208 protein-coding genes, 3 tRNA genes, 1 pseudogene and 1 riboswitch (2 of these 213 running past the window's edge) are annotated in these 229,144 nt (G+C 73.7%); of the genes and pseudogenes, 140 read left to right on the top strand and 72 right to left on the bottom strand.

Going from position 1 to position 229,144, the window contains the following annotated elements; genetic code table 11:
- Positions 1–326 carry the 5' portion of an FAD:protein FMN transferase gene (locus tag ACN26Y_RS01345; protein WP_155333688.1) on the bottom strand. The gene continues 532 nt to the left of window position 1, outside the view, so 326 of the gene's 858 nt are visible here — the first part of the coding sequence; the start codon lies at positions 324–326; its stop codon lies off the left edge, out of view.
- A 212-nt stretch (positions 327–538) separates the two neighbouring features.
- Between ACN26Y_RS01345 and ACN26Y_RS01340 the strand changes: the two genes are divergently transcribed.
- Positions 539–1,570 (top strand): 3-isopropylmalate dehydrogenase, encoded by a 1,032-nt coding sequence (locus ACN26Y_RS01340; RefSeq protein WP_155333687.1) that lies wholly within the window; start codon positions 539–541, stop codon positions 1,568–1,570.
- 232 nt (positions 1,571–1,802) lie between these two features.
- Positions 1,803–2,900 (top strand): branched-chain amino acid aminotransferase, encoded by a 1,098-nt coding sequence (locus tag ACN26Y_RS01335; RefSeq protein ID WP_155333686.1) that lies wholly within the window; start codon positions 1,803–1,805, stop codon positions 2,898–2,900.
- Between the two features lie 67 nt (positions 2,901–2,967).
- Here ACN26Y_RS01335 and ACN26Y_RS01330 read toward each other — a convergent pair whose 3' ends face one another.
- The 4 genes from ACN26Y_RS01330 to ACN26Y_RS01315 form a co-directional block, all read right to left on the bottom strand.
- On the bottom strand, positions 2,968–3,696 hold the full coding sequence (locus tag ACN26Y_RS01330) for a tyrosine-protein phosphatase (protein WP_155333685.1): 729 nt from the start codon (positions 3,694–3,696) through the stop codon (positions 2,968–2,970).
- A 58-nt stretch (positions 3,697–3,754) separates the two neighbouring features.
- Positions 3,755–4,213, bottom strand: coding sequence for a PRC-barrel domain-containing protein (locus ACN26Y_RS01325; protein ID WP_155333684.1), 459 nt, complete (start codon positions 4,211–4,213; stop codon positions 3,755–3,757).
- Positions 4,214–4,354: 141 nt separating this feature from the next.
- Entirely contained in the window at positions 4,355–4,885 is a 531-nt protein-coding gene (locus tag ACN26Y_RS01320; protein ID WP_155333683.1) for a carboxymuconolactone decarboxylase family protein, read from the bottom strand.
- A gap of 2 nt (positions 4,886–4,887) precedes the next feature.
- Positions 4,888–5,448, bottom strand: coding sequence for a peroxiredoxin (locus ACN26Y_RS01315; protein WP_155333682.1), 561 nt, complete (start codon positions 5,446–5,448; stop codon positions 4,888–4,890).
- Positions 5,449–5,785: 337 nt separating this feature from the next.
- Between ACN26Y_RS01315 and cimA the strand changes: the two genes are divergently transcribed.
- Complete coding sequence (cimA, locus tag ACN26Y_RS01310) at positions 5,786–7,369, top strand: citramalate synthase (RefSeq protein WP_155333681.1); 1,584 nt, start codon at positions 5,786–5,788, stop codon at positions 7,367–7,369.
- 53 nt (positions 7,370–7,422) lie between these two features.
- On the opposite strand, the gene ACN26Y_RS01305 is transcribed toward cimA, so the two are convergent.
- Positions 7,423–8,364, bottom strand: a complete 942-nt coding sequence (locus tag ACN26Y_RS01305) for an endonuclease/exonuclease/phosphatase family protein (protein ID WP_155334382.1) — start codon at positions 8,362–8,364, stop codon at positions 7,423–7,425.
- 220 nt (positions 8,365–8,584) lie between these two features.
- Positions 8,585–8,749, bottom strand: a complete 165-nt coding sequence (locus ACN26Y_RS01300) for a hypothetical protein (protein WP_155333680.1) — start codon at positions 8,747–8,749, stop codon at positions 8,585–8,587.
- A gap of 17 nt (positions 8,750–8,766) precedes the next feature.
- On the opposite strand from ACN26Y_RS01300, the gene ACN26Y_RS01295 reads away from it, so the two are divergent.
- The 7 genes from ACN26Y_RS01295 (at position 8,767) to arfB (ending at position 14,319) form a co-directional block, all read left to right on the top strand.
- The gene (locus ACN26Y_RS01295; RefSeq protein WP_155333679.1) at positions 8,767–9,309 is read left to right on the top strand and encodes a hypothetical protein; all 543 of its coding nucleotides are present in this window, start codon (positions 8,767–8,769) and stop codon (positions 9,307–9,309) included.
- Between the two features lie 184 nt (positions 9,310–9,493).
- The gene (locus tag ACN26Y_RS01290) at positions 9,494–10,543 is read left to right on the top strand and encodes an AAA family ATPase (RefSeq protein ID WP_155333678.1); all 1,050 of its coding nucleotides are present in this window, start codon (positions 9,494–9,496) and stop codon (positions 10,541–10,543) included.
- Positions 10,544–10,572: 29 nt separating this feature from the next.
- On the top strand, positions 10,573–11,559 hold the full coding sequence (locus ACN26Y_RS01285) for a DUF58 domain-containing protein (RefSeq protein ID WP_196255959.1): 987 nt from the start codon (positions 10,573–10,575) through the stop codon (positions 11,557–11,559).
- Positions 11,556–12,515 carry a VWA domain-containing protein gene (locus ACN26Y_RS01280; protein ID WP_155333676.1) on the top strand — a complete coding sequence of 320 codons (960 nt, stop codon included), beginning with the start codon at positions 11,556–11,558 and terminating at the stop codon, positions 12,513–12,515. Before ACN26Y_RS01285 ends, ACN26Y_RS01280 begins: the two co-directional genes overlap by 4 nt.
- Before the next feature lie 52 nt (positions 12,516–12,567).
- A complete protein-coding gene (locus ACN26Y_RS01275; RefSeq protein WP_155333675.1) occupies positions 12,568–13,431 on the top strand; it encodes a S1C family serine protease in 864 nt (287 codons plus the stop codon).
- A gap of 109 nt (positions 13,432–13,540) precedes the next feature.
- Complete coding sequence (locus ACN26Y_RS01270; protein WP_155333674.1) at positions 13,541–13,828, top strand: hypothetical protein; 288 nt, start codon at positions 13,541–13,543, stop codon at positions 13,826–13,828.
- 65 nt (positions 13,829–13,893) lie between these two features.
- A complete protein-coding gene (gene arfB / locus ACN26Y_RS01265) occupies positions 13,894–14,319 on the top strand; it encodes an alternative ribosome rescue aminoacyl-tRNA hydrolase ArfB (protein ID WP_155333673.1) in 426 nt (141 codons plus the stop codon).
- A gap of 8 nt (positions 14,320–14,327) precedes the next feature.
- Here the strand turns inward: arfB and ACN26Y_RS01260 are convergent, their stop codons facing one another.
- Genes ACN26Y_RS01260 through ACN26Y_RS01250 form a run of 3 tightly spaced genes read right to left on the bottom strand, consistent with a single transcriptional unit; the run spans position 14,328 to position 19,230 of the window.
- The gene (locus ACN26Y_RS01260; RefSeq protein ID WP_155333672.1) at positions 14,328–16,799 is read right to left on the bottom strand and encodes a low temperature requirement protein A; all 2,472 of its coding nucleotides are present in this window, start codon (positions 16,797–16,799) and stop codon (positions 14,328–14,330) included.
- Between the two features lie 45 nt (positions 16,800–16,844).
- A complete protein-coding gene (locus tag ACN26Y_RS01255; RefSeq protein ID WP_155333671.1) occupies positions 16,845–17,714 on the bottom strand; it encodes a 3-methyladenine DNA glycosylase in 870 nt (289 codons plus the stop codon).
- Between the two features lie 34 nt (positions 17,715–17,748).
- Positions 17,749–19,230 carry a hypothetical protein gene (locus tag ACN26Y_RS01250; protein WP_370463286.1) on the bottom strand — a complete coding sequence of 494 codons (1,482 nt, stop codon included), beginning with the start codon at positions 19,228–19,230 and terminating at the stop codon, positions 17,749–17,751.
- Positions 19,231–19,531: 301 nt separating this feature from the next.
- Here ACN26Y_RS01250 and ACN26Y_RS01245 point away from each other — a divergent pair, with 301 nt between their 5' ends.
- From ACN26Y_RS01245 to ACN26Y_RS01230, 4 genes are all read left to right on the top strand, one after another.
- Positions 19,532–20,335: a fumarylacetoacetate hydrolase family protein gene (locus ACN26Y_RS01245; protein ID WP_155333669.1), complete on the top strand. Its 804-nt coding sequence runs from the start codon at positions 19,532–19,534 to the stop codon at positions 20,333–20,335.
- 106 nt (positions 20,336–20,441) lie between these two features.
- Positions 20,442–20,513: transfer RNA gene (locus ACN26Y_RS01240), tRNA-Gln, on the top strand.
- 103 nt (positions 20,514–20,616) lie between these two features.
- Positions 20,617–20,689, top strand: a tRNA-Glu gene (locus ACN26Y_RS01235).
- Between the two features lie 251 nt (positions 20,690–20,940).
- A tRNA-Glu gene (locus tag ACN26Y_RS01230) sits at positions 20,941–21,013 on the top strand.
- A 155-nt stretch (positions 21,014–21,168) separates the two neighbouring features.
- Here ACN26Y_RS01230 and ACN26Y_RS01225 read toward each other — a convergent pair.
- Positions 21,169–21,855: an IclR family transcriptional regulator gene (locus tag ACN26Y_RS01225; RefSeq protein ID WP_013284529.1), complete on the bottom strand. Its 687-nt coding sequence runs from the start codon at positions 21,853–21,855 to the stop codon at positions 21,169–21,171.
- A gap of 49 nt (positions 21,856–21,904) precedes the next feature.
- Between ACN26Y_RS01225 and leuC the strand changes: the two genes are divergently transcribed.
- The 3 genes from leuC to ACN26Y_RS01210 all read left to right on the top strand — a co-directional run bounded on the left by leuC (position 21,905) and on the right by ACN26Y_RS01210 (position 24,716).
- A complete protein-coding gene (gene leuC, locus ACN26Y_RS01220; RefSeq protein WP_155333668.1) occupies positions 21,905–23,350 on the top strand; it encodes a 3-isopropylmalate dehydratase large subunit in 1,446 nt (481 codons plus the stop codon).
- A gap of 15 nt (positions 23,351–23,365) precedes the next feature.
- The gene (gene leuD, locus ACN26Y_RS01215; protein ID WP_155333667.1) at positions 23,366–23,953 is read left to right on the top strand and encodes a 3-isopropylmalate dehydratase small subunit; all 588 of its coding nucleotides are present in this window, start codon (positions 23,366–23,368) and stop codon (positions 23,951–23,953) included.
- Positions 23,954–24,125: 172 nt separating this feature from the next.
- The gene (locus ACN26Y_RS01210; protein WP_155333666.1) at positions 24,126–24,716 is read left to right on the top strand and encodes an HU family DNA-binding protein; all 591 of its coding nucleotides are present in this window, start codon (positions 24,126–24,128) and stop codon (positions 24,714–24,716) included.
- Between the two features lie 117 nt (positions 24,717–24,833).
- Here the strand turns inward: ACN26Y_RS01210 and ACN26Y_RS01205 are convergent, their stop codons facing one another.
- The 5 genes from ACN26Y_RS01205 to cofC all read right to left on the bottom strand — a co-directional run bounded on the left by ACN26Y_RS01205 (position 24,834) and on the right by cofC (position 30,624).
- Positions 24,834–25,739 carry an NUDIX hydrolase gene (locus tag ACN26Y_RS01205; protein WP_155334381.1) on the bottom strand — a complete coding sequence of 302 codons (906 nt, stop codon included), beginning with the start codon at positions 25,737–25,739 and terminating at the stop codon, positions 24,834–24,836.
- Entirely contained in the window at positions 25,736–27,265 is a 1,530-nt protein-coding gene (locus ACN26Y_RS01200) for a CYTH and CHAD domain-containing protein (protein WP_230688845.1), read from the bottom strand. Before ACN26Y_RS01200 ends, ACN26Y_RS01205 begins: the two co-directional genes overlap by 4 nt.
- Positions 27,266–27,383: 118 nt before the next feature.
- A complete protein-coding gene (locus ACN26Y_RS01195; RefSeq protein WP_155333664.1) occupies positions 27,384–29,708 on the bottom strand; it encodes an RNA degradosome polyphosphate kinase in 2,325 nt (774 codons plus the stop codon).
- 54 nt (positions 29,709–29,762) lie between these two features.
- Positions 29,763–29,960, bottom strand: a complete 198-nt coding sequence (locus tag ACN26Y_RS01190) for a cold-shock protein (protein WP_155333663.1) — start codon at positions 29,958–29,960, stop codon at positions 29,763–29,765.
- A gap of 10 nt (positions 29,961–29,970) precedes the next feature.
- The gene (gene cofC, locus ACN26Y_RS01185) at positions 29,971–30,624 is read right to left on the bottom strand and encodes a 2-phospho-L-lactate guanylyltransferase (RefSeq protein WP_230688844.1); all 654 of its coding nucleotides are present in this window, start codon (positions 30,622–30,624) and stop codon (positions 29,971–29,973) included.
- A gap of 128 nt (positions 30,625–30,752) precedes the next feature.
- Between cofC and ACN26Y_RS01180 the strand changes: the two genes are divergently transcribed.
- Positions 30,753–31,487 carry a lysophospholipid acyltransferase family protein gene (locus ACN26Y_RS01180; RefSeq protein ID WP_422734100.1) on the top strand — a complete coding sequence of 245 codons (735 nt, stop codon included), beginning with the start codon at positions 30,753–30,755 and terminating at the stop codon, positions 31,485–31,487.
- A gap of 11 nt (positions 31,488–31,498) precedes the next feature.
- Here the strand turns inward: ACN26Y_RS01180 and ACN26Y_RS01175 are convergent, their stop codons facing one another.
- Positions 31,499–32,743, bottom strand: coding sequence for an IS110 family transposase (locus ACN26Y_RS01175; RefSeq protein ID WP_155329394.1), 1,245 nt, complete (start codon positions 32,741–32,743; stop codon positions 31,499–31,501).
- Between the two features lie 239 nt (positions 32,744–32,982).
- Here ACN26Y_RS01175 and ACN26Y_RS01170 point away from each other — a divergent pair, with 239 nt between their 5' ends.
- From ACN26Y_RS01170 to ACN26Y_RS01155, 4 genes are all read left to right on the top strand, one after another.
- Positions 32,983–34,002: an NAD(P)H-dependent glycerol-3-phosphate dehydrogenase gene (locus ACN26Y_RS01170; RefSeq protein ID WP_155333660.1), complete on the top strand. Its 1,020-nt coding sequence runs from the start codon at positions 32,983–32,985 to the stop codon at positions 34,000–34,002.
- Positions 34,003–34,007: 5 nt separating this feature from the next.
- Positions 34,008–35,123, top strand: a complete 1,116-nt coding sequence (locus ACN26Y_RS01165; protein WP_155333659.1) for a cystathionine gamma-lyase — start codon at positions 34,008–34,010, stop codon at positions 35,121–35,123.
- A gap of 71 nt (positions 35,124–35,194) precedes the next feature.
- Entirely contained in the window at positions 35,195–35,950 is a 756-nt protein-coding gene (locus tag ACN26Y_RS01160; RefSeq protein WP_422734997.1) for a putative protein N(5)-glutamine methyltransferase, read from the top strand.
- Positions 35,951–36,127: 177 nt separating this feature from the next.
- Positions 36,128–37,180: an ROK family protein gene (locus tag ACN26Y_RS01155; protein WP_422734099.1), complete on the top strand. Its 1,053-nt coding sequence runs from the start codon at positions 36,128–36,130 to the stop codon at positions 37,178–37,180.
- Positions 37,181–37,362: 182 nt separating this feature from the next.
- Here ACN26Y_RS01155 and ACN26Y_RS01150 read toward each other — a convergent pair whose 3' ends face one another.
- Both ACN26Y_RS01150 and ACN26Y_RS01145 read right to left on the bottom strand, forming a co-directional pair.
- On the bottom strand, positions 37,363–37,563 hold the full coding sequence (locus ACN26Y_RS01150; protein WP_155333657.1) for a DUF397 domain-containing protein: 201 nt from the start codon (positions 37,561–37,563) through the stop codon (positions 37,363–37,365).
- A 4-nt stretch (positions 37,564–37,567) separates the two neighbouring features.
- On the bottom strand, positions 37,568–38,413 hold the full coding sequence (locus tag ACN26Y_RS01145) for a helix-turn-helix domain-containing protein (RefSeq protein WP_155333656.1): 846 nt from the start codon (positions 38,411–38,413) through the stop codon (positions 37,568–37,570).
- Positions 38,414–38,642: 229 nt separating this feature from the next.
- On the opposite strand from ACN26Y_RS01145, the gene ACN26Y_RS01140 reads away from it, so the two are divergent.
- Positions 38,643–38,906 carry a hypothetical protein gene (locus ACN26Y_RS01140; protein WP_155334379.1) on the top strand — a complete coding sequence of 88 codons (264 nt, stop codon included), beginning with the start codon at positions 38,643–38,645 and terminating at the stop codon, positions 38,904–38,906.
- A gap of 52 nt (positions 38,907–38,958) precedes the next feature.
- Here ACN26Y_RS01140 and ACN26Y_RS01135 read toward each other — a convergent pair whose 3' ends face one another.
- Positions 38,959–40,212, bottom strand: coding sequence for an ATP-binding protein (locus ACN26Y_RS01135; protein ID WP_155333655.1), 1,254 nt, complete (start codon positions 40,210–40,212; stop codon positions 38,959–38,961).
- 187 nt (positions 40,213–40,399) lie between these two features.
- On the opposite strand from ACN26Y_RS01135, the gene ACN26Y_RS01130 reads away from it, so the two are divergent.
- Positions 40,400–41,506, top strand: a complete 1,107-nt coding sequence (locus ACN26Y_RS01130; RefSeq protein WP_155333654.1) for a D-alanine--D-alanine ligase family protein — start codon at positions 40,400–40,402, stop codon at positions 41,504–41,506.
- Between the two features lie 124 nt (positions 41,507–41,630).
- Here ACN26Y_RS01130 and ACN26Y_RS01125 read toward each other — a convergent pair whose 3' ends face one another.
- Both ACN26Y_RS01125 and ACN26Y_RS01120 read right to left on the bottom strand, forming a co-directional pair.
- Positions 41,631–42,269, bottom strand: a complete 639-nt coding sequence (locus tag ACN26Y_RS01125) for a DUF3515 family protein (RefSeq protein WP_370463285.1) — start codon at positions 42,267–42,269, stop codon at positions 41,631–41,633.
- The gene (locus ACN26Y_RS01120) at positions 42,270–42,503 is read right to left on the bottom strand and encodes an Lrp/AsnC ligand binding domain-containing protein (RefSeq protein WP_155333652.1); all 234 of its coding nucleotides are present in this window, start codon (positions 42,501–42,503) and stop codon (positions 42,270–42,272) included. It abuts the gene before it with no gap.
- A gap of 97 nt (positions 42,504–42,600) precedes the next feature.
- Here ACN26Y_RS01120 and ACN26Y_RS01115 point away from each other — a divergent pair, with 97 nt between their 5' ends.
- Both ACN26Y_RS01115 and ACN26Y_RS01110 read left to right on the top strand, forming a co-directional pair.
- Entirely contained in the window at positions 42,601–43,554 is a 954-nt protein-coding gene (locus tag ACN26Y_RS01115; RefSeq protein WP_155333651.1) for a thiamine-phosphate kinase, read from the top strand.
- Between the two features lie 28 nt (positions 43,555–43,582).
- Positions 43,583–44,050 (top strand): GNAT family N-acetyltransferase, encoded by a 468-nt coding sequence (locus ACN26Y_RS01110; RefSeq protein ID WP_155333650.1) that lies wholly within the window; start codon positions 43,583–43,585, stop codon positions 44,048–44,050.
- A gap of 131 nt (positions 44,051–44,181) precedes the next feature.
- Here the strand turns inward: ACN26Y_RS01110 and rpmB are convergent, their stop codons facing one another.
- Positions 44,182–44,373, bottom strand: coding sequence for a 50S ribosomal protein L28 (gene rpmB / locus ACN26Y_RS01105; RefSeq protein WP_088963534.1), 192 nt, complete (start codon positions 44,371–44,373; stop codon positions 44,182–44,184).
- Between the two features lie 177 nt (positions 44,374–44,550).
- Here rpmB and ACN26Y_RS01100 point away from each other — a divergent pair, with 177 nt between their 5' ends.
- Together ACN26Y_RS01100 and recG are read left to right on the top strand one after the other, a co-directional pair.
- A complete protein-coding gene (locus tag ACN26Y_RS01100) occupies positions 44,551–46,188 on the top strand; it encodes a DAK2 domain-containing protein (protein WP_155333649.1) in 1,638 nt (545 codons plus the stop codon).
- On the top strand, positions 46,185–48,386 hold the full coding sequence (recG, locus tag ACN26Y_RS01095; RefSeq protein ID WP_155333648.1) for an ATP-dependent DNA helicase RecG: 2,202 nt from the start codon (positions 46,185–46,187) through the stop codon (positions 48,384–48,386). The genes ACN26Y_RS01100 and recG overlap by 4 nt, the downstream gene beginning before the upstream one ends.
- A gap of 89 nt (positions 48,387–48,475) precedes the next feature.
- Here recG and ACN26Y_RS01090 read toward each other — a convergent pair whose 3' ends face one another.
- The gene (locus ACN26Y_RS01090; RefSeq protein ID WP_155333647.1) at positions 48,476–49,618 is read right to left on the bottom strand and encodes an LPXTG cell wall anchor domain-containing protein; all 1,143 of its coding nucleotides are present in this window, start codon (positions 49,616–49,618) and stop codon (positions 48,476–48,478) included.
- A gap of 376 nt (positions 49,619–49,994) precedes the next feature.
- Here ACN26Y_RS01090 and rsmD point away from each other — a divergent pair, with 376 nt between their 5' ends.
- The 9 genes from rsmD (at position 49,995) to ACN26Y_RS01045 (ending at position 57,874) form a co-directional block, all read left to right on the top strand.
- Positions 49,995–50,558, top strand: a complete 564-nt coding sequence (rsmD, locus tag ACN26Y_RS01085) for a 16S rRNA (guanine(966)-N(2))-methyltransferase RsmD (protein WP_155333646.1) — start codon at positions 49,995–49,997, stop codon at positions 50,556–50,558.
- Positions 50,555–51,046 (top strand): pantetheine-phosphate adenylyltransferase, encoded by a 492-nt coding sequence (gene coaD, locus ACN26Y_RS01080; RefSeq protein WP_155333645.1) that lies wholly within the window; start codon positions 50,555–50,557, stop codon positions 51,044–51,046. The genes rsmD and coaD overlap by 4 nt, the downstream gene beginning before the upstream one ends.
- A gap of 236 nt (positions 51,047–51,282) precedes the next feature.
- Positions 51,283–51,780: a hypothetical protein gene (locus tag ACN26Y_RS01075; RefSeq protein ID WP_155333644.1), complete on the top strand. Its 498-nt coding sequence runs from the start codon at positions 51,283–51,285 to the stop codon at positions 51,778–51,780.
- A gap of 150 nt (positions 51,781–51,930) precedes the next feature.
- On the top strand, positions 51,931–52,494 hold the full coding sequence (locus tag ACN26Y_RS01070) for a YceD family protein (RefSeq protein WP_155333643.1): 564 nt from the start codon (positions 51,931–51,933) through the stop codon (positions 52,492–52,494).
- Positions 52,495–52,499: 5 nt separating this feature from the next.
- Complete coding sequence (gene rpmF, locus ACN26Y_RS01065; protein WP_155333642.1) at positions 52,500–52,673, top strand: 50S ribosomal protein L32; 174 nt, start codon at positions 52,500–52,502, stop codon at positions 52,671–52,673.
- Positions 52,674–52,787: 114 nt separating this feature from the next.
- On the top strand, positions 52,788–53,783 hold the full coding sequence (locus tag ACN26Y_RS01060) for a phosphate acyltransferase PlsX (RefSeq protein WP_155333641.1): 996 nt from the start codon (positions 52,788–52,790) through the stop codon (positions 53,781–53,783).
- A complete protein-coding gene (gene rnc, locus ACN26Y_RS01055; RefSeq protein ID WP_155333640.1) occupies positions 53,780–54,595 on the top strand; it encodes a ribonuclease III in 816 nt (271 codons plus the stop codon). Before ACN26Y_RS01060 ends, rnc begins: the two co-directional genes overlap by 4 nt.
- Positions 54,588–55,445, top strand: coding sequence for a bifunctional DNA-formamidopyrimidine glycosylase/DNA-(apurinic or apyrimidinic site) lyase (mutM, locus tag ACN26Y_RS01050; protein ID WP_422734098.1), 858 nt, complete (start codon positions 54,588–54,590; stop codon positions 55,443–55,445). Before rnc ends, mutM begins: the two co-directional genes overlap by 8 nt.
- A 209-nt stretch (positions 55,446–55,654) precedes the next feature.
- Positions 55,655–57,874, top strand: a complete 2,220-nt coding sequence (locus ACN26Y_RS01045; protein WP_155333638.1) for an MMPL family transporter — start codon at positions 55,655–55,657, stop codon at positions 57,872–57,874.
- 46 nt (positions 57,875–57,920) lie between these two features.
- Here ACN26Y_RS01045 and ACN26Y_RS01040 read toward each other — a convergent pair whose 3' ends face one another.
- Positions 57,921–58,763 (bottom strand): endo alpha-1,4 polygalactosaminidase, encoded by an 843-nt coding sequence (locus ACN26Y_RS01040; protein WP_155333637.1) that lies wholly within the window; start codon positions 58,761–58,763, stop codon positions 57,921–57,923.
- A 156-nt stretch (positions 58,764–58,919) separates the two neighbouring features.
- Positions 58,920–60,314 (bottom strand): CAP domain-containing protein, encoded by a 1,395-nt coding sequence (locus ACN26Y_RS01035; protein ID WP_155333636.1) that lies wholly within the window; start codon positions 60,312–60,314, stop codon positions 58,920–58,922.
- A gap of 372 nt (positions 60,315–60,686) precedes the next feature.
- Between ACN26Y_RS01035 and ACN26Y_RS01030 the strand changes: the two genes are divergently transcribed.
- The 3 genes from ACN26Y_RS01030 (at position 60,687) to ACN26Y_RS01020 (ending at position 65,426) form a co-directional block, all read left to right on the top strand.
- Positions 60,687–60,881, top strand: coding sequence for a hypothetical protein (locus ACN26Y_RS01030; RefSeq protein WP_130322629.1), 195 nt, complete (start codon positions 60,687–60,689; stop codon positions 60,879–60,881).
- Positions 60,882–61,209: 328 nt separating this feature from the next.
- Complete coding sequence (gene smc / locus ACN26Y_RS01025) at positions 61,210–64,806, top strand: chromosome segregation protein SMC (RefSeq protein WP_155333635.1); 3,597 nt, start codon at positions 61,210–61,212, stop codon at positions 64,804–64,806.
- Positions 64,803–65,426 carry an HAD family hydrolase gene (locus ACN26Y_RS01020; protein WP_155333634.1) on the top strand — a complete coding sequence of 208 codons (624 nt, stop codon included), beginning with the start codon at positions 64,803–64,805 and terminating at the stop codon, positions 65,424–65,426. Before smc ends, ACN26Y_RS01020 begins: the two co-directional genes overlap by 4 nt.
- On the opposite strand, the gene ACN26Y_RS01015 is transcribed toward ACN26Y_RS01020, so the two are convergent.
- The 4 genes from ACN26Y_RS01015 to ACN26Y_RS01000 all read right to left on the bottom strand — a co-directional run bounded on the left by ACN26Y_RS01015 (position 65,393) and on the right by ACN26Y_RS01000 (position 68,730).
- Positions 65,393–66,997: a N,N-dimethylformamidase beta subunit family domain-containing protein gene (locus ACN26Y_RS01015; protein ID WP_422734097.1), complete on the bottom strand. Its 1,605-nt coding sequence runs from the start codon at positions 66,995–66,997 to the stop codon at positions 65,393–65,395. The two genes, ACN26Y_RS01020 and ACN26Y_RS01015, sit on opposite strands and share 34 nt — an antisense overlap.
- A gap of 203 nt (positions 66,998–67,200) precedes the next feature.
- On the bottom strand, positions 67,201–67,731 hold the full coding sequence (locus ACN26Y_RS01010) for a DinB family protein (protein WP_155333632.1): 531 nt from the start codon (positions 67,729–67,731) through the stop codon (positions 67,201–67,203).
- 92 nt (positions 67,732–67,823) lie between these two features.
- Positions 67,824–68,264, bottom strand: a complete 441-nt coding sequence (locus ACN26Y_RS01005; protein ID WP_155333631.1) for a MarR family winged helix-turn-helix transcriptional regulator — start codon at positions 68,262–68,264, stop codon at positions 67,824–67,826.
- 43 nt (positions 68,265–68,307) lie between these two features.
- Positions 68,308–68,730 carry a hypothetical protein gene (locus tag ACN26Y_RS01000; RefSeq protein ID WP_422734096.1) on the bottom strand — a complete coding sequence of 141 codons (423 nt, stop codon included), beginning with the start codon at positions 68,728–68,730 and terminating at the stop codon, positions 68,308–68,310.
- Between the two features lie 59 nt (positions 68,731–68,789).
- On the opposite strand from ACN26Y_RS01000, the gene ACN26Y_RS00995 reads away from it, so the two are divergent.
- Positions 68,790–72,791 (top strand): CHAT domain-containing protein, encoded by a 4,002-nt coding sequence (locus tag ACN26Y_RS00995; RefSeq protein ID WP_196255753.1) that lies wholly within the window; start codon positions 68,790–68,792, stop codon positions 72,789–72,791.
- Here the strand turns inward: ACN26Y_RS00995 and ACN26Y_RS00990 are convergent.
- Positions 72,788–74,512, bottom strand: coding sequence for an alkaline phosphatase D family protein (locus ACN26Y_RS00990; RefSeq protein ID WP_155333628.1), 1,725 nt, complete (start codon positions 74,510–74,512; stop codon positions 72,788–72,790). The genes ACN26Y_RS00995 and ACN26Y_RS00990 overlap by 4 nt on opposite strands.
- 151 nt (positions 74,513–74,663) lie before the next feature.
- Here ACN26Y_RS00990 and ftsY point away from each other — a divergent pair, with 151 nt between their 5' ends.
- The 8 genes from ftsY to ACN26Y_RS00950 all read left to right on the top strand — a co-directional run bounded on the left by ftsY (position 74,664) and on the right by ACN26Y_RS00950 (position 84,725).
- Positions 74,664–75,842, top strand: coding sequence for a signal recognition particle-docking protein FtsY (gene ftsY / locus ACN26Y_RS00985; protein ID WP_155333627.1), 1,179 nt, complete (start codon positions 74,664–74,666; stop codon positions 75,840–75,842).
- 7 nt (positions 75,843–75,849) lie between these two features.
- Positions 75,850–76,713 (top strand): aminoglycoside phosphotransferase family protein, encoded by an 864-nt coding sequence (locus tag ACN26Y_RS00980; RefSeq protein ID WP_196255752.1) that lies wholly within the window; start codon positions 75,850–75,852, stop codon positions 76,711–76,713.
- Positions 76,714–77,006: 293 nt separating this feature from the next.
- Positions 77,007–78,419: an ammonium transporter gene (locus ACN26Y_RS00975; RefSeq protein WP_155333625.1), complete on the top strand. Its 1,413-nt coding sequence runs from the start codon at positions 77,007–77,009 to the stop codon at positions 78,417–78,419.
- A gap of 25 nt (positions 78,420–78,444) precedes the next feature.
- Positions 78,445–78,783 (top strand): P-II family nitrogen regulator, encoded by a 339-nt coding sequence (locus ACN26Y_RS00970; protein WP_196255956.1) that lies wholly within the window; start codon positions 78,445–78,447, stop codon positions 78,781–78,783.
- 13 nt (positions 78,784–78,796) lie between these two features.
- Positions 78,797–81,181 carry a [protein-PII] uridylyltransferase gene (locus ACN26Y_RS00965; RefSeq protein WP_155333623.1) on the top strand — a complete coding sequence of 795 codons (2,385 nt, stop codon included), beginning with the start codon at positions 78,797–78,799 and terminating at the stop codon, positions 81,179–81,181.
- A 252-nt stretch (positions 81,182–81,433) separates the two neighbouring features.
- Positions 81,434–82,981, top strand: coding sequence for a signal recognition particle protein (gene ffh / locus ACN26Y_RS00960; RefSeq protein ID WP_155333622.1), 1,548 nt, complete (start codon positions 81,434–81,436; stop codon positions 82,979–82,981).
- 68 nt (positions 82,982–83,049) lie between these two features.
- Complete coding sequence (locus ACN26Y_RS00955) at positions 83,050–83,628, top strand: Uma2 family endonuclease (protein ID WP_155333621.1); 579 nt, start codon at positions 83,050–83,052, stop codon at positions 83,626–83,628.
- Between the two features lie 17 nt (positions 83,629–83,645).
- On the top strand, positions 83,646–84,725 hold the full coding sequence (locus tag ACN26Y_RS00950) for an amidohydrolase family protein (RefSeq protein ID WP_155333620.1): 1,080 nt from the start codon (positions 83,646–83,648) through the stop codon (positions 84,723–84,725).
- A 9-nt stretch (positions 84,726–84,734) separates the two neighbouring features.
- On the opposite strand, the gene ACN26Y_RS00945 is transcribed toward ACN26Y_RS00950, so the two are convergent.
- The gene (locus ACN26Y_RS00945; RefSeq protein WP_155333619.1) at positions 84,735–85,328 is read right to left on the bottom strand and encodes a TetR/AcrR family transcriptional regulator; all 594 of its coding nucleotides are present in this window, start codon (positions 85,326–85,328) and stop codon (positions 84,735–84,737) included.
- 104 nt (positions 85,329–85,432) lie between these two features.
- On the opposite strand from ACN26Y_RS00945, the gene proS reads away from it, so the two are divergent.
- The 12 genes from proS (at position 85,433) to ACN26Y_RS00885 (ending at position 93,753) form a co-directional block, all read left to right on the top strand.
- Entirely contained in the window at positions 85,433–86,839 is a 1,407-nt protein-coding gene (gene proS / locus ACN26Y_RS00940; protein ID WP_422734095.1) for a proline--tRNA ligase, read from the top strand.
- Between the two features lie 73 nt (positions 86,840–86,912).
- Entirely contained in the window at positions 86,913–87,560 is a 648-nt protein-coding gene (locus ACN26Y_RS00935; protein WP_155333617.1) for a DUF402 domain-containing protein, read from the top strand.
- Between the two features lie 244 nt (positions 87,561–87,804).
- The gene (rpsP, locus tag ACN26Y_RS00930) at positions 87,805–88,260 is read left to right on the top strand and encodes a 30S ribosomal protein S16 (RefSeq protein WP_155333616.1); all 456 of its coding nucleotides are present in this window, start codon (positions 87,805–87,807) and stop codon (positions 88,258–88,260) included.
- On the top strand, positions 88,235–88,495 hold the full coding sequence (locus ACN26Y_RS00925; RefSeq protein ID WP_174242547.1) for an RNA-binding protein: 261 nt from the start codon (positions 88,235–88,237) through the stop codon (positions 88,493–88,495). Before rpsP ends, ACN26Y_RS00925 begins: the two co-directional genes overlap by 26 nt.
- Before the next feature lie 2 nt (positions 88,496–88,497).
- A complete protein-coding gene (gene rimM, locus ACN26Y_RS00920) occupies positions 88,498–89,037 on the top strand; it encodes a ribosome maturation factor RimM (protein ID WP_155334378.1) in 540 nt (179 codons plus the stop codon).
- A gap of 61 nt (positions 89,038–89,098) precedes the next feature.
- Positions 89,099–89,872 carry a tRNA (guanosine(37)-N1)-methyltransferase TrmD gene (gene trmD, locus ACN26Y_RS00915; protein ID WP_155333615.1) on the top strand — a complete coding sequence of 258 codons (774 nt, stop codon included), beginning with the start codon at positions 89,099–89,101 and terminating at the stop codon, positions 89,870–89,872.
- 143 nt (positions 89,873–90,015) lie between these two features.
- The gene (rplS, locus tag ACN26Y_RS00910) at positions 90,016–90,375 is read left to right on the top strand and encodes a 50S ribosomal protein L19 (protein WP_155333614.1); all 360 of its coding nucleotides are present in this window, start codon (positions 90,016–90,018) and stop codon (positions 90,373–90,375) included.
- A gap of 184 nt (positions 90,376–90,559) precedes the next feature.
- The gene (gene lepB / locus ACN26Y_RS00905) at positions 90,560–91,429 is read left to right on the top strand and encodes a signal peptidase I (RefSeq protein ID WP_155333613.1); all 870 of its coding nucleotides are present in this window, start codon (positions 90,560–90,562) and stop codon (positions 91,427–91,429) included.
- Between the two features lie 9 nt (positions 91,430–91,438).
- Entirely contained in the window at positions 91,439–92,074 is a 636-nt protein-coding gene (lepB, locus tag ACN26Y_RS00900) for a signal peptidase I (RefSeq protein WP_155333612.1), read from the top strand.
- A 58-nt stretch (positions 92,075–92,132) separates the two neighbouring features.
- Positions 92,133–92,627, top strand: a complete 495-nt coding sequence (locus tag ACN26Y_RS00895; RefSeq protein WP_155334377.1) for an NUDIX hydrolase — start codon at positions 92,133–92,135, stop codon at positions 92,625–92,627.
- Positions 92,621–93,433, top strand: a complete 813-nt coding sequence (locus tag ACN26Y_RS00890) for a ribonuclease HII (RefSeq protein WP_155333611.1) — start codon at positions 92,621–92,623, stop codon at positions 93,431–93,433. Before ACN26Y_RS00895 ends, ACN26Y_RS00890 begins: the two co-directional genes overlap by 7 nt.
- The gene (locus ACN26Y_RS00885; RefSeq protein WP_007075222.1) at positions 93,430–93,753 is read left to right on the top strand and encodes a DUF2469 domain-containing protein; all 324 of its coding nucleotides are present in this window, start codon (positions 93,430–93,432) and stop codon (positions 93,751–93,753) included. Before ACN26Y_RS00890 ends, ACN26Y_RS00885 begins: the two co-directional genes overlap by 4 nt.
- A 64-nt stretch (positions 93,754–93,817) precedes the next feature.
- Here the strand turns inward: ACN26Y_RS00885 and ACN26Y_RS00880 are convergent, their stop codons facing one another.
- Both ACN26Y_RS00880 and ACN26Y_RS00875 read right to left on the bottom strand, forming a co-directional pair.
- Entirely contained in the window at positions 93,818–94,924 is a 1,107-nt protein-coding gene (locus ACN26Y_RS00880) for a sulfite oxidase (protein WP_422734093.1), read from the bottom strand.
- Positions 94,925–94,975: 51 nt separating this feature from the next.
- Entirely contained in the window at positions 94,976–95,320 is a 345-nt protein-coding gene (locus tag ACN26Y_RS00875; protein ID WP_422734092.1) for a hypothetical protein, read from the bottom strand.
- A 147-nt stretch (positions 95,321–95,467) separates the two neighbouring features.
- On the opposite strand from ACN26Y_RS00875, the gene ACN26Y_RS00870 reads away from it, so the two are divergent.
- Positions 95,468–96,238, top strand: a complete 771-nt coding sequence (locus ACN26Y_RS00870) for a M23 family metallopeptidase (RefSeq protein WP_230688843.1) — start codon at positions 95,468–95,470, stop codon at positions 96,236–96,238.
- Between the two features lie 96 nt (positions 96,239–96,334).
- Here ACN26Y_RS00870 and ACN26Y_RS00865 read toward each other — a convergent pair whose 3' ends face one another.
- Both ACN26Y_RS00865 and ACN26Y_RS00860 read right to left on the bottom strand, forming a co-directional pair.
- Complete coding sequence (locus tag ACN26Y_RS00865) at positions 96,335–97,516, bottom strand: aminotransferase class V-fold PLP-dependent enzyme (RefSeq protein WP_155333608.1); 1,182 nt, start codon at positions 97,514–97,516, stop codon at positions 96,335–96,337.
- Positions 97,517–97,767: 251 nt separating this feature from the next.
- The gene (locus ACN26Y_RS00860; RefSeq protein WP_422734996.1) at positions 97,768–98,781 is read right to left on the bottom strand and encodes a tyrosine-type recombinase/integrase; all 1,014 of its coding nucleotides are present in this window, start codon (positions 98,779–98,781) and stop codon (positions 97,768–97,770) included.
- A 318-nt stretch (positions 98,782–99,099) separates the two neighbouring features.
- On the opposite strand from ACN26Y_RS00860, the gene ACN26Y_RS00855 reads away from it, so the two are divergent.
- On the top strand, positions 99,100–99,432 hold the full coding sequence (locus ACN26Y_RS00855) for a hypothetical protein (RefSeq protein ID WP_155333607.1): 333 nt from the start codon (positions 99,100–99,102) through the stop codon (positions 99,430–99,432).
- 100 nt (positions 99,433–99,532) lie between these two features.
- On the opposite strand, the gene ACN26Y_RS00850 is transcribed toward ACN26Y_RS00855, so the two are convergent.
- From ACN26Y_RS00850 to ACN26Y_RS00840, 3 genes are all read right to left on the bottom strand, one after another.
- The gene (locus ACN26Y_RS00850) at positions 99,533–100,792 is read right to left on the bottom strand and encodes a DNA-processing protein DprA (protein WP_155333606.1); all 1,260 of its coding nucleotides are present in this window, start codon (positions 100,790–100,792) and stop codon (positions 99,533–99,535) included.
- A gap of 164 nt (positions 100,793–100,956) precedes the next feature.
- Complete coding sequence (locus ACN26Y_RS00845; protein ID WP_422734091.1) at positions 100,957–102,477, bottom strand: YifB family Mg chelatase-like AAA ATPase; 1,521 nt, start codon at positions 102,475–102,477, stop codon at positions 100,957–100,959.
- A gap of 15 nt (positions 102,478–102,492) precedes the next feature.
- Positions 102,493–102,849, bottom strand: coding sequence for a YraN family protein (locus ACN26Y_RS00840; RefSeq protein ID WP_155333595.1), 357 nt, complete (start codon positions 102,847–102,849; stop codon positions 102,493–102,495).
- 291 nt (positions 102,850–103,140) lie between these two features.
- On the opposite strand from ACN26Y_RS00840, the gene ACN26Y_RS00835 reads away from it, so the two are divergent.
- From ACN26Y_RS00835 to ACN26Y_RS00800, 8 genes are all read left to right on the top strand, one after another.
- Positions 103,141–104,103, top strand: a complete 963-nt coding sequence (locus tag ACN26Y_RS00835) for a hypothetical protein (RefSeq protein WP_422734995.1) — start codon at positions 103,141–103,143, stop codon at positions 104,101–104,103.
- Positions 104,104–104,378: 275 nt separating this feature from the next.
- Positions 104,379–105,203, top strand: coding sequence for a 30S ribosomal protein S2 (gene rpsB / locus ACN26Y_RS00830; RefSeq protein ID WP_155333594.1), 825 nt, complete (start codon positions 104,379–104,381; stop codon positions 105,201–105,203).
- Positions 105,204–105,340: 137 nt separating this feature from the next.
- Complete coding sequence (gene tsf, locus ACN26Y_RS00825; protein WP_155333593.1) at positions 105,341–106,168, top strand: translation elongation factor Ts; 828 nt, start codon at positions 105,341–105,343, stop codon at positions 106,166–106,168.
- A gap of 213 nt (positions 106,169–106,381) precedes the next feature.
- Positions 106,382–107,149 carry a UMP kinase gene (gene pyrH, locus ACN26Y_RS00820; RefSeq protein ID WP_155333592.1) on the top strand — a complete coding sequence of 256 codons (768 nt, stop codon included), beginning with the start codon at positions 106,382–106,384 and terminating at the stop codon, positions 107,147–107,149.
- Positions 107,150–107,216: 67 nt separating this feature from the next.
- The gene (gene frr / locus ACN26Y_RS00815; RefSeq protein WP_155333591.1) at positions 107,217–107,774 is read left to right on the top strand and encodes a ribosome recycling factor; all 558 of its coding nucleotides are present in this window, start codon (positions 107,217–107,219) and stop codon (positions 107,772–107,774) included.
- A 422-nt stretch (positions 107,775–108,196) separates the two neighbouring features.
- Complete coding sequence (locus tag ACN26Y_RS00810; RefSeq protein WP_155333590.1) at positions 108,197–109,507, top strand: phosphatidate cytidylyltransferase; 1,311 nt, start codon at positions 108,197–108,199, stop codon at positions 109,505–109,507.
- Positions 109,508–109,611: 104 nt separating this feature from the next.
- A complete protein-coding gene (gene rlmN, locus ACN26Y_RS00805) occupies positions 109,612–110,757 on the top strand; it encodes a 23S rRNA (adenine(2503)-C(2))-methyltransferase RlmN (RefSeq protein WP_168000191.1) in 1,146 nt (381 codons plus the stop codon).
- 31 nt (positions 110,758–110,788) lie between these two features.
- Positions 110,789–111,835, top strand: a complete 1,047-nt coding sequence (locus tag ACN26Y_RS00800; RefSeq protein WP_422734090.1) for a DivIVA domain-containing protein — start codon at positions 110,789–110,791, stop codon at positions 111,833–111,835.
- A 77-nt stretch (positions 111,836–111,912) separates the two neighbouring features.
- Here ACN26Y_RS00800 and ACN26Y_RS00795 read toward each other — a convergent pair whose 3' ends face one another.
- A complete protein-coding gene (locus ACN26Y_RS00795; protein WP_155333587.1) occupies positions 111,913–112,134 on the bottom strand; it encodes a DUF2631 domain-containing protein in 222 nt (73 codons plus the stop codon).
- Positions 112,135–112,323: 189 nt separating this feature from the next.
- Here ACN26Y_RS00795 and ACN26Y_RS00790 point away from each other — a divergent pair, with 189 nt between their 5' ends.
- The 3 genes from ACN26Y_RS00790 (at position 112,324) to ACN26Y_RS00780 (ending at position 114,999) form a co-directional block, all read left to right on the top strand.
- Positions 112,324–112,575, top strand: coding sequence for a hypothetical protein (locus ACN26Y_RS00790; protein WP_422734089.1), 252 nt, complete (start codon positions 112,324–112,326; stop codon positions 112,573–112,575).
- Positions 112,576–112,686: 111 nt separating this feature from the next.
- The gene (locus ACN26Y_RS00785; RefSeq protein WP_422734088.1) at positions 112,687–114,267 is read left to right on the top strand and encodes a Rieske 2Fe-2S domain-containing protein; all 1,581 of its coding nucleotides are present in this window, start codon (positions 112,687–112,689) and stop codon (positions 114,265–114,267) included.
- A gap of 87 nt (positions 114,268–114,354) precedes the next feature.
- Positions 114,355–114,999, top strand: coding sequence for a TMEM175 family protein (locus tag ACN26Y_RS00780; protein ID WP_155333584.1), 645 nt, complete (start codon positions 114,355–114,357; stop codon positions 114,997–114,999).
- Here the strand turns inward: ACN26Y_RS00780 and ACN26Y_RS00775 are convergent.
- A complete protein-coding gene (locus ACN26Y_RS00775) occupies positions 114,988–116,595 on the bottom strand; it encodes a phytoene desaturase family protein (protein ID WP_422734087.1) in 1,608 nt (535 codons plus the stop codon). The two genes, ACN26Y_RS00780 and ACN26Y_RS00775, sit on opposite strands and share 12 nt — an antisense overlap.
- 238 nt (positions 116,596–116,833) lie before the next feature.
- Here ACN26Y_RS00775 and ACN26Y_RS00770 point away from each other — a divergent pair, with 238 nt between their 5' ends.
- Entirely contained in the window at positions 116,834–117,997 is a 1,164-nt protein-coding gene (locus ACN26Y_RS00770) for an alkaline phosphatase PhoX (RefSeq protein WP_422734086.1), read from the top strand.
- 38 nt (positions 117,998–118,035) lie between these two features.
- Here the strand turns inward: ACN26Y_RS00770 and ACN26Y_RS00765 are convergent, their stop codons facing one another.
- Positions 118,036–118,923: a YihY/virulence factor BrkB family protein gene (locus ACN26Y_RS00765; RefSeq protein WP_422734085.1), complete on the bottom strand. Its 888-nt coding sequence runs from the start codon at positions 118,921–118,923 to the stop codon at positions 118,036–118,038.
- A 50-nt stretch (positions 118,924–118,973) separates the two neighbouring features.
- Here ACN26Y_RS00765 and ACN26Y_RS00760 point away from each other — a divergent pair, with 50 nt between their 5' ends.
- From ACN26Y_RS00760 to ispG, 5 genes are all read left to right on the top strand, one after another.
- Positions 118,974–119,522 carry a GNAT family N-acetyltransferase gene (locus ACN26Y_RS00760; protein WP_155333580.1) on the top strand — a complete coding sequence of 183 codons (549 nt, stop codon included), beginning with the start codon at positions 118,974–118,976 and terminating at the stop codon, positions 119,520–119,522.
- 143 nt (positions 119,523–119,665) lie between these two features.
- Entirely contained in the window at positions 119,666–120,313 is a 648-nt protein-coding gene (locus ACN26Y_RS00755; RefSeq protein WP_155333579.1) for a Uma2 family endonuclease, read from the top strand.
- A 43-nt stretch (positions 120,314–120,356) separates the two neighbouring features.
- Entirely contained in the window at positions 120,357–121,568 is a 1,212-nt protein-coding gene (dxr, locus tag ACN26Y_RS00750; RefSeq protein ID WP_155333578.1) for a 1-deoxy-D-xylulose-5-phosphate reductoisomerase, read from the top strand.
- Positions 121,568–122,818, top strand: a complete 1,251-nt coding sequence (locus ACN26Y_RS00745) for a M50 family metallopeptidase (RefSeq protein WP_155333577.1) — start codon at positions 121,568–121,570, stop codon at positions 122,816–122,818. The genes dxr and ACN26Y_RS00745 overlap by 1 nt, the downstream gene beginning before the upstream one ends.
- 9 nt (positions 122,819–122,827) lie before the next feature.
- The gene (ispG, locus tag ACN26Y_RS00740) at positions 122,828–124,000 is read left to right on the top strand and encodes a flavodoxin-dependent (E)-4-hydroxy-3-methylbut-2-enyl-diphosphate synthase (protein WP_155333576.1); all 1,173 of its coding nucleotides are present in this window, start codon (positions 122,828–122,830) and stop codon (positions 123,998–124,000) included.
- Between the two features lie 64 nt (positions 124,001–124,064).
- Here the strand turns inward: ispG and ACN26Y_RS00735 are convergent.
- Positions 124,065–124,154, bottom strand: a pseudogene (locus ACN26Y_RS00735) (PadR family transcriptional regulator); the annotation flags it as partial.
- A 65-nt stretch (positions 124,155–124,219) separates the two neighbouring features.
- Here ACN26Y_RS00735 and ACN26Y_RS00730 point away from each other — a divergent pair.
- The 5 genes from ACN26Y_RS00730 to ACN26Y_RS00710 all read left to right on the top strand — a co-directional run bounded on the left by ACN26Y_RS00730 (position 124,220) and on the right by ACN26Y_RS00710 (position 132,615).
- On the top strand, positions 124,220–125,059 hold the full coding sequence (locus tag ACN26Y_RS00730) for a DUF4081 domain-containing GNAT family N-acetyltransferase (protein WP_155333575.1): 840 nt from the start codon (positions 124,220–124,222) through the stop codon (positions 125,057–125,059).
- A 124-nt stretch (positions 125,060–125,183) separates the two neighbouring features.
- Positions 125,184–126,080: an ABC transporter ATP-binding protein gene (locus tag ACN26Y_RS00725; RefSeq protein WP_230688842.1), complete on the top strand. Its 897-nt coding sequence runs from the start codon at positions 125,184–125,186 to the stop codon at positions 126,078–126,080.
- A complete protein-coding gene (locus tag ACN26Y_RS00720; RefSeq protein WP_155333574.1) occupies positions 126,077–128,311 on the top strand; it encodes a YhgE/Pip domain-containing protein in 2,235 nt (744 codons plus the stop codon). The genes ACN26Y_RS00725 and ACN26Y_RS00720 overlap by 4 nt, the downstream gene beginning before the upstream one ends.
- Before the next feature lie 39 nt (positions 128,312–128,350).
- Positions 128,351–128,944, top strand: coding sequence for a TetR/AcrR family transcriptional regulator (locus ACN26Y_RS00715; RefSeq protein WP_155333573.1), 594 nt, complete (start codon positions 128,351–128,353; stop codon positions 128,942–128,944).
- Between the two features lie 164 nt (positions 128,945–129,108).
- Complete coding sequence (locus ACN26Y_RS00710; protein WP_155333572.1) at positions 129,109–132,615, top strand: ABC transporter ATP-binding protein; 3,507 nt, start codon at positions 129,109–129,111, stop codon at positions 132,613–132,615.
- Positions 132,616–132,753: 138 nt separating this feature from the next.
- Here the strand turns inward: ACN26Y_RS00710 and ACN26Y_RS00705 are convergent, their stop codons facing one another.
- From ACN26Y_RS00705 to ACN26Y_RS00690, 4 genes are all read right to left on the bottom strand, one after another.
- Positions 132,754–133,821, bottom strand: coding sequence for an NADH:flavin oxidoreductase/NADH oxidase (locus ACN26Y_RS00705; protein ID WP_422734084.1), 1,068 nt, complete (start codon positions 133,819–133,821; stop codon positions 132,754–132,756).
- Positions 133,822–133,887: 66 nt separating this feature from the next.
- The gene (locus ACN26Y_RS00700; protein WP_422734083.1) at positions 133,888–135,180 is read right to left on the bottom strand and encodes a dicarboxylate/amino acid:cation symporter; all 1,293 of its coding nucleotides are present in this window, start codon (positions 135,178–135,180) and stop codon (positions 133,888–133,890) included.
- 206 nt (positions 135,181–135,386) lie between these two features.
- Complete coding sequence (locus tag ACN26Y_RS00695) at positions 135,387–136,055, bottom strand: DUF998 domain-containing protein (RefSeq protein ID WP_366597978.1); 669 nt, start codon at positions 136,053–136,055, stop codon at positions 135,387–135,389.
- On the bottom strand, positions 136,048–137,013 hold the full coding sequence (locus ACN26Y_RS00690) for a glutathione S-transferase family protein (RefSeq protein WP_422734082.1): 966 nt from the start codon (positions 137,011–137,013) through the stop codon (positions 136,048–136,050). Before ACN26Y_RS00690 ends, ACN26Y_RS00695 begins: the two co-directional genes overlap by 8 nt.
- A 106-nt stretch (positions 137,014–137,119) precedes the next feature.
- On the opposite strand from ACN26Y_RS00690, the gene pcaF reads away from it, so the two are divergent.
- The 11 genes from pcaF (at position 137,120) to ACN26Y_RS00635 (ending at position 153,175) form a co-directional block, all read left to right on the top strand.
- Complete coding sequence (pcaF, locus tag ACN26Y_RS00685; RefSeq protein WP_422734081.1) at positions 137,120–138,325, top strand: 3-oxoadipyl-CoA thiolase; 1,206 nt, start codon at positions 137,120–137,122, stop codon at positions 138,323–138,325.
- A gap of 259 nt (positions 138,326–138,584) precedes the next feature.
- Positions 138,585–139,403 (top strand): SAM-dependent methyltransferase, encoded by an 819-nt coding sequence (locus ACN26Y_RS00680; protein ID WP_155333567.1) that lies wholly within the window; start codon positions 138,585–138,587, stop codon positions 139,401–139,403.
- Positions 139,404–139,408: 5 nt separating this feature from the next.
- A complete protein-coding gene (locus tag ACN26Y_RS00675) occupies positions 139,409–141,571 on the top strand; it encodes a putative bifunctional diguanylate cyclase/phosphodiesterase (protein ID WP_422734080.1) in 2,163 nt (720 codons plus the stop codon).
- Between the two features lie 121 nt (positions 141,572–141,692).
- Positions 141,693–142,193 (top strand): DUF456 domain-containing protein, encoded by a 501-nt coding sequence (locus ACN26Y_RS00670; RefSeq protein ID WP_155333565.1) that lies wholly within the window; start codon positions 141,693–141,695, stop codon positions 142,191–142,193.
- 352 nt (positions 142,194–142,545) lie between these two features.
- On the top strand, positions 142,546–144,108 hold the full coding sequence (locus ACN26Y_RS00665; protein WP_155333564.1) for an amino acid permease: 1,563 nt from the start codon (positions 142,546–142,548) through the stop codon (positions 144,106–144,108).
- 53 nt (positions 144,109–144,161) lie between these two features.
- The gene (locus ACN26Y_RS00660; RefSeq protein WP_230688840.1) at positions 144,162–144,968 is read left to right on the top strand and encodes a FadR/GntR family transcriptional regulator; all 807 of its coding nucleotides are present in this window, start codon (positions 144,162–144,164) and stop codon (positions 144,966–144,968) included.
- A gap of 63 nt (positions 144,969–145,031) precedes the next feature.
- On the top strand, positions 145,032–146,396 hold the full coding sequence (locus ACN26Y_RS00655) for a glutamine synthetase family protein (protein ID WP_155333563.1): 1,365 nt from the start codon (positions 145,032–145,034) through the stop codon (positions 146,394–146,396).
- 111 nt (positions 146,397–146,507) lie between these two features.
- Positions 146,508–147,863 (top strand): aldehyde dehydrogenase family protein, encoded by a 1,356-nt coding sequence (locus ACN26Y_RS00650; protein ID WP_155333562.1) that lies wholly within the window; start codon positions 146,508–146,510, stop codon positions 147,861–147,863.
- Between the two features lie 4 nt (positions 147,864–147,867).
- The gene (locus ACN26Y_RS00645; RefSeq protein ID WP_155333561.1) at positions 147,868–148,635 is read left to right on the top strand and encodes a 3-oxoacyl-ACP reductase; all 768 of its coding nucleotides are present in this window, start codon (positions 147,868–147,870) and stop codon (positions 148,633–148,635) included.
- Entirely contained in the window at positions 148,632–149,345 is a 714-nt protein-coding gene (locus ACN26Y_RS00640) for a gamma-glutamyl-gamma-aminobutyrate hydrolase family protein (protein ID WP_155333560.1), read from the top strand. The genes ACN26Y_RS00645 and ACN26Y_RS00640 overlap by 4 nt, the downstream gene beginning before the upstream one ends.
- A 143-nt stretch (positions 149,346–149,488) precedes the next feature.
- A complete protein-coding gene (locus ACN26Y_RS00635; RefSeq protein ID WP_422734079.1) occupies positions 149,489–153,175 on the top strand; it encodes a SpoIIE family protein phosphatase in 3,687 nt (1,228 codons plus the stop codon).
- Between the two features lie 74 nt (positions 153,176–153,249).
- Here ACN26Y_RS00635 and ACN26Y_RS00630 read toward each other — a convergent pair whose 3' ends face one another.
- A complete protein-coding gene (locus ACN26Y_RS00630) occupies positions 153,250–153,564 on the bottom strand; it encodes an STAS domain-containing protein (protein WP_155333558.1) in 315 nt (104 codons plus the stop codon).
- A gap of 95 nt (positions 153,565–153,659) precedes the next feature.
- On the opposite strand from ACN26Y_RS00630, the gene map reads away from it, so the two are divergent.
- Complete coding sequence (map, locus tag ACN26Y_RS00625) at positions 153,660–154,517, top strand: type I methionyl aminopeptidase (RefSeq protein ID WP_155333557.1); 858 nt, start codon at positions 153,660–153,662, stop codon at positions 154,515–154,517.
- Positions 154,514–155,227, top strand: a complete 714-nt coding sequence (locus ACN26Y_RS00620; protein WP_155333556.1) for a VIT1/CCC1 transporter family protein — start codon at positions 154,514–154,516, stop codon at positions 155,225–155,227. The genes map and ACN26Y_RS00620 overlap by 4 nt, the downstream gene beginning before the upstream one ends.
- Before the next feature lie 67 nt (positions 155,228–155,294).
- On the opposite strand, the gene ACN26Y_RS00615 is transcribed toward ACN26Y_RS00620, so the two are convergent.
- From ACN26Y_RS00615 to ACN26Y_RS00585, 7 genes are all read right to left on the bottom strand, one after another.
- The gene (locus ACN26Y_RS00615; protein ID WP_155333555.1) at positions 155,295–156,017 is read right to left on the bottom strand and encodes a nucleotidyltransferase domain-containing protein; all 723 of its coding nucleotides are present in this window, start codon (positions 156,015–156,017) and stop codon (positions 155,295–155,297) included.
- 144 nt (positions 156,018–156,161) lie between these two features.
- Entirely contained in the window at positions 156,162–156,662 is a 501-nt protein-coding gene (locus tag ACN26Y_RS00610) for a nitroreductase family deazaflavin-dependent oxidoreductase (protein ID WP_422734078.1), read from the bottom strand.
- Between the two features lie 104 nt (positions 156,663–156,766).
- Positions 156,767–159,514 carry an FtsX-like permease family protein gene (locus tag ACN26Y_RS00605; RefSeq protein ID WP_422734077.1) on the bottom strand — a complete coding sequence of 916 codons (2,748 nt, stop codon included), beginning with the start codon at positions 159,512–159,514 and terminating at the stop codon, positions 156,767–156,769.
- Entirely contained in the window at positions 159,511–160,257 is a 747-nt protein-coding gene (locus ACN26Y_RS00600; protein WP_422734076.1) for an ABC transporter ATP-binding protein, read from the bottom strand. Before ACN26Y_RS00600 ends, ACN26Y_RS00605 begins: the two co-directional genes overlap by 4 nt.
- Positions 160,254–160,847 (bottom strand): PadR family transcriptional regulator, encoded by a 594-nt coding sequence (locus ACN26Y_RS00595; protein WP_422734075.1) that lies wholly within the window; start codon positions 160,845–160,847, stop codon positions 160,254–160,256. The genes ACN26Y_RS00600 and ACN26Y_RS00595 overlap by 4 nt, the downstream gene beginning before the upstream one ends.
- A gap of 76 nt (positions 160,848–160,923) precedes the next feature.
- Positions 160,924–161,373, bottom strand: a complete 450-nt coding sequence (locus ACN26Y_RS00590) for a ferritin-like domain-containing protein (protein ID WP_422734074.1) — start codon at positions 161,371–161,373, stop codon at positions 160,924–160,926.
- Positions 161,370–161,783, bottom strand: coding sequence for a hypothetical protein (locus ACN26Y_RS00585; protein WP_422734073.1), 414 nt, complete (start codon positions 161,781–161,783; stop codon positions 161,370–161,372). Before ACN26Y_RS00585 ends, ACN26Y_RS00590 begins: the two co-directional genes overlap by 4 nt.
- A gap of 267 nt (positions 161,784–162,050) precedes the next feature.
- Between ACN26Y_RS00585 and rimP the strand changes: the two genes are divergently transcribed.
- The 10 genes from rimP (at position 162,051) to ACN26Y_RS00535 (ending at position 171,906) form a co-directional block, all read left to right on the top strand.
- Positions 162,051–162,737 carry a ribosome maturation factor RimP gene (rimP, locus tag ACN26Y_RS00580; RefSeq protein WP_422734072.1) on the top strand — a complete coding sequence of 229 codons (687 nt, stop codon included), beginning with the start codon at positions 162,051–162,053 and terminating at the stop codon, positions 162,735–162,737.
- Entirely contained in the window at positions 162,734–163,777 is a 1,044-nt protein-coding gene (gene nusA, locus ACN26Y_RS00575) for a transcription termination factor NusA (protein ID WP_155333548.1), read from the top strand. The genes rimP and nusA overlap by 4 nt, the downstream gene beginning before the upstream one ends.
- Positions 163,778–163,793: 16 nt before the next feature.
- Positions 163,794–164,126 carry a YlxR family protein gene (locus ACN26Y_RS00570; protein ID WP_155333547.1) on the top strand — a complete coding sequence of 111 codons (333 nt, stop codon included), beginning with the start codon at positions 163,794–163,796 and terminating at the stop codon, positions 164,124–164,126.
- A gap of 93 nt (positions 164,127–164,219) precedes the next feature.
- On the top strand, positions 164,220–167,222 hold the full coding sequence (gene infB, locus ACN26Y_RS00565) for a translation initiation factor IF-2 (RefSeq protein WP_155333546.1): 3,003 nt from the start codon (positions 164,220–164,222) through the stop codon (positions 167,220–167,222).
- A gap of 87 nt (positions 167,223–167,309) precedes the next feature.
- Positions 167,310–167,603, top strand: coding sequence for a DUF503 domain-containing protein (locus ACN26Y_RS00560; protein WP_155333545.1), 294 nt, complete (start codon positions 167,310–167,312; stop codon positions 167,601–167,603).
- Between the two features lie 152 nt (positions 167,604–167,755).
- The gene (gene rbfA, locus ACN26Y_RS00555; RefSeq protein ID WP_422734071.1) at positions 167,756–168,238 is read left to right on the top strand and encodes a 30S ribosome-binding factor RbfA; all 483 of its coding nucleotides are present in this window, start codon (positions 167,756–167,758) and stop codon (positions 168,236–168,238) included.
- Positions 168,239–168,270: 32 nt separating this feature from the next.
- Positions 168,271–169,335, top strand: coding sequence for a DHH family phosphoesterase (locus ACN26Y_RS00550; RefSeq protein WP_422734994.1), 1,065 nt, complete (start codon positions 168,271–168,273; stop codon positions 169,333–169,335).
- Positions 169,336–169,454: 119 nt separating this feature from the next.
- Positions 169,455–169,862 (top strand): hypothetical protein, encoded by a 408-nt coding sequence (locus ACN26Y_RS00545; RefSeq protein ID WP_155333543.1) that lies wholly within the window; start codon positions 169,455–169,457, stop codon positions 169,860–169,862.
- On the top strand, positions 169,862–170,071 hold the full coding sequence (locus tag ACN26Y_RS00540; protein ID WP_196255955.1) for a DUF6186 family protein: 210 nt from the start codon (positions 169,862–169,864) through the stop codon (positions 170,069–170,071). Before ACN26Y_RS00545 ends, ACN26Y_RS00540 begins: the two co-directional genes overlap by 1 nt.
- Before the next feature lie 506 nt (positions 170,072–170,577).
- On the top strand, positions 170,578–171,906 hold the full coding sequence (locus ACN26Y_RS00535) for an MATE family efflux transporter (protein WP_155333541.1): 1,329 nt from the start codon (positions 170,578–170,580) through the stop codon (positions 171,904–171,906).
- Between the two features lie 48 nt (positions 171,907–171,954).
- Here ACN26Y_RS00535 and ACN26Y_RS00530 read toward each other — a convergent pair whose 3' ends face one another.
- Entirely contained in the window at positions 171,955–172,275 is a 321-nt protein-coding gene (locus tag ACN26Y_RS00530) for a hypothetical protein (RefSeq protein ID WP_230688838.1), read from the bottom strand.
- A 146-nt stretch (positions 172,276–172,421) separates the two neighbouring features.
- On the opposite strand from ACN26Y_RS00530, the gene truB reads away from it, so the two are divergent.
- From truB to ACN26Y_RS00495, 7 genes are all read left to right on the top strand, one after another.
- Positions 172,422–173,306, top strand: a complete 885-nt coding sequence (gene truB, locus ACN26Y_RS00525) for a tRNA pseudouridine(55) synthase TruB (protein WP_155333540.1) — start codon at positions 172,422–172,424, stop codon at positions 173,304–173,306.
- Between the two features lie 36 nt (positions 173,307–173,342).
- Complete coding sequence (locus ACN26Y_RS00520) at positions 173,343–174,272, top strand: bifunctional riboflavin kinase/FAD synthetase (protein ID WP_155333539.1); 930 nt, start codon at positions 173,343–173,345, stop codon at positions 174,270–174,272.
- A 265-nt stretch (positions 174,273–174,537) separates the two neighbouring features.
- Entirely contained in the window at positions 174,538–174,807 is a 270-nt protein-coding gene (rpsO, locus tag ACN26Y_RS00515; protein WP_155333538.1) for a 30S ribosomal protein S15, read from the top strand.
- A 237-nt stretch (positions 174,808–175,044) separates the two neighbouring features.
- Positions 175,045–177,423: a polyribonucleotide nucleotidyltransferase gene (locus ACN26Y_RS00510; protein ID WP_155333537.1), complete on the top strand. Its 2,379-nt coding sequence runs from the start codon at positions 175,045–175,047 to the stop codon at positions 177,421–177,423.
- Positions 177,424–177,470: 47 nt separating this feature from the next.
- The gene (locus ACN26Y_RS00505; protein WP_422734070.1) at positions 177,471–178,865 is read left to right on the top strand and encodes a M16 family metallopeptidase; all 1,395 of its coding nucleotides are present in this window, start codon (positions 177,471–177,473) and stop codon (positions 178,863–178,865) included.
- 54 nt (positions 178,866–178,919) lie between these two features.
- On the top strand, positions 178,920–179,693 hold the full coding sequence (gene dapB / locus ACN26Y_RS00500) for a 4-hydroxy-tetrahydrodipicolinate reductase (protein WP_155333535.1): 774 nt from the start codon (positions 178,920–178,922) through the stop codon (positions 179,691–179,693).
- Between the two features lie 41 nt (positions 179,694–179,734).
- The gene (locus ACN26Y_RS00495) at positions 179,735–180,211 is read left to right on the top strand and encodes a GNAT family N-acetyltransferase (protein ID WP_155333534.1); all 477 of its coding nucleotides are present in this window, start codon (positions 179,735–179,737) and stop codon (positions 180,209–180,211) included.
- A gap of 164 nt (positions 180,212–180,375) precedes the next feature.
- Here ACN26Y_RS00495 and ACN26Y_RS00490 read toward each other — a convergent pair whose 3' ends face one another.
- A complete protein-coding gene (locus ACN26Y_RS00490) occupies positions 180,376–182,502 on the bottom strand; it encodes a glycogen debranching N-terminal domain-containing protein (protein ID WP_155333533.1) in 2,127 nt (708 codons plus the stop codon).
- A gap of 147 nt (positions 182,503–182,649) precedes the next feature.
- On the opposite strand from ACN26Y_RS00490, the gene ACN26Y_RS00485 reads away from it, so the two are divergent.
- The 4 genes from ACN26Y_RS00485 (at position 182,650) to ACN26Y_RS00470 (ending at position 187,003) form a co-directional block, all read left to right on the top strand.
- Positions 182,650–183,639 (top strand): LacI family DNA-binding transcriptional regulator, encoded by a 990-nt coding sequence (locus tag ACN26Y_RS00485; RefSeq protein ID WP_155333532.1) that lies wholly within the window; start codon positions 182,650–182,652, stop codon positions 183,637–183,639.
- Between the two features lie 26 nt (positions 183,640–183,665).
- Entirely contained in the window at positions 183,666–184,913 is a 1,248-nt protein-coding gene (locus ACN26Y_RS00480; RefSeq protein WP_422734069.1) for a sugar ABC transporter substrate-binding protein, read from the top strand.
- A 72-nt stretch (positions 184,914–184,985) separates the two neighbouring features.
- On the top strand, positions 184,986–186,107 hold the full coding sequence (locus ACN26Y_RS00475) for a carbohydrate ABC transporter permease (RefSeq protein WP_422734068.1): 1,122 nt from the start codon (positions 184,986–184,988) through the stop codon (positions 186,105–186,107).
- Positions 186,104–187,003, top strand: coding sequence for a carbohydrate ABC transporter permease (locus tag ACN26Y_RS00470; RefSeq protein ID WP_422734067.1), 900 nt, complete (start codon positions 186,104–186,106; stop codon positions 187,001–187,003). Before ACN26Y_RS00475 ends, ACN26Y_RS00470 begins: the two co-directional genes overlap by 4 nt.
- Before the next feature lie 62 nt (positions 187,004–187,065).
- On the opposite strand, the gene ACN26Y_RS00465 is transcribed toward ACN26Y_RS00470, so the two are convergent.
- Together ACN26Y_RS00465 and ACN26Y_RS00460 are read right to left on the bottom strand one after the other, a co-directional pair.
- Positions 187,066–188,067 (bottom strand): sigma-70 family RNA polymerase sigma factor, encoded by a 1,002-nt coding sequence (locus tag ACN26Y_RS00465; protein WP_155333528.1) that lies wholly within the window; start codon positions 188,065–188,067, stop codon positions 187,066–187,068.
- A gap of 47 nt (positions 188,068–188,114) precedes the next feature.
- Positions 188,115–188,699, bottom strand: coding sequence for a GNAT family N-acetyltransferase (locus tag ACN26Y_RS00460; RefSeq protein ID WP_155333527.1), 585 nt, complete (start codon positions 188,697–188,699; stop codon positions 188,115–188,117).
- Between the two features lie 35 nt (positions 188,700–188,734).
- On the opposite strand from ACN26Y_RS00460, the gene ACN26Y_RS00455 reads away from it, so the two are divergent.
- The 7 genes from ACN26Y_RS00455 (at position 188,735) to ACN26Y_RS00425 (ending at position 196,750) form a co-directional block, all read left to right on the top strand.
- Positions 188,735–189,985, top strand: a complete 1,251-nt coding sequence (locus ACN26Y_RS00455; protein WP_422734066.1) for a glycosyltransferase 87 family protein — start codon at positions 188,735–188,737, stop codon at positions 189,983–189,985.
- Between the two features lie 10 nt (positions 189,986–189,995).
- On the top strand, positions 189,996–191,225 hold the full coding sequence (locus ACN26Y_RS00450) for a winged helix-turn-helix domain-containing protein (RefSeq protein ID WP_155333525.1): 1,230 nt from the start codon (positions 189,996–189,998) through the stop codon (positions 191,223–191,225).
- Positions 191,222–191,842 carry a DUF2752 domain-containing protein gene (locus tag ACN26Y_RS00445; RefSeq protein ID WP_422734065.1) on the top strand — a complete coding sequence of 207 codons (621 nt, stop codon included), beginning with the start codon at positions 191,222–191,224 and terminating at the stop codon, positions 191,840–191,842. Before ACN26Y_RS00450 ends, ACN26Y_RS00445 begins: the two co-directional genes overlap by 4 nt.
- A 124-nt stretch (positions 191,843–191,966) precedes the next feature.
- Positions 191,967–192,710 (top strand): FAD-dependent thymidylate synthase, encoded by a 744-nt coding sequence (gene thyX / locus ACN26Y_RS00440; protein WP_422734993.1) that lies wholly within the window; start codon positions 191,967–191,969, stop codon positions 192,708–192,710.
- A gap of 46 nt (positions 192,711–192,756) precedes the next feature.
- Positions 192,757–193,680, top strand: a complete 924-nt coding sequence (dapA, locus tag ACN26Y_RS00435) for a 4-hydroxy-tetrahydrodipicolinate synthase (RefSeq protein ID WP_422734064.1) — start codon at positions 192,757–192,759, stop codon at positions 193,678–193,680.
- A gap of 55 nt (positions 193,681–193,735) precedes the next feature.
- Positions 193,736–195,424, top strand: a complete 1,689-nt coding sequence (locus ACN26Y_RS00430) for a ribonuclease J (protein ID WP_155333522.1) — start codon at positions 193,736–193,738, stop codon at positions 195,422–195,424.
- 150 nt (positions 195,425–195,574) lie between these two features.
- On the top strand, positions 195,575–196,750 hold the full coding sequence (locus tag ACN26Y_RS00425) for a S1 family peptidase (protein ID WP_155333521.1): 1,176 nt from the start codon (positions 195,575–195,577) through the stop codon (positions 196,748–196,750).
- Positions 196,751–196,811: 61 nt separating this feature from the next.
- On the opposite strand, the gene ACN26Y_RS00420 is transcribed toward ACN26Y_RS00425, so the two are convergent.
- A complete protein-coding gene (locus ACN26Y_RS00420; RefSeq protein ID WP_155333520.1) occupies positions 196,812–198,452 on the bottom strand; it encodes a YbjN domain-containing protein in 1,641 nt (546 codons plus the stop codon).
- Positions 198,449–198,925, bottom strand: a complete 477-nt coding sequence (locus tag ACN26Y_RS00415) for a YbjN domain-containing protein (protein WP_155333519.1) — start codon at positions 198,923–198,925, stop codon at positions 198,449–198,451. The genes ACN26Y_RS00420 and ACN26Y_RS00415 overlap by 4 nt, the downstream gene beginning before the upstream one ends.
- 112 nt (positions 198,926–199,037) lie before the next feature.
- Between ACN26Y_RS00415 and ACN26Y_RS00410 the strand changes: the two genes are divergently transcribed.
- On the top strand, positions 199,038–201,491 hold the full coding sequence (locus ACN26Y_RS00410) for a DNA translocase FtsK (protein ID WP_155333518.1): 2,454 nt from the start codon (positions 199,038–199,040) through the stop codon (positions 201,489–201,491).
- An 81-nt stretch (positions 201,492–201,572) separates the two neighbouring features.
- Here the strand turns inward: ACN26Y_RS00410 and ACN26Y_RS00405 are convergent, their stop codons facing one another.
- Both ACN26Y_RS00405 and ACN26Y_RS00400 read right to left on the bottom strand, forming a co-directional pair.
- Positions 201,573–201,818 carry a hypothetical protein gene (locus ACN26Y_RS00405; RefSeq protein WP_155333517.1) on the bottom strand — a complete coding sequence of 82 codons (246 nt, stop codon included), beginning with the start codon at positions 201,816–201,818 and terminating at the stop codon, positions 201,573–201,575.
- An 80-nt stretch (positions 201,819–201,898) separates the two neighbouring features.
- Complete coding sequence (locus tag ACN26Y_RS00400; RefSeq protein ID WP_155333516.1) at positions 201,899–202,213, bottom strand: DMT family transporter; 315 nt, start codon at positions 202,211–202,213, stop codon at positions 201,899–201,901.
- A gap of 64 nt (positions 202,214–202,277) precedes the next feature.
- Positions 202,278–202,343: riboswitch (guanidine-III (ykkC-III) riboswitch) on the bottom strand.
- Positions 202,344–202,465: 122 nt separating this feature from the next.
- On the opposite strand from ACN26Y_RS00400, the gene ACN26Y_RS00395 reads away from it, so the two are divergent.
- The 8 genes from ACN26Y_RS00395 to ACN26Y_RS00360 all read left to right on the top strand — a co-directional run bounded on the left by ACN26Y_RS00395 (position 202,466) and on the right by ACN26Y_RS00360 (position 209,777).
- On the top strand, positions 202,466–203,386 hold the full coding sequence (locus tag ACN26Y_RS00395) for an ornithine cyclodeaminase family protein (protein ID WP_155334368.1): 921 nt from the start codon (positions 202,466–202,468) through the stop codon (positions 203,384–203,386).
- A 167-nt stretch (positions 203,387–203,553) separates the two neighbouring features.
- The gene (rimO, locus tag ACN26Y_RS00390; RefSeq protein WP_422734063.1) at positions 203,554–205,047 is read left to right on the top strand and encodes a 30S ribosomal protein S12 methylthiotransferase RimO; all 1,494 of its coding nucleotides are present in this window, start codon (positions 203,554–203,556) and stop codon (positions 205,045–205,047) included.
- Positions 205,048–205,124: 77 nt separating this feature from the next.
- Complete coding sequence (pgsA, locus tag ACN26Y_RS00385) at positions 205,125–205,718, top strand: CDP-diacylglycerol--glycerol-3-phosphate 3-phosphatidyltransferase (protein WP_155333514.1); 594 nt, start codon at positions 205,125–205,127, stop codon at positions 205,716–205,718.
- 63 nt (positions 205,719–205,781) lie between these two features.
- On the top strand, positions 205,782–206,348 hold the full coding sequence (locus tag ACN26Y_RS00380) for a CinA family protein (RefSeq protein WP_370463376.1): 567 nt from the start codon (positions 205,782–205,784) through the stop codon (positions 206,346–206,348).
- A gap of 138 nt (positions 206,349–206,486) precedes the next feature.
- Positions 206,487–206,939 carry a helix-turn-helix domain-containing protein gene (locus tag ACN26Y_RS00375; protein ID WP_155333512.1) on the top strand — a complete coding sequence of 151 codons (453 nt, stop codon included), beginning with the start codon at positions 206,487–206,489 and terminating at the stop codon, positions 206,937–206,939.
- A gap of 239 nt (positions 206,940–207,178) precedes the next feature.
- Positions 207,179–208,060: a PspA/IM30 family protein gene (locus tag ACN26Y_RS00370; protein WP_366597933.1), complete on the top strand. Its 882-nt coding sequence runs from the start codon at positions 207,179–207,181 to the stop codon at positions 208,058–208,060.
- Positions 208,061–208,082: 22 nt separating this feature from the next.
- A complete protein-coding gene (gene pspM, locus ACN26Y_RS00365) occupies positions 208,083–208,865 on the top strand; it encodes a phage shock envelope stress response protein PspM (RefSeq protein ID WP_422734062.1) in 783 nt (260 codons plus the stop codon).
- A 336-nt stretch (positions 208,866–209,201) separates the two neighbouring features.
- Positions 209,202–209,777, top strand: a complete 576-nt coding sequence (locus tag ACN26Y_RS00360) for a hypothetical protein (RefSeq protein ID WP_155333509.1) — start codon at positions 209,202–209,204, stop codon at positions 209,775–209,777.
- Between the two features lie 113 nt (positions 209,778–209,890).
- On the opposite strand, the gene ACN26Y_RS00355 is transcribed toward ACN26Y_RS00360, so the two are convergent.
- The 5 genes from ACN26Y_RS00355 to ACN26Y_RS00335 all read right to left on the bottom strand — a co-directional run bounded on the left by ACN26Y_RS00355 (position 209,891) and on the right by ACN26Y_RS00335 (position 216,916).
- A complete protein-coding gene (locus ACN26Y_RS00355) occupies positions 209,891–213,601 on the bottom strand; it encodes a hypothetical protein (RefSeq protein WP_422734061.1) in 3,711 nt (1,236 codons plus the stop codon).
- A gap of 497 nt (positions 213,602–214,098) precedes the next feature.
- Positions 214,099–214,926: an aminoglycoside adenylyltransferase domain-containing protein gene (locus ACN26Y_RS00350; protein WP_422734060.1), complete on the bottom strand. Its 828-nt coding sequence runs from the start codon at positions 214,924–214,926 to the stop codon at positions 214,099–214,101.
- 258 nt (positions 214,927–215,184) lie between these two features.
- Complete coding sequence (locus ACN26Y_RS00345; protein WP_422734059.1) at positions 215,185–215,838, bottom strand: hypothetical protein; 654 nt, start codon at positions 215,836–215,838, stop codon at positions 215,185–215,187.
- Positions 215,835–216,464: a hypothetical protein gene (locus tag ACN26Y_RS00340; protein WP_422734058.1), complete on the bottom strand. Its 630-nt coding sequence runs from the start codon at positions 216,462–216,464 to the stop codon at positions 215,835–215,837. The genes ACN26Y_RS00345 and ACN26Y_RS00340 overlap by 4 nt, the downstream gene beginning before the upstream one ends.
- 197 nt (positions 216,465–216,661) lie before the next feature.
- Positions 216,662–216,916: a hypothetical protein gene (locus ACN26Y_RS00335; RefSeq protein WP_422734057.1), complete on the bottom strand. Its 255-nt coding sequence runs from the start codon at positions 216,914–216,916 to the stop codon at positions 216,662–216,664.
- Positions 216,917–217,098: 182 nt separating this feature from the next.
- Between ACN26Y_RS00335 and ACN26Y_RS00330 the strand changes: the two genes are divergently transcribed.
- Positions 217,099–217,617 (top strand): hypothetical protein, encoded by a 519-nt coding sequence (locus ACN26Y_RS00330; protein ID WP_422734056.1) that lies wholly within the window; start codon positions 217,099–217,101, stop codon positions 217,615–217,617.
- A gap of 108 nt (positions 217,618–217,725) precedes the next feature.
- Positions 217,726–218,622 (top strand): IS982 family transposase, encoded by an 897-nt coding sequence (locus ACN26Y_RS00325; protein ID WP_155331462.1) that lies wholly within the window; start codon positions 217,726–217,728, stop codon positions 218,620–218,622.
- Between the two features lie 59 nt (positions 218,623–218,681).
- Here the strand turns inward: ACN26Y_RS00325 and ACN26Y_RS00320 are convergent, their stop codons facing one another.
- Genes ACN26Y_RS00320 through ACN26Y_RS00310 form a run of 3 tightly spaced genes read right to left on the bottom strand, consistent with a single transcriptional unit; the run spans position 218,682 to position 220,860 of the window.
- A complete protein-coding gene (locus ACN26Y_RS00320; RefSeq protein WP_422734055.1) occupies positions 218,682–219,533 on the bottom strand; it encodes a zinc finger domain-containing protein in 852 nt (283 codons plus the stop codon).
- Between the two features lie 32 nt (positions 219,534–219,565).
- Positions 219,566–220,351 carry an S-adenosyl-L-methionine hydrolase gene (locus tag ACN26Y_RS00315; RefSeq protein ID WP_155333503.1) on the bottom strand — a complete coding sequence of 262 codons (786 nt, stop codon included), beginning with the start codon at positions 220,349–220,351 and terminating at the stop codon, positions 219,566–219,568.
- Between the two features lie 11 nt (positions 220,352–220,362).
- On the bottom strand, positions 220,363–220,860 hold the full coding sequence (locus tag ACN26Y_RS00310; RefSeq protein WP_422734054.1) for a GNAT family N-acetyltransferase: 498 nt from the start codon (positions 220,858–220,860) through the stop codon (positions 220,363–220,365).
- A gap of 145 nt (positions 220,861–221,005) precedes the next feature.
- Here ACN26Y_RS00310 and ACN26Y_RS00305 point away from each other — a divergent pair, with 145 nt between their 5' ends.
- Positions 221,006–221,563 carry a hypothetical protein gene (locus ACN26Y_RS00305; protein WP_155333501.1) on the top strand — a complete coding sequence of 186 codons (558 nt, stop codon included), beginning with the start codon at positions 221,006–221,008 and terminating at the stop codon, positions 221,561–221,563.
- Between the two features lie 78 nt (positions 221,564–221,641).
- On the opposite strand, the gene ACN26Y_RS00300 is transcribed toward ACN26Y_RS00305, so the two are convergent.
- Positions 221,642–226,276: an ATP-dependent helicase gene (locus ACN26Y_RS00300; protein ID WP_422734053.1), complete on the bottom strand. Its 4,635-nt coding sequence runs from the start codon at positions 226,274–226,276 to the stop codon at positions 221,642–221,644.
- Positions 226,277–226,457: 181 nt separating this feature from the next.
- On the opposite strand from ACN26Y_RS00300, the gene ACN26Y_RS00295 reads away from it, so the two are divergent.
- Entirely contained in the window at positions 226,458–226,871 is a 414-nt protein-coding gene (locus ACN26Y_RS00295; RefSeq protein WP_422734052.1) for a hypothetical protein, read from the top strand.
- A gap of 210 nt (positions 226,872–227,081) precedes the next feature.
- Positions 227,082–229,144 carry the 5' portion of a Na+/H+ antiporter subunit A gene (locus ACN26Y_RS00290; protein WP_155333500.1) on the top strand. 775 nt of this gene lie beyond the right edge of the window, so only the first 2,063 of its 2,838 coding nucleotides appear in the window; the start codon lies at positions 227,082–227,084; its stop codon lies off the right edge, out of view.

The raw sequence follows: 229,144 nt of genomic DNA, 5'->3' as shown, positions 1-229,144 counted from the left end.
CCCCGGCGCAGCCGGGACACGAGGCTCTCCGGGCGGGTGGGCCCGTAGGTCAGGTCGATCGCGCGCAGCTCCGCCACGGCGTCGCGCAGCGCCTCGCCGACGCCCCGGCGGCCGAGCCACTCCGGCGCGTTCAGCAGCAGCGTGTACTCGGCGGTGGCGGTGCGGACCGTGTGCTGGACGGCGATGCGGTCGTCGGCCGCCGCGCCGACCCCGTCGACGCGGTGGTGGAGGGCGCCGAGGCGCAGATCCGGACGCCGGTGGGGCTGGAAGACCGACGGGTCGACCCAGCGGGTCCGTGGCTGCTCGTCGATCCGCACAACTACCATGCCTCCTCGGCCCACGGCTCCGCCCCGTCGCGGCGCCGGTCGCGAGCCCCCGTGACCCGCTGGTCATCAGGCTAGGCAGCGCAGATGACCACCCCATGAATGTCACCTGGAAGCCTCCTGTGCATCCGGGTTTCCCAGATGATGGAAGATTCGTACCGGGAGTCGGGATGGCGGCGTACCGTCGGTTCAACGGTGGAGCGAAGGAGCGCAGCGTGGCACGGATCGCGGTGGTGGCCGGGGACGGCATCGGCCCTGAGGTGGTCGCGCAGGCCCGCAAGGTCGTCGACGCGGTGCTTCCCGGCGTGGCGGCCACCGAGTACGACCTCGGTGCCGCCCGTTACCACCGCACCGGCGAGGTGCTGCCCGACTCGGTGCTCGACGAGCTGGCCGGGCACGACGCCATCCTGCTGGGTGCCGTCGGCGACCCGACCGTCCCGCCCGGTGTGCTGGAACGCGGTCTGCTGCTCAAGCTGCGCTTCGCCTTCGACCAGTACGTGAACCTGCGCCCGTCGCGGCTCTGGCCCGGCACGGCCGGCCCGCTCGGCGGCGTCAAGCCCGGCGAGGTCGACCTGGTCGTGGTCCGCGAGGGCACTGAGGGCCTGTACGCGGGCGCCGGCGGCAGCCTGCACCGGGGCACCCCCGCGGAGATCGCCACCGAGGAGAGCCTCAACACCCGGCACGGAGTGGAGCGGGTGATCCGGGACGCGTTCGCCCGCGCCCGCCGGCGCGAGCGGCGCAAGGTGACCCTCGTGCACAAGACCAACGTGCTCACCCACGCGGGATCGCTGTGGGGGCGGACCTTCGAGACGGTCGCCGCCGAGCACCCCGACGTGGCGACGGAGTACCAGCACGTCGACGCCGCCGCGATGTTTTTGGTGACCCAGCCCCAGCGGTACGACGTGGTGGTCACCGACAACCTGTTCGGTGACATCCTCACCGACATCGCCGCCGCGGTCACCGGCGGCATCGGGCTCGCGGCCAGCGGCAGCATCAACCCCGAGGGCGCGTACCCGTCGATGTTCGAGCCGGTGCACGGCTCCGCGCCGGACATCGCCGGTCGCGGTGTGGCCGACCCGGTGGCGGCGGTGCTCTCCGCCGCCCTCCTGCTCGACCAGCTCGGCCACGCCGAGGAGGCGGCCCGGATCACCGCCGCCGTCGGCGCGGAGCTGGCCGCGCGGACGCCCGGCGTACCGGTACGCACCGACGAGGTCGGCGACCGGCTGGCCGCGTACGCGACCGCCTGAACCCGTCCGGTCGCCGCTCGGCGACCGCGATCCACGGGCCCCGACCCGGCGCCCGTGGCCACCGACCCGGCCCGACCCCGTCACCAGGGGCGGCGCCACGTCGGCCCGTCCGGCGGCGCCCACGCGGCCCGGCGGCGCTACCCGCTGAACGACCGTTCGGGGTAAGTTTCTCGCACCAGACTTCTCGGCATGCGGACCCGTGTGCCGTCCGTCCCCCAGGGAGGTCAGCGCGATGAGCGGTGGTGACAAGCTCGACTTCGAGATCCGTCCGAATCCCGCGCCGGTATCCGCCGCCGACCGGGCCGCACTGCTGGCCAACCCCGGCTTCGGGCGGGTCTTCACCGACCACATGGTCACCATCCGCTACGCCGACGGCAAGGGCTGGTACGACGCCCGGGTGGAGGCGCGGGCGCCGATCCCGATGGACCCGGCCGCCGCCGTCCTGCACTACGCGCAGGAGATCTTCGAGGGGATGAAGGCGTACCGGAGCGGCGACGGTGGGGTGACGATGTTCCGCCCGTACGCCAACGCGGCCCGGTTCGCCGCGTCCGCCCGGCGGATGGCGATGCCCACGCTGCCCGAGGAGACCTTCGTCGACTCGCTGCACCGGCTCATCGAGGTCGACCGCGAGTGGATCCCGGAGGGCGAGGACGGCAGCCTCTACCTGCGACCGTTCATGTTCGCCAGCGAGGTGTTCCTCGGTGTCCGCCCCGCCAACGAGTACCTGTACGCGGTCATCGCCTCCCCGGTCGGGGCGTACTTCTCGGGTGGGGTCCGGCCGGTGACGGTCTGGGTCTCGCCGGACTACACGCGGGCGGCACCGGGCGGCACCGGCGCGGCGAAGTGCGGCGGCAACTACGCCGCCTCGCTGGTCGCGCAGGCGGAGGCGATCGAGCACGGCTGTGACCAGGTCGTCTTCCTGGACGCGGTGGAGCGCCGGTTCGTCGACGAGCTGGGCGGCATGAACGTCTTCTTCGTCTACGACGACGGCACGCTGGTCACTCCGCCGCTGACCGGCACGATCCTGCCCGGCATCACCCGGGAGTCGGTGCTCGCCCTGGCCGCCGGCGCGGGGCACCGGGTGGAGGAGCGGCCGGTCACCTTCGCGGACTGGCAGGCCGACGCGGCCAGCGGCCGGCTGCGCGAGGTGTTCGCCTGCGGCACCGCCGCCGTGATCACCCCGATCGGCACGGTCCGCTTCCCGGACGGCGAGTTCCTCATCGGTGGCGGGGAGCCGGGCCGGGTGACGATGGCCCTGCGCCAGCAGCTGGTCGACATCCAGCGCGGCAACGCCCCCGACCCGCACGACTGGGTCCACCGCGTGTTCTGAAAGGAAGGGCCCCTTCTTAACGCCTGGCGTAGAGGAGGGGCCCCTTCTTAACGTCGGGCCTCGGCGGCTACTCCAGCAGGTGGTTGCGGAGGGTGTCGAGCTGCGCTTCGGTGACGCCCGCGTGCCGCAGGTACCCCTCGACCGAGCCGTACCCCTCGCGGAGCTCGGCGAGGAACAGCAGCATCGCCTCCTCGGGGCAGGTGAGCGGCGGCAGCCCCGGCCGCACTTGCTGCCCGGTCGACCTGAACCAGGCCATGAACTTCTCGCCGGCCTCGGTGCTCAGGGCGTAGTCCGCCGCGATGTCGGCGTCGGCGACGCCGAGCACGGCGAGCGTGAGGCCGCAGACGATGCCGGTGCGGTCCTTGCCGGCCACACAATGCACCAGCACCGGCGCGTTGACGTCGTCGGCGATCAGCCCGACGGCCTCGCCCAGCCCGGCGGTGCCGGTCTGCGCCAGGTCCGCGTACCGGTCGGCGAGGTAGCGGGCCAGGTCGGCTCCGGGCCGGTACGGGTTGTCGCTCCACTCGGCGTGCTCGGGGTGGATGTGCCGCCAGGTCAGGCCGTCCAGGTCGGGAATCCGGCCGTCGCGCTCCACCTCGTACGGGCGGCGCAGGTCGAGCACCGTCCGTACCCCGAGGGCGGCCAACGCCTCCCGGTCGGCGTCGTCGAGTCGGTGCGGTGAGTCGGACCGGAAGAGCCGGCCCCGGCGGACGGCGCGGCCGTCGTGGCCGACCGCCCCGCCGATGTCGCGGAAGTTGAAGAGGGTGGAGAAACGGGTGACCTCGATTGCGTCCACCCCGACACGGTAACGGCCGGCGGGGCGGAGCCCCACCGGCCGTCGAACAGGATCACCGTCACCTGGCGGTACCCGGCGGGATGGCCGAGTACGTGTCGCCGTAGTAACCACCGAGCTTGTCCCGGTATGCCGGGTCGGTGTCGGCGGTCTCGTCGAACTCGGGCGCGGCCTTGATCTGGTCCTTGCTCCGGTCGACGTAGACCTTCCGCTCGTCGTGGTCGACGTGGTTGACGGTGCCGGCAGGGATCATGACCTTCTTGCCGAAGATCCACGGGCCGGTGTCGACAACGAGGTAGCTGGAGTTGACCTCGTGGCTGGACCGGTCCACCTTGCCGATGCTGCCGTCACTCGCCTCGACCTTGTAGTCCACCAGGTCGGCGCCGATCAAACCGGCGTCGTCCCGGTAGCTCCAGGGGTCGAAGGTGCCGCCGGGCGTGCCGCCCGGGAAGGCGCCCTGACCGCCGGTCACGAGCGGGTCCGGCGTCCCGTGGGTCGTTCGAGGGTCGAGCCGCTCCATGGCGTTTCATCTCCTCTACTCGACTGATCGGGGGTTGGTGCCTGTCAGCCCCATGTCCTACCCGGTGTCGAGATCGGTACACCCCGGGCCGCGAACGAAAAGGGCCGGCCGGTGTGAACCGGCCGGCCCTTCGCGGCTGACTCAGGCGAGCGCGGCCTCGGCGTCGAGGGTGACCGCGGCGGCGTGCACGACCGCGGCGATGCGCAGGCCCTCGTGCACCTGCTCACGGCTGAAGCCGGCGGCGCGCAGGGTCTTCTCGTGCGACTCGAGGCAGACACCGCAGCCGGTGATCGCAGAGACGGCGAGGCACCACAGCTCGAAGTCGGCCTTCTCCACGCCCGGCCGCGCGATGATCTGCATCCGCAACCGCGCCGGGATCGACTGGTACTGCTCGTCGCCGATCAGGTGCTTGGCCCGGTAGTAGACGTTGTTCATCGCCATGATCGCGGCGGCGCCCTTGGCCGCCTCGACCGCATCCGGCCCCAGGTGAGCGGCGGCCTCCTCGGCGACCTCCTTCAGCACCACCGCGTTGCGCGCCGCGACGGCGCAGGCCAGGGCGGTGCCCCAGGCCTGTTCCGGCTTGAGCGTGGAGGTGCCGATGGTCGAGCCCAGGTTCAGCTTGATGTCCTTGGCGTACTCGGGAAGAGCCGCCTTCACCGCGTCCAGACCCATGGTCAGGCCCCGGCGCCGGCGAGGAGCGCGGTGGCGTCGAGGGTCTCGCCGCCCTTGTTCCAGTTGCACGGGCACAGTTCGTCCGTCTGGAGCGCGTCGAGCACCCGCAGCACCTCGGAGACGTTCCGGCCGACGGAGCCGGCGGTCACCATGGCGAACTGGATCTCGTTGTCGGGGTCGACGATGAAGGTCGCCCGCTGCGCTACGCCGTCCTCGCCGAGGACGCCGCACGCGGCGGTCAGCTCACGCTTGATGTCGCTCAGCATCGGGAAGGGCAGGTCCCGCAGGTCCGGGTGGTCCTTGCGCCACGCGTAGTGGACGAACTCGTTGTCGACCGACACACCGAGGACCTGGGCGTCCCGGTCGGCGAACTCGCCGTTGAGGCGGCCGAACTCGGCGATCTCGGTCGGGCAGATGAACGTGAAGTCCTTCGGCCAGAAGAATACGACGCGCCACTTGCCCTCGTAGGACTTGTGGTTGATCGTCTCGAACGCCTTGTCGGCGTCGAGCGACACGCAGGCGGTGAGTTCGTACTCGGGGAAGTGGTCACCGACAGTGAGCACGGGTCCTCCTTGACAGCGGCACGGGGCCGGCAACTGGATCGGTTCCAGATACTTCCCCCACCGGTGTTCACGCCTGGTGGCGGCCGGGTGACTTGTGAAGCTGATCACCAACGCCGGATTTCCGCCGGCTCGCCGACATCGACAGGGTATGACGACCCTCCGTCACCGTCCCGGAATGTGGATTGCGCTCCCAAAACCAGCACCGGGGTGGCACAGTAACGATCGTGACCAGCACCGTCCTGATTATTGGCACCTAGCGCGCCGGCCTCCCCTCCGCCGAGCGCGCAGACCTCCCGCATCCGCGGGGGGTCTTTTTGTTGCTTGAGAAAGGATCCCGATGACGTTCCAGGTCTACGACACGACCTTGCGCGACGGCGCCCAGCGCGAGGGGCTCAGCTACTCGGTGGTGGACAAGCTCGCGGTGGCCCGGCTGCTCGACGAGTTCGGGGTCGGCTTCATCGAGGGCGGATGGCCGGGCGCCGTGCCCAAGGACACGGAGTTCTTCCGCCGGGCGCGTACCGAACTCGACCTGAGGCACGCGGTGCTGGTCGCGTTCGGCGCCACCCGCCGCGCCGGGGTGGCCGTCGCCGAGGACCCGCAGGTACGCGGCCTGCTGGACGCGGAGACCCCGGCGATCGCCCTGGTCGCCAAGGCCGACCTGCGGCACGTGGAGCGGGCGCTGCGGACCACCGCCAAGGAGAACCTGGCGATGATCCACGACACGGTGGCGCACCTGGTGGCCGAGGGGCGGCGGGTGTTCGTCGACGGCGAGCACTTCTTCGACGGCTACCGGCACGACCCGGCGTACACGGCGGGGGTCGTCGAGGCCGCGCTCGCCGCGGGCGCCGAGCGTTTCGTCCTCTGCGACACCAACGGCGGCATGCTGCCCTCCCACGTCACGGCCGCCATCGCCGACCTCACCGACCGGATCGGCGTCGCCCCCGACCTGCTCGGCATCCACTGCCAGAACGACACCGCCTGCGCGGTGGCCAACACCATCGCCGCGGTGGAGGCGGGCGTACGGCACGTCCAGGGCACCGCCAACGGGTACGGCGAGCGCCCCGGCAACGCCGACATCTTCGCCGTCGTGGCGAACCTCCAGCTCAAGCTCGGGCTGCCGGTCCTACCGGCGGGCTGCCTCGAGCAGATGGTGCGGGTCTCCCACGCCATCGCCGAGATCGCCAACATCGCCCCCGACACCCACCAGGCGTACGTCGGGGCCGCCGCCTTCGCCCACAAGGCGGGGCTGCACGCGAGCGCGATCAAGGTGGATCCGCTGCTCTACAACCACGTGGACCCACAGGTGGTGGGCAACGACATGCGGATCCTCGTCACCGAGATGGCCGGCCGGGCCAGTGTCGAGCTCAAGAGCCGAGAGCTGGGCCTGGACCTGGCCGGCCATCCGGAGACCCTGACCCGGGTCACCAACCGGGTGAAGGAACTGGAGGCCGGCGGCTGGTCCTTCGAGGCCGCCGACGCCTCGTTCGAGCTGCTGGTCCGCTCCGAGCTGCCGGACGCGGCGCCCGCGCGGCCGTTCGCGCTGGAGTCGTACCGGGTGCTGGTCGAGCACCGCGAGGACGGCGCGGTCGTCTCCGAGGCGACGGTCAAGATCCGCGTACGCGGGGAGCGAGTGATCGCCACCGCGGAGGGGAACGGCCCGGTCAACGCGCTCGACGAGGCGCTGCGCGTCGGCCTGGCGAAGCACTACCCGGAACTGCGCGACTTCGAGCTCGCCGACTACAAGGTGCGGATCCTGGAGGGTAGCCACGGCACCGGCGCGGTGACCCGGGTGCTGGTGGAGACCTCCGACGGCGCCGGCCGTGACTGGACCACCGTCGGGGTGCACCCGAACGTGGTGGAGGCCAGCTGGCACGCCCTCGTCGACGCCCTCACGTACGGGCTGGACCGGGCGCGGGTGTGAGGCGTTAGGAAGGGACCCTTTTACAACACCAGGCGTTAACAAGGGGCCCTTCCTTACACCGAGGTCGGGAGGCGGAGGACGGCCAGCACCGCGCGGTGGTCGCTGCCGCGGACCGGGTGCACGGAGACGCCGCGGACGGCGATCCGCCGGTCCACCAGCACGTGGTCGATGGTGACCGGCGGGATGGGATCGCCGTCGTACGGCCCCCACGTCCCGGTGAGCCCGGCGCCGGCCGCCTCGGCCGCGTCCACGTACCCGGTGTCGAGCAGGGCGCGCAGCGGGCCGTGGTCGAGCGTCGCGTTGAAGTCGCCGGCGAGGATGCTCAGCGACCCGTCCGGGGTCGCCGGTGGCTGAGCTGCGAGATCCGTGCGCCAGTGGCCGACCTGGTCGAGCGCGTAGGGCGCGGCGGGATGCGCCGACTCCACCCGGACCGGCGGCGCGCCCGGCACGGCGACCGTCGCGTACGCCTGGTCGAAGCCCCAGCCGCCGCGGTTGTGCCGGACGCCGCCCGCGCTGACGGGGAAGCGCGCGTACAGCCCGGAGCCGAGCGTGCCCTCCGCCGGGTGCAGTTCCCGGTGCGGTAGCAGGGTGTCCAGGCCCAGCCGGTCCAGCTCCGCACCGATCTCCGGGGTGAACTCCTGCACGGCGAGCACGTCGACCGAGTGCCGGCGGACCAGGTCGACGAGCACCCGTGCGTCGGCGGTGCCGGCCAGCAGGTTCGCGGTCAGCAGCCGGAGGGCCGGCCCGCCGGCGTCCGGCGGGGCCGAGCCGATCGCCCGCGGCGCCACCACGGCGACCAGCGCCACCGTCGTCAGCGCCGCGACCATCGCGGGCCACCGGCGCCGCAGGGCGACCGTCAGCACCAGGGGGAGCAGGCTGCCCGCCGCGACGTACGGCGTGAACGCCAGCAACTGGACGAGCGGTCCCCGGTCCAGGCCGAGCAGGCGGACCACCGCCCACCCGACACCCGGCACGACGGCCGCCCAGCAGACCAGCGTGGCGGCGCGCCCGCCGCCGTCCCCGTCCGTTCCGCGCACGTCAGCAGACTAGGGTGTCACCGCCGGGGGCGCGGACCCGGACCGCGAACGCAGCGTTTTCATGAATGGGCGGGCGTTCGCTTTTCGCATTTATGGAATGGGTTTGCCAGGCGTGATCGACTATTGACGTCCAGCTTTTTGTGGTGTTAGTTTCCACCTGGTTGCGGCGTCACGTCTTTCAGTGGTTGCCGCAGGTCAGAGTCCATATGGTCGGTGTGAAGCCGCCATTCGCGGTGCGCTCGGTGATCAATGATTCCCGGCGAATGGTGCTCATTTTCCGCACCGGCGAAATCGTCAGGCAAACCGTCCCGTCATCCCGGGTCGGCCGGATCATCACGGTCACAAAAAGGGAGTCCTGTCATGACCTCGATCCTCAGACGCAAGGCCGCGACGGTCGCGTTCGTCGTCCTGGCCCTCACCCTCGCCGGCGGCGGGATGGCCGTCGCGAAGCCGGGCACGCAACCTCCCGCCGAGGCCGCGCAGTCGCTGCGCCAGCCGCGGGCGAACGCCCAGCCCCCGGTGACCGGGGTGGAGCGGGCGGCGGCCAGGGCCGCCCTCGCCAGGGGTGAGGCGGGCACGCTCGCGATCGGCACCCTGTACGGAGCGGTGGTCGAGCAGAACCCGGTGACCGGGGTGTGGCAGGTCACCCGCGCCTCCCACCCGGGCATCACGGTCACCCAGGTCGGCGTCGGCTGGTTCTCGGTGAACTTCCCGGTCAACGTCGCCACCGCCATCCACACCGCGACCATCGGCACGACGAGGAGTCTCTACGTCCCGCCGAGTGGGGAGATCGCTTCGGCGCCCCGGCGGGACCTGGCCAACTCGATCTTCGTGGCCACCCGCACCTCGGCCGGCGGCAACAAGAGCCTGCCGTTCCACCTGGTCGTCCACCCGGTGGTCTGAGTCCTCGACGGACCGGCTCCCGGCGTCGCTTGAAGCCGGGAGCCGGTCCTTGAAGCCGGGAGCCGGTTCCCTCTCCGGCCGGCTGGGCGGCTTGTCCCGCTCCGGCCATGGTTCGACCGGTAAGTGCCTGGTAGCGGCGGTAATTCCGACGTTTGTCCGACGGCCGGCACGGGAAGCAAGCACCGTGACGGACATCTCGGACACCCTGGCCAGCATGCCCAACGCGGTCGATCCCGACGCGACCAGCGCCGAGCTGCAGCAGACCCTCGCCGAGGTCAGACGCGTGATCGTCGGGCAGGACCGGCTTGTCGAGCGCCTGCTCACCGCCCTCCTGGCCGACGGTCACTGCCTCCTGGAGGGGGTGCCCGGCGTTGCGAAGACGCTCGCGGCGCAGACCCTCGCCACGGTCGTGGGGGGCGGTTTCTCCCGTATCCAGTTCACCCCCGACCTGGTCCCGTCGGACATCGTCGGCACGCGCATCTACCGGGCCTCGCGGGAGACCTTCGACATCGAGCTGGGCCCGATCATGGCGAACCTGGTGCTCGCCGACGAGATCAACCGGGCTCCGGCGAAGGTGCAGTCCGCGCTGCTGGAGGCGATGGCCGAGCGGCAGGTCTCGATCGGCGGGCGGAGCTGGGAGGTCCCCGAGCCGTTCCTGGTGCTGGCCACCCAGAACCCGATCGAGTCCGAGGGCGTCTACCAGCTGCCCGAGGCGCAGCGTGACCGGTTCCTGATGAAGATCGTCGTCGACTACCCGACCGACGACGAGGAACTCGCGATCCTCTACCGGATGAGCGTCGACCGGCCCACGCCCCGCCGGGTGCTGGACCCGCAGCGGCTGCTCGACCTCCAGGCCCGGGCGGCCCGCGTCTTCGTGCACCACGCCCTCGCCGAGTACGTGGTCCGGCTCGTCCTCGCCACCCGCGACCCCGGCCGGTTCGGGCTGCCCGAGATCGCGCCGCTGCTCGCGTACGGGGCGAGCCCCCGCGCCACGCTCGGCCTGGTCGCCGCGGCACGGGCGCAGGCGCTGCTGCACGGCCGGGAGTACGTGCTGCCCGAGGACATCCGCGATCTGGCGGTGGACGTGCTCGCCCACCGGCTGGTGCTCTCCTTCGACGCGGTCGCCGACGGGGTGTCCGCCGAGTCGGTGGTCCGGCGGCTGGTCGATGCCGTACCACCGCCCCGCGTCGCCACGGAGCACCCGGAACAGGCTGCGGACCTGGCGGCCGCCTGATGAGGTGGCGGGGCAGGACGGCGGCGACCCTGCCGCCGGACCCCGGCGTGGCCGACCTCGCCGGGGACGCGCGGCTGCGCCGGCTGGAGCTGACCGTGACCCGGCGGCTGGACGGACTGCTGCACGGGGAGCACCAGGGGCTGCTGCCGGGGCCGGGCAGCGAGCCCGCCGGCAGCCGGGAGTACCGCCCCGGGGAGGACGAGGTCCGGCGGATGGACTGGGCGGTGACCGCTCGCACGGCGGTGCCGCACGTACGCGAGGTCGACGCGGACCGGGAACTCACCACGTGGCTGCTGGTCGACGCCAGCCCCAGCATGGAGTACGGCACGGCGGAGCTGGACAAGCGGGAACTCGCCGTGGCCGCCGTCGCCGCGGTCGGCTTCCTCACCGCCGGGGTCGGCAACCGCCTCGGCGCGCAGGTGCTCACGCCGACCGGGCTGCGCCGCTTCCCGCCCGGCACCGGGCGTACCCACCTGTTCGGGCTGCTCCGGACGCTGCTGGCCGCGCCGCGTACCGGTGGCTACGACGAGGACACCGCCCCGCTCGCGCCGCCCGACCTGGTCGAGGCGCTGGACGCCGTGCACCGGGTGGCCACCCGGCGCGGGCTCGTGGTGGTCGTCTCGGACTTCCTCGACGGTCTGCCCGACGACCCGGCACAGGCGGCGCCCTGGGAGCGGACCCTGCGCCGGCTGGCCGTCCGCCACCAGGTGCTCGCCGTCGAGGTGACCGACCCGCGGGAGTGGGACCTGCCGGACGTCGGCCTGGTCACCCTGATGGACCCGGAGAGCGGCCGGCGGCGGGACGTCTGGACCGGGGATCCGGCCCTGCGGGAGCGGTACGCGGCCGCTGCGGCCGCCCAGCGCGACCAGGTACGCGAGGCGCTGCGGCGCAGCGGCGCGGCGCACCTGCCGCTGCGGACCGACCGGGACTGGGCGGCGGACGTCGTGCGCCACGTGCACCGGCAACGCCGGCTGGCCGCCGCACCCGCCACGACGATCCGGGGAGGTGCCGCGTGATCTGGCTGTCGCCGGTCCGCCTGTGGCTGCTGCTCGGCGTGCTCGCGCTGGTCGTCGGCTACATCCTGGTGCAGCGCCGCCGCAGCCGGTACGCCGTGCGCTTCACCAACCTGCGGCTGCTCGACCGGATCGCCCCGCAGCGTCCGGCGTGGCGCCGGCACGTCCCCGCCGGGCTCTTCCTCGCCATGCTCGCGCTGCTGGTGGTCGGCTTCGCCCGGCCCACCGCCGAGGTGCGGGTGCCCCGGGAGCGGGCGACCGTCATGGTGGCGGTGGACGTCTCCACCTCGATGCTCGCCGACGACGTGGAGCCGGACCGGCTCAGCGCCGCCCGGGAAGCGGCCCGGTCCTTCGTCGACGGCCTTCCCGACGAGTTCAACGTCGGTCTGGTGGCGTTCGCCGGCAGCGCCGCCATGCTGGTGCCGCCGAGCACCGACCGGGAGGCCCTGCACGAGGGGATCGGCCGGCTGGTCGAGGGCGCGACCGGCGTGCAGGGGACGGCGATCGGGGAGGCGATCAACACCTCGCTCGGGGCCGTGCGGAGCTTCGACGCCCAGGCGGCGAAGAACCCGCCGCCGGCCCGGATCGTCGTGCTGTCGGACGGTGCCAACACGGCCGGCATGGACCCGATGGAGGCCGCGGCCGACGCGGTGGCCATGAAGGTCCCGGTCTACACCATCGTGTTCGGCACCCCGAACGGCTTCGTCGACCGGTTCGGCCGGCCGATCCCCGTGCCGGTCGACGGGCAGACCCTGAGCGCCGTCGCCGACGAGACCGGCGGCCGGTTCCACGAGGCCGGCAGCGCCGAGGAGCTGAAGGCGGTCTACGAGGACATCGGCAGTTCGGTGGGCTACCGCACCGAGCGGCAGGACGTCTCGGCCCGGTTCATCGGCCTCGGACTGGTTTTCGCCATGGGCGCGGCGGCGGGCTCGATGCGCTGGTTCTCCCGCCTGCCCTGACCCGACCGGAGCCGGTCACGGTGCGGCCGATCGACACGTGAGGAGCGTACGCATGGCAGTGCAGACCGGGCTGGGCGAGCCGCGCGGCCCCTGGTTCGTCTCGCCGGAGCTGGACCCCGACGGGCGGTCCCGCTGGGACGTACCCGGATCGGACCGGGCCGGGGCGGGACGGCGCTGGCACGGGCGGCTGCTGGCCGGCCTGGCGGTGGTCGCCCTCTCCAGCGCCTCCGGCGCGGCGGCCGGTGGGCTGGTCGCGAGCCGGGAGGGCGCACCGGGCCCGGCGGCGGCCTCGGCCGCCCCGGTGCCGGCGGAACTGGTGACGGCGGCCGAGAAGACCGTCCCGGGGGTGGTGTCGGTGCTGGTGGGCGGTGCGGGCGGCGCCTCGGCGACCGGCTCCGGTTTCGCCGTGGACGACCAGCAGCACATCATCACCAACGACCACATCCTGGCGAAGGGCCGGAACGGCTCGGTGACCGTGGAGTTGCCGGACGGGCGGCGGTTCGCCGCGGAGGTGGTCGGCCGGGAGCCCCGCAGCGACCTCGCGGTGCTGCGGGTCCCGCCGTCGGCCGGCCTGTCCGCGCTGCCGCTGGCGAAACCGGGGTCGACCCGGGTGGGGGAGCCGGTCCTCGCCGTCGGCTCGCCGCTCGGCCTGGCCGGTACGGTCACGGCCGGCATCGTGAGCGCCCTGGACCGGCAGGTACGCCTCGGCGACAACCGGCACACCGCCGTCCAGACGGACGCGTCGATCAACCCGGGCAACTCCGGCGGTCCACTCGTGAACGCGCGCGGCGAGGTGGTCGGTGTGAACACCGCGATCGCCACGATCGACGGGAACGGGTCGATCGGCATCGGCTTCGCCATCCCGATCGAGCAGGTCCAGCAGACGGCCGACACCATCATCGGCAAGGGTGGCTGAGTTACGGTGAGTGACTGACCGATTACGCGTGGAATAGGGGATGTGTCGGATTTCAGCGCGCATCCATCAAGCCATGGAAATATCACGCTGAGTATGAATACTGACGGGGGTGGAGCGTCCTCTCATCGCGGTCCTCCTCCTGGTGGGCCTGATCATCGGAACCGGTGTGGGGTCGGCGTACGCCCGGGCGCGACGCGGGTGGACCGACTACCAGACCGTGAAAAAGTCGGTGCCCGGCGCCCGGCGCACCGCGTGGCTGCTCATCCGGGTGGTCACGACCAAGGTCGGCGTGATCGCCCTGCTGCTGGTCGGTGCCGTCGCGTACGCGGCGGTCGGCTCCGACGGCGAACCCGAGCGTGCCGACCCGAGCCCCTCCGCCACCACCGCTCCCCGCTGACCGGCGCGGGCCGCGCGTGCGGGGGACCGCGCGTACCGCGCCGGCCGCGGCGTTAGCCTCGGGGCATGGACGGAGGGCTGCGGGTGAACGACCGGTGGGTCGTGCCCGACGCCGAGCTGCGGGAGCGCTTCTCCCGGTCCTCCGGCCCGGGCGGCCAGGGCGTCAACACGACCGACTCGCGGGTCGAGCTCAGCTTCGACCTGGGCACCTCCCCGGGCATCCCGGACGCCCTCCGCGCGCGGGCCCTCGACCGTCTCGCCGGCCGGCTCGTCGACGGGGTGCTCACCGTGACCGCCAGCGAGCACCGGGCCCAGCTCGCCAACCGGGAGGCCGCCCGGGACCGGATGGCGGCGCTGCTGCGCGAGGCGATCGCGCCGCCGCCGAAGGCGCGGCGCCAGACGCGACCCTCCCGCGCGGCCAAGGAGCGCCGCCTGGCCGAGAAGAAGCGGCAGTCCCAGCGCAAGCGCGACCGTCGCGTCGACGGCGACTGACCAGGGCCTCACCGTTGCCCGGCCGCCCCGGCCGATCCGGGGGAGGGCGCCGGACGCCGCAGGTCGGCACCCCGGGTCACCTCCACGACGACCAGCAGCAGCCCGGCACCGACCAGCGCGCTCAACGTCACCAGCGGGGACAACCCGGCGGTCACCACCGCCAGCGCCGCCACGACGAGAGCGGTGACCACCCGGCGCGGCCGCAGGTCGCCGGCGACCCGCCACCAGAACGCCTCGTCCGCGACCAGGAACAGCAGGACTCCGCCGTACAACGCGACGTGCGCCACCGGGTACAGCGGGGGACTGGCCACGAAGAACGCCTGGGTGCCGAGCACCATCATGACCTTGCGCAGCCCGAGGGAGACGAGCACGATCCCGGCGATCATCGGCAGGTGCAGGTAGAGGTACGCGTCCCGGGCCAGGGCGCCCCGCGCTGCTCCGTGCCGCTCCGCCAGCGTCCGCTCGGCGAGCTCGGCGTCGCACCCGAAGTAGAGCCACCACAGGACGCCCAGCAACGCGGTGCCGAGCACGGCGGCCACGACGATGCGGTTGGAGACGGGGGAGTAGAAGACGGCGGCACCGATCGCGATCACCGCCTCGCCCAGGCCGATGATGATGATGAGGCTGAACCGGTCCGCCCAGTGCCGGGCGGACATGATCCGCCACCGGTGGGGGCGGATGATCAGCGGCCCCATGATGTCGATTCCGATCGCCGCCACCCACAGCGTCACACGGAGCGGCGAGAGCTGCCGGATGTCGCCGACCGGGTGCGGCGCGAGGGCCGCCACCACCAGCAGGGCCAACGCGAGCAGCGTCGGTGCCGCCATGCGACCGACGTTGCCCCGGCGAACCCGCTCGCCCCGACTGTGCGACGTCAACCACAGCGCCGCGAGGGCCAGCAGCCTGATCACCGCGTAGCAGGTCACGAACACGACCGGTCCCGACAGGCCGCCCGCGGCGTCCGCGAGGGCCTGCGGCACGGCAATGCTGATCACCGCCGTCACCGCGACCACCGTCACGATCGCGGCCCGCACCGCCGCCGTCTCCGCACGGACCGACGTGGCGAGCCAGACGTAGGTAGACCACGCCGACCAGAGCACCGCCAGCACCAGCAGGCCACGGAGCAGACCGGACCAGGTGGGATCATCCGACATCAGGGCGGACACCTGAAGGAACGCGAACACGAAGACCAGATCGAGGAAGAGCTCCTTCGGGGTGACACCGGTGCCCTCCTCGCTCGGCGTACCGATGTGGGCGTGCAGTTCCCGGTGCTTGTGCCGGAACACGGTGGCGTCGGAGATCGCCATGACGCCCACCGCGACGGTCAGCAGGACGAGCTGCGGCAGTACCGGCAGGCCGACCGCCACCGGCAGCAGCGCGAGGGTCAACACGATGCCGAGCAGGGGCGAGCGCCCGAACAGGCGCAGGGTCCGGACCTCGAAGGCGAAGAGGCCGACCAGGTAGAGCACGACGCCGCCGTAGAGCACCATCGGCCCGAGGGCGTCCGGCTCCGACGGGATGCGCAGCTGGGCCAGAGCGTGCTTGAGCGCCAGGGACACCAGGATCAACCCGGCCATCATCGGCAGGTGCAGATAGCTGTACGCGTCCCGGGCGAGTCTGGTCCGCCGGGCACCGGAAACCTGCCCCAGCGCCTGCTCAGCGGCGAAACGGGCGATGTCGAAGTAGGTCCACCAGAGCGTCCCGATCAGCACCACGCTGAGCAGCACACCGGCGATCACCGGCCAGGTCACCGGTTGGGCCACCGCAGCGCCCTGGCTCAACCCCACCGAGATGATGGTCTCGCCGAAACCGATCAGGATGATCAGGCTGTGCCGCTCCGCCCAGTACGGAATGGACCGTAGCCGCCACGCCCCGGTCCCGGCGGCGTACACCCCCGCGTACTCGATGACGATGGCGAGCACGACGAGACCGAACCGGGTCCAGTCCCGTAGCAGCCGGTCGTCGGTGAGCGCCGGGAGCAGGGCGGACGCGAGGACGAGCAGCATCCCGGCGATGGCTGGCGGCCACACCCGGCGGAACTGCCGGCGCAGCTCGGGCCGGTGGCGCAGCGCCAACGCGGCGACCAGCAACGGCCCGCCCCGGGCGACGACGTACCCCACCGCGAAGACCAGCGGTCCCGGCAGCCCGCCGGGCCGGTCGACGAACGCCTCCCGAACGGTCAGCGCCATCACGAACAGCGTCGCGGCCAGCCCGAAGGTCACCGCCGGCAGCACGCCCCGGTTGAGCCGGACCACGTTGCCCAGCCACGCGTAGTGGACCCAGCACCACCACAACAGCACCAGCAGCAACATGCCGCGGGGCACCCCGGCGACGTTGAACTGCTCGGCGGTCACCCCGGTGACGTTGAGGAACGCGTAGACGAAGACCAGGTCCAGGAAGAACTCCAGGCGGGTCACGCCCTCCGCCCGGCCCGCCAGATGGATGCGGCCGAAGTACGCGACGGTCCCGGCTTGCCTCACCCGACCACTGTGTCAAGCGCGGCGGCTCGCCCGGCCCGGTTCGGACTACTCGGGCAGGGCGTCGAGCAGGCGGGCGCGCAGCGCCGCGGCCCGCTCGGCGAAGCGGCGCTGCGCGGTCACGTACTCCGCCCGCCCCTCCGCGGTCTCCACCCGCACCGGTGGGTACCCGAGCGCGGCCAGATCGTACGGACTGGCCCGCATGTCGAGGGTGCGGATCTCCCCCGCCAGGTCGAAAGCGTCCGCCACGAGTTCGCTCGGCACCAGCGGCGACAGCTTGTACGCCCACTTGTAGAGATCCATGTTGGCGTGCAGGCAGCCGGGCTGCTCCAGTGCGTGCTGGCTCTCCCGGGTCGGGGTGAGCACGTTGAGCGGCCGGGCCGGGGCGGTGAAGAAGCGGTACGCGTCGAAGTGACTGCACCGTACGCCCCGCTCGTCGACGACCGCCGCGGTGCGCTCCGGGCTCAGCCGCAGCGGCCAGGCGTTGTGCCGCACCTCCGCCTGCGTCTGCCGGTAGACCATCGCCCACTCGTGCATGCCGAAGCAGCCGAACTGCGCGGACCGCCCGGCCGTGGCGCTGAGCAGCGCCCGGATCCAGGCGACCGACTCGGCGCGCCGGGCGCGTACCCCCTCGGTGTCGAGCGTCACCCCGGCGGCGCCGGCGCGGTAGTCCCGCCCGAGGTCGGCGGCGTCCGCGTCGCGCAGCACCACCCCGGCGCCCGGATGCCAGCGGCGCAGCTGGGCGGGGCGGTACGAGTAGTAGGTGAAGAGGAAGTCCTCCACCGGATGCTTCTCGCCGCGCCGCCGGCGGGCCAGGTGCGGCGTCAGCCAGGCGTCGACCCGCTCCTCGTGCGCCCGGCGCCGCGCCCGCCAGACCGCCGCGTCGAGCACAGCGGTCGGGGCGAGGGCGGCGGTCACGCACCCAGGGTACGACCGCCGCCCGCGCCGCCGGTCAGGGCACGTCCACCCGCACCCCGGCGGAGAAGACGCCGCTGCGCAGCTCCAACTGGGTCGGCGGCTCCCGGCCGTTCACCGTGAACACCAGCGGGAGCACCATGCGGCTGCCGGCCGCCATCGGCCGGGCGAACACGTCGCGCCCCAGGTTCGCCCGGCGCGTCGCCTGCTCGTCCGTGCTGACGAAGTTGCCGTCGGCGAGGTACGCGCGCTGGAGGCGGCCGTGCCAACTCTGCTGCTCAGGTGTGAGATTCCGGACGCCGACCGTGGCCGCGCACTGCCGCGCGCCCCGGCCCGGCTCGCAGGCGACGCGGTAGACGGTGAACTCGAACGCCGCCTCGCGCAGCGGCTCGCCGACCGCGCCGGACACCCCGGTACCGACCCAGGCGCCACTGGTGGGGCGGCTGTCGGTGTCGACCGCGGCGGCCTGCCGGGTCGCCGTCCAGGTCGCCGTGCCGAGGGTGCCGGCCAGCATCACCGCGGCCACCGGCACGATCAGCCACGTCGACGGCTTGCGCCGCAGCGGCGGGGCGCTGGGCGTCGCCGGCCGCGGGTAGACCGTGCCCCGCGCGTGGTCGACGAGGGCAGCGGCCTGCGGACGGCGCCGGCGCCGCCACGTCCAGAGACCGCCCAGGGCGACGACGGCGAGACCGCCGAGGCCGGCCACCAGCGTCGCGGGCTGCCGCCACACCGGCGGGTCGGCCTTCGTGACCGTCGTGGTCTGGGAAGCCACGCCCTGCCAGGTGGCGGTCGCGCAGTCGTACGGGCGGTAGCCGTCGGTGGCGAAGGCGCAGGCCGGCGCGGTCAACGGTCGGCCCGGGGCGGCGGTGATCGCGGTGCCCAGGGTCGTGGTGCTCCGGGCGGGCAGCCGCAGGTTCCAGGTCACCTCGGTCACGTCCTGCCCGCCGTTGCGGGTGGCCCGACCACCGCTGGTGATCGAGGTCGGCGACGTACCGGGGGGCAGTTCCTGGCGGACGGTGGTGGCGACCGGCCGGCTGCCGTCGTTGCGGACCTGGATGCGGTAGCGCGGCGCGGGCGTGCCCTCCGGCGCGACCCGCACCGTGACCGGCGGCTTCGGCGGTGGGAGAGCCGCCCGGGTCGGGATGGGCACGGCCGGCGGGGCCGACGGCCGGCCCGGTTCCACGCTCGCACCCGGCTGGTCGGTCGGCGCGGCGGCCGGTCGCGGCGCGGCCACCGGTGCGACGGCCAGCGGCGGCCGCGCCACCGGGTGCGCCGGCACCGGCCGCGCGGTGGCCCGGTGCGCGGTGGCCTCCGGCGTGCCGGCCTCCGGCGCGGTGGCCTGGCGCGTGGTGGCCTCCGGCGCGGCGGCCGGCTGGGTGACGGCCGGCTGGGTGGCGGCGGGCCGCGCTGTGCCGGCCGGGTCGGGTGCCGCCACCGGCAGTGCCGGTACGGCGGCGAGGATGCCGAGGCAGTGGACGACCACTGCGAGGGTCCTGTGGTGTCGTGTCGATGCAGGCATACGAACGAACCTCCGGAGCCGACGCTAAGGGCGGGCGCACGCCGTGCGGGTACGAAGTCGGGAAGTCCGCCCCGACGGCCCGCCGATCCCGTAGGGTGCCCGCCCGGCGCGGGCGGTGACCTGCCCGGCGGCCGTGGCCGCCGCCTTCGATGAACGCGTGGGCCCCGGCGCCGCTCCGGGCCGTGCCGGGGCTCGGCGCAGCCGTCCGTGCCGGGCGCGTGACCCGTCGGCCCCGCGGTCGCCTGTGCCGGGGCGCGTGGCCAGCGGTTCCCGCAGCGGTCGCCCGGACTAGATTGGCCTGGTGCGTATCGCTCGTTTCGCTCATGCCAACGGAATGTCGTTCGGGGTCGTCGAGGGGGAGCCGGAGGCGGGCCCGCAGGGCCTGACCGTCGCCGAGATCGACGGGCACCCGTTCGGGCGGGTCAACTTCACCGGCGGGCGGTGGGCCCTGTCCGACGTACGGCTGCTGTCGCCGATCCTGCCGAGCAAGGTGGTCTGCGTCGGCCGCAACTACGCCGAACACGCCGCCGAGCACGGCAGCGAGGTCCCCAGGGAGCCGCTGCTGTTCCTCAAGCCGTCCACCTCGGTGATCGGGCCGCGGGACGCGATCCGGCTGCCGATCTTCTCCAAGCAGGTCGAGCACGAGGCCGAGCTGGCGGTCGTGATCGGCGCCCCCGGCGCCCGCCGCGCCGACCGGGCCGCCGCCGAACGCGCCGTCTTCGGCTACACCTGCGCCAACGACGTGACCGCGCGGGACCTGCAGCGCGCGGACGGCCAGTGGACCCGGGCCAAGGGCTTCGACTCGTTCTGCCCCATCGGCCCCTGGATCACCACCGGGCTCGACGTCGCCGACCTGGAGATCCGGTGTGAGGTGGGTCGCAACCCGGACGAGATGGAGGTCCGCCAGCTCGGCCGCACCCGGGACATGGTGTTCGACGTGCCGGCCCTGGTGTCGTACGTCTCGCACGTGATGACGCTGCTCCCGGGCGACGTCATCCTGACCGGTACGCCGGCCGGGGTTAGCCCGCTCGCGGACGGGGATACGGTGACCGTGCGGATCGAGGGGATCGGTGAGCTGAGCAACCCGGTGGTACCCGTCACCTGATCCGCCCTGAGGCCCGTTTCCGCAGCTCACGGGCGGTTTGTGGGGCTCGATTTGGCCTGTCGGCAGCGGGAGGGTAAAGTTTGATCCCGGCGCCGCAAGGGGCCAATGGGGTATGGGGTAATTGGCAGCCCGACTGATTCTGGTTCAGTTAGTCTAGGTTCGAGTCCTGGTACCCCAGCGCAGTCGCGATTCGCGAGAATCGCGGTCGCTGGATTCTGGCGGAGGTCCGACCTCTGATAGAGTTCGGCTTCCTGCCCGCGAGGGTGGGAGCAGCAGGTTCTGGCCCCGTCGTCTAGCGGCCCAGGACGCCGCCCTCTCAAGGCGGTAGCGCCGGTTCGAATCCGGTCGGGGCTACAGAAGCGGTGACAGCCCGTCCCATGTGGGGCGGGCTTCGTCGTTCTCCGGCACCGATGCGCCTCCGGGTCGCCGCCCGCCCGTCGGTGGCGGGCCCGCCGGCCGGCGCTGGTGTCCGGAGCCGTCCCGGGCCGGCGCCCTCGGGCGTGCCGGCCGGAAGCGCGCGAACGCCCCCGCCGTCGGCCCGATCACCGGTGCCGCTAGACTACTTCCGCGCCGCCCGACCGGGGCGGTGAAGCAGGAAAACTCCTGGCCCCGTCGTCTAGCGGCCCAGGACGCCGCCCTCTCAAGGCGGTAGCGCCGGTTCGAATCCGGTCGGGGCTACAGATCGAAGGGCCCGCCTCGCACCCGCGAGGCGGGCCCTTCCCGCACGCACCCCCCCCGGGCCCCGCCCCCGCCCAGGTCGATCATGAAGTTGACGGGTGGTTTGATCTTCGATCCACCCGTCAACTTCATGATCGACCTGGGCGGGTAGCGGGTCAGAGGCCGGAGAGGCGTTGGCCGGCTCGGACCACGGCCATGGCGTGACGTTCGCCGGGGCGGCGCCCGAGGCGTTCGATCGGGCCGCTGATGCTGATGGCGGCGATCACGCGGCCGGTGCGGTCGCGGATCGGCGCCGAGACGCTCGCCACACCGGCCTCCCGTTCGGCGACGCTCTGCGCCCAGCCGCGGCGGCGGACCTCCGCGAGGGTGCGGCCGGTGAACTTCGAGCGGGGCAGCAGCGGCATGACCGCCTCCGGCGGCTCCCACGCGAGCAGGATCTGCGCCGCCGAGCCGGCGGTCATCGGCAGCACCGAGCCGACCGGCACGGTGTCGCGCAGGCCACTGGCCCGCTCGGCGGCGGCCACGCAGATGCGCTCGTCGGCGCGGCGCAGGTAGAGCTGGGCGCTCTCGCCGGTGGCGTCGCGCAGGGCGGCGAGCAGCGGCTCCGCCGCGGTCAGGAGTACGTCGGGCGCCGCGTTGGCCAGTTCGCCCAGGCGTGGCCCGGGGCGCCAGCGCCCCTGGGTGTCGCGTACCAGCATCCGGTGGATCTCCAGTGCCTGTGCCAACCGGTGCGCCGTTGCCCGGGGCAGCTTCGTGCGTTCAACGAGTTCGGCCAGGCTGGCGCCGTCGACGCAGGCGGCCAGGATGACCACCGCCTTGTCGAGAACGCCGACACCGCTCATACTGTGTCCCACAAGCCGAAACTTACCTCCCAGAATTTAGGATGTCCAGATGGTGGGAGTCACTCCTGAGCCGAGGACCCTGGCCGAGAAGGTCTGGGACGCGCACGTCGTACGGTCCGTCGCGGGCGAGCCCGACCTGCTCTTCATCGACCTGCACCTGCTGCACGAGGTGACGAGCCCGCAGGCGTTCGACGGGCTGCGCCTCGCCGGCCGCCCGGTCCGCCGCACCGACCTGACGATCGCGACCGAGGACCACAACACCCCGACCGGGTACGCCGACCCGTCGTTCCGGTCCCGCCGCGGCGACCTCCTCACCATCGCCGACCCGACCTCGCGTACGCAGATCGAGACGCTGCGCCGCAACTGCGACGAGTTCGGCGTGAAGCTGCACCCGCTCGGTGACGAGAACCAGGGCATCGTGCACGTCATCGGCCCACAGTTGGGCCTGACCCAGCCCGGCATGACCATCGTCTGCGGCGACTCGCACACCGCCACCCACGGCGCGTTCGGGGCCCTGGCGTTCGGCATCGGCACCAGCGAGGTCGAGCACGTGCTCGCCACCCAGACGCTGCCGCAGGCCCGCCCGCGGACGATGGCGGTGAACGTCGTCGGGGAACTCGCGCCGGGGGTCACCGCCAAGGACCTGGTGCTCGCGCTGATCGCGCAGGTGGGCACCGGCGGCGGACGCGGCCACATCGTGGAGTACCGGGGCGAGGCGATCCGGAACCTCTCGATGGAGGGCCGGATGACCATCGCCAACATGTCCATCGAATGGGGCGCCAAGGCCGGCATGATCGCGCCGGACGAGACGACCTTCGCGTACCTCAAGGGGCGGCCCAACGCCCCGACGGGCGCCGACTGGGACGCGGCGGTCGCCTACTGGCGGACCCTGCCCACCGACGACGGCGCGACCTTCGACGCGGAGGTCACCCTGGACGCCACCCGGATCACGCCGTTCGTGACGTGGGGCACCAACCCCGGCCAGGGCGCACCGCTGGACGCGTCCGTGCCCGATCCCGAGGAGTTCGTGACCGAGCCGGAGCAGGCCGCCGCCCGCCGCGCGCTGGCGTACATGGACCTCACGCCCGGCACCCCGCTGCGGGACCTCGCGGTCGACGTCGTCTTCGTCGGGTCCTGCACCAACGGGCGGCTGGAGGACCTGCGCGTCGCCGCCGACGTGCTGCGTGGGCGCCGGGTGGCCGAGGGAGTCCGCATGCTCGTCGTGCCCGGCTCGGCGGCCGTCCGGGAGGCGGCCGAGGCCGAGGGGCTCGACAAGATCTTCACCGACGCCGGCGCCGAGTGGCGGTTCGCGGGTTGCTCGATGTGCCTCGGCATGAACCCGGACACGCTCTCCCCGGGCCAGCGCGCCGCCTCGACCTCCAACCGGAACTTCGAGGGCCGCCAGGGCCGGGGCGGACGCACCCACCTGGTCTCCCCGCCGGTCGCCGCCGCCACCGCCGTGGTGGGCCGGCTGGCCGCTCCCGCCGACCTGTAGAAGAGGACACCGCTGATGGAGAGGTTCACCACCCACACCGGCACCGCCGTGCCGCTGCGCCGGTCCAACGTGGACACCGATCAGATCATCCCCGCCGTCTATCTCAAGCGGGTGACCCGGACGGGTTTCGCGGACGGCTTGTTCAGCGCGTGGCGGGAGGACCCGGAATTCGTCCTCAACGATCAAGCGTATTCGGATGCGTCGATTCTGGTCGCCGGTCCGGAGTTCGGTACCGGCTCCTCCCGGGAGCACGCCGTCTGGGCCCTTCGCGACTGGGGCTTCCGCGCTGTGATCTCCCCGCGCTTCGGTGACATCTTCCGGGGCAACGCCCTCAAGGAGGGTCTGCTCCCGGTCGAGTTGGAATTGAAAGCGGTCGAGGAGATCTGGGCCGCCGTCGAGGCCGATCCGACCACCCCGGTCACCGTCGACCTGACCGCCCGCCAGGTCCGCGTCGGGGAGGCCAGCTGGTCGTTCCCGCTGGACGACTTCAGCCGCTGGCGGCTGATGGAGGGCTTGGACGACATTGGACTCACCCTCCGGCACGAGGCCGACATCACCGCCTTCGAGGCGTCCCGGCCGTCGTTCCTGCCCACCGTCGCATAGCCCCGCGCCCCTTCGCCGCGCCGATTCCGCCCCCACCGGTCTCACCGGTGGGGGCGAATCCGTTGCGACACAAGGGCTTTTTTCCACCGAATGTTTGTGTCCCGGCAGCACAGGGCATACCGTGCGCGCAGAATGGCTCGCGTCGAGTCAGTTGCACAATCGGGAGGAAGTCGTGAACAAGGCCGAGCTCATCGAGGCGCTCGCCGTTCGCCTGGGGGACCGGAAGACGGCGACGGCCGCGCTCGACGCGGTCCTCGCTGAGGTCCAGGCGGCGGTCACCAAGGGCGAGAAGGTGGCGATCACCGGCTTCGGAGCGTTCGAGAAGCGCGTCCGAGGCGCCCGAACAGCCCGGAACCCGCGGACCGGCGAGACGGTGAAGGTCAAGAAGACCTCCGTCCCGACCTTCCGCGCGGGCGCCGGGTTCAAGGAGATGGTGGCCAGCGGCAAGGTGCCGAAGGCCACGGCGGCGGCGAAGAAGACCACCACCGCTGCCGCCGCGAAGACCACCGGTGCCAAGGCTGCCGGTGCCAAGGCGACCACTGCCGCGAAGAAGACGGCTGCCGCGAAGAAGGCCGCGCCCACGAAGACCGCGGCGGCGAAGACCGCGGCGGCGAAGAAGACCGCAGCGGCGAAGAAGACCACGGCGAAGGCGGCCCCGGCGAAGAAGGCCGCCGCGAAGAAGACCACGGCGGCCAAGAGCACTGCGGCCAAGAAGGCCCCGGCGAAGAAGGCCCCGGCCAAGAAGGCAGCGACGAGGCGCTGACCCAGGCGTACGGCGAAGGGGGCCCACCGCTCGCGGTGGGCCCCCTTGTTCCGCGCCCGCGCCCACCGGCGCGCGGATCCTGGGGACCACCCTCGACCCGGGCGACGTCCCTGCCCGTCACAGGCGGTCGGCGGCGACGAGACGGTCGCCCGAGAACGCGAGCAGCCAACCGCCGCCCTTCGGCGTGGTGAAGTCCTCCGCGCGGCCGCTGAGCCGCTCCAGGGCCCCCGGGACCACCTTTCCCTGGCTGCACACCGCGACCGGATCGCCGGCGGCGCCGAGCGCGGCGAGCCGGGCGGCCGTGGCCAGTACGCACTCGTCACGATCCTGACCGGCCCGCGGCTCGTCGAGGTCGCCGTCGACCTCGATCGGCAGGTCGAGCAGCGCCGCCGCCGGGTCGAGGGTCTGTACGCAGCGGCGCGCCGACGCCGCCAGCAGGCGTACCGGCCGGACCAGGGCCACCAGGGGCGCGAGCGCGTGCGCCTGCGCCCAGCCCTGCGCGTCCAGCGGCCGACCGCTGTCCGGTCCGGCCCAGGTGCCGCGCTTGCCGGCGTGGCCGTGGCGGACGAGCACCGTCGCCACGGTCACCGGTGGCAGGGCCGCGAACGCGGCGAGCACCTCCGCGTCGTGCGGGTAGCTGACCAGCCGGGCCGCCTCGTCGACGGGGAGCCACCGCACCTCGTCGACCTCGGTGCCGGGCTGAAAGCCGCCCTCGCCGACCGCCCGCATCGACCAGTAGTCGACGACCTTCGGCCGGCCCTCGCTGCGGTAGCCGATGCTCGGCAGGCGGACCTGCGGCACCGCCCGCACGTCGGTCTCCTCCGCGACCTCGCGGACGGCGGCGAACAGGGGGTGCTCGGCCGGCTCCAGCTTGCCCTTGGGCAGCGACCAGTCGCCGTACCGGGGACGGTGCACCAGGACGACCTCCACACCGGCCGGGCCGGGTCGCCAGACCACGCCCCCCGCGGCGCGGATGCCGGGTGGTGCGACCGGCGCACCCTCCGTCGTCGGCGGCCCGTTCACCGCAGCCACGCCGTCCGTCGCCGCCGGCTCGCCCGCCGCCACGCCCCCGGGAACTCCGCCCGGACGCGCCGCACCGTCGCGCGCTCCCGTTCCAGCATCCGGCCGGCGGTCACCGCCAGGTCGTGGTCGTCCGGTCGCGTGTCGGCGACGTCTCGCCACGTCTCGGCGGCGACCGCGGCGTCCTGGTGTTCGCCGAGCAGGTCCTGCACCCGGGCGAGCTTGCGCGCGAGCTTCGCGGCGTCGCCGCCGAGCACGGGCGCGACGGCGGTGACCGCGGAGCGGGCCTGCTTGCCGTCCTTGCGGACGGTGTGCCACTGCTCGTCCGGTCCGTCCTGGGCGAGCGCCGCGACGCTGCCCGGCCGGCCCGGCGCGCCGGCCAGCCGGCGCCAGGGACGGGCCACCAGGCGCGGCAGGAGGTCGCGGGCGGGCGCGGCGGCCCGGGGCGTCAGCCGCGGCGACGCGGCGGCCAGCACCAGGGCGTCGACCAGGGCCCGGTAGCGGTCGGAGCGGAGCGCCTCGTCGACGGCGGCCAGGGCCACTTCCTGCCGTTCGGCCAGGACGGCGTCGAGCCGGTCGACCACCGCCGGGTCGAGCGGGCTCAGCGGGTCGGCGGCGGCCGTACGCCGAAGCCGCTCCCGCAGCACCTCGCCGTCCCGGGCGGCGCCGAGCGCGTCAGCGAGCCACGTCAACTCGTCCCGCAGCCGGCGTGCCCACCCGGGCCGGACCAGCCGCCGGAAGGTCTTCAGGTCGCTGCGCAGCCGCCGGCAGGCGACCCGCATCTGGTGCACGGCGGTGTCGCCGTCGCCGACCGGCGCGCGCAGCCGGAGCAGCGGGTCGTGCGCGAGGAGCCGCCGCACCTCCCGGCGGAGCGCCTCGGTCATCACCTCGCCGGCGGTCGGGTCGGCCGGCAGGCCGGCGGGCGGGACCAGGTCGGGTTCGCCCTCCGCCGCCGCGCCGAGCGCGCGGACGTGCTTCGGGACGAACCCGCCGTCGCGGGCGCCGGCCTCCCGCAGCAGCGAGCCGATCCGGTCCAGCAGGTCCCGGTCGCCCGCCTTCCGTTCGACCTCCACCTCCCGGAAGGCGGCGGTGGTCGCGCCGTCGGCGTCGAGCACCGTGACGTCGTCGTCCACCACCTCGGCGAGCGTCGCGCCCGTGTCGTCGTGGACCTCGTACGCACGGCGAACGGTGCGCACCACGGCCGCCGGTGCCAGCGGGGCTCCCCGGTGCACGACGGTGACCAGCTCCACCAGGTCGGCCGGGGGAGCGTCGACCGCACCCGGCCGGGAGATCTCGTGCCGGACACCGGGGCTGTCGGTCGGCAGCTTCACCGTCCAGGGAAGCGGGTCGCCCTCGCGGTGGCGCAACGAGACCCCGGCCCGCGCCAGCCGCAGGTCCACGGTGTCGAAGTACGTGGCGACCAGGGTCACCGGCGGCAGCTCGCGTACGCCGCCGCCTCCGGGCGCCGCCGCGGTCAGCTCCGGCAACGCCCAGCCGTCGTCCACCTCGTACTTGCGCTCCTCCTCCATCAGGTCAGCCTAGGGCCTGTCCTGCCGATCATCAGTCGGCCTGCGCGGGATCGCCGCCTGGACCTCGCCTCGGCTCGACATGATCGGCAGGACAGGCCCTAGCCGAGACACGGCCGGATCAGCCGGCTGTGCCGCCGACGCGGCGCAGCAGCAGGTCCTGAAGGTGGACCAGTGGCGCCTCGTCGCCGGTACGCCGGGTCCAGGTGCCGTCCGCGGCCAGCTCGAACGCCTCCACGTCGGGGTTGAACGCCGCCGTCAGCACGTGGTCCAGCTCGGCGCGGGCCACCGGGTCGCTGACCTGCACCAGGGCCTCGACCCGGCGGTCCAGGTTGCGGTGCATCAGGTCGGCCGAGCCCATCCAGAACTCGGCGTCGCCGTTGTTGCCGAACCGGAAGATCCGCGAGTGCTCGAGGAAGCGGCCGAGGATGGAGCGGACCCGGATGTTGTCGGACAGGCCCGGCACGCCCGGCCGCAGCGTGCACATGCCACGGATCAGCAGGTCCACGTGGACACCGGCCCGGGAGGCGCGGTAGAGGGCGTCGGTGACCTCCTCGTCGACCAGCGAGTTCACCTTGAACTGGACCAGGCCGGGCATGCCGAGCCGGACGTGCGAGATCTCCCGTTCGATCCGCTCGATCAGCCCGCTGCGGATGCCCTGCGGCGCGACCAGCAGCCGCCGGAACGCGGTCTGCCGGCTGTAGCCGGTGAGCACGTTGAACAGATCGGTCAGGTCGGCGCCGATCTCCGGGTCGGCGGTGAGCATGCCGAAGTCCTCGTACAGGCGGGCCGTCTTCGGGTGGTAGTTGCCGGTGCCGATGTGGCAGTAGCGGCGGATCTGGTTGCCTTCCTGGCGCACCACCAGGGCGGTCTTGCAGTGCGTCTTGAGGCCCACCAGGCCGTAGACCACGTGGCAGCCGGCGCGCTCCAGCGTACGGGCCCAGCCGATGTTGGCGATCTCGTCGAACCGGGCCTTCAACTCGACCAGCACCACCACCTGCTTGCCGGCGGCGGCCGCGTCGACCAGCGCGTCGACGATCGGTGAGTCGCCGCTGGTGCGGTAGAGGGTCTGCTTGATGGCCAGCACGTTCGGGTCGGCGGCCGCCTGCTCGACGAAGCGCTGCACGCTCGTGGCGAACGAGTGGTACGGGTGGTGCACCAGCACGTCCCCGTCCCGCAGCGTGGCGAACACGCTCCGGGGAACCTCACCCTCGGCGAGCCGGGGATGCGTGGCGGGCACGAAGGGCGGGTCCTTGAGGTCCGGTCGGTCGGCGTCGCCGTACACCTGCCAGAGCGCCGACAGGTCGAGCAGCCCGCGCACCCGCAGGACGTCGTGGGAGTCCATGTCCAGCTCGCGGACGAGCAGCTCCAGCATGTGGTCGGAGATGGAGGCGGCGACCTCCAGCCGCACCGGCGGGCCGAAGCGGCGCCGCGCCAGTTCCCGCTCCAACGCCTGGAGCAGGTCCTCGTCGCGGTCCTCGTCGACCTCCACCTCGGCGTTGCGGGTGACCCGGAACAGGTGGCACTCGACCACCTGCATGCCGGAGAAGAGCTGGCCCAGGTGCACCGAGATCAGGTCCTCCACCGGCATGACGCGCAGGCCCGGCTGGTCCCGGTGGATCCGGACGAACCGGGGCACGTTGTTGGGCACCTTCACCCGGGCGAACAGCTCCGAGCCGCCGTCGGGGTCGCGGACCGACACCGCCAGGTTGAGCGACCGACCCGAGATGTACGGGAAGGGGTGCGCCGGGTCGACCGCGAGCGGGGTGAGCACCGGGAAGATCTGCTCCCGGAAGTAGGTGCGCAGCCGCTCCCGCTCGGCGTCGTCGAGGTCGCCCCAGCTGAGGATGCGGATGTCCTCGGCGGCGAGCTTCGGCAGCACGTCGTCGACGAAGCAGGCCGCGTGCCGGTGGACGAGGGCGGCCGTCCGCTCGGCGATCAGTTCGAGCTGGGTGCGCAGCGGCAGCCGGTCGCCGCCGCGGACCGGCAGGCCGGCGGAGAGCCGCCGCTTCAGGCCGGCGACCCGGACCATGTAGAACTCGTCGAGGTTGCTGGCGAAGATGGCCAGGAACTTGGCCCGCTCCAGCAGCGGCGTGCGCGGGTCCTCGGCCAGCGCGAGGACCCGGGCGTTGAAGTCCAGCCAGGAGAGCTCCCGGTTGAGGAAGCGGTCCTCCGGCAGGGGCTCGACCATCGGCGGCTCGTCGGCGGCGGCCGCCGGGGCGGCGGGTGGCGTGAAGCGGGCCGACGCCGGGTCCAGCACCTCCTCCAGACCGGCGGAGGCGGCGGCCGCGTCGGTGCCGGCGGTGTCGGGGCGGACGTCGGCGGTGTCGGTGGAGCGGTTGGTGCGGAAGCGGCCGTCGGCGCCCCGGGGGCGGGTGCCGTTGCGGGATCCGGCCGGCTCGGTGGCGGAGGGCTGGTCGGCGGGGTGCTCGCGAGGGGTGCTCACCCGCTCATCTTCACCCGAATCGGGTTAACGCAAAATGAACTTGCGCGGGGTTGCTCAGGCCATCGTCGGCAACGTCACGCGTACCACCGCGCCGGTGTCGTCCGTCTCGATCCGGACCCGCTGCCCGAGCCGGAGCAGCCGCAGCCCGGAGGCGTCGAACGCCCGCGCCGGGAACGCCAGCTCGGTGCCGTCGTCGAGGAGCAGCACGCCGCTGCGGGTCGCCGCGTCGTAGGTGGCCACCGTGCCCTGCATGACCGGAACGCTACACGGGCCGGCCGGCAGCCGCGGCGCCCGCGCCGCACAGCGCCGCGGTGCGGGGGCCCAGCCCGAGCCGCGCCGCGGTGGCCAGGTCCTCGACGGTGTCGACGTCGCGGCGCAGGCTCGGCCAGTCGCCCGCCAGTGCCAGCGCCCCACTGGCCGCGTGCGCCGCCGCCGATCCCACGCCGAAGCGCGGATCCAGGGCCACGCCCGGTGGGGCGGCCAGCAGCACCGTGCCGCTGCCCGGGGCGTCGGCGACGTACCGGCGTACCCCTGCGGGGCCGGCCTGCGCCGCTTTCAGCGCCGCCGCCAGTTCGGCCGGGCGCAGCGCGGGCAGGTCGGCGGTGAGGCCGGCCACCCAGCCACCCCGCGCGGCCGACGCGCCGTGCCGGAAGGCGGCGTTGAGCCCGCCGGCCGGCGAGTCCGGCAGCACCCGGGCGCCGGCGCCGCCGGCCACCGCCGCCACCCGCGGGTCGTCGGTGACCACCAGCACGTCGGCCACCGCCGCGCACGCCCGCACCGCGCGGACCGTGTCGGCCGCCAGGGCCAGCGCCAGCGCCTCGTGGGGTACGCCCCGCAGCGCGCCCCGCAACCGGCTCTTCGCGACGCCCAGGCGCTTCACCGGCACCACCACGGTCCAGGCCAGTTGGGAGGTCACCTCGTCATCCTGCCAGCCCGCCGCCGGTACCCTCACTGGCCGGACCCGGGGCGAGCAGGCATGATTTCACCTCGCGGGGTCACCGGCGGGTGGACCGGCGGGGTGGTACGGCGGCAGGAGGAGGCGCGGTGGCGCGGCGCAGGCTGGGGTTCTGGCAACGGTTCGCCGTGGTGCTGGTCAAACCCGTGATGACCGTCTGGACGCGGCGGGCCTGGCGTGGCATGGAACACCTCGGCCGCTCCGGCGGCATGATCATCGTGCCGAACCACATCTCGCACGCCGACCCCCTCGTCTCCGCTCACTTCATCTACGACTCCGGCCGCTGGCCGCAGTTCCTCGGCAAGGCCAGCGTCTTCCGCGTGCCGGTGATCGGCTGGATCCTGCACCGCTGCAAGCAAATCCCGGTCGAGCGCGGCACGGTCGACGCGGTGAAGTCGCTGGACGCCCTGGTCGCCGCCGTGCGCGAGGGAGGCGCCGTGGTGATCTACCCGGAGGGCACCACCACCCGGGAGCCGCACCTGTGGCCGATGAAGGGCAAGACCGGCGCGGCGCGGCTCGCCCTGGCCACCGGTGCGCCGGTCATCCCGCTGGCGATGTGGGGGCCGGAACGCATCTTCGACCCGCGGACCAACCGCCTCAGCCCCCGCCCGCGCATCCCGGTCAGCGTGGTGGCCGGGCCGCCGGTCGACCTCAGCCCGTGGACGGGCGCCACCCCGACGAAGGCGGTACTCGAGGAGATGACGGACGCCATCATGCTGCGGCTGCGGGACCTGCTCGCCGAGATCCGGGACGAGACCCCACCCCCGCTGTGGGAACGCCCCGCCCGCCGAGGCCACGCCGAGCGCCCCGAGGCCGCCGCGTGAGTTGCCCTGTGTCAAGCCATCGCCGGTTGATCTTGGCTGAGCAAGTGTTGGAGGGCTCGGTGCCGGTCGGGGTTGTAGGGGGTGTTGGTGGTCCAGCACTTCCAGATGATGTCGAGCCAGGCGCGGGCGAGGATGCGGACGGCGTGGGGGTGGTCGTGGCCGCGGGCGCGGGCTCGTTGGTAGAGGTTGGCTGCCCAGGGGTTGGCGTGGCGGCTGTCGCCAGCGAAGTCGCAGACGGCGTCGCGGAGTTGTTTGTCCACGGCCCAGCGGAAGGCGACGATGCGGACCTTGCCGGATTCGCGGGTCGACGGGGCGACGCCGGCGAGGCAGGCCAGGGATGCTGGGGTGGGGAATCGGCCGCGGGCGTCGCCGATTTCGGCGAGCAGCCGGGCGGCGCGGACGGTGCCGGAGCGGGGCAGGCTGGTGAAGATGTCCCGGTCGGGGTGCCGGTCGAGGGTGTCGGTGATCTGCTGGTTGAGGGTGTCGATCTGGGCCACGATCGCGGCCAGGGTGGCGAGGTAGGCGCGGGTGATACCGGCCAGGGTCTGTCCGTAGTCGCCGGTGGCGCCGCGAGGCGCGGCGGTGATGCGGGCGTGCAGCACGGCTGGGTCGGTGCGGCCGCTGTAGCTCACGCTCTTGAGCCAGCCGGCCAGGCGTGTGGGCGACAGCCGGTCCAGGGCGTCCTGGGTGGTGAACCGGGTCAGGAACTGCCGGCTGATCGGCGAGTCGATGTCGTTGAACAGCTCGACGGTGCCCGGCAGGGCCGTGGCCAGGTGAGCGCGCAGCTGGTTGGCGACCGCGATGCGGTGGGCGATGAGGTCTTTGCGGGCGCGGCACAGCTTGCGCAGCGCGGTGGTCGGTGGGCTGTCCAGCACGAGCGGGGTCAGCCGTCGCCGGTCGGTGCGTACCGTGTCGGCCAGGACGTAGGCGTCGAACCGGTCGTCCTTGTTCCCGGCCGAGCCGTACCGTCGGCGCAGTGCTTTGACCTGCGAGGGTGGGATCACGTATACGGTCGTGTCGGCGGCCAGCAGCGCATCGACGATCGGGCCGTCCGGGCGTTCGATGCCGACCGCGTCCACCCGATGCCGGTCGAGCAGGTCGATCAGCCGTCTCAGGCCGGTCTTGGTGTATGTCAGCGTCAGCCGCTCCAACGGCTCACCGTCGGCGTCGATGACGCAGACGGCGTAGTCGTCCTTGGCCCAGTCCACCCCGGCCGAGTTCCCTCGCGCCGACGCGGCACTGTCGGTCACACTCATGGTTGCCTCTCCGCTGCGCTACCAGTGGGGAAGCACCTGGCGGTTCCGGGACACCACTGCCGGTCGCTCATTGAGCGGCGCTCGACGGCGCATAGCCCTGTTGCCAGTCGGGGTGTCCCGGGCCGCCGGGCCTCGCAGAACTCACGCTGGACCTCAAAGATCGAGCGAGCTGGGCGATGGCCCGACGGTCACCGGTGCACTCGAACCAACATCAGCTCGAGTGAGACAAGGGTGCACCAATGAGCGAGCTTGTCGAACGAACCAGCGGGCACGTGGCGGTGCTGGGGGCCGGCTCGTGGGGGACGGCCTTCGCCAAGATCCTCGCCGACGCCGGCCGGGACGTCACCATCTGGGCCCGGCGGCCGCAGGTCGCCGACGTGATCCGCGCCGAACGGCGCAACCCGGAGTACCTCCCGGGTCTCGTGCTGCCCGACCGGGTCACGGCCACCGGCGACGCCCTGGAGGCGATCAAGGGTGCGGAACTGGTCGTGCTCGCGGTGCCGTCGCAGACGCTGCGCGGGAACCTCGCCGAGTGGGCGCCGCACCTGCACCCCGACGCCACGCTGGTGTCCCTGATGAAGGGCATCGAACTGGGCACCACCAAGCGGATGAGCGAGGTCATCGTGGAGACCGCCGGGGTGGCGGCGGACCGGGTGGTGGTGGTCTCCGGTCCCAACCTCGCCCCCGAGATCGCCGCCGAACAGCCGGCCGCCACCGTCGTCGCCTGCACCGACGTCGACCGGGCCACGCTGGTGCAGCGGGCCATCACCACGCCGTACTTCCGCCCGTACACCAACGACGACGTGATCGGCTGCGAGCTGGGCGGCGCGGTCAAGAACGTGATCGCCCTCGCGTACGGGATCGCCACCGCGATGGGCTTCGGCCACAACACCCGGGCCATGCTGGTGACCCGGGGGCTGGCCGAGACCGCCCGGCTGGGCGTCGCGCTCGGCGCCGACCCGCTCACCTTCGCCGGCCTGGCCGGGATGGGCGACCTGGTCGCCTCCTGCTCCTCCCCGTCGGCCCGTAACCGCACCTTCGGCGAGCACCTGGGCCGGGGGGCGACCCTGGAGGAGGCGCGGATCGCCACCCGGCAGACCGCCGAGGGGGTCAAGAGCGCCCTGGCGATCCGCGACCTGGCCCGGGCGCACGGGGTGGAGATGCCGATCACCGAGCAGGTCGAACTGGTCTGCCACGAGGGGGTCGACCCCCGGCGGGCGGTCGAGGCGCTGATGAGCCGCACGACCAAACCGGAGTGAGGGGCATGGCGGACGACCACGACGGCACCCGCTGCGTCCGCGCCGGGCTGCCCGAGCCCGCGCCGGGGGAGCCGTTCCTGCCCGGCCCGGTGTTCGCCGCGCCGTACCACCTGGACCCGTGGGCGGGGCCGGCGGCGGCACCCAACGGCTACGGCCGCCCGGACAACCCCACCCGACGGCTGCTGGAGGCGGCGATCGGCGAGCTGGAGGGCGGCGACTGCCGGGTCTTCGCCACCGGCCAGGCGGCGATCACCGGGCTGCTGCTGACCGTGCTGCGCCCGGGGGACACCGTGGTGCTCCCGTCCGACGGCTACTTTCCGGTGCGGGCGTTCGCCACGGACACCCTGACCGGCATCGGCGTACGGGTCGTCTTCGCCCCGACCGCCGGGCCGTACCCGGACCTCGCCGGCGTACGCCTGGTGCTCGTGGAGACCCCGGCCAACCCGGGCCTGGACGTCGTCGACGTGCCCGCGCTGGTGACCCGGGCGCACGCCGCCGGCGCCCTGGTCGCGGTGGACAACACCACCGCGACCCCGCTCGGGCAGCGGCCGCTGGACCTCGGCGCGGACCTGGTGGTGGCCTCCGGCACCAAGGCCCTGACCGGGCACTCCGACCTGCTGCTGGGGTACGTCGCCACCCGGTCGGCCGACCTGCTGGAGGCCGTGACGGGATGGCGGACGATCACCGGGGCGGTCCCCGGGCCGTTCGACGCCTGGCTGGCGCACCGCTCGCTGGCCACCCTCGACCTGCGCCTGGCGCGGCAGACCGCGAACGCCGGGGCCCTCGCCCGCCTGCTGGCGGCCCGCCCCGACGTGACCGGGCTGCGCTGGCCGGGCCTGCCGGACGATCCGGCGTACCCGGTGGCCTCGGTCCAGATGCGACGGATGCCGGGGGTGCTCTCGTTCGACCTGGGCGACGCCGACCGGGTCGCGCGGTTCCTGGAGGCGTCCCGGCTGGTCACGGCGGCCACCTCGTTCGGCGGCCTGCACACCACCGCCGACCGCCGGGCGCAGTGGGGCGACGACACCGCGCCCGGATTCGTCCGCCTCTCCTGCGGCGTGGAGGACACCGTCGACCTGGTCGCCGACGTGACCGCCGCGCTGGACACGGCGGGCCGGTGACCGGGGCGGGCGACCGGGGCGCCCCGGCGCCCGTTCCGACGTCACCCGCCGCCGGCGCCGCCGCACCGGACCTGGTGGCGCGGCTGCGCGCCGCCGGCTGCGTCTACGCCGAGGACGAGGCGGAGCTGCTGGTCGCCGCCGCGGCCACTCCCGACGCGCTGGCCGACCTGGTGGCGCGCCGGCTGGCCGGGCAGCCGCTGGAGCACCTCCTCGGCTGGGCCGACCTCGGCGGGATCCGGGTCGCCGTCGACCCCGGCGTCTTCGTGCCGCGTGCCCGCAGCCTGCTGCTGGTGTCCGCCGCGGTTGCGCTGACCGGCCCGGCGCCGGCCGTGGTGGAGCTGTGCTGCGGCTCCGGTGCGTTGAGCGTGCTGCTCGCCGGTCAGCTCGCGCCCCGCTTCCACGCCGCGGTGGACGTCGACCCGGCGGCGGTGGCGTGCGCCCGGCGCAACCTGGCCGGGTACGGCGTACCGGTGTACACCGGCGACCTGTTCGATCCGCTGCCGCCGCAGTGGCGTGGCCGGTTGGACCTCGTGGTCGCGAACGCCCCGTACGTGCCGACGGAGGCGGTGGGGCTGATGCCGCCCGAGGCCCGGCTGCACGAGGCGCGGGTGGCGCTCGACGGCGGCCCGGACGGCCTGGCGGTGCTGCGCCGCGTCGCGGCCGGCGCGGCGCGGTGGCTGGCGCCCGGCGGGCACCTGGTCGTGGAGGCCGGTGCGAACCAGGTGGCCACCCTGGAGGCGTTCCTGGCGGACCTCGGCCTGACGCCGACGGCAATCCGGAACGACGACCTCAACGGCACAGCCCTCACCGCCCAGCGCCCTCGGTAAGGAAGGGCCCCCTATTAACGCCTGCGGTAGAGGAAAGGCCCCTTCTTAACGTTCCACCCGCGGCGGCCCGCATGTCCTGGCGGGGTCGGGCGGGGAAGGGACGGGGCGGGGCGTGGCGGGGCGTCGGGACGGGAACTAGCCTCACGTCAGGTCACGAGGGCGGGAGGGCGGAGTTTCGTGGGCAGCGCAGGGGTGCCGGTGGTCGTCGGCCTGGACAACGGCGGCACCAGCAACAACGCCACGGTTCTCACCGTGGACGGGCGGTTCCTCGTCGACGGGCTGATGGAGACGCCGAGCCAGGTGCAGGCCGGCCCGGAGTCGGCGATCGAGGCCCTCGCCCGGGCATTCGACGGGGCGCTGGCCGCGACCGGCGTGCCCCGGGGGCTCGTCCGCGCGGTGGGCCTGGACACGCCGGGGCCGGCGAGCGCGACCGGGGTCATCTCCTCCCGTGGCTCGACGAACTTCTCCCAGCCCGCGTGGCGGGGCTACGACGTGCGGGGCGCGCTGGAACGGCGGTTGGGCCTGCCGGTGGCGTACCTCAACGACGGCAACGCCGCCGCCCTCTACGCGCACCACACGTACTTCGGCACCGACGCGATGCGCCGCTCGTCGGTGTCGGCCATCGTCGGCACCGGGCTGGGCGGTGGTGTGGTCGAGGGCGGCCGGGTGATCGCCGGGGCGGCCGGCATGGCGGGCGAGCTGGGGCACGTGCACCTGCCGATGGACGGGCTGCTCGGGCCCGGCCAGGCGCAGCCCACCTGCGCCTGCGGCTTCACCGGGGACGCGGAGAGCGTCGCTTCCCTGACCGGGATCGCGCGCAACCTGCTGCCGTACTGGCTGACCCGCTTTCCCGGGCATCCGCTGGCCGCCGAGCCGCCGCAGCGGGCCGCGAAGCTGGTTCGCGGGCTCGGCGAGCGGGGTGACCCGCTGGCCCGGGAGATCTTCATCCAGCAGGCCATGGCGATCGGCCGGCTCTTCACCCTCGCCGCCAACTTCACCGATCCCGACGCGTACTTCGTGGGGGGTGGGGTGGTGGAGGCGGCGCCGGAGTTCCGGGACTGGTTCCTGGCGACGGTGCGGGAGCACACCGTGCTGCGGGCGGAACAGGCCGCCGTGGCCACCTTCGCCCTGGTGCCGGACCGGGACATGGCCGGTGCGCGCGGAGTGGCCATCGCGGCGCTGGAGGCGCTGCGGGCCGAACCGGCCCCGCAGCCGCTGGTCGGCGGGTAGCCGGCACCCGGCCGAGGTCACCGCCCGGTCGGGGCCGGACGTCGCCGCCGGCCCCGGCCCGGCGACGCGTCCGGCCCCGGCCTGGCCTGGGGACGCGGCCGGGACCGGACGGCGACGCAGCTGTGGCCGGGGCCCGGCGGCGCGGGCGGTGGAGGGACCGTCACCGCCCGCGCCGGCGGGGGTCAGCGGTGGGGCGGTGCCCCGGCGAAGCTCGCCCAGGCGTGCGGCGGGAAGAGGAGCACCGGGCCGGCCGGGTCCTTGGAGTCGCGGACGCCCACCACGCGGGGCAGCGTCGCGATCTCGACGCACGCCCCCTCGTCGCCGCTGTGGCTGCTCTTGCGCCACCCGGCCCGGGCCAGCTCCGCGTTTGTCGTCGGGGTCATCGTCCTACCGTCCCTTCATGAGTTGCCGGAGCTGGTCGCGGCTGGCTGCCGGGCTCAGGGCCACACTCCGCAGATGTTCCATGATCTTGGTGCAGGTACGCAGGTCGCCCGGCCGGTCCAGGACCATCTGCCCGGCGACGGTCTCCACCGAGGCGATGATCGGGTCCTCCGGGTCGGCGAACTCGAGGATGTGCAGCGAGCCGCGGGTGCCCCGGTGGTAGCCGGCGGCCAGCGGGATGACCTGGATGGTGACGTTGGGCAGCTCGCCCATCTTCAGCAGGTGCTGGAGCTGGGCCTCCATGACCGTGCGGTCGCCCACCGGCCGTAGCAGCGCGCCCTCGTCGATGATCGCGTCGAAGATCGGCGGGGCGTCGGCGACGAGCCGCTGCTGCCGGTCGAGCCGGAGCTGCACCCGCTGCTCGACCTGCTCGTCCCCGAGGGTGTGCGGCCCGCCCCGCATGACCCCCCGGATGTAGTCGGCGGTCTGGAGCAGGCCGGGCACCACCGAGGGTTCGAAGTTGGCGATGCCGGTGGCCTCGGCCTCCAGGGCGATGAAGTCGATGGTGCGCCGGTCGAGCAGGTACGAGTAGGACACCCACCACCCGGGCTTGCGCGCGTCCTTGGCGAGCTGCACGGCCGCGGACACCTCGTCCGGCGCCACTCCGTAGAGCGTGAGCAGGGCGCGGACGGTGGCCGGGCTGACCAGCGTCTGCGCGTTCTCGTAGCGGGACAGGGTGCTGCGGGTGCTGTTGATCTCGTCCGCCGCGGCCTCCAGGGTGAGCCCGGCGGCCTCCCGGTGCGTACGCAGGGCGATGCCCAACCGGCGGGCGCGGGCGGTCTTCGGAGCCATGCATCGATCGTCGCACATCTCCGGGAACCTGTACATGAGAGAACGCGGGTGAGAGTTGCATTCATGGCCGTCGTGATGCCAATCTGTCATCAAGTCCTCACCGGCGGTTGTCGTGGCGACGGCGACGGTGAGTGACCGGAGGGGATGGGGCGCGCGGCGATCGGGTTTCTCCCCCGTACCCGATCGCCGCGTGCCACGCCCGGTGGCCGGCCAGCCGAAGGGACTCGACGTGCGTAACGCCCAGCAGCCCCGACCCGAGCGCGCCAACGGCTCGGCGCTGACCCGGTTCCTGGTGGTGCTCACCGACGTGCGTTCCGACGACGGCGACCGCGACGAGCGCAGCAGCCCGGAGCGGCGGCGTCAGGTGGTGAGCGCGAGCAGTCGCGAGGCCGCCGACCGGATCGCGGGGGCGTTCATGGCGCTGGGCATGGTGCGGGCGGGCCGGCAGCGGGTCAAGGTGATCGCCATCGGCCGGCGGCACGGCCGCGGATAGACGACGGCCCGGCGGGTTGCCGGAACCCGCCGGGCCGTCCCCACCGCGTCGCTCAGAGCATCCGGCGCTTCTTCAGGTACCCGACCAGGTCGTCGTAGACGCCGCCCTCGTTGGCGAACATCGCCACGTTGCGGGCGGTCGCCATCCACGGCCGCGTCGACGGCCGGACCTCCTTGAGCGCCCGGTCCAGGTCACGCTGCTCGATCATCCGCACCTCGCCGGTCCGCACCGAGTCGGCCATCGCGAACTCGGCGGCCGTCTCGCACAGGTGGGCGAGGTCGGCGCCGGAGAAGTCCTCCGTGGCGGCGACCACCTTGCGCAGATCGATGGCGGCGATCGGGCGCTCCCGCAGGTGGTACTCCAGGATGGACCGTCGGGCCTCGGCGTCCGGTGGCAGCACCAGCACCACCCGGTCCAGCCGCCCCGGACGGCGCAGCGCCGGGTCCACGTCCCAGGGAGTGTTGGTGGCCGCCAGCACGAAGACGCCCTCGTTGCTGCCCTCCATGCCGTCCAGCTCCGCCAGGAGTTGGTTGCCCAGCGTCCGCATCGAGCTGGAGCTGACCTGGGAGCGCTTGTGGCCGAGCGCGTCCACCTCGTCGAGGAAGAGCACACAGGGGGCGTTGCGGCGGGCCGCCTCGAACAGCTCGTGCAGGTTGCGCTCCGAGTTGCCCATCCACATGTCGAGCACGTCCACGATGGACAGCGAGATGAACCTGGCGCCCATCTCCCCGGCGACCGCCCGGGCGAGGAACGTCTTCCCGCAGCCGGGCGGCCCGTAGAGCATCAGGCCGCCGCGCAGGCTCTTGCCGTACATCTTCCGCAGCTGCGGATTGCGCAACGGGCCGAGGAAGGCCAGCTCCAGCCGCTCCTTGACCGCCGCCATGCCGCCGACGTCGGCCAGCCGGATCGCGGAGACCTCCACGTCGTAGATCCGGTCCGCGTCCCCGGCCACCGGCTCCGGCTCGTCGCCCGCCCGGGCGAAGCGCGGCGGCACCACGTCCGCCAGCTCCTGCTCGTAGGCGGCGAGCGGATCCGCCGTCGCGCCGGCCGCGTCTCCGGCCGGCTGCGGGACCGCCGGGGTCGGTGCCGGCGGCGGGGGTACGCGACCCGTCAGCGCCCGCTGCATGAGCGCCTGCGCCTCGTCGCTGCCCGGATCGCGGGCGAGCGCCTGGCCGATCTGCGCGATCGCCTCACCACTCCGGCCGGCGTCCAGCAGCAGCGCGGCGAGGTGCAGGCGGAGCGGCAGGTCGTCCGGTCGGCCGTCCAGGGCCGCCGAGAGCGAGTCGATGAGGGCGTCGGAGCTCATAGGACGAGCAGCGTAACGGGCGGGAGCAGGCCCCGGTGGACCTGACGGTCCGGTTACGCACCGTGTAGCACCGATCGACCGGTTGCTGACCACGCCGACCTCTGCCCGGGTATGGCCCGCCGACCCTCGCCACGCACAGTAAGGTCAACCGGGTGAGCGCGAGTCGGGTACGAAGAGGTGAGGGCCGATGACCACCCCAGGCAGGACCCGCGTGGCGATCGTCTTCGGCGGCCGCAGCCCGGAGCACGGCATCTCCTGCGTCAGCGCCGGCAGTGTGCTCGCGGCACTCGACCCCGACGAGTACGAGGTCGTGCCGGTCGGCATCACCCGTGCCGGCCAGTGGGTCCTGACCAGCGGCGACCCCGGGCACCTCGCGATCAGCGCCCGGCGGCTGCCGGAGATCACCGCGGAGTCCGGCACCGACATCGTGCTGCGCGCCGACCCGACCGGCAACGGACTGATGGTGCTCGACCCGACCGAGGGTCCCCGGGCGCTCGCCGACGTGGACGTGGTCTTCCCGGTGCTGCACGGCGCGTACGGCGAGGACGGCACCATCCAGGGGATGCTGGAGATGGCCGGCATCCCGTACGTCGGGGCGAACGTGTTCGCCTCCGCCGCGGCGATGGACAAGGAGTTCACCAAGAAGCTCTGCGCGGCCGAGGGCATCCCCGTCGGCCCGTACGTGGTGCTCCGCAACGGCATGACGCTGAGCGAGGAGGACAAGCGCCGCCTCGGCCTGCCGGTCTTCGTCAAGCCCTCCCGGGCCGGTTCGTCCTTCGGCATCACGAAGGTCAGCGACTGGGCGGAGCTGGACGACGCGGTCGCCGTAGCCCGCCAGATCGACCCGAAGGTGCTCGTCGAGGGGGCGATCGCCGGCCGGGAGATCGAGTGCGGGGTGCTGGAGGGCGAGGCCGGTGGCGCGCCCGAGGCGTCCGTGCTCGCCGAGGTCCGGGTGGTCGGCGACTACGACTTCTACGACTTCGAGGCGAAGTACATCGACGCCGACGTCGCCTGCGAGTACGACATCCCGGCCGGCCTGCCGGAGCGGGTGACCCGCCAGATCCAGGAGTACGCGGTCCGCGCGTTCACCGCGATCGACTGTGCCGGCCTGGCCCGGGTGGACTTCTTCGTCACCCCGGAGCTCGACGTCTACCTCAACGAGATCAACACGATGCCGGGCTTCACGCCGTCGTCGATGTTCCCGCGCATGTGGGCGGCCTCCGGGCTGGAGTACCCGAAGCTCGTCAACCGCCTCATCCGCACCGCCCTTCACCGGGGCGTCGGCCTGCACTGAGGCCGCCCACCACCCCGCGGTGGATCCGCGCCCTCCGGAAGGAGTGGCCTCCGCGAGGCGCGGGAGGCCACTCCTGACGGAGACGCGCTTCGCAGCGGGCGCGGCGGCGTGCGGTGCGTACGGGTCAGCCCCGGCAGCCCGAGGGCGCGGGGCCGGCCGACGGGACCGACGCGACGATCGTGTCGGAGATGGGGGAGACCCACTGCAACGGCTGCTCGTACGCCCGCGGCACCCGGACCACCACCGCGGTCTCGCGGTCCAGCGTGGTCAGCACGGTGGCGTCGCTCTCCTGCCGTCCGTGCCAGCAGACCTTGTTGACCAGCCAGACGTCGTCGGTGGCGCCCACGGTCGGCTCCGCGCCGCCGCAGGCGACGGTGAGCGCCGGGTCGCCGTACGCGGCGTTCTGCTCGGCGCCCGCGGTGACCGGACGCTGCGACAGCTCCCGGATGGTCGGTGGCAGCTGGGAGAGCAGGGCGCGGCAGACCGTGGCGGGCCGCTCGGCCAGGGGCGGGGCGGCCATCTCGACCGGGGCGGTGGACTGCGCCCGGGGAGCCGACGCCGACGGGGTCGGCCCCGCCGCCGGCTCGTCCGGCGTGAGCTGGGCGAACGCCAGCGCGCCCACCAGCACGGTCACCGGCAGCGCGACCGCCGTCGCGATCAGGGCGGCGCCGCGGGTGGGCCGGTCGCGGCCCGGTGCCGCGGCGGGCTCGCTCGTCTCGTCGCGGGTGTCGTCGGTCACGGAGGAGTCGGTCATCTTGTCCACTTACAGGCGCACCACCGAACACGTGAGGGTGCGGGTGATGCCGGGCACCATCTGCACCTTGCTGACGATGAGTTTGCCGAGCTCGTCGACGGTGTTCGCCTCGGTGAGCACGACCACGTCGTAGGGCCCGGTGACGGCGTCGACGCGTACCACGCCGGGGATGTCCGCGATCTCACCGGCCACGTCACGCGCCCGGCCGACCTCAGTCTGGATGAGGATGTACGCCTGAACCACGACTAGACCTCCGTCCGTCGCCGCTGCGTGAGCGGCCCGAAGGGAGAAAGTACCTTACGGACCAGGTCTGAATCCGATCGGTGGTCAAGGAGAAGCGGTGAGCGAGCACGGCACGAGCGTCGTGGGGGTGGGAGAGTTCGGTCTCATCGACCGGGTGACCGCCCGGTTGTCGTACGGATCGACCGTTCTGCTCGGTCCCGGGGACGACGCGGCGGTGGTGGCGGCACCCGACGCCCGCGTCGTCGCCTCGACCGACGTACTGGTGGAGGGGCGGCACTTCCGGCGGGACTGGTCCGGCGCGCGTGACATCGGCCACCGGGCGGCCGCGGCGAACCTGGCCGACGTGGCGGCCATGGGCGCGCGGCCGACCGCCCTGCTGGTCGCCCTCTGCATGCCGGCGGACCTGGCGACCGCCTGGGCCGAGGAACTGGCGGACGGGCTGGCCGCCGAGGCGGCCACGGTGGGCGCCAGCGTGGTGGGCGGGGACATGTCGTCGAGTCCGACACTGACCATCGCGGTGACCGCGCTCGGTGATCTCAATGGCCGGGCCCCGGTGACCCGGGCGGGGGCCCGGCCCGGGGACGTGGTGGCCCTCGCCGGCCGGACCGGGTACGCGGCGGCCGGGCTCACCGTGCTGTCCCGGGGCTTCCGGACCCCCCGGCTGCTGGTCGAGGCGTACCGGCGGCCCGAGGTGCCGTACGCGGCCGGTCCGCAGGCGGCCGAGGCCGGCGCGACCGCCATGATCGACGTGTCGGACGGGCTGCTGGCCGACGTCGGGCACATCGCCCGGGCGAGCGGGGTCGCCGTGGACGTGCGCCGGGACGCGTTCGAGGTGCCCCGGCAGATGCGCGATGCCGCCCAGGCGCTCGGCGTCGACCCGTACACCTGGCTGCTGGCCGGTGGCGAGGACCACGCCCTCGCGGCGACCTTCCCCCCGACGGCGCCGCTGCCCGAGGGGTGGCGGCCGGTCGGCACGGTCACGGCCGGCTCCGGCGTGACGGTGGACGGGCGGCAGTGGGAGGGCCCCGCCGGCTGGGACCACTTCCGGTAAGGGCCCAGGTCGGTCGTACCCTTTACGTGTGCAGAACCTGGAGATCCACGCCGCCCGCTTCGACGCGCCCGAGTCGCAGGCGCTGATCCGGGCGGCCCTCGCCGACCTCGGCCAGCGGTACGGCGGCAGCGGCGACGAGACCCCGGTGGACGCGGCCGAGTTCGAGCCGCCGGCCGGCACGTTCCTGGTCGCCCTGCTCGACGGCCGGCCGGTCGGCTGCGGCGGCTGGCGCAGCCACGGAGCGGAGGGGGACGTCGCCGAGCTGAAGCGCATGTACGTGGCCCCCGAGGCGCGGGGCCGGGGCGTGGCCCGGGCGGTGCTGGCGGCGGTGGAGCGGTCGGCGCGCGAGCAGGGCCGCAAGCGGATCGTCCTGGAGTGCGGCGACAAGCAGCCCGAGGCGATCGCCCTCTACTCCTCGGCCGGCTACGAGCGCATCCCCAACTTCGGCTTCTACAAGGACGCCCCAGGTTGCATCTCCTTCTCCCGCACACTGTGAAAGGAAGGGCCCCTTCTTGACGCCTGGTGCACTAAAAGGGTCCCTTCCTAACACCACTCACCAGTACCCGGACACGGCAAAGCCGGCGGGCCCCGAAGGGGTCCGCCGGCTTTCGCCGAGCTGTTACCGCGTCAGGCGCGGGTGACCTTGCCGGCCTTGATGCAGGAGGTGCAGACCTGCATCTTCTTGGTGTTGCCACCACCGGCCGGGGTCCGCACCGACTGGATGTTCGGGTTCCAGCGGCGGTTGGTCCGCCGGTGCGAGTGGGACACGTTGTGGCCGAAGCCCGGCCCCTTGCCACAGACGTCGCACACGCTAGCCACGGGATACTCCTGGGATTGAAACGTTCATGAGGTCGCCGCCAGGCGCTGCCCGGGCAACCTGGTCAGGTTACCCGATACCCCGGCCCGGCGACCAATCGCCCCCGGCGCGGCCGGACACGCCGGGCGCCACCCGCCGACCCCCGGCACGTGTCGGTGCGCGCCAGTAGGCTACTCGCCGTGCTGGACACCCTCGACGCCGCCGCGGTCCGCCGCTGGTGCGCGGGCGGGCTGGCCGCGCTGAAGCGGCACCAGGGCGAGATCGACGATCTCAACGTCTACCCGGTGCCCGACGGCGACACCGGCACCAACCTGGTGCTCACCCTCACCTCCGCGCAGCAGGCGCTGGCGATGGACCTGGAGACGCTCCCCGGCGACGCGCCGACCCCGCACGGGCACGCGCTGCGGCTGATGGCCCGGGGCGCCCTGCTCGGCGCCCGGGGCAACTCCGGGGTGATCCTGTCGCAGATCCTGCGCGGCTTCGCCGACGCGGTGGCCGCCGCTCCCGCCGTGCGGGGGCGCGAGCTGGCCGCCGCGCTGCGCCACGCGACCACCGCCGCGTACGCGGCCGTCGCCACCCCGGTGGAGGGGACGCTGCTCACGGTCGTGGCCGCCGCCGCCGGGGCGGCCGAGCGGGCCGACAGCGACGACCTGCGCGCCGTGGCCCGCGCCGCGGCGCACGAGGCGGGCCATGCGCTGAACCGCACTCCCGAGCAACTTCCCGCGCTGGCCCGGGCCGGCGTGGTCGACGCCGGTGGCCGAGGCCTCTGCCTGCTGCTCGACGCCCTGGTCGAGGTCGTCACCGGCGAGCGCCCGGAGCATCCGGCGGCGGCGCCGCCGCGCCCGGCGGGCCCGCCGGCCACCGCCGTCCGGGAGACCGGCTCCGAGGCGTACGCGTACGAGGTGCAGTACCTGCTCGACGCCGAGCCGGCGGCGGTGCGGCGGCTGCGGGAGGAGCTGGCCGGCCTGGGCGACTCGCTGGTGGTGGTGGGCGACGGCGTCGCCTCCGTCGGTACGTGGAACGTGCACGTGCACGTCAACGACGTCGGCGCGGCGATCGAGGCGGGGGTCGTCGCCGGCCGCCCGCACCGGATCACCGTGACCCGCTTCGCCGACCAGGTCGGGCCGGGTCCGGCCGGCCCACCGGACGAGGCGCCGACGGTCCCGGCCGGCCGGGCCGCCGTGGTGGTGGCCGCCGGGGCCGGCATCGCCGAGCTGTTCGCCGGCGAGGGGGCGACCGTGGTGCCCGGCAACCCGTCCACCGGCGAGCTGCTCGACGCGATCCGCGCGACCGGCGCCGCGTGGGTGGTGGTGCTGCCCAACGACCCGAACACGCAGGCGGTGGCGAGCAACGCGGCCAAGGAGGCGCACCGGCTCGGCGTCAAGGTCAGCGTGGTGCCGACCCGGTCGCCGGTGCAGGCCCTGGCCGCCCTCGCCGTCCGCGACCCCGGCCGGCGCTTCGAGGACGACGTGATCGCGATGGCCGAGGCCGCCGGTGCCTGCCGGTACGCGGAGGTCTGTCACGCCAGCCGGGAGGCGCTGACCGTCGCCGGCCCCTGCCGTCCGGGTGACGTGCTCGCCCTCGTCGACGGGGAGGTGCACCTGATCGGGTCGGACCTGCTGGACACCTGCACCGCCGTGGTCGACCGGATGCTCGGTGGCGGCGGCGAGCTGGTCACGCTGCTGTCCGGGGCGGACGCCCCGGCCGGCCTCACCGACGCCGTGCGCGACCACGTCACCCGGGCCTGGCCGTTCGTCGAGGTGCACGCGTACCCGGGTGGCCAGCCGTACTACCCGCTCCTGGTGGGGGTCGAATGACGTCCGAGCAGGCCACGGTCGACACCCCGCTCAAGAAGCTGGTCGGCGAGAAGACGGCGAAGGCCCTCGCCGGCCACCTCGACCTGCACACCGCGGGCGACCTGCTCTACCACGTCCCCCGGCGGTACGACGAGCGCGGCGAGCACACCGACATCCGCTCGCTCGACGTCGGCGAGCAGGTCACGGTGCTGGCCCAGGTGCAGCGCACCGCCGTGCGGCCGATGCGGCAGCGAAGGGGCAACCTGCTGGAGGTGACGGTCGGCGACGGCTCCGGGGGCACCCTCACCCTGACGTTCTTCGGCAACCAGGCCTGGCGCGAGCGGGACCTGCGCCCCGGCCGGTGGGGGCTGTTCGCCGGCAAGGTCACCGAGTTCCGGGGCAAGCGGCAGCTCAACGGCCCGGAGTACGTGCTGCTCGGCTCCGGCGGTGAGGGCGAGGCGGCGGCGAGCGAGGAGGTCGAGGAGTTCGCGGGCGCGCTGATCCCGGTCTACCCGGCCGCGGCCGCCGTGCCGACGTGGGTGATCGCCCGCTGCGTCCGGGTCGTGCTGGACACGGTCACCCCGCCGGACGATCCGCTGCCGGCCACCGTGCGGGCCACCCGCAACCTGGTGGGGCTCGACACCGCGCTGCGGGAGATCCACCGCCCGTCCAGCAAGGAGGCGCTCTACCGGGCCCGGCGCCGGCTCAAGTGGGACGAGGCGTTCGCCGTGCAGCTCACGCTGGTGCAGCGCAAGCACCGGTCCGCCGCCCGTCCGGCCCGGCCCCGCCCCGCGGCGCCGGGTGGCCTGCTCGACGCGTTCGACGCCCGCCTGCCGTACGAGCTGACCGGCGGCCAGCGCGACGTCGGCGCGGAGATCGCCGCGGACCTGGCCACCGCCCACCCGATGCACCGGCTGCTCCAGGGTGAGGTCGGCTCCGGCAAGACGGTGGTCGCGCTGCGCGCGATGCTCCAGGTGGTCGACGCGGGCGGGCAGGCCGCCCTGCTCGCCCCGACCGAGGTGCTCGCCGCCCAGCACCACCGGGGCATCCTCGACCTGCTCGGGCCGCTCGGCCGGGCCGGTGAGCTGGACGCGGCCGAGCACGCCACGCGGGTGGAGCTGGTCACCGGTTCGCTCGGCGCGGCGGCCCGCCGCCGCGCCCTCGGCGAGGTGCGCAGTGGGGCCGCCGGCATCGTCCTGGGCACGCACGCGCTGCTGTACGAGGGTGTCGACTTCGCCGACCTCGGCCTGGTGGTGGTCGACGAGCAGCACCGCTTCGGCGTCGAGCAGCGGGACGCGTTGCGGGCCAAGGCCGACCATCCGCCGCACGTGCTGGTGATGACGGCCACGCCGATCCCGCGCACGGTCGCCATGACCGTCTACGGCGACCTGGAGGTGTCCACACTCTCCCAGTTGCCCCGGGGTCGATCCCCGATCGCGTCGCACGTCGTACCGGCGGCGGAGAAGCCGGCCTTCCTGGACCGGGCCTGGCGCCGGCTACGCGAGGAGGTGGCGGCCGGCCACCAGGCGTACGTGGTGTGCCCGCGGATCGGCGACGGCGCGCAGGCCGAGGAGGAGGCGCCGCGCGAGGACGACACCGGGCGCCGACCACCCCTCGCCGTGACCGAGGTGGCGCCGCTGCTCGCCGAGGGGCCCCTGCACGGGCTGCGCATCGGCGTGCTGCACGGCCGGCTGCCCGCCGACGAGAAGGACGCGGTGATGCGTTCCTTCGCCGGCGGTGACCTCGACGTGCTCGTGGCCACCACGGTCGTCGAGGTCGGGGTGGACGTGCCCAACGCCACCGTGATGATCGTGCTGGACGCCGACCGGTTCGGCGTGTCCCAGCTGCACCAGCTGCGGGGCCGGGTCGGCCGGGGTGCCGCGCCGGGCCTCTGCCTGCTGGTCAGTGAGGCGACCGAGGGCAGTCCCGCCCGCGAGCGGCTGGACGCTGTGGCGTCCACGACGGACGGTTTCAAGCTCGCCGAGCTCGACCTGGAGCAGCGCCGGGAGGGCGATGTGCTCGGCGCGACCCAGTCCGGCCGCCGCTCGCACCTGCGGCTGCTGTCGTTGCTGCGCGACGCGGACCTGATCCGCGACGCCCGCGCCGAGGCGATCGCCCTGGTCGAGGAGGATCCCGACCTCACCCGTCATCCGGCGCTGGCCGCCTCGGTGGCCGCGCTGGTCGACGCCGACCGCGCGGAGTACCTGGAGAAGGGCTGACGGACGGCGGCTGGTCGGAGCGGCGCCGAATGACGGAGGGCGCGCCGACCCGGTGGTCGGCGCGCCCTCCCCGCTCGGGTGGATTCCGCTCAGGCGGTGAAGCGGAGCTTCCGGCGGCGCGCGAGCACGAACAGCACCGCGCCGCCCGCGAGCAGCACGGCCGCGCCGGCGATGATGCCGCCCGTGGCGGCGCCCGTCAGGGGCAGGGTCGGCTCGTCCTCGTCCCCGCCGCCGCCACCGGGAGCGCAGTCGGCCGGCTTCTCCCAGGCGATCGGCTCGGTGTCCTCCAGGCCCTCGGCGCTCGGCGTGACGGTCAGGCCCTCCTCGGCCGGGAACGACACGGTGCCGCTCTCGCCCGGCTTCACGGTCAGCGTCTTCGGCTCGCCCTTGTTCGGCGTGAAGGTCACCGTGACGGTCTCGCCGTCCTCAGGGTTGCTGATCTCGAAGATCAGCTCGTCGCAGGTGGACTGGTAGGCGCCGGCCGGCTCGCCAGGCTCGACACAGTTCTCGGCCGGAGCGGGCTTGCCCTCGAAGAGCGGCTCCTCGACGCCCTCCACGACCACCTTGATGCTGCCGGCGTTCTTGGCCGGCACCGTGACGGACGCGTTCTTGCCGGGCTCGACGGTGGCCGTCTCGGTGAAACCGTCCGTACCGGTGACGATGAATCCCGCCGGGGCGGTGGCGTCCTCGGCGTTCTCGAGCTTGACCACGACAACGCCCTCGCAGTCGGCGGTGACGCTGGCCGTCGGCTTGGGGGTCTTCGGCGCCGGCGGCTGGTCCTTGACGCAGGTGCCGCCGAGCTCGATCGCAGCCGAGACCGGTTTGTGCTCCTTGAAGCCGTTGTCCCAAGCCGCCTGGACGGACAGCGACGCCTTGGTGATCTTGCCGTCCAGTCGCTGAGTCGCGGTCAGCGGCTGGTCGGTGGCGTGCGGGTAGTTGTCGCCCTCGGTGACGGCGATCCCGGGGATGGTCACGTCGGTGGCCGTCTCCCCGACGAACGTCTTGGCCGAGACCTCGTCGAACTTGTACTTCTTCACGTTCCTGGGCGCATAGTTCTTGATCGTCCAGTCGACCACCCACTCGCCGGTGGCGGTGTCGCACTTGGCCTGGACCTTGACCTCGCTGTGGTGGGCGCTGGCGGGGGCGGCGAGGATCGCGACGCCGCTGAGGCCGAGCAGCGTTCCGGCGGCGACAGCCATGACGCGCCGGAACAAGGGCTGGAGACGGTTCACGTCTGCTCCTGATGAGGGGGGTGTGGACGTGTGGCTGGGCGGGCGGGAGACAGCAGCGGCCAGTGGTGGCCCGCCGGCTCATCGACGCTCGCCCGGCACGCGGTGCGCCCGTTGCGGGCGGACGCGATGGGTGACTGTACTGATCGGTCATGAATCGCGGGGGTCCGGATGAGAACGTCCATGCGATGTTGTAGATTTGTGATCATTGATGCACCAATGGTCATCGCTCGATGACCATCCGGTGTGGAAGCGGCTTCCGCTGCACGATCGCCCGAGGCTGCCGCCGTCCGTCCGGCGGGTGGGTGATCGGATTACCGGTGGGGTCGGCGTCGCCCAGGGGCGGGTGACGTAGCGTCATCCCCATGAGGAGCAGGCGGTGACCCGGATCGTGGCCGGCACCCTGGGCGGGCGGCGGATCGCCGCGCCGCCCGGCGCCGGCACCCGGCCGACGTCCGACCGCGTCCGCGAGGCGCTGTTCAGCGCGGTGCAGGCGGAGGTGGACCTCGACGGCGCCCGGTTCGCCGACCTGTACGCCGGGTCCGGGGCGGTCGGGTTGGAGGCGCTCTCCCGGGGGGCGGAGCACGTGCTGCTGGTCGAGTCCGACCCGCGCGCCGCCCGGGTGATCCGGGAGAACGTGGCCGCCTTGCGGGCCGGGTCGGCCGTGCGGCTGGTCACCGGCAAGGTCGGGACCGTGCTCGGCGCGGGCCCGGACGGCGACCCGTACGACGTGGTCTTCGCCGATCCGCCGTACTCGGTGCCCGACGAGGAGGTCTCCGCGATGCTCCGCGCACTCGTGGATCAGGGCTGGCTCGCCCCGGACGCGCTCGTGGTGGTGGAGCGGTCGAGCCGCACCGGGGCGGTCGACTGGGTGCAGGGCGTCACCGGCGAGCGCAGTCGCCGCTACGGCGAGACCACCCTTTGGTACGGTCGCCGATCATGAGACGTGCGGTGTGTCCCGGCTCGTTCGATCCGGTCACCAACGGTCACCTCGACATCATCGGCCGGGCGAGCCGGCTGTTCGACGAGGTGATCGTCGGCGTGCTGGTCAACCAGTCGAAGACCGGCCTGTTCACCGTCGAGGAGCGCATCGACATGCTCCGCGAGGTGACCAAGTCGTACGACAACGTGCGGGTGGAGTCCTTCCGGGGTCTGCTGGTGGACTTCTGCCGGGCGCAGCAGGCGAGCGTGCTGATCAAGGGCCTGCGGGCGGTCAGCGACTTCGACTACGAGTTGCAGATGGCCCAGATGAACATCGGTCTGGCCGGCGTCGAGACGCTCTTCATGCCGACCAACCCGCTCTACTCCTTCCTCTCCTCCAGCCTGGTCAAGGATGTGGCGAAGTGGGGTGGCGACATCTCCGCCCACGTCCCCGACGTCGTCCGGGAAGCCCTGGTGACCCGCCTGCATCCCCCGACCGCGCGCACCTGACCCGAACCCACCACCCCCGCGACCGCGCGGTTCCTGTCCCCTTTCGCCCGGGTTCGCGCCTCTGGTCGAGGCAGAATGTGCCCGTTCGGCGGAGTGGAGTCGCGGGCGGGGCGACGCGCCGGGGTGGGGTGGATGGTGTGGACGTGGTCGGCACACCTCATCATGTGTGGAGCGCCGAATCCGGGTTCAGCCCGCATCATTGAGGTCGGCCGACGAACGACAGGAGTGAGGTGCCGGTGGACCCGCTCGATCGCATCGACGAACTGATCGCCATGGTGGAGCAGGCCCGCTCCGTCCCGATGTCGCGCAACAACTGCATGGTCGACCGGGGCGAGATGATCGCCGCCCTCGACGAGCTGCGCGCTGAGCTCCCCGCCGACCTGCGCCGGGCCGCCGCGCTGCTCGAGGAGCGCGACAAGATCATGGAGGCCGGCAAGCGTGAGGCCGACCGGATCATCAGCGAGGGTGAGGCGGAACACGCCCGGCTCGTGTCGGTGAACGAGATCACGGTGTCCGCCGAGCACGAGGGTGCCCGGATCGTCGCGGAGGCCCGGGCCGAGGCTCAGCGGCTGCGCGAGGAGGTCGACGACTACGTCGACACCGCGCTCGCGAACTTCGAGCAGTTCCTCACCCGGGCACTCGCCTCGATCGAGCGTGGCCGGGACAAGATGCACGCCCTGCGGGAGATCGGCACGTTCGCCGGGGACGAGGCCGAACGCCCGCTACCCTTCTAGGGCCGGTGTCGAAGTCCTGGGCCGGGCCGAGGACGTCGACACGGGCACCAGGCCGACACCTCACCCCGGGCAGGACGCCGCCCCCGATTCGACGCTGCGGCGATCGCCCAGGTAACCTCGTTTGTCGGCCCTCACGGCCGGAGTCTGACTATGCCCAAACACACGCCTTCACCACTCGACCCCAGGTCGCCGCTGGTCCTCGACACGAGGGAGCTGCCGCGCCGGCCTGGTGCGTTGCGTACGGTCAAGCGGGTGGTACCGGCACCGGCGGACCTCGGCGTGGAGTTGATCGGCGTGCCGGAGGGCGCGGACCTCGACCTCGACCTGAGGTTGGAGTCGGTGTCCGAGGGGGTGCTCGTCTCCGGGACCGTCAGCGGTCCCATCAAGGGCGAGTGCAGCCGCTGCCTGCGCGAGATCGACGACACCGTGGCCGTCCCGATCCAGGAGCTGTACGCGTACGAGAACAGCACCACGGACATGACGGCCGACGAGGACGAGGTGGGCCGGATGCAGGGCGATCTGATCGACCTGGAGCCGGTACTGCGGGACGCGGTGGTGCTCACGCTGCCGACCAACCCGCTCTGCCGGGAGGACTGCCCGGGCCTGTGCCCCGACTGCGGGGTGGCCTGGGACGAGCTGCCGGCCGATCACAGCCACCAGCAGGTCGACCCGCGTTGGGCGGCCCTGTCGCAACTGACCCGTAAAGAGGAGTAAGAACCGTGGCCGTCCCCAAGCGCAAGATGTCGCGCAGCAACACCCGGGCCCGTCGGGCGCAGTGGAAGACCGCGGCCGTCGCGACCGTGGCCTGCCCGCAGTGCAAGTCCCCGAAGCTGCCGCACGCCGCCTGCTCCGTCTGCGGCACCTACAACGGCCGCCAGGTCCTCGAGGTCTGACCTGGACGCCGAGTGACGCCCCCGACCTCCGGTCGGGCGGCGCGCGCACCCTGGCGAACGCCCGGTGCCCCGGCTCCCTCCGACGCCGGCCGGCCCGCCCCGGCCGGCGTTCCGATGGAGCCGGGCACCGCGCGGATCGCCGTTGACCTCCTCGGCGGGGACGACGCTCCCGCCGTCGTGGTTGACGGCGCTCTGCGGGCCATGCGCGCCGATCCCGACCTGCATCTGCTGCTCGTCGGCCCGACCGAGGCGGCCGGCGAGCTGATCGCTGCCCTCGACCCGGAGCAGCGCGCCCGGGTCGCCGTCCGCCCGGTCGACGCCGCCGTCGGCATGGGCGACCATCCCGCCGCGGCCCGCGCCGACAGCACCGTACGCGCCGCCGTGCACGCCATCCGCGAGGGTTCAGCGGACGCGTTGGTCTCCGCCGGCTCGACCGGCGCCACCGTCACCGCCGTCGCGCTGGGGCTCGGCCGCTGGCCGGACGTCCGCCGCCCGGCTCTGATCGCCTCGCTTCCCGCCGTCGACGGCCCGGTGGTCCTGCTGGACGTCGGCGGTTCGCTGGAGCCCCGCCCGGCCACCCTCGCCCGCCACGCCGCCCTCGGCGCCGCCTACGCCGCCGTGGCGCACGGCGTCGGGGCTCCCCGCGTCGGCCTGCTCTCCGTGGGCACCGAGGCCGGAAAGGGCGACCGCGCCCGCCGCCTCGCCGATCCCGCGCTCGCCGCCACGGCGCTGCCGTCCGGCGGCCGCTACGTGGGCCTCGTCGAGGGGTACGACGTCTCGCTCGGCACGCGCGCGGATGTGGTGGTCACCGACGGGTTCACCGGTAACGTGCTGCTCAAGGCGATCGAGGGCGCGTACGCGATGGCCGGCGGCCCCCCGGCCGGCGGTGGCGCCCCCCGGGCGGCCGCCCTGCTCGGCGTCGCCGGCACGGTGGTGGTGTGCCACGGCGCCGCCCGGGGCGATGATCTCGCCTCCGGCATCGCGCTGGCCGCCCACCTGTGGCGGCGTCGCGCCGCCGACCAGGTCCGCGCGCTGCTGGACAGCACCGACGCGGGTGACCGCGCGGACCGCACCGACCGTACGACCGACACCGAGGTACGCACATCATGAGCAACGACAAGCGCCGACGGCCGCCCGTCGGCCACCTGGAGGCGGCGTTCGGCGTGGCGCTGGAGCCGGAGCTGCTGGAGCGTGCGCTGACCCACCGCTCGTACGCGTACGAGAACGGCGGCCTGCCCACCAACGAGCGCCTGGAGTTCCTGGGCGACTCCGTGCTCGGCGTGGTGATCACCACCGCGCTGTTCCACAACCACCCCGATTTGCCCGAGGGCCAGCTGGCCAAGCTGCGGGCCAGCGTGGTCAACATGCGTGCCCTCGCCGACGTGGCGCGCGGGCTGGGCCCGGACGGCCTCGGCCAGTACCTGCTGCTCGGCAAGGGGGAGGAGACGACCGGCGGCCGGGACAAGGCGAGCATCCTCGCCGACACCCTGGAGGCGCTGCTCGGCGCGATCTACCTCCAGTACGGCCTGGACACCGCGGCCATCGTCATCCACCGCCTCTTCGACCCGCTGATGGCCGAGTCGGCCGGGCGTGGCGCGGCGCTGGACTGGAAGACCAGCCTCCAGGAGTTGACCGCCGCGCAGGGCTTGGGTGTCCCGGAGTACCGCATCGAGGGCACCGGGCCGGACCACCTGAAGACCTTCACCGCCTGGGTGGTGGTCGCCGGCACCCGCTACGGGGGCGCCGAGGGGCGGAGCAAGAAGGAGGCGGAGCAGCGGGCCGCCGAGTCGGCCTGGCGGACGCTGTCCGCGCAGGCGGAGCGCGAGCAGGCCGGCGCCGGCGGGGACGGCGCGGAACCGGTCGGGGACGGCGGTCGCGGGGCGGTCGAGGCGGGCCTGGCCGGAGAGCCGGGTCGTGCCTGAGCTGCCCGAGGTCGAGACCGTCCGGCAGGGGCTGGCCCAGTGGGTCGTCGGGCGGCGGATCGCCGCCGTCGAGGTGCTCCACCCCCGGGCGGTACGCCGGCACACGGCCGGCGGCGCCCACTTCGCCGACGTGCTGGCCGGCCGGACGATCCTGGACGTGCGGCGACGGGGCAAGTACCTGTGGCTCCCGCTGGACAGCGGCGACGCGGTGATCGGGCACCTGGGCATGTCGGGTCAGCTGCTCCTGCAACCGGCCGACGCGCCCGACGAGACGCACCTGCGGGTCCGGTTCCGCTTCGCCGACAGCGGCCCCGAGCTGCGCTTCGTCGACCAGCGGACGTTCGGCGGGCTGTCGGTCAGCGAGGGTGGCGCGGAGCTGCCGGCGGAGATCGCCCACATCGGCCGCGACCCGATGGACGCCGAGTTCTCCGACGCGGCGTTCGTCGCCGCGCTGCGCCGCCGTCGCACCGAGGTCAAGCGTGCGCTGCTGGACCAGACGCTGCTCTCCGGCGTGGGCAACATCTACGCCGACGAGGCGCTGTGGCGGGCGAAGCTGCACGGTGCCCGGCCCACCGACGCCCTGACCGGCCCGGCCGCGCTGCGTCTGCTCGGGCATGTCCGTGACGTGCTCGCCGAGGCGATCAAGGAGGGCGGGACGAGCTTCGACGCCCTGTACGTCAACGTCAACGGCGAGAGCGGCTACTTCGACCGTTCGCTGAACGTCTACGGGCGGGAGGGGCTGCCGTGCCGGCGGTGCGGCGCGCCCATCCGCCGCGAGTCGTTCATGAACCGGTCGTCGTTCAGTTGCCCGCGCTGCCAGCCCCGCCCCCGGGGAGCCGTCCGGGTCTGACCCTGAGTGTCTCGGGGCCCGCCCCGGCGTGCCGAGCCGGCCCGTCCGGGATGGACCCGGGGAACCGCCGGCCGGGACGTCCCGGCGCCCCGCCGGTGCCGCTGCGTCGGTTCCGGGGCGGACCGGGGCCGTTCCCCGATGTCTCCACCCCGTCCCATCCCTAGCGTCGACACGGTTGACAGGGGTTTGAGTGACAGGGGGAATCCGGCATGGGGGCGAGACCGGTGACGGTGCGGTTGGCACGGTGGAGTGCCGAACATCCGTGGCGCGCGATCGCGCTGTGGGTGGTGTTCGTGGCGGTGTGCTTCGTCGGGGGAAATGCAGCGGGCCTCAACGAGGCCGAGGAGTCCGACCAGGCGGTCGGCGAGTCGGGCCGGGCGGTCGTCATCGTCTCCTCCGGGGACTTCGACGAGCCGGCGACCGAGAACGTCCTGATCACGGCGCGCGGCGGCACGCTGGACATGACGGCGGCCGAGGCGGCGGCCGACGACGCGGCGGGCCGGCTGCGGGCGGTGCAGGGGGTCGCCTCGATCGGTGAGCCCGTCCCGGCCCGCGACGGCTCGGCGCTGCTGCTGCCGATCACCATGTCCGGCGACCCGGAGACGGCGTCCGACCGGGTGCAGCCGCTGCGCGACGCCACCGCCGGCGTGCAGGAGGCGCATCCGGGGCTGCGGATCGAGCAGGTCGGGGGACCGTCGATCAACAAGGCGCTGGACGACACCCTCGGCGCGGACTTCAAGCGGGCGGAACTGCTCAGCCTGCCGGTCACGCTGGCCATCCTGATCGTCGCGTTCGGGGCGCTGATCGCCGCCGGCGTGCCGGTGCTGCTGGCCCTGTCCTCGGTGGCCGCCGCGCTGGGCCTCTCGACCCTGGCGTCCCACCTCGTGCCGGCCACCGACACGACGGCGAGCGTCATCCTGCTGATCGGCATGGCGGTTGGCGTGGACTACTCGCTGTTCTACGTGCGGCGGGAGCGTGAGGAACGCGCGAAGGGCAGTTCCGGGCTGGACGCCGTCGAGATCGCCGCGGAGACCTCCGGGCACGCGGTGGTGGTGTCCGGCTTCGCCGTGATCATCTCGATGGCCGGCCTGCTGCTGGTGAACGACGCCGTCTTCTCGTCGCTCGCGGTCGGCTCGATCCTGGTGGTCGCGGTCGCGGTGATCGGTTCGCTGACCGTGCTGCCGGCGCTGCTGGCCAAGCTGGGCCGCTGGGTGGACCGCCCCCGGGTGCCGCTGCTGTGGCGGCTGACCGCGCCGCGTACCGGACGGCACGGCGCGCCCGCGGCGCCGCGGTTCTGGCCGGCCGTGCTGAAGCCGGCGCTGCGGGCGCCGGTGGCGACGCTGGCCGTCTCCGTCGGGCTGCTGCTCGCCCTCGCCGCCCCCGCGCTCGGCATGAAGCTGCAGTTCCCCGGCATGGAGGACCTGCCCCGCAGCACGCCGGCGATGCAGGCGTACGACCGGCTCACCGCGGCCTTCCCGAGCAACGGCACCAGCCACACCGTCGCGGTCCGGGCGACGGCGGCCGAGGCCGACCGGGTGCGCGCGGCGCTGACCGACCTGGCCGGGCGCGCGTCCGCCGACCCGCTCTTCGCGCCGACCGAGGCGGACGGCCCGAAGATCCGGGTGTCGGCCGACGGGCGGGTGTCCGTGCTGCAGGTCGCGACCCCGTACGCCAACCGTGACGAGCGGTCGGCGCAGTCGCTGGAGAAGCTCCGTGCGGACCTGGCGCCGGCCGCCCTCGGCGGGCTCACCGGCGTCGAGTACGCGGTCGGCGGCGACGTCGCCGCCAGCGAGGACTACGAGCAGCACGTCTGGGAGAAGCTGCCGCTGGTCATCGGCTTCGTGCTGGCGCTCACCTTCCTCGTGATGGCCTGGACGTTCCGCTCGGTGGTGGTCGCGCTGAGCTCGATCCTGCTCAACCTGCTGTCCGCCGGTGCCGCGTACGGGTTGCTGGTGGTGGTCTTCCAGGGCACGTGGGCCGAGGACCTGCTCGGCTTCACCTCGATGGGCGCGATCGTCACCTGGCTGCCGCTGTTCCTCTTCGTGGTCCTCTTCGGGCTCTCGATGGACTACCACGTCTTCGTGGTCAGCCGGATCCGTGAGGGCATCCGGGCGGGCATGTCGAACCGGGAGGCGGTGGCGCACGGCATCACCTCCTCGGCGGGCGTGGTGAGCAGCGCGGCGATCGTGATGGTCGGGGTGTTCTCGATCTTCGCGACGCTCAGCACGATCGACTTCAAGCAGCTCGGCATCGGTCTGGCCGCGGCGATCCTGCTGGACGCCACGATCATCCGCGCGGTCGTGCTGCCGGCGTTGATGACCATGCTCGGCGACCGGAACTGGTGGGCCCCGCGCTTCATGCGGGCCCGGTCGGTTCCGGCTCCGATCGACCCGCCGGCGCCCGCGCCGGAGCTGGTCGGCGCACGCTGACCGATCGTCGGGGCCGGGCCGCCGCAGGCGGCCCGGCCCCGGGGCGTCAGCGGGCCGGGCAGGGCTCACGCCAGGCGTCGAGCGTCCGGTCCTTGCGGATGGAGGTGAACCCGTAGCCCACCGTCGTGACGCAGAAGTCCTCGGCCGAGCCGGTGTACTCGACGTGGAAGACCGGCTTGCCGGCCTCCACGAACGGCAGCAGCTTGCCGCACACCCCGAGCCGGACACACTCCTCGTTGACCGCGAAGTCGAAGTCCGGCGCCAGGGCCGCCACCTGCGGCACGGCGTTGACCAGGCCGGGGGACAGGTCGAGCGAGCGGGCCAGCTCGGCCAGCCGGCGGTTGAAGTGCAGCTGGTCGTCGAAGCCGAGCGGAAAGCCGGAGCGCTGCGCGTACGCGTCCGCGTCGACGATCGCGACCGCCCCGAAGCCCTTGCCCCGGCAGAGCCGGAACCGGTCGGCCAGCACCGGCCGCAGGATGTCCCACTGCCGGACGTCCAGCCAGCGGCTCCGGGCACGGCGTCCGGGCGCGCCCTGCACGCTCGCCGGGAACCGGGTCGCGTCCGGGTCGGTGGGCCGGACCGAGCCGACGTGCACCTGGCAGATCAGCCGCCGGTCGCGGGTGCGCAGCTCCGCGGTCTGCGCCGTGGTCGTGGCGACCGGGTCGAGCAGGAAGACATCCGCGGGCACGTCCGGGTCCAGCGCCCCGCTGAGCTGCCACTGCCACTGCCACCGGCGAGCCGCGTCCGACGGCCAGGTGGTCGCCGCGTCCGGCCGGGCCAGCTCCACGTGGCACGCGTACACCGGGGTCAGGAGCAGCAACGCGACCGTTGCCGGCAGCGCCCGGCGCAGGCCGCGCCCGACGGCGCGCGTCGGCGGCCGGATCCGCATCGGCAGCTCCGCAGGTCGCGGGCGGCCGGTCGCCGCCCGGGCGGGTGCACCACCGCGGCGCACCTCACCCGGTCAAACGAGGACAGCCCGACGACGACTCGCGATCCGGCGCGCGTCGACGCCCCGGCGGTCGCACCGGGACGTCGACCGTACGACTCAGCGCGGAGCGGCGAAGACCTGGGTCCAGTAGGGACCGTTGCTGCTCGCGATGCCGACGCCGATCTCGGTGAAGGCGCAGTTCAGGATGTTGGCCCGGTGGCCGGGGCTGTTCATCCAGGCGTCCATCACGGCGGCCGGCGTCTTCTGGTTCCAGGCGACGTTCTCGCCGTACGTGCGCCACTCGTAGCCGACCCGGTCGATCCGGTCACCCGGGTCGCTGCCGTCGCTGCCGGTGTGCGACATGTTCTGGTGGTCGGCCTGGTCCTGGCTGTGCCGCTGGGCGGCCGTCATGAGCTTGTCGTCGATGCTCAACGCGCCGCAGCCCGCCTTCGCGCGCTCGGCGTTGGCCAGGTCCACGACCTCACGGGCCTGGGCGCTGACGCCGCTGCCGGTGGACGTCCCGCCGCTGCTCGGGGCCGTGCTGCGCTCGGGGCTCCGGCGCGACGGCGCGGTGGTCCGCGACGGCGCGGGCTTCGGCTTGCGGCTCGGCGTGACCGAGGGGGAGGGCTTCGCGGTGGTCGGCGACGCGCTCGGGCTGCCGGTGGGGGCCAGTGCGTCGGCGGGCGTCTCGGCGGTCTCGGGCAGGGCCGGGGCAGCCGCGACGGTGTCGTCCGCCACCGAGGTGCGGGTGGCGTCGTCTCCGCCGGAGAGCGCGACCACACCGGCGCCCAGGCTGACCACCAGCGTGGCCGCGGCGGCGGCGCCGCCGATCAGCAGTGGACGCCGCAGGCGACGGTGCCCGCCGTCGGCCGGGGACCCGTCGGCTGCGATCGCCGGCAGCGGGCCGGTCGCCTGTTCACCGGCGTACGCCCCGGACGGGGTGGCCGGCCGACCGCCGGTCGGCTCCTCGTGCTGCCAGCCACCGTCGGCCTCGGCGCCGTGCCAGCCGGCCGTGGCCCCGTGCGGCTGCCAGCCCGTGGTGGTCTCCTCGCGGTGCCAGCCCGCGGCCGGCTGCTCGCGGTGCCAGCCCGGGGTCGGGTTCTCGCCCTGCCAGCCCGCGGCGGGCTCCTCGCCCTGCCAGCCGCCCGACGGCTCGTCGCGCCGCCAGGTCGCGGTGGGCTCGCTCCGCCACGTCGCGGGGTCGTCCTGCCGCCAGCCACCCGTGGGCTCCTCGCGCTGCCAGGTCGGGGTGGGCTCCCAGCGCTGCGCGGGCTCGTCCCGGTACGTGGGGTCGGCCGGCTGCCAGGGCTGCGCGTCGTGGCGGGCCGGCTCGGGCTGCCAGTGGGCCGTCGGCTGCTCGCGCTGCCACTCGTCCGCCGGTCGGTCCGGGTCGTCGCCGAACAGGTAGGCCGAGCGTGGCTCGGGCCGCTCGGTCAGCCAGGCCGGTTCGTCGGGCGCCGGCTCGGGTCGCCGGGCGCCGTCCGGGTCGATCGGGTCGTTCCAGCCGTACACGCCGGTAGCCTCCACGGGTCGGTTGCGGGCCGGGGTGACGCTACGTGTTGGCCGCGACCTGCGGCAACGTGGCTAAGAAAGAGTTAAGGGGAACGGGGACGCCGGGGTAGGGACTTCCGGAGATCCGAGGCGTACAGTAAAGGTGTCCGGACAGAGAGTGTCCGCGCCGTGTGGCAGCCCCCCGACAAGTGGACAGGTCGACGTAGAGATGATCTACGGCCTGCGGGAACTTGACGAAGGAGGGGGTTTCGGCTCAATATATAGGTGTCGCCAGTCGCGCCCGCTCATGCCCAGAATCGCCTGGGTTGACAGCCGCGTACGAATGGGCGCGCGTTGGCCGGCCATTCCGGCAGCGCATATCAAGGAGTCAACATGGCGAAGGCCCTGTACGGCCACGTAGGTGCGGCGCCCGACCGGCGCCTGCTCGACGAGGTCACCCGACTGCGTGCCACGGTTCAGGCACTGGAGTTCGAGATCACGCGGCTGCGTGCCGAGAACGATCGTCTCGCGGCGGCTGCGGCCGAGGCGGACGACCTGCTCCGTATCGCCGAGCCCGCGCTGACCTGATCACCGGGTACGCAAGAACTGAATAGCACCACGCGAAAAGGCGCGCCGACACGAATGTGCCGGCGCGCAGCTCTGTGCGCACCATTTTCGTCCCGCCGGTCGAACCGGTGACCGCGGACGCCGTACCCCGACCGTTCCGGCCGGAACCGCACCTCGTACGGCGGAAAATCGTCGGTTGCGCATCCGGAACGTGAACCGGGCGCGGCCGGCCGGTGCGGCTCCAGGCGGGTCGAGTGCGGGATGGTCACCGGTGGCGGGTTAGTCTGCGGGTTCACCAGGTCCGCGCAGCCGGCGACGGTACGGCGGCCACCGGACGAGGATCGAGAAGGTGCATCTCAAGAGCCTGACGGTCAAGGGCTTCAAGTCCTTCGCCTCCGCGACGACGCTGAAGCTGGAACCGGGCATCACCTGTGTGGTGGGCCCGAACGGGTCCGGCAAGTCCAACGTCGTCGACGCCATCGCCTGGGTCCTCGGTGAGCAGGGCGCGAAGGCGCTGCGCGGCGGCAAGATGGAGGACGTCATCTTCGCCGGCACGGCCGGCCGGGCGCCGCTCGGCCGTGCCGAGGTGACCCTGACCATCGACAACACCGACGGCGCGCTCCCGATCGAGTACACCGAGGTGTCGATCACCCGCCGGATGTTCCGCTCCGGCGAGAGCGAGTACGAGATCAACGGCGACTCCTGCCGCCTGCTCGACATCCAGGAACTACTGAGCGACTCCGGCATCGGCCGGGAGATGCACATCATCGTCGGGCAGGGCCGCCTCGACGGCATGCTGCACGCCAAGCCGGAGGACCGGCGCGCGTTCATCGAGGAGGCCGCGGGCGTCCTCAAGCACCGCAAGCGCAAGGAGAAGGCGCTGCGGAAGCTCGACGCGATGCAGACCAACCTGAACCGGCTCACCGACCTCACCGCCGAGCTGCGCCGCCAGCTCAAGCCGCTCGGCCGCCAGGCCGAGGTGGCCCGCCGCGCCGCGGTGATCCAGGCCAACCTGCGGGACGCGCGCCTCCGGCTGCTCGCCGACGACCTCGCCACGCTGCGCGCGACCCTCGACAAGGAGATCGCCGACGAGACCGCGCTGCGCGAGCGGCGCGAGCAGGTCGAGGCCGAGCACACCGAGGTGCAGGCCCGCCTCGGTGAGCTGGAGGCCGCCCTCGCCGAGGACGCGCCGCTGCTCGCCGCCGCCCAGGACACCTGGTACAAGCTGTCCGCCCTCCAGGAGCGGTTCCGCTCGATCGAGCAGCTCGCCCGTGAGCGGCTGCGCCACCTCAGCGCCACGCCGGACGACGAGCGGCCCGGCCGCGACCCGGACCAGCTGGAGGCCGAGGCGGAGCGCGTCCGCGAGCAGGAGGAGGAGCTGCGCGCCGCGCTCACCGACGACCAGATCCGGCTGGCCGAGGCGGTGGAGCACCGCCAGGAGCTGGAACGCCAGTTGGCCGCCGCCGAGCGGGAGCTGGTCGCCGCGGCCAAGGCCATCGCCGACCGCCGGGAAGGGCTGGCCCGGTTGACCGGGCAGGTGAACTCCGCCCGGGCGCGGACCGCCACCGCCGGGGAGGAGATCGAACGACTCGCCGCCGCGCACACCGACGCGCTCGGGCGGGCCGAGCGGGCGCAGGCCGAGCTGGACGCCGTCGCCGAACAGTCCACCGAGGCGGACCGGGACAACGCCGACCTGGACGCCCGGCACGCGGAGGCGGTCGCCGTCCAGGAGAAGGCGCAGGCGACGCTCCGGTCGCTGAGCGACGCCGAGCGGGCCGCCGAGAAGGACGCCGCCACCTGGAAGGCGCGCGAGGAGGCGCTGGCCCTCGGCCTGCGCCGCAAGGACGGTGCCGGCGCGCTGCTGGCCCGCGCGGACGAGGTGCCGGGACTGCTTGGCAGCCTCTCCGGGCTGCTCACCGTCGCGCCCGGCCACGAGGCCGCGCTCGCCGCGGCCCTGGGCGGCCTCGCCGACGCGGTCGCGGTCAGCGGCGTCGACGAGGCCGTCGAGGCGATGCGGATGCTCAAGATCGCCGACGCCGGCCGGGCCGGCCTGCTGGTCGGCAGCGCCGCCGGGCCGGGCATGGCCGGTTCCGCCGACTCGCTGCGCCCCAAGCTGCCGGACGGGGCCCGGTGGGCGCCCGACCTGGTGGAGTGCGCGGCCGAGATCCGGCCGGCCGTGCACCGGGCCCTGCGCGACGTCGTCCTCGTCGACGACCTCGCCGCCGCCGCGGAGGTCGTCGTCGGCAACCCGGAGCTGCGGGCGGTCACGCCGGAGGGCGACGTGCTCGGGGCGTACGCGGCCGCCGGCGGGTCGGCCAAGGCGCCCAGCTTCATCGAGGTGCAGGCCGCCGTCGAGGAGGCCCGGACCAACCGCGCCGCCGCCGAGCGCACCGCCGCCGACCTGCGGGGGCAGCTGGTCGAGGCGCGCGCCGAGGTGGCGGCCGCCAAGGAGGCCGTGCAGCACGCCGCCGCCGCGAAGCGGGAGGCGGAGAGCCACCGCAACGCCGCCGCCCGCCGGCTCGCCGAGCTGGGCGCCGCCGCGCGGTCGGCCAAGGCCGAGACCGAGCGCCTCGGCGAGTCCCGGGCCCGGGCCGAGGCGGCCCGCGAACGGGACCTCGCCGCCCTCGCCGAGCTGGAGGAACGGCTACGGCTGGCCGAGGCCACGCCGATCGACGCCGAACCCTCGACCGAGGAGCGTGACCAGCTCGCCGCCATGGTGCCCCGGGCCCGGCAGAACGAGATGGAGGTGCGCCTCGCCGTGCGTACCGCCGAGGAGCGGGTCTCCTCGATCGCCGGCCGGGCCGACTCGCTGCGCCGGCAGGCGACGGCCGAGCGTGCCGCGCGGGAGCGCGCGGCGGCACGGCGGGCGGCGCGGACCCGCGGCGCCGCGATCGCCCGGGCCGTGGCCGGCGGCGCCCGCGAGGCGTTGACCCGGCTCACCACCTCGATCGCGCAGGCCGAGGAGCACCGCGACGCCGTGGCGCGCGAACGCGCCGCGCGGGAGGCCGAGCTGTCCGAGGTACGCGGGGCCGCCAAGCGCCTCGCCGCGGAGCTGGAGCGGCTCACCAGCCAGGTGCACCGGGACGAGGTCGCCCGTGCCGAGCAGCGGCTGCGCATCGAGCAGTTGGAGGCGAAGGCCGCCGAGGACTTCGGGCTGGACGTGGCGACGCTGGTCGCCGAGTACGGCCCGAACCAGCCGGTCCCGCCGACCGACGCCGACGTGGCGGCGGCCGAACGCGACGGCGTGCCGGTTCCCGAGCCGGTCCCGTACGAGCGGGCGGTGCAGGAGAAGCGGGCCGCCAAGGCGGAACGGGAGCTGGCCCTGCTCGGCAAGGTCAACCCGCTCGCGCTGGAGGAGTTCGCGGCCCTGGAGGAGCGGTACAAGTTCCTCTCCGAGCAGCTGGAGGACCTGAAGGCCACCCGGCGTGATCTGCTCACCGTGGTCAAGGACGTGGACGACCGGATCCTGGAGGTCTTCGCGAGCGCGTTCGCCGACACCGCCCGGGAGTTCGAGCAGGTCTTCGGCGTGCTGTTCCCCGGCGGCGAGGGGCGGCTCGTGCTCACCGACCCGGACGACCTGCTCACCACCGGCGTCGAGGTGGAGGCCCGGCCGCCGGGCAAGAAGATCAAGCGGTTGTCCCTGCTCTCCGGTGGCGAGCGGTCGCTGACGGCCGTGGCGATGCTGGTGGCGATCTTCCGCGCCCGGCCCAGCCCGTTCTACATCATGGACGAGGTGGAGGCGGCGCTCGACGACGTGAACCTGGGGCGGCTGATCACGCTGCTGGCGCAGCTGCGGGAGAAGAGCCAGCTGATCGTCATCACGCACCAGAAGCGGACGATGGAGGTCGCCGACGCCCTCTACGGCGTGACCATGCGCAACGGGGTCACCCAGGTGATCAGCCAACGGCTCAACCGGGCCGACGACGGGCAGGAGAACAACGAGTGAGTCGGGAACGCGCCACGGCGCTCCTGGTGGACTTCGACGGCGTGCTGCGCCGCTGGGACCCGGCGGTGGCCGTCGGCGTCGAGCGCGAGTACGGGCTCACCGAAGGTGTGCTCGGCGAGATCGCCATGTCGTGGGGTCTGCTCCAGCCGGTGCTGACCGGCAAGGTCAGCCACGCCGACTGGATGGCCAGCGTGGCCGACGCGCTGACCCCCTCGGTGGGCGCGGAGCGGGCGCGCGCGGCCGTCGACGACTGGCAGCGCTACCGGGGCGAGGTCGACCCGGACGTGCTGGCGTTCGTCCGGGAGGTCCGGGCGGCCGGCGTACGGGTCGGGCTCGGCACCAACGCCACCGACGTGCTCGACGCCGACCTCGCCGCCCTCGGGCTCACCGACGAGCTGGACGTGGTGGTCAACTCGTCGGTTGCCGGGGTGCACAAGCCGGCGAAGGAGTTCTTCCAGGTGGCCTGCGACGCCCTGGAGACCCCGCCGTCCCGGGTGCTGTTCGTCGACGACGAGGACCGGGCGGTCGCCGGTGCCCGGGTCGCCGGGCTGTCGGCGCACCGCTGGAGCGGCCCCGGCGACCTGCGCTACCTGCGCGCGGCCCTGGCCACGACCGGCTGATCCGCTCCGGCGGGGTCCCCACCGAGCACCTGGCGGAGCAGGTTGCGGGTCGCCCGGTCCATCCGGGGGTCGGCGAGCGCCGGGTCGTACAGCGTCCGGGTCCAGCCGAGGGAGCCGGACGCGAACACCCAGGCGCCCGAGGGCGCCCGGTACAGCCGGGTGTGCTGCCGCACGGTCTTCCCCTTACGGGTGAACGGAGAATCCGCGAGCTGGACCTCCTCGACCAGCTGCGGGCCGGCCGTGTCGGACATCCACTGGTCGGCCTCCCCCCAGACCACGCCGGGGATGCGGTCGCCGTCGCGTACGCCGGTGCCGGCCCAGAACCAGTGCCCGCTGGCGCCCACGACCAGCGGCGCGCGGCCGTCCACGACGCTGACGTACTGGCTGCCGATCAGCTGCTGCTCGGGGCTGGTGGTGGCCCGCCACTTGGGGGTCACCGGGACGACGCCCTTGCGTGGCGTGTCCACCTTGTCGCACCAGACCTGTCGCTCGTCACGGTCGCCGCCACCGAAGCGGATCCGCCAGTAGCAGTTGTTGGCGCCGAGGAAGACCAGGCTGGTGGCGCCGTTGCGGGCGGTGACGACCGCCGACCGCATCCGGGTCGACCAGTACTCGTCGTGCCCGGGGAAGATCACCGCCCGGTGGCGTCCCGGCTCGATCCGGCCGGTGTGCAGGTCCTCGCTGCTGGCGTACGCCAGGTCGAGTCCTTGCGCCTCGGCCCACTGGACGAAGCCGATGTCGTCGGCGACCAGGTTGGGCAGGCCGCTCCCGGCGTACGGCCGGTCGTGGCTGACCGCCCGGGACCGACCTGCCACCGCGCGTCTGCCCGCGTCGTCGAAGCCGTAGTAGAGACTCGCGCCGGTACGCCCGTCCATGGGCCACTGGTTGTACGCCTGGTAGGTGCTGGTCGGGATGACCACCAGGCCGGCGGCGGTGCGGGACGGATCACGCACCACGAACGGAACCCAGTGGTGGTGACCGCCGGCGGTGCTCAGCAGGGCGAGGTACAGCCCGCTCGTCCAGTCCGCCCCGATCCGCAGCCGCCATCCCGGTGACCAGGCACAGGAAACCGCTCCGGTCTCCGGTGACACCGTGGGGGCGGGCTGGGTCGTCCCGTCCAGCCAGGGCCCCTGGACGACCATCCGGGCCCCCGCACCGCCGTAGTGCCCGATGCGGAAGACCGTCGCGCGGTACCGCTGGGCCGGGGCCACGGAGACCCGGAGGACCAACTCCTCGCCCGGGGCGACGCTCGTCGCCGAGGCGTACCCGGCGATCTCGCCGGACCGGTCGGTGGCGAACCGGTGACCGGACAGGCTGAACCCGGCGGCGCCCGGCCGGGTGTTCTCGATGGCCACCGGGGACCGGCCGAGCGGCCGGGGCGACACGTCCGGACCGCTCCCGGCCGCGACCGGATCACCGGAGTAGTGCGGGTCGGCGAGACCCGACGACGCCCGGCGACCCCCCGGCCGCCATCCGATTCCCCACAGGGCGGCGGCGCCCGACGCGCCCACCGCACCGATCAGTCCCAGTGTCCTTCTCCGGGTAGGCGTCGCGCGTCCACCGTCGACCATCGTCAGCTCCCGCCGTGGCGGCCCCCGTGTCCCCGCCGCGCCCGCAGGCGTCGGTCGGTGTGAACGGGATCGGCCACGCCCCGTCCAGTCATATGACGGAGAGGATGATCAAGGGGTTGCTCCCGGTCGCGAAAGCGGCGACCCGGCGCACGTGATCGATCCGTTCGCCGGGCAGCGCCGACGGTCGGGGGAGGTGGCGCAGGTCAGTCGCCGGTGGCGCCGTCGACGCGTTCCCGGATCAGGTCGGCGTGGCCGTTGTGCCGGGCGTACTCCTCGATCATGTGGACGTAGACCCAGCGCAGGCTGACCTCGGGCGAGCTGCCGTCGCGGCGACGCAGCGTGAACGTCTCGTCGAGGTCGTGCCCGGCGGCTGCCGCGTCGGCGGCCTCGGTCTCGGCCCGGAACGCGGCGAGGTCGGCCTCCGGGTCGGCGGTGCCGACCGTGGTGAACTCGGCGTCCGGGTCGGCCGCCCAGTCGTACAGCTCGGGCAGGTCCTCCCCGGCGAAGCGCTGCCGGAACCACGCCCGCTCCACGACGGTCATGTGGCGGACCAGGCCGATCAGGGTCAGGGTGGACGGCTCGACGCTCGCCGTCCGGAGCTGCTCGGCGGTCAGCCCGGCGCACTTGTGCAGCAGCGTGTCGCGGTGGTAGTTGAGCCAGCCCTCCAGCATGGTGCGTTCGTCACCGAGGTAGGGCTCGTGCCGGCGGTCGATCTCGGGTGCTCTCCAGGTCATGCCGGCCATCCTCGCGTCCGGGTGCGACACGCGGCGACCCGATTACCGCCGCGCGCGGTCCCACGGCCCCGACGTTCCCGGTCACGGGCGGATCAGAAGTACGTCTCGTTGAAGCGGTGGAGCAGGCGGGCGAAGGTCTCCACGTCCTGCCCGGACCAGGTGCTCAGCGTCTCGCGGAATCGTTCCAGCCGGGCCGCCGAGGCCGTGTCGAAGCGCCGCTGCCCCTCCTCGGTGAGGCTGAGCTGGGAAGCGCGCCGGTCGGTCGGGTCCGGGTCGCGCCGGACCAGCCCGATGGTCTCCAGCCCGTTGATCTGCCGGCTGAGGGTGCCCTTGCCGATTCCGAGCCGCCCCGCCAGGTCGGTGAGCCGGATCGAGCCGGACCGGCGCAGCCACAGCAGCAGCCCGTACGCGTTCGGCTCCAGGTTGGGGTGCACCTCCCGGGCGATGTCCCAGGACACCCCGCGGCTGCGGCGCAGGAAGGCGGTCAGCTCGTGCTCGACCGCCCGTACGGTCTCCGGGGGGTGCTCGTCCACGGAGATAGAGCGTACGGCGGGCGGGGTCGTCGACGCGGGTGGGTCAGCGGGGGAGCCGGTCGATCGCCTCGGCCACCGCGTCGGCGGGCCCGTCCACCCGGATCCACCTCTCCGCCGTGCCGTCGCGCCAGCCGATGGTCAGCGAGACCCGGTCGTCGCGCGACCTCCGGCGCAGCACCCGCTTGATCGCCTCCCAGCCGGCCGAGGAGACGATCCCCAGGGCAACCGACAGGATCGCCGCGGTGACCGGTTCGCGCTCGCTGCTGATCTCGCAGTCGGCGAGTTCGTGCCAGGGGCGGGCGACCACGCCGGTCCCGCTCAACTCGCCCGCAAGGTCCAGAGCGGACGGCGCATAGACACCGCGGCCATTATTGAGCGATTCCGGGTAGATCGTAACGTCGGATTCGGTCGGGAGTCGGACACCCTGGGGGGCCTCGGCGTCGCTGATCGTGACGAGGGCGGTCATGTGCGGCATGCTAGGACATGAAAGCTCCCGTTCGTCGACGTCGGGGAGGGCCTGTCGGCATGCCGCTCACCCTGCGTGCGGTCGAGGTGACCGGGCCGGCCCGATGGCGCTGGCTCCTGACGGACGACACCGGCCGGACGCTCGCCGACCACCAGGTCGACGTCGATCCACACGGCACGGAGTTCGAGGCCTTCACCGACCTGGACGGGTACCTGCGTCGCAACCGGCTTCCGGACGACCGCCTGGGCAGCGAAGCCGCGATAGTCACCCGGGTCGGCAGGTGGATCGGGTCCGAGGTGCTCGGCGAGCACATCGGCCGGCGGCTCGCCGGGACGGTCCGGGTGCTGGTCCCGCCGGAGGGCGACTTCCTGCTCACCCGACCGCTCGAACTGGCCGAGGTGGACGGTCGTGCCCTGGCCCGCCGTGACGTGGCCCTGGTCTTCGAGCTGCCGGGAAGCGACACGTCAGCGGCGCCGGTACGCAAGCAGCCGGTCGGCGACCGCCTGCGGATCCTGGCGCTGTTCTCGATGCCCGCCCGATCCTCGGTGCTCGCCCTCCGCCGGGAGCGCTACGAACTGGTCCGCACGGTCCGGGAGATCGCCAGCCGCTCCCGCAAGGCGATCGAGCTGCGGGTGCTCCAGTACGGCGTGACCCGGGACCGGCTGGCGGAGACGGCCGAGGAGTATCCGGGTTGGGACGTCCTGCACGTCTCCGGTCACGGGGCGCGCGGCACGCTGCTGCTGGAGAATCCGGACGGCAGCCCGGACGAGGTCGGCACCGACGATCTCATCAAGCTGCTCCGCCCGGCCCGGGACCGGCTCAAGTTCGCCGTGCTCTCCGCCTGCAACTCGGGAGCGGACCTGGCCGCCAGCACCCTCCGTAACCTGCGCCTGGACGACGCGGCGGACCAGTTGGAGGAGTCGGGCGACGGCCCGACGGACGGCGGGGTGGCGATCGGTCGAGCGTCGGTCGGCCTCGCCCGCGGTCTGGTCACCGAACTCGGGGTCGCGGTGCTGGCCATGCGCTATCCGGTGGCCGACCCGTTCGCGGTCGAGCTGACCCGGGAGCTGTACCCTCGACTGCTCGGCTCGGGGCAGCCGGTCGACCGGGCGGCAGCCATCGCGATCCCCCGGGCCGCCGGACAGACCCCGTCCGTCGATCGGCCGCCGCTCTCCGTCGGCACCCCGGCGCTGTTCGGCGGCACGGCCGCCGGGATGCACCTCGCCCCGCCGCCCGGTTCGGTGGACCTCAACCCGTACGCGGAGCGGATGGTCGGATTCCGGGAGGAGCCCGAACGGTTCGTCGGTCGTACCCCGGCGTTGATCTCGGCGAGCGGTGCGCTCGCTCCGCGCAGTGGCCGGACCGGAGTGCTGTTCCACGGCATGGCTGGCGCCGGCAAGACCTCCTGCGCGCTGGAGTTGGCCTACCAGCACCAGGACCGGTTCGCCGCCCTGGCCTGGTGGGAGGCACCGAGCCAACCCGACGAGTTCGGCCAGGCACTGAGCAGCCTCGCGCACGCCTGGGAGGGGCAACTCGGCCACCACGGGCTCACCATGATGCAGGCGGTGGGGAGCGAGGCCGAGCTGCGCCGCTTCCTGCCCCGCCTGCGGGCGGTGCTCCGCGACAACGCGCTGTTGCTGGTGCTGGACAACATCGAGACGCTGCTGTCGGACGCCCGGACCTGGCGCGACCCGCTCTGGGAGCCCTTGATCGAGACGCTGCTCGGGCACGGGGGCCTCTCCCGGGTCGTCCTCACCAGCCGGGTGGTTCCGGCCGGGCTGGACGCCCGCTCGCTGCTGACCCTGCCGGTCCACGCGCTCTCGCTGGCCGAGTCGGTGCTGCTCGCCAAGGAACTGCCGAACCTCGGCCGGCTGCTGCACGACGAGCCCTCGGCGGTACGCTCCGCCGCCGACGTCGCCGCCGACCGGGAACTGGCTCGGCGGGTACTCGCCGTGGTTCAGGGGCACCCGAAGCTGCTCGAGCTCGCCGACGCGGAGGCGACCGACCCGGACGCTCTGGCCGCCCGCCTGGACGCCGCGTCGGCCGCCGGCCGGGACGCACCCACGGCCGCGTTCTTCCGCACCGGCACCAGCGCGCTCGACGGGGAGGAGTACCTCAACCTGCTCGGCGCCTGGACCACCGCGGCGGTCGCCGGTCTGCCGGCGCCCGCCCGCACCCTCGTCGAGCTGCTGGCGCTGCTGGAGGACGACGACCGTTGGTACCACGTGATCGAGCCGGTCTGGCAGGCGTTCTGGGACCAGTGGCACGGCGGGACCGCGCCGCCGTTCGACGACGCGCTGTCGGCCCTGACCGACGCGGCGCTCGTAGCGGCCGAGGTCACCGAGTCGAAAGAACCCGACGGGCCGGTCGAGTTCCGGCTCCACCCGGGCGTGGCCGAAGCGATCCGAGCCGGCGCCGGCCCGGAGCTGCGTACCACCGTGGACAACCTGCTGGCCGAGGTCTGGGCCAGTGTCTCCCTGGAGGCGCAGCGGCTCGAGAGCCGGGGCGAGCCCACCAGCCGTCTCGTGGTGCGTGCCGGGCTGGCCGCCGCCCCGTACCTGCTGCACCAGCAGCGCTGGTCGCAGGCGTCGGTCCTGGTCGAGGAAGCGGCCATGCGCGATGCCTCGCCGGCGACGACCCGGCAGGCGCTCGGCTACCTGCGGCAGATCCTGGATGGTGAGACCGATCCGGAGCGACGGCCGATCGACGAGGCCCTACACGCTCGCGTGCTGGCCCGGATCGACCCGGCCGCCGGCCAGGCCGGGCTACGGCGGGCGATCGACGCGGCCAGGGGGAGCGGCAGGCACGACCTTGCCTCCGGGATCGGCAGTCATCTGGCGAACCTCCTGCGGACCACCGGTGAGCTCTCCGCGGCGCTGGCAACAGCGACAGAAAGCGCAGATTCTGCCCGGATCGCCGGACTCGGCCCCTGGACCCGGGCGTCGGGCGAGGTGCAGCGATTGCAGATTCTCGTTCAGATGGGCCGCGACCGGGAGGTCCTCGAACAGGTCGACGCGCTGCTGGCTCGGCTCGACACGCTTCCCCACGACGTGGACCACACCGAGCAGGTGTATCCGTACAACGTCCGTGAGACCGCCCTGGACGTCGCCGCGCAGGCGGCCCGCGGCCTGTCGGAATGGACCCAGGCTCTCGACTACCAACAGCGGCTACTGGCCAGCAAGCGTGAGCGTGGAGCGCATGCCTACGAGCTCGCTCGGATGGAGTTCAACGACTACCGACCACTGCTCCAGCGCGGTGAGTTGGCGGAGGCCGAACGGGTGCTGCTCCGCTGCCAGACGGTTTTCGAGGCGGTCGGAGACGTCCACCTACTGGGACATGTGTTCGGTGCCCGTGCCGACCTCGAAGACGAGCGCGACCGCCCCGCCGAGGCCGTGACACTCGGACGCGCGGCGATGCGGTACACCTACCTGCTGCCTGAGCCGGGCAGCCTGGCGGTCAGCCACCACAACCTTGCGAACTACCTCCTTCGAGCCCAGCACCCGCCCATGGAGGCTGTGGCGCACCGGCTCGCCGCCGTGTTGCTCTACCTGCTCAGCGGCCGGTCGGCCCGATTCCAGGACGGTCTGCGGGCGCTCGCCCGCGACCTCCGTCGGTTCGGCGACGCGGCGCTCCCGGCGGACCTCGCGGAGCTGATCAGTCGAGTGGAGAGCGTGCCCGGTGCGCGGTTCGGTGCGGTCCTCGCCGACCTCGCTCCCGATCCGCAGCGCCGAGCCACCCTCGTTCGTGAGGTCGGTGAGGCGGTCCGCGCCCTACCCGCCGACGACTCTGCCACCGCCCACCTCGAGCGATGGGCACCACGCATTCCGGTGGTGGTCGCGGCGGCCCGTGGTGACCGGACGGCCGCCGACGCGTTGCAGCCCCTCCTCGACGACCTGGGCGGCAGCGTGGACTGGGCGGTGCTCGCCGCGACGATCCGGCGGATCATCGACGGCGAGCGCGACGAGGAACGCCTCCTCGACGGGCTGGACGAGATCGACAGCGCGATCGTCCGCGCCATCCTCGCCGCGGTGGCCGCCCCGCCCGCCGAGCCGGCGGCCTAGCGCCGGTCCGGTGCCTCCGGGGTGAGCCGGTGGTGCATCACCCGGCGCAGGTGGCCGTCGCTGGTGGTGCCCTCGATGGTCACCTGCGCCGTGCGGCCGTCGTGCTCAAGGGTGGCCACCGCGTTGCCGAAGTACGGGCCGGCCAGCTTCTTCCAGCGCACCGACGGGCGGCGCACCCCGGCGGTCCGGGCCAGGGCCCGGGTGGCCCCGGACGGACCCGGCGACCAGCCGAGCCGCATCAGCGGGCGCAACCCCGCCGGCACCTGGTTGTGGATGGGGGAGCAGGTGAGCTGGTGGACCGGGGTGACCACGTCCGGGTCGTCGAAGCGGGCCCGGGCCACGTACGAGTGGTGCACGTCCCCGCCGAGCACGCTGATCGAGGCCGGCGGCGCGTACGCGGGCCCGGCGCCCACCCGCGCACCGGGCTCGGCCGGCGTGCCGCTGCCGATCCGGGCGAACAGCGCGCCGAGCGCCTCGAACGACCGGCGGAACGCCGCCCAGTGCTCCAGGTCGAGGCCGCGGCGCAGCTTCTCGGCGAAGGCCGCGACCCAGCCTCGGCGGGAGTCGGCGAGCTTCTCGTTCCACGCCTCCACGTGGTGGATGCCCGGGGGGAGCAGCCAGGGCAGCGAGGCCCCCACCACCAGGTGGTCGTACGTGCCGTGGGCCTGGTCGACGAACCACGACCACTCGCCCGGCGGCAGCATCGCCCGCTGGCCCCGGTCCAGCACCCGGCTGCACCGGTTGTCGAGCATGACCAGCCGCGTCCGCCCCAGGTCCAGCGCGTAGCTCCACTGGTACTGCGCGGCCCGCCAGCGCTCGGTGTCGTGCGCGAGATCGGACTCCTGGTCGACCCGGTGACCGAACTCGCGCAGCACGCCGGTGGCGTCCTCGGCGGCGGTCACCTTCGCGTACACCGGGTCGGCGGCGATCTCGTCCGGGGACAGGTTGCCGAGGTGCTGGTAGACCCAGTACGACGCCAGCCCGCTGCCGATCCGCTCCGCCCACCACGGCTGGGCGCGGGCGTCGGCCCGCCAGGCGGCCGAGGTGTTCCAGTCGTCGATGATCTCGTGGTCGTCGAAGACCATCACGCTGGGCACGGTCGAGAGGAGCCAGCGGATCTCCGGGTCGCGCCACGACTCCAGGTAGAGCTTCGTGTACTCGTCGAAGCTCACCACCTGGTCGGCCGGCGCGCCCTTCGGCCGCCGGCGGCGCCGCTTGAGCAGCCGCTTCACCGTCGGCGAGGTCTCGTCCGCGTACACCTGGTCGCCGAGAAGCACCAGCAGGTCCGGCAGGGCCGCCGGGTCGAAGTCGGCCGCCAGCCGGCGGGCGTACGCGTCGAGCGCGTCCGGTGGCAGCCGCCGCGCGGTGGCGTGCTGCGTGGTCTCCCGGCAGGAGCCGAAGAGCAGGCGGACCGGCTGGTCGTGGTCGTCGGCGGGGCGGGTGCGGATCACGCTGGGCGGGAACTGGCCGCGCGGCTCCGGCCAGGCGACCTCGCCGTCGATCAGCACCTCGTAGGTGGTCGCGGCGGCCGGCGTGAGACCGGACACCACGACGAGCGCGTAGTGGTGGTCGTACGCCGAGAAGGTGGGTGCCGTGCCGGTGGCGCCGTCGGCCGTGCGGACGGTGACCACCGCGGGCCCGCTGGTCTCCACCCAGATCGTGGCCCGCGTGTCGACGACCCGCCGCAGCAGCGGACCGACGAGCAGATGTGCGGCGGGCATGGCGGACCTCCGAGGTGAGCGAGCTTCATCCTTTACTACCCGGCCGGCGGTCGCACCACTGCTGGCTGCCACCGAGCGTACCGCCGGATCCGAGCGCGCCGGAGGGTGCGGTGGTGAAGACGCCGTGGCCGTCGTCTGACAGGATTTCGGCATGACGGAATACGTCCTCATCGCACTCGCTCTGCTCGGCGTGCTGATCCTCGGTGCCCTCGGGCTGGTGGTGCCGAAGCTGCGCCGGCGCCCCGAGCCGCCGCTGCCGAGGGAGGTCGAGACCCGCGCCGAGGAGGATCTCGCCGGGCCGCCCGTCATGGCGCCGGAGGCGGAGGTGTCCACCGGCATCCTGGTCGAGCCGCCGGTGATCGAGGCGCCCCCGCTGGAGGTGCCCGAGCCGACCGCCGGCCGGCTGGTCCGGCTGCGGTCCCGGCTGTCCCGCTCGCAGAACGTCTTCGGCAAGGGGCTGCTCGGCCTGCTCAGCCGCGACCGCCTCGACGAGGACACCTGGGAGGAGATCGAGGACAGCCTGATCACCGCGGACGTCGGCATCGACGCCACCCGGGACATCGTCGACCGGCTGCGGGAGCGCACCCGGGTCCTCGGCACCCGGTCCGCCGGCGAGCTGCGGGCGTTGCTCGCCGCCGAGCTGGTGAACGCTCTGGACCCGGGCCTGGACCGGTCCCTGAACACCGCGCCGAAGGACGGGGTGCCCGCCGTGCTGCTGGTCGTCGGCGTCAACGGCGCCGGCAAGACCACCACCTGCGGCAAGATCGCCCGGGTCCTGGTGGCGGACGGTCGCAGCGTGATCCTCGGCGCGGCGGACACGTTCCGCGCCGCCGCCGCCGACCAACTGGAGACCTGGGCCGGGCGGGTGGGCGCCGAGACGGTCCGCGGCCCGGAGGGGGCCGACCCGGCCAGCGTGGCCTTCGACGCGGTCAAGCGCGGCATCGAGACCGGCGTGGACACCGTGCTGATCGACACCGCCGGCCGCCTGCAGAACAAGGTCGGCCTGATGGACGAGCTGGGCAAGGTCAAGCGGGTGGTGGAGAAGCACGGCCCGATCGACGAGACGTTGCTGATCCTCGACGCCACCACCGGGCAGAACGGGCTGGAGCAGGCGCGGGTCTTCACCGAGGCGGTCAACGTGACGGGTGTCGCGCTGACCAAGCTCGACGGCACCGCCAAGGGCGGCATCGTGATCGCCGTGCAGCGCAAGCTGGGCATCCCGGTGAAGCTGGTCGGGCTGGGCGAGGGCAAGGACGACCTGGCGCCGTTCGACGCCGTGCAGTTCGTCGACGCTTTGCTGGGCACCGAGGCCCCCGGACGGGACGCGTAATCTCGCAGTGACGACCGACGATCGCGCCTACGTCGGGTGGCGCGACCCCGACCACCCGGCGCCCCGCCTCGGGAGACCGTACGTGACTTCGCAGGAGATCCCGCTGCACGGCGGGAACGTCAGCACCGTGGTCCGGGTCGGGGACACGGTGCGGCGCAACGCCGGCCCGTGGACCCCCTCGGTGCACGCTCTGCTGCGGCACCTGGAGTACGTGGGCTTCACCGGTGCCCCCCGCGCGCTCGGCATGGACGAGCGCAACCGGGAGGTGCTGTCGTACCTGGAGGGGGAGTGCGGGGAGTACCCGCTGGCCCCGCACTGGGTCACCGACGAGGCGCTGGTGACGGTGGCGACGATGCTGCGCATGTTCCACGACGCGCAGTACGGCTTCGTGCCCCCGCAGGGGGCGGTGTGGCGCTCGTTCGGGCCCCCGCCGCCGGACACCGAGGTGATCTGCCACCACGACGCCGCCCCGCACAACGTCATCTGGCGTCCGGACGGCACCCTCGGGCTGATCGACTTCGACCTCGCCTCGCCCGGCGCGCGCATCTACGACGTGGCGTACGCGGCGTGGACCTGGGTGCCGATCTTCTCCGACCGCGACTCGATCACCCTCGGGTGGCGGCGCCCCGACCGGCCGCGCCGCCTGCGGCTCTTCGCCGACGCGTACGGGCTCATCCCGCGTGACCGGCACCGGCTGATCCGCACCATCCGGAAGCGGATCGTCGACCACGTGGAGGGGATCCGGCGGATGGCCGCCGCCGGGGAGCCGGCGTTCGTGCGGATCGTGCACAAGGGGCACCTGCGCCGGCCGATGCGGGACCTGCGGCTGCTCGACTACGAGCGGCAGGCCTTGGAGGCGGCCCTGCACTAGGAAACCGGGCATTCCGGGCGGTAGCCGGACCCGCTCCCGGGCCCGGCGCTCGTGTGCGCCGTTCCGGTCCGGGCGTGCGGTCACCCGGGTCCGGACCCGGGAGCACCTCCCCCCGGACCCGGGCCGGGGGTTGTGCGCGTTTCTTCACACGTCCGAAACAAGCCGTCACCGTCCGGAAATCGGCGGGTGACGCTGAAGGAAACAGGGAGCGGCAAGGCTTCCGCGCAACCGGTGGACGGGCGACGCTGCCCCGCACGCCGTGAAGGAGGGAACTTCACCTTTAGGAGGCCAGCGTGCCTGAAGCACCGACGATCGATGGCGCCAACACCACGTGGCTGCTGGTTTCGACGGCGCTCGTGCTGCTCATGACTCCCGGCCTGGCGCTGTTCTACGGCGGCCTCAACCGGGCCAAGGGCGTTTTGAACATGATGATGATGAGCTTCTCCGCGATCGGGCTCATCTCCGTTCTGTGGTGGTTTTACGGTTTCAGCATCGCCTTCGGTAGCGATGTCAACGGGTTCTGGGGCGACCCGACCGCGTACCTCGGCACCAAGACGTTCCTCGCCGAGACCGACCTCTGGGGCGCGACGGCGGAGAACCCGAGCGGCATCGGCGTGCCGCTGTACGTCTTCATGGCGTTCCAGATGGTCTTCGCGGTGATCACCGTGGCGCTCATCAGCGGCGCCATCTCCGACCGGGCCAAGTTCGGCGGCTGGCTGCTGTTCGCGTTCGGCTGGGCGACGCTGGTCTACTTCCCGGTGGCCCACTGGGTGTGGGGCGGCGGCATCATCGGCGGTGACATCCACGCGCTGGACTTCGCCGGCGGCACCGCCGTGCACATCAACGCCGGCGCCGCCGCGCTGGCCGTCGCGCTGGTCCTCGGCAAGCGGCTGGGCTGGCCGCGCGAGGGCATGAAGCCGCACAACATCCCGCTGGTCGCGCTCGGCGCCGGCCTGCTCTGGTTCGGCTGGTTCGGGTTCAACGCGGGCTCCGAGTTGACCGTCGACTCGGTGGCCGGCCTCGCCTTCATCAACACCCAGCTCGCCACCGCGGCCGCGGTGCTCGGCTGGATCGTGGTCGAGTGGATCAAGGACACGAAGCCGACCATGGTCGGTGCCTCCTCCGGCGCGATCGCCGGTCTGGTCGCGATCACCCCGGCCTGTGGCTTCATCGCCCCCTGGGCGGCGGTCCTGCTCGGCCTCGTGGCCGGCGCGGTCTGCGCCCTGGCGGTCAGCCTCAAGTACAAGCTCGGCTACGACGACTCGCTCGACGTGGTGGGTGTGCACTTCGTCGGTGGCTGGATCGGCTCGCTCTGGCTCGGCCTCTTCGCCACCAACTCGGTCAACGCCGCGATCACCGACGTGGTGGGCGCCTCCGACGGCCTCTTCTACGGCGGCGGGGTGACCCAGCTCGGCCGGCAGGCCCTGGCGGGCCTGATCGTCACCGCCTGGTCGTTCGCCGTGGCCTGGGTGCTCGCCTTCGCGATCGAGAAGACCATGGGCTTCCGGGTCGCCGCCGAGGCCGAGGTCCAGGGCGTGGACATCACCGAGCACGCGGAGAGCGGCTACGACCTGTCGCCCGCCGGTGGCGGCAGCGGAGGCGCGTTCGCGATGGCCGGCCTGTCCGGCGGGAAGCCGGCGGCGGAGACCGCCGGGCCCAGCACCGAGCCGGCCACCGAGCCGGTCAACGAGAAGGTCGCCGGTTAACGTTCCTGGGATGGAGGGGTTGGACATGAAGCTGGTGACCGCGGTCATCAAGCCGTACCAGCTGGACGCGGTGAAGGAGGCCCTGCACGCCCTGGGCGTGGCCGGCCTGACCGTCAGCGAGGTCCAGGGCTACGGCCGGCAGAAGGGGCACACCGAGGTCTACCGGGGTGCCGAGTACACGGTCGAGTTCCTGCCGAAGATCAAGGTCGAGGTGCTCACCGACGAGATCGACGTCGAGAAGATCGTCGACGCGATCGTGGCCGCCGCCCGGACCGGCAAGATCGGCGACGGCAAGGTGTGGGTCACCGCGGTCGAGGAGGTCGTCCGGGTCCGCACCGGCGAGCGCGGCCTCGACGCCCTGTAGGAGACACCGCTCGATGACCTCGTCGACCACCACCACCGCGTCGGGACACCCCGGCAACGGCGACGCGCGCGGTGTGGTCGACGAGGTCGTCGGCGTTCCCGCCGGGATCGGAGCCACCGCCCGGGCCGGCCGCGCCGACGCGTACGACGCCTGGCTGCGGGGACTGCTACCGGCCCGGGACGGCGTCGCCCTCGTCGCCGTCGGCGGGCTCGGGCGGCGGCAGTGCGCCCCGTACGGGGACCTCGACCTGCTGCTGCTCCACGCCGGGGTGCCCGGCGTGGACGACCTGGCCGCCGGCATCTGGTACCCGGTCTGGGACGCCGGGCTGCGGCTCGACCACTCGGTGCGGACGGTCGCCGAGGCGCTCTCGGTGGCCCAGGACGACGTCAAGGTGGCCCTCGGGCTGCTCGACGCCCGCTTCGTCGCGGGCGACGAGGCACTCGCCGCGCAGCTCACCCGCACCGCCACCGACCACTGGCGGCGCACTGCCGTCCGGCAGCTGCCCGGGCTGCGGGAGATCACCGCCGCCCGCTGGGAGACCCACGGGGAGCTCGCGTTCCTCCTGGAGGGCGACCTAAAGGAGGCCGCCGGCGGGCTGCGGGACGTGGGCATCCTCCGGGCGGTCGCGATCGCCGGCATCACCGACGCGCTGCGCCCCGCGGTCCGCGCCGCCCACCTGCGTCTGCTGGACACCCGCGACGCCCTTCACACGCAGGTCGGCCGCCGCGTCGACCGGCTCGTCGCCCAGGAACGCGACGGGGTCGCCGCCCTGCTGGGGCTGCGCCAGCCGCAGCCCGATGCGTCGGACGCCGCGCAGCGACCGCGAGTCGTCGGGCGAGCGGGCGAGGGCGGCGGGTCCGACGCCGAGCCGGGCGGGGAAGCCGTGATCGGCGACGGTGACGCCCTGTTGCGCCGGGTCGCCGGCGACGCCCGCACGGTCCGCCACGCCCTCGACGACGCCTTCCGGGCCGCCGACCGGCTGCACGCCGGTCGCCGCCGCGGCGCCGACGGCCGCCCGGTCCGCCGGCCGGTCGCCCGGGACGTGGTGGAGCACGACGGCGAGCTGGTGCTGGCGCGCGCCGCGATCGGGGCACGCCCGGACCCGAGCCTGTCGCTGCGGGTCGCCGCCGCCGCGGCCGCCACCCGGCTGCCGATCGCCCGGGCCACCTGTGAGTGGCTCGCCGCGTACTGCCCGCCGCTGCCGACCCCGTGGCCCGCCGAGGCGCGCGCCGCCCTGATCACGCTGCTCGGGGCCGGCCCCGGCCTGGTGACGGCGTGGGAGACCTGCGACCGGTACGGACTGGTCGACGGCTGGCTCCCGGAGTGGACCCGGTTGCGGAGCCGGCCGCAGCACAACCCCGTGCACCGGTTCACCCTCGACCGGCACCTGGTGCAGACCGCGTACGAGGCGAGCCGGCACACCCGCGAGGTCGACCGGCCGGACCTGCTGCTGCTCGGCGCGCTGCTGCACGACGTCGGCAAGGGCCTGTCGGGGGATCACAGTGTGGTCGGCGCGCCGGTCGCCGAGGCGGTCGCCGCCCGGATCGGCCTGCCCGAGCACGAGGTGGCGCTGATCGGCTCGCTGGTCCGGCTGCACCTGCTCCTGCCCGACGTGGCCACCCGGCGGGACCTCGCGGACCCGAAGACCATCGCCGGTGTCGCGGCGAAGGTCGGCGACACGACCACCCTCGACCTGCTGCACGCGCTGGTGCGGGCCGACGCGGTGGCCACCGGGCCGGCCGCCTGGTCGGACTGGAAGGGGCGGCTCATCGCCGAACTGGTCGCCCGGGTCCGCACCACGCTGGACACCGGCGTGCTGCCGGAGCCGCCCGCCCCGGACCCGGCGCTGGTGGCGGGCCCGCTGCCGGTCGTACACCTGACCGGGGACCGGGTGGCGGTGGCCGCGGCGGACCGGCGGGGCCTGCTCGCGACGGTGGCCGGCTGCCTGGCCCTGCACCGGCTCGACGTGATCTCCGCGGACGCCTCGACGGTCGATGGGCGCGCGCTGGTCGAGTTCCGGGTCCAGCCCCGCTACGGCCTCGCGCCGGACCCGATCGCGCTCGCCGCCGACCTGCGGCGGGCGGTCGCCGGGGACGTGTCGGTCACCCAGCGGCTGCGGGGGCGGGCGCTCGCCGCCCGGAGCGAGGGGGCCGCACCGCGGGTCGTGTGGCACCGCGAGGCGGCCACCGACGCGGTGGTGCTGGAGCTGCGGGCGGCCGACGCCGCCGGGCTGCTCTACCGGGTCACCGGCGCGCTGGACGAGACCGGCGCCCAGGTGCGGGCGGCCCGGATCTCCACCCTGGGCGCGGACGTCGTGGACGCCTTCTACCTGGTCGGCGGCTGGCCCGACGCCGCCACCCGAGCCGAGGTGGAAGCGGCCGTCCTGGCGGCGGTGTGAGCCGGAGGGCCGTCATGATCCGCGCAACGTCGGGGAAGCTGCCGCCTCCCGCCGTGTCGAGGCAGCATCTTCCGGGACGTTGCCCGGAGCTCGGCGTCGGCGCGGCGCGCGAGGGGCGCTAGGGGCGCGGTGGCGGCCGGGGCGGGGCGCGGGCGGAGCAGGGGGCCGGCGGGGCGGATACCCTAGCGGTGGCCGGACGGCTCGCCCGGCCAGGTTTGTGCCCGCCGGAACACTGACAAACGGGATGTTCGCGTGTTTGACACCTTGAGTGACCGCCTGTCCGGGATCTTCACCAAGCTCCGCGGCAAGGGTCGGCTCACCGACGCCGACATCGACGCCACCGCGCGCGAGATCCGCCTCGCGCTGCTGGAGGCCGACGTCGCGCTGCCGGTGGTCAAGGGCTTCATCGCGAACGTCAAGGAGCGGGCCCGCGGCGCGGAGGTCTCCCAGGCGCTCAACCCGGCCCAGCAGATCATCAAGATCGTCAACGAGGAGCTGATCACCGTCCTCGGCGGCGAGGGGCGGCGGCTCCAGTTCGCCAAGCAGCCGCCGACCGTGATCATGCTCGCCGGCCTCCAGGGCTCCGGTAAGACCACCCTCGCCGGCAAGCTCGCCCGCTGGCTCAAGGCCCAGGGTCACCAGCCGCTGCTGGTCGCCGCCGACCTGCAGCGCCCCAACGCCGTCGGGCAGCTCCAGGTGCTCGGTGGTCGCGCCGGCGTCGAGGTGTACGCCCCGGAGCCCGGCAACGGCGTCGGCGACCCGGTGCAGGTGGCGCGGGCCTCGATCGAGCACGCGAAGCGGGCCGCCCGCGACATCGTCGTCGTCGACACGGCCGGCCGGCTCGGTATCGACGCCGAGATGATGCAGCAGGCCGCCGACATCCGCGACGCGGTCGACCCGGACGAGGTCATCTTCGTCATCGACGCGATGGTCGGTCAGGACGCCGTGCGCACCGCCGAGGCGTTCCGCGACGGCGTGGGCATCACCGGTGTGGTCCTCTCCAAGCTCGACGGCGACGCCCGTGGTGGTGCCGCGCTGTCGGTCCGGGAGGTCACCGGGCAGCCGATCCTCTTCGCCTCCACCGGCGAGAAGCTGGAGGACTTCGACGTCTTCCACCCCGACCGGATGGCCAGCCGGATCCTCGGCATGGGCGACGTCCTCACTCTGATCGAGCAGGCCGAACAGGCCTTCGACACCGATCAGAAGGAGAAGATGACCGCCAAGCTGATGGGCGGCGAACAGTTCACCCTGGAGGACTTCCTCGACCAGCTCATCGCCGTCCGGCGGATGGGGCCGATCGCCAACGTGCTGGCGATGATGCCCGGCATGGGGCAGATGAAGGACCAGCTCGCCGAGCTGGACGACAAGCACTTCGACCGGGTGACCGCGATCATCCGGTCGATGACCCCGGCCGAGCGCACCAACCCGAAGATCATCAACGGCTCGCGGCGGGCCCGGATCGCCAACGGCTCCGGCGTCACCGTGATGGACGTCAACCAGCTGCTCAACCGCTTCGCCGACGCGCAGAAGATGATGAAGCAGATGGGCGGCATGATGGGCCTGCCGGGTGGTCGCCGGAAGGCGACCAAGTCGCCGAAGAACAAGCGCAAGGGCACGAAGGGCGGTGGCGGCCGGCCGCGTACCGGCGCGGGGATGCCGGGCGGCTTCCCGGGTGGCATGCCGCAGCTCCCCCCGGGCATGGGCCCGGACGACCTGGCCGGACAGGGCCTGCCGCCGGGCTTCAAGCTTCCGAAGATCGACTTCAACAAGCTCGGCAAGGGGGACAAGCGCCCCGGCTGAGCGTGTCGGTGACGGCGGGCGACGTGATCAGCGCTTAGGGTGACCGTCGCCCCTTGGAAGGAGGAGTCATGACCGCGGCCCCGATCCTGCCCGAGCGGCACGAGTGGACGGTCGACGACCTCGGTGACCTGCCGAAGGACCTTCCGTACGAACTGATCAACGGAAGGTTGATCGTGCCGTCGCCCACCGCCGTGCACCAGGAGCTGTGTGTTGAGCTGCTGCTCGCCCTCCGAACCAACTGCCCGCCGGACTACCTGGTCAGCATCGACCTGTCGATGCGGGTCGACCGGCGCAACGAGCCCCGGCCCGACGTCGTGGCCATCCGCCGGGAACACGCCAACCGGTCGCCCGTCCCGGTCGAGGACGCGCTGCTCGCCGTCGAGGTGGTCTTCCCGACCAGCACCTTCCGGGACATGTACGACAAGGCGAAGGTCTACGCCCACGCCGGCATCCGGTCGTACTGGGTGGTCGACCCGCTCCAGGAGCGCGTCACGCTGACCGAGTACGCGCTCGGCGCGACCCGGGAGTACGAGCAGGTCGCCCACACCGAGGATTTGTTCGTCACCGAGCGGCCGTGGAAGGTCTCGGTCGACCTGCCGGCCCTCACCGCCCGCCGCGACGCCCTGCTCGCCCCCGACGGGGAGTGATCGGGTAGGACTAGCGTATGGCTCTGCACGTACGCGGTGTGCTCCTCCCCGACGACGAGGTTCGGGATCTCTGGCTGGTCGGTGACCGGGTCACCTTCGACCCCGTGCCCGGGGCGGAGACGGTCGTCGACGGCGGCTACGTGCTGCCCGGCCTGACCGACGCGCACTGCCACATCGGCATCGCCCGCGGCGGCGCCCCGATCACCTCGCTCGACCACGCCCGCGAGCTGGCCCGCACCGACCGGGACGCCGGGGTGCTCGCCATCCGCGACGCCGGGTCCCCGTACCCGTACCCCGAGCTGGAGGACGAGCCGGACCTGCCGCGACTGGCGCGGGCGGGCCGGCACATCGCGCCGCCGAAGCGGTACCTGCGCGACATCGGCGTGGAGGTCGGCGCGGCGGAGGTGGCCGCGACGGTCGCCGAGCAGGCGCGGGCCGGGAACGGCTGGGTCAAGCTGGTCGGCGACTGGATCGACCGCGGGGTGGGTGACCTGGCGCCGGCCTGGGACGCGGACACCATGACCGCGGCGGTCGAGGCCGCGCACGCCGCCGGGGTACGCGCCGCGGTGCACACCTTCTCCGAGTCGGCCGTCGAGATCATGGTGCGCGCCGGGGTGGACTCGGTGGAGCACGGCACGGGCCTCAGCCTGGACCTGATCGACCTGATGGCCCGGCAGGGCACCGCGCTCGTGCCCACGATGATCAACATTCAGACCTTCGGCGGGATCGCCGACCAGGCCCGCGCGAAGTTCCCCGGGTACGCCGACCACATGCTCGCCCTGCGGGACCGCTTCCCCGAGGTGGTGCGCGCAGCGTACGAGGCGGGCGTGCCGATCTACGTGGGCACGGACGCCGGCGGCGGCATCGACCACGGCCTCGCCGCCGACGAGATGCTGCTGCTGCACGAACGGGCCGGCATGTCCGCGGTGGACGTCCTCGCCGCCGCCTCGTGGGGCGCCCGCGAGTGGCTCGGGTTCCCCGGTCTGGTCGAGGGGGGCCTGGCGGACCTGGTCGTCTACTCCGAGGACCCGCGCCGCGACCTGCGCGTCGTCCGTACCCCCGCCCGGATCGTCCTCCGCGGCCACGTGCTGCGCTGACCGCTCCCGTCAGGACGACGGTGCGACGGCGGCGCCGAACAGTCGGACGGCGAGGCGGGTGAGCGCCTCGGCGGTGTCGTCCACCGGCGCCTGGGGCAGCACGATGTGACTGATCACCAGCCGCACGACGGAATCGGCGGCGAAGGCCAGGGCCGCCGGGTCGGCGCCGGGCAGGTGCCGCTCGGCCCACTCGATCAGCGCCGCGGACGCCTCGGCCAGCACCAGGTCACTCCGGGTGGTGAGGTACGGCAGCAGCTCCTCGGAGCCGCCCCGCGAGCTGGTGAGGATCGCCTTGACCAGCGGGTTGTCCGCCGCCGAGGCGAGGGTGTGCCGGATGGCCGCGTACGTGGCGGCACGCAGGTCGTCGCCGTGCGCGGTCAGCGCCGCGCGGACCTCGGAGACGAACCGGTCCACCTCGCGCCGGGCCAGCGCCTCGGCGAGCCCCGCCTTGGTGCCGAACTCGTTGTAGACCGTCTGCCGGCTCACGCCCGCGGTGGCGGCGACGGCGCCCATCCGCACGCCGTCCCAGCCGGTCGCGATCGTCAGCGCCCGCGCCGCGTCGACGATGCCGTCGCGCAACCGGGCCTCCCGCACGTCAACCATGATGGTCGAAGTCTAGGGCTTTCCGCCGGGTCGGCGGCGACCCGCGAGGGGCGCGGGCCGCCCGATGGCGTCCACCGGCCCGACGGCGCATAGGATGTGCGGTCATGGCACGCGTGCTCACTCCCCGTGCGGAGGACTTCCCCCGCTGGTACCAGGACCTGATCGCCAAGGCGAAGCTGGCCGACAACGGCCCGGTCCGGGGCACCATGGTGATCCGACCGGCCGGCTACGCCATCTGGGAGCGGATGCAGGCCGAGATGGACGCCCGCATCAAGGTGGCCGGCGCGGAGAACGCGTACTTCCCGCTCTTCATCCCGGAGAGCTACCTCAAGCGGGAGGCCGAGCACGTCGAGGGCTTCTCGCCCGAGCTGGCGGTGGTCACCCACGGTGGCGGCAAGCAGCTCGCCGAGCCGGTCGTGGTGCGTCCCACCAGCGAGACGGTCATCGGCGAGTTCATGGCCAAGTGGATCGACTCGTACCGGGACCTGCCGCTGCTGCTCAACCAGTGGGCGAACGTGGTCCGCTGGGAGCTGCGCCCGCGGGTCTTCCTGCGGACCAGCGAGTTCCTCTGGCAGGAGGGCCACACGGCGCACGCGACCCGCGAGGACGCCCGGGCGTACGCCCGGCGGATCCTGCACGAGGCGTACGAGGACCTGATGGTCAACGTCCTCGCCATCCCGGTGCAGGTGGGCCTGAAGACCGCGCGGGAGCGGTTCGCCGGCGCCACCGCCACGTACACCCTCGAAGGCATGATGGGCGACGGCAAGGCGCTCCAGCTGGGCACCAGCCACGAGCTGGGCCAGAACTTCGCCAGGGCGTTCGACATCAGCTACTCGTCGGCCGGGGGCGGCCGGGAGCACGCCTGGACCACCTCGTGGGGCACGTCGACCCGGATGCTCGGTGGCCTGATCATGTGCCACGGCGACGACAACGGCCTGCGGGTGCCGCCGAAGCTCGCGCCGGTGCAGGCGTACGTCATGATCGTCAAGGACGGTGAGGGGGTCGGCGAGGCGGCGGCCAAGCTGCGCGACGCCCTCCGCGACGCCGGTGTCCGGGTCGCGCTCGACGACCGCACCGACACCCCGTTCGGCCGCCGGGCCGTCGACGCCGAGCTGCGCGGCTATCCGGTACGCGTCGAGGTCGGCCCCCGCGACCTGGCCGCCGGCAACGCGGTCCTGGTGCGGCGTACGGACGGCTCGAAGTCCCCGGTGCCGGTGGCGGACGTGGTCGGCGCGGTGCTCGCGGCCCTCGACGCCGACCAGAAGGTGCTCCACGACCAGGCGCTCGCCAACCGGGAGACCCGCACCCGCGAGGTGTCGACCCTCGCCGAGGCGATCGAGGCGGCCGCCACCGGGTGGGCCCGGGTGCCGTGGTCGGCGGTCGGCACGCAGGGCGAGGCCGAGGCGAACGCCCAGGGCGTCACCGTGCGCTGCCTGGTCCGCGCGGACGGCTCGGTGCCGGACTCGGAGGACGAGCCGGATCTGGTCGCCATCCTGGCCCGCGCCTACTGAGGTGTAAGGAAGGGCCCCCTCTTAACGCCTGCGGTAGAGGAAGGGTCCCCTGTTAACAGCGCTGGTGGGTGACGTGAGGTTCGCGCCGGGACGGTTGATCGTGCACCGCAACGTCCGCCGGGGCCGGATCGGCTGGGTCCGCCCCGCGCGGGTGGTCAGCGACGACGACCGCGGACTGCTGCTGTGGATCGCCCGGGGCTCGGCGGTGGCGAGTGAGGTCACCGAGGCCGGGCTCGGCATGCGGGCGATTCCGTTCGCGGAGTGGATCGTCTCGTCGTACCGGCTGGCGACCGCCCGGTGGCAGGGGCCGCCCCTGCTGAAGTTCCTGCCCACCGGGGCGGCGCACTCCGTCTGGTGGTTCCGGGACGCGCAGGGCCGCTTCGCCAATTGGTACGTCAACCTGGAGGAGCCCGGCGTGCGCTGGGACGACGGTGACCTGGCCGGGGTCGATGTGGTCGACCAGGACCTGGACGTGGTCGTCCATCCGGACCGCCGCTGGGAGTGGAAGGACGAGGACGAGTTCACCGAGCGGCTGGACTTCCCGGAGCACTACTGGGTGCCCGACCCGGACGCGGTGCGCGCCGAGGGCGAACGGGTGATCGCGCAGGCCGAGGCGGGGAAGTTTCCGTTCGACGGCACCTGGTGCGACTTCGTGCCCCCGGCGGACTGGGCGCCCCCGCCGGAGCTGCCGGCCGGCTGGGACCGCCCCCCGGTACGCTGAGGCGACCTGTGTTTCCCGTCACTTTCGGGTGGCGGTGGGTGACCCGGGCCGGTCCGGTGTGAGAGTTCCCGACCCGATCTGGCAGAATGGCTCGCTGGTATCCGGCGTGTGTCCGGCGCCCTCTACCCCGGGCACCGCGCCAGTCCACCGAGCAGTCTCCGGCCCAAACCCCACTGTGCCGGTCGGCGCTCACCCGTGCACCGCCCGTTCGGGCCGGTGAGATCGCAACAGGAGCGAAAGAACTGTGGCCGTAAAGATCCGGCTCCTGCGGATGGGCAAGATCCGCAACCCGCAGTACCGCATCGTCGTCGCCGACTCGCGCACCAAGCGCGACGGCCGGGCGATCGAGTTCGTCGGGATCTACCAGCCGAAGGAGGACCCTTCGGTGATCGAGGTCAAGTCGGACCGGGTGCAGTACTGGCTCTCCGTGGGCGCGCAGCCGAGCGAGGCGGTGCAGCGCCTGCTGGAGAAGACCGGTGACTGGCAGAAGTTCAAGGGCCTGCCGGCCCCCGAGCCGCTGAAGGTCGCCCCCGAGCGGGCCGACCGCAAGGCGGCGTACGAGGCCGAGGCGAAGGCCGCCGCCGGTGTGGCGGAGACGCCGGCCAAGCCGGCCAAGAAGGCCGCCAAGCCCGAGGCGGCTGCCGAGGAGGCGCCGAAGACCGAGGAGCAGGCCGGTGCGGACTCCGGCGAGCAGGCCTGACGTGGCCCTGCGTCCGGCGCTGGAGCACCTGGTCAAGGGCATCGTCGATCACCCCGACGACGTCCGGGTCCGGCTCGTCGACTCCCGCCGGGGCAAGCGGCTCGAGGTCCGCGTGCACCCGGAGGACCTCGGCACGGTGATCGGGCGGTCCGGCCGGACCGCCAAGGCGCTGCGCCAGGTGATCGGCTCCATCGGCGGCCGCGGCGTACGTGTCGACATCGTCGACTCGTACTGATGCTGCTCATCGTCGGCAGGATCGGCAAACCGCACGGGATCCGCGGTGAGGTCACCGTGGAGGTGCGGACCGACGAGCCCGAGGCACGGTTCGCGCCCGGGTCGGTGTTACGTACCGACCCGGGCGCGAATGCGCCCACCGAGCCCGGTGCCTACCGGGTGCCCGAGGAACTGACCGTCGAGGCCGCCCGCTGGCACCAGGGGCGGCTGCTGGTCGCGTTCGAGGGCGTGCTGGACCGTAACGTCGCCGAGGCGCTCCGCGGGACCCTGGTCGGGGTGGACAGCTCCGACGTCGCCCCTCCGGAGGACCCGGAGGAGTTCCACGACCACCAACTGGTCGGCCTGGCCGTGGTCACCCCGGCCGGTGAGCGGCTGGGCGAGGTCGCGCGGATCGACCACGCGCCCGCGTCCGACCTGCTGGTGTTGCGCCGCCCGGAGGGGCGGGACGCGCTGATCCCGTTCGTCAAGGCGATCGTCCCCGAGGTCGACCTCGCCGGCGGTCGCGTCGTCGTCGACCCGCCCGGCGGCCTGCTCGACCTCTGAGGAGGGGCCGCCGGTCCCGCCGCGTGGCCCGTCCGGCCCGGAAGCTGTTGGAGCATCCCGAATGCGCGTCGACATCGTGTCGATCTTCCCGGAGTACTTCGCTCCGCTGGACCTGTCGCTGATCGGCAAGGCCCGTGCCAACGGGGCGCTGCGGTTGGCCGTACACGATCTGCGGACCTGGACCCACGACGTGCACCGCACGGTCGACGACACGCCCTACGGCGGCGGGCCCGGCATGGTCATGCGCCCGGAGCCCTGGGGCGAGGCGCTGGACGCCCTCGCGCCGCCGGAGGTCCAGCCGCCCCGGCTGGTGGTGCCCGCGCCGACCGGCGCGCCGTTCACCCAGGCGATGGCCCACGAGTTGGCCGCCGAGCCGCACCTGCTCTTCGCCTGCGGCCGGTACGAGGGCATCGACCAGCGGGTGCTCGACCACGCCGCCACCCGGATGCCGGTGACCGAGGTCTCCCTCGGCGACTACGTGCTGTTCGGCGGCGAGGTCGCGGTGCTGGTGATCATGGAGGCGGTCACCCGGCTGCTGCCCGGCGTGCTCGGCAACGTGAGCTCGCTGGACGAGGAGTCGCACGCCCACGGGCTGCTGGAGGCCCCGATGTACACCAAGCCGGCGACCTGGCGGGGCCTGGACGTGCCGGAGGTGCTCCGCTCCGGCGACCACGGGCGGATCGCCCGCTGGCGGCGCGACGCGGCGTTGACCCGCACCGCCGACCGGCGCCCCGACATGCTGGCCGCCCTCGACCCGGTGACCCTCGACAAGCGGGACCTCGCCGCGTTGGACCGGGCCGGATTTCAGCCCCCGCCGGGGGATGTGGCAAAGTAGAGGGGTTGCCGCAGCCGGCCGCGCCGCGGGCGGCTGCGAGGATCCTCGACCGGGGTCGGCGCCACCGGCCACCACCCGGGGATCAGAATCACCCATTCGCGCACCGACTGACGGTGCGCCGTGAGCCTCACGAGGACGCAGCGATGAACATCCTGGACGCCCTTGACGCCCAGTCCAAGCGGGTCGACCTCCCCGACTTCCGCGCCGGTGACACCGTCAAGGTGCACGCGCGGGTCGTCGAGGGCAACCGGTCCCGGGTCCAGATCTTCCAGGGCGTCGTCATCCGCCGCCAGGGTGACGGCCTGCGGGAGACCTTCTCGGTCCGCAAGGTCAGCTTCGGCGTGGGCGTCGAGCGCACCTACCCGGTCAACAGCCCGGCCATCGACCGCATCGAGGTCGTGACCCGCGGCGACGTCCGGCGCGCCAAGCTCTACTACCTGCGCGAGCTGCGCGGTAAGAAGGCCAAGATCAAGGAGCTGCGCGAGAAGCAGCCCAGCAGCTGACGTCGCGCTGCGCCACGCCGCCCGAGCTGCCCGTATGTCGTACCGACCAGACGGCACTACCCTGGTCGTACGGGCGCAGCAGGGCGGCCCCCCACCCCGCGGTGGGGAGGACGTCCACTGCCGCCCGGGGAACCTCGACGAGGTTCCCGGGCGGTAGTGTCATTTCTGCGGACCGGAGAGTGGCGTGGTGCAGACGCTCAACGAGGACGGCGCGGTCGATCCGTGGCGTCGACGGACCCGCCGCACGCGCCGGCAGATGCCGCTCTGGCAGGAGCTGCCGCTGCTGCTGATCGTCGCCTTCTGCCTCGCGGTGCTGATCCGCACGTTCCTGCTCCAGGCCTTCTTCATCCCGTCCGGCTCGATGGAGGACACGCTCCTCGTCGGTGACCGGGTGCTGGTCAACAAGGTCGTCTACGACGTACGGGACCCGGTGCGCGGCGAGGTCGTCGTCTTCCGGGGCACCGACCGCTGGGCTCCGCAGGTCGACGGGCAGCCCGAGCCCGGCTTCGTGGGCAAGCTCGGCGCCACGGTCGGCGACCTGGTGGGGGTGAGCCGGCCCGGCGAGAAGGACTTCATCAAGCGCGTCATCGGCCTGCCCGGTGACCGGGTGAGCTGCTGTGACGCGCAGGGCCGGGTGCTGGTCAACGGCACGCCGCTGGACGAGCCGTACGTCGTCCGTGACTCGCCGCTGGACGTCCCGCCGAACCCGCGCGAGTGCCGCTCCCGCCGCTTCGAGGAGATCGTGGTCCCGCCCGGGCAGATCTTCGTCATGGGCGACCACCGGTTGGTGTCCCAGGACGCCCGATGCCAGGGGCCGGTGCCGATCGACAACGTGGTCGGCCGGGCCTTCGGCGTGGTGTGGCCGTCGTCGCGGTGGAGTTCGCTCTCCGTTCCCGGGACCTTCGCGAACGTCCCGGGTCCGCCCAGCGTGTCGACCGGCCGGGCGCCCGTACGACCCACCCCGGACGGCGGTGTGGTGCTGCTGCTCCCGCTCTCGGCGGCTCTGCTCCGTTCTCGCGCGTTCCGGACGGTGCCGTTCAGCCGGGCAACGTAGGCTCCTTGCGTGATTGACGAGCAGACCGACAAGCCCCGCAGCTCCTTCTGGAAGGAGCTGCCGATTCTCCTCGGCGTGGCGATCCTGGTCGCGGTGCTGGTGCGAGCCTTCGTGCTGCAGACCTTCTTCATCCCCTCGCCGTCGATGGAGAACACCCTGCAGATCGACGATCGGGTGCTGGTCAACAAGCTGGTGTACGACTTCCGGTCGCCGCACCGGGGCGAGGTGATCGTCTTCAAGGCGCCCACGGCGTGGAGCGGTAACCCGGACGGCGAGGACTTCATCAAGCGCGTCATCGGCGTCGGCGGGGACCGGGTGGTCTGCTGCGACGAGCAGGGTCGGATCACGATCAACGGCATCCCGCTGGACGAGCCGTACCTGTTCGCCTCGGACGGCGAGCGGGACAAGCCCGCCGACCAGGAGTTCGACGTCACCGTCCCGGAGGGGCGGCTCTGGGTCATGGGTGACCACCGGTCCGCGTCGGGGGACTCGTTGCAGCACTGGCAGCAGTCCGGGCAGGACATCAACGAGGCGACCATTCCCGAGGACGAGGTCGTGGGCCGTGCCTTCACGGTGTTCTGGCCGCTCGACCGGGCCGGCTGGCTGAGCGTGCCGGAGCAGTTCGACGTCATCCCCAGTTCCTGACCTGGCCGGCGACCGTGGGGGCGTGGGCGTTGTCGGCGGCGTCTGGCAGGCTGGGGCGGTGACCGTCTACACCCCTCGTCGCGCGGCCCGGGTGCTGCTCGTGGACGGGGCCGGGCGTCTCCTGCTGTTCCATGGCAGCGACCCGGCCCGGCCCGGGCACCGGTACTGGTTCACGCCCGGGGGAGGGCTCGACCCCGGGGAGAGCCCCGCGGCCGGCGCCGCCCGCGAGCTGGCCGAGGAGACGGGCCTGCGGCTCACGCCCGGCGAGTTGGGCGAGCCGGTCTGGTCGGAGACGGTCGAGTTCCCGTTCGACGGCGTCTGGTACCGGCAGGAGCAGGAGTTCTTCCTGGTCCGGGTGGCCGCCTGGGAGGTCGACACGGGAGGTTTCGACGCCGTCGAGCGGGCCAGCGTCGTCGGGCACCGCTGGTGGTTCCCGCGGGATCTGGCGGCCAGTGGTGAGCGCTACTACCCGCCGGACCTGCCGGCCGTGCTGACGCGGGCGCTGTCCACCGCGTCCGGTGCCGCTGGCGTCCCGGGCGGTGGGCCGTGCTGACGCCGCCGCGCACCGTCGTCCGCCGGGAGGGCGGCCTGTACGCGCTGGAGCGCGCTCTCCAGCGGCGCGGCTTCCGGCACGTCGCCGGCGCCGACGAGGCCGGCCGCGGTGCCTGCGCCGGCCCACTGGTGGCGGCCGCCGCGATCCTGCCCGAGGGGCGGCGCGGCGAGATCGAGGGCCTCGCCGACTCCAAGCTGCTCACCCCGGCCAGCCGGGAGCGGGTGTACGAGGAGGTGGTCGCCCGCGCCCTGGCGTACTCCGTGGTGGTGATCCCGGCGGCGGAGGTGGACGCCCGCGGGCTGCACGTGTGCAACCTCGCCGCGATGCGCCGGGCGCTCGCCTCGCTCGCCACCCCGCCGGAGTACGTGCTCACCGACGGCTTCGGCGTGGACGGCCTGGACGTGCCGGGCCTGGCGGTGTGGAAGGGCGACCGGGTGGCGGCCTGCGTGGCGGCGGCGAGCGTGCTGGCCAAGGTCACCCGGGACCGGATGATGGTCGAGCTGGACGGGACGTTTCCCGGTTACGGCTTCGCCGAGCACAAGGGTTACATCACCCCCGAGCACTCGGCGGCGCTGCGCGAGCGCGGCCCCTGCGCGGAGCACCGGTTCTCGTACGTGAATGTCGCGGCGGTGTCGGGCCGGCACGACGCCCCGCCCCGGGCACGTCGACCATTGGGCGCAAGGCCGGACGAGCCGATGGAGCGCTTGGGCGCGCCAGGGGGTACCGTCGGCGTGGCGTTGGGCGAGCGGCCTCGGCCCTCGGCGCCGGTGGGGGAAGATGTGGTCATGGAAGGCGGAGAGGGATGAGCGCGGAAGATCTCGAAAAGTACGAGACAGAGATGGAGCTGCAGCTCTACCGGGAGTACCGCGACATTGTCCGCCAGTTCTCCTACGTGGTGGAGACCGAACGCCGCTTCTACCTGGCGAACCAGGTCGACCTCCACGTGCGCAACTCGGACGGCGAGGTGTACTTCGAGGTCGAGATGCACGACGCCTGGGTGTGGGACATGTACCGCCCTGCCCGGTTCGTCAAGAATGTTCGGGTGATGACGTTCAAGGACGTCAACGTGGAGGAGTTGGAGAAGCCCGACATCTCCCTGCCCGCCGACTCCGGCTTCGGCGGCTGACCCTCCCCGGTCCCGGCGGCCCTCCCGCCGGCCGACACACCACGGCCCCCCACCGCCGTGCCCGTCATCCCGCCAGCACCACGACCTCGACCCGCTGGACGAGGTTGTTCGCGAAGCCGCCCCGGTTCCACGGCTGCTCCACCGGCTGGGTCCGGCCTGAGGCGTCCGTGGCGCGGGCGCTCAGCACGTACCGTCCCGGGGTCGCCGCCCACTCGTGGTGCCAGCGCCGCCAGGCGTACGGCCCGCCCGTGTGCTCGTCCAGCTTTGCGGGTTTCCAGGTGACACCCCCGTCGGTGGTCACCTCGACGGACATCACCGGGGCGTGACCCGACCAGGCCCGACCGTCCAGCGTGCACGGCCCCGGGCGGAGCACGCGGGTGCGGGACATGAAGTCCGGAAAGCCCGGAGGGCGGACCAGGGCGCGCGGCTCGATCCGGGTCACCGGCACCCCCGGATCGGCGGCGTCCTGCCGCAGCCGGTAGGCCACCGCGTTCTGGTAGCCGTCGAACGGGGTGGTCCGCACGTCGATCCGGCGCAGCCACTTCACGTGCGCCATCCCGTACCAGCCGGGCACGATCAGGCGGAGCGGCGCACCATGCTGCGGCAGCAGGGGGGCACCGTTCATCTCGTACGCCAGCAACACCTCCTCCCGCAGCGCCTCCGCGACCGGCAGAGCCCGCTGGTAGTCCTGCTCGACGCCGCGCTCCACCCCGTGGTCGGCGCCGGTGAAGACCACGTCGACCGTGTCGGCGGCGACCCCGGCGTCCCGCAGCAGCGGCGCGAGCGGTGTGCCCGTCCACTCCGCGTTGCCGACGGCCTCGACCAGCCAGGGCTGGCTCACCGGACGCGGGTGCAGCAGCGCACGCCCGTTGCCCGCGCACTCCAGCGTCACCCGGTGGGTGACCCGGGGCCGCTCCCGCAGCTCGGCCAGGCCCACCGCGAAGGGCCGGTCGACCGCGCCGTCGACGGTCAGGACGTGGGTGGCCGGGTCGACGTCCGGGATGTCGTAGTGGATCAGCAGGTAGTGCAGCCCGGCCGGGGTGACGTCGTAACGCAGCGCCTCGAGCGGGATGCCGTGGTTACGGGCGGCGAGCTGGAGCTCCTCGACGCTGATCGCCTCGTCCGGCCCGGCCAGCCGCGAGGGCCGGCTGACATCGTCCACAGTGGTCATCTGCTCTCCCCGGCCCGGACGGCGGCGGTACCGCCGTGACGCGGGACAAGCCTATGCCCTGTGCCGAAGTTCCGGTCGCGTCGTCGTCCGGGCCGCAGGCCGGCCAGCGACTCTGGCACAGGAAGCGGGGCCGGCCCCGGCCGACCGGGCGACCTCGGTGTTACGCGCGTCCAGCTCCACCAGCCGGGCGGTCACGTCCGACCCACGGGGATGTTCCGCCAGCACGGGGATGAGGTCCCGGCCCTGGCCGGCGCAGAGGCTGATCGCACGCAGCGGGCCGGGCGGGGCCTGGTCGAGCGCGTCCGCGACCCGGCGGCGCACCTCGGCGAGCCGGCGAGACAGGGGCGAGTCGGGATCTCCGTAGTCGTGATGCCACGCGTGCCAGTCCTCGGTCACCGGCCCAGCCTACGGTGGCTCGGTGATCCGGTGACGCATAGCAGATCGGCTCCCGGAACGGGGTTTGTCCACAGTGGGAGCACTGTCCACAGGTGACCCGGCGGCGGGGTGGCGACCCGGCAGGCCACTCGGGCACGGTTCCTCCCCATGGGAGCTATCTCGCGGCTCGTGGCCCTGCGTCAGGTCGGCACGCTTCGTGCGGGCCTGCTGCGCCTCGGGCTGCTCCGGGTCGTCCTGCTCGTGGTCGGCCTGCTCGGGGTCGGCCTGCTCGTGGTCGTACCGGCCGCCACGTCGACACCCGGCGCGGCGTTGGACCGCGCGCAACGGTGTCCCGTCGAGATCTTGGAGATTTTCGGCCCCGGTGAGGGCCCCAATCTTCCAAGATCTGCTCCCGATGCCTGCGAAACGGTGAGTTCGGCCGCGGCGGTGAGGCCGGTCGGCGTCGTAATCGGTGCTCAGGTCCGGCCCAGGGAGGCCGCCGCGGCGCCGGCGGTCGGGGCGTACCACTGGCCGCTGCCCGGGACGCCCCCGGTGGTGCGGCGCTTCGACCCGCCGCCGCAGCCGTGGCTGTCCGGCCACCGGGGCGTGGACCTGGCCGCCGCCCCCGGCACCCCCGTGCGGGCCGCCGGTGCCGGCACGGTCACCTTCGCCGGGATGGTCGCCGGCCGACCGGTCGTCACCGTGACGCACGCCGGCGGCCTGCGGACCACGTACGAGCCGGTGCGGCCGGCCGTCGAGGTCGGCGCTCCGGTGCCGGCCGGCGGACCGGTCGGTCACCTGCTGGCCGGGCACCCGGGTTGCCCAGCCGCGTCGTGCCTGCACTGGGGCCTGCGCCGGGGCGACGTGTACCTCGATCCGCTGGCCCTGGTCGGCCGCGGACCGGTCCGGCTCCTGCCGCTGGACCCCGGGCCGCCGTGATCGTCCGAACCTGCCGTGCCCGGACCTCACGTGCCGCGGATGACTGAGCTTTCACGTGCCGCCGGATGGCTGAGCTTTCACGTGCCGCCGGAGGGCTCAGCGCTGAGCGAGCAGCGGGGGAAGCGACACGGCGAGCCGCTCGTACTCCACCGCCGCGTTGTACACCTGCCCGCACACCCGCAGCCAGCCCCGCCCGTCCCAGGCGTTCACGGCCACCTCGACGGCCAGCCGGTCGGCGATCCGGGCGCGCAGGGCCCGCGCGGCGTCCAGGGTGGTGGCGACGCCCGGCGGCAGCGGGACGATCCGCATGGCGACCCCCGGCCCGCCGGGGTCCGGCAGGTCGGCGGGGCGCACCCCGAGCGCGTCCCCCAGCACCCGCTGCCCGTACGCGGCCAGCGCGGCGTTGTGCCCGCGAACCCGGTCGAGGCCCAGACTGCGCAGCGTGAACACGCCCACGGGCGCGGCCAGCCACGGGGTGTAGTCCATCGTCGCCTGCCACTCCACGCGGCTCGGAAAGCCGGACTCCTGCTCCCAGGAGACGACCAGCGGCTCGATGCGCTCCCGCCACGGCGGGGCCACCACCAGTACGGCTGTGCCGCGCGGCGCGTACGCCCACTTGTGCAGGTTGCCCACCCAGAAGTCCGCCCCGATGCCCTGCACGGTGGCGGGCAGCATTCCGGGCGCGTGGGCGGCGTCGACCAGGATCGGCACGCCCTGCTCGCGGGCGACCCCCGCGATGGCGGCGACCGGGAGCAGCCGTGCGGTCGGGGAGGTGAGCTGGTCCACCACGAGCAGCCGGGTCCGTCCGGGACGCAGTCCGCTGCGGACGATCTGGAGGATCTCCTCGTCGGTGGCCGCCAGCGGCACCCGCAACGCCCGCGTGACCGCCCCGTTCCGGCGGCACTCGCGGGCGATCGACAGTGCGACCGCGCCGTACCCGTGGTCCGTGGTCAGCACCTCGTCGCCGGGTTGCAGTCCGAGCGACTGGAACACCACCGCCACGCCGGTCGTGGCGTTCGGCACCAGCGCGGTGCCGTCCGGGTCGGCGCCGAGGAAGGCAGCCAGGTGACGGCGGGTGTGGGTGATGCGGTCGACGAGCCCGGCGGTGAAGAACCGCAGGGGATTCGCCTCCATCTCGTCGCGCAGCCGCTGCTGGGCCCGCTGCACACCGATCGGCACGGCACCGAACGAGCCGTGGTTGAGATGGCTCACCGCCGGGTCCAGGGAGAAGAGCATGCGCGCTCCCGGGATCGGCTCGGGCGGCTGCACAACGCTCACCCGATGATCGTAACCGTCGGTGGATCTCCGGCTGCCGGTCTCCGCCCGCGGTGTTCGCCGGTTGGTTTGCCGGCCCGCTATCCGCTGGCGGTGTCGGCCGGTCCGCTCCCCGCGGGCGGTGCCCGCCGTCCGCTCTCCGCTGGTGGTCTCCGCCGGTCCGCTCTTCGCCGGCGGTGTCCGCGGCCCGCTCTCCGGCGGGCGCTCTCAGCAGTGCTGTGGTGGCCGGGTCGACGGGGTGGGCGGCGGCTTGTTCAGGCGCGGGGATGGGCCTGGCGGTAGGCGGCGCGTAGCCGCTCGACCGACACATGGGTGTAGATCTGCGTACTGGCCAGCGAGGAGTGACCGAGCAGTTCCTGCACCGCCCGCAGGTCCGCGCCGCCCTCGAGCAGGTGGGTGGCGGCGGAGTGCCGCAGCCCGTGCGGACTGATCCGGGGCAGCCCGGCGGCCTCCGCGTACCCGCTCACGATCCGGCGCGCGGTCGTCGCGTTAAGCCGGCCACCCCGGGCGCCGAGCAGCAGAGCGTTCCGCGAGTGCGGCCCCACCAGCCTCGGACGGCCGTGGCGCAGCCACCCGTCGAGTGCTCGCTGCGCCGGGACCCCGTACGGTACGGTGCGCTCCCGGCTGCCCTTGCCCAGCACGCGGATGACGCGCCGGCCGGAATCGACGTCCGCTACGTCCAACCCGCACACCTCGCTCACCCGGACTCCGGTGGCGTAGAGCAGTTCCAGCAGCAGCAGATCGCGCAGCCGGACCGGATCGGCCTCGGCGGCCGCGGGACCGGCGGCCTGGGAAGGGCCGGACGGGTGAGCCGTCGCAAGCCCCGCGCCGCCCGTCGGCTCCACCTCCACCGGGTGGGCGTTCGTCGGTCTTGCGTCCGTCGGTCCTGCGTCCGTCGCGGCGGCCTCGACGAGGGCGGCGGCCTGGTCGGCGCGGAGCACGGTGGGCAGCTCCCGGTGCGCCCGAGGGCTGGCCAGGGGTGCGGCCACGTCGATCGGCAGCAGCCCGTGGCGGTGCGCCCAGGTGCTGAAGGTCCGGGCGGCCGCCGCGCGCCGGGCGAGCGTCGACCGGGCGGCCCCCATCGTCCGCTGTCTCGCCAGCCAGCTGCGGACGACGGCGAGGTCGAGATCGGCCGGACTGCTGCCACCGCTTCGTACGGCGTGGTCGAGCAGCGAGACCAGGTCCGTGACGTACGCCCGGACGGTGTGGGCCGAGCGGTTGCGAACCTGCGCCAGGTGGCTGGCGAACTCGTCCACCGCCTCGCGCATCGCCGGCGGCAGCGCCGCGTGCAGGGCACGCGTCGCCCGGCCGTCCCGCCGGCTCACGTGCCAGCCCCGACGGGACCCACCGTGGCCGGGCCGGCCTCACCCCGGTTGACCGCGTCGGTCGCCGCCGCGGCCGGTCGGGCTCCGGGCTGCTTGTCGGCGCGCACCCGTTCAGCTTACGGTCGGTGCATCCGCCGCCGACGGTGCCGGCGGTCGCCGATGGACGCACGTCAAGTGACAGGTGTGTGTCCACCGGGGACTGCGGGCACGGCGTGCCCGCGGTCCGCCAGGGCTTCGGACGCGACGGACGGAGGCACCGGGGTGGGGCTGGATGTCGTTCTCTACCGGGCCCTGCCCGCGGGCCGACGTGTGTCGTACGTCCCGGTGCGTGTCGTGCCGGACAACGACGACACGCTGCTGGGACTGCTCGACCGGATTCGCGGCGCCGGCCGGACACCGCTGCTGGACGGGCTGGACCCGGTCGGCGACCGGGCCTTCGACGCGCGGTCGGTGCCGACCCTTCTCGAAGAGCTGCGGTGCCTGGCGGACGTGGCGGGATCCGAGGCCGAGGCGGCCCGTGTCCGCAGTGTCGTCGCGCTGGCCCGGCGCTGCCTGCGTGAGCCCGGCACCGAGATCCGCTTCGAGGGCGACTGACCGCGCCGACAGTAACGGACCGCCGGCACCGCCGGTCGTCTTCGGGACGTGCAACCACGCCGACGGTCACGGCCCGCCGCCAGTCACGGCCCGCCGGCAGTCACGGTCCGCCGGCACCGCCGCCGGCCTCCTGCGCGGACGCGGAACGCCGCGGCGGTGGCGCGACGACCACGTACCCGCCGTCCCGCCCGACGACCAGGCCCAGTTCCTCCAGCAGGGCCAGTTTGCGCAACGCCGTGCGCACCGCCACGCCCGACCTCGCGACCACCGCGTCGACACCGGTCACGCCCCGCCGGGGCATCGACTCCAGCACGGCCGTCGCGTCGTCGTCGAGCTGGTCCGTCGGCCGCTCGGGCCCCCGGGCCGGCGGTGCGAGGTCGCCGCCGATGCGGCCCACCTCCTCGAGCACGTGCGCCACGCCGGCGACCAACCGCGCGTACGGTTCCTCCCGCAGCAGCTCGTGCGCCCCGACCGACATGACGGAGGTCACCGGGCCCGGTACGACCATGGTCCGCCGGCCGAGCGCCAACGCCCGGCGCGCGGTCTGCCTGGCGCCGCTGCGCGCCGACGCCTCCACGAGGACACTGCCGCGCGTCGCGGCGGCGATGACCCGGTTACGGATCAGGAACCGGGGCCGCAGCGGCTCCGCCCCCGGGGGCCATTCGCTGATCAGCAGCCCGGTTTCAGCGATGCGGTCGAAGAGGGCGGTGTTGCCCACCGGGTATGGCCGGTCCAGGCCGCATGCCAGCACTGCGACGGTCAGCCCACCGGCGTTCAGGGTGCCCCGGTGTGCCGCGGCGTCGATGCCGAACGCCCCGCCGGATACCACCGTCCAGCCCCGCTCGGCCAGCCCGTACGCCAGCTCGGTGCCCACGTGGACGCCGTACCCGGTGGCGGCGCGCGCCCCCACCACCGCGACCGACCGGTCCAGCGCCTCACCCAGCGGCCAGGCGCCCCGGACCCAGAAGCAGAGCGGCGGTGCGGTCTCCCGGTCGACCTTGCGGGTCGCTCCCGCCAGCACGAGGTGGCGCAGGTCGCCGACCGGTGCCGGCCACTCCGTGTCGGCCGGCGTCACCAGGCGGGCGCCGAGCCGTTCCGCCCGACCGAGCGCCTCGTTGGCCACCGCCAGAGGGTCACCGGCCGCCAGGCGGGCCGTCACCGCCTCCCGCAGCGCCTGCTCCGGCGCGCCCCCGTCCAGCAGCAGGGCGAGCGCGGCGACCGCGCCCTGCTGCTCGACCAGGTGGAACACCGACCGGGTGCCCGGCTCGGTGAGCCAGGTCAGCGCCACCCGGGCGAGCTGGTCCGCCTCCCGGCCGGCAGCCGACGGGGGTACGCCGGGTGGTGCGGGGTGGATGGTCATGTCACCTCTCCTGTCCTCGTGTAACGGCCCGGTCCGGTCGCCGCCGGCACGGCCGGCTGGCGGAGCTGCTGACTGCAGGGCCCTCGGCGGGGACCGGCTGGGGGGCGACGCAGAGTCCGGGCGACCGCAACCGGCGGGTGGGATCTCACGGCGTGCACCGGTGCTCACAGCGCCTCCCCGGTGCGTAGCCCGATCGCCTCGCGGACGTCGTCGGCGTCCGGGCGGTCCCGGCCGTCCAGGTCGGCGACGGTCCAGGCGAGCCGGAGCACCCGGTCGAAACCCCGGGCCGAGAGCGAGCCGGCGTCGAGCCGGGCACGCAGCTCCCGCGTGTCCCGGGCCGGTAGGCACCACGGCGGGCGACGCAGCACCGGGCCGGGCAGTTCCGCGTTGATCCGACGGCCGAGGCCCGACCAGCGTGCGGCCGCAGCCGCCCGGGCCGCAGCCACCCGGGCGGCCACGGCCGCCGAGGACTCACCGGGGCCCGCGACCTCCGTCAGTTCGGCCGCGCGGATGGGTTGCACGGTGACCTGCACGTCGATCCGGTCGAGCAACGGGCCGGAGAGCCGGCCCAGGTAGCGCCGACGGGTCAGGGGCGAGCACTCGCAGGTGACGTCCCCGGAGGGTTTCGCGCAGGGGCACGGGTTGGCGGCCAGGACGAGCTGGACGTGGGCCGGGTACTCGGCGGAGCCCCGGGATCGCGCCAACCGGACCCGGCCGTGTTCGAGCGGCTGCCGCAGCGCGTCCAGCGCGCCCTTGGCGAACTCGGGAGCTTCGTCCAAGAAGAGAACGCCGCGGTGGGCCAGCGAGACCGCGCCCGGACGGGCGAGACCGGAGCCACCACCGACCAGAGCCGGGACGGTCGCGGTGTGGTGCGGAGCCTGGAAGGGAGGCCGACGGATCAGCTGCCCACCGGGTGGCATCAGGCCCGCGATCGAATGCAGTGCGGTCACCTCCATCGCCGCCTCGTCGTCCAACTCGGGGAGCACCGACGGGAGCCGTTCGGCGAGCATCGTCTTGCCCGCACCCGGCGGCCCCAGCAGTGCCAGGTGGTGCCCACCGGCGGCGGCCACCTCCAAAGCGCGACGCCCCAGGGCCTGACCGGCCACATCGGCCAGATCGGGTACGGACGGCGCCTCGGCCGGGCCGCCCTGCGGCGGCTCCAGCAACGGGCTCCCCTCGGTGACGAAGGTGACCAACCGGTGCAGCGTGTCGACGGCGCGGACCCGGACCCCGGGGATCACCGCCGCCTCGGCCGCGTTGTCGACCGGCACGATCACCCGGTCGTGGCCGGCGCGGGCCGCGGCGGCGACCATCGGCAGGACTCCGCGGACCGGGCGGACGGTGCCGTCCAGACCCAGCTCGCCGAGGACCACCACCCGCTCCAGGGGCAGCAGCGGCAACTCCCCGGCACTGCCGAGGACCGCCGCCGCGATGGCCAGGTCGAAGGAGGATCCGTACTTGGGCAGGGTCGCCGGGAGCAGGTTGATGGTGATCCGACGGTTCGGCCACGTACGGCCCGAGTTGACCACGGCGGCGCGTACGCGGTCCCGTGCCTCGTACAGGGCGGTGTCCGGCAGGCCGGTGATCGCCACCGTGGGCAGGCCGGGCGCGAGGTCCGCCTCGACCTGCACCACGTGCCCGGTGACACCGACCAGACCCACGCACAGCACCCGGGCGTAGCTCACCGGCGTACCCCCATCTCAGAACGCCCCCTTCACGTGCTCGACGCGGGGCGGGCCGCCGGAGAGGCGGACCGCGACCACGTCGAACCGCACCTCCTGGGCGGTCGTGCCGGTCTCGGCGAGCCAGCGGGCCGCGAGGCCGCGCAGCCGGCGTGCCTTGGCCGGGACGACGGCTTCGGCCGGCGTGCCGAAGTCGTCGGTACGCCGCGTCTTCACCTCGCAGAACGCCAGCACCGGCCCGTCCCAGGCGATGATGTCGATCTCGCCGCGGGGGCAGCGCCAGTTGCGGGCCACGGGCCGCAGGCCCGCCCCGATCAGATGCCGTACGGCACAGCGCTCCCCGTACGCGCCGACCGCCTGGTTCCGTCTGCTCATGCCCGGCACGGTGCCCGGGACCCGGTACCCGCCGCCGCCCCGGCCCGCCGATCTGTGGACAACGAGGTCCCCTGTGGACGGCCGGACGATCATGCCCTCGGCGTGCTATGGCGACGCCGGTCGCCGCAGGTCAGACGTCAGCGGGCGAAGGGCCGTCGACCGCGCCACGGTAAGCCCGGCACGACGACCTACGGGCGGACCGCGCGGCGGAGTTGGACCGGCTACCACTCGGCCACGACGGTGTAGCCGCACGCTTCGCCACCGTGCCCTGGTGAGGTGGTAGCCGGCGAAATGGCGCCCGAGCAGCCGGTCGCATACGGTGCCGACGTGGATGGACGACGGAGCTATTCCGAAGATCAGGAGTCGCGTTGGTACCCCGGTGACCGGGAGCGGGGGTACGGGGAGCCGACCTGGCGTGGCGCGGGCGAGAGCCGCTACCGCGAGGAGGACCTCCGCGTCCCCGAGCAGGGCGGCGCGGACGCCCGCTACGGGGACGGGACAGGGGCCGGCCGGGGACGCTTCCCCAACCCGGAGGACTCCGGGGCGTTCCGGATCGGCGAGGACGACTCGGGGCGTTTCGGTGCCGTGGGCGCGTACGGGGACAGGCCGGCGGAGACCGAGGGATACCGGTCAAGTCGGTCGCGGCGGGCCGACAGTGACCCGGAGGTCTCCGGTGAGCTGCCCACCGGCCGGCGGTCGCGGGAGGGGCGTGATCCTCTGACGTCCTCCAGCGCCGATGCGCTGGCCGGTGCCGGCCCGGTCGCCGACACCGCCCGGCCGGCGGGACTGAGCGGGTACCCGGTCGTCGAGCCCGGCCGCCCGGTCACGGAGCCCGGCCGCCCCGCGGCCGAGGCACCGCACCCGCTGGAGATGCCGACGGGGCCGATGCCGCCGGTCGGACCGCGGAACGACCTCGCGCCCGGTACGGTGATCGCCCCCGCGGCCGGCGACGGGGTCTACCGGACCCGCCGCCCGGCGCTGGCGGCCCTCTTCGCGGTGCTGGTACTGGTCTTCGAGGTGCCGGCGCTGCGGGTGCTGCTCACCGGGGTGACCAGCGACCCGGTCTCGGGGGCGAACGTGGTGGCCGGGACGTTCCTGGTCTGCGGCCTGCCGATCTTCGCGATGGGCCTGTACGGGCTGCGGACCGGTGGGCTCTCGCTGGCCGACGGGAGCCGGGGCTGGCTGCGCCCGCCGACCGCCTACCTGACCGTCGGCCTGGTGCTCTTCGTCGCGGCGGCGCTCGCGGTCGGCTGACCCTGGCTGTTAACACGGGACCCTTCCACAACGTCAGGCGTTAAGAAGGGGCCCTTCCTTACTCCCGGGGACGGGGTGGTGGGGAAGGGGCGTACACTGGTCGACTGGCGACCGCCTTGCGCGGTCGACCTCGCGCGCCCTCTCCACGGTTCGTCGTGGGGCGGCGGCCTCCCTGGTCCCGATCTTGGTCGGGCCCACCCTGGCCGGCGACCGGGCGCCAGGACGCCCGGCCGCCGGCCGGGCGTGACAACCAGGGACGCAAGGAGTACCCAACCATGGCCGTCGTGACCATGCGCCAGCTGCTGGAGAGCGGTGTCCACTTCGGGCACCAGACCCGGCGCTGGAACCCGAAGATGAAGCGCTTCATCTTCACCGAGCGCAACGGTATCTACATCATCGACCTGCGCCAGACCCTCGACTACATCGAGAAGGCGTACGACTTCGTGCGCGGGACGGTCGCCGAGGGCGGCTCGATCCTCTTCGTCGGCACCAAGAAGCAGGCCCAGGAGGCGATCGCCGAGCAGGCGACGCGGGTCGGCCAGCCGTACGTCAACCACCGCTGGCTCGGCGGCATGCTGACCAACTTCCAGACGGTGTACAAGCGGCTCCAGCGGATGAAGGAGCTGGAGGCCCTGGGTGACCTGAGCGGCACCGCCGCCGGTTACACCAAGAAGGAGACCCTGCAGCTCTCCCGCGAGAAGGAGAAGCTGTCCCGCACCCTCGGCGGTCTGCGGGACATGCAGAAGCTCCCGGCCGCGATCTGGGTGGTCGACACCAAGAAGGAGCACATCGCCGTCGACGAGGCCCGCAAGCTGGGCATTCCGGTCATCGCGGTGCTCGACACCAACTGCGACCCGGACGAGGTCGACTACCCGATCCCGGGCAACGACGACGCGATCCGGTCGGCCGAGCTGCTGACCAAGGTCGTGGCCGCCGCCGTCGCCGACGGCCTGATCGCCCGTTCCGGCCGTCGTCGGGGCACCGACGAGAAGCCGGAGGCGGGTGTCGCCTCGGACGAGCCGCTGGCCGAGTGGGAGCGCGAGCTGCTCGAGGAGCCGAAGAAGGCCGACGAGCAGCCGGCGGCCGCCGCCGCGGAGTGACCGTACGCCGCTGTCCCGTCGTCCGGTCCTTCCGGACGGCGGGGAGCGGCGGGCAGTCCGGGCAGAATCCGCCCGGATCCGGGTAAACCGCCACCTCAGACCATCCCACCCGCAGTCTCAACACCGAAGAGAGAGCCATGTCCAACTTCACCGCCGCGGACGTCAAGAAGCTCCGCGACCTGACCGGCGCCGGCATGATGGACAGCAAGAAGGCGCTGACCGAGGCCGAGGGCGACTTCGACAAGGCCGTCGAGATCCTGCGCGTCAAGGGCGCGAAGGACGTCGGCAAGCGGGCCGGCCGGACCGCCGCGAACGGCCTCGTCGCGCACTCCGGCAAGGCCCTGCTGGAGCTCAACTGCGAGACCGACTTCGTCGCCAAGAACGACAGCTTCATCGCGCTGGCCCAGCAGCTGGTCGAGCACGGCGAGCGCAGCGGCGTGAGCAACGCCGAGGAACTGCTGGCCTCTGAGATCGACGGGAAGACCGTCGCCGACCTGGTCCAGGAGCAGTCCGCCAAGATCGGCGAGAAGCTGGTGCTCAACCGGTTCGCCAAGCTGGACGGCACCGTTGCGGTCTACCTGCACCGCAAGGCGCAGGACCTGCCGCCGGCGGTCGGCGTGCTGGTGCAGTACGCCGGCAAGACCGACGAGGCGGGCGACGCCGACGCGCGCGGCGCGGCCATGCAGATCGCCGCCATGCGGCCGCAGTACCTCACGCGTGACGAGGTGCCGGCCGAGGTCGTCGAGTCCGAGCGGCGCATCGCCGAGCAGACCGCCCGTGAGGAGAACAAGCCCGAGGCGGCGCTGCCGAAGATCGTCGAGGGCCGGGTCAACTCCTTCTTCAAGGACTTCGTCCTGCTGGAGCAGGCGTCGGTCACGGACAACAAGAAGACGGTGCGGCAGGTGCTGGCCGAGGCCGGCATCGAGATCACCCGGTTCGTCCGGTTCGAGGTCGGCCAGGCCTGAGCCGCTCCGCGGGCGCGTGAAGACGCCCGCGGTAGGGAACGTGGACGAGGAGGTCGCCGGTGTACGTGTCAGGCACCGCGGCCTCCTCGTCACATAGGGTCTGTGGCGAGGTCCCGGCGCGGCCGGGCTGCGACCTCGACGCGGGCCCTAGGGTCGGTCACGGCAGTTTCGCGGTACGCGGCGCGGGGCGCCGCATGGGGAAGGGCGGGGCGGATGACGCAGGTTGTTAGTGACCGGAGCCTGGCGGCGGAGGATCCGACGGCGCCACCTCCCGGTCGGGCCCGCCGGGTGGTGCTGAAGCTCTCCGGTGAGGTGTTCGGCGGAGGGGCGATCGGTGTCGACCCGGACGTCGTCCAGGCCATCGCCCGGCAGATCGCCACGGTGGTCCGGCGCGGGGTGCAGGTCTCCGTCGTGGTCGGTGGTGGCAACTTCTTCCGCGGCGCGGAGTTGCAGAAGCGCGGCATGGACCGGGCGCGGGCCGACTACATGGGCATGCTCGGCACCGTGATGAACTGCCTCGCCCTCCAGGACTTCCTGGAGAAGGAGGGCATCGAGACGCGGGTGCAGAGCGCCATCACGATGGCCCAGGTCGCCGAGCCGTACATTCCGCTGCGCGCCATCCGGCACCTCGAGAAGGGCCGCGTGGTGATCTTCGGTGCCGGCGCCGGCATGCCGTACTTCTCCACCGACACCGTCGCCGCCCAGCGTGCCCTGGAGATCCGGGCCGACGTGGTGCTGATGAGCAAGAACGGCGTGGACGGCGTCTACACGGCCGACCCGCGCATCGACCCGACCGCCAGCAAGTTCGACTCGATCACCTTCTCCGAGGTGCTCCGCCGCAACCTGCGGGTGGCCGACGCCGCCGCCTTCAGCCTCTGCATGGAGAACGGCCTGCCGATGCTGGTCTTCGGCGCCCAGGGCGACGACACCATCATCCGGGCCGTGGGTGGCGACAAGATCGGCACCCTGATCACCACCTGAGCAGCCGACCTCAACGGTCCTCCGACACGACCAGCCACGACGAGCACAGAAGGAGGCGAGGAGACCGGTGATCGACGACACCCTCCTCGAGGCCGAGGAGAAGATGGAGCGTGCCATCGAGCACGCCAAGGAGGAGTTCGGCGCCATCCGTACCGGCCGCGCCAACGCCGCCATGTTCTCCAAGATCATTATCGACTACTACGGCAGCCCGACCCCGCTGCCGCAGATGGCGTCCATCGGCGTGCCCGAGCCGCGGATGGTCATCATCAAGCCGTACGACAACTCGCAGATCAACGCCATGGAGAAGGCGATCCGCGACTCCGACCTCGGCGTCAACCCGAACAACGAGGGCAACCAGCTGCGCATCCTGCTCCCGCAGATGACCGAGGAGCGCCGCCGCGAGATGATCAAGGTGGCCCGGCACAAGGGTGAGGAGGCCAAGGTCGCCGTCCGCAACATCCGCCGCAAGGCCAAGGAGGAGCTGGACCGGCTGGTCAAGGACGGCGAGGTCGGCGAGGACGAGGGACGTCGCGCCGAGAAGGAGCTGGACGACCTGACCCATCGCTTCGTCGCCACCGTCGACGAGCTGGTCAAGCACAAGGAAGCCGAGCTGCTGGAGGTCTGACCCCGGCCGCCCGACCGGCGACGTGGCACCGGCGCACGCCCTCGTGGGCGGCGGTACGCCGGTGCCACGACCGTTTGGGCACCGCGCGCTGCCCGTCCGGCGGCAGTGGAGCACCGTCGGCGTGGCCCCGCGGCAGTGGGGCGCCGTCCGCGTGGCTCGGCGGCAGTGGAGCGCCGTCCGCCCGTGCCGTCCGCCCGTGCCGTCCGCCCGCGCCATCTGCCCGCGCCGTCCGCCGGCAGCGGTCCCGAGTGGCCCGGCGACGGGTGCAGTAGGCTCGGCACGATTCCCGGGCCACCGCGCGGTGAACTGCGGGGATCGGCCGGCCGACGTGCCGGTCAACCGACGGGAAAGTCACTCGGGTAGGGGATGGTTGTGGTTGTGCGTCTGGTCGTCGGTCTCGCACCACGTCCGCGCGGTGCGTGATGTCCCACGTCGACCCCTACGGCAGCGCCGACCCTCGCGGCTGGGACCGGCCGGACCGGCCCAACCTGCCCTGGCCCGACCACGACGTCGAGCCCGGCCCCTGGGCGCGGCGGCCCGCTGTCGCTCCCGACCTCCACGCGGACCCGCGCACCCGGCCCTCGGCCGATCCCGCCGGGACGTACCCCGGGTACGACGACCGCGACCCTGCCCGGCCCTTCCACGGGCCTTCCGGCGCGGGTGACCCGGCGTACGGGGGCCGGCCCGGCCCGGTGAACGGCCGCAACGGGCGCCACGGCCCCGCCGGTGACGATCCGGAGTACCCGACCGCGCAGCTGCAACCCGTCCGAGACGAGGCGCCCCCGTTGTCGGAGTACCCCACCACGCAGCTCACGCCGGTCCGGGACGAGCCGGCCCCGGCCGGGTCGGAGCCGCCGGGTCGGCGCCAGCCGGGCCGGCGCCGGGCGGGCGGGTCCGGGGCCCCGGCGGCGTCGTCGGGCAAGGCCGGCCGCAACCTGCCCGCGGCCATCGGGGTGGGCGTCGCCCTCGGCGCGCTCATCCTCGTGCCACTGTTCCTCTACCCGCCGGCGTTCCTGCTGGTCGTCGCCGGCGCGGTGGCGATCGGCAGCTGGGAGATGGCCCGGGCGGCCGGGCGGGCCGACGCCCACCCGCCGCTGGTCCCGCTGATCGCCGGCGCCGTGCTCACCGTGGGGCTGGCCTGGTTCGCCGGCCCCGACGCGCTGACCCTCGGTCTGGCCGTCACCGTACTGGGCTCGGTCGTGTGGCGCCTCGGGGACGGGCCGGCCGGGTTCCGGCGGGACGTCACCGCCGCCACGCTCATCGCGGTCTACGTGCCGTTCCTCGGCGGTTTCGCGGCGCTGCTGGCCGCGGTGCCGGACGACGGCTCGCTGCGGGTGCTGGCGACCCTGGTCGCCGTGGTGCTCTCCGACACGGGCGGGTACGCGGCCGGCGCCAACTTCGGCAAGCACCCGATGGCCCCCACGATCAGCCCGAAGAAGTCCTGGGAGGGCCTGGCCGGGTCGGTCGGCGCGGCGGCGCTCGGCAGCGCGGTGCTGCTCTGGCTGCTCTTCGACGTCCGCCCCTGGTGGGGCGCCCTGTTCGGGGTGGCGGTCTCCGCCGCGGCCGTGCTCGGCGACCTGGCCGAGTCCATGGTCAAACGTGACCTCGGCGTGAAGGACATGAGCAACCTGTTGCCGGGGCACGGCGGCCTGATGGACCGGCTCGACTCGATCCTGTTCGCCGTCCCGACGGCGTACCTGCTGCTGGCGGTCCTCGTTCCGATGGCTGGTTGAGTCGTGAATCACCCTCCGCAGGTGCTTCCGTCCGTGCGGTCCGGCTCGATTCGGCACCTCCGGACGGGTGCGTCCCGCGCCGGGCGTGACAGACTGGACGCGACATGACGAGCCTGCCCCTGACCCCGGTCAACCTCGACGCCCCCGCACGCCGGGCGGCGATGCCCCCGCAGCACCTCGCCGACCTCGACCTCGCCGGCCGCCAGGCGCTGGTCGCCGAGCTGGGGGAGCCCCGGTTCCGGGCCCGGCAGGTCTCCACCCACTACTTCGGGCGCCTGGTGCGCGACCCCCGGCAGATGACTGACCTGCCGGCCGCGACCCGTGACAAGCTGGCCGAACGGCTGCTGCCCACGCTGCTGACACCGGTGCGGGAGCTGGCGTGCGACGACGGGGCGACCCGCAAGGCACTCTGGCGGCTGCACGACGGCTCGCTCGTCGAGAGCGTGCTCATGGGCTACCCGGACCGGGTCACGGTCTGCATCTCCAGCCAGGCCGGCTGCGGGATGGCGTGCCCGTTCTGCGCGACCGGCCAGGCCGGGTTGACCCGCAACCTCTCCACCGCCGAGATCGTGGACCAGGCGGTCTACCTGGCGGGCGTGGCCGCCTCCGGTGCGGTGGCCGGGTCCCCGCCGAGGCTGTCGCACGTCGTGTTCATGGGAATGGGCGAGCCGCTGGCCAACTACAACCGGGTCGTGGCCGCGATCCGGCGCCTGGTCGCACCGGCCCCCGAGGGGCTGGGGCTCTCCCAGCGGCACATCACCGTTTCCACGGTCGGGCTGGTGCCGGCCATCCGCCGACTGGCCAGCGAAGACCTCTCAGTGACCCTTGCTTTGTCGCTGCACGCCCCCGATGATGAGCTGCGCGACGAACTCGTGCCCGTGAACCAGCGCTGGAAGGTGTCCGAGGTGCTGGAGGCGGCCTGGGAGTACGCGGCCCGCACGGGACGTCGTGTGTCGATCGAATACGCGATGATCAAGGACGTGAACGACCAGCCGTGGAGAGCCGATCTGCTCGGGCGGCTGCTGGCCGGCAAGTTGGCCCACGTGAACCTGATCCCGCTCAACCCCACTCCGGGCAGCCGCTGGGATGCGAGCCCGAAGCCGGTGGAGCGGGAGTTCGTCCGGCGGTTGCGCGACGCCGGAGTGTCCACGACGGTGCGGGACACCCGAGGTCGCGAGATCGACGGGGCGTGTGGTCAGCTCGCCGCCGCGGAGGGCAGTGAGACCGTTGGGACCGGGGAGACACCGTGACCGGGCGTAGCGAACGAGACCAGGAGACATAGTGGCGAGTCAGGGTCAGCGTTTCCGGCGCAAGGCGCTGCGCCGGGGATACAAGGTCGACGAGGTGGACGCCTTCCTCGACCGCGTCGAGGCCACGCTGGCCGGGCAGCCGGTCGGCGCGCCCGTGTCCTCGCAGGAGGTCCACGACGTCGTCTTCCGGGTCCGGTTCAACGGCTACGACGAGTGGCAGGTCGACCTGCACCTCGACCGGGTCGAGCGGCAGCTCGCCGACCTGGAGGAGCGCGGCGGCCTGGGCGGCCGTGGCGGTGACTCCCGCCTGCCGGACCGGCTCGGCCCGCCGGAGCGGATGGGCCCGCCGATGCGCGACGAGCGCGGCATGTCCCCGGTGGCGCAGCCGATGCCCCCCCGCGTCATGCCGGCGCAGCCCGGCCCGCCCGACCGCTACGGCCGGTACGACGAGCCCACCGGTGCCTTCGCCGGCGGCTACGACGCGCCCCGCGGCGGCTACGAGCCGCCCCGTGGTGGCCCGGGCGCCCAGATGGGCCACGGCGCGCCGCCCCGCGGTCTGCCCCCGGGGCCGGGTGGTTACGGCCCGGACTCCGGACCGGGCGGCTACGGCCCGGACTCCGGTCCGGGTGGCTACGGCCCGGACGAGCGTTTCGACGGCTTCGAGGCCGGCCGGCACGGACGCACCGACATGACCGCCGAGATCCGCATGCCGGACCGGGGCCGCGGCATGGGCGGCCCGCCCGCGCAGCCGCAGCCGGGCTTCGGTGGTCCGCCGGCGGTTCCCGGCCCGCCCGCGATGGCCGGCCCACCGATGGCCGGCCCGCCCGGCAGTGACCTGTACCGGGTCGACCAGATCCGCCGCAGCTTCCAGGTGCGCCGCTTCGGCAGCGGGTACGACCCGGACCAGGTGGACCGGTTCTTCGAGAGCCTGCTCGGCGGGATGCAGGGGCGGAACGCGATGCCGGTGAACCCCCGCGACCTGGACACCCTGCGCTTCGGTCTGGTGCAGGGCGGATACTTCGAGGCGGAGGTCGACGCCGCCCTCAAGGACGTGCAGGACATCCTGCTCGGTCGCTGACCGCGTACGACGAAAAGGGCCCGCTCCCGGTCGGGAGCGGGCCCTTCGCGCGTGTCCCGCCGGCGCGGGCGCCGGGTCTACGACCGCAGCCCGTTGCGCCGCAGCACGGTGTCGCCGATGACGATGGCCAGCAGCAGGACGGCGAGGCCGATCAGCCAGATGTCCTCGACCCTGCCCTCGTGGTTGCCGCAGAGCATCGCCAGCAGCGCCAGCGCGACGACCACCGCGCCGATCCGCCCGGACTTGCGGTGCCCCGGCTTGTGCTGGTCCGGCGACGTTACCGGCTCGCTTCCTGCCACTGTCGGTCCTTCCCTCGCGATCGGATCTCCGGTTAGTCTGGCACGCCCCGTGCCGCGCCCGGCGCTGGGCCCGACCACCTGAGGACCAGGCCATGCCGGACGCCGAGGACCGCCACCTGAACCTTCCCCGTCTTCGGCGAGCTGCTGCCGTGGCGGGAGTCGCCGCTGCCCACCAGCAGCGTCCGCATCGTGGCTGCCACGGTCGACGACGTGCACGCCCTGGTGGCGGTCTTCGCTGAGCGTGACTACGGAGCCGAGCCGGCGAGCGGCGTACGGGCGATCTGCGCGTGCTGCAGCGAGGGCAGCGTCGCCGCCGACCCGAACCACGGGGAGCAGTGGGTGAGCCTCGCCGCGCCGCCGGACGAGATCCCCGGGCTGCTCGACGGCTGGCGTGCGGCCGCGCCCGACCGGCGCTCCTGGGCGCAGCCGACCGGCGCCTGAGCTGCCGCGAGGTGCCTCGTCGCAGTACTCCCGGCGTCGGCGGGCGGCGGTCGGAGCGGCTCCGGTAGCGTTTCCGCGTACACCTTTTCGTCGTTCTTAGGGGGACCTGCGGTGCGAGTGACCGGTACCGGGCACGCGAGCATGCGGATCGACACCCCCGCGGGCAGCATCCTGTGCGACCCGTGGGTCAACCCGGCGTACTTCGCCTCGTGGTTCCCGTTCCCCGACAACTCCCGACTCGACTGGGACACCCTGGGTGACGTCGACTACCTGTACGTCTCGCACCTGCACCGGGACCACTTCGACGCCGCCCACCTCAGGCGGTACGTGTCGAAGAAGGCCACCGTCCTGCTGCCCGCCTTCCCCACCTCGGAGATGGAGGACGAGCTGCGGGAGCTGGGCTTCACGAAGTTCCTGAAGGCGCCGAACGAGGAGGTCGTCGAGCTGGACGGCGGCCTCAAGGTGATGATCCAGGCGCTGACCAGCCCGACCGACGGCCCGATCGGCGACTCGTCGCTGTGGGTGGAGTACGACGGGGTCCGGCTGCTCAACCAGAACGACGCCCGCCCGACCGACCTCAGTCTCTTCGCCGAGCTGGGCCACGTGCACGCGCACATGCTCCAGTTCTCGGGGGCGATCTGGTACCCGATGGTCTACGAGCTGCCGCAGGCCGCCAAGACCGCGTTCGGCAAGCAGAAGCGGGACCGCCAGTTCGACCGCACCTGGCGGTACATCGACGACCTGAAGGCCGACCACGTCTTCCCGATCGCCGGCCCGCCGTGCTTCCTCGACGACGCGCTGTGGCAGTTCAACGACATCCACGGCGACGAGGGCAACATCTTCCCGGACCAGTCGGTCTTCCTCGCCGAGTACGCGAAGGTCGGCGGGACCAACGCCGTCGTCCTGCTGCCCGGCAGCGTCGCCGAGATCACCACCGGGACGTGCGAGACCACCCACCCGGTGCCGGTGGCGGAGTTCTTCGCGAACAAGGTCGCCCACCTGGAGGAGATGCGGGAGCGCAAGCGCCCGATCATCGAGGCGGAGAAGGCGTCCTGGCGGCACCCGGAGATCGACGTCCTCAAGGAGATGCAGCGCCGCATCGAGCCGCTGCTGGACGAGTCGATCTACATCGCCAAGGGGGTCGGCGGTCCGGTCCGCTTCGACCTGGTCGGCTACGACGGCGAGAGCGTCGAGTCGATCGTGGTGGACTTCCCGGGCAAGCAGGTGCGGCCGTACGCGGACGAGAAGGTGCGCTACCGGTTCCGCACCGAGCGGGCGCTGATCGAGCACCTGCTGCACATCGGCGAGGTGGACTGGGTCAACTCGCTCTTCCTGTCGTGCCGGTTCTCGGCGGCGCGCATCGGCCAGTACAACGAGTTCGTCTACTCGTTCTTCAAGTGCCTGTCCGAGGAGCGGCTGCAGTACTCCGAGGGCTGGTACGACGAGCACGAGCGGGCCGTCGACGCGGAGGACATCACCATCGGTGACTGGGTGGTGCAGCGCCGCTGCCCGCACCTGAAGGCCGACCTGAGCCGCTTCGGCGTCGTCGAGGGCGACCAGCTCACCTGCCAGCTGCACGGGTGGCGCTTCGACCTGTCCAGCGGCCGTTGCCTGACCAGCGTGGGCCACAAGATCCGCGCCCACCGCGTCGACGAGCAGTCGCCCGCCCCGGCCGGCGAATCCCTCAGCTGATCCACCTGGTCCGCCCCGGTGGGCGACCATGCAGGTGTGGTGCCTTGGAAGCGGTCCGGAACCGAAGGGACCCTGCGGCCTGGCGAGATGGCGCGGGACCGCTCCCGGGTGGAGTCGTTCAGCGACGGGGTCTTCGCGGTCGTCCTGACGGTGATGGCCGTGGAGCTGCTCCAGAACGGCCCGGCCCGGGCGAACGGGGGGCAGCTTTCCGAGGCGCTCTTCCAGGCCTGGCCGACCTACCTGGCGTACGTGATCACCTTCGTGGTCTCCGGCCAGATCTGGCTCGCCCACCACAACATGTGGCGGTACGTGGTGCGGGTCGACCACACGCTCCTGGTGTTCAACCTGCTTCTGCTGCTCTTCGTGGCCGCGATCCCGTTCACCGCCGACCTGCTCTCGGATCACCTGCGCGGCGAGGTGGCCGAGCAGCGGCTGACCGCCGCCCTCTACCTGGGCACCCTGCTCGGTGAGGCGCTCTTCTTCAACCTGAGCTGGTGGTGGGCCAGCAGCCGGCGGCTGCTCCACGAGGACCTGGATCCCAGGCTGGCCCGGACGCTCGCGCGGCGGATGCGGCTGCGTCCGCTGCTCTTCGTGTTCGCCTTCGCGGTCGTCTTCGTCGACCCGATCCTCAGCCTTCTCCTCTACCTCGTGATCGCCGGCTTCTTCCTCGTGAAGGACCCGGGTGACGACCCGCGGGCCGCCACCCAGCCGGAGAAGGGGTCAGCGGCCTAGATCCGCGAGGACGCGCCGGGCGGCGTTGTGGCCGGCGGCGCCGATGACGCTGCCGGCCGGGTGGCAGCCGGCGCTGCCCGCGTACACGCCGTCGACCCCGGTCGCGTACGGCATCCGGTCGGTGAACGAGACGGTGTTGTCGACGTGGTGGATGTGCCCGCCGGTGATGCCGAAGTGCGCCTCGATGCCGGGCGGGGGCAGGGGCACCGCGTCGGCGATCAGGTCACCGGTGCCCGGGGCGTACCGCTCGCAGATCGCGACCAGCTTCTCCACGTACCCGGGGAGGGCCTCGTCCCAGCTGGTGCCGGCGAGCTCGTACGGCACCGACTGCACGAACAGCGCCGACGAGTGGTGCCCGGCCGCGTCGGACAGCGACGGGTCGACGGTGGTGTGCAGGTACCACTCGATCGTCGGCTCCTCCGGCAGGCGCCCGGCCTGGACGTCGGCCCACATCGCGCGCAGCGCCGCCATCGGCGCCTCGCCGCCCTTGCCGCACAGCGAGGCCGAGCCGGGGAGCAGGTGGATGGTCGACCCGAACGGGCTCGGCGCGTCGGCCGGCAGGCAGGAGAAGCGCGGCAGCCCGGTCAGCGCCAAGTTGAGCTTCAGCGTGGTGCCGGGGCGGCGGACCGCCGCCATCCGGTCGGTGAGCGGCGCCGGGAGCGCGCCGTCGGGCAGCAGGTCCATCAGCCGGTACGGGTCGCACGCCCCCAGCACCACCGACGCGTGGACCTCCCGCCCGTCGGCGAGCACCACGCCGGACGCGGCACCCCCGTCGAGGGTGATCGCGCTGACCGGCGTTCCGGCGAGGATCGTCGCGCCGGCCGCCCGGGCGGCCTCGGCGAAGGTCCGGGAGACGGTGCCCATGCCGCCCTCGGCGATCATCCACGTGCCGTCCGAGCCGGGCAGTCGGCACATGTTGTGCACCAGGAAGTTGTGCCCGGTGCCGGGGTCGTCGGGGCCGGCGTTGAGGCCGGACAGGCCGTCGGTCACCGCGTACATGCTGACCAGCAGCTCGGAGCGGAACTCGAAGCGGGCCAGGTGGTCGGCGACCGACCCGCGGACCAGGTCGACGAAGACCTGCCGCAGCGCCGGCCGCACGTACCGCTCGGCGGTCTCCTCGACCGGCAGCGGCTCGGCCAGCCAGGCCGGTGCCAGGTCGTCGCGCAGCGCGGCGAGTTCGGCCTGGAGGGCGTCGTCGGCGGCGACGTCGGCGGGGGAGAAGAACTCGGCGAGCTGTTTGCGCGTCGCGGCGGTGTCGCTGCCGAAGAGCAGGTACGGCGAGCCGGACCCGCCCGGCGTGGGCAGGAAGTAGTGCGGGTCGCGGCGCAGCACGGGGATGCGCACGTCGAGCGTGGCGAGCAGCTCCGGTGGCATCAGCCCGAGCAGGTACGACCCGGTGGAGTGCCGCAGCCCCGGGACCTTCGGGAACGGCGTCTCGGTGCGGGTCGCCCCACCGATGACGTCGGCCGCCTCCAGTACGAGCACGTCCAGCCCTGCTCGCGCCAGCAGGATCGCCGACACCAACCCGTTGTGCCCCGCTCCGACGATGACGACGTCGGCCCGCTGCGGAACCCCGTTCCCCTGCTCACCACCCATACCCGGCACCTTAACCGGCGCTCAGCCGCGCCGACACCCCGTCGATCATGAAGTTGGCGGGTGCCGGGGAGATCAACCCACCCGCTCACCTCATGATCAACGAAAGGAGGGAGGGGCGGGGGGCGCGGGTCGGGCGCCGAGCAGGCGTCATTTCGCGTTCACCGGATAGTCTTCCGTCGATGCCCCGCCGGCTCTAACGTCGACGGGGCATCGATTGTGAAGCCCGGGAGGTTCTCCGATGGACCGTCGTACCGTCCTGCGCGCCACCGTCGCCGGCGGCGCCGCCTTCGCCGGCAGTCTCTGGGCCGGTGCTGCCCTGGCCGCCCCCGCCCAGCCCGGCCCCGGCCCGTACGGGGACCTGCTCGCCCCCGACGCCAACGGCATCCAGCTCCCCGCCGGCTTCACCAGCCGGGTGATCGCCCGCTCCGGCCAGTTCGTCCCCGGCACCGCGTACCTGTGGCACTTCGCGCCCGACGGTGGGGCCTGCTTCCCGGCCGGCGACGGCTGGATCTACGTGTCCAACTCGGAGATCCCGCTGGTCGGGGGCGCGTCGGCGGTGCGGTTCCGGGCGGACGGCTCGATCGCCGCGGCGTACCGCATCCTCGGCGGGACGAACGTCAACTGCGCCGGCGGCGCCACCCCGTGGGGCACCTGGCTCTCCTGCGAGGAGGTGCCGCTCGGGCGGGTCTTCGAGACGTGGCCGGACGGCAGCCGGTCGGCCGAGGAGCGTACCCGGATGGGGCGGTTCACCCACGAGGCCGCCGCGTGCGACCCGGACCGGCGGGTGGTCTACCTGACCGAGGACGAGGGTGACGGCTGCTTCTACCGGTTCGTCCCGGACACGTGGGGCGACCTGCGCACCGGCCGGCTCCAGGTGCTGTGCGCGCCGGCGGACCAGACCGCCGGGCCGGTGACCTGGCGGGACATTCCGGACCGGGACGGCTTCCCGATCTTCACCCGCTGGCAGGTCGGCGCGGCCAAGCACTTCGACGGCGGCGAGGGCTGCTGGTACAACCGGGGCACCTGCTGGTTCACCACCAAGGGCGACAACCGGGTCTGGGCGTACGACGCGGTCAACCAGCGCCTCGACCTCGCGTACGACGACTCGCTGGTCCCCGCCGGCGCGGCGCCGCTGACCGGGGTGGACAACATCACCGGCACCCCGGGCGGGGACCTGTACGTGGCCGAGGACGGCGGCAACATGGAGATCTGCGTGATCACCCTGACCGGCGTGGTCGCCCCCTTCCTGCGCATCCTGAACCAGAGCGGTTCCGAGATCACCGGCCCGGCGTTCGCCCCGGACGGCACCCGCCTCTACTTCTCCTCCCAGCGCGGCACCAGCGGCGACCGGACGGGCAGCGGCGGGGTGACCTACGAGGTCCGCGGCCCCTTCCGCCACTGACTCCCGCCCGCGCGCCCGAGTCCTGGTTGATCATGAGGTTAGCGGGTTGGGGGAGCGCTTTCCGGCCCGCTAACTTCATGATCAACGCGGTCGCCGCGGTCGCTGCGGCGGATGCGCCAGCGGGAGAGGGCCAGGGTGGCCGAGTAGCCGGCCAGCACGATCACGTGGAACAGGTAGAGCCACAGCAGGACGGCCACGCCGGCGCCGACCGGGTCGAAGCCGCCGAACGGCGCACCCAGGTCGATCGGCAGCGACGCGAACAGCACGAAGCCGTGCAGGAAGCCGGACAGGTTCGCCGCCGTGAACGACCCGACGGCGAGGGTGGAGAGCCAGTCCGGCGACGCCTGACCGACCACCCGGAACACCCACATCAGCACCGGGGTCAGCACCAGCCAGGTCGCCAGGAACGACAGCACCACCCCCAGCGCGCCCACCCAGCCGCCCTCGCGGACCAGCCCGGTGGTGGTCGGCAGCGCGAGCAGGATCGACAACAGCAGAGCCGGGGCGGGCGCCAGCAGCGGGAGCAGCAGCAGCCGCCCCCGCCAGCCGACCAGCGACTCACCGTTGCGCAGCTGGGCGACCGAGACGAACGCCCGGCGCAGGCCCTCGCCGTACAGCGACGCCGGCAGCAGCGAGGCCAGCGCCAGCCACGGCGTGAGGTTCACCCCGGCCTCGACCAGCGCGGCCACCGCCCGGGGCGCGCCGATCTCGTCCGGCAGGGTCTCCACGGCGTACGACGTGAGCCGGCGCACCCGGTCGGCCCCCGCCACCAGCGCCGTCAGCCAGATGGCCAGCAGGGCCACGGGCACCACGGCGATCGCCCCGTAGAAGGTGATCGCGGCGGCGTGCAGCGACAGGTCCCGCCCGCGTACCGGCCGGAAGGCGGCAGCGACGATCCGCTTCGTCCGCTGCCATCCGCCGTCCATCGGGTTCCTGTTCCCCGCTGGCCACCCCGTCAGTCCTAGACTCGGCCGCCATGACCGTTGTCACCACGGACCGCCTCGTGATCCGGGAGTGGACCGATTCGCCGGCCGACCTGGCCAGGGTCTTCGACATCTACTCCCGGGACGAGGTGATGCGCTGGCTCGGCGGCGGGGCGGGGACCCTCACCGACCCGAACCAGGCCGCCGAGCGGGTACGGGCCTGGCGGGAGCGGTCCGCGTCGTTCGGGGGCCGGTACGGAATCTGGGCGATCGAGGTACGCGACAGCGGCCAGGTGGCCGGCAGCGTACTGGTCAAGCCCCTGCCGGGCGCCGACGGCACCACGCCCACCGACGACATCGAGGTCGGCTGGCACCTGCACCCGGACTCGTGGGGTCACGGCTACGCCACCGAAGCGGCCCGGGCGATGGTCGCCCGTGAGTTCGCCACCGGCACCCGGGAGATCTACGCGGTGGTGACGCCGGGCAACGACCGGTCGGTGGCGGTGTGCCGGCGCCTCGGCATGACCCACGTCGGCCGGCGCACCGACTGGTACGGCGGCACCGAGGTGGAGACCTTCGTCCTGGACGCCCCGCCCGCCTGATCCGGCCGCCACGTCAGCCCACCGGGCGGTCCGGTGCCCGGCCGGTACCGCATCGACGGACGCCGCGTGCGACGTGCCGGTTTCCGGGGCGGCGCGGTTAGGCTGAGCCGAGCAGGATGGTCCGCTGAGGGGGTGAGCCTGCGATGGCCCAGGCCGCGTTCGCGCCCGAGCCGGCGCCGGAGCCCACCGAGCCGTCGTTCGACGTGCTGCGGTGGCACGACGAGCCGTGGACGGCCCAGCTCGCCCTCGACCTCTTGCCGGAGACCAACGGCCCCAAGGTCGAGGTCCTGAGCGGAAGCGTGATCGTGACCCCACACGCCGGATACGACCATCAGGATGCCGAGTTGGACCTGGCCTACCTGCTGAAGCAGGCGGCCCGCCGTGCCAAGCTCTGGCTCTACATCGAGACGAATGTCATCTCTGGTGACGACCTCTTCATCCCCGACATCGTCGTGCTGAAGGTCCCCGGTGGCGGCCGGACGACGATGGACATCTCGCATGCCGTGCTACTCGGGGAGATCGTGTCTCCGCGGAATCGGCGGAAAGACATCATCGACCGGCCGCGCGAGTACGCCAGGGTGGGGGTTCCCTACTTCCTCCGTGTCGATCTGCGGAACCGGGTCCCGACGATCGCGCTGTACGAACTGTTCGAGGGCGAGTACCGGCCGGTGTCGGCGGCGGCCGCGGGCACGACATTCGTCATGCGGGAACCCTTCGAGTTCACCATCGACCCTGCGGACCTGTTGGGCGAGGAGGCGCCGCCGGAGGAGCCGGCCGGCGGCGAGGGCTGAGGCTCCCAGCGGGCGTCCAGGGTCCCTGGGGAAGAATGGCGTCGTGACTTCTCCCCGGGACCTCGTCCTGCTCGGTTCCACCGGCTCGATCGGGACGCAGGCCATCGACATCGTGCGGCGCAACCCGGACCGGTTCCGGGTGGTCGCCCTCGGCGCCGGCGGTGGCAACGTCGAGCTGCTCGCCGCCCAGGCCCTCGAGCTCGGTGTCGAGGCGGTCGGCGTGGCGAAGGCGTCCGCCGCGCAGGACCTCCAGCTCGCCTTCTACGCCGAGGCGAGCCGGCGCGGCTGGGCCAGCGGGGACTTCAAGCTGCCGAAGATCGTCGCCGGGCCGGACGCGATGACCGAGCTGGCGCAGTGGCCCTGCGACGTCGTCCTCAACGGGGTCGTCGGTTCGCTCGGGCTCGCGCCGACCCTCGCCGCGCTGCGCGCGGGCCGTACGCTCGCCCTGGCCAACAAGGAGTCCCTCGTCGCCGGCGGCCCCCTGGTGAAGGCCGCGGTGACGCGGCCGGGGCAGGTCGTCCCGGTGGACTCGGAGCACTCGGCGCTGGCCCAGTGCCTGCGCGGCGGCACCCGGGGCGAGGTGCGGCGGCTGGTCGTCACCGCCAGCGGCGGCCCGTTCCGGGGCCGGCGACGTGACGAGTTGACGCAGGTCACCCCCGAGCAGGCGCTCGCCCACCCGACCTGGAACATGGGGCCGGTCGTCACGATCAACTCCGCGACGATGGTCAACAAGGCGCTGGAGGTGATCGAGGCGCACGAACTGTTCGACGTGCCGTACGCCGACATCACCGTCATGGTCCACCCGCAGTCGGTGATCCACTCGATGGTGGAGTTCACCGACGGCTCGACGCTCGCCCAGGCCAGCCCGCCCGACATGCGGCTGCCGATCGCCCTCGGCCTCGGCTGGCCCGACCGGGTGCCGGACGCCGCCGCTCCGGTCGACTGGACAAAGAGCCACACCTGGGAGTTCCAGCCGCTGGACGACGAGGCGTTCCCGGCGGTCGCGCTCGCCAAGGCGGCCGGTGCGGCGGGCCGCTGCCGGCCGGCGATCTACAACGCGGCCAACGAGGAGTGCGTCGCCGCGTTCGTCGCCGGGCGGCTGCCGTTCCTCGGCATCGTCGACACCCTGGAGCGGGTGCTGGCGGACGCTCCGGACTTCGCCGAACCAGGTACCGTCGAGGACGTGCTCGCGGCGGAGTCGTGGGCCCGTCGGCACGCGCAGGCGATGATCGCGGGATCGGTGGAAGGAGCTTGATGGCCTACCTGCTCGGGGTGACGCTCTTCGCCCTCGCCATCCTGATCTCGGTGAGCCTGCACGAGGCGGGGCACCTGCTCACCGCCAAGGCCTTCGGGATGAAGGTGACCAAGTACTTCGTCGGCTTCGGCCCGACCCTCTGGTCGTTCCGGCGCGGCGAGACGGAGTACGGGATCAAGGGCATCCCGCTCGGCGGCTTCTGCAAGATCGTCGGGATGACGCCGCAGGACGACGACGTGGACCCGGTCGACGAGCCGCGGGCCATGTGGCGGTTCCCGGTGTGGAAGCGGACGATCGTGATGTCCGCGGGGTCGGTCACCCACTTCGCCCTCGCCCTGGTCGCCCTCTGGATCATCGCGGTCACGGCCGGTCTGCCCAACCCGAAGTTCCCGACCACCGAGGCGCAGGTTCGGCAGGAGCCGGCCGTCATCCAGCTCACCGACTGCGTCGTGCCGGAGAACGCCAACCGTGCCTGCACCGCCGCCGACCCGGCCAGCCCCGCCGCGCGGGCCCAGCTGCGCGACGGCGACCGGATCACCGCGGTCAACGGCACGCCGGTCGCCAGCTACGGTGACCTGCTCACCACCCTGCGTGGGCTCAAGCCGGGCGGGACGGCGCAGATCGCGTACGTCCGCGACGGCCAGCCCGGCACCGCGACGGCGACGCTCGCGCAGACCCAGCGCCCGCCGCTGGACGACCCGAAGGGCGCCGTCGGGCCGGTCGCCGCGCTCGGCGTCGGCCTCGTCCCCAGCACGCCCACCCGCATCGAGTACGGCCCGGTGGCCGCGTTCGGCGCGACCGCCGACTTCACCGGGACCATGGCGGTGAACACCTTCGAGGCGATGAAGCGGATCCCGCAGAAGGTTCCGGCGCTGTGGACCGCGATCACCGGCGGGGAGCGGGACGTGGACACCCCGATCAGCGTGGTCGGCGCCAGCCGGCTGGGCGGCGAGGCGGTGGAGAACAACGCGTGGCTGCTGTTCTTCATGCTCTTCGTCTCGCTGAACTTCTTCATCGGCGTGTTCAACCTGCTGCCGCTGCTCCCGCTGGACGGCGGTCACATCGCCATCGCCTGGTTCGAGCGGGCCCGCTCCTGGGTGTACGCGCGGCTGCGCCGCCCCGACCCGGGCCGGGTCGACTACCTCAAGCTCATGCCCTTCACGTACGCGGTGATCCTGATCGGTGGCGCGTTCACGCTGCTGACCATCACCGCGGACGTCGTCAACCCGATCACGCTCTTCTCAAGGTGAGTGCCTGAAGTGACCGCTGTCAGCCTCGGTATCCCCGCCGTACCGCCCCCGCCGCTCGCGCCGCGTCGGGCGAGCCGCCAGATCATGGTCGGCTCGGTGCCGGTCGGCGGCGGTGCGCCGGTGTCCGTGCAGTCGATGACCACCACCCTCACCGCCGACGTCAACGCGACGCTGCAGCAGATCGCCGAGCTGACCGCGTCCGGCTGCCAGATCGTCCGGGTGGCGGTGCCGAGCCAGGACGACGTGGAGGCGTTGCCGGCGATCGCGCGCAAGTCGCAGATCCCCGTCATCGCCGACATCCACTTCCAGCCGAGGTACGTCTTCGCCGCGATCGACGCGGGCTGCGCGGCCGTCCGGGTGAACCCGGGCAACATCCGGCAGTTCGACGACAAGGTCAAGGAGATCGCCAAGGCCGCGGGTGACGCCGGCGTCCCGATCCGGATCGGCGTCAACGCCGGTTCGCTGGACAAGCGGCTGCTGGCGAAGTACGGCAAGGCCACCGCGGAGGCGCTGGTCGAGTCGGCGTTGTGGGAGTGCTCGTTGTTCGAGGAGCACGGCTTCCGGGACATCAAGATCTCCGTGAAGCACAACGATCCGGTGGTGATGATCCGGGCGTACCGGCAGTTGGCCGAGAAGTGCGACTACCCGCTGCACCTCGGTGTCACCGAGGCCGGGCCGGCCTTCCAGGGCACCATCAAGTCCGCGGTGGCCTTCGGGGCGCTGCTCGCGGAGGGCATCGGCGACACCATCCGGGTGTCGCTGTCCGCCCCGCCGGTCGAGGAGATCAAGGTGGGTGCGGCGATCCTCGAGTCGCTCGGCCTGCGCGAGCGTGGCCTGGAGATCGTGTCCTGCCCGTCCTGCGGGCGCGCCCAGGTCGACGTCTACAAGCTCGCCGAGGAGGTCACCGCCGGCCTGGAGGGGCTGCCGGTGCCGCTGCGGGTGGCCGTCATGGGCTGCGTGGTGAACGGCCCCGGCGAGGCCCGCGAGGCCGACCTGGGGGTCGCCTCCGGCAACGGCAAGGGCCAGATCTTCGTCAAGGGCCAGGTCATCAAGACCGTCCCCGAGGGGCAGATCGTGGAGACGCTCATCGAGGAGGCGCTCCGGCTGGCCGAGGAGATGGGTGCCGAACTGCCCGAGGAGCTGCGCGGCCTGACCGGCGGCGCCACCGTGACGGTGCACTGAGCCAGCCGTACCCGTTCTACGGAGGGGGCGTCCCACGCGGGACGCCCCCTTCGCCGTACGCCGGTCACTCGGTTTCGGCGAGGATGGCGTGGAGCTTGCGGCGGGTCTCGTCGAGCACCTGGTCGGCCCGCTCCCGCTGGTCGTCGGTGCCGGTCCCCGGTTCGGCCCGCTGAGCCGGTCGCCCTACGCGGTCCCCGCCGATCTGGCAGGCTGGTAGCCGTGCTGACGGCGCCGGTACGGCAACTCGGGGAATCGGAGCGCCGCGCGGTCGAGCGCCTGCTCGACCTCGACCCGTACGCGGGTGCGCAGGTCGCCGAGCGGGTCGCCGCGCGGGGCCTTGCCTGGTGGCGCGCGGAGGGGCGGGTCCTCGGGTACGGCAACCGCCGCCAGCTGGAGTCGCTCTGCTGGCTGGGCGGCAACCTCACGCCGGTGCTCGCCTCGGAGCCGGCCGTCGCCGCGTTCGCCGACCTGCTCGCCGGTGAGGAGCGGCTCTGCTCCTCGATCGTCGGGCGGGCCGACGCGGTGCTCGGGCTGTGGGACCGTCTCTCCTCGACCTGGGGTCCGGCCCGGGACGTCCGCCCCAACCAGCCGCTGCTCGCCACCGACGAGGTGCCCGGCGTGCCGGTCGACCCGCACGTGCGCCGGGTACGCCGAGGTGAGGTGGACCGGCTCTTCCCGGCGGCGGTGGCGATGTACACCGAGGAGGTGGGTGTCTCGCCGTTGGCCGAGGACGGCGGACGTAGTTACCGTCGCCGGGTGGAGGACCTGGTCCGGGCCGGCCGGGCGTACGCGCGGTTCGTCGACGGCGCCGTCGTGTTCAAGGCCGAGCTGGCGGTGGTCACCCGGCGGACCGCGCAGGTCCAGGGGGTCTGGGTCGCCCCGGAGTGGCGGGGCCGGGGGATCGCCACGGCCGCCATGGCGGCCGTCGTCCGGGACGCGCTGCGTCGCGTCGCGCCGACCGTCAGCCTGTACGTCAACGATTTCAACGTGCCCGCCCGGCGGGTGTACGAGCGCTGCGGCTTCCGCCCGGTGGGCACCCTGGCCACCGTGCTGTTCTGACGCCCGCCACCCGGGGCGCCGGGCCGCATGGCCCGGATCACGTCGGCCGATGAGTTCCGGATCGGACGGCCGGGACTATGCTGGGCATGTTTTTGTACTGACCGGTCAGTTCAAGGAGTGCTTGGTGGGGGATGCGGTCATCGAGGCGCACCAACTCGGCCTGCGTACCCGGCGCGGTTGGGTGTTCCGGGACGTCGACCTGACCGCCGCCCGCGGCGACCTGCACGCCGTCGTCGGGCCCCCGGGCAGCGGACGGACATCGCTGCTGCTCGCCCTCGCCGGGCGCTTCCCCACCACGCACGGGCGGTTGCTGCGACACGGCACCTCCGCACTCGGCCACGTTCCCGACGTGCACGAGCCCGATCCCGCGCTGACCGTCGCCGAGCACGTCCGGGAGCGGCTGCTGCTCCTCGGGCCGGTCCCGCACCGGCGTCGCCAACTGGTGCCGGTGGCGGCCCTGCGGGCCCGGCGCGCGTACCGGCGGGACGCCTTCGCCACCGCGATCGCCGGCGCGGGGCTGACCGACGACGTGCCGTTCGACCCGGCCACCCGGGGCCGGGACCTGACGCCGCTGCAGCGTCAGGTGCTGGGGCTCGTCCTGGCCACGTTGAGCGGCCCGGCGCTGATCGTCGCCGACGACGTGGACGCCGGGTCGGACGCCGCCGAGCGCGCCTGGCTCTGGACGGCGCTCAGCCACCTGGCCGACCGGGGCTACGCCGTCATCGCCACCGCCCGCGCCGTCGAACCGGACAGCCCGGCGATCGTGCACCGCCTCGGTGACCCACCGCCGGTGCCCTCGCTCACCACCGCCCTCACCCGCGACACCCGCGCTCCGCTCCGGCCCGAGCCACCGACCACAGCCGCGCCGTCCGCCAGACCCGCGCCCACCGCCGAGTCCGCCGGGCCCGAGCCGCCCGCCGACGCCCAGCCACCGACCACAGCCGCGCCGTCCGCCGAACCCGCGCCCCGCGACGGCGACCCCTCCGTGACCGACGTCGAGACCGTCGAGGTGACCCCGTGAGCGTGTTCCGACTGGCCCGTTTCGAGCTGCGCCGGATGACGCGGGGCCGGCTGCCCCGGGCCGCGCTGGCCGTGCTCACCGTCATCCCGCTGCTCTACGGTGCCCTCTACCTGTACGCCTTCTGGGACCCGTACACCAAGCTCGACCGCATCCCGGTGGCACTGGTCAACGCCGACCGCCCGGCCACCGCGAGCGACGGAAGCGCCGTGCACGCCGGGCAGGACCTCACCGACGAACTGCTCGACCGGCGGGTGTTCGGCTGGCACGTCACCGACGCCGAGGACGCCGCCGCCGGACTGCGCGGCGGCCGGTACCACCTCGCGTTCACCATCCCGGCTGACTTCTCCGCCACCCTCGCCGCGGGCCCGGACCCCGCGCGGCCGGCCCGGCAGGGGCGGCTGAAGCTGGTCAGCGACGACTCCACCAACTACCTCTCCGGGCTGCTCGCCCGGTCGGCCTTCGCCGAGATCCGGGCGGCCGCCGGGGAGAGCACCGCCGCGGGCTACTTCGCGAAGATGCTGGTCGGCTTCACGGACCTCAAGTCGGAGACGGCCCGCGCTGCCGACGGCGCGGGGAAGGTCGCCGACGGCCTCGGCGGCGCCACGGACGGCGCCGGGACGCTGGCCGGCGGACTGGACCGGAGCGTGGGCGGTGCCGGCCGGCTCGCCGACGGCCTGGACGCGTCCACGGCCGGCGCGGGCCAGCTCTCCGGCGGCCTGGACCGGAGTGCCGACGGCGCCGGTGACCTGGCCGACGGGCTCGGGCAGTTGCGGACCGGCGCGGTGCAGCTCGCCGACGGGACGGCACGGGCGGCCTCCGCCACCCGCGCCGTCGCCGACCGGGTCGACCACGCGGCCGGCCGGGTCGAGCCGGTGCTGCGGGAGAACGCCGAGCTGATCGAGACGTCCGCGACCGCCGTGGCCGAGGGCGCCGAGGCCCTCGCTGCCGGGCTGGACGTGCTGCCCACCCGGGCCGAGGAGGCGGTGACCGCCGCCCGGGCGGTCCGCGACCGGCTCGACGCGCTGGTCGCGGCCCACCCCGAGCTGGCCGACGACCCGGCCGTGGTGGCCGCCCGCCGGGCCGCCGACCAGGCGGTCGCCGCGGCCGAGGCGGTGGTGGCCGGGCTGGAACGGACCGACCTCGCCGCCCTGCGGGAGCGGATGACGGCGGTGGCGGCGACCGCGCGCGAGATCGCGGCGGCCGCCCCGCACCTCGCCGACGACGTCGCCGCCGCCCGCGCGAAGGTGGACGAACTGGCCACCGGCCTGACCACCCTCGCCGAGGGCAGTGCCCGGCTGCGGGACGGCCTGGACACGGCCGCCACCGGCGCGGACGAGCTGCACGGCGGGCTGTTCCGCCTCGCCAGCGGCGCCCGGGAACTGGACGGCGGCCTCCAGCGGCTGGGCGCCGGCAGTGAACGGCTCGCCGACGGACTCGTCCGGCTGGAGGGCGGCGCCGGGGACCTCGCCGACGGGCTGACGCGGCTCGGCACGGGCGCCGGCGACCTCGCCGACGGGCTCACCGCCGGGGCCGGGAAGATCCCCGGGTACGACGACGCCGACGCCCGCGCCGACATCCTCGGGGATCCGGTGGCGCTGGACCGCACCGCGCACAACGCCGCCGGCTCGTACGGCGTGGGCTTCGCCCCGTACTTCCTCGGCCTGGCTCTCTGGGTCGGCGCGATGATCACGTACCTGCTGCTGCGCCCGCTCAACCGGCGGCACGTGATGTCCGGTGCGGCGGCCTGGCGGGTCGCGCTCGCGGGCTGGCTGCCCGCCGCGGCGATCGGCCTGGCCCAGGCCGGGGTGCTCTTCGCGGTGGTGACGCTGGCGCTCGGGCTGGACCCGGCGCGGCCCGCCGCGACCCTCGGGGTGCTGGCGCTGGCCTCGCTCGTCTTCACCGCGACCGTGCAGTGGCTCGGCGCGCAGCTCGGCCCGGCCGGGCGGTTGGCCGCCCTGGCGCTGCTCATGCTGCAGCTCACCTCGTCCGGCGGCACCTACCCGGTGGAGACATCGCCCGGCTTCTTCCAGGTGATCCACCCGTGGCTGCCGATGAGCTACCTGGTCACGGCGCTGCGCCACACCATCAACGGCGGGGCGGTCGGGCCGGTGGTGACCGGCGCCCTCGTGCTGGTCGCGTTCGGGGCGGGCGCGCTCGTGCTCACCGGCCTCGCCGCGCGGCGGGCGCGCCGGCTGACCCCGGCCACCCTCCACCCGGAGCTGGCCATGTGAGGATGCTGGGGGCGGCGCGGAGTGCACGGGGGAGAGCGAGTGGCGGACGGACGGAGCCGGCGGCGGGAGGATACCCGTCAGCGCCTCTTCGAGGCGGCCGTGGAACTCATCGCCGAGCAGGGCTACTCCGCCACCACCGTGGACGACATCGCCGCCCGCGCCGGCGTCGCCAAGGGCACCGTCTACTACAACTTCCAGTCCAAGACGGTCCTCTTCGAGGAGTTGCTGCGGCACGGCATCGGTCTGCTGACCGCCGAGTTCCGCGCCGCCGTGGCCGGGTTGCCGCCCCGCGAGGCGCTGGCCGCCCTGGTGCGCGCCGAACTGGAGTACATCCGCCGCTACCGGGCCTTCGCCCAGTTGCTGCTGTCGGAGATGTGGCGCACCAACCGGGAGTGGCAGCAGACCCTGCGGCTGCTGCGCGGCGAGGCGATCGAGGTGATCGCCGAGACCGTACGGGCCGGCGTGGCCAGCGGGGACCTGCCGGCGGACCTGGACGTGCGGACCGCCTCGTCGGCGCTGTTCGGCGTCGGCCTGGTGGTCGCCGTGGACTGGCTCGTCTTCCAGCCCGACCGCCCCCTCGAGGACGTGCAGGACGCCCTCCTCACCATCGTGCGACGGGTCGCCGAGGTGTAAGGAAGGGCCCCTTGTTAACGCCTGCGGTAGAGGAGGGGCCCCCTGTTAACGCGCTACCGCGCGTCACCAGGCGGCGACGCATCGACGGGTAAATGCGTTGATCGCCCGGGTCGACTCGGGCGACGCTGGTTCTACCGCCACCGTCTGCCGTAAGGGGTCTCGCCGTGCGTCTGCTCCGCGACATGTGGGCCACGTCGCCCCGCCGCATGGCGATCGTGACCGTCCTGGTCGTGCTCGGCGCCGGCGGCCAGGCGGCCGCCGCGGCCCTGGCCGGGCCGGTCCTGCTGCACCGGTCCACCGGATACTTCACCGTCCTCGCCGCCGCGCTGGTCGCCGCCGTCGTCAGCGACCTCGTCGTCAGCCTGCTGATGGCGGGCGTGACCGCGGACTGGTCCGCCGCCGTCCGGCGCCGGCTGTGCCGGGTCGCGTTCGGGCAGGACCTGCCCACTCTGGAGACGACGCCGGTTGGTGAGCTGCTCGACCGCATCGACGGCGACGTCTACCAGGTCGCCGCCGCCGTGCGGGCCCAGGGCGTACGCATCGCGCAGATGCTGGCGGTCGGTGTGCTCTCCACCGCCGTCGCGATCGGCGTGTGGTGGCCGGCCGGCGTCACCATGCTGGTGCTGGCCGGTGCGCTCGTCGTCGGCCTGCGCCGGCCCACCGCCCGGATCGTGCCGGCCCGGATGGCGGAGGAGGAGGCCTGGTCCGACCTGGCGGCGGTGATGGAGGAGGCCATCCACGGCCAGGACGACGTCCGCACCAGCCTCGCCCAGCCGTACGTGCTCCGGCTCTACGCCACGCGGGCGGCGGCCGTGCTCTCCCGCGGCCTGCGGGTCTGGCGGATGTCGGCGAAGGTGACGACCGTGGCGGCCGGGGTCACCCGTGCGGGGATCGCGGCGGTGGTGCTCGCCGGGGCGTGGGCACTGGCCACCGGCCGGATGGACGGCGCCCGACTCACCGCGGTGTGGCTGCTCGCCATCGCGTTCGGCGCCACCGTCGAGCACGTCAGCCGGATGGTGCCCGAGCTGCAGTACGCGCTCGGCGCCTGGGGCCGCGTGCAGCTGCTGGAGGACTCGCCGCAGGAGCCCACCGGCGGGCAGGCCCCGCTCGACGGTGACCTCTCGGTCCGGGGGCTCACCTTCCGCTACCCGGTGGCCGACGGTACCCGGGGGCCCGCCCTGCGCGACGTCCACCTGACCTTCACCCGCGGCCGCTCGTACGCGCTGGTCGGCCGCACCGGCTCCGGCAAGTCGACCCTGGCCAAGGTGCTCACCCGGGCCGTCGACGTGCCGGCGGGGACGGTCTTCCTCGGCGGCCGCGACCTGCGCGACCTCGACGTCGAGCAGCTCCGCCGGTGGATCGCCGTGGTGCCGCAGCGCACCGAGATCCTGGCCGGGACGCTCGCCGAGAACGTCGCGCTCTTCGATTCCGGCCTGCTCGACGACGCGGCCCGCGCGCTGCACGAGCTGGGTCTCGCCGCCTGGATCGCCGAGCTGCCCGACGGGCTGCACACCCGGCTCGGCGAGGGCGGGCACGTGCTCTCCGCCGGGCAGGAGCAATTGGTCGCGTTCGCCCGGATCCTGGTGCGGGACCCGCACGTGGTGATCCTGGACGAGGCCACCGCCCGGCTCGACCCGGTCACCGAGGCGCGCGTGCAACGCGCCACCGAGCGGCTGCTGCGCGACCGGATCGGCATCGTCATCGCCCACCGGCTCTCCTCGGTGCGGCACTGCGACGAGGTGGTCGTGCTGGCCGACGGCGCGGTGGTCGAGGCGGGACCGCTGCGGGAGTCGGAGCGCTTCGCCGAACTGCTCGCCACCAGCCACACCGCCGCGTACGCCCGGGGTGGCACGCGCAGCCGCGGCGGCGGGCTCGACCTGCTGGAGGGCCCGGAGCCGGACGCGCCGGGGGACCAAGCTCCGTCCGCCGAGCCCGCCGACCGCACACCACCGGCGGGGGCCGCGCCCGAGGACCGCACGCCACCGCCGACCGCGACGTTCGCGGGCACGCTGCGGGAGATCGTGCGGCTGGTCTTCAACGACCCGCGGTACGGGCTGGCGGCGCTGGCGCTGTTCATGGTGCTGGTGCTGATCGGCCTGGACGGCCCGCTGCTGCCGTGGCTCTGGGCGGACGTGGTCGACGGCGTCGGCGACCCGTGGCTGCCGGCGCTCGGCATCGCCGCCGGGCTGCTGGTGACGCTGCCCGTCCCCTGGTACACGAGCATCTGGTTCCCGGGCTGGTGGGTCCGGCAGATGCTGCGGATCAGCCTGCGCCTCGTGCACGGGCAGACCGGGCCCCGGCGGGTCAGCACGCACACCCCGGCCGAGGTGGTGGCCCAGGGCGGTGACACCGAACGGGTCGTGCAACTGGCCGACAACCTGCTGGACCAGGCGGCCGCACTCGTGCTGCTGGTGGCGATGACGGCGATCTCCGGCAGCGTCGTACCCGGGCTGTTCTTCGCCGGGACGATGCTGGTGTCCGGGCTGGCGGCGACGCTGTTCGGCCCTCGCCTGGAGCGCACCGCGCGGGAGACGGTGGCGGCGCGGGCGGCGTTCGCGACAGCGCTGGTCTCCTCGCTGTCCGCCGCCCGCACGGTGAAGCTGGCCGGCGCGACCCGGCCGGTGCTCACCCACCTCGCCGACCTGGACGTGACGCGCAGCGAGCGGCAGCGGCGGGAGATCTCCGTGCAGGTGTGGTCCCGGTCGACGCCGTCGCTGGTCAGCGGGCTGCTGCCGATCGGCGCCTGGGCGCTGTTCCTGACCGGCACGCTGTCGGCGGGGGCGACCCTGGTCGCCGTGGCCACGCTCGCCGCGGCGCGCTGGTTCGCGTGGACCACGGCGTCGCTGATCTCGCAGGTGCCGTCCGCGCGGGTGTGGACCCGCCGGACGATGGCGATGGCCGGCGTGGCCGCGTACTCGGCTTCCCTGCCCGACGTGGACCTGGCCACCGGGAAGGCACCGGCGCCGGCCGTGCCGCCGCGGCACCCGCTGCGCCGGCTGGAGCTGTCCGGCTTCGGCGTCCGGCACACCGACGGCACGACGGCCGTGCGGGACGTCGACCTGACCGTGGAGCGCGGCCAACTCGTGCTGGTGGTCGGGCCGGTCGGCTCGGGCAAGTCGTCACTGCTGCGGGCTCTGGCCGGGATCGCGCCGCACACGGGTCGTTTGACCTGGAACGGTGAGCCGGTCACCGAACCGGAGCTGTTCCTGCGTCCGCACCAGGTGGGTTACGTCGGCCAGCTGCCCCGGGTGCTGTCCGGGACGGTCGCCGACAACATCACCCTCGGCCATCCGGTCGACGCCGCCGCGGCCGTGTCGACCGCCCAGCTCGACCACGACCTCGCGGCGTCCGGGGCCGGGCTGGGGCTGATGATCGGACACAAGGGCACCCGGCTCTCCGGCGGGCAGCTCCAGCGCCTCGCGCTGGCCCGGGCACTCGCACCGCGTACCGAGCTGCTGGTGGCCGACGACGTGTCGTCCGCGCTGGACGTCACCACCGAGCTGGCGCTCTGGGAGGCGCTGCGCCGGCACGGCGTGACGGTGGTCGGCTCGACGTCGAAACGGGCGGCGCTGGTCCGCGCCGACCACGTCGTGGTGCTGGAGAACGGCCGGGTCGCCGCCCAGGGCCCCTGGCGCGACCTGGAACCAACCTGGTCCCACCTGGCCGGCTGACGCGCCCCCACCCCCCCGCCCCACCCCCCGCCCCACCCCCCGCCCGACGCTGCGTCGATCATGAAGTTAGCGGGGTCAAATCGGGCAGAACCACCCGCTAACCTCATGATCAACCCGGGTGGGGCGGGTGGGGGTGGGTCAGGTGGCGCGGAGGTACTGGGAGGGCCAGGTGGGGGTGGTGCCGAGCTTGGCGGCGGCGCGGTGCGGCCAGTACGGGTCGCGGAGCAGTTCCCGGCCGAGCAGCACCAGGTCGGCCTCTCCGGCCGCCACGATCTGCTCGGCCTGCTCCGGCTCGACGATGAGCCCCACCGCGCCGGTGGCCACGCCGGCCTCCCGCCGGATGCGGGCGGCCAGGGGCACCTGGTAGCCCGGGCCGACGGGCACCGTCGCGTCGGGGGACGCCCCGCCGGAGGAGCAGTCGACGAGGTCGACGCCGGCGGCGGCCAGTTCGCCGGCGAGGACGACGCTGTCGTCGACCGACCAGCCGCCGTCAACCCAGTCGGTGGCGGAGATCCGGGCCAGCACCGGCAGGTCCTCGCCGACGGCGGCGCGGACCGCCCGCGCCACGGCCAGGGTGAGGCGCATCCGGCCCGCGCGGTCGCCGCCCCACCCGTCGGTGCGGTGGTTCGTCAGCGGCGACAGGAACTCGTGCAACAGGTAGCCGTGCGCGGCGTGGATCTCGACCGCCTGGAAGCCGGCGTCGACGGCGCGACCGGCCGCCGCCGCGAACGCCTCGACCACTGCGGCGATGCCGGACTCGTCCAGCGCGGTCGGACGCCGGTAGTCGGGAACGAAGGGTTCGTTGCCCGGGCCGACGGGGGTCCAGCCACCCTCGGTGTCCGGAACGCCACCCCGTCGCGGCTCCCACGGCCGGTACGTGGAGGCCTTGAATCCGGCGTGCGCCAACTGCACCGCCGGCACCGCGCCCTGCGCGGCGACGAACGCGGTGACCGGCCGCCACGCGTCGACGTGCGCGCCGGACCAGAGGCCGGTGTCCTGGGGGCTGATCCGCCCGTCGGGCAGCACCGCGGTGGCCTCGGTCAGGACCAGGCCGGCGCCGCCGACGGCCCGGGTGCCGAGGTGCACGAGGTGCCAGCCGGTCGGCAGGCCGTCCGGGCCGGCGGTGTACTGGCACATCGGCGCGAGGGCCACCCGGTTGGGCAGCGTCACCGCGCGCAGGGCGAGGGGGGTGAACAGGGTGCTCATCTCGTCATCCTCTCGACTGCGCGACGGAGGACACCGGTGCGGTGCCCTCCGTCGCGGACGGGATGGTCAGGCCGGGACCGGCGCCAGGTCCTCGTCCCGGGCCGGGCGGGGTTCGCGCTCGACGGCGGCGCGCCGGCCGGCCGAGTCGTACGCGGTCCGGTCGAGGGTGCCCTCCCGGGCGGCGACGATCGTCGGCACGAGCGCCTGACCGGTCACGTTGGTGGCGGTCCGGATCATGTCGAGGATCGGGTCGATGGCCAGTAGCAGGCCCGCGCCGGCCAGCGGCAGGCCGAGCGTGCTCAGGGTCAGGGTCAGCATGACGATCGCACCGGTCAGGCCGGCGGTCGCCGCCGAGCCGACCACGGAGACGAATGCGATCAGCAGGTAGTCGGTGACGCCCAGGTCCACCCCGAAGACCTGTGCCACGAAGATCGCGGCCAGGGCCGGGTAGATCGCCGCGCAGCCGTCCATCTTCGTGGTGGCCCCGAAGGGCACCGCGAAGGAGGCGTACTCGCGGGGGACGCCGAGGCGCTCGACCGAGCGCTGGGTCACCGGCATGGTGCCCACCGAGGAGCGGGAGACGAACGCCAGCTCGATCGCCGGCCAGGCGCCGGCGAAGAAGCGCAGCGGGTTGAGCCGGCCGGCGCCGAGAAGCAGCAGCGGGTAGACGACGAACAGCACGATCGCGCAGCCCACGTACACGGCGGTGGTGAAGCGCGCGAGCGGGGCCAGCAGGTCCCAGCCGTACGAGGCGACGGCGTTGCCGATCAGGCCCAGGGCGCCGATCGGGGCGAGCCGGATCACCCACCACAGCGCCTTCTGGACGATCTCCAGCAGCGCGCGGTTGAGCGCGACGAACGGCTCGGCGGCCGGGCCGACGAGCAGTGCGGCGGCGCCGACGACGAGGGCGAGGAAGACGATCTGGAGCACGTTGCCCTCGACGAACGCGCCGACCGGGTTGGTCGGCACGATGCCGGTGAGGAAGTCGGTCCACGAGCCGGTCTTCTTCGGGGCGGTGGCGGCGGCGGTGTCCAGGGTGACGCCGCGGCCGGGGTCGGTGAGGACGCCGAGGCCGATGCCGACGCCCACCGCGACCAGCGCGGTCACGCCGAACCAGAGCAGGGTCTTCAGCGCCAGCCGGGCGGCGTTCGTCACGCCCCGCAGGCTGACCACGCTGACCACGATCGCGGTGAAGACCAGCGGCGGCACGGCCAGCTTGAGCAGCTGGACGAACAGGCCGCCGACGGTGTCGAGGGTGCTGGCGAGCCAGGTCAGGTCGTTGGCGCGGGCCAGGAAGCCGAGCGCCACGCCGAGAACGAGCCCGAGCAGGATCTGCATGGAAAAGGGAACTCTGCGCACGGAAGGTCCAAGTCTGGAGGGGGTCGGTCAGGGCGGCGTCAGGGGAGAAGCCGCGCCGGACAGACGCCGCTGGCCTGCAGTCGGAGGTCGACGTACAGGCGCACGGTGAGGTTCCAGACGTTGGTCATCGTTGGCCGACGCTACTCGCGGCGCACGCACGGCTGGAAGGACCGACTTGGGTGACGCTCCTTACAGCCCGGGTCTCCTCACCGCCGGGCCGCGCCGAGCGCGGCGGCGGTGGCCAGACCCCAGCCGGCGGCCACCGCCAGCAGCAGCCGCTCCAGCACCCCGACCAGGCCGCTCCGGCCGACCGTCAGCATCGCCAGGCCGATCGCCCCGGACAGCGGCAGCGCCAGGGCGACGCCCACGCCGGCGATCCGGCGCAGCGGCCGGTGCGCGGCGGGGGAGAGCAGCACCGCCAGCATCGCGAACACCACCGCCGCCGTCGCGGCGATGCTGGCCCCGCCGTGCACCAGGTCGGCCACCGTGGCCCGCTCGAACGGCGGCAACGGGCAGCCGGCGCTGCACGTGACCGCGCCGGAGAGCAGGGTGCAGAGACCACCGGCGGCGAGCAGCGCCGCCGCCGGCCGCAGCGCCGCCGGAAGCGCCGCCGCGAGCAGCAGCAACGCCGTGGCGAGGGCGAAGACCCCGATCCGGTACGCCGGGGCGTACGCGCTGCCGGCCACGCCGGCCTCGCTGACGTACCCGGTCAGACCGGGGCCGGGACCGGCGACCACGGCGACGGTCACCGCGGCGACCCCGGCGACGGTGCTGCCGGCCGCGACCGCCGCGGCAGCCGCCCGGCGAGTGCCCACGGCGGCGGACCCGGCCGGGGGCCGGCGGGCGGTCGCGGTGCCCCGGCGCCGGTCAGCCACGTCCGTGGGGCGTCGTCCAGCCGGCGAGGTCCGGACCCAGCGGCACGATCCCGGTGGGGTTGATCATCTTGTGGGTGGCGTAGTAGTGCCGCTTGATGTGGTCGAAGTCCACCGTCTCGCCGAAGCCCGGCGTCTGGAACAGGTCCCGGGCGTACGCCCACAGCACCGGCATCTCGGTCAGCTTCTGCCGGTTGCACTTGAAGTGCCCGTGGTACGCCACGTCGAAGCGCACCAGCGTGGTGAACAGGCGGACGTCGGCCTCGGTGATCGAGTCGCCCATCAGGTAGCGCCGGCCGGCCAGCCGCTCCGACAGCGCGTCCAGCCGGGCGAAGAGCGCCCGGAACGCCTCGTCGTACGCCGACTGGGAGGTGGCGAACCCGCACCGGTAGACGCCGTTGTTGACGTCCCGGTGGATCTCCGCCATCAGCGCGTCCATCTCCGGGCGCAGCTCCACCGGGTACAGGTCCGGCGCCCCCGGCTTGTGGAAACGTCGCCACTCGGTGGAGAAGTCGAGCGTGAGCTGCGGGTAGTCGTTGGTGACCACCCGACCGGTGAGCGTGTCGACCAGCGCCGGAACGGTGACCCGGCCGGTGTAGTCGGGGTCGCTCGCCAGGTACGCCTCGGAGAGGTAGCCGATCCCGAGCACCGGGTCGAACGCGTCCGGGTCGAGGGTGAACCGCCAACCCCGCTCGTCCCGGATCGGGTCCACGGTGCCGAGGGAGATCACGTCGTCCAGCCCGAGCAGGCTGCGGACGATCCGGGCCCGGTGCGCCCAGGGACAGGCGCGGCACCAGATCAGCCGGTAGCGGCCCGGCTCCACCGGCCAACGGTCCTGGTCGTCCGGCCCACCACCCGGCACCGAGGTGGAATGCGGGGTGACCCGACCGGTGAACCGGTTGGGCTGGCGTACGAACTCGCCACCGCGACTGGTCTCTGCGCTGAACTGGGCCCGGGCCATGCCGTCAACCTATCCCGTCCGCGCGCGGATATCCTGGCCCCCGGAACGCCGGCCGCGACCCGGCGGGCGCTCCGACCCCACCCTTCCCACCCCCAGAGGACTCGCGATGACCGTGGCATACCTGGTGGCCGGTGTCCGCACCCCGATCGGCCGGTACGCCGGCGCGCTCGCCGGCGTCCGCCCCGACGACCTGGCCGCACACGTGATCCGCGAGCTGGTCGCCCGCCACCCGTCGGTGGACTGGGCCCGCACCGACGACGTCGTCCTCGGATGCGCGAACCAGGCCGGCGAGGACAACCGCAACGTCGCGCGGATGGCGGCGCTGCTCGGCGGCCTGCCCGAGGAGGTGCCCGGCAGCACCGTCAACCGGCTCTGCGGCTCCGGCCTGGACGCCCTCGCGTCCGCCGCCCGCTCGATCGTCGCCGGCGAGGCCGACCTCGTGGTGGCGGGTGGCGTGGAGAGCATGAGCCGGGCGCCGTTCGTGCTGCCCAAGGCGGAGACCGCGTTCGCCCGCACCGCCGAGGTGTACGACACCACCATCGGCTGGCGGCTGGTCAACCCGCTGATGAAGCGGGGCTGGGGCATCGACTCGATGCCGGAGACGGCGGAGAACGTGGCCGCCGAGTACGGCGTCGACCGTGCCGCCCAGGACGGGTTCGCGTTCCGGTCCCAGCAGCGGGCCGCGAAGGCGCAGGCCGACGGCCGGTTCGCCGAGGAGATCGTGCCGGTCACCGCCCCCGCCGGCCGGCGGGAGACGAAGCTGGTCGAGGTCGACGAGCACCCTCGGGAGACGTCGCTGGAGAAGCTCGCGGCGCTGCCCACGCCGTTCCGCGAGGGCGGCACGGTGACCGCCGGCAACTCCTCGGGCGTCAACGACGGCGCGGTGGCGCTGCTGGTCGCGTCGGAGGCCGCGGTCGCCCGGTACGGGCTCACCCCGCTGGCCCGGGTGGCGGGCGCCGCCGCGGCCGGCGTACCCCCGCGGATCATGGGGGTGGGTCCGGTGCCGGCCACCCGTAAGCTGCTCGACCGGCGCGGCCTGGCGCTGGGCGACGTGGACGTGGTCGAGCTGAACGAGGCGTTCGCCGCGCAGGCGGTGGCCGTGCTGCGCGAGCTGGGCCTGCCCGAGGACGCCGAGCACGTCAACCCGAACGGCGGCGCGATCGCGCTCGGGCACCCGCTCGGCGCGAGTGGCGCCCGGCTGGCCCTGACCGCCGCGTTGGAGCTGCGTCGCCGCGGCGGCCGGCGCGCGCTCGCCACGATGTGCGTCGGCGTGGGCCAGGGCATCTCGCTGCTGCTGGAGGCCGCCGGCTGAGCCGGCCGTACCGCGTCCGCCGGGCGCCGGGGGACGCGGTACGGTGACCACCGGCCACTGTGGTCGGTCGGTTCCGCTGGGTGACGGCGGGGGCCGGCGGGCGACGTCGTCCGGCTTGGATCTCCCGTACCGGGTGGGGCGGGCCTAGAGTGGTGGGCACCACACGACCCGCGGGTCGGCCGGTGGGCCTCCGTGTGTCCGCACGCGCCCCGACACCGGTTCCCTCCCGCACCGCGGCGACGACTTGGGGTGCAGCACAGTGCAGATGCCGGACGGACTTCCCGCCGAGATCGACCTCTCCCGGCCCAGCGCGGCACGGGTGTACGACTACTTCCTGGGCGGTGCCCACAACTTCGAGATCGACCGGCAGCTCGCCGAGCAGATCGCCAGCATGACGCCGAACCTGGCGGGCACGATGCGCGCGGGCCGGGAGTTCCTCCGCCGCGCCGTACGCGTGCTGCTGGACGCCGGTATCGACCAGTTCCTCGACATCGGCTCCGGCATCCCGACCGTCGGCAACGTGCACGAGGTGGCCCAGTCCACGAACCCGAAGGCCCGGGTGGTGTACGTGGACATCGACCCGGTGGCCGTGGCGCACAGCCGGGAGCTGCTGGTCGGCAACGACCTGACCGGGGTGGTCCACGCCGACCTGCGGGAGCCGGAGCGCATCCTCGCCGAGTCCCGCGAGTCCGGCCTGCTCGACTTCAACCGGCCGCTCGGCATCCTGCTCGCCGGGGTGGTGCACTTCATCCCGGACGCCGACCGGCCGGGCGACATCCTGGCCACGCTGCGGGCCGCCGCCGCACCGGGCAGCCACCTCGTGATCTCCCACTCCACGTACGAGGACCAGCCGCAGGAGATGCTCGACGCCCAGCGGCTGTCGGCGCGGACCGACACCGAGATCACGCTGCGCTCCCGCGCCGAGATCACCGGCTTCTTCGGGGACTGGACGATCCTCGAGCCGGGCGTCGTCCACATGCCGCTGTGGCGGCCCGACTCGCCGTCCGACGTGGACGACAAGCCGGAGCAGTTCGGCGCGTTCGGCGGTGTGGCCCGGTACGACCGGCCCGCCGGCTGATCGAGGTGGCCGCCGTCCCGGAGCCGGGCGGGCACGACGTCAGCCGGGCCGGCGCCCGGGGGTACGCGGCCGAGTGGGCCCGTGCCGTGCGCCGGCTCGGCTTCGTGCCGATGAGCGCCGGTGAGACGGAGCGGCTGCTGCACCTGCACACCGTCCGGCTGGCGCGGGCTCTGCTCGCCGAGCCGTTCTCGACCCGCCCGGCCGCCGACGTCGGTCGGGCGCTGGTCGAGGCGCACCTGACCGAGCCGGGTGTGCTCGACTGGTCCGTGCGGGCCCTCGGCGATTGCTTCGTCGCCCAGGTGCTGCCCGACCGGGCGCCCACGGCCGGGACGGCCGACCGCGTCGCCGCGACGCAGGGCGCGCTGGCGGCCGGGTTCGCCCGCGCGCTGCGCGACCGCACCTTCGCCCAGCAGGAGCGGATCGCCCGCTCCGCCTGGCAGGCCCGGGACGAGGTGGAGCAGGCGCTGCGCGACAGTGAGGCCCGCTTCCGTGCGGTGTTCACCGGCGCGGCCATGGGCATCGGCATCGCCGGCGTCGACGGTCGGATCATCGACGTCAACCAGGCCTTCGCCGACATGCTCGGCTACTCCATCGACGAGCTGCGGCAGATCAACGTGGCGTCGCTGTTCCACCCCGACGACGCGGCCGGCATGTGGGAGCTGTACCAGGAGCTGATCGAGGGCAAACACGACTCCGCCCGGGTCGAGAAGCGCTACTACCGCAAGGACGGCAGCGTCGTCTGGACGGACCTGGCCGTCTCGCTGATCCGGTACGACGACGGCCGCCCCCGGTTCACGGTGGCGATGGTCGAGGACATCACCGAGCGGTACGAGCTCCAGCAGCGGCTCCGCTTCCAGGCGTTGCACGACCCGCTCACCGGCCTGCCCAACCGCACCCTCTTCTTCGAGACCCTCGCCCTGGTCCTCGACACCACCGACGCCGAGCGCCGCGTCGGCCTCTGCTTCCTCGACCTGGACGGCTTCAAGGCGGTCAACGACAGCCTCGGCCACGACCTCGGCGACCAGTTGCTGATGGCGATCGCCCGCCGGCTGGCCGACTGCGTCGCCGGTCGCGGCCATCTGGTCGCCCGGATGGGCGGCGACGAGTTCGTCATCCTGGTCGACGACGCGGAGGAGATCGACGACGTGGTGGCGGTGGCCGAGGCCGCCCTGGCCGCTGTCGCCGCCCCGGTCCGCATCGGTGACCACCAGCTCGCGGTCTCGGCGAGTGTCGGCATCGTCGAGTGCCCGGTCGGCGCGACCAGCGCTTCGGAGCTGATGAAGGCCGCCGACACCACGCTGTACTGGGCCAAGGCCGAGGGGCGGAGCCGGTGGGCGGTGTGGGATCCGGAGCGCAGCGCTCGGGACATCGCCCGTTCCGCGCTCGTCGCCGGGCTGCCGGCGGCCCTGGACCGGGGCGAGTTCGTGCTGCACTACCAGCCGATCGTGTCCCTGCTGGAGGGCTCGATGGTGGCCGTCGAGGCGCTCGTCCGCTGGCAGCATCCCGAGCTGGGCCTGGTCGGCCCGGACCGGTTCATCGGCCTGGCCGAGGAGACCGGCCTGATCGTCCAGCTCGGCGAGTGGGTGCTGCGGCGGGCGTGCCGGGACGCGGAGGCGTGGCGGAGCGCGTTCCCCGAGGCCCAGCTGGTGGTGAGTGTCAACCTCGCGGCCCGGCAGGCGGAGGACCCGGCCATCGTGGACACGGTCGCCGACGCGCTGGCGTGCAGCGGTCTCCCCGCCGGGCTGTTGCAGCTGGAGCTGACCGAGAGCGCCGTGATGGGGACCGCCGGGGAGCCGCTGCGGTCGCTGCACCGCCTGGCCGGGTTGGGCGTACGGCTGGCGATCGACGACTTCGGGACCGGGTACTCGAACCTGGCGTACCTGCGCCGGCTGCCGATCCACTGCCTGAAGCTCGCCGGTCCGTTCGTGGAGGGCATCCGTGGCGACGGTCCGGAGGCGGTGGCCGGCCACCGGGACGAGCGGATCGTGGACGCCCTGGTCCGGTTGGCGCACGCCCTGGAGCTGTGGGTGACGGCCGAGGCGGTGGAGACCGAGGTGCAGGCCGAACGGCTGCGGGCGCTGCGCTGCGACACCGGGCAGGGGCGCTGGTTCGGTCCGCCGGCGCCCGCGGCCGAGATCACCGCCCGGCTCCGCGGGGAGGGGACGTGACGGGCGTACGCCCGGGTGGGCGTGGTGGCCGGGTGGCCGGCGCCTCGGCGCGGGGCCTGGCGGGGCGCGGTGGCCGGGTGCCGGGCGCGGCGGCCCGCCCGGCGTGCGGGAGAGTGGCGGCGTGGGGCTGACGGACACGCAGGCGGTGGTCACGCTGGTCGCCGGGCTGGCGATCCTGGCCGGCCTGGCGGGGGTGGTGGTGCCGGGCCTTCCGGCGCTGCCGCTGTGCTGGGGCGGGGTGCTGGTCTGGGCCGTCTTCGGCGGTGCCGGGCCGGGGCGGTGGGTGGTGCTCGCCCTCGCCTCGGTCGTGACGGCCGGCGGGGCGGTGGTCAAGTACGCCTGGCCGGGGCGCAACCTCAAGCAGAGCGGCGTGCCCACGTCGTCGCTGCTGGCGGGCGGCCTGTTGGGGGTGGTGGGCTTCTTCGTGATCCCGGTGGTGGGGCTGCTGCTCGGTTTCGTCGCCGGGGTGTGGGGCGCCGAGCGGCTGCGGCTGGGCAGCAACGCGCTCGCGTGGCCGGCCACGGTGCAGGCGCTCAAGGCGGCCGGGCTCTCGATGCTGGTGGAGTTCCTCGCCGGGTTGACCGTGGCCGGTCTCTGGGTGGCCGGCCTGCTGTTCGCCTGAGCGGCGGGCCGCGGCCGGGAGGGCGGCGGCGCGGGGACCCGTCGGGCACGGCGCAGCGCCGTGCGTGAGAGAGAGATGGTGGGTGCCCCGCGCCGCCGCGGACCGGGCGTTGCCGAGCGCCCGGTGGTGGCCCGTTGTGATCGGGCCTGGTCACGTGGTCAAGCATGCGGTCGCGGCAGCCGGATCGGCAACGTAATTTGGCGGCGGGGCAGGGTGGCCGGCATCGGTTAATGGTCTGGTCCTGAACGATTTTTGGTCGATCTCCATTGACCTGCTTCAGGGCGTGGGCCCATCATCCGGTCAGAAGTGGCGTACGTCACAGCCTTCATTCCGGCGGTCCAAGGAGGCATCGATGAGCTCAACGATCCAGGACGGCGTGCCCCGACCAGCCCCGCTCACCGACGAGGAACGGCTCGCCCAACTGGGCTACCAGCAGGAACTGCGCCGGAAGCTGTCCGGCTTCTCCAACTTCGCGGTCTCGTTCTCGATCATCTCCATCCTGGCCGGCGCGATCACCTCGTACGGCATCGCCATGACGGCCGGCGGCCCGCTGGCGATCACGCTGGGCTGGCTCTTCGTCGGCGTCATGGTGATCTTCGTGGCGCTGGCCATGGCCGAGATCTGCTCGGTCTACCCGACGGCCGGAGCGCTGTACTGGTGGGCCGCCGCGCTGGCCAAACGGAACAAGGCCGCGTGGGCCTGGTTCGTCGGGTGGTTCAACTTCCTGGGCGAGGTGGCGGTGACCGCCGCGATCGACTTCGGGGCGGCGATCACCACGTCGGCGTTCCTGAGCCTCACGTTCGACATGGAGGTGACGGCCGAACGGACCTTCCTGATCTTCCTGGTCATCATCGTCGCCCACGGCCTGCTCAACACCTTCGGCGTCAACCTCGTCCGGGTCCTGTCGGACATCAGCGCCTGGTGGCACCTGGTCGGCGTGGCGGTCATCGTCGCCGTGCTCGCGATCGTGCCGGACCAGCACAAGCCGATCTCCGAGGTCTTCCTCGAGGTGCGCAACGAGACCGGCTTCACCTTCGCCGGCGCGGCCGGGTACGCGGTGCTCATCGGTCTGCTGATGGCCCAGTACACGTACACCGGCTACGACGCCAGCGCCCATGTGGCGGAGGAGACGCACGACGCGGCACGGTCCGCGCCCCGCGGCATCGTGATGTCGGTGGTGGTCTCGGTCATCGCCGGTTTCGTGCTCCTGTTCGCCATCACCTGGTCGATCCAGGACTACGAGGCGCAGCGGACCACCGACCTGGGTCTGCCCCCGGCGCAGATCTTCATCGACGCCGCCGGCGACGACCTCGGCACGTTCCTGCTCTTCATCTGCGTGGTCGCCCAGTTCTTCTGCGGCATGGCGTCGGTCACGGCGAACTCGCGGATGGCGTACGCGTTCAGCCGCGACGGCGCGCTGCCCGGTTCCCGGATCTGGAAGCGCGTCAACCGGCGCACCGGCACGCCGACGAACTCGATCTGGCTCTGTGTCGCCTGCTCGTCGCTGCTGGTCCTGCCGTCGCTCTGGAACACCACGGCGTATCTCGCGGCCACGTCCATCGCGGTGATCGGCCTGTACATCGCGTACGTGGCGCCGGTCTTCCTGCGCCGGCGCACGCCGGACTTCGCGGTCGGCCCGTGGAACCTGGGCCGGTGGAGCGCGGCGGTCGGGTGGATCGCGATCGTCTGGGTCGCGATCATCTGCGTGCTGTTCGTGCTTCCGACCAGCAGCCCCGTCACCGCCACCACCTTCAACTACACGATCGTCGCGGTCGGCGTCGTACTCGGCGGCGCCGGGCTGTGGTGGGTGCTCAGCGCGCGGCACTGGTTCACCGGTCCCCGCCACAACGTGCCGGACCCGGCGATCCCCAGGCCGGCGACCGGCGCGGAGCCCGTCACCGAGCCGACCGAGTAGGGCCTGTGCCGCCCGGGTGGCGGGTGCTCCGGGGCACCCGCCACCCTGGACACGTGGAGGGACGGTTGAGGGCGATCCGTGCCGGCGCCGCCGAGCCGGGCGTCGGTGCGGCGTGGGCGCGGGAGGCGAGGGCGGAGCCCGAGCCGGCGCTGCCGGTGTGGCGGCCGGTACGCGGCGGCAACGCCTTCGAGATCACGGTCGCCCGGCTGGTCCAGGCGATCAAGCTGGGCATGGTACGGGTCGGCGAGCGGCTGCCCGCCGAACGCGAACTGGCGGAGCGGCTCCAGGTCAGCCGGGTGACCCTGCGGGAGGCGATAGCGGCCCTGCGGGACGCCGGATACCTGGAGTCCCGCCGGGGGCGGACCGGCGGAACGTTCGTCCGCTCGACGCAGCCCGCACCCGAGGCCGGCGGCCGGCCGGACGCGGGCGAGCTGGCCCGCGAGATGGGCGACCGGCTGCACGACGCGCTGGACTTCCGGCGGGTGCTGGAGTCGGGTGCGGCGGCCCTGGCCGCCAACCGCAGCCTGGCGGCCACCGAGCGGCAGCACCTCGTCGGCGCCCTGGCCGCCTCCCGGGACCGCGATCCGGCCACCCGCCGGGTGTCGGACTCCCGGCTGCACCTGGTCATCGCCGCGGCCAGCGGCTCGCCGTCGTTGGCCGCGGCCGTCGCCGACGTGCAGTTGACCCTCGACCGGCTCCTCGCCGCGATCCCGGTGATCACCAGGAACCTCGACCACTCCGACGCCCAGCACGCCCGGATCGTCGACGCCATCCTGGCCGGTGACGCGGGCGGCGCCCGGGAGGTGATGGAGGAGCACTGCGACGGCACCGCCGAGCTGCTGCGCGCGCTGCTCACCTGAGACGGCCCGGCCATTGACGAATGCAAAGGTTCGGTAGTAGACCTTTCCTATGGAGGCTCGCAGATGAGGAAGGCTCCGCTCACTCTCGAACAGCTGCGGGTCGCCGTCGCCGACCGGGAGATCGACACCGTCGTGCTGGCCCTGGTCGACATGCAGGGGCGGCTGCAGGGCAAGCGGTTCCACGCGCCGTACTTCCTGGACCAGGTGGTCGCGCACGGCAGCGAGGGCTGCAACTACCTGCTCGCCGTCGACGTCGACATGAACACCGTCGACGGGTACGCCATGTCCAGCTGGGAACGGGGTTACGGCGACTTCGCGATGGTGCCCGACCTGGCGACCCTGCGCCGGGTGCCGTGGCAGCCGGGCACGGCGATGGCCCTGGCCGACCTGGAGTGGCTGGACGGCTCCGGCCCGGTCGTCGCCTCACCCCGACAGATCCTCCGCCGGCAGCTCGACCGGCTGGCCGCGTACGGGCTGACCGCGTACGCGGGCACGGAGCTGGAGTTCGTGCTGTACCGGGACTCGTACGAGGAGGCCTGGCGGCGCGGGTACCGGGACCTCACCCCGGCCAACCAGTACAACGTGGACTACTCGCTGCTCGGCACCGCCCGGGTGGAGCCGCTGCTGCGGCGCATCCGCACCCAGATGGCCGGGGCGGGGCTGACGCCGGAGAGCGCCAAGGGCGAGTGCAACCTCGGCCAGCACGAGATCGCCTTCCGGTACGACGAGGCGGTGACCTGCGCCGACAACCACGTCATCTACAAGAACGGCGCCAAGGAGATCGCCGCCCAGGAGGGCATGTCGATCACCTTCATGGCCAAGCCGAACGCGCGCGAGGGCAACTCCTGTCACATCCACTTCTCGCTGCGGGACACCGACGGACGGTCCGCGATGCTCGGCGACGGGCCGGCCCACCTGTCACCGACCGGGCAGCGGGTGCTCGCCGGGCTGCTGGCCACGATGCGGGAGTTCAGTCTCCTCTTCGCCCCGAACGTCAACTCCTACAAGCGCTACCAGCCGGGGTCGTTCGCCCCGACCGCGCTGCGCTGGGGCACCGACAACCGTACCTGCGCGCTGCGCCTGGTCGGCCACGGCGCGGGGATGCGGGTGGAGAACCGGGTGCCCGGCGCCGACGTCAACCCGTACCTGGCGATCGCCGCGCTGGTCGCGGGCGCGGTGCACGGCCTGGACCAGAAGCTGGAGTTGGGTCCGGAGTGCACCGGCAACGCGTACGACGACATCCGGGCCGAGCGGGTCCCCGGCACCCTCCGGGAGGCCCACGACCTGTGGCGCACCTCCAGCCTGGCGAGGGACGCCTTCGGCGACGAGGTCGTCGCCCACTACGCCAACCAGGCCCGGGTGGAACTGGCGGCGTACGACGCCGCCGTGACGGACTGGGAGCTGTTCCGTGGCTTCGAACGTCTGTAGCCACCCACGGCCCTCCGTGATCTCGCACTGTCGGCCCCCGGTTCGTGACGACGCGCGGCACCCGTCGGGGCGGGAACCGCAAGATCGACGAGGAGAGGAGGGGCGGGGCGCGTGACGGACGTGGTGAACCCGGCAACCGGGGAGCGGATCGCCACTGTTCCCGGGGCGACCCTGGACGAGGTCGACGCGGCGATCGGGCGGGCCGCGGCCGCGTACGAGGCGTGGCGGAACGTCGCGCCGGGGGAGCGGGCGCGGGTGCTGCGGCGGTTCGCGGCGCTCGTCGACGAGCACGTGGAGGAGTTGGCGCGGCTGGAGGTGCGCAACGCCGGGCACACGATCGGCAACGCGCGCTGGGAGGCGGGCAACGTCCGTGACGTGCTCGACTACTACGCGGGCGCGCCGGAGCGGTTGACCGGGCGCCAGATCCCGGTCCCCGGTGGGCTCGACGTGACCTTCCACGAGCCGCTGGGCGTGGTCGGGGTGATCGTGCCGTGGAACTTCCCCATGCCGATCGCCGCCTGGGGCTTCGCACCCGCCCTCGCCGCCGGTAACACCGTCGTGCTCAAGCCGGCCGAGCTGACCCCGCTCACCGCGCTGCGCCTCGCCGAGCTGGGCCGCGAGGCGGGCCTGCCGGAGGGCGTGTTCACCGTCCTGCCGGGCGCCGGCTCGGTGGTCGGGGAGCGGTTCGTCACCCATCCCGCCGTCCGCAAGATCTGCTTCACCGGCTCCACCGAGGTCGGCACCCGGATCATGGCCGGCTGCGCCGCCCAGGTGAAGCGGCTGACGCTCGAGTTGGGCGGGAAGTCCGCCAACCTGGTCTTCGCCGACGCCGACCTGGAGAAGGCGGCGGCGACGGCACCGTACGCCGTCTTCGACAACGCGGGCCAGGACTGCTGCGCCCGGTCGCGGATCCTGGTCCAGCGCCCGGTGTACGACCGGTTCCTGGAACTGCTCGAACCCGCCGTGCGGGCACTGCGGGTGGCGGACCCGGCCGCCGACACCGCCGAGATGGGCCCGCTCATCTCCGCCGGCCAGCGCGACCGGGTCGCCGGGTACGTCGACGGCGCGAAGGTGGCCTTCACCGGCTCCCGACCGGACGGCCCGGGCTTCTGGTACGCCCCGACGGTGCTGCTCGCCGACTCACCAACGGACCGGCACTGGCGGGAGGAGATCTTCGGCCCGGTGGTGTCGGTGCTGCCGTTCGACGACGAGGCCGAGGCGGTCCGGCTGGCCAACGACACCGAGTACGGCCTGTCGGGCTCGATCTGGACCCGGGACGTGGGCCGGGCGATCCGGGTGGCGCGGGCGGTGGAGTCGGGCAACCTCAGCGTCAACTCGCACTCCTCGGTGCGGTACTGGACCCCGTTCGGCGGGATGAAGCGCTCCGGCCTGGGCCGCGAGCTGGGCCCGGACGCGCTGCACTCCTTCACCGACGTCAAGAACGTGTTCATCGCGACGGGAGAGTGACGCCGTGCAGGGACGGTTGACGGACCGGGTGGCCGTGGTCACCGGAGCGGGCAGCGGGATCGGGCTGGCCACCGTGCGGCGGTTCGCCGCCGAGGGCGCCCGGGTCGTCTGCGTGGACATCGACCCCGAGGCGGGCAAGCGGGCCGCGGACGAGGTCGGCGGTGAGTTCGTCGCGGCCGACGTCGCCGACGAGACGGCCGTCCGGGAGCTCTTCGACGGTGTGGTCGCCCGGCACGGGCGGGTGGACGTGGCGTTCAACAACGCCGGCATCTCCCCACCGGACGACGACTCCATCCTGGAGACCGGCCTGGACGCCTGGGAGCGGGTGCTGCGGGTCAACACGACGAGCGTCTACCTGTGCTGCAGGTACGTGATCCCGCACATGCGGCGGCAGGGCAAGGGGTCGATCATCAACACCGCCTCGTTCGTCGCGCTGATGGGGGCGGCCACCTCGCAGATCGCGTACACGGCGAGCAAGGGCGGCGTGCTGGCGATGACCCGGGAGCTGGGCGTGCAGTTCGCCCGGGAGGGGATCCGGGTCAACGCGCTCTGCCCGGGGCCGATCGCCACCCCGCTGCTGCTGGAGCTCTTCGCCAAGGATCCGGAGCGCGCGGCGCGGAGGCTGGTGCACGTGCCGATGGGGCGGTTCGGGAAACCGGAGGAGATCGCCGCCGCGGTCGCCTTCCTGGCCAGCGACGACGCCTCGTTCATGACCGCGGCGCAGTTCGTCGTGGACGGCGGTATCACCGGCGCGTACGTGACGCCGCTGTGACCCGGCCGCTGATCGGCGTCACCGCGTACGTCGAGCCGGCGAGCTGGGCGACGTGGCGGGACGTGCCGGCGGTGCTGGTGCCGGAGGCGTACGTGCGGGCGGTGACCGCGGCCGGCGGCCGGGCGGTGCTGCTGCCCCCGGACGACCTCGACGCGGACGTGCTGGGCGTGCTGGACGGGCTGGTCCTGGCCGGCGGGCCGGACGTCGACCCCGCCCGGTACGGCCAGGTTCCCGCACCGCGCACCGATCCCCGGCCGGCGCGGGACGCCGGGGAGCTGACCCTGCTCACCGGTGCGCTCGCCGTCGACCTGCCGGTGCTGGGCGTCTGCCGGGGGATGCAGCTGCTGGTGGTCGCCGCCGGTGGCGCGCTGCACCAGCACCTACCCGACGTCGTGGGCCACGAGCGCCATCGCCCCGCGCCCGGGGTGTACGGGGCGCATCCCGTGCGGTTCGCGCCCGGCAGCCTGGCGGCGACCGTGATGGCCGGGGTCGACCGGGTGAACTCCTACCACCACCAGGGGGTCGCCGACCCGGGCGGCCTGATGGTGACCGGGTGGTCGGACGACGGCGTCGTGGAGGCGGTGGAGGACCGCCGCCGCTCCTTCCTGCTCGGGGTGCAGTGGCATCCGGAGGAGGAGCCCGACCCCCGGCCGATCACCGCGCTGGTGCGGGCGGCGGCGGGGTCCCGCGTGACGGCCGGCCCCGGTTAGTCCTGCACGCCGTCCCCGGGCGGCCGGCCCATCAGCGTCCGACGCGCCCGGTGCGTTACGTTGCTGGTCCGTCGGGGTACCAAGGCGGGCACGCCCGATGGGTCATCGGGCCGAGGCGGGCAACGGCCGGATCGGGAGGCTGCATGAGCTCGGCCCAGGAGGGCGGGAAGCGGGGACACTCCTCCGGGGGTCCCATGGACGGGACTCTGCCCCCGCTGCTCGAGGCGGCCTTCGCGGCGGGTGGCGAGATGGGTGAGCGGCTGCGCCGCTTCGACTGGTCCACCAGCCCGCTCGGCACACCCGACACCTGGCCGTCCGCGTTCAGCCATGCCATCAGCACCATGCTCGCGTCCCGGTCGCAGCTGGTCATCTTCTGGGGCGAGGAGAACCGCGCCTTCTACAACGACGCCTACCGGCCGACCATCGGCGCCAAGCACCCGGACGCGATCGGGCAGCCGGCCCGCGAGCACTGGGCGGAGACCTGGGACGTCCTGGGCCCCGTGCTGGCGGACGTCCGCACGACCGGGGAGCCGTACTACGGCCAGGACCACCCCTTCGTCATCGACCGGCACGGATTCCTGGAGACGGTGTACTTCGACGTCTCCTACGACCCGGTCCGCGACGCCGGCGGGCGCGTGGCCGGGGTCTTCTGCATCGTGTCCGAGACGACCGGTCGGGTGCTGGGCGAGCGGCGCCTGCGGGCCCTCGCCGAACTCGGCGGTGAGCTGACCGAGGTCACCAGCACGGCCGAGCTGGGCCGCAGCGCCGCGGGGGTGCTCGACCGGCACCGGGCGGACATCCCATTCGCCCTGATCCACCTCCGGGACGACGCCGGCCGACTCGAGCTGTCGGGGTGCAGCGGCGTCGACCCGGCGTCGGTGACCCCACCGTCCCCGGTCCTGCTCACCGAGCTCGCCGCCGCGAACCCCCGCGACGGCGTCCCGGTGGCGGACCTGCTCGACGGCGTCACCGCCGCCGACCGGGCGCTGGTGCTGCCGATCACCGCCACCAACGAGATCGTCGGCACACTGGTCGTCGGCATCTCGCCCCGACTCCAGTTCACCGACGAGTACCGCAACTTCTTCGACCTGCTGGCCGGGCAGATCTCGCGGGCGGTCGACAAGCAGCGGGCGTACGAGCAGGAACGCGCCCGCGCCGCCGAACTGGCCGCCCTGGACCGCGCGAAGACCAACTTCTTCGCCAACATCAGCCACGAGTTCCGTACGCCGCTGACGCTGGTGCTCGGCCCGTTGGAGGACCTGCTCGCCGACCGGGCGCTGCCGGAGGCGTACACCGACCGGCTGACGATGATGCACCGCAACGCGCTCCGGTTGCTCAAGCTCGTCAACACGGTCCTCGACTTCTCCCGGCTGGAGTCCGGCCGGATGGCCGCCCGCTACCAGCCGACCGACCTGGCCGGGTACACGTCCCGGTTGGCCAGCACCTTCCGCTCCGCCACCGAGCGGGCCGGCCTGCGGCTGATGGTGGACTGCCCGCCGCTGCCCGCGCCGGTGCACGTCGACCGGGACATGTGGGAGAAGATCGTCCTCAACCTCGTGTCCAACGCCGTCAAGTTCACCTTCGACGGCGAGATCCGGGTCCGGGTCCGGCCGGTCGGCGGCGCGGCCCAACTGGAGGTCGCCGACACCGGCGTGGGGATCGTGCCGGAGGAGCTGCCGCACGTCTTCGAACGGTTCCACCGGGTGCCCGGGGTCCGCTCCCGGACGCACGAGGGCACCGGAATCGGCCTGGCCCTGGTCCGGGAGCTGGTCGAGATGCACGGCGGGCGGGTCGAGGTGCGCAGCGCGGTGGACGAGGGGAGCACCTTCACCGTGACGGTGCCGTTCGGCTCGGCGCACCTGCCCGCCGAGCGGATCGCCGAGGCCGAGGACGCCTTCCCGAGTGAGCTGGCGCAGGCCGAGCTGCACGTGGCCGAGACCGCGCTCTGGGCCGGCGCGCCCGCCGAGGGAACCGGCGCCGCCGCTCCCGGGGCGCCTGCCGCCGGGGCGCGTGCCGGCGGGGCCGCCGCCGGGCGGATCCTGGTGGCCGACGACAACCCCGACCTGCGGGAACACGTCACCCGGCTGCTCGCCCCCTCGTGGGAGGTGGTCACGGCCGCCGACGGCGTGGAGGCGCTGCGGACGGCCGTCGAGAGCCCGTTCGACCTGGTGCTCACCGATGTGATGATGCCCCGCCTGGACGGCTTCGGGCTGGTCGCGGCACTCCGCGCGGACCCGCGTACCCGGCACGTGCCGATCGTGCTGCTGTCCGCCCGGGCCGGCTCCGCCGAGGCGGTGGCCGGCCTGTCCGTCGGCGCCGACGACTACCTGACCAAGCCCTTCTCCGGGCAGGAGCTGATCGCCCGCGTCCGGGCGAACGTCGACCTGGGCCAGCTGCGCGGCCAGATCATCCGCCGGCTCCGAGCGCTGGCCGACGCCGCGGTGGCGGTCAACACCGCCCGCTCCACCAGGGACGTGCTCCAGGTCGCCGCCCGGCACGCGCTCAGCCTCGCCGAGGCCGCCCGGGTCGTGGTCAGCACGCCCGACGCCCGGTACGAGGCCGACGCCGGCGGCGTGACCGCCCTCGACCCGTCGTTCGTCCTGCCGCTGACCGACACCGCCGGTGACCAGCTCGGCGACCTGCGGGTCTGGCGGTCGGACGGCGACGGCGGGGAGACCGACGAGGCGGCGCTCACCCAGCTCGCCCGCCTGGTCGGCGTCCGGTTGGAGAACGCCCAGCTCTACGAGGCCGAACACCGCATCGCCACCACCCTCCAGCACAGCCTGCTGCCCCACTCGCTGCCGCAGCTGCCGGGCGCCGTCGTCGCCAGCCGCTACCTGCCGGGCACCGCCGACGTCGAGGTCGGCGGCGACTGGTACGACGTGGTCCCGCTCGGCGACGACACGCTCGTGCTCGTCATCGGCGACGTCGTCGGCAAGGGCGTCCGGGCGGCCGCCGTCATGGGCCAGCTCCGCAACGCGCTGCGGGCGTACGTGCTGGAGGGGTTCGACCCCGGCGCCTCCCTGACCCGGCTGAACCGGCTGGTGGGCTCCGCCGAGAGCCGCTCCTTCGCGACCGTGGTGTGCCTGTCGTTCAGCCCCCGCACCGGCCGGCTCCGGTACGCCAGCGCCGGCCACCCGTCCCCCCTGCTGATCCGAGGAGACGACGTGGCGTTCCTGCACGACCGGGCCCTGGGGCCGCCGGTCGGAGCGATCCCGGACACGGCGTACCGGACCGTCGACGGTGAGCTGGCCCCGGGCAGCCGGCTGCTGCTGTACACCGACGGCCTCATCGAGGACCGGCACCACGGCATCGACGCGGCGCTGGCGCTGCTGCGGCGGGACGTGGCGACGCCCCGCGAGCACGTCGCCGACCTCGTCGACGCGGTCGTCGAGCGGGTCGCGGAGCGGCCCCGCCGCGACGACGTCGCGGTCCTCGCGCTGGAGGCCGCCGAACTCAACCGGTTCGCCCTGCGGCTCCCGGCCGACCCGACCCGGCTGAGCGTGCTCCGCAAGCGGCTGGAGGACTTCCTCGTCGCCCACTCCGTCGGTGAGACCGACCTGTTCGACCTGACGGTGGCCGTCTCCGAGGCCGCGGCCAACGCCATCGAGCACCCCGTCGAGCCGGCGGAGCGGACGATCGGCGTCGAGGTCACCATCGAGGACCGTACGGTCGTCGCCACGGTCCGCGACAGCGGCCGGTGGCGGGAGTCGAGCGGCTCGGGCTTCCGGGGTCGTGGGCTGTCGCTGATCCGGGCACTGGGGGAGCTGTCGGTCCGCCGTACCGACGAGGGGACGGAAGTGACGCTGCGCCGGCGGCTGCAGAGCTAGGGCCCCGCTTCAGCCCCGGCCACGTCGGGACACGGCGTGGGACCCGCGTCACGGTCCCTGGCCGGGGCGCCTCGTCAGGGGGAGCGGTACCAGGCCTGCCCGCCCAGGCCGGAGATCTCCAGCACCCGGGCGACCTGCCGGGACGGCAGCACGGTGAGCGCGTCCGGGAACTTCTGGGCGAGGCGGACCACCGCGTGGATCGCCGCCGAGTCGAAGAACGTGACGGCCCGCAGGTCGAGCGTCACCCGCCGGGCCGGCTCCCGCAGGGCGGTCTGGAGCATCGTGTCGGCCGTGGCCATGTCGACCTCGCCGGTCACGACCACGTGGAGGTGATCACCGTCGAGCTCCGCGCTCGCGGAGAAGACGGGCGGCGCGCCCCCTTGATCCACGCAGACACCATGGCACAGCCGACCAGGCGGGGCAACAACCGGCCGTGACCGGCGGTGGCGGGGGCCGCCCGACAGCGCGGCGATAGGCTTGCGGCATGACCGCCCGTGCGCCGCTGACCCCAGGCACGCTCTCTCCGTGGCGGCAGGTGCCCGCCCACATCCCCCGGCCCGAGTACGTGGGGAAGAAGCGTCCCCAGGAGTGGCGTGGCTCGCACGTGCAGACCCCGGAGACCATCGAGAAGATGCGGATCGCCGGGCGCCTCGCGGCGCACGCCACCCAGCTCGCGGGCGAGCACTGCAAGCCGGGCGTGACCACCGACGAAATCGACAAGGTGGTGCACGAGTTCCTCTGCGACCACGGCGCCTACCCGTCGACACTGGGCTACAAGGGCTTCCCGAAGTCCTGCTGCACCAGCCTCAACGAGGTGATCTGCCACGGCATCCCCGACTCCACCGTGCTGCAGGACGGTGACATCGTCAACGTCGACGTGACGGCGTACCTCAACGGGGTGCACGGCGACACGGACGCCACCTTCTGCGTCGGCGAGGTGAGCGAGGAGGCCCGGCTTCTGGTCGAGCGCACCCACGAGGCGATGATGCGGGGCATCCGCGCGGTCGCCCCGGGCCGCCAGATCAACGTGATCGGCCGGGTGATCGAGTCGTACGCGAAGCGCTTCGGCTACGGCGTCGTCCGTGACTTCACCGGCCACGGCATCGGGGAGTCCTTCCACAGCGGGCTCTACGTGCCGCACTACGACAGCCCCCGCCCCACCGACGTGATGGAGCCGGGCATGACGTTCACCATCGAGCCGATGATCACCCTCGGCACCTACCAGTACGACATGTGGGACGACGGCTGGACGGTCGTGACGAAGGACCGGAAGTGGACCGCCCAGTTCGAGCACACCATCGTGGTGACCGAGGACGGTCACGAGATCCTGACGTTGCCGTGACCGACACCCCTGCGGCGCTGCGCGAGGCGCACCACGCGGACGTGTCCGGCGGCTGGCTGCGGCCGGCGGTGTTCGGTGCGATGGACGGCCTGGTGACGAACATCGCCCTGATCGCGGGCGTGGGCGGCGGCGGCGTGTCGCCGCGGACCGTCGTGCTCACCGGCACCGCCGGCCTGGTGGCCGGCGCCATCTCCATGGGGCTGGGCGAGTACACGAGCGTCCGCTCCGCCAACGAGCAGGTGGCCGCCGAGGTCGCCAAGGAGCGCCGGGAGCTGGAACGGCACCCCGAGGCCGAGGCGCGGGAACTGGCCGACGCGTGGGTCGCCCGGGGTCTGCCCCGGGATCTCGCGGTGCAGGTCGCCGAGGCCGTACGCCGCAACCCGGAGGAGGCCCTGCGGGTGCACGTCCGGGAGGAGTTGGGCGTCGACCCGGACGACCAGCCCAGCCCGTGGGCGGCGGCGGTCTCGTCGTTCCTGTTCTTCTCGGCCGGTGCGTTGGTGCCGCTGCTGCCGTACCTGCTCGGGCTCACCAGTCTGTGGCTGGCGCTGGGCGTCGGTGGCCTCGGGCTCTTCCTGGCCGGGGCGGTCGTCGCAACGTTCACCAACCGGCCCTGGTGGTCCAGCGGCCTGCGTCAGCTGCTGCTCGGCGGGTTGGCCGCCGCCGCGACGTACGCCATCGGCACGCTGATCGGCGTCCAGGGCGGGCTGTAGGCCGGCGCGCGCCGGCCGGGCCGGCCGGCACCCCCGGTGTCAGCCGTCGCGCCGGCACATCGCGGTGTCAGCCGTCGAGAAGGTCGTCCACCGTGCCGTCCACGGGGCGACCGCGCGCGGCCAGCTCCTCGGCCTGCTTGGCGAGCACGGTGCCCACCTCGGTCATGTCGGCACCGGCGAGCCCGGTCCGGCGCACCGCGTCGCCAGGGTCACGGAAGTAGGTGCGGCTGAGCAGGCCGCTCACCGTCGACGCCGCGAGCCGCGCCTCGCCGAGCATGAGCAGAGCCTGGTCGGTCTCGTACCACTCGGCCAGCCGGAGGGCCCGCGCGTGTGCCGCGCTGCCCCGGTACCAGGCCTGCCGGGCCGCGGTACTGAACTCGGCCGGCCGGGCCCGGGCCAGGCACCCGAGGTGCTCGTCGCGCAGCCTGCGCAACCAGCCGGTCGGGTCGTGCAGGGCGCGCGTGGTCACGTACCGGTCGGCGGTGAGCGGCCAGAGCGGGCTGATCGCCCGAGCCCGGTCGAGGTAGTCGTCGGCGGCGGCGACGGTCAGGTCGACGAGCACGCCGTCCACCCGCCGGGTCGCCGCGGGCGGGCCGCCGGGACGGTACGTGACGACCAGCAGGCCGACCTCGCTGTCCCCGCCACCGTCGTCGTCGCCGTGGGCCAGGGGGCCGTGCACCGCCACCGCGAGGACGTCCGCCGGGAACCGCCGGCGCACCGCCTCCGCCACCCGCTCGGCGACGGTCCACCGTGGATCGTCCCGGTACGCCTCGCCGTCCTCGGAGTGCACGTCGCTCACCTCACGTCCCGCCGGACCTCGGCCACCGCCGGACGGGCACCACCCTAGGCCGTGTCCCGACCTGCCGGCGCGGGACGCGCCGACCGTCGTCGCTGGTGCCCGCCGCAGGCTCGGCCAGGGACGTCGGCACCGGCCCTACGCGCTCCCGTTCGCGCCGGCCGGTCCGCCCGGCCCGGTGGGCACGAGCCGGAAGATGCGGATCTCGCGGCCGCCGGCCCGCCGCACGTACGTGCGGTACGCCGGCCACTCGGTCACCAGGAGCTGCCAGAGCCGTTCCCGTTCGGCGCCCTCCGCGACGTCGGCGCGTACCGGGATTCGGCGGCCCTTGACGTCCACCTCGGCAATCGGGTCGGCGAGCAGGTTCAACGCCCAGCCGGGCTGATGGGTCTGCCCCCAGTTCGACCCGATCACCACGTACCCGTCGCCGTCCGGCACGTACAGCAGGGGGTTGCTGCGGGGTTTGCCCGAGCGGCGGCCGGTGGTGGTGATGACCAGCGAGGGGATGAGCCCCAGGGCGACGACGCGCCCCCGGGTGAGGCGTCCGACGACGCGGTCGGCGGGGACGAGCAGGCGGGCGGCGGCGCCGAACCAGCGGTGGTGACCGACGCGGCGGGTGAGGGTTCCCAGTACGGACACGGGAACAGTGTGCCGGTTCGGCGGCCGGGAGGGCACCCCCGGGACCGCCGGCCCCCGCTGCCCGGTGGGTGGCGGGGGCCGCCGTGAGGTGGCGCGGTCACCGCTCAGTCGAGACGGCGTTCGACCGGTAGCCGGGAGCGGGTGAACAGGCCCGCCCCGAGCATCGCCACCAGCGGCACCACCACCAGCACGGCGAGGGTGGTGCCGGGCACGACCAGGGGGTACGGCTCGCCGACCGGCCAACTGTCGGTGTACCGCCGGTTGGTGGCGATCAGGATCATGAGGGCGGATCCGAGGCCGGCGACGATGCCGAGGGCCGAACCGAGGACGGCGATCACCCCGGCCTGGCACAGGGAGAGAATCCGGCGTACCGCCGGTGCCGCGCCCACGGCGGCCAGCGTGGACAGGTCGGCGCGCCCCTCCGCGGCGGCGAGCCCGGTCGCCACCCCGGCGGCACCGAGGGTGATCACGCCCGAGGCCGCGGCGAGCAGCAGCAGGAGGGGACGGGTGTCGCTCGCGGGCGGACCCTCCTCGTAGCCGACCGACACCGTCCCGTGCGGTCGCAGCGCGGCGACGAACCGGTCCCGACGGTCCCGGTCGGCCGCGTGCTCCGTGGCGAACGCCCAGCCGACCGGCTGGGCGGTCACGCCGAGGCGGGTGGTCGCACCGGGAGAAAGCAGCAGCCGGTCCATCGCCAGTCGGTGGGTGCGTAGTGCGTAACCGGGCACGGTCGCGCGGGTGGAGACGGCGGCGTCGGCGCCGTCGCGCACGACGATCTCCAGCCGCCCGTCCACCAGGTAGCGCGGGTCGGTCACCACCGCGCCGCCGGCGCGCAGCACCGCCGCGGCCTCCGCGGCTTCGGCCGCCGTGGCGTCGGTGAGCAGCGGCAGCGTGCGGCCGTCGTCGACGGTGACGACGACGTGCGGGCCCCAGGGGTCCTCCGGTCCGCGCCGGCAGCGCTCGTCGGCCCGGGCCCGCCGCTGGTCCGCCTCGGTGAGACCGCCGCCCGCCGGCCACGGGCAGGCCCGGTCGGGCGGCAGCACCGGGGCGACCTGGCACGGGTCGGCCGCTGCCGCGCACCCGACCTCCACCAGCGGCGCCAGTTGCTGGCCATTGAGGTGGGTCCGGGCCGCGGCGGCGACCGCGCTCTCGGGCGGGCCGACCGCCCCGTCCGGGCCGGTGACCCGGGTGGCGGCCTGCTCCGGCGATTCGACTCTGGTGACCAGCAGGGTCCCGGCCGGCAGGGCCGGGCGCCAGGACTGGTTGCTGCGGGCCTCGTCGCTCGCCAGGTACACGCCGAGGGCGACGCTGCCGGCGACCGCCGCCATCACCGCCGAGATCGCCGGGGCGGCCGACGACCGGTTGCGGCTGGCGTCCCGCAGGGCGATCCGCGGTGCCAGCGGCAGGACGCGGCCGACGCGGGCGAGCAGCCCGACCAGCGTCGGCGTGGCCAGGACCAGCCCCAGCTCGCCGAGGACCAGACCGGCGAGGATCACGGTCGGGTGGGTCCACACGACCGCTCCGGTGGCGGCGAGCACCGCCCCGGCGGCGGTGAGCGTCACCCCCGCGATCAGCCACCGGCGCCGGTACGCCGGTGGCGTACGCCGGCCGGCGAGCCCGGCCACCACGTCCTGCCGGGCGGCCGTCCAGGCCGGCACCAGCGCGGCGAGCACCCCGGCCAGCACGGCGACCGCGGCGATGGCCAGCAGCAGCGCGGGTGGGGTGCGGTAACCGCCGAAGCGTTCCCCGAAGACGTACTCCTCCACCAGCGGTCGGGCGGCGACGGCCGCGGCGACGCCGAGGGCCAGGCCGCCGCCGGCCCCGACGGCTCCGAGCACGATCCCGTCCGCGAGGACGATGCGGCGCAGGTGTGCGTCGTCACCGCCGGCCACCGCGACCAGCGCCAGGTCCCGCCGCCGCCGCCGGACGCCGACCGCGAAGGCGGGCCCGACCAGGAGTACGACCTCGAGCAGGGCGAGCCCGCCGACCAGCACGATCCCGCTCGCGTCCGCCACGTCCACCGACGCCATCCAGGAGATCCCGCCCGGGGTGCGGCCGTCGTCCGTCGGTGGCCCGGGAACGCGGGCCTGTACCACGTACCCGTGCTCGTTCAGCCGGCCGATCAGGTCCTCGCCGACGGCGCCCGGCAGGTCCACCAGCCAGGTGGCCTCCTCGTCGACCTGCGGACCGGGCGGCAGTACGACCAGGGGGCTCAGCTGGTCGGGGAACTCGACCACGCCGACCACCGTCCAGGCGCGACGGCCGTCCGCGGAGGTGACCGTCCCGCCGAGGCGGGTGTCGAGCCGCCGGAGGGCGGCCGGGTTGGCCGCGATCTCGCCGGGGACGGCCGGCGCGCGGCCGGCGTGGACGCGGGCCAGGCCGCGCCCGAGCGGATCGGTGAGGTCGACGACCCGGCCGGAGACGCCGTCCTCGACGCGGTCCCCCACCCGGGCCTCGAAGAACGCCCACCGCAGGATGGGCAGGACGCGCGCACCGGGTGGGAGCAGGCCGGTGATCTGTTCCGCGGTGACCCGGCCGGGCGGGACGAAGTCGTCGCCACGCGGCGCCCACCCGTCACCCCAGGGTTCCTGGGTGACCGGGTCGCGAGCCACCGGAAGCAGCTCCGCGTCCGCGGTGCCGAGCTGGCGCGCGGCGCGTTCGGGCCGGGTCAGGCTGGACATGTCCCAGGTCGTCGCCGAGAACGCGAGGACCAGCACGGGCAGCGCGATCATCGCGAGCACCAGCGCGGTCCGGCCCCGGGCGCGGTGTGCCTCCCGCCGGGCGATCCGCAGGGCGACCCACCACGAGCCGGCCGCCGCGACGAGCCGCGCGCCGCGCCGACCCCGGCTCACCGGCCGCTGCCGGTCAGCAGCTGCTCGACGTCACCCAGCGGCGCCGTCGAGTCGACCATCACCCCGTCGCGGAGGAACACCACCCGGTCCGCCCAGGCGGCGTGTCGTGCCTCGTGGGTGACCAGCACCCCCGCCGCTCCCGCGTCGACCCGGCGGCGCAGCAGGTGCAGCACCGCCTCGCCGGTCTGCGAGTCCAGCGCGCCGGTGGGTTCGTCGGCCAGGACCAGCCGGCGCTCGCCGACGAGCGCCCGGGCGATGGCCACCCGCTGCTGCTGCCCGCCGGAGAGCTGGTCGGGGAAGCGGTCGCCCAGCTCCGTCAGGCCCACCTCCGCCAGCGCCTCCAGGGCGAGCCGGCGGGCCGCGCGCACGCCGGTGCCGTCGAGTTCGAGGGGGAGCGCGACGTTCTCGACGGCGGTCAGGCTGCCGAGCAGGTTGAGGTCCTGGAAGATGTAGCCGATGCGGCGCCGCCGCAACTGGGCGAGGCGCCGCCGGTCCAACCCGCCGAGCCGCTGCCCCTCGACGTGGATCTCCCCGGCGGTCGGGCTGTCCAGCCCACCGGCGAGGGCGAGCAGCGTGGACTTGCCCGACCCGGACGGCCCCATCACCGCGACGAGTTCCCCGGCGTGGACGGTGAGGCTCACCCCCCGCAGAGCGTGCACGGTGGCCGGGCCGCTGCCGTGGGTGCGGTGCACGTCACGGACGTCGAGCACGGGGACGCGCGCCTCGTCCCCCGCCGGGCTCACCGCCGGGCCCTCTCGTCGATCCGCTCCACCGCCTCGGCAGCGGCGGCGCCGCCGTTCCCGACCGCCGGCGCCGCCGGCCGGTGCCGCACCAGACTGCTCTCGCAGTGGTCCAGCCAGCGGACCTCGGCCTCGGCCTGGAAGACCATCGCGTCCAGCACCAGCCGCCAGGGCAGGTCCTCCGGCCGGTCGCTCGCGTACTTCAGGCGGGTCAGCTCCTGCAGGGTCCGCATGGTGGCGGCACGTTGGGTCTGCACCACCGACCGCACGTCGACGCCGGGCGTGGTGAGCGCGAGGGCGAGCTTGATGGCGAGCTCGTCGCGGGGCCGGTCGGCCCGGCTGATCGGGGTGGCGAACCAGAGCGCCAGGTCCGCCCGTCCCGCGTCGGTGATCTCGTACGGGCGCTGCCCGGCCTCGCTCTCCGGCAGCGACCGCACCAGCCCGTCCCGTTCCAACCGGGAGAGCGTGGTGTAGACCTGTCCGATGTTCAGCGGCCAGGTGGACCCGGTCGACTCCTCGAACGCCGAGCGCAGCTGGTAGCCGTACATCTGACCGCGTTCGAGCAGGGCGAGCAGCCCGTGACGGATGGACATGGTTCCGGAGTATGCATACCTGGTATGTCAGCGGCAACCGGAGCGCCGGCCGGGGCCACCACCTGTGGCGGACCTGTCAGGCGGGACGGCCCGGAAACGGCACGGTCAGCGGTGTGATCCCGGCGGTCCGGCGCCAGCGGGTGGCCCGTACGGCGCAGTCGACCAGCGCGGCGAGCGCGCGGTCCCGATCGGCGCCGGTGGTGGCGGCCACCGCCGCCCGCCAGAACGCCCCCGTCCGTTCCTCCACCTCGACGGCGAGCCGGAGCGCACTCGCCGCGTCGGTCACCGGGAACGGCAGGGCGTAGCCGGCCCGGTCTGGCGGGACGGTCCCGCCGCCGGTGCTGAGCTTGAGCACGAGGTCGTCGCGGCGCCGCCGGTGCGCCGCCTCCGCGTCCCGCGCCGCCTTCCGGGCGGCGCCGGTGAGGCGTACCCCGATCGGACCGTAGGCCCAGATGGCGGCGTACTCGGCGGTGAGCGCGGCACCGAGCGCGGCGGAGGGCCCGGCGGTGGGGGTCGGTGCGGTCACCGGAGTACCTCCAGATGCGTGGCGCGGGCGGCGGTGACGGACGCGAGCAGCGCGGCCCGTTCGGCCGGTGCCTCCGCACACGCGCGGGTCGCCGTCTGCCGGGCTGTCGTCTCGCGTTCGCGCAGCGCGGCGAGCGCGGTGTCGGGGTCGGCCGCCGGGGCGCCGGGCGGCGCGGTGGCGGTGGCCGACGGGAGGGCCACCCGGGCGACCCGGGCCAGCTCCGCCGCGTGGGCGGCGTGCGCCTCGGCGATCGGCGTCAGCCGCCCGGCCAGCGTGGGGTGCGCGGCGGCCGCCTCCCGGTACGCCGCGGCGAGTGCGAGCGCCTCGTCGACGAGCGGTGCGAGCGGGTCGGGCCCCGGGGCCGGTTCCGCGTCGCGGTCGAATGGATCACAGCCGGTGAGCGGTGCCACGGCAGCACCGAGCGCCAGGAGGGCGCCCGCCCGTATCACGTTTCGCCGAGAATGCCGGGTTGTCCCGTCGCGCTCTGTCGTTCTGCCCGTCGCCACCGGACAAGTCAACACCATCCTGACCGGCCCGGTGGCCATCGGCCTCGGTGCGCCGGCCGGGCCGGTACGCGGACGGCGCGTTACGCTCTGCGCAACCACCGGCGCGTCCGCCCCGGTGGCGCACCGTCGTGGCGACCGGACCGGGCACCGCGACCAGCAGAAGGGGCGCAGATGACGCAGCGTGGCCGTGCCACCCGGCCGACCGGGCCGACGGGGCGACCGCGGCACACGGCCGGCACGCGGGGCACCGACCGCGTGGCCCGCGGCGGCGACCTCGCCGCGCGGCGCGCACGCCTGCGCGAGGTCATCGAGCCGGTCGTCACCGACGCCGGGTACGACCTGGAGGACCTGTCGGTGTCCCGGGCCGGCCGGCGGCACGTGGTGCGGGTGATCGTGGACGCCGACGGTGGGATCAACCTGGACGCCGTCGCGGACGTCTCGCGGGCCGTCTCCGCCGCGCTGGACGCCGCCGAGGAGGCGGGCGGGGACATCGTGGCCGGGGAGTACCAGCTGGAGGTCAGCTCGCCCGGCGTGGACCGGCCGCTCACCCTTCCCCGGCACTGGCGGCGCAACACCGGCCGGCTCGTCAAGGTGACTGTGCGCGGCGGCGAGACCGCCGGCGACCGCCAGGTCACCGGGCGGGTGGTCGAGGCCGACGACGAGCGGGTGGTCCTGGAGACCGACGCCGGTCGCGCCGAATGGACGTACGCCGACCTGGGCCCCGGGCGGGTGCAGGTCGAGTTCACCCGCCTCGACGAGATCGACGAAGCGGACGAGTTCGACGGCACGGACCAGGCCGGCGGAGCCGGCGACACCGACGACTTCGACGACGACGATGTGGAGGACGAGGAGAGGTGAACATCGACCTCGCGGCGCTGCGCGCACTGGAGCGCGAGCGGGAGATCCCGTTCGACACGATCCTCGCGGCGATCGAGACCGCGCTGCTGACGGCGTACCGGCACACCGAGGGTGCGGAGCCGCACGCGCGGGTGGAGATCGACCGCAAGACCGGCGCGGCCCTGGTGTACGCGCAGGAGGTGGACTCCGAGGGCAGCGTGGTGCGGGAGTGGGACGACACCCCGCACGACTTCGGCCGGATCGCGGCCATGACGGCCAAGCAGGTGATCCTCCAGCGGCTGCGGGAGGCCACCGACGAGGCCCACTTCGGCGAGTACGTGGGCCGCGACGGCGACCTGGTCACCGGTGTCGTCCAGGCGCACGAGGCGCGCGCCGAGAAGGGCATCGTCACCGTCGACCTGGGCAAGCTGGAGGGCGTCCTGCCCCAGTCGGAGCAGGTGCCCGGCGAGCGGTACGCGCACGGCGAGCGGATCCGCTGCGTGGTGGTGCACGTGGCCAAGGGAATGCGCGGCCCGCAGATCACGTTGTCCCGGTCGCACCCGGCGCTGGTGAAGAAGCTCTTCGCCCTGGAGGTGCCGGAGATCGCCGACGGGACGGTCGAGATCAGCGCGATCGCCCGTGAGGCAGGTCACCGTACGAAGATCGCCGTCCGCTCCACCGCGCCCGGTGTGAACGCCAAGGGGGCGTGCATCGGGCCGATGGGGCAGCGGGTGCGGGCCGTCATGAGCGAACTGCACGGTGAGAAGATCGACATCATCGACTGGTCGGACGACCCGGCGACCTTCGTCGGCAACGCGTTGTCGCCGGCCAAGGCGCTGCGGGTGGACGTGGTGGACCTGGCCACCCGCACGGCCCGGGTGACCGTGCCGGACTTCCAGCTGTCGCTCGCCATCGGCCGGGAGGGGCAGAATGCCCGGCTTGCGGCCCGGTTGACCGGTTGGCGGATCGACATCCGGTCCGACGCCGAGCCGACCGGCCCGGCCGGGGGCGGGGGTGCCGATCACGTCCCGGAGCCGGGCGGCGCGATCTCCGGAAGCTAGGGGTAGACTTTCCCCGGTGGCACGACGCGCGCAGCCGGAGCGCACCTGTGTGGGTTGCCGGCGACGTGCGCCGGCCGGTGAACTGCTGCGGATCGTCGCGATCGGTGACGGGGCTGGACACAGCCTTCGGCCCGATCCGGCCCGCAGGTTGCCGGGTCGGGGGGCGCACTTGCACCCGGATCCGGCCTGCTTCGCGCAGGCGGTGCGGCGTCGCGCCTTCGGGCGGGCGCTGCGCGTCACCGGGGTCCTCGACCACGGTGAGCTCGCGGCGCACCTCGATGCGCCAACCACGACGTCCGGTCAACCCGACCGGGCGCGGGTCGCTAGCAAGGTAGGACGACCGACATGAGCACACGATGAAGTCGCAGAAATGACCAGGCTTCAAGTGCACGAGTGAGGTCGCTGCGGGTGCTGCCCGCACGACCTCGGAGTGAGGAGTGCAGTGGCAGGAAAGGCCCGCGTACACGAGCTTGCCAAGGAGCTCGGGGTCGAAAGCAAGACCGTTCTCGCCAAGCTCAAGGAGATGGGCGAGTTCGTGAAGTCCGCGTCCAGCACCGTCGAGGCGCCCGTCGCCCGACGGCTGCGTGGCGCATTCGTCAACAACGGCGGTGCCCCGGCGCCGGCCGCCCCGCAGGCGGCCGCTCCGACGGCTCCGGCGTCGACCCCGACCCCGTCGCCGGCCCCGGGCGCGCCCCGCGTCTCGGCCAAGCCGATGCCGCCCCGGCGGCCGGGTGCACCGACCCCCGGGCCGAAGCCCAAGGGGCCGGTTCCGGGCCCGCCGCAGCCGGCGGCGCCGGTTGCGAAGCCGGCGAGCGCCCACGACATCGAGGTGGCGGCCGCCGAGGCGCGTGCCGCCGCACTGAAGGCCGAGCAGGAGGCCGCGGTCAAGGCCGCGCAGGCTGCCCGGCAGCAGCAGCGGGAGAACGTCCGTCGGGAACCGCCGACGGAGGGTGGCCCGCGTCCCGGCCCGCGTCCGGGTCCGGGCGGCATGCCGCCCCGGCCGGGCACCCCGGCCGCCGGTCGTCCCGGTGGCCCCACCCCGGGCCCCGGTGGTCGGCCGGGCGGCCGTCCGCCGGCGCGTGGCGCCGGTAACAACCCGTTCGGCATCCAGGGCGGTCAGCAGCAGCGCCCGCCGGCCGCCGGTGCGGGCGGTCCCCGCCCGAGCCCGGCGTCGATGCCGCCGCGGCCCAGCCCGGCGTCCATGCCGCCGCGGCCCAGCCCGGCGTCGATGCCGAGCCAGCGTCCCGCGACCGGTCGCCCCGGCGGTCCCGGTGGCGGTCGTGGCGGCCCCGGTGGCGGCGCAGGTCGTCCCGGCGGCGGTGGCGGTGGCTTCCGCGGCGGTCCCGGTGGCGGCGGCGGTGGCGGTGGCTACCGCGGCGGTCCCGGTGGCGGTGGCGGTGGCTACCGTGGCGGTCCCGGTGGTGGTGGTGGCGGCGGTGCCGGCGGCGGTTTCCGCCCGGGTGCCCCGGCTGGTGGCGCCGGTCGTCCGGGTGGTGGCGGTCGCGGTCGCGGCGGTGGCGCCGCGGGTGCCTTCGGGCGTCCGGGTGGCAAGCCGACCCGTGGTCGCAAGTCCAAGAAGCAGCGCAGACAGGAGTTCGACAACCTGTCGGCCCCGACCATGAGCTCGGGTGCTCCCCGGGGTCAGGGTCAGGTCGTCCGGCTGTCCCGTGGCGCCTCGCTCTCGGACTTCGCCGACAAGATCAACGCCAACCCGGGTTCGCTGGTCCAGGAGATGTTCAACCTGGGCGAGATGGTCACGGCGACCCAGTCCTGCTCCGACGACACCCTGCTGCTGCTGGGTGAGCACCTCGGCTTCAACGTGCAGATCGTCAGCCCGGAGGACGAGGATCGCGAGCTGCTCGCGCAGTTCAACATCGACCTCGACGCCGAGGTGGCGGAGGACCGCCTGGTCAGCCGTGCGCCGGTGGTGACCGTCATGGGTCACGTCGACCACGGTAAGACCAAGCTGCTCGACGCGATCCGCAAGGCGAACGTGGTGGCCGGCGAGGCGGGTGGCATCACCCAGCACATCGGCGCGTACCAGGTCCACGTCCCGCACGAGGGCGAGGACCGGGCGGTGACCTTCATCGACACCCCGGGTCACGAGGCGTTCACCGCCATGCGTGCCCGTGGTGCCCAGGTCACGGACATCGTGGTGCTGGTGGTGGCGGCCGACGACGGCGTCATGCCGCAGACCATCGAGGCGTTGAACCACGCCAAGGCGGCGGACGTGCCGATCGTGGTCGCGGTCAACAAGGTCGACAAGCCGGAGGCCAACCCGGACAAGGTCCGCCAGCAGCTGACCGAGTACGGCCTGGTCGCCGAGGAGTACGGCGGCGACACCATGTTCGTCAACGTGGCCGCCAAGCCGGGCATCGGCATCGAGGATCTGCTCGAGGCCGTCCTGCTGACCGCCGACGCGTCGCTGGAGCTGACCGCTCCGATCGACGGGCCGGCGCAGGGTGTGGCGATCGAGGCGCACCTGGACAAGGGCCGCGGTGCGGTGGCGACGGTGCTGGTGCAGAAGGGCACCCTGCGGGCGGGCGACTCGATCGTCGCCGGCGGGGCGCACGGCCGGGTCCGTGCGATGCTCGACGAGAACGGCAACCAGGTCTCCGAGGCGGGTCCGTCCCGTCCGGTGCTGGTGCTGGGTCTGACCGCGGTGCCGGGGGCGGGCGACACGTTCCTGGCCGCCGAGGACGACCGCACCGTGCGGCAGATCGCCGAGCAGCGCCAGGCGCGGCGGCGGGCGGCGGCATTCGCCAACTCCCGTGGCCGGGCCACCCTCGAGACGCTCATGGAGCAGCTCAAGGAGGGCGAGAAGACCTCGCTCAACCTGGTGCTCAAGGGCGACGTCTCCGGTTCGGTGGAGGCCCTCGAGGACGCCCTGTTCGCCCTCGACATTCCCGAGGAGGTCCAGCTCAGGATCATCCACCGGGGCGTCGGTGCGATCACCGAGAGCGACGTCATGCTGGCGAGCGCCTCGTCCGAGGCGGTCACGATCATCGGCTTCAACGTGCGGGCTGCCAACAAGGTCCGTGAGATGGCCGACCGCGAGGGCGTGGAGATCCGGTACTACACCGTCATCTACCAGGCCATCGAGGAGATCGAGGCGGCGCTCAAGGGCCTGCTCAAGCCGGAGTACGAGGAGGTCGAGCTCGGCGCCGCGGAGGTCCGCGAGGTCTTCCGCTCGTCCAAGATCGGCAACATCTCCGGTTGTATCGTCCGGTCGGGCCTCATCCGGCGCAACGCCAAGGCCCGTCTCCTGCGCGACGGCACGGTGGTGGCGGACAACCTCACCATCAGCTCGCTCAAGCGGTTCAAGGACGACGCGACCGAGGTGCGCGAGGGCTTCGAGTGCGGTCTGACCCTGGCCGGTTACAACAACGTCCAGGTCGGCGACGTGATCGAGACCTTCGAGATGCGGGAGAAGGCACGCGCCTGATCCGCTGAGACACTGATCAAGGGGTTTACGCCGAAAGGCGTAAACCCCTTGATCATGTGTGGGTGTGTCCGGGTATCGTCCGAGGCGATGTTCACCGGAACCGCGGTTTTCGACCTGCTGCTGCCGGGCGACTCCCGGTCGCTCAAGGCCAAGAGGTCCTACGTACGGCCGATCGTGGCGGCGTTGCGCCGCTTCGAGGTGTCGGCCGCCGAGGTGGGAGCGCTCGACCTGCACGGTCGGGCGCTGATCGGGGTGGCCGTGGTGGCGGCCGAGCCGGCCCACGTGCGCGAGGTGCTGGATTCGTGCGAGCGCCTGGTGGCCGCCCGGCCGGAGGCCGAGCTGCTGTCCGTGCGCCGACGGCTGCACGGTGAGGACGACTGAGACCGTCCGTCACCGGGTGTCCGGTACCACCGGCGGCGGCGCACGGCCGCGGTGGTGGCGCGGGTAGTGTTCGAGGTGTTGGCCGGCCGGCCCGGGTGACGTTCCGCGTCCCCCGGCGGCGGCCGGGAGCGGGACGCCGTGGAGGTGGCGAGATGTCGGATCCGGCCAAGGTACGCCGGCACGCGGAGCGGGTGCGTGAACTGGTCGCGTCGGTGGTACGCAGCCAAATCAAGGACCCGCGGCTCGGCATGATCACCATCACCGACGCCCGGATCACCGCCGACCTGCGGGACGCCACGGTCTTCTACACGGTGCTCGGCGACGCGGCGGCCCAGTCGGGCACGGCGGCGGCGCTGGAGAGCGCCAAGGGCATGCTCCGCAGCACGGTGGGCAAGGCCCTCGGGCTCCGCCACTCGCCGACGCTGACCTTCGTCCTCGACGACGTGCAGGACCAGGTCAAGCACATCGACGACCTGCTCGCCCAGGCCCGCCACGCGGACGCCGAGGTGCAGCGCCTCGCCGCCAGGGCCGAGTACGCGGGCGAGGCCCAGCCGTACCGGCTGGAGGACGAGGCGGACGAGGACACCGAGGAGACCGAGGACGCTGACGAGCCGCGGAGCGGGGACCGGCGGTGACCGATCCGTCCGGCGGCGCGCTGACCGACGTGGTGCCCGACGGCGCCGTCGAGACGTCCACCGAGGCCGCCCCGGCGGCGGCCGGGCCGGTCGAGGCCGAGTGGGCGGCCGCCGTCGCCGCCGTACGCGCCGTGCCGGCGGACGGGCGGGTGCTGCTGATCTGCCACGTCAACCCCGACGGCGACGCGCTCGGCAGCATGCTCGGCTTCGGCCTCGCCCTGCGGCGGCTCGGCGTCGGGCGGTTGCAGGCCACCTTTCCCGGCCCGTTCGAGGTGCCCGAGACGCTCCGTGGGTTGCCGGGCGAGGAGCTGCTGGTGCCGGCGGCGGAGGCGTACCCGGATCCGGACCTGGTGGTCTGCTTCGACGCGGCGAGCGAATCCCGCCTGGGCGACCTCGTCGACCGGCTGGCCACCGCCGGCACCGCCCTGGTGCTCGACCACCACGCGTCCAACACCCGGTTCGGCGGGGTCAACCTGGTGGAGCCGGGCGCGGCGGCGACCTCGGTGGTCGTCGACGAGCTGCTGACCCGTCTCGGGGTGCCGCTCGACGCGGGGATCGCGGAGTGCCTGTACGTGGCGCTGACCACCGACACCGGCTCGTTCCGGTTCGAGGCCACCACCCCGGCGGTGCACCGACTCGCGGCCCGGCTGCTCGCCACCGGCATCCGGCCGGGCGACATCTCCCGCCGGATCTTCGACACCCGGCCGTTCGGCGCGGTCCGGCTCTTCGGCGAGGTGCTGGGCCGGGCGCGACTGGAGCCCGCGGCGGCGGGCGGCCGGGGTCTGGTCTGGACGTACGCGACCCTGGACGACCTGGCGCGGCACGGGCAGCGGCCGTACGTGCTGGAGGCGCTCATCGACTCCGTACGGTGCACCGCGGAGGCCGACGTGAGCTGCGTGGTGAAGCAGATCGCGCCCGGGGAGTGGGCGGTGTCGCTGCGTAGCAAGGGTGCGGTGGACGTCAGCCGGGTGGCGGTGGCGCTGGGTGGTGGCGGGCACCGCTTCGCGGCCGGCTTCACCGGGCGGGGCGACGCCGAGCAGGTGGTCGACGCCATCCGCGACCAACTGGACGCGGCGCTGATCGACGTCCGCCGCTGAATGTGGGTCGCCGGGGCCGCCGGCCCGACGCCGGTGCGGGGCTCGACCCGGAAAGATCAGGGTCGGCTCCGGGGAGTGTCCGTCTTTCCGCCGTCGGTGACGGTGGGCAGAATTGCGGGATGGAGCAGCCCCACGACCTCACCGTCGAGGCGCCCCGCGCCTGGGACCGTCCCGCCGTCGCCGTGCCGGTGCTCGTCTGCCTGTCGCTCGTCGGTGGCCGGTTCCCGTCCTTCTCGGTCGAGGCCAACCTCTGGACGCTCGGCACCGGTGGGGTGCTGATCTGGCTCGGCCTGAGCAACCGGGTGCCCCGGCGGCCCGCGCCGCACCGGCTGGATTCGGGTGCGGTGTGGTGGACGCTGCCGGTCGTGGTGTTCGTGGTGTTCGAGGGGGCGACCTTCGTGGCCGCCGCCGGCGACGACTTCCCCACCTTCTCCCGCCTGGCCGATCCGCTGCTGGAGGACCGACTGGTCCGCTCCGCGACCTGGCTGGCCTGGCTGTCGGCGTTCTGGGGGCTGGTGCGGCGATGATGCGGGCGCTGGCCATCGGCGGTTTCCTGGTCTCGTTGGCTCTCTTCGCCGTCGTCGAGTGGGCCGCCCGGCGCGAGGGGTCCCGGATCCCCACCCTCGGCGAGCTCTGCGCGTACGTGATGCGCTACGAGGTGGGGTCGGTGCCGGTCGGCCGGATCGGCGTCTTCGGCTTCTGGTGGTGGCTCGGCTGGCACTTCCTGGCCCGCTGAAGAGGCCGTCGGCGTACCGTCACCGTTGTCCAGATTCCGGGAACACCGCGCAGCATGTGGACCTGAACGATAGCTTGGGAATTGACCGGCGCCGTGCGACGGCGCTGGTCGTGGGCGGTGGTGCCGCACCCGGCGCCGCCTCCCTCCAGGGTCCGATCGACCCGGGCTCGCTGCCCCAGCAGCCGCTCCGGTGACCCCGGATGTGCTGAGGGCGCACAGACCGCCCGTGAGTTCCACCGTCGTGCCGGTGGCTCGCGCCCTGGAAGGGATCACCACTCATGCCGAACAAGCCCAAGCCCGAGACCACGGACGAGGCCCGCGAGCAGATGCGCCGCGCCCTGCAGACCTCGATGGACACCCGTCAGTGACGCCGGCGCGGATCGGTTGATGCCCGGCGGCGTCCCACGCCGGTGTGCCGGGCATCGACCAGCCGGGACGGGAGGACCGCCCGGTAAGTGACGTACGAGGTTGCAGCCCTTACCTCGCACGTGTCAGGATCGGCGGCGATGAGCCAGCCGGTCGCCACCGCCCCCGAGACAGCGTCGCCCCGACGGATCGCGGCGCTCGCCCTGCCCGCACTCGTCGTGCTGGCCGCCGAGCCCCTCTACGTCCTGGTCGACACCGCCGTCGTGGGGCACCTGGGCCGGGTTCCGCTCGCCGCGCTGGCCGTCGGCGGCACCGTCCTCACCCTCATCGCCTGGCTCGGCACGGTCGTCGCGTACGGCACCACCGGCCGGTCCGCCCGCCGGTTCGGTGCCGGTGACCGGGGCGCCGCCGTGGCGGAGGGCGTCCAGGCGTCCTGGCTCGCCCTCGGGGTGGGCGTCGCGGTCGCGGTCGGCATGCAGTTGGGCGGCGGAGCGCTCACGCGTACCCTCGCCGGGGCCGACGGCGACGTGGCCGACGCCGCGGCCCAGTGGCTGCGCGTCGCGGCGCTCGGCGCTCCAGGCCTGCTGCTCGCCGCCGCCGGCAACGGCTGGCTGCGCGGCATCCAGGACACCCGCCGTCCGCTGTGGTTCGTGCTCGGGCCGAACCTGCTCTCCGCGCTGCTCTGCCCGCTGCTGGTCTACCCGGCCGGGCTCGGCCTGGTCGGCTCGGCGGTGGCCAACGTGATCGCGCAGACGATCTCCGGTGCGCTCTTCGTCGGCGCGCTGGTCGCCGAACGGGTGTCCCTGAACCCGCGCCCACGGATGATCGCCCAGCAACTCGTGCTCAGCCGTGACCTGCTGATCCGCGGTCTCGCCTTCCAGGCGAGCTTCCTGTCCGCGACCGCGGTGGCCGCCCGCTTCGGCGCGGCCGCCGTCGGGGCCCACCAGATCGCCCTGCAACTGTGGTTCTTCACGGCGCTGGTGCTCGACGCGCTCGCCATCGCCGCCCAGGCGCTGGTCGGCGCGGCGCTGGGCGCCGGCGACGCCGCCGGGGCGCGCGGCCTGGCCCGCCGGATCGCTCTGCTCGGCGGGGTCTGCGGCGTGGCGTTCGCCGCGCTCATCGCCGCCGGCGCCGGCGTGGTCCCCGGGTGGTTCAGCTCCGATCCGCAGGTACGCGACCAGGCGATGGTGGCCTGGCCGTGGTTCGTGGCGATGCAGCCGCTCGCCGGCGTCGTCTTCGCCCTCGACGGGGTGCTGATCGGCGCCGGGGACGTCCGTTACCTGCGCAACCTGACGATCGTGGCGGCGCTCGGCGGCTTCCTGCCGGCGATCTGGCTGGCGTACGGGCTCGACCTCGGGCTCGGTGGCATCTGGGCCGGGCTCACCCTCTTCGTGGTGCTCCGGCTGGTCGCCCTGCTGCTCCGGCTGCGCTCCGGCGGCTGGGCGGTGGTCGGCGCGGTCCGGGCCTGACCGGGGCACACCCGCCGGCCCGCGCCGCGCATCCCGACCGGCTGTGCGTCACACCATCCCGAAGAGGGCGTTGGCGGCCAGCACCAGAGCCAGCGCCGCCGCGAAGCAGAGGAAGAACGCGGTCACCTTGACCGCGTTCGGGTAGCGCTCGTGTAGCCGGCGCCGGCCCTGCCACGCCCACCACCGCCGGCGGAGCGCGGCGGCGCCCGGCAGTGCGAGGGCGGCGCCGGCCAACCGGTCACCGACGGTGCGGCGCGGAGGCGGCGGGTTGAGCATCCACTCCGGCAAGGAGGAGGGCTGCTGCGGTGTGCGGAGCAGGCGCCGGTCGTCGGCGGTGGGACCGGTCCGGCTGTCGTTCGGAGTGCCCATCGAATCTCCCCGTGGTCCGGACGCCGGACTGCCGGCCGGCGTCACTACCGGACATCGTGGCAGGAAGAGGCGAACAACACATTCCCGTTTTCGGCCCGGCGTCCCGTCGCCGGGGCGCACCGGCCCATCTGGCAGGCTTGGCGGTCGTGAGCGCAGACGGACTGATCGTGGTCGACAAGCCCGGTGGCATGACGTCGCACGACGTGGTGGCGCGCGTACGGCGACTGGCCCGGACGCGACGCGTCGGGCACGGCGGCACCCTCGACCCGATGGCCACCGGCGTGCTGGTGATCGGCGTCGGTCGGGCCACCCGGCTGCTGACGTACGTGATCGGGGCCGGCAAGAGCTACACCGCCACGATCCGCCTCGGCCAGGCGACGGTCACCGACGACGCCGAGGGCGACGTGATCGCGACCACCCCGGCCGGGCGGGTGACCGACGACGCGGTCCGGGCCGCCCTCGCGGCGCTCACCGGTGAGATCGACCAGGTGCCCAGCGCGGTCAGCGCCATCAAGATCGACGGACAGCGGGCGTACAAGCGGGTACGAGAGGGGGAGAGCGTCGAGCTTCCGGCCCGCCGGGTCACCATCTCCCGGCTGGACGTCCTCGCGGTCCGCCGGGACCAGCCCGACGTGGTGGACGTGGACGTCGACGTCACCTGCTCGTCCGGCACGTACATCCGGGCGATCGCCCGGGACGTGGGGCTGGCGTTGGGGGTCGGCGGGCACCTGACCGCGCTGCGGCGTACCGCGGTCGGTGGTTTCACCCTGGCCGAGGCGGCCACCCTCGACGAGCTGGAGCAGCGCGCCCCCGACGTGGTCAACCTGCCGCTCGCCGCCGCGGCCGACCGGTTCTTCCCGCGTCGGGACGCCACCGCCGACGAGCAGCGGGTGCTGTCGCACGGCGGCCCGCTGCAGCCGGTCGGGATCGCCGGCCCGTACGCGGTCTTCGGCCCGGCCGGGGGGTTGATCGCTATCGTCAGCGAGCGGGACGGTCAGGCCCGCGCGGAGATCGTGCTGGCCCCGGCCTGACAGGCGACGGTCGGCCAGCGGCAGGGGAGGAGCGGTATGCAGCGGTGGCGGGGGTACGACGCGGCGCCCGGTGGCTGGGGGCGGTCGGTCGTCACGATCGGCGTCTTCGACGGCGTGCACAAGGGGCACCAGGCGACCATCGGTCACGCCGTGGCGCGGGCCCGGGAGCTGGGCATCAAGTCGGTGGTGGTCACCTTCGACCCGCACCCGGCGGAGGTGGTGCGGCCGGGCTCGCACCCGGCGGTGCTCACCGAGCCGGCCCGCAAGGCCGAGCTGATCGAGGCGCTCGGCGTGGACGTCCTCTGCGTGGTGCCGTTCACACCGGAGTTCTCCCGGCTGCCGGCCGAGGCGTTCGTTCACGACGTGCTGGTCGAGCACCTGCACGCCACCCGGGTCGTGGTGGGTGCCAACTTCCGGTTCGGGCACCGGGCCGCCGGTGACGTGGCGCTGCTGGAACGGCTCGGGCGGACCTTCGGCTTCGCCGTCGAGGGGGCGCCGCTGGTGTCGGAGGCGGGCACCGTCTTCTCCTCCACGTACATCCGCTCGTGCGTCGACGCCGGGGACGTGGTCACCGCCGCTGCCGCGCTGGGCCGGCCGCACCGGCTCGAAGGGGTGGTGGTGCGCGGCGACCAGCGTGGCCGTGAGCTCGGCTTCCCCACGGCCAACCTGCTCTGTCACCGGTACGCCGCGGTCCCCGCCGACGGCGTGTACGCCGCCCGCCTGGTGCGGCGGGGGCACCGGGAGCCGCTGATGGCCGCCGTGTCGGTCGGCACCAATCCGACCTTCTCCGGGCGGGAGCGGCGGGTCGAGGCGTACGTGCTCGACTTCGACGGCGACCTGTACGGCGAGCGGCTGGCCCTGGACTTCGTGGCGCACCTGCGGGGGCAGGTCCGGTACGACTCGGTCGAGCCGCTGGTGGCCCAGATCACCGAGGACGTCGAGCGGACCCGGCGGGCGCTGGCCTGAGGCCGCCCGCGCGGGCCCCGGGCGACGGGAGGTGCGGGCCGTCCACCGGCGGTGGGCTCCGGCGGCCGGTCGACGCCGCCGAGCCGCCCCGCGGCCCTTGACCGGCTCGCCCGACCGGTTGCTGGTAGGCTGACGGGGACGTCGGCTGACCGACGTGGGGCCTCGCGTGCCTGCACGACGCCGCGGGTGCGAGGACCGTCCGTCTCCGTTCGGCGCGACCCGACACGACGGACATCGCCGAACAACCCATCGAAACAGGGAGAACATGGCGCTCGACCAGGAAGCCAAGGCCCAGATCCGCGCGGAGTACGCGACCGTCGAGGGCGACACCGGTTCGCCCGAGGTGCAGGTCGCGGTCCTCACCAAGCGGATCGCGGACCTGACCGAGCACCTGAAGGTGCACAAGCACGACCACCACAGCCGCCGCGGGCTGCTGCTGCTGGTCGGCCGTCGCCGTCGGCTGCTCAACTACGTCCAGAAGAAGGACATCAACCGCTACCGGTCGCTCATCGAGCGGCTCGGTCTGCGCCGGTGACGTGACGGGGGAGTGGCCGACCAGGCCGCTCCCCCGCTTCGGTTCACCACCGGGAACACCGAACAACCAGGACCGCGCGACCACCCGACACCCAGGGAGCCGGTCAGCGTACCGGTCTCCGGTAGTGGCCCCCGGGCAAACGGCACGACGCCGACCGCCCGGGCGCTTCGATCGAAGACCGGCCGTCTGAACAGCTCTGCGTCGCGGGTCCGTTCACGCGAAGGAGCACAACCGCAGATGACCGAGAGCAGTAACCTCGGCACCGAGTCCCGCACCGCCGTGATCGACAACGGGGCCTTCGGCACCCGTGAGGTCACCTTCTCCACCGGTCGGCTGGCCCGTCAGGCCGCCGGCTCCGTCGTCGCCCAGCTGGGCGAGACGGTCGTCCTCTCCGCCACCACCGCCGGCAAGCAGCCGAAGGAGCAGTTCGACTTCTTCCCGCTGACCGTCGACGTCGAGGAGCGGATGTACGCCGCCGGGCGGATCCCCGGCTCGTTCTTCCGTCGTGAGGGGCGGCCCAGCGAGGACGCGATCCTCACCTGCCGCCTGATCGACCGGCCGCTGCGCCCGTCGTTCGTCAAGGGCCTGCGCAACGAGGTCCAGGTCGTCGAGACCGTCCTCGCGCTCGACCCGCAGCACCCGTACGACGTCGTGGCGATCAACGCCGCCTCGATGTCGACCAAGCTCTCCGGCCTGCCGTTCTCCGGGCCGATCGGCGCCACCCGGATGGCGCACGTCGACGGTCAGTGGGTCGCCTTCCCGACCCACGAGGAGCTGGCCCGGGCCACCTTCGACATGGTGGTCGCCGGCCGTGCCCTGCCGGACGGCGACGTCGCGATCATGATGGTCGAGGCGGAGGCCACCGAGCACACCGTGAAGCTGGTCGCCGACGGCGCCCCGGCCCCGACCGAGGAGGTCGTGGCGAGCGGTCTGGAGGCCGCCAAGCCGGCCATCCGCGAGCTGTGCCGCGCACAGAGCGAGCTGGCCGAGGTCGCCGCCAAGCCGGTCCTCGAGTACCCGGTGTTCCTCGACTACCAGGACGACGCGTACGAGGCGGTCGCGGAGTTCGCCCGCGCCGACGTCGCCGAGGCCCTCCAGATCGCCGGCAAGGCGGTGCGTGAGGAGGCCCTGGACGCGATCAAGGCCCGGATGCTGGACGAGCTCGCCCCGCGCTTCGAGGGTCGCGAGAAGGAGCTCTCCGCCGCCCTGCGGTCGCTGACCAAGTCCGAGGTCCGCAGCCGGGTGCTGCGCGAGCAGGTCCGCATCGACGGCCGTGGCCCGCGGGACATCCGCCCGCTGAACGCCGAGGTCGGCGTGCTGCCCCGGGTGCACGGCTCGGCGCTGTTCGAGCGTGGCGAGACCCAGATCCTGGGCGTCACCACGCTGAACATGCTGCGCATGGAGCAGGCGCTGGACACGCTCTCCCCGGAGAAGTCCAAGCGCTACATGCACAACTACAACTTCCCGCCGTACTCGACCGGTGAGACCGGCCGGGTCGGCTCGCCGAAGCGGCGGGAGATCGGCCACGGCGCGCTCGCCGAGCGGGCGCTGATCCCGGTGCTGCCGTCGCGCGAGGAGTTCCCGTACGCCATCCGGCAGGTCTCCGAGGCCCTCGGCTCGAACGGCTCCACGTCGATGGGCTCGGTCTGCGCGTCGACGCTCGGCCTGCTCAGCGCCGGTGTGCCGCTCAAGGCGCCGGTCGCCGGCATCGCCATGGGCCTCATCTCCGACGAGGTCGACGGCAAGACGCAGTACGTGACGCTGACCGACATCCTCGGCGCCGAGGACGCGTTCGGTGACATGGACTTCAAGGTCGCCGGCACCCGGGACTTCGTGACCGCGCTCCAGCTCGACACCAAGCTCGACGGCATCCCGTCGGACGTACTGGCCGCCGCGCTCCAGCAGGCGCACGAGGCCCGGCAGACGATCCTCGACGTGATGCAGCGGGCGATCGAGGCCCCGGCCCCGATGTCGGACTACGCGCCGCGGGTCACCACCGTCAAGATCCCGGTCGACAAGATCGGCATGGTGATCGGCCCCAAGGGTCAGACGATCAACGCCATCCAGGACGAGACCGGCGCCGAGATCTCCATCGAGGACGACGGCACGATCTACGTCGGCGCCACCAACGGCCCGTCGGCCCAGGCGGCGGTGGAGCGGATCAACGCCATCGCCAACCCGACGCTGCCGAAGCTCGGCGACCGGTTCCTCGGGACCGTGGTGAAGACGGCCGCGTTCGGCGCCTTCATCTCGCTGCTCCCGGGCCGCGACGGCCTGCTGCACATCTCGAAGGTGGGCGACGGCAAGCGGGTCGAGAAGGTCGAGGACTTCCTCAACGTCGGCGACAAGGTCGAGGTGGAGATCGCCGACATCGACCAGCGCGGCAAGATCTACCTGGACAAGGTCCGCCCGGAGGGCGCCGAGGCCCCGGCCGAGGCCGAGGCGGGCGCCGAGCGGCCGGCCGGCCGTGACCGGGGCGACCGGGGGCCGCGCGACCGCGGTGACCGCGACCGCGGCGGTGAGCGCGGCAGCCGTGGCCCGGACCGCGGTGACCGTGGCGAGGGCGGCGAGGGCGGCGGCGACTCGCGTCCGCGCCGTCGCACCCGGCACACCTGACCGGTAACCACCGCACCACCCACCCCTCGTCGAACCGGGAGCACCACGTGAGTCGGGCCGCCAGCGCGCCGTTTCCGCCGGATCGACGGGGGGTGGCGGCGTTCCGGGGCACGACCGGGGGCCGCGCCGGCGGCGCCCGTGCGGTGACCCGGACGCTCAGCGACGACCCGCTGGGCGGGACCGTCCGTCGGACGGTTCTGCCCAGCGGCCTGCGCGTGCTCACCGAGGCGATCCCCACGATGCGCAGCGTCTCGTTCGGCATCTGGGTGTCCGTGGGGTCGCGGGACGAGAACGGCCCGCAGGCCGGTGCCGCCCACTTCCTGGAGCACCTGCTGTTCAAGGGCACCCACAAGCGGAACGCCCTGGACATCTCCTCGGCGATCGAGGCGGTCGGCGGCGAGACCAACGCCTTCACGACGAAGGAGTACACCTGCTACTACGCGCGGGTGCTGGACGAGGACCTGCCGCTCGCCATCGACGTGATGTGCGACCTCGTCGCCGACTCGGTGCTCACCCCGGCCGACGTGGAGACCGAGCGGGGTGTGATCCTCGAGGAGATCGCCATGCACGACGACGAGCCCGGCGACGAGGTCCACGACCTCTTCACCCGGGCCGTCTACGGTGACCACCCGCTCGGCCGGCTGATCTCCGGCACCGAGGAGACGGTCACCCCGATGACCCGCCGGCAGATCCAGAGCTTCTACCGGCGGCACTACACCGCCCCCCGGATCGTCATCGCCGCCGCCGGCAACCTCGACCACGCCGCGGTGGTCAAGCTGGTCCGCCAGGCGTTGCGCGGCACTCCGCTGGACACCGACCCGGCGTCGCCGGCGCCGTTCCGGGCCGCCACCCCGGCGGTACGCACGAAGCCCGTCACGACCCTCGTGGAGCCGAAGGAGACCGAGCAGGCGCACGTCGTGCTCGGCTGCCCCGGCATCGACCGGCTGGACGACCGCCGCTTCGCCCTCGGCGTCCTCAACAACGTCCTCGGCGGCGGCATGTCGAGCCGGCTGTTCCAGGAGATCCGCGAGCAGCGCGGCCTCGCGTACTCGGTCTACTCGTACGCCAGCCAGTACGCCGACAGCGGCCTGTTCGCCGTCTACGCCGGCTGCGCTCCGGGCAAGGTGGACGAGGTGCTGGACCTGACCCGCACCGAGCTGGCGCGGGTGGCCGCCGACGGGCTGACCGAGGCCGAGGTGGCCCGTGGCAAGGGCATGAGCAAGGGCTCGTTCGTGCTGGGCCTGGAGGACACCGGCTCCCGGATGAGCCGCCTCGCCAAGGGCGAGCTGCTCTACGGCGACCTGATGCCCGTCGACGAGCTGCTCGCCCGGGTCGACGCGGTCACCGTCGACGACGTCAACGACCTCGCCGCCGAGCTGCTCGGGCGGCCGATGTCCCTGGCCGTGGTCGGCCCGTTCGGCGAGTCCGACTTCGCCGCGTGAGCGACCACCCCACCCCGGCGGTGCCCGCGTCCCGATTGGGATAGGTTGTGCCCCGTGACTGACGAGCAGGACAAGAGCGCGGACGAGCCGATCCGGGTCGGCGTGCTGGGCGCTCGGGGCCGGATGGGTCTCGAGGTGTGCCGAGCGGTGGACGCGGCGCCCGACATGGAGCTGGTGGCCATGATCGACCAGGGCGACTGGCTGTTCAACGCCTCCGACGCCGGGGCCGAGGTGGTCGTCGACTTCACCACCCCCGACGTCGTCATGGACAACCTGCACTGGTGCATCGACCAGGGCATCAGCGCCGTGGTCGGCACGACGGGCTTCACCGAGGCGCGGCTGGAGCGGGTACGCGGCTGGCTCGCCCGCAAGCCCGGCGTGGGCGTGGTGGTCGCCCCCAACTTCGGCGTCGGCGCGGTCCTGATGATGCAGTTCGCCGCCCGGGCGGCCCGGCACTTCGAGTCGGTGGAGATCATCGAGCAGCACCACCCGCGCAAGCTCGACGCCCCGAGCGGCACCGCCACGCACACCGCCCGTCTGATCGCCGAGGCCCGCGCCGCGGCGGGGCTGGGCTCCGTGCCGGACGCCACCAAGGACGAGGTGGCCGGCGCGCGTGGCGCCGACATCGACGGCGTACGCGTGCACGCGGTCCGCGCCACCGGCCTGGTCGCCCACCAGGAGGTGCTCTTCGGCACCACCGGCGAGACGCTGACCATCCGGCACGACTCGTACGACCGGGCGTCCTTCATGCCGGGCGTGCTGCTGGCCGTCCGCGAGGTGCGCAACCGACCGGGCCTCACGGTCGGCCTGGACGCCCTGCTCGACTGAAAGCGGTCGTCAGTCCACCCGGGCCGCTCTAGGCTGCCCGGGTGATCGACTCCCACGTCCACGACCGGCTCGGCCGCCGGGTCACCCTGCGCCCGGTGGACGACGACAACTGGCGTGCGGTGGCGGACGTCGCCCCGCGCGACGACCAGCGCCTCTGGGTGCCCGCTCTCGCCGCCCGCTACCTGCTGCTGACCGACCGGTCCGACGTGTGGACCTCACTCGCGGTGTACGCCGACGAGACCGTCGTCGGCCACGTGATGTGGGGTGTGGACGACGACGGGTCGCGGTGGATCGGCGGCATGCTGGTCGACGCGGCCGAACAGGACCACGGCGTCGGCCGTGCCGCGGTGGTGACCCTGGCGGAGTGGCTGGCCCGGGAGGGCGGCGGAAACCCGGTGCGGCTGTCGTACCACCCGGACAACACCGTCGCCGCCCGTCTCTACAGCAGCCTGGGTTTCGCCCCGACCGGTGCGACGGAGGACGACGAGATCGTCGTCGAACTGGTCGACCCCGCCTGACAACCCGCTGCGCCGGCCGGCCGCGCACGTCCGGCCGCGCACGGTCCGGCCGCGCGGGCCGGGCCGCGGTGGGCTCCGACCCCGGCGGGACCGGCCGCGTCGTCGGGACCGGCCGCGTCGTCGGGCCCGGCCGCGCGGTCGGGTTCGGCTGCCTGACGTCGGGTTCAGCCGACGTCCGAGGTGGCCTCCTCGGCCGCCGGGCGGGGAGCGGGGACCGGCGCGGAGGCGGCCGGTCCGGTCAGCTGGAAGTCCGCCGGCAGGCCGGTGACCGAGGCCGCGCCCGTCCGGTCGACCGCGACGGTGACCGGGCTGCCGCCGACGCGTAGGCCGGCGGCGGACACCGCGCCCAGGTCGGCGCCGGCCAGCGGGGCGAGGTGCACGCTTCCGGCCGGCACGTCGGGGTAGACGCCGGTGGCCGCCTGGAGCAGCAGCACGGCCGCCGCCGCCGACCAGGCCTGCGGGTGGCAGGCCGCCGGGTAGGGCACGGCACGCCCGAGCAGGTCGCGGTCGTCGCCGCCGTACAACTCGGGGAGCCGGTAGTCGAAGGCCTCGGCGGCCGCGAGCAGGCCGTCGGCGAGGCCGAGCGCGGCCTGCCGGAAGCCGGCCCGGGCCAGCCCGGCGAGCACGATCGCCGTGTCGTGGGTCCAGATCGAGCCACAGTGGTACGACAGCGGGCTGAACCCGGCGTCGTCGGTGGACATGGTCCGCAGCCCGAACCCGCCGGTCATCGCGTCGGTGGTGAGGAGCCGGGCCACCTGAGCCTCCTCGCCGGCGGTGAGCAGGCCGGTGCCGAGCAGGTGACCGATGTTGCTGGTCAGCGAGTCCACCGGGCGCTTGTCCCGGTCCAGCGCGAGGGCCGGCTGCGGCCCGTACGGGCCGTCCACCCAGAACGTGGCACGGAACCGCTCGGCGAGCCGGTCGGCGTACGCGCGCCAGCGGTCGGCGCCGGGACGGCCGAACGCGTCGAGCAGGGCCGCTCCCGCGACGGCCGCCTCGTACGCGTACCCCTGCACCTCGGCGAGCACGATCGGCGCGGTCGCGAGCCGGCCGTCGCGGAAGCGGACCGCGTCCCCGGAGTCCTTCCAGCCCTGGTTCGACAGGCCGTGCCCGGTGGTGTCGACGTACTCGATGAGGCCGTCGCCGTCGGCGTCGGCGTGGTCGGCGAGCCAGCCCAGCGCCGCCTCCAGGTGCGGCAGCAGGGGCGCGACCTGGTCGGCGGGCAGTCCCCAACGCCACGCGTCGTGCAGCAGGCACACCCAGAGCATGGTCGCGTCGACCGTGCCGTAGTACGCCGGCGGCAGCCGCAGCCCCCCGTCGGCCAGCGTGAACTCGAGTCGCCGCAGCTCGTGCAGGATCTTGCCGGGAGCCTCACCGGTGGCGGGGTCGAGGCGGGTGCCCTGGCGGCGGGCCAGCACCCGCAGCGTCCCGGCGGCGAGGTCGGTGCCGAGCGGCAGCATCATCCGCGCGGCCCAGAGGCTGTCGCGGCCGAAGAGGGTGAGAAACCAGGGCACCCCGGCGCCGAGGAAGACGTCCTGTGGCGCGTCCGGGTCGGCGAGGCGCAGCCCACGCAGGTCGGCGAGGGACCGGTCGAGCAGCCGGGTCAGCCGGCGGTCGTCGGCGTGGACGCGCGGCTCGGCCCAGGACGTCTCGACCGCCGGGGTGGCCACGACCGCGCGTGGGTCGGTGACGGTGAGCCGCCAGCGCAGGGTGACGGCGCCGCGGGACGGCAGCTCCACCGGCCAGCGCAGGGCCGGCGCGTCGGCCCGGTCGGCGCGCACCTCGGCGCCCTCGGCGGTGAGGTGGACCGTGACGCCCTCGCCGGACCAGGTGAGGCCGCCGGTGGCGCCGACCTCCGCCGCGACCGGCGTGGTGGCGCCGCCGGACTTGACCAGTTCGATCGGTGCCAGGTCGCACGCCAGGTCGACGTCGATCGTGGCCCGCACCGGCACCGACGCGCTGGAGACGAGCCGTACCTCCTCGGTCAGGCCGCCGGGGTGCAGGTGGCGGGTGCGCTCCACGCGTACCGTCGGGTCGGGACCCGGATCGCCCAGCCAGCGGGCGAGGCCGACGAACCGTGCGCCGTGCGGGCCCGCCGCCCCGCGCGCCAGCGCCTCCGGCTCGCGGCCGTCGACGCGCAGTTCGGCGCGGCTGAGCACGCGGGCGTCGGCGTGGAACACGCCCTGGACCCCGGTCGGGCGGATCTGCCCGGCCGCGTCCCCCAGCGCGCTGGTCGGGGCGAGCGCGACCCCCACCAGATCGTGCAGCAGGGGTTGCAGGTGGCGTTCGGTCACGATGCGGCTCCAGATCCTTCTCGGCGGGGCGCGGATGTCTTGACAGACCGTCCCCGGGCGGTGCAGAGTGCGAAACATTCCAGCAACTTGAACGATCCAATCCTGCCGTATCCAAATTGGATCGTTCAAGACCGCGAGAGGGATCAAGTGGCCGAAAAGGTGACCATCGCGACGGTGGCGCGGCACGCCCGGGTCAGCCGGCAGACGGTGTCCAACGTGCTCAACGCGCCGCACATCGTGCGCGAGGAGACCCGGCTCCGCGTGCAGGAGGCCATCGACGCGCTGGGCTACCGGGCCAACCAGGCCGCCCGCCAGATGCGGACCGGCCGGTCCCGGCTCATCGCGGCCCGCATCGAGCCCACCCGGGACGGAATCAACGGCTCGGTGCTCGACCGGTTCCTGCACGGCCTCACCGAGGCCGCCGAAGCGGCCGGATACCGCGTCATGCTCTACACCGCCACCGACACCGACCGCGAGATCGCGACGTACGACGACCTGCTCGGGGCGTACGACCTCGACGCCTTCGTGCTCACCGGCACCGATCACGGTGACCCGCGGACGGAGTGGCTGGCGCGGCGTGGGGTGCCGTTCGTGACCTTCGGCCGGCCGTGGGACGCGCCCGACGCGTACCCCTGGGTCGACGTCGACGGTGCGGCCGGCACGGCCGAGGCCACGACCCACCTGCTCGCGGCCGGCCACCGCCGGATCGGCTTCCTCGGCTGGCCGGCCGGCTCCGGCGTCGGCGACGACCGGCGCGCCGGCTGGCGGCGCACCCTCGCCGCCGCCGGCGTGGACCCGGCCGGGCTGGACCGCGAGACGGTGGACGGCATCGCCGAGGGCGAACGCCACGCGCGCGGCCTGCTCGCCGAGGCGGCGCCGACCGCGCTGCTGTGCGCCAGCGACTCGCTCGCCCTGGGGGCCCTCCAGGCCGTCCGCGCCGACGCCCCGGACGTGGCGGTGATCGGCTTCGACGACACCCCGGTCGCCGCCGCGGTGGGCCTCACCAGCGTCAGCCAACCCCTCGGCGAGGCGGCCGCCCGCTGCGTCGACCTGCTCACCGCCGTTCTCGACGGTCCTCACCGCACCACCGACCAGGTGCTGCTCCAGCCCTCGCTGGTGCGGCGCCACACCGCATGATCCCCCGTCCCCCACAGGAGAATCCGATGGCACCTCGCTCCCTCGCCCGGGCGGCGCTGGCCGGCCTCACCGCCGCCGCCCTTCTCGGTTCCGCCGCCTGCGGCAGCGGTTTCGACGACAGCTCCGGCGACGCCGCCCAGTCCAGCGGACCCGCCAACCTCCAGATCCTGATCGGCTCCTCCGGCGACGCCGAGACCGAGGCCGTCCAGGACGCCGCCGCCAAGTGGGCGTCGTCCTCCGGCAACCAGGCGACGGTCACCCCGGCCCAGGACCTCACCCAGCAACTCGGGCAGGCCCTCGCCGGCGGCACCCCGCCCGACGTGTTCTACGTCGACGCGGCGCGGTTCGCCGACTACGCCAGCGTCGGCGCCCTCGAACCGTACGGTGACAAGATCAGCAACACCGGGGACTTCTACGAGAGCCTGCGCACCACGTTCACCTACGACGGCAAGCTCTACTGCGCCCCGAAGGACTTCTCCACCCTGGCCCTCCAGATCAACACCGACCTGTGGGCGAAGGCCGGGCTGACCGACGCCGACGTCCCGACCACCTGGGACCAGCTCACCGCCACCTCCCGCAAGATCAAGGCCAAGGGGATGGTGCCGCTCGCGCTCGGTGACACCCGCGACCGCATCGGCGCGTTCCTGGTGCAGAACGGCGGCTGGCTGCTCAGCGAGGACGGCAAGCAGCCCACGGCCGACACCGCGGAGAACGTCGCCGCCCTGACGTACGTCAAGTCGCTGGTCACCGAGGGCCTGGCCCGCTTCCCCAAGCAACTTGACGCGGGCTGGTCCGGCGAGGCGTTCGGCAAGGGCGCGGCCGTGATGACCATCGAGGGCAACTGGATCAAGGGCGCCCTGAAGAACGACTTCCCGACCGTGAAGTACAAGGTCGTCGAGCTGCCCGCCGGCCCGAAGGGCAAGGGCACCCTCTCCTTCACCCAGTGCTGGGGGATCGCGGCGAAGTCGACGTACAAGGACCAGGCGATCAAGTTCGTCGAGGCGATGACCTCGGGTGAGCAGCAGATGGCCTTCGCCACGGCGTTCGGCGTGATGCCGTCCCGCCAGTCGGTCCGCGACCAGTACACCGGCGCCTTCCCGGCGGACAAGCCGTTCATCGACGGCGCCGCGTACGCGCAGGGCCCGGTGAACGCGCCGAAGATGGACAGCGTCCTGCAGGACCTGGAAGCGAGCCTGCAGGGCCTGGCGGGCGGCGACCCGAAGACCATCCTGGCGAACTTCGACAAGAACGCCACGGCGGCCCTGGGCGGCTGAGGTGCGAGGAAGGGCCCCTGGTTCGTCGACCGGGGCCCTTCCTTCCACCTCCGACCGGAGGAAGGAGAGGACATGGCGATCGACGCCGTGGCCGCCCCGGCCACCGCGACCGCCCGACCGCCGCGGCGCGGCGGCGGGGGCGTGCGGGGAAACGAGAACGTCGCCGGCTGGCTCTTCGTCGCGCCGATCATCGTCATCCTCGGGCTGTTCATGCTGCTGCCGATCCTGATGGCGTTCTGGGTGAGCCTCACCGACTGGAACGGGCAGGGAAGCCCGTTCACCTCGGAGGCGCCGGTCGTCGGCGCCGAGAACTACACCCGGCTCTTCACCGAGGACGGGCTGGACCGTCGCGACTTCATGACCAGCATCCGGAACAACATCTACTACGTGGCGCTCGTCGTGCCGGCGCAGACCGTACTGGCACTCGGCCTCGCGCTGATCGTCAACAACCGGCTGCTCCGGGGGAAGAGCTTCTTCCGCAGCGCCTTCTACTTCCCGTCGGTCACCAGCTCGGTCGCGATCAGCGTCGTCTTCCTCTTCCTCTTCGCCAACTCCGGAGCCGTCAACGGCCTGCTCCGGCTCTTCGGGATCGACGGGCCACAGTGGTTCGCCGACCCACGGGGTGTCCTGCACCTGCTGTTGGGTGCGGTCGGTGTGGACAGCCCGCCCGCCGCCCTGGCCGAGGGCGGTCCGTTCGGGCTGAGCTGGTGGGACTGGCTCTCCGGGCCGAGCGTCGCGATGATGTCGATCATCACGCTGGTCGTGTGGACCACCTCCGGCACCTTCATGCTGATGTTCCTGGCCGCGCTGCAGCAGGTCCCGGTCGTCCTGGACGAAGCGAGCACGATCGACGGCGCCTCGCGCTGGCAGCGGTTCCGGCACGTCACCCTGCCGCTGATCAAACCGACCACGTTCCTGGTGCTCACCCTCGGCCTGATCGGGTCCTGGCAGGTCTTCGACCAGGTGTACGTCATGAGTCAGGGCGACCCGGCCAAGACCACCCTCACGCCGGCGTACCTGTCGTACCGCACCGCCTTCCGGGACTTCGACTACGGCTCCGGCGCGGCGATCTCGTTCCTGCTGTTCCTGATCATCATCGTGCTCACCCTGCTCCAGCGCCGGATCATGGCTGACCGGGACTCCGCCGGACGCCGCTCGTGGCGCCGGACCGTACGCCGGGGAGGCCGGTCGTGACCACCCTGACCGACCGATCCGCGCCGGCGGCGCCCGCGCCCGTCAGCCGCCGTCGCGCCCGCGACGGCCGCGCGCTGGCCAGCCGCATCCTGGGGTACGCCGTCCTGATCTTCTTCGGGCTGGTGTTCCTCTACCCGTTCGTCATCCAGATCGGCAACTCGCTCAAGACCGAGCCGGACGCGGCGGCCAACCCGCTCTCGCCGATCCCCGACCCGCTGGTGCTGGACGGCTTCGAGCGGATCTTCGCCGGCACCAGCTTCCCGCTCTGGCTCGGCAACTCGCTGCTGGTGACCGTGCTGGTCACGCTCGGGCGGGTGTTCTTCGACTCCCTCGCCGGGTACGCCCTGGCCCGGCTCCGCTTCCACGGGCGGCGGTGGCTCTTCGCCGCGGTCGTCGCCGTGATGGCGGTACCCCCCGTCGTGCTGTTGATCCCGAAGTTCCTGGTGCTCAACCAGTTGGGCATCTACAACAGCTACCCGGGGCTGGTCGTGCCGCTGCTCGCCGACGCGGCCGGCATCTTCATCATGAAACAGTTCTTCGAGTCCGTCCCGGTCAGCGTGGAGGAGGCCGCCCGGATCGACGGGGCCGGCGTCTTCCGCACCTTCTGGTCGGTGGTCCTGCCGATGGCGAAGCCCGCGCTCATCACGCTGACCATCCTGTCCTTCCAGGGCTCGTGGAACGAGTTCCCGCACAGCCTGGTGTCGGTGCAGGACCCGGACCTGTTCACCCTGCCGCGCGGCCTGGCCGACCTGGTCAGCGGCTCGCTCGGCAAGGGCACGCAGTATCCGCTCAAGCTCGGCGCCGCGCTGCTCGCCACCATCCCGGTGGCGGTCATCTTCGTGATCTTCCAGCGCTACTTCGTCCGGGACGCCGCCGAGGGCGCGGAGAAGGGCTGACGCGGAATGGTTCCCGGGCCGCGGGATCGCGGGAACCACCCCGTTCGTCGGTCGCCTCACAGTCAGGGCAGCCGGTCGGGCAGCCCGAACAGCGGGAAGAGCCGGGGCTCCAGGAAGTGGGTGATCGCGGTGATCCCGGCCCCGTCGGTCGACACGAGCTGAACCGAGAACGGCCGGTGCCCGCCGGCCGGGTCGGGCCGGTACTGCCCGAAGCCGGACCCGCCGTTGGCCGCGATGGGCAGCAGCCGCGACCCCCGGCACTCGGCGCCCGGGCCGAGCATCCACCGCCCGATGTCCCGCGGCCCCCGTAGCCACAGCGCGTACGGCGGCATGCTGTGCACCGCGTCCGCCTGCAGCAGGGCGACCAGCGCGTCGACGTCGTACCGTTCGAACAGGTCGACGTAGCGGTCGAGGAGCTCGCGGTGGGCCGCGTCCAGCTCCGCGGCGGGCGCCGTGCCGGCGCGGCCGGCCATCGTGGCCCGGGCCCGTTGCAGGGCGCTGTTGACCGAGGCGACCGTGGCGTCGAGCAGGCCGGCCACCTCGTCGGCCCGCCAGCGCAGCACGTCGCGCAGGATCAGCACGGCGCGCTGCCGGGGCGGCAGGTGTTGCAGCGCGGCCACGAACGCCAGCCGCACCGACTCGCGCGCGACGGCGACCTCCGCCGGGTCGTCCGTCGCCGGCAGCACCGCCGCGTCGGGCGCCGGCTCGACCCAGCCCGGCTCGGGTGCGCCGAGCAGCGCGAGGACCGGCGGGGAGGGCTCACCGAGATCCACCGGGAGAGCCCGCCGCGCACGACCGCGCAGCAGATCCAGGCAGACGTTGGTGGCGATCCGGAAGAGCCAGGTGCGCACGGAGGCCCGGCCGGCGAAGTCGTCCCGCGCCCGCCACGCCCGCAGCAGCGTCTCCTGCACCGCGTCCTCGGCGTCGAAGATCGACCCGAGCATTCGGTAGCAGTAGCCGGTCAGCTCGGCGCGGTGGGCCGCGGAGACCGCCGGCCAGGGCTCGCCGGTAAACGGGTGGCCGCGATCCTCGCCGGCCGGGACCTGCGCGTGCGCCACCGTCATGGCGTCACCGTAGGCGGGGCCTCCGACAGTCCCGAACGACCCGCCGGCTACCCCTCCGCGCCGTTCGGCGGAGGCGGGACGGCTACGTGCAGGCGTACCTGCGGGACCAGCATGTCGTCCACGTCCAGCGCGCGGGCCGCCCCGTCCGGCTCCCAGCCGGTGCCGGTGAGGAACCCCCGGGTCGCCGCGTCGCCGTCGAACGCCCAGGCCACCGCCCGGCCGAACCCGTCCTCGCGCCAGTGGTCCACGCTCGCCGCGAGCAGCCGGCTGCCGTGCCCCCGCCGGCCCCACCGTGGCTCCACCAGCAGGTCGGTCACCGCGACGACGTCCGGCCCGAGCGCCTCGGCCGGCTCGCCGGGGGCCAGGGCCTCGGCGTCGGCCGGACCGGAGGCGGCGAACCCCACCAGATACGATTGCTCGGCCTGTTCGACGGCGACCAGCACCCGGTGCGAGCCGGAGGGCGGCTCCTGCACCGCCGCGCTCCACCGCCGGGCCAGCCACGCCTCGTCCAGGTTGTCGAGCACGTGCCGGGGCAGGATGCGGCGGTACGCGACCCGCCAGGTCGCGAGCTGGATGCGGGCGATCTCGCCGGCGTCTTCCGGACGCGCCGGGCGGACGTATCCGAGGGCCATGGCACGGAAGCCTACGCAGGGCGAGGGAGGCGACGGTGGCGCAGGGTGCCGGGCGGACGGTCGGGCAGGTCGTCGGCGTGGCCGGCCTCGCCGTCGCGGTGGCTCTCTTCCTGTCGGTGGCCGCCGTGCGGCACGGCTTCTTCGACCTCCAGGTGTACTACGGCGCGCTGCGCCACTGGGTGCACGACGGCGGGGAGATCTACGACCACCTGCGCCCGTTCACCCAGTACGGCTTCACGTACCCGCCCTTCGCCGCGCTGGTCATGCTGCCGATGGCGTACCTGCCCTGGACGGCGGCGATCGTGGTGAGCGTGGCCGCCAGCGTGGTGGTCACCGTGGTCCTGTTCCACTGGTTGATCGACCCGATCTCCCGGCGGGCCGGGTGGACCCGCTGGTTCGCTCTCGCGGTGGCGCTCTGTCTGGCCGCCGCGTACGAGCCGATGCGCGAGACGGTCAACTTCGGCCAGGTCAACATGCTGCTGCTGTTCCTGGTGGCGGTCGACCTGCTCCGGTTGCTGCCGGGCGGCAGCCGTTGGGCGGGGGTGGGCATCGGCCTCGCGACCGCGATCAAGCTGACCCCCGGCATCTTCATCGTGTACCTGCTGGTGACCGGCCGCTGGCGGGCGGCGGTGACCGCGATGGGCACCGCGGCCGCCGCCACCGTGTTCGCCGGCGCGCTGTTCCCGGACGCGTCCCGCGAGTTCTGGACCGAGGCGCTCTGGAACACCAACCGGGTGGGCGAGCTGGCGTTCGTCTCCAACCAGTCGCTGCGGGGGGTGGTGGCCCGGCTGGACCCGCAGGAGCCGAGCACCGTGGCCTGGCTGGCGCTGGTGGTGGCGACGCTGGCGCTGTGGGTGTGGCGATCCCGGAGGGCCGCCGCCGCCGGTGACGAGGCGACCGGGCTGGCGCTGACCGGCGCGGTGATGTGCCTGGTCAGCCCGGTCACCTGGGTGCACCACCTGGTCTGGCTGCTGCCGGCGCTGATCCTCCTGGTGGACAGCGGGATGGCCGCCCCCGCGGGCAGCCGCCGGCGCCGCGCGCTGCTGGTCGCCGCGGCCGTCGCGTACGCCTTCCTGATCAGCCGGATCGTCTGGGTGTGGGAGCGGGACTTCACCGGCATCGGCGGTTTCCTCGGCAGCAACACCTACGTCTGGATCAGCCTGGCGCTGCTCGCCTTCCTGCCGGTCCGGCCGCCGTCGGTGCGGGCACCGGCCGGTAGGGGCGCCGCGTCGCGCCCGGGTGACGTCGACGGGCGGGCGCACAGCGGTGTCGTACCGCTGAACTAGGGTGCCCGCGATGGTCGCACCGGAATCGCTCTCGCTCGCCCAGGCCCGGCGGATCGCGCTCGCCGCCCAGGGCTTCGCCGACCCGGCGCCCACCGGCGTGCCGACGCGGCGGCACCTGCGTCGCGTGCTCGACCGGGTCGGGCTGATCCAGATGGATTCGGTCAACGTGCTCCAGCGGGCGCACTACCTGCCGCTCTACAGCCGGCTCGGGCCCTACCCGACCGCGCTGCTCGACACGGCGGCCTACCGCCGTCCCCGCGACCTCTTCGAGTACTGGGGGCACGAGGCGTCGCTGGTGCCGGTCGATCTGCACGCTGCGCTGCGTTGGCGGATGGCCCGCGCGCGGGCCGAGGCCTGGGGTGGCATGCGCCGCATCGCCGAGGAGCAGCCCGGCCTGGTGGCGTGGGTCCGCGACGAGGTGGCCGCCCGCGGCCCGCTGACCGCCGCCGAGATCGAGCACGACGCCCCTCGGGAGACCGGCAACTGGGGGTGGAACTGGTCGGCGGTGAAACGGGCGCTGGAGTTCCTGTTCTGGGCCGGTGAGGTGACCGCGGCCGACCGCACCACCTCGTTCGCCCGCCGCTACGACCTCCCCGAGCGGGTCCTGCCGGCCGCCGTGCTGGCCGCGCCGACCCCGACCGACGCCGAGGCGTACCGGACGCTGGTCGCCGTGGCGGCCCGGTCGCTCGGGGTGGCCGCCGAACCGGAGCTGCGGGACTACTTCCGGCTGCCGCTGGCCGGGGCCCGGACGGCGATCGCCGAGCTGGCGGAGGCGGGGGAGCTGCTGCCGGTGACGGTGCAGGGCTGGCGGCAGCGGGCCTGGCTGCATGCGCAGGCACGGCTGCCCCGCTGGGTGCGCGGCAACACGCTGGTCAGCCCGTTCGACCCGCTGGTGTGGGAGCGAGGCCGCACCGAGCGGCTGTTCGACTTCAGCTACCGCATCGAGATCTACGTGCCGGCGCCGCAGCGGGTGCACGGCTACTACGTGCTGCCGTTCCTCCAGGGGGAACGGTTCACCGCCCGGGTCGACCTGAAGGCAGACCGCAGGGCGGGCGTGCTCCTGGTGCCCGCGGCCTGGCTCGAGCCCGGCGCCGACCCGGGCGAGACCGCGCTCGCGCTCGCCGCCGAGCTGCAGCGGCTCGCCGGCTGGCTGGGCCTGGACGCCGTGGCGCCCCCGGCGGCGGGCGACCTGGCGGGTCCGCTGGCCGCCGCGCTGACGAGCCCGGCCGGTGTACCGTGATCGGCGTGACGAGCGTTGAGGGGCCCCGGGGCGACGTCGCGCCGCACCCGGTCCCGCCGCACCCGGTGGCGACGTCTCCGGCCCCGCCGGACCCGGCCGTGCCGGGCACCCGGGTCGATCCCCACGGGGGGTGGCCCGCCGGGCAGGTCCCGCCCTACCCGGTGTCCGAGCCGGACCGGCTGACCCGCTTCGTGGTCCGGCTCTACGAGCGCTCGCCGCGCTGGGCGGTGCCACTGGCCGCGCTCGGCTGCGTCGCCGCCGGCATCGGCTACACGCTGATCAGCGACCCGACCCGGTCCGCGCCCGACGCGGCGCCGACCTGCCTGCTCAAGCTCACCACCGGGCTGGACTGCCCGGGCTGCGGCGGCACCCGCGCACTCTGGTACGTGCTGCACGGCGACCTGCCGGCCGCCGCCCGCCACCATTTCCTCTTCGTGTTCGCCCTGCCCTTCCTGGCGTACTTCTTCGTGGCGTGGGCGGGGAAGCAGGCGTTCGGCTGGCGGCTCCCCGAGCCGCGGATCGACACCCGGGTGATCGGCGTCTTCCTGGCCGCGTGGTTCGCCTTCTCGGTGCTGCGCAACCTGCCCTGGGCGCCGTTCACCTCCCTGTACGTCTGATCCGGTCCGGCTCCGGCGCGACGTGCCCGCCGGGGTGCCGCGCGGAGCGTGAGCCGGCCAACTGCCCGCGAGCCCAACTTTCCCGCAGGCCTGAGCGGCCACTACAGTCCCAGGAATGCCGGACATGGTGCAGCCCCAGGTCAAGCTCATCGCGTGGACCCACTTCGCGGCCCCGGACGACGTGCCGTGGTCGACCGACGCCGACGGCGGCCAGGCGCTCGCCGAGTTCGCCGGTCGGGCCTGCTACCAGAGCTGGAAGAAGCCGAACCCGGCCACCGCGACCAACGCCGGCTACCTGGCGCACATCCTCGAGGTGGGCCACCTGAGCGTGCTGGAGCACGGCTCGGTGAGTTTCTACTTCACCGGTGTGTCCCGGTCGTTCACGCACGAGCTGATCCGGCACCGGCACTTCTCGTACTCCCAGCTGTCCCAGCGGTACGTCCCGGAGCGGGACGCGGCGATGGTCGAGCCGACGGTGATCGCCGAGGACCCGGAGCTGCACAAGAAGTTCGTGGAGGCGGCCGAGGCGAGCGTCCGTGCGTACACCGAGCTGCTGGAGGGGCTGGAGCAGCGGTTCACCGACGAGCCCAACCCCACGCTGCGGCGCAAGCGGGCCCGGCAGGCGGCCCGGGCGGTGCTGCCCAACGCCACCGAGACCCGGATCGTGGTCACCGGCAACTACCGGGCGTGGCGGCACTTCGTCGCGATGCGCGCGACCGAGCACGCCGACGTGGAGATCCGGGAGCTGGCCGTGGAGTGCCTGCGCCAGCTCCAGGGGGTCGCGCCGAACGTGTTCAACGACTTCGTGATCTCGACGCTGCCCGACGGCACCGAGGTGGCGGCCAGCCCGCACGCCGAGGTGTCCTGAGCCCTTCCCCGGCAGCGGCTCGGCGGTCGTCCGCTAGGTTGGACCCATGACGCACGACCACCCTGACACCGTCGCCCCGGCCGCGTCCCGGCCGTTCGGGCGTGTGCTCACGGCCATGGTGACGCCGCTGCACGCCGACGGGTCGCTCGACCTCGACGGGGCGGCCCGGCTGGCCAACCACCTGGTGGACGAGCAGGGCAACGACGCGCTGGTGGTCAACGGCACCACCGGTGAGTCGCCGACCACCACCGACGCGGAGAAGGAGCGCCTGATCCGGGTCGTCGTGGAGGCCGTCGGCGACCGCGCGAAGGTGGTGGCCGGGGTCGGCACCAACGACACCCGGCACACCATCGAGTTGGCCGCCGCCGCCGAGAAGGCCGGCGCCCACGGCCTGCTGGTGGTGACCCCGTACTACAACAAGCCGCCGCAGGCGGGCCTGCTGCGGCACTTCACCGCCGTGGCGGACGCGAGCGGGCTGCCGGTGATGCTGTACGACATCCCGCACCGCGCCGGTGTGCCGATCGAGACCGAGACGCTGGTGCGACTCGCCGACCACGGGCGGATCGTCGCGGTGAAGGACGCCAAGGGCGACCTGACCGCCACCAGTTGGGTCACCAGCCGGACCGGTCTCGCCTTCTACAGCGGCGAGGACTCCCTCACCCTGCCCGCGCTGGCCGTGGGCGCGGTCGGCGTGGTCGGCACCTCGACCCACTTCACCGGCGTGCAGACCCAGCAGATGATCCAGGCGTACGACGCGGGCGACACCGCCACGGCGCTCGCCCTGCACCGGCGGCTGCTGCCGCTGTACACGGGCATCTTCCGCACCCAGGGCACGATCCTGGTCAAGGCGGGGCTCGCGGCCAAGGGGCTGCCGGCCGGTCCGGTGCGCCCACCGCTGGTCGACGCGACGGCCGAGCAACTCGCCCAGCTCCGCGCCGACTGCGCGGCGGCCGGGCTGGACCTTCCCTGATGATCGAACGAATCGACGGGCGCCGGGTGACGGCGCCGCAGAATGAGGTGAACGCGTGACCGAGGCGCACTTCGAGGCTGAATTTCCGCCGCCGCTGCCGGAGGGTGGACTGCGGATCATCCCGCTCGGCGGGCTCGGCGCCATCGGTCGGAACATGACCGTCTTCGAGTACGACGGCAAGCTGCTGATCGTCGACTGCGGGGTGCTCTTCCCCGACGTGGAGCAGCCCGGCGTCGACCTGATCCTGCCCGACTTCGGCCCGATCCTGGACCGGCTCGGCGACGTGCAGGCGATCGTGCTCACCCACGGTCACGAGGACCACATCGGGGCGGTGCCGTACCTGCTGGCCCACAAGCCGGACATCCCGCTGGTCGGCTCGCAGTTCACCCTCGCCCTGGTCGAGGCGAAGCTCGCGGAGCGGCGGATCCAGCCGTACACGCTGACCGTGCGGGAGGGCGGCCGGGAGCGGCTCGGCCCGTTCGAGTGCGAGTTCTTCGCGGTCAACCACTCGATCCCGGACGCGCTCGCGGTCGCCATCCGCACCCCGGCCGGTCTGGTGCTGCACACCGGCGACTTCAAGATGGACCAGCTCCCGCTGGACGGGCGGATCACCGACCTGGCCGGCTTCGCGCGGCTCGGCGCCGAGGGCGTGGACCTGCTGCTGTCCGACTCCACCAACGCCGAGATCCCCGGCTTCGTCACGCCGGAGCGGGAGATCGGGCCGGTGCTCGATTCCATCTTCCAGAAGGCCCGGGGCCGGATCATCGTGGCCTCGTTCGCCTCGCACGTGCACCGGGTGCAGCAGGTCTTCGACTCCGCCGTCGAGCACGGCCGCAAGGTCGCCCTGATCGGCCGTTCGATGGTCCGCAACATGGGCATCGCCCGGGACCTGGGCCTGCTGAACATCCCGCCGGGCCTGGTCGTCGGCATCGAAGAGGCCACCACCATGCCGCCCGAGCAGATCGTGCTGATGTCGACGGGCAGCCAGGGCGAGCCGATGAGTGCCCTCGGCCGGATGGCCAGCGGCGACCATCGGCACATCACGATCGCCCCCGGCGACACCGTGGTGCTCGCGTCCTCGCTGGTGCCCGGCAACGAGACCTCGGTCTACCGGGTGATCAACCGGCTGGCCCGGGCCGGTGCCGTGGTCGTGCACAAGGACGTGGCGAAGGTGCACGTCTCCGGTCACGCCCCGGCCGGCGAGCTGCTCTACCTGCTCAACGTGGTCCGGCCGAGCAACCTGATGCCGGTGCACGGCGAGTGGCGGCACCTGCGTGCCCACGCCCGGCTCGGCATCGAGTCCGGCGTCGCGCCGGACCGGGTGGTGCTCTGCGAGGACGGCGACGTGGTCGACCTGGTCGAGGGCCGCGCCAGCCTGGTCGGGCACGTCAAGAGCCGGTACGTCTACGTGGACGGCCTGGCCGTCGGCGACGTGAGCGAGTCGCTGCTGACCGAGCGCCGGATCCTGGGGGACGGCGGCTTCATCGCCGCGACGGTGGTGGTCGACTCGGTGACCGGGAAGGTCGTCGGCGGGCCCACCGTCTCCGCCAAGGGCTTCTCGGAGGACCCGGAGGCGTTCAACCCGGTGGTGCCGCTGGTCACCGAGGCCCTCAACCGGGCGGCCTCGGACGGCATCACCGATCCGCACCAGCTCCAGCAGATCGTCCGGCGCACCGTGGGGCGGTGGGTGAACGACGCGTACCGGCGCCGGCCCATGATCGTGCCGACCGTCGTCGAGGTCTGATTCTCCTACGCTCCGACGCCCGCCGGTCACTCCCGGCGGGCGTCGCCGTATTCGCAGCATCGTTTTCCGTCGATCCTTCAACCGTCCCGGCGCCGCTCCCGTACTCCGTCGTGGCGGGCGTGACCGCGCCGGCCGGGAGGAGCGTGACGGATGGACCGCAGACGATTGACAGCCATCGGCGTGATGGTGGCGACGGTGGGTGCGGCGGCGGCAGTGACACTGCCGTCCTTCGCGGGGGAGGAGCCCACCCCCCGCGGCGGTACGGCCGCCCCGGCGGCCGGTGACGTCGCGCCGGAGGTGGTCGACGCGATGCGGCGGGACCTGTCGCTCAGCCCGGGCCAGGTCACGGAGCGGCTCGCCACCGAGCGCTGGGCGACCGGGGTGGTCAGCGAACTGCGGAACGATCTCGGCGCCGACTACGGCGGCAGTTGGCTCGGCGCGGACGGTCGGACCCTCAACGTCGCGGTCGCCGACCGGGCGCAGGCCGAGCGGGTCCGCGCCGCCGGGGCGGTGCCGAAGGTGGTGGCCCGGGGCGTCGGGCAGCTCGACACGTTCAAGACCCGGCTGGACCGGGCCGGCGGATCGGCGTCCGACGCGGTGTCCGGCTGGTACGTCGACGTCGCCGACAACTCGCTGGTCGTGCTCGCCCGCCCCGGTTCGGAGGAGGCGGCCTGGCGGCTGGTCGACCGCACCCGCGTACCGCGGCAGGCGGTCCGGGTGGACGCGTCCGCCGAGGAGCCCCGGCTGCTGTTCGACGTCCGCGGCGGCGACCCCTTCACGATCGACGGCGCGGGCCGCTGCTCGGTGGGCTTCTCCGTGGTCGGCGGATTCGTGACCGCCGGCCACTGCGGCCGGGTGGGCTCCCGGACCGACGGGGCGAACGGCGTCGGTCAGGGCGTCTTCCGGGCCTCGTCGTTCCCCGGTGACGACTGGGCGGTCGTCGAGGTCAACAACGCGTGGACGCCGCAGCCGGTGGTCAACGACTTCAACGGCGGGACGGTTCCGGTGGCCGGTGCGCAGGAGGTGCCGGTCGGGGCGTCGATCTGCCGATCCGGCTCCACCACCGGCGCCCGCTGCGGCGTCGTCCAGGCCCGCAACGCCACCGTCCGCTACCCGGAGGGGACGGTGACCGGGCTGGTCCGGACGAACGTGTGCGCCGAGCCGGGCGACTCGGGCGGCTCCTGGATCTCCGGCGACCAGGCGCAGGGCGTCACCTCCGGCGGCTCCGGCGACTGCACCGTGGGCGGCACCACGTTCTTCCAACCGCTGCGCGAGATCCTCGACGTCAACGGGCTGACCCTGGTGACCACGGGCAACACCCGGTAGTGGTCGCCGACCCCGCCGGGTCCGGGACCACCGGGCCCGGCGGGGTCAGGGCAGGGCGGGGTCAGGGCAGGGCGGCCACCGCGTCGGCGTACGCCGAGCCGGTGCGTACCGCCGACTCCAGCAGCACGTCCAGTTGGACCGGGGCCACCCCGTGCGACAGGTCCGTGCTGACGTCCCCGGCCAGCACCAGCTCGTCCCCGGAGTCGTGCACGTACGCGGTCGGCAGCAGCCGGTCCTGGTTCCAGGAGTTGCAGAACGCGTACGCCTCGGCCCGCCGCGACGCCGGGAGCCGGCGGCTGGCCACGGTGCGGACGTGCAGGATCTCGCCACGTTCGCCGGCCCGCCGCACCTGGATGAGCGCCTCGCCCCAGCGCCCCACGACGGTGTCGGCGGCGTCCACGACGTACCTGTCGCCGCGCCGCTCCAGGGCGGCGGTGACGAGCGCCAGGCTGAGCGGGACCGGCGCGTCGTCCGGCGGGTCGTCGGCCGGGCCGTCGTCCGGCGGATCGTCGTCCCCGACCCAGTCGGGAGGCCACGGCACCGGAGCGACCAGCGCCTGCCCGGCCCGCGCCCGCTCGGCCAACCAGGACGCGATCCGACCGGACTGGTGACCGGTGCCGTTGCGGGCGTCGAAGCTGCCGGCCAGGCCGGTGGCCAGGTCCAGCAGGGCGGCGCCGAGCGCCTCGACGTCCAGGTCGGCGGCGGGCCGCGACCCGGACGCCGGCCGGTGCACCGTCCGCCCGCCCAGTCCCGCGTCCGTCGCGACGGCACACACCAGAGCGCCGGCCGCCGCGAACTCCATCGCGGACAGCTCGTCGTCGGCGTGGTCGAGCCTCGTCAGCTGCTCGGCGAGGATGTCCAGCCCGCGGCCGGGATGCCCGGCGAGGGCGCAGAGGCGCAGGTGGGCCGCGAGGTACGGGAAGGCGGCCCGCTCGCGCCGGTGCCGCCGGTACGCCTGGACGTGCGCCGCCGCGGCCCGCTCCGGCTCGCCGGCCCGCAGCCACGGCAGCATGCCGGCGGCGAGCGCCCGCTCGGGCGCCTCGGTGCAGTCCGACCGGCCGGCGCCGGCGAGCTCGTCCAGCGCCGCCCGCCAGTCGCCCCACCCGGCGAGCAGGTCCGCCCGTCGTACCCGGGCGCACTCCGCGCAGCCGTCCGTCGGGTCGGGGGCGGCGGCCACCCAGCGGTCGTACCAGGACCGGGCGGCCGGCTCGTCGCCGAGGTGGTCGGCGATCCGGCAGCGGAGTTCGGCGACCACCGGGGCGTCGGCGGCGGCGAGGTCGTCGAGGAGGGCACGGGCCTGGTCCAGCCCGACGCGGGGGCTGCCCAGCAGGGCCTCCACGGCGTACCGCTGGTAGCGCGACAGCAGCTCCCGGCCCCCGGCTGGCAGCAGGTCCGGTCGGCGATCGGCGGCGGCGAGGCAGCGGCGGACCGGCTCGACCAGCCGCCACCGCTGACCGTGCAGCAGGTACGACTCGATCAGGGCGAGCCGGGCGTCCAGCGCCGACCGGTCGTCACCGGTTGCGTCGGCGCGCGCCGCGATCCGTTCCAGCTCGGCGCCGCGTGTCTCGCCGTCGGGGGAGTCCCGGACGTCGGCCAGCTCTTCGGCGAGCGCGCGGTGGTCCCGTTCCGGCCGGCGGCGTCCGGGCAGCCAGCCCGGCCAGCCGAACTCCTCCAGCCCCCGGCCGCCGGGCTGCCCGGTCACGGCAGCATCCCGCCGGGCAGGCGGGCGACCTCGGCGGCGAGCTGGCAGCCGGCGGAGATGCCGCAGTGGAGGAGCCGGTCGAGCTGGTGCGGGGTCACGCCGTGCTCCAGGTCGGTGATGACCTCGCCGCAGACGCGGGCGCGCCCGTCGTCCTCGACGTGCACGAACGCCTTCGGCCAGAGCCGGTCGTGGTTCCACGCGTTGCAGAAGGCGTGCAGAGCCGGGACGTACTCGATGGCGAACGTCGGCGCCGACACCGTGCGTACCTGGAGCAGCTCCCCGGCGGTGCCCGGGCGGAGGAACCAGATCAGGCTGTCGGCCCACCGGCCGACCAGGTCGCCGGCCGGGTCGGTCTCGACCGCGTACCCGCGACCGGCGAGCACCGTGGCGATCAGCTCGCCGGTCAGCGGGCGCAGCGCACCCGGGTACCCGGCCTGGGGGCGGTCCGCACCGTCCGCGATCGGCGACGCCATGGGGCATCCCTTCTGAGGCGGATATCACGACCGGCGGCGGATTCGCGCGACGACGCGCGGACACGACCCGGAAAAGCGGCGATCTGCCGGGTACCGCCGTTAAGTTGATGCTATGGCGGGCCGTACCTCTCAGGCGAGCCGGCGGCGCGGCGCGTCGCCGCGTGGCACCACGAACAGTCGTGCCCGTCAGCCGGCGAAGAAGACTCGTACGCCGGCCCGGCGCCGCACCACGGCCACCCGTCCGGGCCCAGCCGTCTATCTCGGCCGTGCTCTCGGTGCGCTGTGGATGGGCCTGGCGCACGGCGTGGGCTGGGGGGTCCGCGCGGTGGGCCGGCAGGCCGCCTCGGCCCGTGACCTCGACCCGGAGCACCGGCGCGACGGGGCCGGGCTGCTGGTGCTCGGGCTCGCCCTGCTCAGCGCCGTCGGCATCTGGTTCTCCGGGGCGGGGCCGGTGGGCCAGCGGCTGGCCGACAGCGTCCGGCTCTTCCTGGGCGCCATCGCCATCGTGGTGCCGGTGCTGCTGATGATCGGCGCCTGGCGGTTGATGCGGCAGCCCGCCGATCCCGAGCACCGCGGTCGTGGCCTGGTCGGCTGGGGGTCCATGCTGGTCGCCACCGCCGCGATGCTGCACATCGGGCAGGACCCGGTGGACCCGGTCCAGCGGGACTTCGCCGGCGGCCTGGTCGGCGCGGGTGTCGGCAGCCTGCTGGAGCGGGCCGTGACCGCCTGGGTGGCGGTTCCGCTGCTCGTCCTGCTGCTGGTCTTCGGGCTGCTGGTGGTCACCGCCACGCCGATCAACAAGATCCCCGAGCGGCTGGGCCTGCTGGCCGGCGCGGTGGTCGGCACGCCGCCGGCCGAGGAGACGGACGAGGCGGCCGACAAGCCGGCCCGCCGCCGCCCGGCGAAGCGGATGCCGCCCCCGCTGGATCCGGAGGACTTCGACGGCGACCTGGAGGGCGCCGACCTCCAGGAGACCCTCGTGCTGCCCCGCAAGCCGCCGGCCAAGGTGCCCGCCAGCCGCAAGCCGGCCGAGCCGCCCGAGCACTCGCCGCTGCCCACGCGGGCCGAGCAGCTCGCCCTGACCGGGCTGGCCGGCGACTACACGCTGCCGCCGGCGAACCTGTTGGGCAGCGGCGCCGCCCCGAAGACCCGGAGCAAGGCCAACGACGAGGTGATCGCCGCGCTGACCGGCGTCTTCGACCAGTTCGACGTGGACGCCGCGGTCACCGGCTTCACCCGGGGCCCGACGGTCACCCGGTACGAGGTGGAGCTCGGCCCGGGTGTGAAGGTCGAGCGGATCACCCAGCTCTCCCGCAACATCGCGTACGCGGTGAAGTCGCCGGACGTCCGGATCCTCAGCCCGATCCCGGGCAAGAGCGCGGTCGGCGTGGAGATCCCGAACACCGACCCGGAGAACGTGGCGCTCGGCGACGTGCTGCGCTCCCGGACGGCCACCAGCGACCACCATCCGATGGTCGTCGCGCTCGGCAAGGACATCGAGGGCGGTTACGTGGTGGCCAACCTCGCGAAGATGCCGCACATCCTCATCGCGGGGGCCACCGGCGCCGGCAAGTCGAGTTGCCTGAATTCATTGCTTGTGTCCATTTTGACCCGCGCAACTCCTGACGAGGTTCGGCTGCTGCTCATCGACCCGAAACGGGTCGAGATGACCGGCTACGAGGGGATCCCGCACCTGGTCACGCCGATCGTGACCAACGCCAAGAAGGCCGCCGACTCGCTGGAGTGGGTGGTCCGCGAGATGGACATGCGGTACGACGACCTCGCCGCCAACGGGGTCCGGCACATCGACGACTTCAACCGTAAGGTCCGCAACGGCGAGATCAAGGCGCCGCCGGGCAGTGAGCGGGAGCTGCGGCCGTACCCGTACCTGCTGGTGATCGTCGACGAGTTGGCCGACCTGATGATGGTCGCCCCCCGCGACGTGGAGGACTCGATCGTCCGGATCACCCAGCTCGCCCGGGCCGCCGGCATCCACCTGGTGCTCGCCACCCAGCGGCCGTCGGTCGACGTCGTCACCGGCCTGATCAAGGCCAACGTCCCGTCCCGGCTGGCCTTCGCGACCTCCTCCCTCGCGGACTCCCGGGTCATCCTCGACCAGCCCGGCGCGGAGAAGCTGCTCGGCCGCGGTGACGGCCTCTTCCTGCCGATGGGCGCGTCGAAGCCGATCCGCATCCAGGGCGCGTGGGTGACCGAGCGCGAGATCACCGACGTGGTGAAGTTCTGCAAGGACCAGCGCGAGCCGGAGTTCCGGCCGGACGTGCTGACCGTCGCGCAGGAGAGCAAGAAGAAGATCGACGAGGACATCGGCGAGGACCTGGACCTGCTGGTCCAGGCGGTCGAGCTGGTGGTGACCTCCCAGTTCGGCTCGACGTCGATGCTCCAGCGCAAGCTGCGGGTGGGCTTCGCCAAGGCCGGCCGGCTGATGGACCTGATGGAGACGCGCGGCGTCGTGGGTCCCTCCGAGGGCTCCAAGGCCCGCGACGTGCTCGTCAAGCCGGACGAGCTGGAGGAGGTCCTGACCGGCCTGCGTGGCGGCGATGAGTGACGACGGCTCCGGGTCGCCTACCGGACGACGCCACGGGCCTGCCGGTACGGCGGGCCCGTGGCGTCGGGGGAGCGGAGTGGGTCAGGAGCTGTAGAGCGCCGCTCCGATCAGCATGCCGATGATCATGCCGGCCAGGCTGGCGCCGGCCGCGTACCAGCCGAGTGGCTTGTCGCCGAGGACCGCGCCCACGACGCCCAGGGCGATGCCCGCCAGGCCGAACAGCGGCGGCAGGAACAGGATCGCGATGACGGCGAAGACGAAACTCAGGATGGTGCAGACGCGGGCCGCGCCGCTGCGGGGGCGCGCGGTGCTGTGGATGTCGGCCATGGTGTCCTCCGTGGTGGGTGAGATGTCCTCGGTGCTGGCCGATCTCTACCCGCTGTGGTCATCCGCTACGCCTGGCGGCGTCAGTGGTAGATCTTCAACCCGACCACGCCGGCGACCACCAGCAGCAGGCAGATGATCCGGGGGAGGCTGGCCGACTCGTTCAGCGCGACCATGCCGACGACGGCGGTGCCGACCGCGCCGATGCCGACCCAGACCGCGTACCCGGTCCCGACGGGGATGTCGCGCAACGCGTACGCGAGGCCGGCCATGCTGAGCACGAGGGTGACGGCGAAGACCGCCGACGGGACGGGCCGGCTGAAGCCCGCGCTGCGGTCGAGGGCGATCGCCCACGCCGTCTCCAGGAGTCCGGAGATCACCAGAACGATCCAGGCCATCGGGTCACCTCTGTGCGGGCCGCCCGAACCGCCGGGGGCCGGGACGAGTCGATTCTGCGGGTCACGCGGGGCGTCTTGGTCTGACCGGGTACGCCCACCACTCGTCCGGGGCGGCCGGAGCCGCCGTCGACGACCGTAGCACCGGCGGTGGGCACGGGAGCCCGGGCCGAGCAGCGAGCCGCGAACCGCGTGCGGTGATCCCGACCACCACGAGTGGACCTCAACCTGAATTCAACTTGCAGTATGACCGGTATGCCACTGCTCTTCGCCGACCCCGAGGTCACCGCCGCGCTCGACGCACCGACGACCGTCGCGGCGATGCGGGACGCGCTCCGGGCCGCGCACGAGGGTCGGCTGGTCGCCCCGCCCCGGGCCGCCGCCACGCTCGACGGGGGGCGGATGGTGCTCACCGCCGGGCATCTCGTGGGCGAGTGGTACGGGTACCGCTCCTACGACACCTTCGGGCATCCGGAGAGCGAGCAGGTCGTGGTGCTGCACGACGGGCGGACCGGCGCCGTCCGGGCGGTCGCGGTCGGGGAGGAGCTGGGGTCCCGGCGTACCGGGGGACTCGGTGGGGTCGCCGTCGACGCGCTGGCCCGCCCCGACGCGGCGACCCTCGGCGTGGTCGGCTCCGGCCGGCAGGCGTGGACCCAGGTGTGGGCCGCCGCCGCCGTGCGGCCGCTGCGGGAGGTGACCGTGCACAGCCGCTCCGCCGCCCGGCGGGAGGCGTTCGCCGCCCGCGTCCGCGCCGAGTTGGGCGTTCCCGCCCGCGCGGTCGGATCGGCCGGGGCCGCCGTGGCCGGCCGCGACGTCGTGGTGCTCGCCACGACGAGTACCACGCCGGTGCTCGACGCCGCCGACCTCGCCCCGGGCGCGCACGTCAACGCCGTGGGTTTCAAGCAGGTCGACCGCCACGAGTTCGGCGCCGACCTGCTCGACCGGGCGGACGTGCTGGTCACCGACTCGCCCGCGCAGGCGACCGCGTACGCCCCGCCGATGCTCGCCGCGCTGCCCCCGTACGCCGGTCGGTTGCGTGATCTGGGCGCGGTGCTGGCGGGGGCGGTCCCCGGCCGGACCGCCGCGGACCAGGTGTCGGTCTTCTGCTCGACCGGGCTGGCCGGCACCGAGGTCTTCCTGCTCGACCGCCTGGTCCGCGTGGCGATCCCGGCCTGACCGGCCCCGCCGGCGGTCGCCCCGCCGCGCGATGCGGCATCTCGCGCCCTCCGGACGGTCGGATCCCGCGACCTGCCGCACGTCGCGCGCCGACGGACGGACGGGTGAGCTGGCCGATGCCGGCGGCCCGCCGTCACGGCGACCGCCCGCCGGCCCGGTACCCTCGGATGGTGTCTGCCACCTCCCCTTCACCCGCCGACGGCCGTCGCGTCGCCCTGCTGACCCTGGGCTGCGCCCGCAACGAGGTCGACTCGGAGGAGTTGGCTGCCCGCCTGCACGCCGACGGGTGGCAGGTCACGACCGACGGTGAGGGCGCCGACGTGGTCGTCGTGAACACCTGCGGGTTCGTCGAGAAGGCCAAGCAGGACTCGATCCAGACCCTCCTCGCCGCCGCCGACACCGGCGCCAAGGTGGTGGCGGCCGGGTGCATGGCCGAGCGGTACGGGCGGGAACTGGCCGACAGCCTGCCCGAGGCGCAGGCGGTGCTGAGCTTCGACGACTACCCCGACATCTCCGCGCGGCTGGGTTCGGTGCTCGCCGGTGACGCGGTCGACGCGCACACTCCGCGCGACCGCCGCGAGCTGCTGCCGCTCACCCCGGTCAAGCGCCGGGAGGCGGCGGTGTCGCTGCCCGGGCACGGCACCCGCGCCGCCGTCGAGACCGACGAGCACACCCCGGCGCACCTGCGGCCGGTGCTGCGGCGCCGGCTCGACACCGGCCCGGTCGCCTCCCTCAAGCTGGCCAGCGGTTGCGACCGGCGCTGCGCGTTCTGCGCCATCCCCGCCTTCCGCGGCGCGTTCGTCTCCCGTACGCCGGATGAGCTGCTCGCCGAGGCCGAGTGGCTGGCCAAGACCGGGGTGCGCGAGCTGGTGCTGGTCAGCGAGAACTCCACCTCGTACGGCAAGGACCTCGGCGACCCGCGGGCGCTGGAGAAGCTGCTGCCGCAGCTCGCCGCCATCGACGGCATCGTCCGGGTGCGGGCGAGCTACCTCCAGCCCGCCGAGACCCGGCCCGGCCTGGTCGAGGTGATCGCCACGACGCCGGGCGTCGCCGCGTACTTCGACCTGTCCTTCCAGCATTCGAGCGAGCCGGTCCTGCGCCGGATGCGCCGTTTCGGTTCCACCGACCGCTTCCTGGAGCTGCTGGGCAGCGCCCGCGCCCTGGCCCCGGAGGCCGGCGCCCGCAGCAACTTCATCGTCGGCTTCCCCGGGGAGACCCGGGCCGACGTGGCCGAGCTGGTCCGCTTCCTGAGCGAGGCGCGCCTGGACGCGATCGGCGTGTTCGACTACAGCGACGAGGACGGCACCGAGGCCGCCGGCCTCCCGGGCAAGGTGTCGGCCGCCACCGTCAAGCGGCGGTACGACAAGCTCAGCGCCCTGGCCGACGAGCTGTGCGCCCAGCGGGCCGAGGAGCGGCTCGGTTCGACGGTCGAGGTCCTGGTCGACTCGGTCGACGAGGGCGTGGTCGAGGGGCGTGCCGCGCACCAGGCGCCCGAGGTCGACGGCTCGACCACCCTGGTCGCGCCGCCCGGCGGCGGGGTGGATCTGGCCGCGTTGCGCCCCGGTGACCTGGTCCGCGCGACGGTCACCGCGACCGAGGGAGTCGACCTGGTCGCCGTACCGGATGAGATGATCTCGGCGGCGCCCGGCGCGGAACGGTGACGGCGGGCCCGGACGGAGCGAGGGAGCCACGTGGTGAGGTGCCAGGTCGGCCACGGCGGTCGGAGCGGGGTGCCGCGGTGACCGGGGCGGCGGAGCCGGCCTCGGCCCCGGTGGTCGCCCGGGTGTCCGTGCTGAACGCGGCCAACGGGCTGACGCTGCTGCGGCTGGTGCTGGTGCCGGTGTTCGCGGCGTCCGTGGTCGTCTCCGCGATGAGCCACCCGGGCTGGCGGATCGCCGCCTGCACGATCTTCGCGGTGGCCTCGGTCACCGACCTGGTGGACGGGTGGATCGCCCGCCGGTTCGGCATGGTCACGTCGGTCGGCAAGGTGGCCGACCCGATCGCGGACAAGGCGCTCACCGGCGCCGCCCTGCTGCTGCTCTCCTGGTACGACCGGCTGCCCTGGTGGGTGACGGTCGTGATCCTCGCGCGGGAGCTGGGCATCACGGCGCTGCGGTTCTGGGTGATCCGCCGCGGCGTGATCGCCGCCAGTCGGGGTGGCAAGATCAAGACCGCCCTCCAGATCCTGGCGATCGCCTGGTACCTGTTGCCGATGCCCGCCGCCCTGGCCGCGGTCGGCCCCTGGATCATGGGTGCCGCCGTGGCGGTGACGGTCGTCACCGGCTTCGACTACGTCGCCCAGGCCGTTCGCCTGCGCCGGCGCACCGGCTGAGCGGTCGCCGCCCGGCCCGACGAGTACCGCGGCCGGGCCGGGGGAAGGAAGGTCGGCATGGAGATCGAGACGGACGCCCACGGCGATCGGCCGGTCGGCAGCCCCGCAGCCGGCGCGGTGCACAGCCTCGCCGAGCGGCAGCAGACCCTCGCCACCGTCGAGTCGCTGACCGGCGGCCTGCTCGCCGGGGCGATCGTGGAGATCGCCGGTGTCAGCAGCGTCTACCGCGGCGGTCTCGTGGTCTACGCCACCGAGTTGAAGTCGGGGCTGGCCGGCGTACCGGAGGACCTGCTGGCCGAGCGCGGACCGGTCGACCCGGACGTCGCGGTGGCGCTCGCGGAGGGCGGGCGGCGGCGGTGCGGGGCCGACTGGGCCCTCGCCACGACCGGGGTGGCCGGGCCGGAACCGCAGGACGGCAAGCCCGTCGGGCTGGTGTACGTGGCCGTGGCGGGCCCGTCCGGCAGCGCGGTGCGCGAGCTGGACCTGGACGGTGGCCGCGACCACATCCGGTCGGCCGCCGTCGTGGAGGCGCTGCGGCTGCTGGCCGACCGGCTCCACGACGCCGACGGTGGCAGCCCGGTCGACTCCGCTTCCGCCGGGCGCGACCCGGCCGGTGCCGCCCCGCGGTGAGGGATCGTCCGATTCCGACGGGCGGGGCGGGATGTCGGCCGGGCGCGCAACGGGTACGGTTGCGGGAAGGCTTTGGTGGCCCGGGGCCGGAGGGTCCGGGCCGTCGGTGCGGGAGTGGTGTTCCCCAGGGGAGGTGCGATGGTCCTGCTACGCCGGGTGATCGGTGACGCGCTGCGGGCACGCCGGCAGGGGCAGCACCGCACCCTGCGCGAGGTCTCCTCCGCCGCCAACGTCAGCCTCGGCTACCTCTCCGAGATCGAGCGCGGCCAGAAGGAGCCGTCGAGCGAGCTGTTGGCCGCCATCTGCGACGCGCTGGGCGCGCGCCTGTCCGAGCTGCTGCGCGAGGTGAGCGACACGGTCGCCCTCGCCGAACAGATGCCGGGCGTGCTGGTTCCCGTCCAGGACGAGCCGGTCGAGCAGTCCACCCCGGTGCCGCCGCCGGCCGTGCGCAAGGCCGCCGGGCGCGGTGTCCGTCAGGTCTCCTCCGACGGCACGGTCTCCGTCCAGGTCCGGCAGGATTCGCCGCTCAAGGCCACCCTGCGCAGCACCCGGGTGCGCCCCGCCGACCGCGACGTGGTCTGCGCCGCCTGACCCACCGGCCGGCGTCCGCGCCCCGGGCCCACCTGCGGGCGACCCTGGCTCGACCCTGGTTTACCGGCTCTCGTCATGGCCGGTCACCCGTACGCCGCGTAGGGTTGATCGCGACGGTGGCGACCCCGCTCGTCACGTAGGGATGCCGCACTGGCATCCGCCTGGGACGATGGAGCCACTGCCGCACCGCGGACGGACGGCCACGGGCGGCGCGACGCTACTGAGGGGATACCGCGGAGATGGCGAACCCGTTCGTCAAGGGTTGGAAGTATCTGATGGCGCTCTTCGGCGCCAAGATCGACGAGCACGCCGATCCGAAGGTGCAGATCCAGCAGGCGATCGAGGAGGCCCAGCGCCAGCACCAGGCGCTCGTCCAGCAGGCCGCCGCGGTGATCGGCAACCAGCGGCAGCTGGAGATGAAGCTGTCCCGTCAGATGTCCGAGGTCGAGCGGTTGCAGGCGAACGCCCGCCAGGCCCTGGTGCTGACCGACCAGGCCCGCGCGAAGGGCGACGAGGCCGAGGCGTCGCGCTACGAGCAGTCCGCCCAGACGCTCGCCACCCAGCTGGTCTCGGCCGAGCAGGCCACCGAGGACCTGAAGACCCTGCACGACCAGGCGCTCGGTGCGGCGGCGCAGGCCCGCAAGGCCGTCGAGAACAACTCGATGATCCTCCAGCAGAAGCTCGCCGAGCGGGCGAAGCTCCTCAGCCAGCTGGAGCAGGCGAAGATGCAGGAGAGCGTCGCCGCCTCGCTGGAGTCGATGTCCGCGATCACCGCGCCCGGCACCACCCCCACCCTGGACGAGGTCCGCGACCGGATCGAGCGGCGGTACGCCACCGCGATGGGCCGCGCCGAGCTGGCCGGCAACTCGGTCGAGGGACGCATGCTGGAGATCCAGAAGGCGACGCTGGATTCGGCCGGTTCCGCCCGGCTGGAACAGATTCGCGCCAGCATGGCGGGGGAGAAGCTCGGCGGTGCCGCCGAGCGGCCGGCCGTGGCCCGGCCCGAGCAGGCCGCCCCGGCGGCACCGGCCGCCGACCCGGCGGCCGCCGCCCGGCTCGACGAGATCCGGGCCAGCATGAGCCGCGAACGCGGCAGCGGGGACACCACAGCCGCCGGCTGAGCGGGCGGGTCGAGGAGGCGACGTGGCAGACGAGCGTACGCGGTACTTCCGGCGGCTCGGCCGGTTGCGGCGGTCCGCCCGCCGGTGGAGCGTGCTGGCCGGTGGCCTAGGCGGCGCCGCCGCCGTGCTCACGCCGTACGCCGGTCTGGGCCTGCCGGACGCGGCGTGGGCCGCCGGCGCGGGCGGCGCCGTGGCGTTGGCGGCGTGGCGGTGGATCGACCTGCGGGCGCTGACCGCCCGGCCGGCCCCGCCCCCACTCGACCCGGCCGAGGCGGCGGCCCGCTCCCGGGCCCGGCTGGTCGCCGCCGTGGAGCGGCTCCCCGTCGGGCCGGGCGTGCTCGCCGAGGTCCGCCGGATGCGGTCGCGGGTGGCGCTGCGCGGCACCAGCGCCGCCGAGCCGTTCGCCCGGCTGGACCGGGCCGCACTCACCTTCGCCGGCATGACGACGCGCCTGACCGGGCTGGCGGAGCCGGCCGTTTCCGAGGCCGCCGCGGCCGACCGGTCGCTGCGGGACCTCGCCGCCCGGGTCGCCAGCGTCGAACGTGCGCTGCGGCTCGCGCCGCCCGACGCGCGGGCGCCGCTGGCCGAGGCCCACGCGGCGCTCAGCGCTCAGCTGGAGAGCGGCGTCGCGGCGTACGAGCGGCTGGTCGTGGCCGCCGCCGGCTACGTGGCGGAGAACGCGCGACCGGGCACCGAACACCCGGCGGCGGCCCGGCTGACCGAGGCGACCGACCTGCTGCACGGGGTCGCCTCGGCCCTCGCCGAGCTGCGCGGCGTCGGCAACCTGAGCACCACTACCCGCTGAGCGACCGAACCACTGATCAACACGAAACGGAGGAGGCTTGACAGCGGTCGCTGCCGAGGCAGTCCCCTATCAGGCATCTGGTCTCGCCCTCACCTGCGGTCTGATCATGACAGCCGCTTCGTGGCTCGTCGCTGAGAAATCCCTGATAGCTCTCACGTTGGCGTCGGCAGCGTCGGTCGCAACGATTTACTGGTTCAATCGGCCTCGACTTCTGGTCCCTGCCCGCTGCCGCCGTGATCGTGGGCGATGGGCGGATCGTGTCGCCAGACGCGGACGCTAGCAAGTGGCTGTCGGCAGCGGTGCTGGCTGTTCGGACTCAAGACCCCCGAGGGCCACGTGAACCTGGATCACAGTCGTGGCAGAGGCGAGACGGTGATTCGGCGTCTGGACAAGCTCGCCTTCATGGGTATGGTGATACTGGCGGCGGCCGGGGTGTGGTCTCTGACGGAGATCACGGATGAGAACGCCAGGGTGATAGTTGGCTTTTTTCCGTTCCTGGCAACTGGAATCGCGCTCTTCTACCTAGCTGGTCCGGCGGCGTACATTGCGGTGACCAAAACGCATGTCGTGGTGGCCAACCCGATGGTCAGATACGACGTGCCGCGGTCGCTCGTCGATGGAGTTCAGGGTCATTCGCGACTCAACATCGAGTTGCGGGTGCTGGGGCATTCCCCCATCGATATGAGCGCACTGATACCTGGAGTGGGTGGCGGTCATACGTTGAGTGTCGCCGAATACGAACGAAGGCTGAGGGCGATACTGAGGCTCATGGAGGAAACGCCGATGGTAACGACCGCCGGTTCCGTGGCGCGCAGTTGGCGGCCGGTGCACGTAGCACTGCTGGTCCTCTGTCTGGCGTGCATGATTGCATCAGTGGTCTACCTGGGCGGAGGCTCACCGTCCGCGGCGTAAGGAGCCGGGTATCGCCACCAGCGCCGATCTGAGTTCACGCGATAGCGGCGCAACCGGGTGCCGACGCACCGACCACGATGGCCCGTGCGGGACCACGGATTGAGGCCGCCAAGTCACTGGGGCGTCGTCACCGCCACGGGCGTGCTGAACGCGGACGTGCCCACGACGTTGAACGAGCGGATGCGGTAGTGGTACGTGACGCCGCGGACCAGGCCCGTGTTGGTGAAGCCCCGCCCGCTCACGGTGAAGGTGGCCACCTCCCGGGTGAACGCGGCATCCAGGGCCCGCTGCACGGTGAACCCGGCGCCCTGCCCCGCCGGGGTGCTGGCCGTCCAGCCCAGGATCACCGACGCCGTGTCCGGGGCCGGCGCCGTGGCGGTGACGCTGACCGAGGTCGGCACACCCGGCCGCGGCGGGGTGGTCACCTGCGCCACAGTGGACCACGGTGAGGCCGCGCCGAGGTACGTGGTGCGCACCCGGTAGTAGTAGATGGTGTCCGGTGCCACGGCGGTGTCCAGGTGGGTGTCGCCGACGCCGATCGCGGTGGTGCCCGGCCCGCTGGTGAACGTCGGGTTGGTGGCCCGCTGCACGTCGATGCCGGTGGCGAAGGACCGGTTGCGCCACCGCAGCGCCACCCGCAGCGGAGCCGCCGGCGGCACCGCCGCGGCGAGCCCGGCCGGCGCCGCGAGCTGGACCGACGCGGGCACGCTGTTCGACCAGGCCGAGCAGCTCACCGAGTTCTCCGCCCGGATCCGGTAGTGGTAGGTGACGCCGGGGGTGACCGTGGCGTCGGTGTACCGGGTGGCGGTGGCGGCCACCGTGATCCCGGTGAGCCCCTCGGTGAAGGTCGGATCGGTGGCCCGCTGGAGCAGGTGGCTCGCGGCCGCCGGCCGGCTGCCGTTGCCGGTCCAGGCGAGCGTGATCGCCGGTAACGCGGTGGCCGACCCCGGTGCCGGAGTCGCGGTCAGGCCGGTGGGCGCCTTCGGGGCGACCCGCAGCACGAGGGGCCGGCTCATGCCCTGGTCCCGGTGGCCGGCGAGCTGGCTGTGCCAGCGGTACTCCCAGCCCAGGTTCACCAACTGGTTGACAACCAGCGCCGGCCGGCCGTCCACCGGGCTCACCGGTGTGGAGCCGGTACGCGCGCCGGCGGGCCGGCCGGGGTCCAGCAGCCGTACGCTGTCGCCGATCTTGAACGGTAGGGATGGCGCGACCGGGCGCAGCGCGACGATGACGTCCTCCCGGGGGTTCACCCGGACCACCTGCTTCCAGCCCAGCTCGTTCTCGTCGGGCGGTCGCAGCGTGCCGTCCCACCCCGCCCGGTTGACCAGTTGCAGGTCGACACCGTCCAGCCGGACCGGCTGGGTCTGCCGGCTGGCCCCGCGGATCCGCCAGAGCTGCGTGCCGTCGCCTGGTGCGCCGACCGGCGCCGCCGGGTCGCTGACCTGCACCACCTCGGTGGCCGGATCGGCCGGGCCGAGCGGCAGCACGGCGGGCCCCAGCGGGCCGCCGTGCGGGTGCCCGACGCCGAGCCGCCCGGCGAGCCGGCCGTGACCGGGCTCGAAGACCTGCTGGACCGCCTTCACGGCGAGCGGCAGCAGCACCGGCGAGCCGCCACCGATCGGGGTGAAGCTCACCGTGGTGGCGTGGACGGGCACCACCGTCTCGCGGGCGGTGCGGGTGCCGAGCGCCGCGTCGTACGCGGGCTGCGGCACGATCGGCGGGCGCTGGCTGGCCGCGTACGCGCGAGGCAGCCGCTCGCGCAGCCGGGCCAGGTCGTACCGGGGTGCCGGCGTGCCGCTCACCCGGAACTGGAGCAGCGTCCGCGTGTTCGGGCCGTAACCGGGGCGGCTCGGCGGCGTCCCGCCCTCCGCACGGAGGTCCGGCGCGTCGGTGTGGTGGTCGTACCGGGGGTCGAAGCCGGGCAGCGGCGCCGGGGCGTCGTTGTAGAGGATCAGCGTGCCGCCCGGGGCGACCGTGGAGAAGTCGACCAGTACGTCGGCCTGCTCCCCGGGGGCGAGCAGCAGGGCGTGCCCGTCGACGTTGAGCACCGTGGGGTCGCGCCGGTCGTACCGGTAGGTCACCGGCTGGTTCGGGATGACCACCGGGGCCGGCAGCAGGCCACCCTCGTTGCCGATCTGTACCAGCTCCGGACCGGCGGCGCGGGGGTCCGGCACCCCGCCCTCACGCCCGTCCGCCGGCCAGCCGGCCGGGCGGTCCGGCGTCCGGACCGCCTCGACCATCGGCATCTCGCCGGCTCCCGGGTCGGCGAGCGCGCCGTCCGGATCCCACAACGGACCGGCGGCGCGGGCACGGTAGAGCTGGAGGTTCAGGCTGCGGTCCGGGCACGCGTTGAGGATGCGGAAGCGGTAGGCGCGCGGCTCGACCGCGAGCCATGGGTACGCCACGCCGTTGACCAGCACCGTGTCGCCGTACGCGGCCGGCACCGCCGACGGGTGCGGAACGCCCGGCGTCACCGGCGGCTCGTCCGGCGCGGTGACCGGGTCGTGGTGGGGGTTCGGCACCGGGCCGGGGCCGGTGGCCGGTGCCGCGCCGTTCGGCCACGACTCGCCGTCCGGGCCGGTCTCCTCGGCGGTACGCGACCACGGCCCGTAGTCCCAGCGCCCGGTCGGGTTTCCGCCGCCGCTGCGGTGCGGGTTCTGCCGGGGCTGGTAGACGTGCGGATGCCAGAGGCTGCCGCGGGCGCCCCACCGGTCCCGGTCCCAGGTCGGGTCCTCACCGGCCAGCTGGGTGTCGTCGGGCACGAAGGTCCTGTCCTCGAACACCAGCGGGATCTGGTCGGCGGGGAGCACCCCGTCGGCGACCAGCCGCTCCTCGGCCGGGTCGGTGAGCAGGTAGAGCGCGAGCTGCCCGGAGTAGACGGTCAGCCGGGCCAGGCCGACGGTGTTGTCCTGGAACGTGAGTAGCCGTCCGCTCTGGTCGTTCGGGTAGTAGAGCGTGGTGGCCCCGGCGCCGGGGTGGGGCATGTCGGGCACGTGGGTCAGCCCCACCCCGGTCGGGTAGGGGGTGATCTCCCCGGCCGGGGTGATCCACTGCCACGGGTTGCCCGCGCTGATCCAGCCGGTCTGCGCCCCCGCCAGGTGCAGCACGGCCCGGTTCTGCGGGTACGGCGCCGGCCCGTCGAGCGGCCCGGTGCCCGCTCCCTCGATCGTCGGGTCGACGGGGAGGAACAGCTCGCCGGCCCGCCCGGTGGGGAGCTGGTTGATGAACTTCACCCGTACCGGCCGGCCCCGCCGGGCTACGATCACCGGGCCGAGGTGGACGGGGCGCTCCGGCGGCGCGAGCGTGTTGTGCCCGGTCGGGTCGGTGCCGAGGTTGAGCTGCCGGTAGCCGCGCAGCCGGGTCGCCGGGAGGTCGCGGTGCAGTCGTTGCGCGTACTCGCGGAGCCCGATCTCGTAGTAGTCGCAACCGGGATAGGTGATGGTGTCGGGGGCCGCGATCGGCAGGCCGTCGACGGGCCCGCCGCCGGTCGGTGACGCCCCGGTGGCATCGGTGGTCCCGGTCGAGCCGGCGGCGCGCAGGGTGGGCAGCGGGTCGACGAACTTCCGGATCCCGGTGCCGGGCACCACCTGGCCGTCGGCGTCGAGGACCGGCAGCGGGCTGTGCGCGTGGTTGGGCACCGGCCCGAAGCAGCGGGGGAGCGCGGCCGGGTCGAGGCTCGCGGGTGCCGGCGTGGCGTCGTCCGCGCTCCGGGCCGCCGGGACCGTCGGGCCGGCGGCGGCGCGGCCGGGATTACCGGTGCCGTCGGGACGGTCGGCGGCCGGTCGGTCCGCCCACGGGATCCGGAGTCTGCGGAACAGGTCCATGGCTCTCCCGGCGTCGGGCGCGGGGCCGCTACCTCGGCGTGGCGGCGCGGCGCGCTGAGCTGACGGTGTGTGAGCACGCAACCGCAGCATGCGACCCGGGACGGTGGTTAGGAAGTACCCAATCGTCCCTATCTGGGTCGGCGCGCCGATTCCTGCCGCCGTCCCCGGAGTGTCCCGCCCGACACGCCGTCCCACGTGGTGGGCCCGGCCGCCGCCGGTGGCCGCGCGGCCGGTCCTGACCCGGCACGTCCGACGTCATCCGGCGGAGCGCATGGTCCGCGACGAGCTGTCGAGCTGCCCCACAGATGGGGCAGAGCCGCACGCGTCCGTGGTCGCACGACGCGCCGGAGGCCGAGCGTTGTCAGTGCCACGCTCGGAGACAGGGAGGATCGGCGGCGGTCGCATCGGTGGGGCAGATCGACAGCGTCGGTGCCACGGCCAGGGCCGGGAGGAGCGCCCGGCGGTCGCACGGATGGGGCAGCTCGACAGTGTCCAAGTCAGCTCTCGGCCTGAGCGAGGCGCCTGTCGGCGTCGGTCACCACCGCGTCGATGGAAGCGGCGGCGGCGCGCAGGTCGGCGGCGGTGAAGCGGAGAGGTTCGCCGGCCCGCCAGCGGACCGCGCGATCGGCCAGGTCCGCCCACTCCGGCAGCAGCGCGGTCAGGTACGCGCCCGCCTCCGCCTTCGACACGATGTCACCGTGCGTCAAGGTGTAGTGGAGCCGGGCGGGACCGAGCACAGCCCACGCCACGCCGTCCGCCTCGACCGGGTCGTCGTCAGCGATGTCGCGCAGGTGCTCACGGATGTCGCGGGCCAGCGGACGCCAGTACGTGCGCAGGTTGTCCCTGAGGTACGTCACCAGGGCGGCGGAGTCGGCGGGAATCGCGAGGTCGGCGACCGCTGGTCCCCGTACGGCCACGCCATGCCGGCACAGCACCAGCCACAGGACCGGGTTGAGGTCGCCGCACGGGCGGTCGGCGTGGAACTGCCCGTTCACCACGAAGGGCGTGACCCGGCGGTCGGCGGGGAACCCGGCGAGGGACCCTTCGTCCAGGTAGATCCCGTCGAGACAGGGCCGGTCCGGCAGGGCGGCGTGCAGCCGCGCCAGGTGCGCGAGGTCGCCGCCGGAGGCTGGGCGCGCGGTCACGATCAGGGTGTCGATGTCGCTGGCGCCGGCCTGCCAGGCGCCCAGGGCGGCCGAGCCGGTGACGTACAGCCCGGTGACGAAGCCCGGCAGCGCGGCGTCGATCGCGTCGAGGTACCGGCTGACCGCGCCGGACACCTCGACGGGCAGCCGGGCCGGCGCGGCGGCGGGTCGCGTGGGCATCGGCACCTCCGATCGGTGAGCCAGCCTACCCCGGGCCTCGGCGGGTCGGACGGGTTCGGCTTCGCGCAGGCGGAGGCGGACAAGTGGCGGACCGAGGGCACTGTTTGCAACGGACTCTATGGGCAGCCGCTGGGTGGCGAAGTCGCGCGGATGGGGCCACCTGCCCGGCTGCGCTCGCTTAGACGCAAGTAGAGACGTGGTCGCGCCAGTCGCCAATCTGCGGGCCGGCGGGCGCGACCACAGTTCGATGAGCCCTGCCTACGCCTGCCAGTCCGGGTCGTTGGGCCAGGCGATGTAGTTGTCTACATTGACGAGCTGGGTGTGCAGGTCAAACGTGATGAGGTCCGACCATCTATGCCGGTGGGCAAGCCTCACCTCCACAGTGGCGTGACATGGGCCGCCGAGCCCGTCGAGCAGTGGCGAGTCCGGCACGCGGCGCAACCCAAACTCGATGAACATCAAGACGGCAATCCTCCCAGCAACTGGAAACGCGGCCGGCAGTGGCCGGTTGCCATCCCGAGGCTGAACCTCCTGCCTGGTGCCACGCCACCACATGGTGACGGGCAACGGGTCGACCACCTCGAATACATCAGGGGATGGCTGCTCGGGAGAGGCGCCGATCCGTCGCGTTTGGTGTCCAGCAGGCCGCTCAAGCCGGAGGCGAAGATTCTGAACCACGATCGGTGCCGCGCCGTCGTTGTGGAAGACCAGGGGCAGGTTCAGGAGAACCTGGTCTGGTGCTACCGAGGCGGCGAAGGAGTGTGGAGCGCTCGCGCTCAGCCGTCCCCGGCGGACGTTCATCCACCAGAACGAGGCAATGGTAAAGGCGAGGGCGGACAAGGCGATGAGCATGCTGGGCGTGATCCAGGCGTTGGCGGCCGTGCCGAAGATGGGGGCAACTGCGGGGCTCAATGCGCCACCACCACCACCCTCGGACGCCCTGGGGTCCGATACTGAACAGGCACACGCCACTCCCAGTGGCCCTGCGTCCGCTCGTCTCCGTCAGCCTGCGCCCGGTCGCATGGGCACCGCCACGCGTCTACGTCATCAGTCTCCGCTGGCGGCCAGAACCGGAACAGCACGTACTCCGCGACAGGCTCCGTGCGCCCCGGTGGCCACTGCTCGATCGCGAACCGGTACGGCCTTCCTGCGTGCACCAGCAGATCCAGGCTGATCTGCGAGGACGAGTTGCCGCTGACCGCGAACGCTCGCACGCGGTAGTCCCGAGGCAGCGTCACCGTGCCCCACAGCGTCCGGGGCAGACCACTGCCCCGCGGGTTCGTCTCCAGCTTCGAGGTGATGTCGGGAACCGGCCCGGGCCCCAAGCGGTCGTGCTCGCGGTCACGCTCGATCGCCGCGACGGCGGCCGCCTCCCGGGCGGAGTCCTGCGCCGCCTTCGCTGACACCTCGGCGGCGTCGGCTGACCGCCGCGCCTCGTCACGGGAGCCGCGCGACACCACCCACGAAAGCACTGCCACGGCCACCCCGCCGAGGGCAGCGAGTACGGCGACGATATCGAGCCAGGTCACCTCATCCATGGTCGCGGACTGTACCTGGCAGGTGCGACCGCGCCACCTGCGCGGACTGGCTTTCGGTTGTGGTGTAACGGATCGGGTGCGCAGCTCGCCTGCTGTGAGGTCGTGTTGCCGCGGCCTCCGTGCAGGGCAGGCGGGGATCATTACCCAGCGTCCCTGGCAACCTCCAGATGCCCCGTCCACCTGCGCGCCGCGCGCTTCTACTCCGGCTCTACCCCGCCGGCACGCAGGATGCGGCGTACCTGCTCGCGCTGGTAGCCGGCCGTCTCGGCGATGTCTTTCTGCCGACGCCCAGCCCGCGCGGCGGCGATGATCGCGACAGCAAGTCGTTCCCGCGCCCTGGTAGCTCTCTCCCGGGCATCCGCGACGTGCTGCCTCGCCTCGTCCTTCGCGGTCTCAATGGCGGCCTGGGCCTCCCTGTACTCGCGTGCAGCGGCCTCAAGGTCGTCTTGCATGCGGGCATGCTGTCACGCCTGCACCGATGCCTCGCTATGCGAGGCGCCATGAGGCATCATTGCGGTCTACCGACGATGCCTCCAGACGCGTAGTGTCAGGAGGCGTAAGCGCCAAGTACGCGCCCCCGGCCAGCACTGCACACGCTCACCGGGGGCCTTGATCGACCCTGGGAGGTCGACCCATGCGCACCCTACCCATCGCGTTCCCGCACTGTGGGGCGCCAGCTGCGGTCCGCATCGAGATCTACAGCAGCGAATCACTCGATGCGTCCGCCTACGTCTGCCCGCAGCACACCACGCCCGCCATCGCCGTCATCGAAACGACCGGGCATACCGCCCATCCCGTTACACTCGCCTCCGACGTCAGCCGCCCCTGCGGGCACCTGCACGTCTACCCCACCGGCCGCCTCGCCGACCCCGTCGACATGTCGCACCCCCACTGGTGCGACCGCCGCGACTGCGGCCAGCGTGGCCGCCACAAGTCTGTGCGGCTGCCCGTCAGCAGCGGCCACCCTGAGCCGGTGATCGTGGACATCGCCCTTACCCAGGCACTCGGCGACGCGGTGCGGTCTGTGCTGACGGTGGCCGTCGCCAATGAAGGCGGGCAGGAGGTCGTGCTGTCCTTCGGGCAAGGCCGCGTCCTCTGTTACCAGGTGCGCCGCCTGCTCGACCTCGCCAGGACTGGCCGGCAGTCGTGCTGACCCGCCTCGCGCGGTCGTTTCCGGCTCCTAGACGAGTGATTCCCAACTCTGGGTTGAGCGGCGTGGCAGGTTGACCAGCGCAAGTAGAGAGGGCATCGATGGTCGTTTGTGAAGACAGACCTCGACACCCTCTTGACCGCACTGTACGTGCTTATCGACGACCACGTCATCCCGCCCGGCCGCAAAGGCCCGGGCCGGCCGAAGCGACTTTCCGAGGCCGAACTGGTCTGCCTGGCCGTGGCTCAGGTGCTGCTGGGCGCCCGCTCCGAGCACCACTGGCTGCGGATCTGCTACGGCCGTCTCGGGCATCTGTTTCCCTACCTGCCCAAACAGCCCGGCTACCACAAGCGGGTCAAGGCCGCCGCGCCGCTGATCTGCCGAACCACGATGTACCTGGCCGGGCTGTGCCCCACCATCGGCGACCAGCTGCGACTGCTGGACGCCACCCCGGTGCCGTGCGGCACCTCTCGGTCCACCGTGCAGCGCTCCGCGCTGGCCGAGATCGCCGGCTACGGCTACTGCGCGTCGCACTCGCGCTGGTACTGGGGCCTGAAGCTGTACCTGTTGACCACCGCCGAAGGGCTCCCGCTGGCGTGGTGCCTGGCCGACCCGAAGATCGGCGAACGCGAGATCGCCGAGGACCTGCTCGACTACGCACGCGAACTGGGCGCTCTGGCACCGGGCATGGTCGTGCTGGCCGACAAGGGCCTGGCTGGCAGGGCGATCGAACGCTACTGCGCCGAGCAGGTCGAGGTGCTACTGGCCAGGCCGGACCGCAAGGACGAACGGCGCCGTTTCGGCAACCTCGCCGGGGTCCGGCAGTGGATCGAGTCGGTCAACCAGACCCTGAAAGGCCAGCTCAACCTGGAAGGACACGGCGGTCGTACACCGGCCGGGGTGTACGCCCGCGTCGCCCAACGGCTCCTGGCCATGACCGCCGCGATCTGGCACAACTGGCGCATAAACGCCGACGTCAAACGCTCCCTGACCGCGTACGACCACTGATCCATTCGGAATCACTCGTCTAGGCGACCCTCGCATCATTGACCATTGAGCACCCCGGCTCACTGGCTGGGTGGTTGGCAGACCGGGCACCAGTAGGTGACACGCTCGCCCAGCTCCTCCTTGCGGATGGCCGTGCCGCAGCGGCGGCAGGGCTGGGCCCGCCGGCCGTACACGTAACTGGTCTGCCCCCGGTGCAGTGCCCCGGTGGTGCTCTGCGTCCACCGTCCCCGGTTCGCGGCGAGCAGCCTCTGCGCCAGGGTGACCGTGCCGGCGAGGTCGGGGACGGCGCCGACCGGCGTCCACGGCGACACCCCGCGCAGGAACAGCACCTCGCACTTGTAGAGGTTGCCGATGCCGGCGAGGTTGCGCTGGTCGAGCAGGGCCTCGCCGATGGTGGTGTCCGGGTGGGCGGCGAGTCGCCGAACCGCCTCCGCCGGGTCCCAGTCCGGGCCGAGCAGGTCGGGGCCGAGGTGACCGACGAGGTGGCCCTCCGCCGCGGTCGGGACCAGCGCCAGGTCGTGCAGGTGGTAGCCGACGGCCACCGCGTGCGGGCTGCGCAGCACCACCCGGATCAGGTGCGCCGGGCGCGCGGCCCAGCGCTCGCCCGGCGCGTACGCCCGCCAGGCGCCGTCCATCCGCAGGTGCGAGTGCAACGTCCACCGGGTGCCGGTGTCCGGCTCGGCCGGCGAACCGTCGGCGGCGGACGGGTGCCCGGGAGCCGACGCGCCCGGCGGGGATTCGAGGCGCAGCAGCAGGTGCTTGCCGCGGCTGGCCGACTCGCGCACCGTCCAGCCGGTGAGGTCGGTGCCGGCGAGCTGGGGGACCCGGAAGTCGCTGCCGGTCAGCCGGGCATCGGCGAGCGCCCGCTGGAGGACGCGGGCGGTGTTCCAGACGGTGTCGCCTTCGGGCACCTTCCCATCCTCCCTCCCGCGAGCGCGCGTCGTCAGGCGGCGCTCACGTGCAGCCGGTCGCCCGGCCCGACCGCCAGCAGGTCGGCGGCCCGGCCGCCGTTCACCGACACCGCGACCAGGCCGGCCGAGTCGACATGGACGACCAGTTCACCGGGTGGCGCGTCACCGAAGGTCCGGCCGTGCACCGCGGGCTGGTGCCCGACCTGGACGGCGGCGGGCAGCGGCTCCAGCAGCGCGGCCGGTGCGGCGAGCTGCACGTTGCCGAAGTGGTCCACGGTCAGTACCTCGGCGGTGAAACCGTCCGCCTCCGGGCGCACCAGCGGTGCCGGCAGCGCCACCAGGGTGCCCGGCTCGACCGCCGGGCCGGCGTCCGCCAGCGGCGCGCCGAGCGCCAGCCGGGCCGCCACCGGCGCGAACACGTCCCGGCCGTGGAACGTGGCCGACACCCGCGGCCCGAGCCACTCCGGGTTCGTCAGCTCCACCGCCACCCGGACGCCGCCGAGCGCCACCGCGGCGTCCAGCAGCAGCCCGTTGTCCGGCCCGACCAGCAGGGCGTCCCCGGCGGCCAGGGCGATCCCCCGCCGCGCCGTGCCCACACCCGGGTCGACGACCGCGACGTGGACGCCCGCCGGCAGGTGCGGCACGGTCTGCGCGAGCACCGCCGCGCCCCGCCGCACGTCGCCCGGCGGCACCAGGTGGGTCACGTCGATGACCCGGGCCGCCGGCGCCAGCCGGGCGATCACCCCGTGGCAGGCCGCCACGAAACCGTCGGCGAGGCCGTAGTCGGTGGTGAAGGAGATCCAGGGCGTCGGCGCCATGGGACGAAAGGCTAGTCCCGCTCGGTGAGCCGCAGTTCGAGAACCAGCTCGTCGTGCAGCGGGATGCCGTCCTCCCCGACCTCGGGGATGGTGGGCTTGAGGCGGCGGGCGCGGTCGACGGCATCCGCGTCGACGCGCACCAGGCGCAGCCCGCGCCGCTGGTAGAAGCGCAGCGCCCGCAGGTTGTCGTTGGTGGTGACGAGCCACAGCCGGGCTCGCCCCTCGGCCCGCGCGACCTCCGTCGCGGCGGCGACCAGGGCGGTGCCCACGCCGCCGCCCGGCATCGCGGCGACCACGCTCACCACCTCCAGCCCGTCGCCGTCGCCGTGGTGGGCGAGCGCTCCGACGACCGTGCCGGCGCCGTCCACCGCGACCAGGGTCGGCAGGGTACGCAGGTCGTAGCGGGTGTCGTGGGCGACGACGTACGGGCCGCCCCACTCGCGCTCGTGCAGTGCGTCCACCGCCGACCGGTCACCGGCCCCCGCCGGCCGGATGATGATCGCGTCCATGTCCCGCCTCCCGGGTCGACGCCGTGCCGCGGCGGATCGTACCCGCAGGTCGAGTGGCGTGCGGCGGCCCGGCTCGGCGGATGTCGGACAGTCCACTGGCCGACCGGCCCATGCCACCGGCGGCCGGGATTGGCAGACTGCCAGGGTGACCAACCGGACCCTGCCCGCCGTCGCGGTGCTCGCCATCGCCACCGCTCTGACCGCCGCCTGCGGCGACGACAACGACAAGGCCTCGGGAGGAGCCTGGGGGGACGGCTCGCGCCCGTCGGCCGCCGCCGCCGCCTCCGCGCCCTCCGGTGACGCGTCGGCGCCGGGCGACCCGGCGGCGCCGGGTGCGACCGGCACCACCGAGCGCCGGCCGTCGAGCGCGCCGAAGGCCGTGCTGCCGTCCCGCATGCGCGCCGCACCCGGGGCGCGGGAGGTCGTCGCCGCGTTCAAGGCGGCCGGGCTCAAGGTCACCGACGCGAAGGACCGGTCCGTCGACTGCGGACCGGACGGGCTCGGTCTGGGCTGCTCGGAGCTGATCGCCACCGACGGCGTGACGGTGTACGTGTTCCCCGACGAGGTCAGCGCCAAGGAGATCGCCGAGACCTGGAGCGGCCAGTCGTTCCAGCGGGGTGCCGTGGTGCTCAACTACCTGGAGGCGAAGACGCCGGCCGCCGACCGTCCGAAGTACGAGAAGGTGCTCACCGACCTGCGCTGACCGGTGCGACACCCTGATCCGTCAGCCGGGTGGCCGCAGGCCGTCGCCGGCATCCGGCGAGGCGTGGCCCGGCAGCCGTCAGCCGCGTAGCCGGAGCCCGCGGGGGGTGGCCCGGAAGCCGGCGGCGGTCAGCGCGTCGCGCAGCGGCGACGAGTGCACCGCCTCGCCGTCGGCCCGCTCCACCGAGATCGCCCCGAGCGCTCCGGAGTGGACCACGTCGGCGAGCGCCTTGCCGGCGGCGGCCAGCGTGTCGGCCTCGTCGGTGAAGGAGAGCAGCGTCCGGCCACCCCGCTCGACGTAGAGCACGAGGTCACCGGCGACCAGCACCACCAGGGCGCCGGCCTTGCGGCCGGCCCGGTGCCCGGTGGCCGGCGCCGCGCCGTCGCCCGAGTCGACCACCCGCTCCGGCCAGGGCAGTGCCGCGCCGTACGGGTTGGCCGGGTCGGTCGCGGCGAGGACCAGGGCCGGCCCGCCACGGCCCCGCCCCCCGTCGGCGGGGTCGGCGAGCGTGCGCAGCCGGTCGACCGCGCCGGGCACCGCGAACTGGGCGGCGCCGAGCCCTTCGACGAAGTAGCCGCGGCGGGCCGCCCCCCGCTCCTCCAGCGCGGACAGCACCGGGTAGACGGCGGCGAAGCCGCCACTGACCTGCTCGGCGACGACCGCGCCCCGGGTCACCACCCCGTGTCGTTCGAGCAGCACGTCGGCGAGGGCCGCCGCGCGGCGGGTCGGATCGGTGTCCCGTTCCGGGAGCCGCGACCACCGCCCGGCGACGGTGGGCGGGCCGCCGCGGGTGGGCAGCGCGACCCGCCCCGGACGCCGGTACCGGGTGCGTGGCGTGGCCGGGCGGGACCGGTGCGCCCCACCGCCACCGAGCACCGCCCGCAGCGGGGCGAGCGTGTCGTTGGTGAGGTGGCCGGCCCACACCAGGTCCCACACGGCGGCGGTCAGGGCGGCGTCGTCGGTGGAGCCGACGCGGTCGGACAGGGACCGGAAGAACAGCGCCTGCCCGTCGCCGAGGGCGTCGAGCACCGCGTCGTGCAGCGGGGTGCGGCTGAGCGACTCGTCCGGCGGGGGAAGCAGCAGCGGGGCGGTGTCCGCGTACGCGAGGGTGACCCAGCCGTCGCCGCCGGAGATCGCGCCGGAACCGGCCCACACCACCTCACCGCTGGCGCACAGCTCGTCGAGCTGGGCGGGGGAGTAGTCGGCGACCCGCGCCGGCAGCACCAGCCGTTCCAGTGCGGACGCGGGCACCGCCACGCCCTGCAACTGCTCGACGGCCGCGGCGACCGCCTCCACCCCGCGCGCCGAGGAGCCGACCTGCTGCCAGCGGGGCAGGAACGTGGCCAGCGCCCGCGGCGGCACCGGCTCGATCTCCCGGCGCAGCGCCGCGAGGGACCGACGGCGCAGTATCCGCAGCACCTCGGCGTCGCACCACTGGGAGCCGGCCGTGTCGGGCGCGAACTCCCCGGACACCACCCGGCCCGCCGCCGCGAGCCGGCGCAGCGCCTGCTCGACCACGAACACGCCGAGCCCGAACCGGGCCGCGCAGGTGGCGGCGGCGAACGGGCCGTGGGTGCGTGCGTACCGGGCGACGAGGTCGCCGAGCGGGTCGGCCACCGGCACCAGGTACGCCTCGGCCACGCCGACCGGCAGCGCCACACCGAGCGCGTCGCGCAGGCGGGCCGCGTCCTCCACGACGACCCAGCGTTCCTCCCCGGCGATGCGGACCGACAGCACCCGCCGCGCGGCCGCCAGCCCGGTCAGCCACTCCGCCGGCACCCCGCGCGTCGCCAGCTCCTCGGCGGTGAGGTCACCGACGACCCGCAGCAGCTCGACCACGTCCTCCGCGTCGCGCGGGCGGCGCTGCTCGGTCAGCCATCGCAGCTGGCGTCCGGTCTCGGCGAGCACCGCCGGGTCGAGCAGCTCCCGCAGGTCGACCCGGCCGAGCAGTTCCCCGAGCAGCGCCGAGTCCAGCGCGAGGGCGGCGGCGCGCCGCTCGGCGAGGGGGGCGTCGCCCTCGTAGAGGAAGGCTCCGACGTAGCCGAAGAGCAGGGACCGCGCGAACGGCGACGGCTGCGGGGTCTCCACCTCGACCAGGCGCACCTTCCGGGCGGCCAGCTCCCGCATCAGCGCGGCGAGGGACGGCTGGTCGAAGACATCCTGGAGGCATTCGCGTGCCGCCTCCAGGGTGACCGGGAAGTCCGCGTACTCCCGGGCGACGTCGAGCAGTTGCGCCGCGCGCTGCCGCTGCTGCCACAGCGGCTGACGGCGGCGCGGATCCCGGCGGGGCAGCAGCAGCGACCGGGCGGCGCACTCCCGGAACCGGGCGGCGAACAGCGCCGACGTGCCGACCGACTCCTCGACCAGCTGGGCGATCTCGTCGGGCTCGAAGACGACCACGTCGGCGCCGGGCGGCTCCTCCGCGGTGTCGGGCAGGCGGACGACGATGCCGTCGTCGGAGGGCATCACCTGGGCGTCCACCCCGTACCGCTCGGTGAGCCGGCGGCCGATCGCGAGCGCCCACGGCGCGTTGACGCGGGCGCCGAGCACGCTGTGGACGGCGAGCCGCCAATCGCCCAGCTCGTCACGGAACCGCTCCACCACCACCGTGCGGTCGTCCGGCAGCGCCCGGGTCGCCGCCTGCTGCTCGCGCAGGTACGCCATCAGGTTGCCGGCGGCCCAGTCGTCCAGCCCGCCGGCGCGCAGCGCGGCGGCGGCGTCGTCGTCGCCCTGGCGCAGCAGGGTGCGGACCCGGGCGCCGATGGCCCGGCCCAGCTCCACCGGGCGGCCCGGCTGGTCGCCCTTCCAGAAGGGCATTTTGGCCGCCTGGCCGGGCGCGGGAGAGACGAGCACCCGGTCGGGGGTGATGTCCTCGATGCGCCAGGACGACGAGCCGAGCAGGAAGACGTCGCCGACGCGGGACTCGTAGACCATCTCCTCGTCCAGCTCGCCGACCCGCGCGGCCCGCTCCGCCCCGGCCAGGAAGACCCCGAACAGGCCCCGGTCGGGAATCGTGCCGCCGCTGGTCACCGCCAGCCGCTGGGCGCCGGGCCGGCCGGTCAGCACGTCGGTCGCCCGATCCCAGACCAGGCGGGGACGCAGCTCGGCGAACGCGGTCGACGGGTACCGCCCGGAGAGCATGTCGAGCACGGCGTGCAGGGCCGAGTCGGGCAGCTCGGCGAAGGGCGCGGCCCGGCGCACCACCACGGCCAGGTCCCCGACCCGCCACGGGTCGAGGGACACCATCGCGACGACCTGTTGGGCCAGCACGTCGAGGGGGTTGCGCGGGTAGTGCAGCTCCTCGATCGCACCCTCGGTCATCCGCTCGGCCACCACGGCGCAGGAGAGCAGGTCCCCGCGGTGCTTGGGGAACACCACGCCCCGGGACACCGCCCCGACCTGGTGCCCGGCGCGGCCGACCCGTTGCAGGCCGGCGGCCACGCTCGGCGGGGCCTCGATCTGCACCACCAGGTCGACCGCGCCCATGTCGATGCCCAGCTCCAGGCTGGAGGTGGCCACGACCGCGGGAAGCTGCCCGGACTTGAGCGCCTCCTCGATGTGCTTGCGCTCCTCCCGGGAGACGCTGCCGTGGTGTGCCCGCGCGATGACCGGGGGCGCGCCGGCCACCGCGCCGGCCTGCGCCATCAGCTCGGCCGGCGGCCGGTTGGCCCGCACCGGGCCCACCGGCCCGCCCCAGGCGCCGTCGCCCGCCCCGGCGTCGGCTCCGCCCGCCGGGCCGGTGCCGGCGATCTCGTCGGCCGCCAGCTCGTTGAGCCGGGCGCAGAGCCGCTCGGCCGAGCGGCGCGAGTTGGTGAAGACGATGGTCGAGCGGTGGGCCCGGATCAGGGCGAACACCCGCTCCTCCACCGCCGGCCAGATCGACGCCCGGCGCGGCCCGAAGCCGCCGAGGTCGTCCTCGGGCGGCTCCTGCTCGTCGAGGCGCGTCATGTCCTCCACCGGGACCTGCACACCGACCTCGATCGTCTTGGCGGTGGGCGGGGCGACGACGTCGACCGGCCGGGCCCCGCCGAGGAAACGGGCGCAGGTGTCGACCGGCCGGACGGTTGCGGACAGGCCGATCCGCTGGGCCGGGGCGGGCAGCAGCTCGTCGAGGCGCTCCAACGACAGCGCGAGGTGGGCCCCTCGCTTGGTGCCGGCGACCGCGTGCACCTCGTCGACGATCACCGTCTCGACGCCCCGCAACGAGTCCCGCGCCGCTGACGTGAGCAGCAGGAACAGCGACTCCGGCGTGGTGATGAGGATGTCGGGCGGGGTGCGGGCGAAGGCGCGGCGCTCGTCGGCGGGAGTGTCCCCGGTGCGCATCCCGACGGTGATCTCGGGTGGGGTGAGGCCGAGTCGGGTGGCGGCCTGGCGGATGCCGGCGAGCGGGGTGCGCAGGTTGCGCTCGACGTCGACCGCGAGCGCTTTGAGCGGGCTGACGTAGAGCACCCGGCAGCGCCGCCGGGGATCGGCCGGGGCGGGCTCGCGGGCCAGCCGGTCCAGCGACCAGAGGAACGCGGCGAGTGTCTTGCCGGAGCCGGTGGGAGCCACGACCAGGGCGTTGCGCCCGGCGCCGGTGGACCGCCAGGCGCCCGTCTGCGCCCCGGTCGGCGCGGCGAACGCGGCCGTGAACCATTCCCGGGTGGCCGTGCCGAACGCGGCGAGCGCGTCGCCCGTCGCCGACCCGGCCGCGTCTCCCGTCACCTCCGCCACGCCTTCCATCCTGCCTCGGCGGTGTGACAACCCCGCCCGGCGGTCGAGCCTTCTGTCCGGCTCATCGGCAAAAGCGATGGATATGACGATGAATGCGTTAAGTCTTACTTAACTGCTTGCTTGTGACCCACAACATAAAGTAACTTCACTCGCGACGCGGGCGCGGGGTGGGAGGGGCCGGATGGCTGTCGAGGAGCGGAATGGCGAGCCCGGCACCGACGTGCTCATCCGCAAGGTCGACAGTCATCTCGCGGTCGTCCGCGCCGGCCTGACCGGCCCCGAGCTGGAGCTCGCCGAGCGGCTCGCGCACGCACTGCGCGAGCTGGTCGTGTCCACCGCCAGCGCCAGCGCCGCCGACCGGGGCGGGGTCCGCGCCGCCGTGCACTTCTTCGTCCTCCGCCGGGAGAGCAGGGGGCGGCTGCTGTCGGTGCGCTCGCTCGCCGCCGCCCAGCGGGTGGTCAACCGGGTCGTGGTCCAGCTCGGCCGCCCCGACCTGCTCGTCGAGGCCCGCCGCGACCGCCCGGCCCGCGAGCCCGCACCGGTCCCCGCCGACCTCGCCGCCGACCTCACCGCCGCCGAGGTCGCCGCCCGCTGACGAGCGCCGGCACCGAGATCCTGCGAATTCCCGCAAAACAACCCCGGCCACCCGTGATCTGGCGTCTGATCGCACCTGGGGCACGGTTCGTGGCGGTCGATGGCGGCGGCCGGCGGGCACGCTCCACGCCCCCGGGTCTGACGCCGCCCGACCCGGGCGGCCCGCGCGGTGCGGCCCGGCGTGCCGCCGCCACCTCGACGGGGAGTGCGGGTGCTCGTACTGCTGATCCTCCACCTCGTGGCGGCGCTCGCCGCGGCGCCGCTCGTCCGGTGGTGGGGGCCGCGCGCGTGCTACCTCCTCGCCCTCGCTCCGGCAGCCGCCTTCGGCTGGGCGCTGGCCCGTACGCCGGCGGTCGCCGACGGGGCAGCGGTCGTCGAGACGTACCCGTGGATCCGCCAGCTCGGGATCGAGGTGGCGCTGCGGGTGACCACTCTGTCCTGGCTGATGACCCTGCTCGTCGGCGGCGTCGGGGCGTTGGTGCTGGTCTACAGCGGCCGGTACTTCGCGCCGGGCGCACTCGGGCTGGCCCGCTTCGTGGCCGTCCTGGTGGCCTTCGCCGGCGCGATGCTCGGCCTGGTCCTCGCCGACGACCTGCTGCTGCTCTACGTCTGCTGGGAACTGACGACGATCTTCTCGTACCTGCTGATCGGGCACAGCACCGAGCGCCGCTCCAGCCGCTGGGCGGCAGCCCAGGCGCTGACCGTCACCACGCTCGGCGGCCTGGCCATGCTGGTGGGGTTCGTCATGCTCGGCACCCGCGCCGGGACCTACCGCTGGTCGGAGCTGGCCACCGCGGCGCTGCCGGGTGGGACGTACCTGGTGACGGCGGTGTCGCTGGTCCTGGTCGGGGCGCTGGCCAAGTCGGCCGTGCTGCCCTTCACGTCCTGGCTGCCGGTGGCGATGGCCGCGCCGACGCCGGTCAGCGCGTACCTGCACGCCGCCGCGATGGTGAAGGCGGGCGTCTACCTGATCGGGCTGCTCGCGCCGGTGCTGGCCACGGCCGGGCCGTGGCGCCCGGTGGTCACGCTCGCCGGCCTGGCCACCATGGTCGTCGGCGGCTGGGCGGCGCTGCGGCAGACCGACCTGAAGCTGCTGCTGGCGTACGGGACGGTGAGCCAGCTCGGCCTGCTCGTCGTGGTGGTCGGCGCGGGCACGCCGGACGCTGCGCTGGCCGGCACGGCGATGCTGCTCGCGCACGCCCTGTTCAAGGCGGCGCTCTTCCTCGTGGTGGGCATCGTCGACCACGGCGCCGGCACCCGGGACCTGCGTGAACTGTCCGGCCTCGGACGCCGGGAACCGATGCTGACCGCCGTCGCGGTGCTCGCCGCCGCGTCGATGGCCGGCCTGCCGCCGCTGGTCGGGTTCGTGGCCAAGGAGGCGGTCCTCGCCGCGTTCCTCGACCGCCCGGTGGTGCTCGCCGCGCTGGTCGCCGGCTCCGCGCTGACCGTCGCGTACAGCGCCCGGTTCGTGTGGGGCGCCTTCGGCGGCCGGCCCGGGGTCGCGCCCACCGACATCGGCCGGATCAGCGTGCCACTGCTCGCCCCGCCCGCCCTGCTCGCCGGGGCGGGGTTGGTCGCCGGTCCCGCCGCCGGCGTGCTCGACCACGTGCTGCGCCCGTACGCCGAGCTGTTCGGCCCGGTGGCCAAGGACCTGGCGCTGTGGCACGGCCTCAGCCCGGCACTGGGTCTCTCCGCGGTCGCCGTGGCCGGCGGCGCGGCGCTGTTCGCGTTGCGCGGTCCGCTCGCCCCGGTGCTGGCGCGGCTGCACGTGCCGGTCAGCGGCAATCAGGGGTACGAGTGGATCACCCGCCGGTTCGACCGGCTCGCGGTCGAGGTCACGGCCGTCACCCAGCGCGGGTCGCTGCCGCAGTACCTCGGCACCATCCTGGTCGCGCTCGTCCTCGTACCGGGCGGGGCGCTGCTGACGGCCCGCCCGTGGCAGGAACCGATCACCTGGTGGGACAACCCGCTGCAGGTGGTCGTGGTGACGGTGATCGCCGTCGCGGCGGTGCTCGCGGTGGGCGCGCGGCGGCGGCTCACCGCGATGCTGCTGGTGGGCGTGACCGGCTACGGCAGCGCACTGCTCTTCGTGCTGTACGGGGCACCGGACCTGGCGCTGACCCAGTTCCTCGTCGAGACCGCCACCATCGCGATCTTCGTGCTGGTGCTGCGCCGGCTGCCGCAACGGTTCTCGGCCCGGCCGCTGCGGCGGAGCCGCTGGGTACGCCGCGCGATCGGCCTGGCCGTCGGCGTGGTGGCGGCCGGTCTCGCCCT

Source organism: Micromonospora sp. WMMD558 (genome assembly GCF_049315255.1).
In the GTDB taxonomy this organism is placed as follows: Bacteria; Actinomycetota; Actinomycetes; order Mycobacteriales; family Micromonosporaceae; genus Micromonospora.
This window is presented reverse-complemented; position numbering and strand designations above follow the sequence as displayed.

What these genes read in the sequence shown, in the direction of transcription:
- ACN26Y_RS00705 (WP_422734084.1), bottom strand. Translation starts at nt 133,821, where the DNA reads ATGAGCACCCTGTTCACCCCCCTCGCCCTGCGCGCGGTGACGCTGCCC.
- ACN26Y_RS00745 (WP_155333577.1), top strand. Translation starts at nt 121,568, where the DNA reads ATGGCCTACCTGCTCGGGGTGACGCTCTTCGCCCTCGCCATCCTGATC.
- ACN26Y_RS00530 (WP_230688838.1), bottom strand. Translation starts at nt 172,275, where the DNA reads ATGGGCACTCCGAACGACAGCCGGACCGGTCCCACCGCCGACGACCGG.
- ACN26Y_RS00295 (WP_422734052.1), top strand. Translation starts at nt 226,458, where the DNA reads ATGGCTGTCGAGGAGCGGAATGGCGAGCCCGGCACCGACGTGCTCATC.
- ACN26Y_RS00760 (WP_155333580.1), top strand. Translation starts at nt 118,974, where the DNA reads ATGACCGTTGTCACCACGGACCGCCTCGTGATCCGGGAGTGGACCGAT.
- ACN26Y_RS01165 (WP_155333659.1), top strand. Translation starts at nt 34,008, where the DNA reads ATGGCGGACGACCACGACGGCACCCGCTGCGTCCGCGCCGGGCTGCCC.
- ACN26Y_RS00775 (WP_422734087.1), bottom strand. Translation starts at nt 116,595, where the DNA reads ATGGGTGGTGAGCAGGGGAACGGGGTTCCGCAGCGGGCCGACGTCGTC.
- ACN26Y_RS00835 (WP_422734995.1), top strand. Translation starts at nt 103,141, where the DNA reads ATGGCGCCCGAGCAGCCGGTCGCATACGGTGCCGACGTGGATGGACGA.
- ACN26Y_RS00460 (WP_155333527.1), bottom strand. Translation starts at nt 188,699, where the DNA reads ATGGCCCTCGGATACGTCCGCCCGGCGCGTCCGGAAGACGCCGGCGAG.
- map (WP_155333557.1), top strand. Translation starts at nt 153,660, where the DNA reads ATGACCGCCCGTGCGCCGCTGACCCCAGGCACGCTCTCTCCGTGGCGG.
- pyrH (WP_155333592.1), top strand. Translation starts at nt 106,382, where the DNA reads ATGACGCAGGTTGTTAGTGACCGGAGCCTGGCGGCGGAGGATCCGACG.
- rplS (WP_155333614.1), top strand. Translation starts at nt 90,016, where the DNA reads ATGAACATCCTGGACGCCCTTGACGCCCAGTCCAAGCGGGTCGACCTC.
- thyX (WP_422734993.1), top strand. Translation starts at nt 191,967, where the DNA reads ATGGTGCAGCCCCAGGTCAAGCTCATCGCGTGGACCCACTTCGCGGCC.
- ACN26Y_RS01060 (WP_155333641.1), top strand. Translation starts at nt 52,788, where the DNA reads ATGGAGCCGGGCACCGCGCGGATCGCCGTTGACCTCCTCGGCGGGGAC.
- proS (WP_422734095.1), top strand. Translation starts at nt 85,433, where the DNA reads ATGGCACGCGTGCTCACTCCCCGTGCGGAGGACTTCCCCCGCTGGTAC.
- rnc (WP_155333640.1), top strand. Translation starts at nt 53,780, where the DNA reads ATGAGCAACGACAAGCGCCGACGGCCGCCCGTCGGCCACCTGGAGGCG.
- ACN26Y_RS00665 (WP_155333564.1), top strand. Translation starts at nt 142,546, where the DNA reads ATGAGCTCAACGATCCAGGACGGCGTGCCCCGACCAGCCCCGCTCACC.
- ACN26Y_RS00840 (WP_155333595.1), bottom strand. Translation starts at nt 102,849, where the DNA reads ATGAGCAGACGGAACCAGGCGGTCGGCGCGTACGGGGAGCGCTGTGCC.
- leuD (WP_155333667.1), top strand. Translation starts at nt 23,366, where the DNA reads ATGGAGAGGTTCACCACCCACACCGGCACCGCCGTGCCGCTGCGCCGG.
- ACN26Y_RS01295 (WP_155333679.1), top strand. Translation starts at nt 8,767, where the DNA reads ATGACCTCGATCCTCAGACGCAAGGCCGCGACGGTCGCGTTCGTCGTC.
- ACN26Y_RS00310 (WP_422734054.1), bottom strand. Translation starts at nt 220,860, where the DNA reads ATGGACGCGATCATCATCCGGCCGGCGGGGGCCGGTGACCGGTCGGCG.
- ACN26Y_RS01320 (WP_155333683.1), bottom strand. Translation starts at nt 4,885, where the DNA reads ATGGGTCTGGACGCGGTGAAGGCGGCTCTTCCCGAGTACGCCAAGGAC.
- ACN26Y_RS00545 (WP_155333543.1), top strand. Translation starts at nt 169,455, where the DNA reads ATGGAGCAGCCCCACGACCTCACCGTCGAGGCGCCCCGCGCCTGGGAC.
- ACN26Y_RS00395 (WP_155334368.1), top strand. Translation starts at nt 202,466, where the DNA reads ATGCCACTGCTCTTCGCCGACCCCGAGGTCACCGCCGCGCTCGACGCA.
- ACN26Y_RS01000 (WP_422734096.1), bottom strand. Translation starts at nt 68,730, where the DNA reads ATGACCGCCCTCGTCACGATCAGCGACGCCGAGGCCCCCCAGGGTGTC.
- ACN26Y_RS01130 (WP_155333654.1), top strand. Translation starts at nt 40,400, where the DNA reads ATGACCACCCCAGGCAGGACCCGCGTGGCGATCGTCTTCGGCGGCCGC.
- recG (WP_155333648.1), top strand. Translation starts at nt 46,185, where the DNA reads ATGACGTCCGAGCAGGCCACGGTCGACACCCCGCTCAAGAAGCTGGTC.
- leuC (WP_155333668.1), top strand. Translation starts at nt 21,905, where the DNA reads ATGGTGGGAGTCACTCCTGAGCCGAGGACCCTGGCCGAGAAGGTCTGG.
- ACN26Y_RS01010 (WP_155333632.1), bottom strand. Translation starts at nt 67,731, where the DNA reads ATGACCTGGAGAGCACCCGAGATCGACCGCCGGCACGAGCCCTACCTC.
- ACN26Y_RS00520 (WP_155333539.1), top strand. Translation starts at nt 173,343, where the DNA reads ATGCAGCGGTGGCGGGGGTACGACGCGGCGCCCGGTGGCTGGGGGCGG.
- ACN26Y_RS00510 (WP_155333537.1), top strand. Translation starts at nt 175,045, where the DNA reads ATGACCGAGAGCAGTAACCTCGGCACCGAGTCCCGCACCGCCGTGATC.
- ACN26Y_RS00965 (WP_155333623.1), top strand. Translation starts at nt 78,797, where the DNA reads ATGACCTCGTCGACCACCACCACCGCGTCGGGACACCCCGGCAACGGC.
- ACN26Y_RS00860 (WP_422734996.1), bottom strand. Translation starts at nt 98,781, where the DNA reads ATGCGCGAGGCGGTGGACGAGTTCGCCAGCCACCTGGCGCAGGTTCGC.
- ACN26Y_RS01170 (WP_155333660.1), top strand. Translation starts at nt 32,983, where the DNA reads ATGAGCGAGCTTGTCGAACGAACCAGCGGGCACGTGGCGGTGCTGGGG.
- rlmN (WP_168000191.1), top strand. Translation starts at nt 109,612, where the DNA reads ATGACGAGCCTGCCCCTGACCCCGGTCAACCTCGACGCCCCCGCACGC.
- ACN26Y_RS00990 (WP_155333628.1), bottom strand. Translation starts at nt 74,512, where the DNA reads ATGCCCGCCGCACATCTGCTCGTCGGTCCGCTGCTGCGGCGGGTCGTC.
- ACN26Y_RS00450 (WP_155333525.1), top strand. Translation starts at nt 189,996, where the DNA reads ATGGTCGCACCGGAATCGCTCTCGCTCGCCCAGGCCCGGCGGATCGCG.
- ACN26Y_RS00970 (WP_196255956.1), top strand. Translation starts at nt 78,445, where the DNA reads ATGAAGCTGGTGACCGCGGTCATCAAGCCGTACCAGCTGGACGCGGTG.
- ACN26Y_RS01190 (WP_155333663.1), bottom strand. Translation starts at nt 29,960, where the DNA reads ATGCAGGGCACGGTGGCCACCTACGACGCGGCGACCCGCAGCGGCGTG.
- ACN26Y_RS00315 (WP_155333503.1), bottom strand. Translation starts at nt 220,351, where the DNA reads ATGGCGCCGACGCCCTGGATCTCCTTCACCACCGACTACGGCCTCGCC.
- ACN26Y_RS00950 (WP_155333620.1), top strand. Translation starts at nt 83,646, where the DNA reads ATGGCTCTGCACGTACGCGGTGTGCTCCTCCCCGACGACGAGGTTCGG.
- ACN26Y_RS00475 (WP_422734068.1), top strand. Translation starts at nt 184,986, where the DNA reads ATGGCGATCGACGCCGTGGCCGCCCCGGCCACCGCGACCGCCCGACCG.
- ACN26Y_RS00810 (WP_155333590.1), top strand. Translation starts at nt 108,197, where the DNA reads ATGTCCCACGTCGACCCCTACGGCAGCGCCGACCCTCGCGGCTGGGAC.
- ACN26Y_RS00765 (WP_422734085.1), bottom strand. Translation starts at nt 118,923, where the DNA reads ATGGACGGCGGATGGCAGCGGACGAAGCGGATCGTCGCTGCCGCCTTC.
- ACN26Y_RS00355 (WP_422734061.1), bottom strand. Translation starts at nt 213,601, where the DNA reads ATGGACCTGTTCCGCAGACTCCGGATCCCGTGGGCGGACCGACCGGCC.
- ACN26Y_RS01335 (WP_155333686.1), top strand. Translation starts at nt 1,803, where the DNA reads ATGAGCGGTGGTGACAAGCTCGACTTCGAGATCCGTCCGAATCCCGCG.
- coaD (WP_155333645.1), top strand. Translation starts at nt 50,555, where the DNA reads ATGAGACGTGCGGTGTGTCCCGGCTCGTTCGATCCGGTCACCAACGGT.
- ACN26Y_RS00350 (WP_422734060.1), bottom strand. Translation starts at nt 214,926, where the DNA reads ATGCCCACGCGACCCGCCGCCGCGCCGGCCCGGCTGCCCGTCGAGGTG.
- ACN26Y_RS00425 (WP_155333521.1), top strand. Translation starts at nt 195,575, where the DNA reads ATGGACCGCAGACGATTGACAGCCATCGGCGTGATGGTGGCGACGGTG.
- tsf (WP_155333593.1), top strand. Translation starts at nt 105,341, where the DNA reads ATGTCCAACTTCACCGCCGCGGACGTCAAGAAGCTCCGCGACCTGACC.
- ACN26Y_RS00560 (WP_155333545.1), top strand. Translation starts at nt 167,310, where the DNA reads ATGTTCACCGGAACCGCGGTTTTCGACCTGCTGCTGCCGGGCGACTCC.
- ACN26Y_RS01250 (WP_370463286.1), bottom strand. Translation starts at nt 19,230, where the DNA reads ATGCCTGCATCGACACGACACCACAGGACCCTCGCAGTGGTCGTCCAC.
- ACN26Y_RS00410 (WP_155333518.1), top strand. Translation starts at nt 199,038, where the DNA reads ATGGCGGGCCGTACCTCTCAGGCGAGCCGGCGGCGCGGCGCGTCGCCG.
- ACN26Y_RS01325 (WP_155333684.1), bottom strand. Translation starts at nt 4,213, where the DNA reads ATGGAGCGGCTCGACCCTCGAACGACCCACGGGACGCCGGACCCGCTC.
- rimO (WP_422734063.1), top strand. Translation starts at nt 203,554, where the DNA reads ATGGTGTCTGCCACCTCCCCTTCACCCGCCGACGGCCGTCGCGTCGCC.
- dapA (WP_422734064.1), top strand. Translation starts at nt 192,757, where the DNA reads ATGACGCACGACCACCCTGACACCGTCGCCCCGGCCGCGTCCCGGCCG.
- ACN26Y_RS00955 (WP_155333621.1), top strand. Translation starts at nt 83,050, where the DNA reads ATGACCGCGGCCCCGATCCTGCCCGAGCGGCACGAGTGGACGGTCGAC.
- ACN26Y_RS00880 (WP_422734093.1), bottom strand. Translation starts at nt 94,924, where the DNA reads ATGACCACTGTGGACGATGTCAGCCGGCCCTCGCGGCTGGCCGGGCCG.
- ACN26Y_RS00870 (WP_230688843.1), top strand. Translation starts at nt 95,468, where the DNA reads ATGGGAGCTATCTCGCGGCTCGTGGCCCTGCGTCAGGTCGGCACGCTT.
- rpsB (WP_155333594.1), top strand. Translation starts at nt 104,379, where the DNA reads ATGGCCGTCGTGACCATGCGCCAGCTGCTGGAGAGCGGTGTCCACTTC.
- ACN26Y_RS01275 (WP_155333675.1), top strand. Translation starts at nt 12,568, where the DNA reads ATGGCAGTGCAGACCGGGCTGGGCGAGCCGCGCGGCCCCTGGTTCGTC.
- ACN26Y_RS00690 (WP_422734082.1), bottom strand. Translation starts at nt 137,013, where the DNA reads ATGGCCCGGGCCCAGTTCAGCGCAGAGACCAGTCGCGGTGGCGAGTTC.
- ACN26Y_RS00370 (WP_366597933.1), top strand. Translation starts at nt 207,179, where the DNA reads ATGGCGAACCCGTTCGTCAAGGGTTGGAAGTATCTGATGGCGCTCTTC.
- ACN26Y_RS00330 (WP_422734056.1), top strand. Translation starts at nt 217,099, where the DNA reads ATGCGCACCCTACCCATCGCGTTCCCGCACTGTGGGGCGCCAGCTGCG.
- ACN26Y_RS00885 (WP_007075222.1), top strand. Translation starts at nt 93,430, where the DNA reads ATGAGCGCGGAAGATCTCGAAAAGTACGAGACAGAGATGGAGCTGCAG.
- ACN26Y_RS01070 (WP_155333643.1), top strand. Translation starts at nt 51,931, where the DNA reads ATGCCCAAACACACGCCTTCACCACTCGACCCCAGGTCGCCGCTGGTC.
- ACN26Y_RS00595 (WP_422734075.1), bottom strand. Translation starts at nt 160,847, where the DNA reads ATGTCCATCCGTCACGGGCTGCTCGCCCTGCTCGAACGCGGTCAGATG.
- ACN26Y_RS00415 (WP_155333519.1), bottom strand. Translation starts at nt 198,925, where the DNA reads ATGGCGTCGCCGATCGCGGACGGTGCGGACCGCCCCCAGGCCGGGTAC.
- ACN26Y_RS00635 (WP_422734079.1), top strand. Translation starts at nt 149,489, where the DNA reads ATGAGCTCGGCCCAGGAGGGCGGGAAGCGGGGACACTCCTCCGGGGGT.
- ACN26Y_RS00780 (WP_155333584.1), top strand. Translation starts at nt 114,355, where the DNA reads ATGGCGCGGGACCGCTCCCGGGTGGAGTCGTTCAGCGACGGGGTCTTC.
- trmD (WP_155333615.1), top strand. Translation starts at nt 89,099, where the DNA reads ATGCGCGTCGACATCGTGTCGATCTTCCCGGAGTACTTCGCTCCGCTG.
- ACN26Y_RS01200 (WP_230688845.1), bottom strand. Translation starts at nt 27,265, where the DNA reads ATGGAGGAGGAGCGCAAGTACGAGGTGGACGACGGCTGGGCGTTGCCG.
- arfB (WP_155333673.1), top strand. Translation starts at nt 13,894, where the DNA reads ATGGACGGAGGGCTGCGGGTGAACGACCGGTGGGTCGTGCCCGACGCC.
- ACN26Y_RS00655 (WP_155333563.1), top strand. Translation starts at nt 145,032, where the DNA reads ATGAGGAAGGCTCCGCTCACTCTCGAACAGCTGCGGGTCGCCGTCGCC.
- rimP (WP_422734072.1), top strand. Translation starts at nt 162,051, where the DNA reads ATGACGCAGCGTGGCCGTGCCACCCGGCCGACCGGGCCGACGGGGCGA.
- ACN26Y_RS00945 (WP_155333619.1), bottom strand. Translation starts at nt 85,328, where the DNA reads ATGGTTGACGTGCGGGAGGCCCGGTTGCGCGACGGCATCGTCGACGCG.
- ACN26Y_RS01015 (WP_422734097.1), bottom strand. Translation starts at nt 66,997, where the DNA reads ATGGTCGACGGTGGACGCGCGACGCCTACCCGGAGAAGGACACTGGGA.
- ACN26Y_RS00335 (WP_422734057.1), bottom strand. Translation starts at nt 216,916, where the DNA reads ATGCAAGACGACCTTGAGGCCGCTGCACGCGAGTACAGGGAGGCCCAG.
- ACN26Y_RS00400 (WP_155333516.1), bottom strand. Translation starts at nt 202,213, where the DNA reads ATGGCCTGGATCGTTCTGGTGATCTCCGGACTCCTGGAGACGGCGTGG.
- ACN26Y_RS00540 (WP_196255955.1), top strand. Translation starts at nt 169,862, where the DNA reads ATGCGGGCGCTGGCCATCGGCGGTTTCCTGGTCTCGTTGGCTCTCTTC.
- ACN26Y_RS00405 (WP_155333517.1), bottom strand. Translation starts at nt 201,818, where the DNA reads ATGGCCGACATCCACAGCACCGCGCGCCCCCGCAGCGGCGCGGCCCGC.
- ACN26Y_RS01030 (WP_130322629.1), top strand. Translation starts at nt 60,687, where the DNA reads ATGGCGAAGGCCCTGTACGGCCACGTAGGTGCGGCGCCCGACCGGCGC.
- ACN26Y_RS00770 (WP_422734086.1), top strand. Translation starts at nt 116,834, where the DNA reads ATGGACCGTCGTACCGTCCTGCGCGCCACCGTCGCCGGCGGCGCCGCC.
- ACN26Y_RS00375 (WP_155333512.1), top strand. Translation starts at nt 206,487, where the DNA reads ATGGTCCTGCTACGCCGGGTGATCGGTGACGCGCTGCGGGCACGCCGG.
- ACN26Y_RS00755 (WP_155333579.1), top strand. Translation starts at nt 119,666, where the DNA reads ATGGCCCAGGCCGCGTTCGCGCCCGAGCCGGCGCCGGAGCCCACCGAG.
- rpsO (WP_155333538.1), top strand. Translation starts at nt 174,538, where the DNA reads ATGGCGCTCGACCAGGAAGCCAAGGCCCAGATCCGCGCGGAGTACGCG.
- ACN26Y_RS01135 (WP_155333655.1), bottom strand. Translation starts at nt 40,212, where the DNA reads ATGAGCTCCGACGCCCTCATCGACTCGCTCTCGGCGGCCCTGGACGGC.
- ftsY (WP_155333627.1), top strand. Translation starts at nt 74,664, where the DNA reads ATGACGGAATACGTCCTCATCGCACTCGCTCTGCTCGGCGTGCTGATC.
- ACN26Y_RS01150 (WP_155333657.1), bottom strand. Translation starts at nt 37,563, where the DNA reads ATGACCCCGACGACAAACGCGGAGCTGGCCCGGGCCGGGTGGCGCAAG.
- ACN26Y_RS00850 (WP_155333606.1), bottom strand. Translation starts at nt 100,792, where the DNA reads ATGACCATCCACCCCGCACCACCCGGCGTACCCCCGTCGGCTGCCGGC.
- ACN26Y_RS00535 (WP_155333541.1), top strand. Translation starts at nt 170,578, where the DNA reads ATGAGCCAGCCGGTCGCCACCGCCCCCGAGACAGCGTCGCCCCGACGG.
- rbfA (WP_422734071.1), top strand. Translation starts at nt 167,756, where the DNA reads ATGTCGGATCCGGCCAAGGTACGCCGGCACGCGGAGCGGGTGCGTGAA.
- cimA (WP_155333681.1), top strand. Translation starts at nt 5,786, where the DNA reads ATGACGTTCCAGGTCTACGACACGACCTTGCGCGACGGCGCCCAGCGC.
- ACN26Y_RS01145 (WP_155333656.1), bottom strand. Translation starts at nt 38,413, where the DNA reads ATGGCTCCGAAGACCGCCCGCGCCCGCCGGTTGGGCATCGCCCTGCGT.
- ACN26Y_RS00465 (WP_155333528.1), bottom strand. Translation starts at nt 188,067, where the DNA reads ATGACGGTGGCGCACGCGCAGGTCCCGGCCGGCGAGGATCGCGGCCAC.
- ACN26Y_RS01040 (WP_155333637.1), bottom strand. Translation starts at nt 58,763, where the DNA reads ATGCGGATCCGGCCGCCGACGCGCGCCGTCGGGCGCGGCCTGCGCCGG.
- ACN26Y_RS01175 (WP_155329394.1), bottom strand. Translation starts at nt 32,743, where the DNA reads ATGAGTGTGACCGACAGTGCCGCGTCGGCGCGAGGGAACTCGGCCGGG.
- ACN26Y_RS00480 (WP_422734069.1), top strand. Translation starts at nt 183,666, where the DNA reads ATGGCACCTCGCTCCCTCGCCCGGGCGGCGCTGGCCGGCCTCACCGCC.
- ACN26Y_RS00340 (WP_422734058.1), bottom strand. Translation starts at nt 216,464, where the DNA reads ATGGATGAGGTGACCTGGCTCGATATCGTCGCCGTACTCGCTGCCCTC.
- ACN26Y_RS00995 (WP_196255753.1), top strand. Translation starts at nt 68,790, where the DNA reads ATGCCGCTCACCCTGCGTGCGGTCGAGGTGACCGGGCCGGCCCGATGG.
- ACN26Y_RS01045 (WP_155333638.1), top strand. Translation starts at nt 55,655, where the DNA reads ATGGGGGCGAGACCGGTGACGGTGCGGTTGGCACGGTGGAGTGCCGAA.
- ACN26Y_RS01225 (WP_013284529.1), bottom strand. Translation starts at nt 21,855, where the DNA reads ATGAGCGGTGTCGGCGTTCTCGACAAGGCGGTGGTCATCCTGGCCGCC.
- pcaF (WP_422734081.1), top strand. Translation starts at nt 137,120, where the DNA reads ATGACCGTGGCATACCTGGTGGCCGGTGTCCGCACCCCGATCGGCCGG.